This is a genomic window from Burkholderiales bacterium, assembly GCA_035518095.1.
Taxonomy (GTDB): Bacteria; Pseudomonadota; Gammaproteobacteria; order Burkholderiales; family JAHFRG01; genus JAHFRG01.
The window spans coordinates 1-184414 of the sequence record DATIXX010000041.1; the positions used below are offsets into that span (position 1 = coordinate 1).

Annotated in this window: 172 protein-coding genes, 2 tRNA genes and 2 pseudogenes; 79 read left to right on the forward strand and 97 right to left on the reverse strand. The window is 55.9% G+C overall.

Translation table 11 applies throughout. From position 1 onward, the window contains the following. The 27 genes from VLV32_07285 to VLV32_07415 form a co-directional block, all read right to left on the reverse strand. Window positions 1–2019: PAS domain S-box protein (locus VLV32_07285; protein ID HUL41691.1), on the reverse strand; the 2019-nt coding region annotated here is incomplete at its 3' end. 2 nt (window positions 2020–2021) lie between these two features. Next, entirely contained in the window at window positions 2022–2477 is a 456-nt protein-coding gene (locus tag VLV32_07290; GenBank protein HUL41692.1) for a response regulator, read from the reverse strand. 10 nt (window positions 2478–2487) lie between these two features. Continuing rightward, window positions 2488–3957, reverse strand: a complete 1470-nt coding sequence (locus VLV32_07295) for an ATP-binding protein (protein ID HUL41693.1) — start codon at window positions 3955–3957, stop codon at window positions 2488–2490. A gap of 53 nt (window positions 3958–4010) precedes the next feature. After that, the gene (locus VLV32_07300; GenBank protein ID HUL41694.1) at window positions 4011–4874 is read right to left on the reverse strand and encodes a DUF4118 domain-containing protein; all 864 of its coding nucleotides are present in this window, start codon (window positions 4872–4874) and stop codon (window positions 4011–4013) included. Window positions 4875–5015: 141 nt separating this feature from the next. Further along, window positions 5016–5198, reverse strand: a complete 183-nt coding sequence (locus tag VLV32_07305) for a hypothetical protein (GenBank protein HUL41695.1) — start codon at window positions 5196–5198, stop codon at window positions 5016–5018. A gap of 57 nt (window positions 5199–5255) precedes the next feature. After that, window positions 5256–5468, reverse strand: coding sequence for a hypothetical protein (locus VLV32_07310; protein ID HUL41696.1), 213 nt, complete (start codon window positions 5466–5468; stop codon window positions 5256–5258). An 85-nt stretch (window positions 5469–5553) separates the two neighbouring features. Next, entirely contained in the window at window positions 5554–7209 is a 1656-nt protein-coding gene (gene alsS, locus VLV32_07315) for an acetolactate synthase AlsS (protein HUL41697.1), read from the reverse strand. Next, the gene (gene budA, locus VLV32_07320; GenBank protein HUL41698.1) at window positions 7206–7928 is read right to left on the reverse strand and encodes an acetolactate decarboxylase; all 723 of its coding nucleotides are present in this window, start codon (window positions 7926–7928) and stop codon (window positions 7206–7208) included. Before budA ends, alsS begins: the two co-directional genes overlap by 4 nt. Beyond that, the gene (gene citG, locus VLV32_07325) at window positions 7925–8857 is read right to left on the reverse strand and encodes a triphosphoribosyl-dephospho-CoA synthase CitG (protein ID HUL41699.1); all 933 of its coding nucleotides are present in this window, start codon (window positions 8855–8857) and stop codon (window positions 7925–7927) included. The genes budA and citG overlap by 4 nt, the downstream gene beginning before the upstream one ends. Beyond that, entirely contained in the window at window positions 8829–9374 is a 546-nt protein-coding gene (citX, locus tag VLV32_07330) for a citrate lyase holo-[acyl-carrier protein] synthase (GenBank protein HUL41700.1), read from the reverse strand. Before citX ends, citG begins: the two co-directional genes overlap by 29 nt. An 8-nt stretch (window positions 9375–9382) precedes the next feature. Next, window positions 9383–10912, reverse strand: a complete 1530-nt coding sequence (gene citF / locus VLV32_07335) for a citrate lyase subunit alpha (protein ID HUL41701.1) — start codon at window positions 10910–10912, stop codon at window positions 9383–9385. Between the two features lie 8 nt (window positions 10913–10920). Further along, window positions 10921–11787 carry a citrate (pro-3S)-lyase subunit beta gene (citE, locus tag VLV32_07340; GenBank protein HUL41702.1) on the reverse strand — a complete coding sequence of 289 codons (867 nt, stop codon included), beginning with the start codon at window positions 11785–11787 and terminating at the stop codon, window positions 10921–10923. Continuing rightward, a complete protein-coding gene (citD, locus tag VLV32_07345) occupies window positions 11784–12080 on the reverse strand; it encodes a citrate lyase acyl carrier protein (GenBank protein ID HUL41703.1) in 297 nt (98 codons plus the stop codon). The genes citE and citD overlap by 4 nt, the downstream gene beginning before the upstream one ends. A gap of 13 nt (window positions 12081–12093) precedes the next feature. Then, window positions 12094–13131 (reverse strand): [citrate (pro-3S)-lyase] ligase, encoded by a 1038-nt coding sequence (gene citC, locus VLV32_07350; GenBank protein ID HUL41704.1) that lies wholly within the window; start codon window positions 13129–13131, stop codon window positions 12094–12096. A gap of 11 nt (window positions 13132–13142) precedes the next feature. Beyond that, entirely contained in the window at window positions 13143–14822 is a 1680-nt protein-coding gene (locus VLV32_07355; GenBank protein HUL41705.1) for an aspartate-alanine antiporter, read from the reverse strand. A gap of 11 nt (window positions 14823–14833) precedes the next feature. Further along, complete coding sequence (locus VLV32_07360; GenBank protein HUL41706.1) at window positions 14834–15748, reverse strand: aldolase/citrate lyase family protein; 915 nt, start codon at window positions 15746–15748, stop codon at window positions 14834–14836. Between the two features lie 354 nt (window positions 15749–16102). Then, on the reverse strand, window positions 16103–16309 hold the full coding sequence (locus tag VLV32_07365; protein ID HUL41707.1) for an AraC family transcriptional regulator: 207 nt from the start codon (window positions 16307–16309) through the stop codon (window positions 16103–16105). A gap of 480 nt (window positions 16310–16789) precedes the next feature. Next, complete coding sequence (locus VLV32_07370) at window positions 16790–17851, reverse strand: AI-2E family transporter (protein ID HUL41708.1); 1062 nt, start codon at window positions 17849–17851, stop codon at window positions 16790–16792. A gap of 378 nt (window positions 17852–18229) precedes the next feature. Further along, complete coding sequence (locus VLV32_07375) at window positions 18230–19279, reverse strand: DUF1275 family protein (GenBank protein ID HUL41709.1); 1050 nt, start codon at window positions 19277–19279, stop codon at window positions 18230–18232. Between the two features lie 120 nt (window positions 19280–19399). Further along, a complete protein-coding gene (aspT, locus tag VLV32_07380; protein HUL41710.1) occupies window positions 19400–21100 on the reverse strand; it encodes an aspartate-alanine antiporter in 1701 nt (566 codons plus the stop codon). Between the two features lie 94 nt (window positions 21101–21194). Further along, window positions 21195–22886: an NAD-dependent malic enzyme gene (locus VLV32_07385; GenBank protein ID HUL41711.1), complete on the reverse strand. Its 1692-nt coding sequence runs from the start codon at window positions 22884–22886 to the stop codon at window positions 21195–21197. A 648-nt stretch (window positions 22887–23534) separates the two neighbouring features. Further along, the gene (locus tag VLV32_07390) at window positions 23535–25748 is read right to left on the reverse strand and encodes a PQQ-dependent dehydrogenase, methanol/ethanol family (GenBank protein ID HUL41712.1); all 2214 of its coding nucleotides are present in this window, start codon (window positions 25746–25748) and stop codon (window positions 23535–23537) included. Further along, window positions 25745–26596: a c-type cytochrome gene (locus tag VLV32_07395; GenBank protein ID HUL41713.1), complete on the reverse strand. Its 852-nt coding sequence runs from the start codon at window positions 26594–26596 to the stop codon at window positions 25745–25747. Before VLV32_07395 ends, VLV32_07390 begins: the two co-directional genes overlap by 4 nt. Next, complete coding sequence (locus VLV32_07400) at window positions 26593–28236, reverse strand: cbb3-type cytochrome c oxidase subunit I (GenBank protein ID HUL41714.1); 1644 nt, start codon at window positions 28234–28236, stop codon at window positions 26593–26595. The genes VLV32_07395 and VLV32_07400 overlap by 4 nt, the downstream gene beginning before the upstream one ends. Further along, window positions 28223–28723, reverse strand: a complete 501-nt coding sequence (locus VLV32_07405) for a cytochrome C oxidase subunit II (GenBank protein HUL41715.1) — start codon at window positions 28721–28723, stop codon at window positions 28223–28225. The genes VLV32_07400 and VLV32_07405 overlap by 14 nt, the downstream gene beginning before the upstream one ends. 73 nt (window positions 28724–28796) lie before the next feature. Then, window positions 28797–29006 carry a hypothetical protein gene (locus VLV32_07410; GenBank protein HUL41716.1) on the reverse strand — a complete coding sequence of 70 codons (210 nt, stop codon included), beginning with the start codon at window positions 29004–29006 and terminating at the stop codon, window positions 28797–28799. Beyond that, complete coding sequence (locus VLV32_07415; protein ID HUL41717.1) at window positions 29006–29278, reverse strand: hypothetical protein; 273 nt, start codon at window positions 29276–29278, stop codon at window positions 29006–29008. Before VLV32_07415 ends, VLV32_07410 begins: the two co-directional genes overlap by 1 nt. Between VLV32_07415 and VLV32_07420 the strand changes: the two genes are divergently transcribed. The 3 genes from VLV32_07420 to VLV32_07430 all read left to right on the forward strand — a co-directional run bounded on the left by VLV32_07420 (window position 29277) and on the right by VLV32_07430 (window position 30801). Continuing rightward, entirely contained in the window at window positions 29277–29429 is a 153-nt protein-coding gene (locus tag VLV32_07420) for a hypothetical protein (GenBank protein ID HUL41718.1), read from the forward strand. The genes VLV32_07415 and VLV32_07420 overlap by 2 nt on opposite strands. Before the next feature lie 893 nt (window positions 29430–30322). Further along, window positions 30323–30505 (forward strand): hypothetical protein, encoded by a 183-nt coding sequence (locus VLV32_07425; protein HUL41719.1) that lies wholly within the window; start codon window positions 30323–30325, stop codon window positions 30503–30505. A gap of 113 nt (window positions 30506–30618) precedes the next feature. Continuing rightward, a complete protein-coding gene (locus VLV32_07430) occupies window positions 30619–30801 on the forward strand; it encodes a hypothetical protein (GenBank protein ID HUL41720.1) in 183 nt (60 codons plus the stop codon). 168 nt (window positions 30802–30969) lie between these two features. On the opposite strand, the gene VLV32_07435 is transcribed toward VLV32_07430, so the two are convergent. Further along, window positions 30970–32259: a cyclopropane-fatty-acyl-phospholipid synthase family protein gene (locus tag VLV32_07435; protein ID HUL41721.1), complete on the reverse strand. Its 1290-nt coding sequence runs from the start codon at window positions 32257–32259 to the stop codon at window positions 30970–30972. Window positions 32260–33202: 943 nt separating this feature from the next. Here VLV32_07435 and VLV32_07440 point away from each other — a divergent pair. Then, complete coding sequence (locus tag VLV32_07440) at window positions 33203–33610, forward strand: DUF6647 family protein (GenBank protein ID HUL41722.1); 408 nt, start codon at window positions 33203–33205, stop codon at window positions 33608–33610. Window positions 33611–33654: 44 nt separating this feature from the next. Here the strand turns inward: VLV32_07440 and VLV32_07445 are convergent, their stop codons facing one another. The 3 genes from VLV32_07445 to dxs form a co-directional block, all read right to left on the reverse strand. Further along, window positions 33655–34416 (reverse strand): slipin family protein, encoded by a 762-nt coding sequence (locus tag VLV32_07445; GenBank protein ID HUL41723.1) that lies wholly within the window; start codon window positions 34414–34416, stop codon window positions 33655–33657. Next, a complete protein-coding gene (locus VLV32_07450) occupies window positions 34416–35804 on the reverse strand; it encodes a nodulation protein NfeD (protein ID HUL41724.1) in 1389 nt (462 codons plus the stop codon). Before VLV32_07450 ends, VLV32_07445 begins: the two co-directional genes overlap by 1 nt. A gap of 201 nt (window positions 35805–36005) precedes the next feature. Beyond that, window positions 36006–37913, reverse strand: coding sequence for a 1-deoxy-D-xylulose-5-phosphate synthase (gene dxs / locus VLV32_07455; protein HUL41725.1), 1908 nt, complete (start codon window positions 37911–37913; stop codon window positions 36006–36008). 383 nt (window positions 37914–38296) lie between these two features. On the opposite strand from dxs, the gene ispH reads away from it, so the two are divergent. Genes ispH through VLV32_07475 form a run of 4 tightly spaced genes read left to right on the forward strand, consistent with a single transcriptional unit; the run spans window position 38297 to window position 43116 of the window. Next, a complete protein-coding gene (ispH, locus tag VLV32_07460) occupies window positions 38297–39268 on the forward strand; it encodes a 4-hydroxy-3-methylbut-2-enyl diphosphate reductase (GenBank protein ID HUL41726.1) in 972 nt (323 codons plus the stop codon). An 8-nt stretch (window positions 39269–39276) separates the two neighbouring features. After that, a complete protein-coding gene (gene hpnH, locus VLV32_07465) occupies window positions 39277–40371 on the forward strand; it encodes an adenosyl-hopene transferase HpnH (protein HUL41727.1) in 1095 nt (364 codons plus the stop codon). Window positions 40372–40420: 49 nt separating this feature from the next. Continuing rightward, the gene (locus VLV32_07470) at window positions 40421–42184 is read left to right on the forward strand and encodes an ABC transporter substrate-binding protein (GenBank protein HUL41728.1); all 1764 of its coding nucleotides are present in this window, start codon (window positions 40421–40423) and stop codon (window positions 42182–42184) included. Window positions 42185–42240: 56 nt separating this feature from the next. After that, window positions 42241–43116 carry a VacJ family lipoprotein gene (locus tag VLV32_07475; protein HUL41729.1) on the forward strand — a complete coding sequence of 292 codons (876 nt, stop codon included), beginning with the start codon at window positions 42241–42243 and terminating at the stop codon, window positions 43114–43116. 190 nt (window positions 43117–43306) lie between these two features. Here the strand turns inward: VLV32_07475 and VLV32_07480 are convergent, their stop codons facing one another. From VLV32_07480 to hpnI, 5 genes are read right to left on the reverse strand one after another with little or no spacing between them, the layout of a single operon-like run. Next, complete coding sequence (locus tag VLV32_07480) at window positions 43307–44299, reverse strand: lysylphosphatidylglycerol synthase domain-containing protein (protein ID HUL41730.1); 993 nt, start codon at window positions 44297–44299, stop codon at window positions 43307–43309. Continuing rightward, window positions 44296–46926 carry an MMPL family transporter gene (locus VLV32_07485; GenBank protein HUL41731.1) on the reverse strand — a complete coding sequence of 877 codons (2631 nt, stop codon included), beginning with the start codon at window positions 46924–46926 and terminating at the stop codon, window positions 44296–44298. Before VLV32_07485 ends, VLV32_07480 begins: the two co-directional genes overlap by 4 nt. A 49-nt stretch (window positions 46927–46975) precedes the next feature. Continuing rightward, window positions 46976–47854: a hopanoid biosynthesis-associated protein HpnK gene (gene hpnK / locus VLV32_07490; protein HUL41732.1), complete on the reverse strand. Its 879-nt coding sequence runs from the start codon at window positions 47852–47854 to the stop codon at window positions 46976–46978. Further along, on the reverse strand, window positions 47851–49272 hold the full coding sequence (gene hpnJ, locus VLV32_07495) for a hopanoid biosynthesis associated radical SAM protein HpnJ (protein ID HUL41733.1): 1422 nt from the start codon (window positions 49270–49272) through the stop codon (window positions 47851–47853). The genes hpnK and hpnJ overlap by 4 nt, the downstream gene beginning before the upstream one ends. After that, window positions 49272–50417, reverse strand: a complete 1146-nt coding sequence (gene hpnI / locus VLV32_07500) for a bacteriohopanetetrol glucosamine biosynthesis glycosyltransferase HpnI (protein HUL41734.1) — start codon at window positions 50415–50417, stop codon at window positions 49272–49274. Before hpnI ends, hpnJ begins: the two co-directional genes overlap by 1 nt. 195 nt (window positions 50418–50612) lie before the next feature. Here hpnI and VLV32_07505 point away from each other — a divergent pair, with 195 nt between their 5' ends. The 4 genes from VLV32_07505 (at window position 50613) to hpnA (ending at window position 55446) form a co-directional block, all read left to right on the forward strand. Then, window positions 50613–51662, forward strand: coding sequence for a phytoene/squalene synthase family protein (locus tag VLV32_07505; protein ID HUL41735.1), 1050 nt, complete (start codon window positions 50613–50615; stop codon window positions 51660–51662). 64 nt (window positions 51663–51726) lie between these two features. Further along, window positions 51727–53697, forward strand: a complete 1971-nt coding sequence (shc, locus tag VLV32_07510; GenBank protein ID HUL41736.1) for a squalene--hopene cyclase — start codon at window positions 51727–51729, stop codon at window positions 53695–53697. After that, window positions 53694–54401, forward strand: coding sequence for a hypothetical protein (locus tag VLV32_07515; GenBank protein ID HUL41737.1), 708 nt, complete (start codon window positions 53694–53696; stop codon window positions 54399–54401). The genes shc and VLV32_07515 overlap by 4 nt, the downstream gene beginning before the upstream one ends. Window positions 54402–54432: 31 nt before the next feature. Further along, on the forward strand, window positions 54433–55446 hold the full coding sequence (hpnA, locus tag VLV32_07520; protein HUL41738.1) for a hopanoid-associated sugar epimerase: 1014 nt from the start codon (window positions 54433–54435) through the stop codon (window positions 55444–55446). Here hpnA and ispG read toward each other — a convergent pair. Further along, on the reverse strand, window positions 55428–56666 hold the full coding sequence (gene ispG / locus VLV32_07525; protein ID HUL41739.1) for a flavodoxin-dependent (E)-4-hydroxy-3-methylbut-2-enyl-diphosphate synthase: 1239 nt from the start codon (window positions 56664–56666) through the stop codon (window positions 55428–55430). The genes hpnA and ispG overlap by 19 nt on opposite strands. Before the next feature lie 158 nt (window positions 56667–56824). Here ispG and VLV32_07530 point away from each other — a divergent pair, with 158 nt between their 5' ends. The 6 genes from VLV32_07530 (at window position 56825) to VLV32_07555 (ending at window position 62117) form a co-directional block, all read left to right on the forward strand. After that, window positions 56825–57178 (forward strand): hypothetical protein, encoded by a 354-nt coding sequence (locus VLV32_07530; protein ID HUL41740.1) that lies wholly within the window; start codon window positions 56825–56827, stop codon window positions 57176–57178. A gap of 179 nt (window positions 57179–57357) precedes the next feature. Then, the gene (gene hemA, locus VLV32_07535; protein ID HUL41741.1) at window positions 57358–58611 is read left to right on the forward strand and encodes a glutamyl-tRNA reductase; all 1254 of its coding nucleotides are present in this window, start codon (window positions 57358–57360) and stop codon (window positions 58609–58611) included. Further along, window positions 58608–59690 (forward strand): peptide chain release factor 1, encoded by a 1083-nt coding sequence (prfA, locus tag VLV32_07540; GenBank protein HUL41742.1) that lies wholly within the window; start codon window positions 58608–58610, stop codon window positions 59688–59690. Before hemA ends, prfA begins: the two co-directional genes overlap by 4 nt. Next, entirely contained in the window at window positions 59690–60553 is an 864-nt protein-coding gene (prmC, locus tag VLV32_07545; GenBank protein HUL41743.1) for a peptide chain release factor N(5)-glutamine methyltransferase, read from the forward strand. The genes prfA and prmC overlap by 1 nt, the downstream gene beginning before the upstream one ends. A 49-nt stretch (window positions 60554–60602) precedes the next feature. Then, a complete protein-coding gene (grxD, locus tag VLV32_07550; GenBank protein HUL41744.1) occupies window positions 60603–60908 on the forward strand; it encodes a Grx4 family monothiol glutaredoxin in 306 nt (101 codons plus the stop codon). An 84-nt stretch (window positions 60909–60992) separates the two neighbouring features. Continuing rightward, window positions 60993–62117, forward strand: a complete 1125-nt coding sequence (locus VLV32_07555) for a zinc-dependent alcohol dehydrogenase family protein (protein ID HUL41745.1) — start codon at window positions 60993–60995, stop codon at window positions 62115–62117. Window positions 62118–62277: 160 nt separating this feature from the next. Here the strand turns inward: VLV32_07555 and VLV32_07560 are convergent, their stop codons facing one another. The 7 genes from VLV32_07560 to argH all read right to left on the reverse strand — a co-directional run bounded on the left by VLV32_07560 (window position 62278) and on the right by argH (window position 68178). Further along, complete coding sequence (locus VLV32_07560) at window positions 62278–62718, reverse strand: hypothetical protein (GenBank protein ID HUL41746.1); 441 nt, start codon at window positions 62716–62718, stop codon at window positions 62278–62280. 2 nt (window positions 62719–62720) lie between these two features. Next, window positions 62721–63260, reverse strand: a complete 540-nt coding sequence (locus tag VLV32_07565) for a DUF924 family protein (protein HUL41747.1) — start codon at window positions 63258–63260, stop codon at window positions 62721–62723. A 9-nt stretch (window positions 63261–63269) separates the two neighbouring features. Further along, window positions 63270–64376 carry an enolase C-terminal domain-like protein gene (locus VLV32_07570; GenBank protein HUL41748.1) on the reverse strand — a complete coding sequence of 369 codons (1107 nt, stop codon included), beginning with the start codon at window positions 64374–64376 and terminating at the stop codon, window positions 63270–63272. A 230-nt stretch (window positions 64377–64606) separates the two neighbouring features. Beyond that, window positions 64607–65122 (reverse strand): hypothetical protein, encoded by a 516-nt coding sequence (locus VLV32_07575; protein HUL41749.1) that lies wholly within the window; start codon window positions 65120–65122, stop codon window positions 64607–64609. Window positions 65123–65590: 468 nt separating this feature from the next. Beyond that, window positions 65591–66106, reverse strand: a complete 516-nt coding sequence (locus tag VLV32_07580) for a hypothetical protein (protein HUL41750.1) — start codon at window positions 66104–66106, stop codon at window positions 65591–65593. A gap of 83 nt (window positions 66107–66189) precedes the next feature. Further along, window positions 66190–66786: a hypothetical protein gene (locus tag VLV32_07585; protein HUL41751.1), complete on the reverse strand. Its 597-nt coding sequence runs from the start codon at window positions 66784–66786 to the stop codon at window positions 66190–66192. Next, window positions 66787–68178, reverse strand: coding sequence for an argininosuccinate lyase (gene argH, locus VLV32_07590; protein HUL41752.1), 1392 nt, complete (start codon window positions 68176–68178; stop codon window positions 66787–66789). A 73-nt stretch (window positions 68179–68251) separates the two neighbouring features. Between argH and VLV32_07595 the strand changes: the two genes are divergently transcribed. The 6 genes from VLV32_07595 to VLV32_07620 all read left to right on the forward strand — a co-directional run bounded on the left by VLV32_07595 (window position 68252) and on the right by VLV32_07620 (window position 74148). Next, a complete protein-coding gene (locus VLV32_07595) occupies window positions 68252–69265 on the forward strand; it encodes a histidine kinase (protein ID HUL41753.1) in 1014 nt (337 codons plus the stop codon). Further along, on the forward strand, window positions 69262–70017 hold the full coding sequence (locus VLV32_07600) for a LytTR family DNA-binding domain-containing protein (protein HUL41754.1): 756 nt from the start codon (window positions 69262–69264) through the stop codon (window positions 70015–70017). The genes VLV32_07595 and VLV32_07600 overlap by 4 nt, the downstream gene beginning before the upstream one ends. A gap of 107 nt (window positions 70018–70124) precedes the next feature. Beyond that, a complete protein-coding gene (gene hemC / locus VLV32_07605) occupies window positions 70125–71081 on the forward strand; it encodes a hydroxymethylbilane synthase (protein ID HUL41755.1) in 957 nt (318 codons plus the stop codon). Further along, window positions 71078–71890: a uroporphyrinogen-III synthase gene (locus VLV32_07610; protein HUL41756.1), complete on the forward strand. Its 813-nt coding sequence runs from the start codon at window positions 71078–71080 to the stop codon at window positions 71888–71890. Before hemC ends, VLV32_07610 begins: the two co-directional genes overlap by 4 nt. Window positions 71891–71896: 6 nt before the next feature. Further along, window positions 71897–72931, forward strand: coding sequence for a uroporphyrinogen-III C-methyltransferase (locus tag VLV32_07615; GenBank protein HUL41757.1), 1035 nt, complete (start codon window positions 71897–71899; stop codon window positions 72929–72931). Next, window positions 72928–74148, forward strand: coding sequence for a heme biosynthesis HemY N-terminal domain-containing protein (locus VLV32_07620; protein HUL41758.1), 1221 nt, complete (start codon window positions 72928–72930; stop codon window positions 74146–74148). The genes VLV32_07615 and VLV32_07620 overlap by 4 nt, the downstream gene beginning before the upstream one ends. A 34-nt stretch (window positions 74149–74182) precedes the next feature. Here VLV32_07620 and VLV32_07625 read toward each other — a convergent pair whose 3' ends face one another. After that, window positions 74183–75211, reverse strand: a complete 1029-nt coding sequence (locus VLV32_07625; protein ID HUL41759.1) for a CDP-6-deoxy-delta-3,4-glucoseen reductase — start codon at window positions 75209–75211, stop codon at window positions 74183–74185. Between the two features lie 333 nt (window positions 75212–75544). Here VLV32_07625 and VLV32_07630 point away from each other — a divergent pair, with 333 nt between their 5' ends. The 15 genes and pseudogenes from VLV32_07630 to VLV32_07700 all read left to right on the forward strand — a co-directional run bounded on the left by VLV32_07630 (window position 75545) and on the right by VLV32_07700 (window position 87506). Continuing rightward, entirely contained in the window at window positions 75545–76468 is a 924-nt protein-coding gene (locus tag VLV32_07630) for an SDR family oxidoreductase (GenBank protein HUL41760.1), read from the forward strand. Between the two features lie 30 nt (window positions 76469–76498). Then, complete coding sequence (locus VLV32_07635; protein HUL41761.1) at window positions 76499–77056, forward strand: hypothetical protein; 558 nt, start codon at window positions 76499–76501, stop codon at window positions 77054–77056. Between the two features lie 67 nt (window positions 77057–77123). Beyond that, the gene (gene cutA, locus VLV32_07640; GenBank protein ID HUL41762.1) at window positions 77124–77462 is read left to right on the forward strand and encodes a divalent-cation tolerance protein CutA; all 339 of its coding nucleotides are present in this window, start codon (window positions 77124–77126) and stop codon (window positions 77460–77462) included. A gap of 18 nt (window positions 77463–77480) precedes the next feature. After that, on the forward strand, window positions 77481–79286 hold the full coding sequence (dsbD, locus tag VLV32_07645; protein HUL41763.1) for a protein-disulfide reductase DsbD: 1806 nt from the start codon (window positions 77481–77483) through the stop codon (window positions 79284–79286). Window position 79287: 1 nt separating this feature from the next. Then, complete coding sequence (locus VLV32_07650) at window positions 79288–79824, forward strand: TlpA disulfide reductase family protein (GenBank protein ID HUL41764.1); 537 nt, start codon at window positions 79288–79290, stop codon at window positions 79822–79824. Between the two features lie 96 nt (window positions 79825–79920). Further along, window positions 79921–80352 (forward strand): type II 3-dehydroquinate dehydratase, encoded by a 432-nt coding sequence (gene aroQ, locus VLV32_07655; protein ID HUL41765.1) that lies wholly within the window; start codon window positions 79921–79923, stop codon window positions 80350–80352. Between the two features lie 64 nt (window positions 80353–80416). Next, window positions 80417–80887, forward strand: a complete 471-nt coding sequence (accB, locus tag VLV32_07660; GenBank protein ID HUL41766.1) for an acetyl-CoA carboxylase biotin carboxyl carrier protein — start codon at window positions 80417–80419, stop codon at window positions 80885–80887. Window positions 80888–81003: 116 nt separating this feature from the next. After that, window positions 81004–82374: an acetyl-CoA carboxylase biotin carboxylase subunit gene (accC, locus tag VLV32_07665; GenBank protein HUL41767.1), complete on the forward strand. Its 1371-nt coding sequence runs from the start codon at window positions 81004–81006 to the stop codon at window positions 82372–82374. A 162-nt stretch (window positions 82375–82536) separates the two neighbouring features. After that, window positions 82537–83433: a 50S ribosomal protein L11 methyltransferase gene (prmA, locus tag VLV32_07670; protein ID HUL41768.1), complete on the forward strand. Its 897-nt coding sequence runs from the start codon at window positions 82537–82539 to the stop codon at window positions 83431–83433. Next, window positions 83430–84206 (forward strand): DUF3426 domain-containing protein, encoded by a 777-nt coding sequence (locus tag VLV32_07675; GenBank protein ID HUL41769.1) that lies wholly within the window; start codon window positions 83430–83432, stop codon window positions 84204–84206. The genes prmA and VLV32_07675 overlap by 4 nt, the downstream gene beginning before the upstream one ends. A gap of 275 nt (window positions 84207–84481) precedes the next feature. Further along, entirely contained in the window at window positions 84482–84982 is a 501-nt protein-coding gene (tpx, locus tag VLV32_07680) for a thiol peroxidase (protein HUL41770.1), read from the forward strand. Between the two features lie 72 nt (window positions 84983–85054). Continuing rightward, entirely contained in the window at window positions 85055–85432 is a 378-nt protein-coding gene (locus VLV32_07685) for a diacylglycerol kinase (GenBank protein ID HUL41771.1), read from the forward strand. A 38-nt stretch (window positions 85433–85470) separates the two neighbouring features. Beyond that, window positions 85471–86406 carry a carbohydrate kinase family protein gene (locus VLV32_07690; GenBank protein HUL41772.1) on the forward strand — a complete coding sequence of 312 codons (936 nt, stop codon included), beginning with the start codon at window positions 85471–85473 and terminating at the stop codon, window positions 86404–86406. Between the two features lie 84 nt (window positions 86407–86490). After that, window positions 86491–86886, forward strand: a complete 396-nt coding sequence (locus VLV32_07695) for a glycine zipper 2TM domain-containing protein (GenBank protein HUL41773.1) — start codon at window positions 86491–86493, stop codon at window positions 86884–86886. A 206-nt stretch (window positions 86887–87092) separates the two neighbouring features. Then, a pseudogene (locus VLV32_07700) lies at window positions 87093–87506 on the forward strand (lysophospholipid acyltransferase family protein). 193 nt (window positions 87507–87699) lie between these two features. On the opposite strand, the gene VLV32_07705 reads toward VLV32_07700, so the two are convergent. Both VLV32_07705 and VLV32_07710 read right to left on the reverse strand, forming a co-directional pair. After that, a complete protein-coding gene (locus VLV32_07705) occupies window positions 87700–88527 on the reverse strand; it encodes a symmetrical bis(5'-nucleosyl)-tetraphosphatase (protein HUL41774.1) in 828 nt (275 codons plus the stop codon). Window positions 88528–88601: 74 nt separating this feature from the next. Further along, entirely contained in the window at window positions 88602–89363 is a 762-nt protein-coding gene (locus VLV32_07710) for a c-type cytochrome (protein ID HUL41775.1), read from the reverse strand. A 121-nt stretch (window positions 89364–89484) separates the two neighbouring features. On the opposite strand from VLV32_07710, the gene VLV32_07715 reads away from it, so the two are divergent. Beyond that, window positions 89485–89560, forward strand: a tRNA-Arg gene (locus tag VLV32_07715). 129 nt (window positions 89561–89689) lie between these two features. Here VLV32_07715 and VLV32_07720 read toward each other — a convergent pair. Next, window positions 89690–90364: a hypothetical protein gene (locus tag VLV32_07720; protein HUL41776.1), complete on the reverse strand. Its 675-nt coding sequence runs from the start codon at window positions 90362–90364 to the stop codon at window positions 89690–89692. Window positions 90365–90370: 6 nt separating this feature from the next. Further along, window positions 90371–91777, reverse strand: a complete 1407-nt coding sequence (locus VLV32_07725) for a selenium-binding protein SBP56-related protein (protein HUL41777.1) — start codon at window positions 91775–91777, stop codon at window positions 90371–90373. Between the two features lie 387 nt (window positions 91778–92164). On the opposite strand from VLV32_07725, the gene VLV32_07730 reads away from it, so the two are divergent. Further along, entirely contained in the window at window positions 92165–92710 is a 546-nt protein-coding gene (locus tag VLV32_07730; protein ID HUL41778.1) for a hypothetical protein, read from the forward strand. A 275-nt stretch (window positions 92711–92985) separates the two neighbouring features. Here VLV32_07730 and VLV32_07735 read toward each other — a convergent pair whose 3' ends face one another. The 5 genes from VLV32_07735 to phoR all read right to left on the reverse strand — a co-directional run bounded on the left by VLV32_07735 (window position 92986) and on the right by phoR (window position 97886). Beyond that, on the reverse strand, window positions 92986–93756 hold the full coding sequence (locus tag VLV32_07735; GenBank protein HUL41779.1) for an ABC transporter ATP-binding protein: 771 nt from the start codon (window positions 93754–93756) through the stop codon (window positions 92986–92988). Between the two features lie 3 nt (window positions 93757–93759). Then, on the reverse strand, window positions 93760–94782 hold the full coding sequence (locus tag VLV32_07740) for an iron ABC transporter permease (GenBank protein HUL41780.1): 1023 nt from the start codon (window positions 94780–94782) through the stop codon (window positions 93760–93762). Next, complete coding sequence (locus tag VLV32_07745; protein ID HUL41781.1) at window positions 94779–95825, reverse strand: ABC transporter substrate-binding protein; 1047 nt, start codon at window positions 95823–95825, stop codon at window positions 94779–94781. The genes VLV32_07740 and VLV32_07745 overlap by 4 nt, the downstream gene beginning before the upstream one ends. 259 nt (window positions 95826–96084) lie before the next feature. Next, window positions 96085–96396, reverse strand: a complete 312-nt coding sequence (locus VLV32_07750) for a hypothetical protein (protein ID HUL41782.1) — start codon at window positions 96394–96396, stop codon at window positions 96085–96087. 197 nt (window positions 96397–96593) lie between these two features. Then, window positions 96594–97886: a phosphate regulon sensor histidine kinase PhoR gene (gene phoR / locus VLV32_07755; protein ID HUL41783.1), complete on the reverse strand. Its 1293-nt coding sequence runs from the start codon at window positions 97884–97886 to the stop codon at window positions 96594–96596. A gap of 884 nt (window positions 97887–98770) precedes the next feature. On the opposite strand from phoR, the gene ppk1 reads away from it, so the two are divergent. Genes ppk1 through VLV32_07770 form a run of 3 tightly spaced genes read left to right on the forward strand, consistent with a single transcriptional unit; the run spans window position 98771 to window position 102964 of the window. After that, entirely contained in the window at window positions 98771–100915 is a 2145-nt protein-coding gene (ppk1, locus tag VLV32_07760) for a polyphosphate kinase 1 (protein HUL41784.1), read from the forward strand. Between the two features lie 22 nt (window positions 100916–100937). Continuing rightward, on the forward strand, window positions 100938–102479 hold the full coding sequence (locus VLV32_07765) for a CHAD domain-containing protein (protein HUL41785.1): 1542 nt from the start codon (window positions 100938–100940) through the stop codon (window positions 102477–102479). Between the two features lie 35 nt (window positions 102480–102514). Next, complete coding sequence (locus VLV32_07770) at window positions 102515–102964, forward strand: histidine phosphatase family protein (GenBank protein HUL41786.1); 450 nt, start codon at window positions 102515–102517, stop codon at window positions 102962–102964. A 36-nt stretch (window positions 102965–103000) separates the two neighbouring features. Here VLV32_07770 and ppx read toward each other — a convergent pair whose 3' ends face one another. The 11 genes from ppx to VLV32_07825 form a co-directional block, all read right to left on the reverse strand. Beyond that, window positions 103001–104524 carry an exopolyphosphatase gene (gene ppx, locus VLV32_07775; GenBank protein ID HUL41787.1) on the reverse strand — a complete coding sequence of 508 codons (1524 nt, stop codon included), beginning with the start codon at window positions 104522–104524 and terminating at the stop codon, window positions 103001–103003. A 139-nt stretch (window positions 104525–104663) separates the two neighbouring features. Next, window positions 104664–105464, reverse strand: a complete 801-nt coding sequence (locus tag VLV32_07780; GenBank protein HUL41788.1) for a phosphodiesterase — start codon at window positions 105462–105464, stop codon at window positions 104664–104666. A 107-nt stretch (window positions 105465–105571) separates the two neighbouring features. After that, a complete protein-coding gene (locus VLV32_07785; GenBank protein ID HUL41789.1) occupies window positions 105572–106345 on the reverse strand; it encodes a GNAT family N-acyltransferase in 774 nt (257 codons plus the stop codon). 624 nt (window positions 106346–106969) lie between these two features. Further along, window positions 106970–107665, reverse strand: coding sequence for a phosphate regulon transcriptional regulator PhoB (gene phoB, locus VLV32_07790; protein HUL41790.1), 696 nt, complete (start codon window positions 107663–107665; stop codon window positions 106970–106972). 308 nt (window positions 107666–107973) lie between these two features. Further along, window positions 107974–108675 (reverse strand): phosphate signaling complex protein PhoU, encoded by a 702-nt coding sequence (gene phoU / locus VLV32_07795; GenBank protein HUL41791.1) that lies wholly within the window; start codon window positions 108673–108675, stop codon window positions 107974–107976. Between the two features lie 15 nt (window positions 108676–108690). Continuing rightward, complete coding sequence (pstB, locus tag VLV32_07800) at window positions 108691–109464, reverse strand: phosphate ABC transporter ATP-binding protein PstB (GenBank protein ID HUL41792.1); 774 nt, start codon at window positions 109462–109464, stop codon at window positions 108691–108693. 17 nt (window positions 109465–109481) lie between these two features. After that, window positions 109482–110330: a phosphate ABC transporter permease PstA gene (gene pstA, locus VLV32_07805; protein ID HUL41793.1), complete on the reverse strand. Its 849-nt coding sequence runs from the start codon at window positions 110328–110330 to the stop codon at window positions 109482–109484. Window positions 110331–110336: 6 nt separating this feature from the next. Next, window positions 110337–111356 carry a phosphate ABC transporter permease subunit PstC gene (gene pstC, locus VLV32_07810; GenBank protein HUL41794.1) on the reverse strand — a complete coding sequence of 340 codons (1020 nt, stop codon included), beginning with the start codon at window positions 111354–111356 and terminating at the stop codon, window positions 110337–110339. A 28-nt stretch (window positions 111357–111384) separates the two neighbouring features. Continuing rightward, window positions 111385–112428 (reverse strand): phosphate ABC transporter substrate-binding protein PstS, encoded by a 1044-nt coding sequence (gene pstS, locus VLV32_07815; GenBank protein HUL41795.1) that lies wholly within the window; start codon window positions 112426–112428, stop codon window positions 111385–111387. Between the two features lie 134 nt (window positions 112429–112562). Next, window positions 112563–113468, reverse strand: a complete 906-nt coding sequence (locus VLV32_07820) for a hydroxymethylglutaryl-CoA lyase (protein ID HUL41796.1) — start codon at window positions 113466–113468, stop codon at window positions 112563–112565. Between the two features lie 105 nt (window positions 113469–113573). After that, on the reverse strand, window positions 113574–113960 hold the full coding sequence (locus VLV32_07825; GenBank protein HUL41797.1) for a MerR family DNA-binding transcriptional regulator: 387 nt from the start codon (window positions 113958–113960) through the stop codon (window positions 113574–113576). Between the two features lie 138 nt (window positions 113961–114098). Here VLV32_07825 and phaC point away from each other — a divergent pair, with 138 nt between their 5' ends. From phaC to rng, 8 genes are all read left to right on the forward strand, one after another. Beyond that, window positions 114099–115901: a class I poly(R)-hydroxyalkanoic acid synthase gene (gene phaC / locus VLV32_07830; protein HUL41798.1), complete on the forward strand. Its 1803-nt coding sequence runs from the start codon at window positions 114099–114101 to the stop codon at window positions 115899–115901. A 317-nt stretch (window positions 115902–116218) separates the two neighbouring features. Further along, window positions 116219–118879: a pyruvate dehydrogenase (acetyl-transferring), homodimeric type gene (gene aceE, locus VLV32_07835; protein ID HUL41799.1), complete on the forward strand. Its 2661-nt coding sequence runs from the start codon at window positions 116219–116221 to the stop codon at window positions 118877–118879. A 19-nt stretch (window positions 118880–118898) separates the two neighbouring features. Then, on the forward strand, window positions 118899–120209 hold the full coding sequence (aceF, locus tag VLV32_07840) for a dihydrolipoyllysine-residue acetyltransferase (GenBank protein HUL41800.1): 1311 nt from the start codon (window positions 118899–118901) through the stop codon (window positions 120207–120209). Window positions 120210–120218: 9 nt separating this feature from the next. Beyond that, on the forward strand, window positions 120219–120878 hold the full coding sequence (nadD, locus tag VLV32_07845; protein ID HUL41801.1) for a nicotinate-nucleotide adenylyltransferase: 660 nt from the start codon (window positions 120219–120221) through the stop codon (window positions 120876–120878). Further along, window positions 120875–121234 (forward strand): ribosome silencing factor, encoded by a 360-nt coding sequence (gene rsfS, locus VLV32_07850; protein ID HUL41802.1) that lies wholly within the window; start codon window positions 120875–120877, stop codon window positions 121232–121234. The genes nadD and rsfS overlap by 4 nt, the downstream gene beginning before the upstream one ends. 10 nt (window positions 121235–121244) lie before the next feature. Continuing rightward, window positions 121245–121727 carry a 23S rRNA (pseudouridine(1915)-N(3))-methyltransferase RlmH gene (gene rlmH / locus VLV32_07855; protein HUL41803.1) on the forward strand — a complete coding sequence of 161 codons (483 nt, stop codon included), beginning with the start codon at window positions 121245–121247 and terminating at the stop codon, window positions 121725–121727. After that, complete coding sequence (locus VLV32_07860) at window positions 121724–122344, forward strand: Maf family protein (GenBank protein HUL41804.1); 621 nt, start codon at window positions 121724–121726, stop codon at window positions 122342–122344. The genes rlmH and VLV32_07860 overlap by 4 nt, the downstream gene beginning before the upstream one ends. Continuing rightward, window positions 122341–123795: a ribonuclease G gene (gene rng / locus VLV32_07865; GenBank protein ID HUL41805.1), complete on the forward strand. Its 1455-nt coding sequence runs from the start codon at window positions 122341–122343 to the stop codon at window positions 123793–123795. Before VLV32_07860 ends, rng begins: the two co-directional genes overlap by 4 nt. Before the next feature lie 203 nt (window positions 123796–123998). Here the strand turns inward: rng and VLV32_07870 are convergent, their stop codons facing one another. The 4 genes from VLV32_07870 to VLV32_07885 form a co-directional block, all read right to left on the reverse strand. Next, a complete protein-coding gene (locus VLV32_07870; protein ID HUL41806.1) occupies window positions 123999–124571 on the reverse strand; it encodes a YggT family protein in 573 nt (190 codons plus the stop codon). Between the two features lie 2 nt (window positions 124572–124573). After that, complete coding sequence (proC, locus tag VLV32_07875) at window positions 124574–125398, reverse strand: pyrroline-5-carboxylate reductase (GenBank protein ID HUL41807.1); 825 nt, start codon at window positions 125396–125398, stop codon at window positions 124574–124576. 45 nt (window positions 125399–125443) lie between these two features. After that, a complete protein-coding gene (locus tag VLV32_07880) occupies window positions 125444–125992 on the reverse strand; it encodes an SRPBCC family protein (protein HUL41808.1) in 549 nt (182 codons plus the stop codon). A gap of 83 nt (window positions 125993–126075) precedes the next feature. Next, window positions 126076–126780 (reverse strand): YggS family pyridoxal phosphate-dependent enzyme, encoded by a 705-nt coding sequence (locus VLV32_07885; protein ID HUL41809.1) that lies wholly within the window; start codon window positions 126778–126780, stop codon window positions 126076–126078. Window positions 126781–126859: 79 nt separating this feature from the next. Here VLV32_07885 and VLV32_07890 point away from each other — a divergent pair, with 79 nt between their 5' ends. Beyond that, window positions 126860–127903, forward strand: a complete 1044-nt coding sequence (locus VLV32_07890; GenBank protein ID HUL41810.1) for a type IV pilus twitching motility protein PilT — start codon at window positions 126860–126862, stop codon at window positions 127901–127903. A gap of 30 nt (window positions 127904–127933) precedes the next feature. Continuing rightward, on the forward strand, window positions 127934–129070 hold the full coding sequence (locus VLV32_07895) for a PilT/PilU family type 4a pilus ATPase (GenBank protein HUL41811.1): 1137 nt from the start codon (window positions 127934–127936) through the stop codon (window positions 129068–129070). A gap of 137 nt (window positions 129071–129207) precedes the next feature. Here VLV32_07895 and VLV32_07900 read toward each other — a convergent pair whose 3' ends face one another. Then, window positions 129208–130359: a THUMP domain-containing protein gene (locus VLV32_07900; GenBank protein HUL41812.1), complete on the reverse strand. Its 1152-nt coding sequence runs from the start codon at window positions 130357–130359 to the stop codon at window positions 129208–129210. A gap of 49 nt (window positions 130360–130408) precedes the next feature. On the opposite strand from VLV32_07900, the gene VLV32_07905 reads away from it, so the two are divergent. Next, window positions 130409–132058 (forward strand): AMP-dependent synthetase/ligase, encoded by a 1650-nt coding sequence (locus tag VLV32_07905; protein ID HUL41813.1) that lies wholly within the window; start codon window positions 130409–130411, stop codon window positions 132056–132058. Here the strand turns inward: VLV32_07905 and hemJ are convergent. The 4 genes from hemJ to VLV32_07925 form a co-directional block, all read right to left on the reverse strand. Beyond that, window positions 132055–132465: a protoporphyrinogen oxidase HemJ gene (hemJ, locus tag VLV32_07910; GenBank protein ID HUL41814.1), complete on the reverse strand. Its 411-nt coding sequence runs from the start codon at window positions 132463–132465 to the stop codon at window positions 132055–132057. The two genes, VLV32_07905 and hemJ, sit on opposite strands and share 4 nt — an antisense overlap. A gap of 114 nt (window positions 132466–132579) precedes the next feature. After that, on the reverse strand, window positions 132580–133191 hold the full coding sequence (locus VLV32_07915) for an alpha/beta hydrolase (protein ID HUL41815.1): 612 nt from the start codon (window positions 133189–133191) through the stop codon (window positions 132580–132582). Window positions 133192–133206: 15 nt separating this feature from the next. After that, window positions 133207–133515: an NAD(P)H-dependent oxidoreductase subunit E gene (locus VLV32_07920; GenBank protein HUL41816.1), complete on the reverse strand. Its 309-nt coding sequence runs from the start codon at window positions 133513–133515 to the stop codon at window positions 133207–133209. 34 nt (window positions 133516–133549) lie between these two features. Next, window positions 133550–134644: a VanZ family protein gene (locus VLV32_07925; GenBank protein ID HUL41817.1), complete on the reverse strand. Its 1095-nt coding sequence runs from the start codon at window positions 134642–134644 to the stop codon at window positions 133550–133552. Between the two features lie 165 nt (window positions 134645–134809). On the opposite strand from VLV32_07925, the gene VLV32_07930 reads away from it, so the two are divergent. The 10 genes from VLV32_07930 (at window position 134810) to msrA (ending at window position 145696) form a co-directional block, all read left to right on the forward strand. Beyond that, complete coding sequence (locus VLV32_07930; GenBank protein HUL41818.1) at window positions 134810–135475, forward strand: DUF1134 domain-containing protein; 666 nt, start codon at window positions 134810–134812, stop codon at window positions 135473–135475. Window positions 135476–135567: 92 nt separating this feature from the next. Beyond that, window positions 135568–136938, forward strand: a complete 1371-nt coding sequence (gene mpl, locus VLV32_07935) for a UDP-N-acetylmuramate:L-alanyl-gamma-D-glutamyl-meso-diaminopimelate ligase (protein HUL41819.1) — start codon at window positions 135568–135570, stop codon at window positions 136936–136938. Beyond that, entirely contained in the window at window positions 136910–137515 is a 606-nt protein-coding gene (locus tag VLV32_07940) for a YqiA/YcfP family alpha/beta fold hydrolase (protein ID HUL41820.1), read from the forward strand. Before mpl ends, VLV32_07940 begins: the two co-directional genes overlap by 29 nt. Window positions 137516–137563: 48 nt before the next feature. Next, window positions 137564–139414 carry a ribonuclease catalytic domain-containing protein gene (locus tag VLV32_07945; protein ID HUL41821.1) on the forward strand — a complete coding sequence of 617 codons (1851 nt, stop codon included), beginning with the start codon at window positions 137564–137566 and terminating at the stop codon, window positions 139412–139414. Between the two features lie 328 nt (window positions 139415–139742). Further along, window positions 139743–140654: an energy transducer TonB gene (locus VLV32_07950; GenBank protein ID HUL41822.1), complete on the forward strand. Its 912-nt coding sequence runs from the start codon at window positions 139743–139745 to the stop codon at window positions 140652–140654. Window positions 140655–140702: 48 nt separating this feature from the next. Beyond that, window positions 140703–141524 (forward strand): shikimate dehydrogenase, encoded by an 822-nt coding sequence (gene aroE, locus VLV32_07955; GenBank protein HUL41823.1) that lies wholly within the window; start codon window positions 140703–140705, stop codon window positions 141522–141524. A 98-nt stretch (window positions 141525–141622) separates the two neighbouring features. After that, complete coding sequence (gene mtgA / locus VLV32_07960) at window positions 141623–142312, forward strand: monofunctional biosynthetic peptidoglycan transglycosylase (protein HUL41824.1); 690 nt, start codon at window positions 141623–141625, stop codon at window positions 142310–142312. Between the two features lie 153 nt (window positions 142313–142465). Beyond that, window positions 142466–143851, forward strand: coding sequence for a magnesium transporter (mgtE, locus tag VLV32_07965; protein ID HUL41825.1), 1386 nt, complete (start codon window positions 142466–142468; stop codon window positions 143849–143851). 396 nt (window positions 143852–144247) lie between these two features. Further along, window positions 144248–144853 (forward strand): peptide-methionine (R)-S-oxide reductase MsrB, encoded by a 606-nt coding sequence (msrB, locus tag VLV32_07970; protein ID HUL41826.1) that lies wholly within the window; start codon window positions 144248–144250, stop codon window positions 144851–144853. A 183-nt stretch (window positions 144854–145036) separates the two neighbouring features. Continuing rightward, the gene (msrA, locus tag VLV32_07975) at window positions 145037–145696 is read left to right on the forward strand and encodes a peptide-methionine (S)-S-oxide reductase MsrA (GenBank protein HUL41827.1); all 660 of its coding nucleotides are present in this window, start codon (window positions 145037–145039) and stop codon (window positions 145694–145696) included. Between the two features lie 1113 nt (window positions 145697–146809). Here msrA and lysA read toward each other — a convergent pair. The 12 genes from lysA to VLV32_08035 form a co-directional block, all read right to left on the reverse strand. Continuing rightward, the gene (gene lysA, locus VLV32_07980; GenBank protein ID HUL41828.1) at window positions 146810–148054 is read right to left on the reverse strand and encodes a diaminopimelate decarboxylase; all 1245 of its coding nucleotides are present in this window, start codon (window positions 148052–148054) and stop codon (window positions 146810–146812) included. A gap of 253 nt (window positions 148055–148307) precedes the next feature. Beyond that, the gene (locus tag VLV32_07985; protein HUL41829.1) at window positions 148308–149018 is read right to left on the reverse strand and encodes a lysophospholipid acyltransferase family protein; all 711 of its coding nucleotides are present in this window, start codon (window positions 149016–149018) and stop codon (window positions 148308–148310) included. 2 nt (window positions 149019–149020) lie between these two features. Further along, window positions 149021–149554, reverse strand: a complete 534-nt coding sequence (gene gmhB, locus VLV32_07990) for a D-glycero-beta-D-manno-heptose 1,7-bisphosphate 7-phosphatase (GenBank protein HUL41830.1) — start codon at window positions 149552–149554, stop codon at window positions 149021–149023. After that, entirely contained in the window at window positions 149551–151641 is a 2091-nt protein-coding gene (gene glyS / locus VLV32_07995; protein HUL41831.1) for a glycine--tRNA ligase subunit beta, read from the reverse strand. Before glyS ends, gmhB begins: the two co-directional genes overlap by 4 nt. 3 nt (window positions 151642–151644) lie before the next feature. After that, window positions 151645–152547 (reverse strand): glycine--tRNA ligase subunit alpha, encoded by a 903-nt coding sequence (gene glyQ / locus VLV32_08000; GenBank protein HUL41832.1) that lies wholly within the window; start codon window positions 152545–152547, stop codon window positions 151645–151647. A gap of 39 nt (window positions 152548–152586) precedes the next feature. Continuing rightward, entirely contained in the window at window positions 152587–154098 is a 1512-nt protein-coding gene (lnt, locus tag VLV32_08005; GenBank protein ID HUL41833.1) for an apolipoprotein N-acyltransferase, read from the reverse strand. Window positions 154099–154101: 3 nt separating this feature from the next. Further along, the gene (locus VLV32_08010; GenBank protein ID HUL41834.1) at window positions 154102–154953 is read right to left on the reverse strand and encodes a transporter associated domain-containing protein; all 852 of its coding nucleotides are present in this window, start codon (window positions 154951–154953) and stop codon (window positions 154102–154104) included. Window positions 154954–154971: 18 nt separating this feature from the next. Then, window positions 154972–155427, reverse strand: coding sequence for an rRNA maturation RNase YbeY (gene ybeY, locus VLV32_08015; protein ID HUL41835.1), 456 nt, complete (start codon window positions 155425–155427; stop codon window positions 154972–154974). Further along, a complete protein-coding gene (locus VLV32_08020) occupies window positions 155424–156347 on the reverse strand; it encodes a PhoH family protein (GenBank protein HUL41836.1) in 924 nt (307 codons plus the stop codon). Before VLV32_08020 ends, ybeY begins: the two co-directional genes overlap by 4 nt. A 39-nt stretch (window positions 156348–156386) precedes the next feature. Beyond that, a complete protein-coding gene (gene miaB, locus VLV32_08025; GenBank protein HUL41837.1) occupies window positions 156387–157715 on the reverse strand; it encodes a tRNA (N6-isopentenyl adenosine(37)-C2)-methylthiotransferase MiaB in 1329 nt (442 codons plus the stop codon). Window positions 157716–157724: 9 nt separating this feature from the next. Further along, the gene (locus VLV32_08030) at window positions 157725–158018 is read right to left on the reverse strand and encodes a hypothetical protein (protein ID HUL41838.1); all 294 of its coding nucleotides are present in this window, start codon (window positions 158016–158018) and stop codon (window positions 157725–157727) included. A gap of 73 nt (window positions 158019–158091) precedes the next feature. Beyond that, a tRNA-Met gene (locus VLV32_08035) sits at window positions 158092–158167 on the reverse strand. 179 nt (window positions 158168–158346) lie between these two features. Between VLV32_08035 and VLV32_08040 the strand changes: the two genes are divergently transcribed. Further along, on the forward strand, window positions 158347–159501 hold the full coding sequence (locus tag VLV32_08040; protein HUL41839.1) for a UbiH/UbiF family hydroxylase: 1155 nt from the start codon (window positions 158347–158349) through the stop codon (window positions 159499–159501). A gap of 39 nt (window positions 159502–159540) precedes the next feature. Continuing rightward, window positions 159541–160269 (forward strand): DsbC family protein, encoded by a 729-nt coding sequence (locus tag VLV32_08045; protein HUL41840.1) that lies wholly within the window; start codon window positions 159541–159543, stop codon window positions 160267–160269. A gap of 5 nt (window positions 160270–160274) precedes the next feature. Here the strand turns inward: VLV32_08045 and VLV32_08050 are convergent, their stop codons facing one another. Beyond that, complete coding sequence (locus VLV32_08050) at window positions 160275–161411, reverse strand: murein transglycosylase A (protein ID HUL41841.1); 1137 nt, start codon at window positions 161409–161411, stop codon at window positions 160275–160277. A 306-nt stretch (window positions 161412–161717) separates the two neighbouring features. Further along, entirely contained in the window at window positions 161718–162101 is a 384-nt protein-coding gene (gene apaG, locus VLV32_08055) for a Co2+/Mg2+ efflux protein ApaG (GenBank protein HUL41842.1), read from the reverse strand. A gap of 96 nt (window positions 162102–162197) precedes the next feature. On the opposite strand from apaG, the gene rpe reads away from it, so the two are divergent. The 3 genes from rpe (at window position 162198) to trpE (ending at window position 165194) form a co-directional block, all read left to right on the forward strand. Next, window positions 162198–162857, forward strand: a complete 660-nt coding sequence (gene rpe / locus VLV32_08060; GenBank protein ID HUL41843.1) for a ribulose-phosphate 3-epimerase — start codon at window positions 162198–162200, stop codon at window positions 162855–162857. A 58-nt stretch (window positions 162858–162915) separates the two neighbouring features. Then, window positions 162916–163593, forward strand: coding sequence for a phosphoglycolate phosphatase (locus tag VLV32_08065; GenBank protein ID HUL41844.1), 678 nt, complete (start codon window positions 162916–162918; stop codon window positions 163591–163593). A gap of 125 nt (window positions 163594–163718) precedes the next feature. Continuing rightward, window positions 163719–165194 (forward strand): anthranilate synthase component I, encoded by a 1476-nt coding sequence (gene trpE, locus VLV32_08070; protein ID HUL41845.1) that lies wholly within the window; start codon window positions 163719–163721, stop codon window positions 165192–165194. Window positions 165195–165378: 184 nt separating this feature from the next. On the opposite strand, the gene VLV32_08075 is transcribed toward trpE, so the two are convergent. The 8 genes from VLV32_08075 to VLV32_08110 form a co-directional block, all read right to left on the reverse strand. Then, window positions 165379–167826, reverse strand: coding sequence for an MMPL family transporter (locus tag VLV32_08075; GenBank protein ID HUL41846.1), 2448 nt, complete (start codon window positions 167824–167826; stop codon window positions 165379–165381). Further along, complete coding sequence (locus VLV32_08080; protein HUL41847.1) at window positions 167823–169175, reverse strand: FAD-dependent oxidoreductase; 1353 nt, start codon at window positions 169173–169175, stop codon at window positions 167823–167825. The genes VLV32_08075 and VLV32_08080 overlap by 4 nt, the downstream gene beginning before the upstream one ends. 91 nt (window positions 169176–169266) lie before the next feature. After that, a complete protein-coding gene (locus tag VLV32_08085; protein HUL41848.1) occupies window positions 169267–170202 on the reverse strand; it encodes a diacylglycerol kinase family protein in 936 nt (311 codons plus the stop codon). Between the two features lie 6 nt (window positions 170203–170208). After that, window positions 170209–171189, reverse strand: coding sequence for a DUF2156 domain-containing protein (locus tag VLV32_08090; protein HUL41849.1), 981 nt, complete (start codon window positions 171187–171189; stop codon window positions 170209–170211). Window positions 171190–171354: 165 nt separating this feature from the next. Further along, window positions 171355–172419 carry a hypothetical protein gene (locus VLV32_08095; protein ID HUL41850.1) on the reverse strand — a complete coding sequence of 355 codons (1065 nt, stop codon included), beginning with the start codon at window positions 172417–172419 and terminating at the stop codon, window positions 171355–171357. Beyond that, window positions 172412–173629 carry an NAD(P)/FAD-dependent oxidoreductase gene (locus VLV32_08100; GenBank protein HUL41851.1) on the reverse strand — a complete coding sequence of 406 codons (1218 nt, stop codon included), beginning with the start codon at window positions 173627–173629 and terminating at the stop codon, window positions 172412–172414. The genes VLV32_08095 and VLV32_08100 overlap by 8 nt, the downstream gene beginning before the upstream one ends. Then, window positions 173626–174054, reverse strand: coding sequence for a hypothetical protein (locus VLV32_08105; GenBank protein HUL41852.1), 429 nt, complete (start codon window positions 174052–174054; stop codon window positions 173626–173628). The genes VLV32_08100 and VLV32_08105 overlap by 4 nt, the downstream gene beginning before the upstream one ends. A gap of 9 nt (window positions 174055–174063) precedes the next feature. Further along, on the reverse strand, window positions 174064–176538 hold the full coding sequence (locus tag VLV32_08110; GenBank protein ID HUL41853.1) for an aminotransferase class III-fold pyridoxal phosphate-dependent enzyme: 2475 nt from the start codon (window positions 176536–176538) through the stop codon (window positions 174064–174066). Window positions 176539–176698: 160 nt separating this feature from the next. Between VLV32_08110 and VLV32_08115 the strand changes: the two genes are divergently transcribed. From VLV32_08115 to VLV32_08135, 5 genes are all read left to right on the forward strand, one after another. Further along, window positions 176699–177100 (forward strand): hypothetical protein, encoded by a 402-nt coding sequence (locus tag VLV32_08115; protein HUL41854.1) that lies wholly within the window; start codon window positions 176699–176701, stop codon window positions 177098–177100. A gap of 92 nt (window positions 177101–177192) precedes the next feature. Continuing rightward, window positions 177193–178533 (forward strand): APC family permease, encoded by a 1341-nt coding sequence (locus VLV32_08120; protein HUL41855.1) that lies wholly within the window; start codon window positions 177193–177195, stop codon window positions 178531–178533. Between the two features lie 9 nt (window positions 178534–178542). Next, on the forward strand, window positions 178543–178911 hold the full coding sequence (locus VLV32_08125; GenBank protein ID HUL41856.1) for an SCP2 sterol-binding domain-containing protein: 369 nt from the start codon (window positions 178543–178545) through the stop codon (window positions 178909–178911). Window positions 178912–178945: 34 nt separating this feature from the next. After that, entirely contained in the window at window positions 178946–179893 is a 948-nt protein-coding gene (locus VLV32_08130; protein ID HUL41857.1) for a ferritin-like domain-containing protein, read from the forward strand. Window positions 179894–179967: 74 nt separating this feature from the next. After that, window positions 179968–180531 (forward strand): sterol desaturase family protein, encoded by a 564-nt coding sequence (locus tag VLV32_08135; protein HUL41858.1) that lies wholly within the window; start codon window positions 179968–179970, stop codon window positions 180529–180531. A gap of 106 nt (window positions 180532–180637) precedes the next feature. Here VLV32_08135 and VLV32_08140 read toward each other — a convergent pair whose 3' ends face one another. Next, entirely contained in the window at window positions 180638–181108 is a 471-nt protein-coding gene (locus tag VLV32_08140) for a malic enzyme-like NAD(P)-binding protein (GenBank protein ID HUL41859.1), read from the reverse strand. Window positions 181109–181443: 335 nt separating this feature from the next. On the opposite strand from VLV32_08140, the pseudogene VLV32_08145 reads away from it, so the two are divergent. The 4 genes and pseudogenes from VLV32_08145 to VLV32_08160 form a co-directional block, all read left to right on the forward strand. Next, window positions 181444–182160: pseudogene (locus tag VLV32_08145) on the forward strand (integrase core domain-containing protein). A gap of 271 nt (window positions 182161–182431) precedes the next feature. After that, the gene (locus VLV32_08150; GenBank protein ID HUL41860.1) at window positions 182432–183004 is read left to right on the forward strand and encodes an aminodeoxychorismate/anthranilate synthase component II; all 573 of its coding nucleotides are present in this window, start codon (window positions 182432–182434) and stop codon (window positions 183002–183004) included. After that, a complete protein-coding gene (gene trpD / locus VLV32_08155; GenBank protein HUL41861.1) occupies window positions 183001–184032 on the forward strand; it encodes an anthranilate phosphoribosyltransferase in 1032 nt (343 codons plus the stop codon). The genes VLV32_08150 and trpD overlap by 4 nt, the downstream gene beginning before the upstream one ends. Window positions 184033–184039: 7 nt before the next feature. Continuing rightward, the coding region (locus VLV32_08160; GenBank protein ID HUL41862.1) for an indole-3-glycerol phosphate synthase TrpC at window positions 184040–184414 on the forward strand (375 nt) is incomplete at its 3' end.

Genomic DNA, 184414 nt, shown 5'->3' on the forward strand with positions numbered 1-184414 from the left:
CATCTGCTCAAGATCGTTGGTCCCCTGCATGGCGCGGTTGACTCTGTCCATGTTTTCCAGGAACCAGAGATGCGCGGCACGTTCTTCTTCGGCGCGCTTGCGTTCCGTCACATCCGCCACGGTGCCGACGTATTCGATGAGCTCCCCGGCTTTGTCGAAAACCGGATGCCACGTCACGTCGAGGTGTTTGACAGTCCCATCACGCAGCAGCAGCCTGTATTCGACCGTAACTTCAGCTTTTTTCTGGAATGCCTTCAGAACAACTTCGGAAGTCCTCTCGCGATCGTCCGGATGGACAAGCCGAGCGGCCTCATCAGGATCCGGGAGGCCCCGCTGAGGATCCAATCCACAAATTCGGAACACTTCCTCGGACCAGTATAGCGATGCCCTCCTCACGGGGTCGTAGGCGAAACTGCCGGTGTGGCTCAGCCTCTGTGCTTCCGCTAGGTAGGCCTCACTTCGTCGCAGAGCTTCCTCGGCCCGCTTGCGGTCCTCAATATCGGCCAGGATCCCGTACCACTTCAGGATGTTTCCGCGCCCGTCCCGCATTGGAACTGCACGAGCCAGGAACCAGCGGTGTTCCCCATCGGCAGCGCAGCGGAAGCGCGCCTCATCCTCGAACAGCACTCCATTCGCCACGGAGGCGCGCCACTTCTCCACGTGTCGATCGATGTCATCGGGGTGAACGGCGGCCTGCCAGCCCGAGCCCGCCGTATTTTCCGCGGAAAGACCTGTATATTCGGTCCAGCGCTTGCTGACGAATACATTCGACCCATCGGGCGCAGTCGTCCAGGCTATTGCCGGAATCGTTTCGATGACGTCGCGAAGCTCTTTCTCACGTTGGTGAAGCGCTTCTTCGGCTCGCTTGCGCTCGGTGATGTCCTCGCACGCGACCAGTAGAGTGGGCTGCTTCCTTAGGAGAACAGCATTCGCTGTTTCGCGGACCCACAGCATCGTGCCGTCCTTGCGGATCTTGCGCGCTTCCCACCTCATCATGCGACCGAGATTCTGAAAACAACTCTCGATATTTCTCTGAATTCGCTTCCAATCGCCCTCGTAGAAAATTTTCAGCACCGGTTGACCGATCAATTCGTTCGCCCCGAAACCCAGCTGCTCCGCGCCAAAGGCGTTGACGGACAGGATAGTCTCGGCCGCGTCCACCATGAAGTACATGGTCGGGTTGTTTTCAAAGACGGCCTTCCATTGCTCCTCGCTCTCGCGAAGCGCCGCTTGCGCCCGCTTGCGCTCAGTAATGTCGCGTAGAATGACCGTGAAAACGACTTCGTTACCAAGACAAAGTTTGGAAATGGAAGCTTCGGCAGGGAATTCACCTCCATCTTTTCGCCGCCCAAATACTTCGCGACGTTGCGCCATGCTGCGCGAAACTTCCGAAGTTTTCGCAAACTCTTCGATGTCTCCCCTATGTGAATGCGCGAATCGTTGTGGCAGCAGAATCTCTAGCGGTTTGCCGATAACTTCCGCCTGCCCATACCCAAACACTTTCTCGGCACCTTGATTGAACAGGATGATTCGCTGATGGGAATCAACGGATATGATCGCGTCCTGGGCAATGTCCAGAATGCCTTCAAACCGGGCCTTTGCGGCGCCCGCCGCTTCCTCGGCGCGCTTGCGCTCGACTCTCTCCCTGGCTTCACGTAATGCTCGGCGCACCGAGGGCACAATTCCAGATAGTCGTTCCTTTAAAAGATAATCCGTTGCCCCCGTCTTGAGGGCTTCGATCGCCACCTCTTCGCCGAGCGTTCCGGAAACGAAGATAAACGGCACGTCCGGCGCTCGCTGCGCTGCGATCTTCAATGCCGATATGCCGTCGAAGGAAGGGAGCGTATAGTCCGCGAGGATCAAGTCCAAGCCGCCTTTGTCGAGCGACGCGACGAAGTCTTCGCGGGTCTGCACGCGCGTGATGTCGCAGACGATTCCCTCTGCTTCGAGCATGTCGCGAACGATCTCGGCGTCCCCGGCGTCGTCCTCGAGGTGCAGCACGTGAAGCGCGCGATTCAACTTTAGCGTCTCCTTGCGACGCTTCCTGGCGGCGGCTCGTTGATCACGGCCCAGAACACGCCCAGTTCCTTAATGGCGTTGACGAACTCGTGGAAGTCGACCGGCTTCACCACATAGGCGTTAACGCCGAGCCTGTAACTCGCCACCATGTCCCTTTCTTCCTGGGAGGAGGTGAGCACCACGACGGGAATGAGCTTCAGCCTCTCGTCGGACCGGATCTGCTGCAGGACTTCGAGGCCGTCGATTTTCGGCAGCTTCAGATCGAGCAGCAGCACGGCAGGGTTCTCCTTGGCGCGCGACCTGTAGTTGCCCTTCGCGTGGAGGTAATCGAGGGCCTCCGCTCCGTCGCGCACCACCACCACCTCGTTCGCCAGGTTGTATTCCTCGAGCGCAGTGAGCGTGATGTCGATGTCCTTGGGATCATCCTCGACCAGCAGAATCCGTCCTAGTCCGTTCATGTTTATCTCCTCATGGTTTTGGCACTGAGAAATAGAACGTGGCCCCACTGTCCACGACGCCTTCGGCCCATACCCGGCCACCGTGTCGGGCGACGATGCGCTGCACCGTCGCGAGCCCGATGCCGGTCCCTTCGAAGTCTTCAGGCAGGTGCAGGCGCTGGAACACGCCAAACAGCTTGCTCGCGTATTTCATGTCGAAGCCGACGCCGTTGTCGCGGACGAACACCACCACGTCTTCACTTGCGCCATCGCGGCACCCGATCTCGATCGCGGCATGCGGGCGCGTGCGGGTGAACTTTACCGCGTTGGACACCAGATTAAACAGCACGAGCTTCAGCATCGAGCGGTCACCGTGCACGCTCGGCAGCGGCGCCCCGACCTTCCACGTGATGTCGAGCCCCTCCGTCTCCCGCTCTATGTCGTGTAACACCTCGCGCAGCAGGTCCCCGAGGCTCACCAGCGTCATGCGCGTCTCGGCCCGACCGATGCGCGAGAATGCCAGGAGGTCGTCGATCAGCGCGCCCATCTTCTTTGCCGATTCCAGAAGGTTGGTCACGTAGCGCCGGCTCCGCTCGTCGAGGTCCGAGGACGCGGTCTTCTGAAGAAGCTCGGCATATGCCGCGACATGACGCAGCGGCGCGCGCAGGTCGTGCGACACGGAGTACGTGAAAGCCTCGAGCTCTTTGTTGCTCGCTTCGAGCTCAAGGGCTCGCCGTTCGAGTTGCGCGTTGAGCTTGCGGATATCGTCCTCCCGGCGCTTCCTCTCGGTGATGTCATTGTGCGTTTCCAGGATCGCAAGCGGCTGTCCGTCCGCATCGCGCTGCAGCGACCACCGGGTCGAGAGGACGACCTGTGCACCGTCCGCCCTAGTCTTGGTGAGCTCCCCCGCCCATCGCCCGGTGCGCAGGAGCTCTGCGCGGATCTCCTCGATGGGACGGGAAGAGACCGTCCGCAGAAGCTCAGGGGCGCGCTTGCCGACGGCTTGCTCTGCAGTCCATCCGAGGACCTCCTCCGCGCCGCGGTTCCAGTAGGTGATCGTGTCGTTCATGTCGCGCACGAAGATCGTGTCGTGGGTGAGATCGAGGAGGCTTGCTTGGCGCATGCGGACTGCGACTTCTTCTTGAAGCTGGTCGAGCGCGCGGCGCAGTTCGCGCTCGATGCGCCGGCGCCGAGCGGCGAACCAGCCGACGACCAGCGCGAAGACGACGAACACGCCGACGTGGGGTACGAGATCCTTGGGATCGACCTCAAACGAGTATAGCGGCGGAGTGAAGAAATAGTCGAGGCAGAGGGCCCCCGCGACAACGGCGGCTACGCCCTGCCCGGCCCCGCCGTACCAAATAGTGACGGCGATTGCGATGAGGAAGAGCGGTATTTCGAGGTTTCCAAGCCCGAGGTGCCCGCCGGCGAGCGCGAGGCCGAGGGCGACCGCGATCGCGAGAACAGCGAGCCCATACGGGCGAAGCGCACGCATGCTCATTCTTGCAGCACCGGCGCGAGGCTCGGAGCTATTCCTGATCGCATGGATGTGCTTTATCGTTCTATCAGGCAGCACGATCCTGTAATCCTACGCAAAGTCAGCCTTCTCGCGGCATGCCTGCTCGAACAGTTTGCGATGTCCGTCGTCGTCCTCTGGGTGCTCGATTTGAGAAGACTCTTCACCATCTGGGGCATTCCTCGTTGAGGATTTATTCCATAGATTTGGAACATTTCCTCGGACCCGTGCGTCGTTTTCCCGGCGGCAGGATTGTAAGCCCAAATGCCCGTGTGGGTCAGGCTCTGCGCTTCGGACAGATAAGCCTCGCTTCGCCTTAGCGCTTGCTCCGCCCGCTTGTGGTCCCCGATAGTCGCCAGCATCCCATGACCGATGAATTGGTTCGCCCCGTAACCCAATTGCTCGGCGCCGAAGGCGTTCACCGATACGACCTTCTCCGCCGCATCCATGATAAAGTACATCGTGGGATTGCTCTCGAAGGCCGCTCGCCATCGCTCCTCGACAGAATTGACCAGGTCCGCGAACCGCCGCTGTGCAGCTAGGGCTTCGGCACGGCGCCGGTTAGCGTTGAGAGCCTCTCTGCGCGCACGATCTGCGAGATGGCTCGTAATAATACCGATGACGAGGAATGCAGCGAGCACAAAGAAGTCTCGCGAATCACTGAATTTGAAGGTGCTTGGCGGCGGGATCGACCAAGCGAACCCGAGGGCTGCAAGGAGTGAGACGAAGACCGCGTAACGAAAACGCCAGACGGAGGAGACAATTAAAACAACAAACAGAAAGATGAGAGTCGCGGTTAACGGCCGATCGCTAAGGGGCAGTGCATAGAGCACGGCAACGTTCGCGGTAACCACTGCGATGCAGATGGCGACCCGGTACACCGGATTTACGATCGACCTCATGGAATCGTGTTCCTGTGATGGCATTTTAAAGCACCTTTACGGCCGAGTTGAAGCGCGCCCACACTCCACTGAGCACATCGAGAAACCAACGCCAATCAGCGTGCGCGCGGTAGATGCCTTCGCGCCCGTCCAATGGCGTCATCACCACCGTACCACAATCACCAGCAACACCGCGATGCCCACAGGGGTAGAGGGAAAGATCCAGAGATACCGCAAGCAGTGCGCGAAACTAACGCCAGTTACGATCAGTCGCTCGCTTCCCGCCAGTAGGCTCCAGCACAGATTTTCCCTGACCAGGAAAACGGTCGCAATAACAGCCCACATTCCTCCCAAAAAATCGCTGTCTTTGTCGACAAATCGAGCGAGACCATAGGTCACTACTCAATAGATGCTGAGACACCCGATGGCCGTGCCCACGGCGAAAAGGAAATCCCAAGCCGAAAAGCCCGCGCGGCCCGGCTTTGTAGGAATTCTGGTTGTCCGCGACCGGCACGCCTGCCGGGGTGTCATTCTGTGGCTGAAGACGATCGGCTGTCCTTTACCCCAGTCGTTGTAGTAGGTCTGCGCACCGTCTTTGGTGGTGATCGTGCTCATGCAGGCTATCCTTGGTGCGCCGTAGTCGGCAAAGGGTCGAAGGGTGTGGTGATGCGATCCATCGGCAGCCAAGACCGGCCGTGCCTTAATTGAGCACGCCGGGATGGACCATTTCCATGAGTTGGTGGTTGTCCCGATAGTCGACCGGGATACCGACGATTACCGGTCCCTGCATCGCGAGGGCGCGCTGGAGCGTCGGAGCGATCTCGTCCGGGGTATTGATGCGCAGCCCGCGAGCGCCGAATGACTCGGCGAACGGCACTATGTCTACAGGCCCGAAGTCGACGGCGGAAGCGCGGCCGTACTTCGCCACCTCTTGGAAGCGCACCATGTCGTAGGCGCCGTCGGTCCACACCAGGTGCACGAGGTTGCATTTGAGCCGCACCGCCGTCTCGAGCTCGGTTGCCGAGAAGAGGAAGCCGCCGTCGCCAGAGATGGAGATGACCTTGTCGCGCGGGCGAACCAGGCACGCGGCGATGCCCCAGGGCAGCCCCACACCCAGGGTCTGCTGCCCGTTGCTGATCAGCACCTGTCGAGCGCGAAAACTGTACAAATAGCGGGCCAGCCAGATGTGGAACGACCCCATGTCCAGGCACAGCGTCATGTCGTCGCTTAGCACGCGCTGCAGCTCGTACACCAGACGCAGCGGGTGAACGGGAGCGCCGTTCAGGTCGGCCGTGCGCGCACCGAGTTGCGCACGCTCGCGGCAAATCTCGGCAAGGAGCTGTGCGTCCGCCGAGACGGTTTTCCGTTCGACCCGGGCGGCGAGGGCGCGCAGCGTCGGCGCGATGTTGCCTGTCAGCTCGAGCTGCGGCCGATAGTCCTTGTCGACGTCGGCGCCCACCGGATCGATATGCACGATTGGGCGCTTGCGTCCCCTGTTCCACAGGCTCGGGTCGTACTCGACGGGATCAAACCCCACGCTCACCACCACGTCGGCGGCGTCAAGGAGCTTGTCGGCCGGCTGATTGTGGAACAGGCCCACCCGCCCCCCGAAGTAGCCGAAGAGCTCGCGCGGCACGACGCCAGCGCCCTGATACGTGCAAACCACCGGCAATTTCGTCTTCGCGAGGAAAGCGCGCACGGCTTCTGCGGCGAGCGGCTGGCTCGCGAGCAAGCCGAGCAGCAGGACGGGCCGCTGTGCGCCGCTCACCAGGGTGGCGGCGGCAGTGATCGCCTCCGCCGGGGCGGGGCCGAGTTGTTCCGGCGCCACAGGCGTCAGCACCGCGCCGTCCGCCGCACCCATCATGATGTCTTGCGGAGCGCTGATGAAGGCCGCGCCGGGGCGGCCCGACTCCGCGGCGCGAAACGCGTTCGCCACGACTTCCGACACCGCCTGCGGGGCATCGATTTCGGCGCTGAACTTCGTGATCGGCCGGAACATGCTAACGGTATCCATGCTCTGATGGACCTGCTTCAGGCGGTGAGCGAGCGGTACGGCACCGCCGATAGCGACCACCGGATCGCCCTCCGAATTGGCAGTGGCAAGGCCGGTGACCAGGTTGGAACATCCCGGCCCCGAGGTGACCAGCGTCACGCCCGCGTTGCCGGTCATGCGCCCGATGCCGCCGGCGATGAAAGCCGCGTTCTGCTCGTGGCGGCAGACCACCGTCTTGATCCTCGAGTCGAGGAGCGTGTCGAAAACCTTGTCGATCTTCGCGCCGGGAATCCCGAACACATATTCGACGCCTTGCGCCTCGAGGCTCTTCACCAGCAGCTCGGCGCCTGTTTGCATGCTCATTTCTTTTCTCCTTCAGCTTTGGCAAGGTCCGCGCTCGGGTCCCGGCGCAGGTCGGCCTTCAGAAAATCCTCGGTTTCCGGCAACGCTATGTGGTAATCACCCTCGCGCTGGATCTGCAGCCGCAGGTTGGTCGCGCGGCACTGCAGTAGATGGCCCCCGCTCGTACGGTCGTCCGACACGAAGTGCAGGTGGTAGCCGGGCACGTTGAGGGTCTTTACATACTCCGGCGTCCAGAACCCGACGAGCGTCCCCGACACGTTGCGATACTCGAACTCGGGCTGCACCGCCGCCGCCTGGACGAGCGGCACCCCTTCCGCGGTCCGGCACATCGCGCGCGTGTGCACGTAGTCGAAGTGCCCGTCCACGCGGAGCGCGAAGATGAAGTTCTCCGAAGCCCGCAGCGCGTCGAACCGGCGTGTGAGATGGGCAAGATCCGGGCATTGCGGCAACGTCACCGTTTCATCCGGTGCAAAGCGTGTGACCACGGCGAACGGGCTCAGCGCATCATCGCCGCATTGGCGCACCGAGCCGTCGGAGCGCACCTGGTAGAAACGGCCGTCGACGACGATCATCTCGCCGTCGAGATTCTCGAAGGTGCCCAGGCCAAGATCGCCGTGTTGGCGCAGGGTGCCTACGCGTACCGCGGCCTGGTAGATACCCTCGACGAGCGCGATGGAGGTCGAGACCTGATAGAGCGTGTGGTGCGGCGGACGGATCATCGTGCCTCCATGCCTTCATGCGCTCCGGGAAACTGAGCTAGGAACCAGGTAACCCCCAGCAGGTCTGCGCTCCCGCCAGGGCTGAGACGGCGCGCGATCAGGGCATCGTCGAACGCTGCCATCCTTTCTTCGCCATCGGCCGCGAGCACACCGCCTTCGCGCAGCAGCAACCTGGCGTACTCGCGCACATACTCGAGCCCGGCAAGACCGCCGCGGGACACGACGTTGGTATCGGTGTTGACCGCGAGCAGATGCAACAGCACCTGGAGGAGCGCCACCTCGTCACCCCAGCCCCCGCGCCGCAAGCGGTCGTACAGCGGCAGCGCGACCTCGCGTACCAGCGCATACCCCGAGGCTGCTTCGCCCCGGGCGCCGCTCAGCCCGTAGCGCCGGAAGACGCGTTCACCAGCCGTACGCGGCTCTTCAGTGGAATTCAGCTCGCGCTCGACGAGTCCGGCGCACATGCTCGCCACTTGCGCGCAGATGCGCTCGCGGCTCAACGCGATGCCTTGCGCGAGCAGACGGCCGGCGCCGGCGCAGAGCAGGCCGAGCGAAAAGACGGCTCCCTTGTGCGTGTTGACACCATGGGTCGCCTGGAACATGGCTTGCTCGCACAGCACGCCGATGGGCCGCACGAGCGGTAGCAAGGCGCGCGCAGGCGTCCACGCTGTGGCATGGCCCTTTTCCACGAAGCGACGCCACCAGGGCGCAATGGCGCGAGCGCTGGCGAGGAACGTGCGAAAGTCCATGTCGTGGTGGGCGCCGCAATTGCGACGGTCCACGAGTCCGGGCTTCGGCGTGAGCATCAGTTCTGACAACAGCGCCTGGTCGGCATAGTCGGCGATCAGACTCAAGGTCGTCGCCGCGTAAACTGCCGGCGACGGCGAGAGGAACGCCGTATTATGAGTTTGTACGCTGATCATATTCATTCACGATCTTCCGTATAGTGTTCAATAACTCTTGCAGCGGGTGCCGGCGCGAGCGGCCGCAGGCATGGGCCGGCTGCTCGCATACCAGGCAACGCCGCACTGGAAATCCTAGTTCCTGACGCGACAGTCGCCCCTGTCCGGGAGCGATGACGTCGAGATCCCAAAGGCGTCCCAGAGGGTGATGGTCTTCGAGCTCGACGGTCGCCGACTTGACGATCCGCGCGTCCACATCCATGACATAGAGCGCTTCCGGGCCGGTTTCCTGCCACCAGATTTCGCGCGACAGTACGCGCCAGCCCCGCTCGTTGGATACGGCCCCCAGCTCCTGAAGCGCTTCGGCCAGCACCTGGCGTGGCAACCACCCATCCTTCACCGGGCCCGGCATCACGACGGTCATCGAAACCAGCGGTTTGTCGAATCGCGCCAAAGCAGCGGCCTGACGAGCGGCCCGCCGCTCTCTCGCAGTCAGCATTTGGTCGAGGCTGACCTTGGTCTCAGGAACCGTTTCGACCGACACATGCATAATCAGTTTTTCACCTGCCGCACCACGTCGATCACGCTGCCGTCGCGATAGCGGATGACACCGACGACGCGCTCCTCGAACTCAATTGGCTCGGGCTCGCCGGTGAGCGCCACCGCCTTCTCGTGCAGCTCCTGGATCGTCATGACCGGCAGGCGCGCTTCGCGCAAGCGCTTCTCGATTTCCGGACGCTTGGGGTTCACGGCAATGCCTTGGTCGGTCACCAGCACATCCACCGATTCGCCCGGCGTGAGCAGCGTCGTCACACGACGCACCACCGTGGGAATGCGGCTCCGTACAAGCGGGGCCACGACCATCGTCAGGTTGGCCGCCGCAGCGACGTCGCAATGTCCGCCCGATGCCCCGCGCATAACGCCGTCGGAGCCGGTGATCACGTTCACGTTGAAGTCGAGGTCGATTTCCAGCGCGCTAAGGATGACCACATCCACGCGATCGACGTAGGCGGCTTTCGAGGTGGGATTTGCGTACTCGTTTGCCGAGATCTCAAGGTGGGCGGGCGAGGTGCGCAGCGATTCCGCGGCGTCGTGGTCGAACGACTGCACATCGACGACGGCCTTAATCAGCCCTTTCTTGTGCAGATCGGTGATCCCGCCGGTGATGCCGCCCAGCGCGAAGCTCGCCGTGATGCCCTTGCGTTTCATGCGATCTTCCAGGAACCGGGTCGCAGCCGTGGAAGACGCCCCCGAGCCGGTCTGGATGGAGAAGCCGTCCACGAAGTAGCCGGAGTACTCGATCACGTCCGCCGCGCGGCGCGCGATCATCAGCTCGCGGGGATTGTTGGTGACGCGTGCCGCGCCGACGCTGATCTTCTTGGGATCGCCCACCTCGTCTACCTTGACGATCCAGTCGACGCGATCCTGCGAGATGCTGGCCGGGTGGTTTGGAAATTCCACGATTTCAACGGTCAGCAGCACGACCTGGCGGGCGAAATCCGCATCTACCTTGGCGTAGCCGAGCGAGCCGCAATTCACCTTGCCGTTCGAGGCGTTGGCGTTGCCGAATTCGTCGCAGCACGCGACGCCGAGGAAGGCGACATCGATCTTGACCTCGCCGGTCTGCAACAGGTGGACGCGGCCGCCGTGCGAGTGAACCTGCACGGGGCGCTGCATCAATCCGTTCGAAACCGCCTCGGCGAGCTTTCCGCGCAGGCCCGAGGTGTAGATCTGTGTGATGACGCCGCTCTTGATGTGCTCGACGAGCGGGTCGTGGCAACTGGCGAGTGAGCTCGAGGCGAGCGTCAGGTTCTTGAAGCCCATCCTGGCGAGAGTATTGACCACTTGGAGGACCACCTTGTCGCCTTCGCGAAAGCCGTGGTGGAACGAGATGGTCATCCCGTCCTTGAGCCCGGAGCGCTCGATTGCTTCCTCGAGCGATTTGCAGACCTTGCGGTGCAATTTGCTGTCGGCGCCGGCGAGATAGGGCGTGTGCGCGTTCTGTCCCGCAAACTGCTCAAGCGCGGGGTCCTGTTTCGTGAGTTGTTCGAGAGAGTTCTTCATGATCTGTTGTCCTTTCATCGTCTGTTTTACACGGCCTCTGCGAGCTGCAGCGCCATTTCCGCCTCGTGGATCACCGGCGGGTCCACCATCTTGCCGTCGAGCGACACCACCCCCAGCCCTTTACGGTGGGCTTCCTCAGCCGCCGCAAGCACGCGTTTCGCGTGGCTCACTTCCGCTTCGGTCGGCGCGTAGGCCTTGTGCAGGAGGTCGATCTGCTTCGGGTGGATCAGCGATTTGCCGTTGAACCCGAGCTGCTTAGCGATCTGCACCTCGCGCAGGAAACCTTCGTCGTCGGTCACGTTGCCGTAGACCACGTCGAAGGCATCGATGTGCGCGGCGCGGGCGGCGTGCAGCACTGCCGCGCGCGCGTAGAACAGCTCCGGTTCCCAGCCGGTACTCCGCCGAGTGTGCATATCGACCAAGTAGTCGAAACCGGCTATGGCGATGGCAACCATGCGCGGGGAGGCGGTCGCGATTGATACGGCGTTCACCACGCCGATGGCGGACTCGATAGCGGCCATGAGCTTCGTATCGCCGACGGGACGCCCGCATGCCTTCTCGATCCGCGCGATGTGCGTCTCCAGCTCATGAATCTCCTGGGCGGTCTCGGTCTTGGGCAGGCGCACGATATCCACGCCGCCTCTGACCGCAGCCTCCAGATCTTTCAGTCCGTACTCTGTATTGAGCTCATTAATGCGTACGACAGTCTCGATGTCGGCATAGGCCGGGTGTTGCAGCGCCTGATACACCATGAGCCGCGCGGAATCCTTCTCGCGCAGTGAAACCGCGTCTTCGAGATCGAACATGACCGAATCCGGCTTGTACACGAATGAGGTGCTCAACATCGCCGCGTTGTCGCCCGGGACGAAGAGCATGCTGCGACGTAATTTCATGACAGCCTCCCCCAATCAAGTTCCTGGGAGCCGCAACCGCGCAGCACCGCCGCCTGAACCCGCGCCCGAATCACGCAATCGAGCGCCCCCTTGTCTTCGATCACGATCGACCCGTCGCTGACCGATAACTTGTCCAGCGTGTCGGTGACGACTTTCTTGATCTGCTTGCCGAACTGCTTCATTACCTCGCTCCTGATCACAATGTCGCGAGTCCCTTTGCCGCTAGGCGCAACCTTGACCAGCAGGTCGCTGGATTCCACGGTGCCGGCGATCGCTTCCTTGATGACTTTCATCGACGTTTTCCTTTCATTGAATGGTGTTGTTGACTGGTAATAAACTCTCGAGAAACTGCAGTGTCGTCGCGGGGACGAGCGCTGCGATCCTTCCGAAATCGCGCTCCGCCAGAAGCCTTCTCACCTCGGTCGCTGAAATTGGAACGCCGCCGATCGACGCCCGCGGTATTTCGACGACGGTGATTGGCGGCTGGCCGGACGGCGCCTGCTGCAACCAATCCTTCATCTGCGCGTTGTAGCTCTTCGTGACTGGGTCGAACGGCTCGCTGCCGACGTAGCGGCGTGTAATGCCGAGCGCCGGTGCTATGCAATCGCGGAACAGCAGCAGATCGACGGCAGCCCAGCTGCTCTCAATGAGGCCCTTATCCTTGAGAAAATAGCCGGGGAAGGTGGCGCGCGAGATGATGTAGTCCGAGCCGGGGTACAGCGTCAGGTTGTCTATGCCCTTCACGCCCGCGGCGACGAGTGCGAAGCGATCGGCATAGGAAAACGACGATGCGTCCTCCTTCACCACGAACACGTGGAGCCAATCGCAAGCGCGAGCAGCCTGCGCGACGAGATAGCGATGGCCGAGGGTGAATGGGTTGGCGTTGAGGACGATGCCGCCGATGGTCTTCCCCGGCCGGCGCTGCACGCGCAGACTCTCGCAGTATTTTTCAATCGCCACGGGACTGTTCTCCATGAGAACAACCCGCTGCGGAACTTCGACCAGCGGATAGAACCCCCAGCCACGGAAGAACGGCAGATTGTGGGGTGCAGAGTACAGAAAGAGGTGGTACTGTCCTCTTTCGGCTGCGAGGCTGACGACTTCACTGCCGAGCGCGAGGCTGAGTGATTCGCCCCGAGCATCTTCGGCAACAGCCACGCACTTGATCGTATAGTGGTCGAGACCCGCGCAGGCGACGATGTGTCCTTTCTGACGGCACACCACGAACACCTCGATCTGATCATCCAGCTCCAGATCGTTGGCAGCCAGCAGCTTTCTCACTTCCTCCATCTCGGGGGGTGCGTCCTTCGGCTGCACGGTATAGAAGTCGGCTGTGGCATTCATGGGGGTAGCACTCATTTCATGACGACCAGGATGACAATACCGAAGATTGCGAGAATGATGCGGGCCAGCGCATAGGGGAGCGTGTAGCCGATCGCGGGCAGCGTGCTCTGGGCCGCTTGCTGCAGAGCGCCGAGCGCCGGAGTGAACGTTCGCGCGCCGGCGACGGCGCCAAGCAACAACGTTGGATGAAATTTGAACACGTATTTCCCGAGGAAAATACCGACGATCAACGGCACGAAAGAGACAATGATCCCGGAGAGGACGAGGCTGATGCCGTACGCCTGGAGGCCAGTGACCAGGCCGGGCGCCGCGTTGAGGCCTATCCCGGCAATGAAACCACTGAGGCCGACGTTGTTGAACACCCAGAGCGCCGGTGCGGGGATGCCTCCGAACGTGCGATATTTGGCGCGCAGGTAGCCGCAGATGAGCCCGGCGAGCAGCGTCCCGACGCCCGTGCTGAGGCCCAGCGGAATGCCGCCGACATGGATGGTGAGGAGGCCCACGAGGCTGCCGATCACGATGCCGACGCCCATGAACGCGACGTCCGATTTCGATGATGAGCGGTCGGCCTCGCCGAGCGTTTTCGCGAGATCATCGACGTATTTCCTCGCCCCCAGAATCGTCAGCACGTCCCAGCGTTCGATCTTGAGGTCCTGGGTTGCCGGGATCGGGTGGCCGCCACGCGTCACATGCATGAGGAACAGCCGACGGCCGTAATGCCCGAGCTCGTGCTGCTCCAGGTCGTGCAGCGTCCGGCCTACGGCCTTCTTGTTCGTAACAACGATGTCCAGCTCCTCGGCCGGATACGCGAGCAGCTCGTTATCCTCCACTTCCGGCCCGATCGTCTCCTTTGCGACGAAGTGGGCATGAGGCGATCCCGAGAGGACGAGCGTGGCGTCCTGCGGGATGGCTGCCTGCACATCGGCGTCGACGATCTTGGCCCCTTGCCGGAAGCGCGTGACGACCGCGCCCTGCAAAGCGGCGTCCAGCTCGCGCGGTGTACGGCCGACGAAATCGGCGTTGGCGACCCGGTAGGCGCGCGCGACGACCGGCTGATACGCCTGTTCGCCCGCCGTCCCGCCGTGGATCCCCATCTTGGCTTCGAGTTCCTTGGAAACCGTCGGGAGATCGACTCGCAGGATCGTCGGCGCGGCGGAGGCGAGGAACCATGCGGTGAGGATTCCACTGAACGGCAAGGTCACGGCGTAAGCGATCCCTATGAGGCCCGCCTCCGCTGCGGCTCTCTGCGTATCCAGGCCCACCTGGGTGATATTGGTTGCCGCGACGCCGAGCGTCCCCGAGTTGGTTAAGCCGCCCGCCACCAGCCCGGCGGCGAGCCCGGGCCCGTATCCCATTAGCTTCGCGGCTGCCCATGCCGTGATGAACCCGATCGCGCATACTATCAGCGTGAACCCGATCTGCGGCAGCGCTTCCTTTTTCATTGATGCAAAAAACTGCGGGCCGACGCTGTAGCCGACGGCGAACAAGAAACTCAGGAAGAAGGTTTGCTCCAGGACGCCGGGCAGCTTGATGCCGAGCTGCCCAATGAGCAGCCCGGCGATTAGGACGCTCGGGACCACGCCGAGGCTGAACGAGCCGAACTTCAGGGCTCCAAACCAGTAGCCGATCGCGAGCGTCAGGAACAGCGCGATCTCGGGATGATGACGAAGAGCATCGAAAAGCATGTGCATGGGAATCTCCTTTAGTTTTTGCCTAGCCTGTCCGCGATCGCGAGCACGCGCTCGGCCTCGCGGACCATTGCCGGTTCTACGACATGGCCGTTCAGGACGGGCGTGCCCGTGCCGGCTGCGGCTCGGGCAGCCATGACGGATCGTGCGTGCGTCACAGCATCTGACGAAGGCGTGAAGATGGTGTTGATCGCGGCAAGCTGTTCGGCGCGTAAAGCCGCCTTGCCCGTCATACCCAGCTTGCGGCTCGCAGTCGCCTCGAGTCTGAGGCCCGCCTCGTCGGCCTTGAAGTAGGGGACGTCGATGGCGGCGATGCCGGTCGTCGCCGCGGCCGCGACGACGCGCGAGCGCGCGAAGAGCAGGTTCTCCCAGGAGCCTTCGGCGCCGATGTCGGCCGCGAGATCACCGCCGCCGAGGAACAGACCGCACACGCGCTCGTGCGCGTTCGCGATGTGATGGGCAACGAACACCGCCCGCGCGAGCTCGATCATCGGAATGACGCCGATCGTCGACTGTGAACCCTCGAGGACGTCAGCCACTACTCCGATCTCATCGGCGGACTCGCATTTCGGGATGACGATCGCTTCGGGGTGCGCGCCGGATTCGTGGAGCGCCAGCAGGTCCCGAAGTCCTTCCACCGTACGCGGGCTGTTGATGCGCAGGATGCGCACGAAATTCGGTTCGGCCGCCTGGCGCAGGTAGGCGAGAGCGGCCTCGCGCGCTTTGCCCTTCTCCGCCGGAGCGACGTTGGATTCGAGATCGATCATGATCCCGTCGCCCGCGCGGGCGCTAGGAAAACGTTCCGGACGCGAGCCCGGCGTGAGCAGGAAGCTGCGGCACGCACGCAGTCGGGTGCGAAAAGGTGTGCTTATCGCCGTCGCCGCGGTTTGCTTGAGCTCTTGCGTCTTGGTTTCAGTCGCGGTTGTCATCGATGGTCCCTTCGTTAGCGCGTTGTGAGGAATGTATGTCGACTTTGCAACATGGACTCAATTTATCACTCTCTTGGGCGCGGGTTCTTGTGGACACTTGCGCACTGTTGCAGAATCTTGCGTTCGAGGACTTCCTCAACGCCACCCGAATTCCGAGCGAGGCAGCACGCGCCCGGTGAAACTTAGCGGCGTGCCACTATTCACCTGAGCCAGGCTGCCGATGACCTTTGATCGGGGCAACCACGGCATCTGCTGCGTAGGGATCGCGAAGCCTGCCTCATGCCCGCATGTCCGTGTCGGCAGTACCTGGCGCCACGAGCGCGACGATGCCACCGCAGTTGTGCAAATCAGCAGCTAGCCCGCAGCGTATACCTTGACTGCCATTGACTCGACCGACATCGCCATCCGATAACTTCTCGGGGTCATCGATGTTGCCATCCGGAACATCGTGGTGAAGTGGCTTTGGTCTGCAAAACCGACCTGCGCTGCAACGTCTGCAAGCTTTTCATTCGCAGTTAAGAGCGGCGTGGGTTTGAGCAAGCTCCGTGTGCTGCAGCTCACATAGCTTTACAGATGTCCTACATGGTCTCGATGGAGGGTGGGCTACCTAGGGTAGATGCATGGCAAGTGGCCGACCACCGTTGGCGCGATGGACGAGCTACAGAAATATACCAACATTGCGCCCGCCACGGAACCTAGTAGCAAGAGGAGTTAGGTCCATTGGTGCGGGCCGTGTCCGACGTTTCTCGCCAGACATTTATCGAATAGGCGGGCCAGACAATCATCAATTCGTTTTGGGCCGGCGCTTATTCCGGTGAGCAACGAGCCCGGGGCAGTTCTCATCAGGTAGCGCTGCGGGCCCTGGCCTTTAAGTGGATTCGTATCGTTTACCGTTGCTGGCAGACATGCACGCTATACGACGTACTGTTTTATCCGAAGCCATAACTCGCCTATCCTAATTAAGTGTATTTTTCGTTCTGCCGAAGCAACCGTCTAAATTTTCGTGTTCGGCGCCTTATTCTTCCCACGTTTCGCGTAGCATCAAGCTGCTCCGTCTACGGCATCATGCCAAAGCGCTTGGGCCAGCACCAAAATGACAGGACCTATAAAAACTCCAAGCAATCCGAACGCTTCGAGCCCGCCAAGCCCGCCCAGGAGCACCCAGAAAAAACCCAATTGAACGCGTTTCCCTATGACCGCAGGGCGGATAATATGGTCCGCCACAAAAACAACAATGACGCCCCAACCGAAAAGCACCACCGCTGTCACGCTGGCGCCTTTTGCGGAGAGCATTAGGGCAACTCCGGCGACGGCGAAGTACCCAACGTACGGTATCATGGCAATCAATCCGGTGATCGCGCCCCAAACCCCTGCAGACGGCACCTGAGCAATTGCACATGCAAGGCCAAATAGCACGCCGTCAATCAGCGACACCAGGATCATGCTGCCCATAGTCGCGCGTACCGCATCAACGACCTTCTGAAAATAGGAATCACCGCGCTGCCCCAGTTTGTCGTGAATGACTTGCCTTATGCGTATGTCCAACGGCTCGCCACCGCGATAGAGGAAGAACAAACCCAGAACTGTGATAGAAATGAACATCGTGTGGCGCAGAATTAATTGACCGAGCGATCCCGCCCAGCCACGTAGCCAAGCCGAATCGGCACTATGCAGCCAGCGGGTAACCCCACCCGGAGTCCCCAACACCGCATTCCACTGATCAACAAGCCAGTCACCCGCCAGCGGTATTGCCATCAACCAATGCGGGGGTGGGGGGCCATAATTTCCCGCGACAGCAATCTCGCGCGCCCACGCTTGCACTTGCCCCGCGATCGCGAGAAACGCGTATCCAAACGGACCCAATATAAAAAGCGTGACAAGTGCGGTGAAGAGAAACGGTGTTGCATTCAATGCAAATTGGTGCGGCATGCGTGCAGCAAAGCGGCAATACAGAGGCCAAGTGGCGATCGCTATGATAACCGCCCACGTCAGCGGCACAAGAAAACTGCGCAAGACCCACAGAGAAAAGAGCAGAACGAGTATAGTCAATATCCACATGGGACTGATTCTAAAGCTCGACACCATCTTTTGATCTTTTTCCAATATTCCTCCCGGCCACATAGTAAACGTTTAGCTATTCTTCTTCCTTCCGTTTCGTGCCCACGTTTCTGCTTCTTGCGGATTTCGACCGCTTCAGCACAACCTACAACTGGTGAGTTCCTTGATGCCAAGGCAACGGACCGATGGTATTTGAACGTTCGTACGCAAAGTTAGTCAGGCAATTGAAAAAAACGAGCGACAAGTCTTGGCTGTGAGGTAGCTGATTTGAATGGCGTTAACCGTGGTTTTGCGGCGGACTTCGTTCGCCCCAACGCGGCATCGGCGAGGTACACCAATTGAATTCGATCGCCACCATACGGAACAGAAATGTGCCCCCAATAGAAAGCCACGCCGCGTCCTGCACCGGTACCTGGCAATAGTTCAGCGTTCTCCCCGATCGGACTCAGCCGCAAACGCAATCGCAAACGCGAGCAGGGCGAGGCTGGCAGGCAAAGCCACGGACCACGGGCCAAGTGCGGCCGCGTACGCCGCACCGAGGCCGCAGCCGACGGCGAAGCCGATAATCACTCGCAGAGTGCGCGCTGCTCGGTTGCGTGCCTTGGCCACACTGGCGGGATCGCCCCCGAGCAGCACCTCGACAACATCCGTCGCCAAGCGGGCGATGTTGCTCGTGTGCACCGCCGTGGGCGGCGCTCCAGTAAGCGAGGTCTGCACGAGTGCGTTCTGCACAGCCATCGCCGAAACGGCCAGTATGCCCACCACGATTCCATTTGTCGCGTCCGGGTCGATATGCGGGCCGGCCGCGACGCAGAGGACGAGAATGACGGCGAGCAACAGGAACTGCAGCAGCAGCAGGGGGCGCAGTGCGGCGAGGCCGATCGATTCCAAGCCGCGCGCCAGCATTATCGTCAGCCCGACCACCACAACGAAGACCGGAACCGACAGCGTCTTCAATATCTGGGCTTCGTCGCCGCGAACGATATGCGCAGTCAGGACGACCAAGTTGCCGGTGATGTGGGCGGTGAACAGTCCATTGAGACCGAGAAAGCCGAGGATGTCCGTGCATCCGGCAATGACGCTCAGCACGACCAGCAGCGCCTGGACCGCACGCGAATCGATCGAGGGCGCCAACACCCGCGCCCTTCGCCCCTCAGCTTCCGCGGACATCGTGCCTGACCATTTTCCGGGGGCCAATGATCCCGTCCATTGGGCGTCGATGTGGCCGGACATGTGCGCGGCCCCTTTCGGGCTCGGACCCTGGTCGTTCGCCTGGTGGGCGATCGCGGAGGTCTTGTCGCAGCCTCTCGCCGGGCCCAGCGCCGTCACCTGCCTGAGCGAGCGGCCGAGGTTCTGCCCGATGCCTGCGCAGTTGAGCCGCGCCCTCTCGATTGCGTAGCGCCGCAGCTTTTCCCAGGCATCGCCGAGGACGCGGGCGGAATGCCGAAGATTGCTGATGATGATCGGGTGCATAGCGTTCAACTCGAAATTTCCCTGGCGCCCGGTAAACACCACCGCGTTGTCCTCGTCGCGTGCGCGGCTCAGGTTCCCCCAGCTGTGGAGACCTCGGCCCGGGGTTCAGGTCCATGCTGCTCATTTCATCAGCAGGACGATGATCACGCCGCAGATCGCGAGGACGATCCGGCCGACAGCATACGGAATCGTGTATCCGATGGCCGGTATCGTGCTGTTCGCGGCTTCCTGTACTGCGCCCAGGGCCGCCGTTGTCGTGCGCGCACCGGCGCAGGCGCCGAGCAGGATGCCCGGATGGAACTTGAAAATGTATTTTCCTGCATAAAGTCCGACGACCAGCGGCACCATTGAAACCACGATGCCGGCCAAGAACAGCCCGAGCCCATAGGCCTTCAGCCCGGCGACCAGCCCCGTGGCTGCATTCAGACCCACGACTGCGATGAAGCCGTTCAGTCCCACATTGTTGAAGATCCACAGAGCCGGATCAGGAATGCGGCCGAAGGTGCGATAGACGGACCGGAGGTAGCCGCAGACCAAGCCTGCTATGAGCACACCGACGCTCGTGCTCAAGCTCAGAGGGATACCGCCAACATGAATTGTCACTGCGCCGAGAAGGGCACCGATGACCACGGCCACGCTCATGAAGGTTATGTCCGACATGGGCGTGGCGCGATCAGCATAGCCAAGGAATTTCGCAGCTTCCTCGATGTCGTTTCGGGCGCCAAGCAGGGTCAACACGTCCCAGCGGTGCAACTGCAGATCTGGGCTCGGATCCACCTTGCTCCCGGCGCGCGTGAGCTTGGACAGGAAGACCCCGCGGCCGGACCGGGCCAGTTTGGCGTCCTGTAGCTCTTTGATCGTACGGTTGGCCAGATCCTTCTTGGTGATGACTATGTCCAGCTGCTCAGTTGGGAAGCCCAACAGCTCGGCATCGTCCACCTCCGGACCTACCGTCTTTCCCGCAGCCAGTAGGGCTTCCGGGTGTCCGGCAATGACGACCGTGGCCCCATTTTGAAGGATGGTTCCCGTATCCGCCTCGATGATTCCGCCATCCTGGCGAACGCGAATGACGAAGGCGTCAGTCGTACCGAGTGTGGCGGCGACGTCGCGTGCCTTTTGTCCGATTAGGCCAGCGTTCTCCACTCGGTACGCGCGTGCAGAGATGGCGCGATATGCCGACCCGACACCTGGCTCGGTTGAACGAACCTCCATCGTGCGCTCGAGTTCCTTGCAGGACGCGGGGAGGTCCACTCGCAGGAGTTTCGGCCCCAGCGAGCCAAGAAACCAGGCCGCGCCTGCGGTTCCGAACGGGTAGGTAACTGCGTAGGCGATCGCAGAAAGGCTCGCCATGGCCGCCGCATTATCGGCGCTGAGACCCAGTTGGTTGAAATAGCCGGTTGCGACGCCCAGGGTTCCGGAGTTGGTGTATCCGCCGGAGAGCAGCCCTGCCGCAAGGCCAGGGTTGTAGCCGAGCATCTTCCCGAGCGCGTACGCGCACAGCAGACCGCTGGCGCACACGAGAAGCGCGAACGCAACTTGCGGCAGTCCGTCTTTCCTCAAAGCCCGAAAGAATTGCGGACCGACACTATACCCGACAGCGAACAGGAACATCAGAAAGAATGTTGATTCCACCACATGCGCGATTGGGACATGTAGCTGCCCTACCAAAAGGCCTGCGATCAGGGTGCTCGTGACGGCCCCCAGACTGAACGAGCCAAATTTGAGCCTGCCGAACCAGAACCCGATTGCGAGTGTGAGGAATATGGCGGTCTCGGGATATTGCCGGATCGTGTCGAATGGGTAGTGTATTAGATAGTGCATATAGACCTCCTGTCTCTGTAATGAACCCGAAGGGGCCCTGGGAGATCTGTAAGGAACTCCCAGGGCGAGGTGCGGATGGATGTATCCTGCGCGGCTACGCGCTATATTGCGGGACGTAGAGCTGTCCCTCGATCCAGGAGCGTATATCCTTCGGGCGCTCGACCTGGGCCAGCCCCTTGTCAAACATGAACTCAGCGATCCGAGTCGCGGTGGTAATCTCGGTCTCGAGAATGTTTGACTGGGTGGGGAACAGCCGCCCCTTTGCGCGGAGATCCGGGTCGACCTGGTCGGCCGTCGCCTGTGCCGCGATGATGAAGCAGTCGTCGGTCAGCCGCTTCGGTCGCGCGACATAGGTCGCGAGCCCGATCGCTGGATAGATGTAGAAATTGTTGGCTTGGCCGGGGTAGAAGGTCTTTCCGCCGAACGTTACGTCCGGGAACTGCACGCCCGCAGCGTAGAGCGCCTTGCCCTTGGACCAGGTGTAGGCCTGCTCCGCTGAGCACTCGGCTTTGTGCGTCGGGTTAGACAGCGCGAAGATGATCGGCCGGTCATTCAGTCGGCTCATCGCCTCCACCACCTCGCGGCTGAAAGCGCCTCCCTTAGTGCTGACGCCAATTAGCACGGTCGGCTTGAAGGTCTCAATGGCCGCGACGATCTCCGGGTGCTCGGTCGACAAATCGAGACGATCGAACGGCTTGCTGGCCGGCAGTTTCTGTGCGTAGGGCACTTTATGTGCGGCAAGGCCTGGACGCCCGGCAACCACGAGTCCCTGGGTGTCGAACATCGCGATCCGGCTTCGGGCGTCGGTCTCCGAGTGCCCCTTGGCCTTCATCGCCGAAACAATAAGGTTGGCGATTCCGGTGGCCGCAGAACCCGCACCGAGGAATAGGATGCGCTGGCTGGTAACGGGCGCTCCATTAATTTGCAGCGCCGTCGTCAAACCCGCGAGCGCAATCGAAGCGGTGCCCTGAATGTCATCGTTGTAGCAGAGAATCTTGTCCGTATAGCGCTTGAGGATCCGAACGGCGTCGGTCCCCTTCCAGTCCTCGAAATGGATGCAGCAATGCGGGAACACGGTCTGTACGGCCTGTACGAACTCCTCCACGAGCTCGTCCAGCTCATGCTCGGGCGGTGGCACCTCGCGAATGCCGAGATACAGCGGGTCCGCCCGCAGCACTGCGTTCGTCGTCCCGACGTCGAACAGCACCGGAAGCAGGCATTTGGGCGGGACGGCGGCACAGGCGGTGTAAAGCTGTAGCTTGCCGATGGGGATACCCATGCCGTTGGCCCCGATATCACCGAGGCCAAGTATGCGGCCGCCGGTTGAGACGCAGATGAACCGCACGTCGGATTCAGGCCAGTTGCGCAGCACTTGGGCCATCCGGCCCTTCATGTCGCGGGTGATGTACATCCCGCGCGCCCGTCGAAAAATATGTCCGAACGCGAGGCAAGCATCCGCAACCGTCGGGTCATACAGAATTGGCACGAAGCGCGCAGGATCGGACATGATGGTGTAGTAGAAGAGCGTCTCGTTGCGATCGCTGATCGCTATCAAATCGACGTATCGCTCAAGGTCATTCGCCCTAATCTCGAGATTCTGGAGCACGCGTTCGGCCTGCCGTTGCAATGTCTCGACAGCGTGAGGGAGAAGGCCTTCGAGCCCGTAACGGCGACGCTCGTCGGCAGTGAATGCAGTATCGCGGTTTCGGAAGTGATCGTTCAGTAATGACATGGCTTGCACGCCATGGTTCGCGGTCTTGACTGACGGGTTCATAAGCGGGTTCATAAGAATGGTCTCCTCTTTCGAATGTACAAGGTTAATAAAGTAGGCGTCAACGAAGTGACATTTAGCAGCGAGAAGGGGTAAACAGTCTTACCGAAACGTGCGCTTTTTTTGTTTTCTTGCTAAAAAAAGATTTGGACGACAACGGAGATCGCTCTCGCCACATGTCGCGGTAGCCCTCCGCCATCACGGCGTTGTCTGACACGGTCTGGAACTTCGTGACACAGCTCACACATGTGCTAAATTCCGTCCTCGACGCTGCGCTCAACGCGACAACCATGGAAAAGCGACACGGCTTCGCAGCCACTGATTGAAAACCAAGATCGAAAGGGCGCAGGCCCGCGCATGGAAAAACTCGCGGCAAGCCCCGAATTCGCCGATCTGTTCGGACTTCTCGAGAGGCATCAGAGCCGGTGATGCTGTAGTCAGGCGGAACGCCGTTCGGTATTAATCGCACGCGTCCTGAATCAGGTTGACCAGTTATCAGTCGGTACCCGCCAAGCGCCGGACGCTATCCCCACAGTGGGGGCGTGAAACGAATTCTGGGGAACCAAATCCAACGTGGACCGCTCGCAGCGGCGCTTGATTCTTTGGAGGGACGCCAAGCGGCCCGTTGATCAGGATTTGGTGACAGAGCTGGGCCTTGCCCTGCTATTTATTGCTCGCGGCCTTATCTTTATTTGATTTGTAGATAAGGTATTTGCGAATCGCTGTAGCCTGTTCGCGATCAAGCACTGTCGCGAAGGAAGCCATGCCGGCGCCCTTCAACCCACCATGGAGCAGGACATCATAAAAGGTCTCATCGGCGAGGTAACTGGACGCGCGGAGATCCGGGACCACCCCACCGCTCACTGCGCCTTCACCATGGCAGACGGAGCAGTATTGATCGAAGAGTCTCTCGCCGGAGGCAACTGTTTCCGCATCGGCGGTATCGGGCGGCGGATTGAGTACCAGTTTGGTCGTGTCCCGGACCGGGGGCAGCTTGGTCTTCCCACCCAGTTTGAACGCTAGCACCCGGCTGATGTTGCGCGTATTGCCGGACGCGCCCGACTGCGAGCCCTCCAACAAGGGATAGGCTCCGCCCCAGCCGACCATCACCGCTATATACTGCTCGCCATTAACCTCGTAGGTCACCGGCGCGGCCAGCACCGCGCTTTGCGTGGGCATCGACCAAAGTTTCTTGCCCGTGTCCGCTTGATAGACGATGAAATCGCCGGCGGCGCTGCCTTGTGCGACTATATTGCCGGCGGTGGTAAGTACGCCGCCGTTCCACGGCCCGATGTACTCTTCGCGCCACACCTCCTTTTGCTTCACCGGGTCCCACGCAAGCAAATAGCCCTTAACTCCGGTCGCATTTTGGGTCGCGGCACCTAGGTTCCAGCCCATGGCGGACGGCTTGTAATTCTTTACATTGGCGTACTCCATCGGGATCTCCTGCGCTGGAATATAGACCAGCCCCGTTCGCGGGTTGAACGCCATAGACTGCCAACTGTGGCCGCCGAGCGCGCCCGGCAGCATGTGGGCCGGCTTACCGGTCTTGTCATAGCGGATATCGGGATTCTCGATCGGCCGGCCGGTCTTCTGGTTTATACCGCGCGCCCAGGTAACCGGCGTGAAGTTCCTGGCTGAAATGAACTGCCCGGTCTTGCGGTCGAGAACGTAGAAGAATCCATTTTTGTTGGCCTGCATCAACACCTGCCGACGCTTGCCGTCAATGGTGAGGTCGGCCAGGATCAGGTCCTGGACAGAATCGTAATCCCATTCCTCGCCGGGGGTGGTTTGGTAGTGCCAGACGTAGGCGCCAGTATCGGCATTGATCGCAACAATCGAGGACAGGAACAAATTGTCACCCGCGCCTGCGCTGCGGTACCCCTGGTTCCACTCGACGCCGTTGCCTACGCCGAAGTAGATAAGGTTGAGCTCGGGGTCATAGGAGATGCTTTGCCAGACGGAACCACCGCCACCAAGCTTCCACCATTCGCCGTGCCAAGTCTTGGCTGCCATGGCCATGGCTTCGTTCTCGAACGGCTTCGCGGGATCGCCCGGCACGGTGTAGAAGCGCCAGACAAGCTTGCCGGTGTCTGTATCATAGGCTGAGATATAGCCGCGGAGACCGTACTCGGCGCCGCTCGAGCCGATGATCACACGCCCTTTCACTATTCGTGGCGCCTGCGTGAGGGTAAAGGCCTTGCTCTGATCGCCGGTCACAACGCTCCAGGCCAGCTTGCCGGTCGCCGCATCCAGTGCCACTAGCCTCCCGTCAAGCGTGCCCACGTAGATCTTGCCTTTCCAAGCGGCGACGCCTCGATTGACAGCGTCGCAGCATCCCTTGACCAAATAATCACGCGGCACTGCAGGATCGTACGACCACAGCAGTTTGCCGGTCGCAGCGTCGTACGCCTTAACCAGGCTCCATGCGGTCGAGACATACATCACGCCGTCAATCACAAGGGGTGTCGCTTCCTGGCCGTGATCTGTATCGAGGTCGGCGTACCAGGCGAGGCCAAGCTGCGTCGCATTGCCCGCCATGATCTGCGATAGCGGGCTAAAGCGCTGCTCGCTGTAGGTCCGACCATAAGTTGTCCAATTGCCGGGGTCCCGGTCGGCGTTGATAATCCTGGCCTCGTTTACATCGGCCATGGTGCCAGCGGTCCCTGCCTGGCCGATTCCGAGCCCAGCAAGGGAGACCACCACAGCCGCGATGGCTCGAATCGAGACCTGCTTGCGACGGCCGGCGTCAGCCAGGGTTACCAGGAACCGATCGTTTGCTAATTTCTTGACCACCAAAAAATCTCCGTGGTTGATGTTGGGCCATTTTGTTCGAGGTACGAGAGTTATATTCTTGTCACAGAAATCGTAGATCATCGCTCTGCTCGCACTGTGCCCGCGGAACCATATAAGGCTGCAACAACATGCATTTCGACCGGCGTCAATTGTTTTGCGACAGTGCGCATCTGCTCATTGATGTCGTTGCGACGTATGCCTTGGGCGAATGCCGCGAGTTGGTGCTCGATATACGCCGGCTGCTGCGACTCGAGCGCCGGAGCTCCGAGCTTGTGACCGCCGGGCCCATGACAGGCGGCGCAGGCCGGAATGCCGCGCCCTGGGTCGCCAGCGAATACGAGGCGGATCGCAAGATCGCTTTCCCGGAGGCTTCGCCCGCCTTGCGGAATACGCTCGCCGCCGACAGCCGGTAAGCCATTTGAACGGTTCATGAAATAAACCGCAACGTCAGCCATGTCTTGGTCAGTCAGAAATGTGGCCACTGTGTTCATGACGAGCACCTGGCGTTTGCCAGAACGAAAGTCCTCGAGCTGCTTGTAGATTACAACCGCATCCATTCCAGCGAGAGTCGGGATCAGCCCCGACGCGCTCACACCTTCGGCGCCATGGCAGGCAGCACACTGCAACGCGATTGAGGCGCCACGTTCCGCGCTGCCAGCACCGATTTGATCGAGCGTGCTGCGGGTCCACGCAATCCGCGTCGGGATGTGCAGGGGTGGTTGGGGTTCATTCGCAGGTCCATTGTCGGCGGTGAGCCCAAGGCCCCGGCAAAGCGCGCCCCATAAACCGAGTTGTGGACCGTTCTGCTGATACCGGGGCAGCACAAAGATACCCAGTGCCAACGGAACAATGGTCAGCAAGAATAGGAAAATCCAGCCTTTCCACCGCCAGGGATTGTCGAGCTTGAACAGCCCGCGATCGCCTCTCATCGCTGCCCTCCGTCACGAGCAGCCCGGCTTATCTCATAGGGCGGGACCGAATGCGGATTGAGGAGGAAGAACTGTCCGATCGGAAAGCCGTAAGCGACCAGCATCAACACCAGCAGGACCATATTCCAGACCCCAAAGCTGTTGAGCGCCGCGGGCACTCGCCTCGGCGGGTTCACTGCAATTGCATAACGCAGCGGTGTGCGGACCGTTTTCTCACCGAAATGCGAGCGGACGAGAATGACGATTAGGAGGATCGCCGAAAGCAGCAGGACCACGCCGCCGATGACCGAGACCACGACCAGCGGACCCATCGCCGCGATGAACGGATCGCTGTAATCGAACACCGCGACGCGACGCGGTTGTCCCATCAGCCCAGTAATGTGCCATGGTATCGTAGTGATCAGCATGCCCCAGAACCACAGCCATAATTGCCAGCGGGCGAGGTGCTTGGAGCGCAGCGGTTTGCCCGTGATGTGGGGCCACATATCGTAGGCGATCGCAAAGTACATGATCACGACGGCGCCGCCAAAGATGAGATGGAAATGCGCTGTTACCCATGAAGTGTTGTGAATCATAGAATTCATGGCGTAGCTCATGTTGATGATTCCTCCGAATCCACCTAGACCGAGCATCACCATCGATAGTGCGACGGCCAGCACCATCGGCTCGTCCCATGGTAGTGCGCGGATCCATCCCAAAAGTCCGCGACCGCCACGGCAGCGCCCGGCGATCTCAAGACTGGCGGATATCGAGAACACCGTAAGCAGTGTTGGCAGAACAACCAGGAACGTGAGGAAGGACTGAACGAACTTGAAGCTGGGACCATGCTCCGGATCGGCAAACAGATGATGCAGGCCGACCGGCAGGGCGAAGATGAGAAACATGATGAAGGTGAGGCGGCCCATGGTGTCACTGTACAGACGCCCGCCGGCCCTTTCCGGGACCAGGGTATAGAAGGCAATATAGGCCGGCATAAGCCAGAAATAGACGATGCCGTGCAGTGTCACGGAGAAGAGTGTGCGTGCCAGTCCAGCGTCGATTAACGAAGTCCAGCCGAAAGCTGCCGGCAGCAGGATGCCAACCAGTTCAACGCCGGCGCCGCTTGCCGTCCATGCCCACATCATCGCCGTTGCGGTGATTGCAAACATGGGAAGCGGCACGGGTTGCCCCGGGTTGTCGCGTTTCCATGCTGCCATATTGAGGATCATTAGCACCACCCAAATCATCGAGCCGGCTACGACGAGAAATACGCCGCCGTAGTACCAGCCGCTGGCGAGCAAAGGAGGATAGAAGGTGTAGAATACCGACGCGCGGCCCGCGAGGATTGTGGCGGCCGCCATGATGGTCCCGATTACGCAGATCACGAAACCGATCCACGCCGCCGTTATGCCGCGAATGGGGCGCTGCAAACTGGTCGCCGTGACCGCATAGCCAAATCCCATGATGAAGAAGGTAGTGATTACGTAGGCCATCACCGTACCGTGCAACGTCACGGAAGCATAATAGGCGTCCGGATCGTCAAGGGGGGCAGGCAGCGGACTGCGCATGAGCATCTGCCAGGCGCCCAAAAAAACGGCGGGCAGGAACGCCGCAAAAGCGACCCAATAATGATATAGCGATAGGCGGTTACCGTTGTGCACAGTTGGTCCTCTCAACAAACCACCTCAACGCAGGGTACTGCTCCTTGGGCACCACAACGACGCGGGACCACATACCGTGATGACCGACACCGCAGAACTCGTTACATGGCATCTTGTATTCGCCAGGGGTGTCGAAAATCGTGCGGACTTCGGCGACGAAGCCCGGCACCACCATGGTATTCACGTTGGTGTGGGCGAGAAGAAACCCGTGGATTACATCGGCGCTGGTCAGACGGAACTTTACTGGCGTAGCGGCAGGCACCCGCACGCATGCCGGCACAAAACTGTACTGCTCGGCAATCATCCTGACCGTGACTGAGCCGTCCGGCTCAAGCGCCGTGCCGAGATTGCTTTCGGCGAATTCGCCGCCGAGATGTAGGGTCGTCGGGTCGATGGTTTCTACATTGCTGGGCGGGTGAAGCGCGTGGGCAATGCCGGTAACCACGATGATTGCCAGCATTACGACGAGCATCGCGATCATCAACATGAACCAACGCCGCTCCGTGCGATCAACTAGCTCCTCCGGAACGATCCCATCCGGGAGCGAATTGGGTAGATGCTCAGCCAATGGACCCTCGCGGCAGGAACAGTAAGAAATAGAAGGCAAGCCAACCGAGAAGCAGCAGCGCCACCGCGATGCCGGCCAGGAAGAACGCTCCGCGCGGTCCACGTTTGAGCGCTTCCGCGGCAGCGGTCAACCCGTTCGGGTCCGTTTGCTGCTCTGGCAATTTAGAGGCTGAGCGATGCGCGTCGTCGGAACGCTCGGACATCAACTTATCTCCCTATGCCACGTCGCCGCGTTGGTGTACGCTTTGCCTAAATCGCTGAAGTATTGGGTTCGCCGCGATTCCGGCACGAACTTCATCCAAGGCAGCGGGATCGACGGCAGTAACGTAGCAGGATTGCTGGCGTCTTGCAAACTGAGGAGAGAGACAGCCGCGATCAGGACCGATTTGGTGGCAGGATTGGCCCCATAGCGGCTCATGTATCGGGCGACCTCGCCGCCGCTCATCGAGAATCCGACGAGGTTGGCGTCCTTCATGGCAAGCGTCTTTGGCAAACTTTCCTCGGACACGTGTTTTGCGAGCGGCGTGATTGACGCCGCGCTCCATCGAATTGTCGCTTTCGATGCTTTTGTTGCCGGCACCAGTTCCTCAGGTGCCTTGAGTCAAGGTTTTCACCTTAACGTTTAAGCAATCAAATTGCTCACAGGGTACGGATCGAGCAATAGCAGTTCTTTCCATTTCTTGCGCGCTTTTCCATTTCTTGCACAATTCTTCCAGTGCGAGATTTCTAGGGCCTTACGAGTTCGCGAATATAAATGAAGAAGTCGGTATGTTTCGACCTCCAGCTCAAAAGCCCGCACTCAAGGCGACAAATGCGGGAAGAGGGACACGGCTTCGCAGCCACCGAATTGAAACCCAGGATCGAAAGAGCGGATCTTGGGCGTACGGATTCCGGCGCAATGTTGATTCGGGTCCATCATCCGTTGCGAATTAGTGAACCTTTCAACCGCTAGGAATCGTAGCGTCGTAAAGTTATTGCACCAGAGCCTGCCGGGCCGGTTCCCACAGAACGTCCGGGGAATATACGTGACTCGTTCTGCCAAACAACGATACAAAGACTTTGCGAGAAGGGAGAAGAGTGCCTGTTTCTGAATACTCTTTACGGTCATCGGAACGATTTGGTAGCTATCACCGGCAACTTTCAGTTCTCCTGACACAATTCCAAAATCCGTAAATCCACTGAATCATAAGGTTTGCGCGGTGATCAGGGAGCCATTTGGATACCAAGCTTGACGATTGCTGAGCAAGGCATTACCAAAAGCCTTTAACGGGTCTTGAATAGCTAACCATGTGATAGATATTCGTATTGATCTATCATATCGCGGCTTTCCTATCGCGGCACACAAAACATTGTATTAGCATGCTACGATATCTCATTTAATCAATGCAATGAGCGGCTATTGCAATGCAGCACAATTGTGCAAGAATTGGAAACAAGCGCACGAAACGAAAAGAATTGCTCTTGCGCCATCGGTATCCTGACACATGGGTACTTTGATTACTGAATTTAGGAGAAAACCATGGCTGAACCTTTGGGCAGCAAGAAATTGGAACGGGAATTGCAATTCTGGCGTCTATTTGACTTTGATGACGCGGAACCCGAATTTGAGGGCTATGGCGACAGCCCTGGCGACGAAACGGAGCTGATGGTGATGTTAAGCGGCATGGTCGGCGGCCAGCAGCTCCATCACGAAACCGAGTAGTTTTGTTCACGGGGACAACCACGTCCCCTTGTTTACGTATTACGTCACGGCCCTTCCTTAATGCGATGTGGAAACGGACAAAGTATAGGGTAATTCAGGATCAGGAGATCGCTATGTTAAAGCGAGAATTGAAACTGATTGAAGCACGGGACAAGTTTGGCCGTCCCTTTGCGCACGAGCCGGGCAGTATATTTCAATACACCAAGGCCGAAATGCACACCGGTATCGACTGGAAGAAATACCGGCACAAGCCGCAACTCGTGGCTGTGCCGGAATCGCTAAAGATGGTTAAATAAATGTTGCCGACGCTTAAAATCCGTTTCTAAGAATGCGAGGAAGTAGCGCTGCGTTCGGGAGGCTGCTTACAGGTCAAAGTCAAGAACAGCGTCATAAAATGCGCGCTATTCTGACAGCAGACCGGCACTCGTGGCTTCGCACTCGGTGTCAGGGAGAAGAAAGCACCTTTACCGGTCGTAAAGGTATGCCCGAGTCCACGGGATGTCGTTGTTGGTCCCGCGGGTGAACAGCACTTGAAACAATTGCATGTCGCCATTGCTGAACGAAGCGATCGACCCCGCGAGATACAGGCGCCAGGCGCGCACAAAGCGTTCGTCGTACATTTCTTTCACAAGGCTGCTGGCGTTCTCGAAGCGCTGCAGCCAATGCTTAAGCGTTAACGCGTAGTGCAGTCGCAGATTCTCAACGTCGAGCACGGAGAAATCCCAGTCTTCCACTACTTCCAGCATTTCACGCAGCGACGGTGGGTAGGCGCCGGGAAAAATGCGCTTTTCAACCCATGCATTTAAGGGATTAGGCCGGTTGCGTCCAATACTGTGGATGAGCCCGCGTCCGCTTCGATCCAAACAGCGGTCAATGACGTGACGAAGCTCGCGATAATACTCAGGGCCGACATGCTCAAGCATGCCAACTGACATAAATGCGTCAAAGCGGCCGCTGGCATTTCGGTAGTCGTCCTCAATGAATTCCACGCGATGCTCGACGCCTAACGCATGCGCGCGCTCTCTTGCATACGCAATCTGCTCATGTGAAATATTGAACGCCTTGACCCGCGCCCCATATTGAGTGGCCATGTGCAGCGCCAGCGCGCCCCAACCGCAGCCAGCTTCAACCACAGATTCTTCCGGCCGCAATCTGATCTTGCGACAAACGTGATCCATCTTGGCAATCTGCGCCTGCTCCAGCGTGATGTCGGGACTGGAAAAATACGCGCAGGTGTAAACCAGCTGCCGGTCGAGCCACAGCTTGTAAAACTCGTTTCCGATATCGTAATGATGGTGGATGTTCTCGCGCGAGTCGGCGAGTGCATTTGAATGACGACGGTTTAGCCACTTGGTCAGCCGGAGCCGCAGGCCTGAATCGCGCATGCGTGCCAACCCCTGATAAGTGACTTCCATGAGCTTTACCAGGTCTCCGTCTACCTCAATCAGGCCGGTGCTGTAAGCGTCGCCAAAGTACAATTCCGGATTGATCAGTAACTTGAGCAGACAGGAAAAGCTCCTGATACGGATATCGACCACCGGGCTACTCGCGGCGGTGCAGATGGACTCGCCAGTCCAGAGCGTAATCCGAATAGGCGGGTTCCCCAGTGAACCAAGAAGCGACCGCACGATGTACCCCTCCACCCAACGCGTAGAGCGTTGTCCAGGTGTGTCATGCGCCCTGTCAGTCCGTGAAATCCCGACATCCCCTTCATTAGGTGAAACCCCGAATAGTTCCGGATCTTCCCGATTCATAGTAATACCCTCCACAACATTCTAGGTGTCAACACAACAATAGGGAAGAGTTAATTGTGCGGTATTGATAAAAGTCAAATGCATTGCGCAATCCCGCGGTCCCCGTCACCCTGATCTGTTGCCATCAGCCCGCGCTCGTCATCGGATCTGTGTTCATGCCAAATATACACCGCCGTATTGGTTGTCGTCCATGGTCGCCCGCATCCGCCTGCGCATCTGTATCAAGTATCAAGTATACCTGCCGCACTCGATAGGCAGCTCACTGTGTACTGCCGTGAGTCTCCCCGCAAGATAGGATTGGTAGTTGTTAAAAAAACGAGAATCACGCACTGCATACGTTATCACCTGGCTTTTTTGGTCTAGAGCATAAATATGTTTTCTCATTCTGAAATTGAAATCGGTTTGCGACCTGTCAGTGATTCGGCTTTACATCTTGAGCAGCTGTAAGAATGCTGCTCGAGCAATTTTGGCTGTAAGTAGGCATTTCTTTAAACCCAGTGCAGGTTGGTTGGTGCACCTCCAATGTAAAGACTCTCAGCCTGTTATGTTCTGCACCTGTAAATCGATAAACCGATCTACGCTATAAGCAACGTTAAGGCTTGTGCGCAAGATGAACAGGAAAATGCTCAATTCCATATTTTCTTCAATCACGCCGACGATTTCCGGTGCCGACACTGGCCTTGGCACACCAAAATAGGGCACGCAGGGAGGAATTAATGAGACGTGTGTATCTAACCAATTGACTCACACTAGATTTATTGCCTTGGTACGAGAATTGCTTTAGCTAAAGTTGTATCGTGCAATCGAATGGGCGTTGATTAGGATACATGCGGCCGCCCAAGATCGTTTGCCCCTGGGTACGAGCTGCTCGATTTACGCTCGCATTCGGATTTAAAGGACGAACCGCGGCCTTTAGATGCGGACCGAAGGGAAAAGGTGCATCATGAATGACCTGTTTGCAGCCTTGTTATCGTGGGCAGTCTTATTGTCCGGCTATCCTGCACCCGCTGTACCGCCCGAGGTTGCGTTTGTTAGTCATCAACAGCTTACCGAAATGGCATGTAACGGGACCGAGTGCAAGGTCATAGGATTCCACCCGCCCGGGTCTATGCGCGTGTACATTGACAACCGTTTGCATCCTGAAAAGAGCACATTCGCAGCTTCGATCGTCGTTCATGAATTCGTCCATTACCTGCAGCAATCGGGAGGCAAGTATGCGCTTCATTACAGCTGCAGCGACGCCCTAGCAATGGAGCGCGAGGCGTACGATGTTCAATCCCGTTTTCTGGTGGCTCACGGCATATATCGGGTGGTCGGAAGCGCCATGTACGATGCGACATGCAGCCCGTGATCTGGAGCGCTTAAACAAGCAACCTCCGGCTTTTTCCCGCTGCGTCAATCTTTGCTATCCTTCTTCGCTCCAATTAGTGTGTTGATTAAATCCATGGGTAGCGGAAACACGATCGTAGTATTCTTATCCGAGCCGATCACTGTCAGCGTTTCCAGATAGCGCAGCTGGATTGCCAGCGGCTGCTGTGCTAGTATCTTGGCTGCCTCATATAGTTTTTCGGAAGCCTGCAATTCGCCTTCCGCGTGAATAACTTTTGCGCGCCGCTCGCGTTCTGCTTCTGCCTGGCGAGCAATCGCCCGGATCATGGTTTCATTGATATCGATTTGCTTGATTTCGACGTTTGAGACCTTGATTCCCCACTGGTCGGTATGGGCGTCGAGAGTGGTTTGAATATCCAAATTCAATTTTTCGCGCTCAGCCAGCATTTCGTCCAGCATGTGCTTGCCCAGCACTGAACGCAGAGTGGTCTGGGCAAGTTGGCTGGTTGCAAGCAGGAAATTTTCCACCTGGATGACGGCTTTTTGAGGGTCCACTACTCGGTAAAATACTACGGCGTTGACCTTAACCGAAACGTTGTCGCGCGAAATCACATCTTGACTCGGCACATCCAATACCACGGTGCGAAGACTCACCCGCACCATTTGCTGAATTCCGGGAACGACGACGATCAACCCAGGACCTTTCACTTTCCAGTACCGACCCAAGAAGAAAATTACTCCGCGTTCGTATTCCCGCAATACCTTCAGCGCGGAAAATGCCAGCACCAAAACGACAACCAATACACCAAAACTGAAATTAAAAGCCATTAGGTTTCTCCTTTGTCGGGTAACGATTCCGGCACGACATCAAGCGTCAGACCATGTATTTTCACGACCCGGATCTTTTGCCCTCGGTTCAGTTTGACGGCGCTCTGTACGCGCCAATTTTCACCGTGCACTCGCGCCCAGCCTTGCCCTTCGAAATCTTCGGTCACTTCCCCGGTACTGCCTATTAGCTCTTCGCGCCCGCTGACTACCGGGCGATTGCGGGCTTTGACGACCATGCCCATGATCAAAATCAAAAACAGGGCACTGGCTGCGCCGATTCCAAGTATTAGTGGCAAGGAAATCCCGTATCCCGACGCTCCGGTGTCGAAGAGAATCACGGACCCGATAACAAAAGCAACGATGCCGCCCAATCCAAGTGAACCATAGGTAGGAAAATAAACCTCCGCGATCATGAAGGCAATTCCCAAAAGTATCAATACAAGACCGGCATAATTCACCGGCAGCAACTGAAAGGCGTATAGGCCAAGAATCAAGCAGATCAACCCCGCAACCCCGGGCAACACGTAGCCGGGGTTGGAAAATTCAAAAAACAGCCCATAGATGCCGATCAACATCAAGATATACGCGACACTCGGGTCGGTAATTACCGCGAGCGCTCGACTGCGCCAGTCCGGCTCAAAGGAGATCGTCTGGGCATTCTCGGTATTTAACTCGCGTTCCCCCCCCAGCACATTGAGCTTGCGGCCGTTGAGCTTCTTCAGTAACTGCGGCACATCATCGGCGATCAGGTCTATTACGCCGAGTTTCAATGCTTCTTCCGCCGAAAGGCTTACCGCTTCGCGCACTGCTTTTTCTGCCCATTCCGCGTTCCTGCCGCGCAGTTGGGCCAAACCGCGAATATAAGCCGCCGCATCCTGGATCTGCTTGCGGGTCAATGTATCTGATTCGTTGCTTGCCTGTGGCTTGCGCGTATTCTCCGGTTTTTCGGCCCCCTGTTTTTTCTCGGGCTCGGGGGTTCCAGGTCCGCCGGTGCCTGGGATTGCGCCGATTTGCACCGGTGTCGCGGCGCCCAAATTGGTCGCGGGTGCCATCGCGGCGATGTGGCTCGCATACAGAATGTAGGTGCCTGCGCTGGCTGCGCGCGCTCCGCTGGGCGCTACGAAAGTCGCAATGGGTATGGGCGAAGCAAGTATGTCCTTGATAATGGAGCGCATGGAGGTATCCAACCCGCCCGGCGTATCCATTTGAAGTACCACCAGTTCCGCGTGCTCCTTACTTGCCAACTCCAGACCGCGGTGAAAGTAGTCGGCGGTGGCGGGTCCGATAGCTCCGTTGACAGAAAGCACGACGACGCGCTGCGAGTCTGAAGCAGCGGCCCACGCAGGGAAGGTCAACAAGAGGAACAGCAACAATCGCATTTTGGCCATTGAAGCTAGAAGCGGCCCGCCTGTTTAACTATAGCGTGTCCGGCCAAGCTAAATGCCATAAAAAAATTCCACCCAGTGCCTGTATTACGCCCGGCTTGATTTTGGTAATGCCGAATTTAACCCCAGCAAAATGAAGAGCTATTGGCGTGGGTTTAGGAACGTACAACTTACGCTTACGCCGACGGCCGTAAATCTCCGATTTTATTTTCCTATTGCAGCCTTATTAGGCGAGATGCTGCTGGCATAGAAATTTTCCAGCATACGGTTTATCCCGTCTTTATCCAAACCTGCATCTGCGAGCATATCTTCGCGCGAACCGTGTTCTATAAAGCGGTCCGGAAGCCCGATATTGAGAATTGGGATTTGTACGCCGTGCGCTATAAGGCATTCATTAACGCCGCTACCTGCTCCGCCTGGAATTACGTTCTCTTCTAGGGTCACCAGGCACTCATGCGTGGTGGCGAGCTTGAGTATCATTTCATCGTCAAGCGGCTTGACGAATCGCATGTTGACCAGCGTAGCGTCGAACTTTTCAGCAATATCCGCGGCCGGGGTTACCATGGTCCCAAAGGCAAGCAGCGCCATTTTTCTCCCCTGACGGCGCAATTCCGCGCGACCAATGGGCAATGCTACCATCTCTTTTTGTACCGCTACGCCAGGACCATTGCCTCGCGGGTAACGTACTGCCGCAGGCTGATCCAGTCGGAACCCCGTGTACAGCATCTGACGGCATTCGTTTTCATCAGCTGGCGCCATGATCACCATGTTGGGCAGACACCGAAGATAGGTGAAATCATAACTGCCATTATGGGTCGGCCCGTCAGGTCCGACCACGCCGGCACGGTCGATGGCAAACAATACAGGCAAATGCTGAATCACTACGTCATGAATAACTTGGTCGTAAGCGCGCTGCAGGAAAGTGGAATATATTGCGACTACGGGCTTCAAACCGTCGCAGGCCATACCGGCGGCAACCGTGACGCTGTGCTGCTCGGCGATGCCGACGTCGAAATAACGATCAGGATAGAGTTCGGAAAATTTCACTAATCCGGAGCCTTCGCGCATCGCTGGGGTAATGCCGACGAGTCGTTCGTCCAATGCCGCCATATCACACAGCCAGTCGCCGAACACTTGGGTATAGGTGAGGCTGCTCGGTTTAGATTTCGAAGAAACAATGCCAACTTTTGGATCGAACTTGGTGACCCCGTGATACTTTACTGGGTCAGCCTCCGCGGGCGCGTAGCCCTTGCCTTTGGTTGTTACCACGTGCAACAGCCGTGGACCCTTAAGGTCGCGCAAATTCTTAAGGATTTTAACCAGCATAGGAATATCATGGCCGCTGATCGGGCCGATGTAGTTGAAGCCGAGTTCCTCGAAGAACGTTCCAGGTCCGGGAGTGACCATTCCTTTCACGTGTTTTTCAGTGCGCAGGGCAAGGTCCCACATCGCCGGAATTTTGGCCAGAACTTTTCTACCACCTTCGTGAATAGTGGTGTAAAAACGGCCGGACAGCAATCGCGCCAGATAACTAGACAGGGCGCCGACGTTCGGTGATATAGACATATCATTGTCGTTGAGCACCACCAACAGGTCAATATCTTTAAGGCCGCCTGCGTGATCTAGGGCTTCGTATGCAAGACCCGCGGTCATACCGCCGTCGCCGATTATCGCTATAACTTTTCGGTCGCTGTTCTGTTTCGCTGCGGCAATAGCCATTCCGAGCGCCGCACTGATGGAGGTACTGGAATGCCCGGCGCCGAAGGAGTCGTACGAACTCTCCTCACGTTTTAAGAACGGAGATAGCCCGCCTTTTTGCCTGATGGTGCCGATGCGATCGCGCCGCCCCGTCAGAATCTTGTGCGGGTAGCATTGGTGACCCACATCCCACACCAAACGGTCTTCCGGCGTGTTAAAAACAAAATGCAACGCAACGGTAAGCTCGACAGTACCCAGTCCTGCCGCAAAATGGCCGCCGCATCCCGAGACGGAGTGTATGAGGTATTCGCGCAACTCATCCGCAAGCGGCACCAGCTGATCCTCATTAAGCGCGCGCAATTCTTCCGGAGTGTTGACGGTCGCGAGAATCGGGTATTCTGAAATTAGGGACATTATGTAGATTCTATACTGTTAAAGGTTATCGGTATCATACCGTATTTATTCCTTCCCTCCTGCGGAACCGGCAACAACTTCTTTTTTCTAAGTATTTTTGCTTGACAGCTTCTTGGGCGGGTACGTATTATATGCGACCGCCTAAACTGTGCCAACTATAGGATTTTAAAAATATAGTGCATTTCAAACCCCGCCCCCAGTTAGGGACCCTGTGTTATGATACCTGGGTCTGTTGCTGAAAATATTCGCCATGGATATCGGACTTTTGCCGCAAATTATTTTGAAGACTTCCAATTGAGTGTTCGATTGCAGAACTAATTTTGCTACAACGCTGTCTTTTAAGGTTGCTGTAACGATAAATCCTTACGCGTAAGGAACCATAGATGGAAGTAGTGCTTGCTCAGCCAAGAGGTTTTTGCGCAGGAGTTGTTCGCGCAATAGAAATCGTGGAACTCGCATTGGATATATACGGACCGCCGGTCTTTGTATTCCATGAAATTGTGCATAACCGGCACGTTGTCGAAGACCTTCAAACTCGCGGCGCGGTGTTTATAGAAGACTTGGACGCCGTGCCGACGGGCTCAGTCACGATTTTCAGCGCGCACGGAGTCTCGACGGCGGTCGTCGATCAAGCCAAGCGAAGAAATCTCCAAGTGATCGATGCGACTTGCCCACTGGTGACGAAAGTACACTTGCAAGCACAACAATACAGCCGCCGTGGGTATGAAACCATCATCATTGGCCATATTGGACACGAAGAAGTGGAAGGCACAATGGGCTCGGTCGAGGGTCCCGTGTATGTGGTTTCGACCACAGGGGACGTCGCCGCTCTCCAGGTAAAAAACCCCGACAAGCTCGCTTACGTTACACAAACCACGCTCAGCATCGACGACACGCGTGATGTAATCGATGTCCTCAAGCAGCGCTTTCCCACGATACAGGGCCCGGAACTCGATGACATTTGCTATGCGACGCAAAACCGCCAGAATGCGGTGAAAGCACTGGCCGACGAAGTGAACCTGCTGCTCGTAGTCGGCGCGCGTAACAGCTCCAACTCTAACCGCTTGCGAGAAGTCGGCAAGCAGCACGGCGTGCCCGCTTTTTTGATTCAGGACGAAACGGAACTCGACAGGTCGTGGTTTCAGAATATTAAAAAGGTTGGCATTACTTCCGGAGCATCGACTCCTGAGGTACTGGTGCAAAGAGTGCTCGACAAGCTACGCAGCTTTGGGGTAAATGTCACGCGTGAACTCGATGGCATCCGCGAAACCACGACCTTCCGCCTGCCCAAATCATTGACGCTCAAAAAAGCTGAGCAAACCAAGACTGAACCGGTCGCGAAAATTAATATTTAGGATTGGCAATGGGAATTCCATTAATTCAACAATATCGTATTGCAAAATATGTGATCAGCCAGAAGCTGCGCCGGGCAAAGCGTTATCCCGTGGTTCTGATGCTTGAGCCGTTATTTCGCTGCAATCTGGCTTGCGCGGGTTGCGGCAAGATTGATCACCCGGAGGAAATTCTAAATAAACGCCTGACCCTGGAAGAATGCCTCGCCGCGGTTGATGAATGCGGCGCACCGGTGGTTTCCATTCCCGGGGGAGAGCCCCTGATACACAAAGATATAGTCAAAATCGTCGAAGGTATTATTGCGCGCAAGAAATTTGTCTATTTGTGCACAAATGCGCTGCTGCTGAAAAAACGTTTGAATGACTTTTCCCCTTCGCCATACCTTACATTCTCGATACACCTTGACGGCCTGCGTGAGCGGCACGATGCCTCGGTGTGCCAGGAAGGGGTGTTTGACAAGGCGATTGAAGTGACAAAACTGGCCCTGCAACGCGGTTTCCGAGTGACTGCAAACTGCACCGTATTTCAGGGTGAATCGGCCGAGGAAATCGCTGCCTTCATGGATTACTGCATGGAGCTCGGCGTGGAGGCCGTGACTATTTCTCCGGGGTACAGCTATCAACATGCTCCGCAGCAAGAGATATTCTTGCGCAGAAGCGCAAGCAAGCAGCTATTCCGCGAAGTATTCAAGCTGGGAAGAGGCCGCAGGTGGCGCTTTAATCAATCGAGCATGTTTCTTGATTTTCTGGCGGGGAACCAGGCTTATCAGTGCACTCCGTGGGGCAATCCAACCCGCAATGTTTTCGGTTGGCAGAAGCCGTGCTATTTGCTTGTGGACGAGGGTTACGCTTCCAGTTTTAAGGAATTGATGGAAACCACACAATGGGAGGCCTACGGCGCCGGCCGCAATCCAAAATGCGCCGACTGCATGGTGCATTGTGGCTATGAACCTACCGCGATAAATGACACGTTCGCCCGACCCCTGAAAGCACTCAGCGTTTTCCTGCGCGGCCCGAGGACTGACGGGCCTTTCGCGCCGGAGCTGCCTGTGAGCTATCCCGATTCCGCCAAGAACTTTATTCCGGTTAAGGTCAGCAAGCATTAGGCGGCTGCATGCCTTGCATTAGGGCAAGGTTACAGGCTGATGGTTTTCCATGACCGAGTTGCTCGTGATCGCTTTAGTTACGGGATCAGCCCTTATGTGGTTGGGATTGCTGCTGGTACCGTGGCGTCCTTGGTCTTCTGAGCCATTTCTCGACGCACAATCCGGCGGCGACGACTTGAGGGGTATCACGGCACTCATGCCCGCCCGCAATGAAGCGGCCGTCATCGCGAAAACGCTTGCTGCGTTAAACATCCAGGGCCGCAATCTTTCGTTGGTCGTGGTCGATGACCAATCTACGGATAAAACGGCAGAACTCGCCCGCCAAATGTGGGCTGACAAGCTTGCCGTAGTTGCGGGCGCGCCATTGCCTTCGGGATGGAGCGGCAAGCTGTGGGCTCTGGAACAAGGACGGCAGCATGTGAATACCCCGCTGGTGTTGCTCATGGATGCCGATATCGAGCTCAAACCCGGCATCATTAGCCGCCTGCGTGAACATATGCAACGGCATGATGTGGTTTTTATATCGCTGATGGCGGCGCCGATGATGTGCAATTTTTGGGAGAAATTGCTGATGCCGGCTTTCGTATATTTTTTTAAATTGCTTTACCCATTCCGCCTTTCGAACTCAGGCAACAGCACGGTCGCCGCGGCTGCCGGCGGTTGCATTTTGATGGAGTCCCGCGTGCTCGAAGAAATCGGCGGTTTTGCGGCGCTCAAGCACGAATTGATAGATGATTGCAGTCTGGCACGATGCGTTAAGTCACAAGGGCATAAAACATGGATCGGATTGACCCATTCGGCTTGCAGCATTCGTCCATATCGGCAAGTTAAGGACATCTGGAATATGGTGTCACGCACTGCCTTTACCCAGTTGCATTACTCATTCGGGCTGCTGTTGGCCTGCACCGGAATCATGGTTATTGCGTTTGGCGTGCCGGTTGCAGGATTATTCTTTCCCGGTGCCAGTGCCCGGTTTCTGGCGCTAGCCGCCTGTGGCGCCATGGCATTGTCCTATTTTCCCACGCTGAAGTTTTACCGCCGCTCTGGCTTCTGGGTCTTGAGCTTGCCGGTCGTCGGGATGCTTTATCTGTGCATGACCTGGGCGTCTGCTTTGCGCTACTTTCGCGGCGAGCGCGCACGCTGGAAAGGCCGTAGTTATGATGCGCGTGCAAGCAGCATGCATTCAGCGCTGCATCTGCTGTTGCAAGTTCTCGCAGCCGGTATGTTGATGGCGGCCCCGGCGGTGCCGCTTCATGCGGCGTCTGCCGAGAAAGCAGCGTCGGTGGTGGAACGTTTTCAAAGCACGCTGATTTCCGTAATGAAGGACGCAAAAAAGCTTGGCTACGAAGGGCGCTATAAAATTCTGGCCCCGGCGGTGGAGGAGAGCCACGATCTTCCAGGCATTGCGCAATTTGCTGCGGGCCGCTATTGGGATAAGCTCAGCGAGCAGCAGAGAAAAACCTACGTGGCCACTTTCGCCAAATTGAGCATTGCGACGTATGCCTATCGCTTTGACGACTACTCTGGCGAAGCCTTCAAAACAGTTTCGGAGGAAGCCATCAGCAATGGTGACGAGCTGGTCCATACCGTGCTTACCTCTCCGAACAGCGACAACGTACATTTCGACTATATACTGCGCCGCAAAGATGGAGTTTGGCGTATCATTAATATCATCGTCGACGGCGTAAGCGATCTGGCGATCAAGCGTGCCGAGTACTCCAATGTCATTCGCGACCAGGGCGGGGACGTGTTGATAGCCAAGTTGCAGGGACAGATAACTAATTATTCTAAGCCGGCAAGTACTAATAATTAAATCCTGTCGGCTAATTACCGCTGTTTTTGCAGTTTTACCAGTTAACAAGTGGAGCGATGGAACATCGTCAGCTGCAGGCTTGCATGAAAATAAACAAAAAAAATGCAGTCATGGTGCTGCTAACATGCGCTATTGTGCTGTCCACAGGGTGTGCCAGCACTCCCAAGGGAACCGATAACAGCGATCCTTATGAGGGGGTGAACCGCAAAATTTTCGCGTTCAACGATACGCTCGATCGCCATATACTCAAACCCGTTGCCGATGCCTATGTGAAAGTCACGCCTGAACCGGCTAGAACTTCGGTTTCCAATTTTTTTTCGAATCTCGGCTACCTTAATGTCGTTCTCAATGATTTTCTCCAGGGCAAGTTCAAGCAAGGTGCTGCCGACTTGTCCCGTTTCCTCATCAACAGCACCGTGGGTTCATTGGGGCTGGTGGATGTAGCGAGCAAGGTGGGGTTGAAGGCGCACGATGAGGATACAGGGCAAACACTGGCCAGGTATGGCACGCCTCAGGGACCTTATTTGGTGATACCCTTTCTTGGCCCAAACACGACGCGCAATGTGCCCGATTTAGGCACGAGCACCGTAACCAGCGGTTTGTTTTACGTTGGTACCCTTGTTGTCACCCTGCCTTTGGGTGCGCTGAAAGTGGTCAGCGACAGGGCCAACGCTTCAAACACCCTAAACATTGTCAACGAAGCGGCGCTTGACCGATATATATTCATACGTGATGCTTATCTGCAGCACCGCAATTACCTTATATACGATGGCCATCCTCCGCCGCCAAAATACGACGAAGACGACGGAAATGATGAAGCACCTGCGCAGACGCCTAAGTCAAAAGACCATGGAAGCGAAGGTGCGCCAACCTCGATGCCCAAATCCGAAGACGGGAAAAGCGATGTAGCGCCCGCTGAAGCCTCGCGGTAAAAGAGCGCGGTCCAAACAAGCGGTTAACCGTACTCGCGGGTCTCAATTCGGGATAAGCGCCTTTTCCCGTGGTGAAGTCAGGAGAGCGAAGTAAAAAAAGCATTAGAAACGGCAATTCAACAGTGACCAGCTTCGAACGCTCCTATAGAAAATTTCCAGCCGCGGCGTATCGTAAGAAGGAAAAACTTTCTCAAATCCGATCGCTTTTGCTGCGCTTGGCTCTAAGCCACAAGCGTCCACTTTCCTGTGCTTGCCATCCCAGGAGCGCTGGAATTCCGAGAAGCAGTACCCGCACGCGTTTTACCAGGGACAGGGCTAATCCCGTTTCCGGAGTGAGACCCAGCATTTGGCCCAGCAACATGTAAGCGCCTTCCTGCACGCCTAGCTGGCCGGGGACCACAAACGCGGCGCTTTTCACCGCGTAGCTCAGGCTTTCGAGAATCAGGGCTTCGAGGAAGCTCACCGGACTGCCCATAAAATACAGCGCCAGCCACACCTCGCCTGCGCTGATAATCCATGAGAAGAGATGTGTTACACCTGCGGCGGCAAGTGCGCGGCGTTCCCTGTAGAGTTTCTGGATGGTTTCGTGCACATTGCCAATTTTTCCCAAGGAAAGCCACACCCACTTGTCGGCGATTTTCTCGATGAAAGCTTCGACCAGCTTGAACATGCCTTTGCGCTGGGCAAGGACAAAACCGCCCAAGGCGAGCGCTGCTACAACAAGTCCGGCCGCAATCCAGCGCACCGTCTGCTCCGAGCCGCCAATGAGTACCAGGAGCACCAGTCCAAGCAGCGTGAAAAAAAATTGCGCGATGGCCTCGAGCGTAAGGTCCACAACCACGCTGGCGCCGGCGATTCCCGCCGCGGCACCGCGGAAGGTCAGAATTCTCGCACCGACGAGTTCCCCGCCCACCTGCATTACCGGCAGCAGGCTGCCAACCGCCTCGCGCACCAAGCGCGCCCAGATAAATACCGCCAGCGGTCTGCGCCACGTGTTGCGCAACACTCTGCGCCACGCCAGCGATGAGAACGTTACCGGAACAAGGTGATACGCGCTCACTACGACCATGCCCCAACCAACGGCGAGCAGCAGATCGGACACTGCAAGAAAACCGTGGTAGCCAATCAATAGAATCGCGGCGAGCAGACCCGCAACTGCGGCAATGGCAATGGAGAGCTTCATTTCCTGCTCTCGATGGCGCTCATGATGGCGGGCAGAACCACCAGTGTGGACAGCAGTGCGAACGACAGTGCCAGTGTCAGCAATAATCCCATAGCTGACATGCCGCGATTCTCGGAAAATGCCAAAGAACCGAAAGAAGCCACTGTGGTGAGGGCGCTGAACAGTACTGCGCGGGGTGTGCTGCTACGGAACAAATGTTCGACGTCCAGCCCGCTACGCTTGCGCACCACAAGGTAAATGCCGAAAGCGATCCCCAAGCCCAGTAATAGTGGCAGCGCGATAATATTGGCCAGATTGAGCGGCAGATCGAGAATGACCGAACTTGCCGCGGTCACCACCATAGCCAGAATCAACGGCAGTAGTACCAGAATTGCGTTATAGACGCTTTGGAATACCAGCAGCAAAAGCATTAACGCCGCGAACAGGGCGATAGCGGTGGCCTCGAGGCAGGCCTTGACCACCGTATTGCCGCCCTCGACCAGCGCCACGGGGGTCCCAGAGGCGTTGGGTACGGCCTCTTGGACTCCATACGCGAAACGACGCAAATCTTTGTTGTCGACGACGCTGAATTTAGGATAGACCTCGACGCGGGCTTGCCCATCGGCCGCAACATAGCGTTCCCGCAAATCTGGTGGAATATCCTTGAGCTCTATGCGCTTCGGTTGCAAAAGTTTTCGCAGCTGGGCAAGATTTTGAGGCAAATCGCTGACCACGCTGTCGCGCAGTTGCTTAAGTGTCTGGTCGGGCCAGCCCGGAGCCGATTTGAGTTTTTCCATAACGTTGGCCAGATGCGTCATGCTTGCGGCGAACACGGGGTCGGTACTTTTCTGACTCGCCTCGCTCAGCTTCTTCTGAAACTTCTCGAATGCTTGGCGTTCTTGTTCCGGGGTCGGGGGCGGCACCATCGTTGGTCTAATCAGGGGCTCAAGCACCAGCGCCATGTCGGCAATAATCGCCAGTTTCTCGTCCTGGTCATCGGGCACGAAACTATCGAGCGTCACTGCTTTGTCTACTACCGGAAGTGTTTCGACCTTTGCTGCGATTTTGTTAGCTTCATTGAGATTCTTGGCAAGGATGTCAATGGTATAAGGCGTGGCGTTCGGATCCTTCAACATAGCGAGGAAGGTGGACACAGATTCAGTATTCGGATCCTGCAGGTTGAGGGGATTGAAGTCAAAGCGAACCCGTGGCAGCAGGGCCAGCGAAATTGCTCCGACGAGCGCAGCGACGATAAGAATTCGTTTCCTGTAACGCCGCAGCGGGAAGCGCAACCGCGTAAGAACGCTGCTCTTCGGCAATCTGCTTTCTATGTCGACCGGCATAAGTTTCAGAAGCGCTGGCAGCAGGGTGAAATTGGAAATCAATGCGATGAACATGCTCATTCCGGAAATTACGCCAAGCTCGGCGAGCCCGCGGTAACTTGTGGGAATGAAGGAAAAAAAGCTGATGGCAGCAGCCACTGCCGCCAGCGTCAGCATCCCGCCGGCGCCATAGGCGGTCTCAGTTAAGGCGAGATCGTAGCTCTTGGTGCGGTGCAGTTCTTCCTTATAGCGCATCCCGAACTGAATACCGAAGTCCACGGCCAGGCCAATAAATAGCACGGCGAAAGTCACCGAAATTAAATTGAGGTGGCCGATGGCAAACGCGGTATATGCTGCAGTCCAGATCAGTCCGACAAACAGAGTAATCAGAATTGCCACCACAAGGCGGGCGGAACGAAGACCCGCGATCAAAATCAGGCACACCATTGTCGTTGATAAAAAAACCGCGATACCCGCCCCGCGCGAAACGCTCGCGAGCTGGTCATCTCGGATGGGGACGTCACCAGTAAGGCGCACGCGGACCCCGTGTTGGGGGTCGAGTTGAAGTTGCTGCGCAACGCGGCGGATGGTTTCGACCGCCTCCTGGCCCGGCCGCATCGAAGTGTAATCAAATTTGGGTTTGACGAGGAAGAAATGCCGCAGGTCGTTGCCTTGCGCCAGCGAGCCTTCGATAAACAGGCCGCGCCAGGATTGCTTTAGCTGTTGCCCGGCGAGCTGCGCTTCGGCGATACGGCTGATGCTGTCCAGCATTTTTTTCAGACGCCCTCGATAATCGGCGCTCAGATTTTCGTCGAGGGCGCGTCCAATCACAGTAAATAAGCCGCGCAAGCTCGGGTCTTGCGCCAGCGTGCCGAGAAACGGCGCCGCCTCGGTGAGGCGGTCGGAAAGCTGCAGCAGTTCTTTCTTGTCCAGGTAAAGCAGCCCGTTTTGGGAAAAGAAACTAGTTTGTTCCGGGTCATACACCGATTCAATATCCGTTTTTTCGCGTTTCAGCTGCGCGATCAGCGTCTGCGACGCTGCATTCGCTTGTTCCGGAGTATTGCCGTCAATCATCACCACGATGACGTCGGAATTCTGCGGAAAGGCTTTTTCCAATTGATCTTCCAATATGCGGAAATGCAACTTGGGATCGAGCAATTCGCTGGAATCGGTGTCGAGAACGGTATGTGTGATCGCATAATAAGAAACCACCACGGTGAGCAGCGCAATGCTGCCTACCACCCAGGTCGCAAAGCGTGCGCAGAACTCGACTATTCGCACTATGGCGCGGCGGTAGGTGTGCCCCACGAGAGCTAGCAATTCCATACGCCCCTCAATAAGGGTGCAAGGTTCGGCGATTCTATTGATCCAGGGTTCACGCGTTTCCCTGGGCGGTCGCTGCGGCCAGATCGGTGAAACTGATTTTCTGTATGCCATTTTGCCGCAGGGCGTTGGCGACGGCTGGGCTGGTCAATGCCCGAAATTCTTCTTCGCAGTGATAGTCTGCCGTTCCCGGATCCATGTGGGCACATTTGGCCAGGGCCGGATGGAAGTACATTTCCGAGACGCCGTGCGGCAGGTGCGCAAGTTGCCCCAGCACCCTTTCTTCGGTCATGTGTCCGGTATCGCTCATGCCGAAGATATAATCGTTGTGTACTATCTGTGCTTTTCTCAGCCGCCATCGCATCAGGCTCATCCAGGGATTGAGCAGCAGTGAACCGGCAAAACGCTTCGGCAACGCGTCATGCGCGGCGCGCCAGGAGCTCAACAACGGCTCGTGCGGCAGACGTACGGCGCGCACGCCGTATTCGCGTCCCAGCTTGAGGATCAGGCTCAATATAGTCGGATGCACATGCATGTGATTGTGCGCATTTACATGGTCCAGCGGCAGACCGCTGTCGCGAAAGGCCGCGAACTGCGCGCGGATTTCGCCTTCCAACTGCTGCTTGGTTTTGCGGCGGAAAAAGAAATTGATCCCGGCGCGCACGAGATGTGTGGAGAACCGTCCTTGATCGTCCACCAGGTCGGGAACGCAGGCGGCGGGCAGAAGCGGACGGCCGTTGACGAGAACAACATGCAGTCCTACTTTGAGCGAAGGCATGCGCTTGGCGCGTTCCACTGCGTCTAGAGCTGCGGGCGCGCCCACCATGAGACTTGCGGCAGTGAGAATGCCGTTCCGGTGTGCCTGCTCTATTGCCTCGTTGACGGGAAGGGATGCGCCAAAGTCGTCAGCCGTGACGATGAGCCTCTTCAAACCCGATCTTCCCGCCCATAAAGAAAGTGAAAGAACTCCACGCCTTCGCGCAGCCTGCGCTTGGTCATTTCCCAGCTCTGCATCATTTCAAAAGTAATTTCGGCTATCTTGCTGGGACGAAAATAAAAGCGTTTGTAGAATTTTTCCAACGCCGAGAAGATATCCTCGTGCGAAAGATGCGGGTAATTGAGCGAGCTGACCTGGAACCCTTCTTGAGCGACGATATGCGAGGAATCACGCAGCAGCCAGCCATTGTCGATTGCCTGTTTGTGCAAGTAGGTTCCAGGGTAGGCCGCCGCGAGCGAGACTTGAATGGTATGCGGGTTGATTTCCTGGGCGAAGCGGATGGTTTCCTCAATGGTCTCGTGCGTTTCTCCGGGCAGGCCCATGATGAAGGTGCCGTGAACCACCACGCCGAGATTATGGCAGTCCGCCATGAAACGGCGCGCCATGTCCACATGCATGCCCTTCTTGATGTTGAGGAGGATTTGCTGGCTGCCGGTTTCGAAGCCTACGAGCAGCAGGCGCAGTCCGTTTTCTTTCATTACCTTGAGGCTTTCATAGGGCACATTGGCCTTGGCGTTGCATGACCAGGTCACACCCAATTTGCCAAGGCCCCTGGCGATCTCCTCGGCGCGCGGTAGGTCATCGGTGAAAGTGTCGTCATCGAAGAAAAATTCCTTTACCTGTGGAAAATATTCCTTGGCGCGCGCAATTTCCGCAACGACATTTTCTGCACTGCGGGTGCGGTAGCGGTGTCCACCGATGGTCTGAGGCCACAAGCAAAAGGTGCAGCGCGACTTGCAGCCGCGCCCGGTATAGAGCGATACGTACGGATGTTCCAAGTAGCCGATAAAATAATCTTCAATCACTAAATCGCGCCGATACACGTCTACTACCCACGGCAGACGATCCATGTCTTCGATGATTGCGCGCTCGCGGTTGTGCACGATTTTGCCGTTTGCCCGGTAGCTGATCCCATCCACTTCAGCGAAAGGGCGGCCCTCAGCTAATTCCTGGATTGTGTAGTCAAATTCGTTGCGTGCCACGAAATCAATAGCGCTGGACGCGAGCAGTGAAGGTTCGGGCGAAACTGCGACATGAGCCCCGACGAAACCCACAGTCAATTTGGGATTTTTCTCTTTCAGCGCCTGTGCGACTTTGGCATCAGATTCAAAAGAGGGTGTACTGGTGTGCAAGACGGCCAATTCGTAGTCGTTGGCAACAGGAAGAATATCATTAAGCGAAAGGCCGCGTGCGGGCGCATCAATCAGCTTGCCGTCGGGTACCAGTGCCGCGGGCTGGGCGAGCCAAGTGGGATACCAGAACGAACGAATCTCGCGCCGCGCCTGATACCGTGAACCGGCGCCACCGTCGAATCCTTCAAATGACGGCGGATTCAGAAACAGCGTTTTCATCATGAATTACGAACTCCTTTATTCATCAACTTTCCGTCGGAGCGGACTGAAAACTGCTGTTTCCGCCACTCAACGCTGCGGCCGAAAAAACTCGCCGCCCATACCAAAAAGCTTAACAAATCGCGAACAGGTGCGAGCCAGGGGGCAGTACGCCCGACCACATCGAAATTAACATGCACCGCCCGGTGCAGCAAGACGCGTAGTATAACCGAAACAGCCACGGCCGTTAATCCTACCGCTGAGGGTAAAAGCAGGAAAAACAACAAGGAAACGGCGACCGGATAACTGACAAACGAAAACGTGAAACCAACGGGCTGCATCGCGCGTATCGTTCGTGCCCAGCGCAATTCATGTTGGAACAATGCCGCGAGACTTGGTTCCCAGACCCTGTTTTCAACCAGGTAGGCGGAGAGCACGACCTTTAGTCCCTGCTGCGCGACCCGCCTGCCCAGGATATGGTCATCGGCGAGCTGGTCTGCAAGCGCGGCAAATCCGCCGCTGGCTTCCAGCGCCTTGCGGGTTACTGCCATGGTCGCGCCAAAACAAAAACGAAGTTCTTGAAATGACAATGCAACCAGAACCGACGGCGCAAAGCAATCATTGATAAACATTGCGCCCAATCGCGAGGGCAATCCTGGCGCAGGCGTTCCCTTGTAAAGACAGGTGACCGCGCCCACCTGCCTGTCTTGAAAAGGTGCAACTAACGCCCGAAGGTAATTGCGTTCCACTCGCATATCGCTGTCGGCGACAACGATCAGGTCGTGCTTCGCCAAGCGGAGCATGCACGCCAGAATACTTACCTTGAGATTGGTACCGATTACCGTTTCATCCACAACCAAAGACAAATCGCGCTGCGGAAATTCTTCGATGATGCGATTAATCACTGCGATCGCCGGATCCCGGGCATCGCGAGCGCCAAACACGACCTGGTAGTCGGCGTAATTCTGGTCGCAGAATGAACGCAGATTTTCATACAATTCTGGTTCCATTCCACAAACCGGCTTCAGCACAGTGGCTAGGGGCGAATATTCACCTGGCGCGGGCTGGCGTCTGCCAAACGCTATGATGCAACGTATGGCAAATACAACATAGGCAAGTGCCGCCAAAGTGATTGCCGATGCTATTAAGGTGAGTGTGGCAATGATACAGCTCCTTGCCCGAGGACTTGTTTCTCACTGCCGATTTTAGCATGATTGATTCGTCATTCACCGTGCGCAAGGCCCTAGATCGTCAAACAACTGAGTGGCAGCGACAGCCAGCCGATTTAAGCTAAAATGAGCGCCTCCAACGCGGCGCTGTAATACGATGGCGTCGAATAACGCCGAACTAAGGAAAGAAACATGCCGGAATGGCAGACTGACAGCAGTGGCCGACTTAATGGCGCAGCCTATCAGGAGCATATCCTTCAAGGGGTGTCGCGCACTTTCGCGCTCACCATTCCCCAGTTGCCGCCGGGCTTGCGCCAGCCAGTGAGCAATGCTTACCTATTGTGCCGCATCGCCGATACCATTGAAGATGAACCGGCGTTGAGTGCCGAGCAGAAGCGTCATTTCTCGCAACAGTTCATCAAGGTGGTCGCGGGCGAAGTCGCAGCGGAGACGTTTGCAGAAGAATTTTATCCATTCCTTTCCGAGCGCGTGCCGGAAGCGGAAAAAGATCTGATCAGGAACGCCGCGCAAGTTATACGTATCACCCACAGTTTCAGCGCCAATCAGCGCGCGGCGATGCTGCGCTGCGTGCGGATCATGGCCAGTGGCATGGCAATGTTCCAGTCGAATCCAAGCCCGTACGGATTAAAGGACCTGCCGCAGCTTGACAGCTACTGTTATCACGTTGCCGGCGTGGTGGGAGAGATGCTCACCGAGTTGTTTTGCGATTACTCTGCGGAAATCGGAAAAAACCGGGAAAGAATGCTAAAATTGGCGCCTTCCTTTGGTCAGGGTCTGCAGATGACCAACATCTTGAAAGATATTTGGGAAGACCGCAGCCGCGGCGCATGCTGGCTGCCGCAGGACATATTCCGGGCGTGCGGTTTCGAGTTGAAGAATTTGTCAAAGGACGGCCACGATCCAGCTTTCGCCGCGGGGCTGGAAAAACTGATCGCAATCGCACATGCCCATCTGCGCAACGCCTTGGCCTACACCCTGCTGATCCCGACGCATGAAACCGGAATACGCAAGTTCTGCTTTTGGGCATTAGGCATGGCGATGCTTACCTTGCGCAAAATCAGCGCCAATCGTGACTTTACCTCCGGCAATGAAGTGAAAATCTCTCGGCGCGCGGTTAAGGCAACCATACTCGCGACGCAATTAACCATGGGCAGCGATATTATGCCGCGCTGGTTGTTCAATGTAACAGCGCTTGGCCTGCCGCGCGCGACATCGTTGTGAACGGCGCGAAAAAGTCAGCCGTCGCGAAAACGATGCGGTGACACGTAGCCCGGGAAAAAACTGAATGCTTGAAAAGAACTTCGTCGAATCAGATTCCGGTGCGAATTCTTTGGCCACGTTGCACGAACCGTCCAACGTACACTCCATTGGAACACGAAGCGCGTCCCTGTGGCGCGTGATCAGCGCCGCGCGCGATGCGCTGCTCGGGCTGCAGCACGACAACGGCTATTGGTGTTTCGAGCTTGAGGCGGACTGCACCATGCCCGCCGAATACATCATGATGATGCATTTCATGGATGAAATCGACACCGAACTGCAGGACAAGATTGCGGTTTATTTGCGCAGCCACCAGCAGCCTCACGACGGCTGGGGATTGTTCCCCGGCAGCGACTTCGATTTGAGCTGTTCGGTGAAAACGTATTATGCATTAAAGCTTGCGGGCGCAAGTCCCGCCGAGCCGCATTTAGTAAGAGCTCGAGAGGCGATTCTTGCCGCTGGCGGGGCGGCGCGCTGCAACGTATTCACTCGCATTGCCTTGGCGCTGTTCGGGCAAATTCCGTGGCGCGGGGTGCCGATCGTGCCGGTGGAAATCATGCTTTTACCACGGTGGTTCCCCTTTCACCTAAGCAAAGTGTCTTACTGGTCGCGCACGGTGATGGTGCCGTTGGCGATTCTTTGCAGCTTAAAGGCACGAGCCAAGAATCCGCGGCGGGTGGACATCCGCGAATTGTTCATCGTGCCGCCGGAAAAAGAGAAAAACTATTTTCCCGTCAGGTCACGCTTAAATCGGATCCTGCTGGGCTTTGAACGCTTAGGCAAGCTTCTGGAACCGGCCATTCCCGGCTTTATTCGCCGTTACGCCATGAAAAAAGCCGAGGGTTGGGTCATTGAGCGGCTGAACGGAACCAATGGTCTGGGAGCGATATTCCCGGCCATGGTCAATGCGCATGAAGCGCTTGCCTGCCTGGGTTACCCGGCCGATCATCCCTATCGTGTGATTACTAAAGAAGCCCTCACGAAGTTGCTGGTGGTGGAACAAGATTCCGCGCATTGCCAGCCATGCGTGTCGCCGGTGTGGGATACCGCTTTGGCCTGCCTCGCGTTGCATCAGGCAGCGGGCGAACAGCCCACTGCTGAAATCAAACGCGGGCTGGACTGGCTCGAAAATATGCAGCTCTTGGATGCGCCCGGAGATTGGCGCGATTCAAGGCCAAAGCTCGAGGGCGGCGGCTGGCCGTTCCAGTTCGGCAATGATTTTTATCCGGACATTGATGACACCGCCGCAGTGGGCTGGGCGATGCACAGAGTTGATGAGAAACGCTACACCGAAGCGCTGCGTCGCGCTGCGCAATGGGTTTGCGGCATGCAGTCTGAAAATGGCGGTTTTGCCGCGTTCGATGTCGACAACACCTGTTATTACCTGAATGAAATTCCATTTGCCGACCATGGGGCATTACTCGATCCGCCCACCAGTGATGTTACTGGCCGCTGCATTGCATTGCTCGCTCCCCTTGGCAAATACCAGGAAGTGTGGAAACGCAGCCTTGAATTCCTTAAGCGCGAGCAGGAAAAAAACGGTTCGTGGTTCGGCCGATGGGGCACGAATTATATTTACGGTACCTGGTCGGTGCTGTCGGCGCTGGAACTCGCCCAGGAGCCTTGTGACCAGCTTTTTATCCGTCGCGCGGTGGAATGGCTAAAGCGCGTGCAGCGTGCCGATGGAGGCTGGGGCGAGAGCAATGACACCTATTTCAACCCCGGACGAGCCGGGCACGCCAATTCCAGCACCGCATTTCAAACGGCTTGGGCGCTGCTCGCGCTGATGGCGGCCGGCGAAGTGGATTCCACCGAAGTAACGCGGGGCGTCGAATATTTATTGCGCACCCAGCAGGCAAACGGCTTGTGGAACGATTCCGAGTTTACTGCTCCCGGCTTCCCGCGGGTCTTCTATTTAAAGTATCACGGCTACGACAAATTCTTTCCGTTGTGGGCGCTGGCGCGCTATTACAATCTGCACAATCGCCACACCGCGTGATCGGCGTGGTGGCTGCGTTGCCGCTTGAAGCGCGCTTCCTCGTTGGTCGCATGCTTGATCCGGCAGAGCGCGCCGAGCTGAGGGATTGCGCCGGCTGGATTCAACTTTGCGGAATCGGCAGGGAAAAGGCGCTCCATGCCGCACAATCGTTGCTGGACGCAGGAGCGAGCGCATTGGTAAGCTGGGGCACTGCGGCGGGTCTCGATCCCGCGCTCGCCGCGGGAACCTTAGTGCTGCCGCAATGCGTGATCGGCGCCGACGAATACATGTTTCCAGTGGACCAGGCTTGGCGCAGCAGGTTGCATGACCGCGTAGCCGGACATGTTGCGACAAGCGGCGGATTGCTGCTTGAAAGTCTCTCAGTGTTCACTCACCCATCGCAAAAAAAAGCTTTGGCAAAACGTGCTGGAGCCGCAGCGGTAGATATGGAAAGCGCGGCCGTGGCACAAGTAGCGAACCAGGTCGGGGTGCCATTCATGGCGGTCCGCGTCATCGCCGACCAAGCAATGACCGCGGTTCCCTTGAGCGCGCTTGCTGCAGTTGATGACTTTGGACGCGTGCATGTTTTGCGCCTCGTCGCATCCTTGCTGGCTCATCCTGAAGAATTGCCCGCGCTGATTGTTCTGTGGCGGGCATTCCGCGCAGCTCAGAGGACGCTATCGACCGTGGCAGAGCAAGCGGGGCCCGGGTTGGGTATTGAGTAAATGTCTTTCCAATTGAACGCAAATTAGGAAAATGGACGCCACGCTGGTTACCGGTGCGTCAGGTTTTGTCGGCTCAGCGCTGGCACACAAGCTTGTCGAGGCCGGACGCCGGGTGCGTGCGCTCGTGCGCCCTGCCAGCGATCGCCGCAATATCGACAACGTTCCAGTTGAACTCGCTTTTGGCGACCTTGCCGATTTGAGCTCGCTTGAACGTGCGCTTGACGGGTGCAGCGCCTTGTTCCATGTCGCCGCAGATTATCGACTGTGGGCGCGTAATCCTCAGCAGATATACCGCACCAACGTTGCAGGGACCGCGAATATCATGCAGGCCGCGCTCAAAGCCGGCGTTGAGCGCATCGTTTATACCAGCAGCGTCGCGACACTAGGCTTGCGTACTGACGGCACGCCCGCGGATGAAAACACGCCGGTCACGCTTGATGACATGATCGGGCATTACAAGCGCTCGAAGTTTCTTGCCGAAGCCGAGGTAAAACGAATGATAACGCAGATCGGATTGCCTGCCGTCATCGTCAATCCCTCCACTCCGGTCGGCCCGCGCGATATTCGGCCCACGCCTACCGGGCGCATGGTGCTGGACGCAGCATGCGGCCGATCCCCGGCATATGTGGACACCGGCCTCAACCTGGTGCATGTAGACGACGTGGCACAGGGACACATGCTTGCTTTCGAGCGCGGCAAAGTGGGCGAACGTTACATCCTCGGCGGGCGCAACATGACGCTGCTGGAGATTCTAATCGAAGTTGCCAGGATTACAGGACAAAAACCGCCGCGCGTGAAGCTTGCCCACAACCTGGTTCTGCCGATTGCCTATCTGTCTGAAGCGTGGGCGTGGTTGAGCAACGGTCCGGAGCCGCGCGCCACGGTGGATGGTGTGCGGCTGTCGAAAAAATACATGTATTTTTCGATCGAAAAGGCGCGACGCGAACTGGGCTATAATCCGGGACCGGTGGAGAAGGCGCTGCAAGATGCCGTAACCTGGTTTCGCGCCAACGGCTATTGCGGCCGTCAGCCGCGCCTCGCGTAGCGGGCCTGTACGTAGTCGTCGACGATTTTCTGGAATTCCTCGGCGATGTTTGCGCCTTTGAGCGTTACCGTTTTCTGACCATCCACGAACACCGGCGCAACCGGCGTTTCGCCTGAGCCGGGAAGGCTGATGCCGATATTGGCGTGTTTGCTTTCCCCCGGTCCGTTCACCACGCAGCCCATCACCGCTACGTTCATTTTTTCGACCCCGGAGTAGCGTTCGCGCCATACCGGCATCTGGTCGCGCAAATAGGTCTGGATCTTGTCGGCGAGCTCCTGGAAGAAAGTACTGGTGGTGCGGCCGCATCCCGGGCAGGCCACTACCATCGGTACGAATGAACGCAATCCCATGGTCTGCAGGATTTCCTGCGCCACGATCACTTCGCGGGTGCGGTCACCGCCCGGCTCGGGGGTCAGGGAAATGCGTATGGTGTCGCCGATGCCCTCCTGCAGCAGCACGGCGAGCGCAGCGGTAGAGGCGACGATGCCCTTGGAACCCATTCCCGCCTCGGTCAAACCCAGGTGCAGAGGATAATCGCAGCGCGCCGCAAGATTGCGGTACACCCTGACCAAGTCCTGGACGCCGCTTACCTTACAGGACAGAACGATCCTATCGTGTGCGAGCCCGATTTCCTCAGCGCGCCTGGCGTTGTCCAGAGCCGAAACAATCAGCGCTTCGCGCGTGACTTCATTTGCGTCCTGCGGTTCCGCAAGCTTCGCATTTTCATCCATCATCCGCGTAAGCAACGCGGGATCCAGGCTGCCCCAGTTGACTCCGATGCGAATCGGCTTATTGTATTTGCATGCGACCTCGACCATGGTAGCGAACTGCTCATTGCGCTTTGATCCTCTGCCGACGTTGCCGGGGTTGATGCGATATTTGGCCAAGGCAGCGGCGCAATCCGGATATTCAGTAAGCAACTTGTGCCCGTTAAAGTGAAAATCTCCGATCAGCGGCACATCGCAACCCATCTGTTCCAGCCGTTCGCGAATGCGCGCGACTTGGGCTGCAGCCTCGGCGCTGTTAACGGTAATGCGCACCAGCTCCGAGCCCGCCTTGGCGAGTTCCGCAACCTGCATTGCGGTTGCTTGTGCGTCGGCGGTATCGGTATTGGTCATGGATTGAACCACGATGGGCGCCCCGCCGCCGATAGTGACGGGTCCGATTTTCACGCCCACGCTCAAGCGTCTCGAAATCTCCTGCGTTCGGGGTGCGTTCATAAAATTAGAAATTTTTAGCGAATACAAAGAATGAATTTTACCGTATTTTCATGTCACTGGCACCCGACAGTCTATCCGACGAAGCCAAATCAGGGGTCAACTAATACCACCGGATCGCGTTAATGTAAGAAAACTTCGTTCCTGGCGACTAAACAAAATTGGAATTCACCGATGCGCAGTTCGGTCGCATTGTGAAGCGGTCCGGATTCAATCCGGACTACAAAAACCGGGCTCATTTCAACTTTCAGGAGATGTACATCATGACTGCAGTAAAGAAGCTTACGGGAATTGCGCTCGCCGCCGCAGCGGCTGGAATGTTTGTTACAGCGGGCATTAGCAGCGCCTTTGCTGACGAAGCAAAGGTGCACTGTCAGGGCGTGAACGCTTGCAAGGGCAAAAGCGATTGCAAATCCGCCAGTAATGCCTGCAAAGGTCAAAACGCATGCAAAGGCGAAGGCTGGAAAGCAATGACCGATAAGGAATGCAAGGACGCCGGAGGTACGACCAAGTAAAGCCAAAAGCAGTAGTTAACTAAACGACGGGCACCTTTGCCTCGTTAGGCGGGTGTCCGTTTTCATTTCCTGGTTCTGGACACCGCATACCCGATAGCGAAGGGCCCTGGCGCGACCTTTTCCTAAGCGCGCCGATGCTATAATATCTAAAAACTTTTCTTTCCTCCCCGGTTACCGGCATGCAATTGTTTGCTATTGGCGTCAATCATATGACCGCGCCACTATCAATGCGCGAACGGGTGGCGTTTCATGCGCAAACTTTAGGCGAGGCTTTACGCGACCTTGTGAACCGCAGGCCGGTAAGCGAGGCGGCGATTATTTCCACCTGTAACCGTACCGAGGTCTATTGCAATACAGCGGAGCCCGACGCGGCGGTGGACTGGCTGGCGGAGTACCACCGCATCAAGACCCAGAATATCCGGCCGTACCTTTATACCCTGCCGAAGGAGAAAGCCGTAAAACATGCGTTCAGGGTGGCGAGCGGACTGGATTCCATGGTGTTGGGCGAGCCACAGATTCTCGGACAGATCAAGCAGGCTGTGCGCACGGCCGAGGATGCCGGAACCCTGGGACTGCTGCTGCACAAATTGTTTCAGCGCTCTTTTTCCGTGGCCAAGGAAGTGCGCAGCCACACCGATATTGGGGCGAATTCGGTTTCTATGGCGGCGGCGGCGGTGCGCCTTGCCGAGCGCATTTTCCCCACGATTTCCGAGCAGTGCGTGTTGTTGATCGGCGCCAGCGAAATGATTGAGTTGTGCGCCACGCATTTCGCGGCCCGCGCTCCCAGGCGCATGACATTTTCCAACCGTACCCTGGAGCCTGCCGCAGCCTTGGCGCGACGCTTTTCCGGCGGCGCTATCACGCTAAATGAACTGCCGGATCAGCTGGCATCGCATGACGTGGTGATAACCTGCACCGCAAGTCCATTGCCGATTCTGGGCAAAGGCCTCCTGGAACGGGTGACAAAATTGCGCAAACACCGTCCCATGCTGCTAGTTGATCTTGCAGTGCCGCGCGATGTCGAGGCCGAAGCAGGCAATCTGGACGATGTGTTTCTTTACGCGGTTGATGACCTTGCGCATTTAGTGCAAAGCGGAATGAACGCACGCCAGAGCGCGGTTGCGCAGGCTGAGGCCATAGTCGAATCGAACGTGATCAGTTTCGTGCACTGGCTGGAAGCACGCGAACTTGTTCCTACGATCCGCGCTTTGCGCGACCACGCGGAACGCAGCCGGCGTAACGAACTGCAGCGCGCTCTGCGCATGCTTGAACGTGGCACAGATGCGCGGCTGGTCGCCGAATTCCTGAGCCAAGCGCTGACCAACAAATTTCTGCACATACCGACCCACGTGCTGAACCACGCGAGCCAAGAGGACCGCGAGCAACTGGTGGCGTTAATTAACCGCCTGTATCAGGTACACCGACAAGAATGAAGCAAAGCATCGCCGCAAAGCTATTGCAACTCAGCAACCGCCTCCAGCAACTCAACCAAATCCTAAGCAGCGAAAAAGTTACCGCGGACCTGGAAAATTACCGCAAGCTCGCCCGCGAGCATGCGGAGATCACGCCGGTGGTTGAGTTGTACGAGGCGTATAAATCCGGGGAGCGCGACCTTGAGGCGGCGCAGGAAATGCAGGCCGATCCGAAAACGCGTGATTTCGCAGAGGTGGAAATGCGCGTGGGGCGCGAGAAACTGCTGCGCATCGAATCCGAGCTGCAAAAGAAATTGCTGCCGCAGGATCCCAATGACGAGCGCAATATTTTTTTGGAAATCCGCGCCGGGACCGGTGGCGATGAGTCTTCGCTGTTTGCAAAGGACTTGTTCCGCATGTACGCGCGTTTTGCAGAGCGACAACGCTGGCAGGTGGAAATCATTTCGGCAAGTCCCTCGGAAATGGGCGGCTACAAGGAAATCATCGCCAAGATTACGGGACGAGGCGCTTATTCCAAGCTGAAATTTGAATCCGGAGGGCACCGCGTGCAGCGCGTTCCGGAAACCGAAACACAGGGGCGCATCCACACCTCTGCGTGCACCGTAGCAGTGCTCCCGGAAGCAGATGAAATCTCGGATGTGGTGCTCAATCCCGCGGAAATGCGGATTGACACGTTCCGCGCGTCCGGCGCTGGAGGGCAGCATGTCAATAAAACTGACTCCGCAGTGAGGGTGACGCATCTGCCAACCGGAATCGTGGTGGAATGCCAGGACGGCCGCTCGCAGCACAAGAACAAGGCGCAGGCGCTCGCGATTCTTGCGGCGCGCATCAAGGATAAGCAACTGCGGGAGCAGCAGGCGAAGCAGGCGGCGACACGCAAATCGTTGATCGGCAGCGGCGACCGTTCCGAGCGCATCCGCACCTACAATTTCCCGCAGGGACGGGTGACCGACCACCGCATCAATCTTACCCTGTACAAGATCGACCAGATCATGGATGGCGATTTGAACGAACTCACCAGCGCCTTGATTGCGGAGCATCAAACCGAGCAGCTGGCGGCCTTAGCCGAGGAAACTTGATGCAAATGCCGGTAAAAAACCAGGCTACATCGGCCATGCCGGTCAGCATTGCGACAGCACTCGGCGCAAGCCCGCTTGAGGCGTGCGACTCGAATCTGCTTTTGCAAGCAGTACTGGGTGTCAATCATGCCTATCTTGCCGCTCACAGTGATCAATTGCTAAATTTCCGGCAAATGGGCGCTTACCAAGAGCTGGTGCAGCGGCGCGCCGCCGGGGAGCCCACGGCTTACATTCTGGGCGAGCGCGAATTTTACGGATTGAATTTTAAAGTTACGTCGGCAGTGCTGATACCCCGGCCCGAGACTGAATTGCTGCTGGAACAGGCGCTTGAGCGCATGCCGCCGGGGCAATTTTGCAGAGTGCTGGAGCTTGGTACCGGTAGCGGCAATATCGCTCTCGCTCTCGCCCTGCATCGTCCGCTGACTCGCATAACCGCGGTAGACAGTTCCCAAGCGGCGCTCGCAATAGCCGGACAAAACGCGACGCAGGTGCTCGGCACCGAAAGCGGCGATATTATTTTCACAAAAAGCGATTGGTACGAGGCTTTGGACGGAGAAACATTCGATTTCATCATTTCCAATCCACCCTATGTTGCCTCAGATGACGCGCATCTGCAGTTAGGCGACGTACGATTTGAACCCAGGCTAGCGCTCAATGGCGGCGCTGACGGGCTTGATTGCATTCGCCGGATAATTCGGGAGGCGCCGCCACATTTACGCAAAGGCGGCTGGCTGCTGTTTGAGCACGGCTACGATCAGGCGCCTGCCTGTAGGAATTTGCTTATTCAAAGCGGCTTTGGCGGGCTGTTTTGCGCTGACGATCTGGCGGGAATTCCCAGGGTTTCGGGCGGCCGAATTCAGTGAGGCATGTTATAATATTGAAAATTTTTTACAGTTTATTTTCGGGAGCATTATGAGTACGCAGGAACTTATCAAGAAGCAGATCACCGAGCACCCGGTGGTGCTGTATATGAAAGGCACGCCCGATTTTCCTCAATGCGGGTTTAGCGCCAATGTGGTAAATATCCTGAAAGCGTGCGGCGTGGAGCAGATGTTCACAGTGGATGTGCTTGCCGACCCCGAAATTCGCCAAGGCATCAAGGAATACGCCAACTGGCCGACTATTCCTCAGCTTTACGTCAATGGTGAATTCGTCGGCGGCTCGGACATCCTGACCGAGATGTACCAAAGCGGAGAGCTGCAGAAACTGCTCAAATAAATTTACTTAAACGCAAATCAAGCCGGCGCCGCCGGCTTTTTTGTCTGCCTTGACCGGCTGATCCGAAATTCGAATCGATTTCCTATGAAAATAAAAGCAGCGGTATTGAATCAGATGGGCATCAAACCGCCATATGCCGCATCAAGACCGCTGTCAGTCGAGGATGTCGAACTCGACCCCCCCGGACCGGACGAAGTGCTGGTGAAAGTTGCGGCGGCCGGCTTGTGTCACTCCGATCTTTCGGTCATCAACGGCGATCGGCCGCGTCCCACTCCGATGGTGCTGGGCCACGAAGCGGCAGGTATCGTCGAACAGCCGGGCGCCGGGGTCAGGGATCTTAAGAAAGGCGACCATGTCGTGATGGTATTCGTACCGAGCTGTGGCCATTGCCTGTTCTGCGCGGAAGGCCGGCCCGGGCTTTGCGAACCCGGCTGGGCAGCTAATGTCGAGGGCACCCTGCTATCGGGCGCGCGGCGGCTCAGCCGCAATGCCGCGCGGCTTAACCACCATATGGGCGTTTCGGCATTTGCGCAATTCGCTACAGTTTCGCGCCGCTCCGTTGTGAAGATTGAATCCGATTTGCCGCTGGATCATGCGGCGCTGTTTGGCTGTGCAGTGCTCACCGGCGTCGGTGCGGTGCTGAATACGGCGTGCGTTACGCCGGGCTCGAGCGTGGCGGTAATCGGATTAGGTGGGGTGGGGCTCGCTGCGCTTCTTGGTGCAGTACTCGCCGGTGCGACCCGCATAATCGGAATCGACCTTTCACACGACAAACTTGCGCTGGCAAAGAAGCTGGGAGCGACTGACGTGTTTAATGCGGATTCGGCTGATTGCACAGACGCGATTCGCGCAACCACTGAAGGCGGCGTGCAATTTGCTTTTGAATTGGCGGGCTCCGTGAGAACGATGGAAATGGCGTACAAAATCACGCGCCGAGGCGGCACGACAATCGCGGCGGGCCTGCCGCCTCCCACTCACACCTTTCCGCTACAGCAAGTGAATCTGGTTGGCGAAGAACGCACTATAAAAGGCAGCTACATCGGCACCAGCGTTCCACTACGTGACATCCCACGCTATATCGCGCTCTTCAAGCAGGGAAAATTGCCGATCGACCGCCTCATGAGCGGCCGGCTCAAACTCGAGGACATCAATCTTGGGTTTGACCGTCTGGCTGAAGGCAAAACAGTGCGCCAGCTGGTGGTGTTCTAGCATTTTGGCCGCGCCGCTACGGAGTATTGTGCACGATTAAAAATTGCGCTGATATTTCAGCCGAATTACGGTCATGATGCTTTTTGGCTGAAATACGAAGAGAGAAACGCGCGATACGTCTTAAGAGTTTCATGAGGGCCACGCGTATTCTTTGCCGGCGTCAGGTCGCACGTTCAATGAGCGCCAAGGCGATAAGCCAAATTAAAATTGGTATGAAAACTGCGGCGGCAAACATACAGACGGCAAGAATTTTCAGAATTTTCCCCCGAACGACTGCCGCCTCTCCGCGCACAATGACGATGTCGCGGATGACCGGCTGCGCAGGTGGTGGATATTGCTGAGCGCGGCTTACCTTTGCGCCAAGCATCAAAAAGTACGCACCGAAGACGAGTAACGGCGCTGACAAAACACAGCCGGATGCGACCATTACAATGATAATGCGGTCGATGACTTTGTCAGGTTCCGAAAGAATCCATCCTTGCAGCGCGGGGCGATAACTTTCAAAACCGAAAATAATTGCGGCTCCCACAATCGTGCCTATGATCACCAGGAGCAAAGCCCGCCGGCGAGCGTTTGGATCGGCTTTCTGGATATCGCTCATAACTAAAACGAAGAGCCCGCGTCTTTCAGGAAATTTAATTCTTCTTCGGTGGATTGCCGGCCCAGGACTTTATTACGGTGCGGAAAACGGCCAAACCTGTCAATAATGGCTTTGTGTTGGATTTCAAACTTTAGGTTGGATTCCAAACCAGATTCCTTGAACAGTTCCAAGGCGGCTTCATGAATTGCAGGCGATTCGCTATGCATAAAAGGCATGTAAAGGAATGCCTTTTGACTTGGGTTCAGAGTTTGATTTGCTTTTGCAGTAATTGCTTCCTGCGCCAAAGCAAGCGCCAAGGGATCGTATGCAAACGACATCGGAGAGCTGCGAAATATATTGCGGGAAAACTGATCCAGCACGATGATTTCAGCGAGCCTGCCCAAGGGAAGATCCCTCCAAGTATAAAGCTCGCATCTTGCCGCCGCCTTATGCAACTCCAGAAACCTGTCAGCTATCAACAGATCAAAATCCCTGTTTTTCTTCCACCAAAATTTCGGCTCAATTTCCTTAAACCAGAAATCTATGATTGCTTTGTAGTGCATATCATAAAATCAGACATCAAGACCGTAACGCGACACCGCATCCTCGTTCCAATCTAAACCGTTGCCAGGAACATTGCGGATATGAATATGTCCGTCCGCCACTTTGAATGGTTCGGCGAGAATTGGATGCGCCCAGTCCTGCCACTCCAGCCAATGAGCCGTCGCTGTGACGCGCATGAGGTGACTTGAAATTTCCGGGTAAAGGTGAGTCGACATTTCTATTCCAGCAGCGTCTGCAATCGCAGCGGCGCGTAGCCAGCCGGTTACCCCGCCAATGCGCATGAGATCCGGCATCACGTAATCGCACGCGCCCGCGGCGATTGCCTGATACATTGCTCGCGGGCCGTAAAAGTTCTCGCCTATCTGGATTGGGGTCGCGGTCTCACGGGCAATCTTGGCATTGCCGTCTAGGTCATCATAGGCGATGGGTTCTTCAATCCAATAGACATCCTCAGAATCGAGCGCTCGGCAGCGTCGCATCGCTTCTCCCAGGCTGAGTCCTTGATTAAAATCGCAGACCAAGATCACGTCATTGCCAACAGCTTTGCGAACATTGCGCAGGGCGGCAATATCTTGGGCTAGCGTTTCTCGCCCAACCCGGACCTTCAGCGCTTTGAAATCACCTTCTGCCAATAGCTCGAGAGCTTCAGCGGCGACTCTGTCCGGGGACATCAAACCGAGACCATTGCTGTTGTAAGCCTTCACTGGCTCGATGGTTCCGCCGAGTAATGTAACCAACGGGACACCGGCCGCCTTGGCGAGGACATCCCAGCATGCCATATCAAAACCCGCGACGGCCATCATCGAAACTCCTTGATAACCGACCAGCCTCAGAGACGCGCGCGCCTTCTGGTAGGTTTGGAAGGGAGCCACCTCCTGGCCCCTCATAAGCTTTGCAATGTCGTATAAAGTTGGAGTGATGTAGGCGACGGATTGCCTGATGTACGGAGCGAGATAGCCGTGGCCGGTTACCCCCTCGTCGGTATAGAGGTCGATGAGGATCAGCGGCCACTCCGCGAACTCGCCGACCTTGGTTGCGACAGGCCGCCCAAGGGGCACAACCACTGCGCGCGCACGGAGGTCTCGAATTGTTAACTTCTCTTTGCTTGCAACCATGGAGCTGCCTCGCTTGTAATAACAATTAGGAACAGAGGCAAAATATTTTTTTGGACATCGGCAATTGACGGAAACCACGGTCATTTCCCCACCAAAATTTCGGCTCAATTTCCTTAACCCAAAAATAAACGATTGCTCCGTAATGCATATTGATGGCATTTAACATTTGAGCTCTCAGGCCCGCTACTTGTAACCCATCCGTACGCGACGGGTTAAACCTAATGGAGCAATTATGTAACGCCATAAATCTTAACCAATTCTGATTGAATCGATTGCAACACACCAACGATTGTTGCGGGAGACAGAGCAACACCAGAAATGTGTACCCACTTCAGGAATGCCACCAGATCACCATCAATCGCAGTGTTGAATGCGGTGTCCAATTCTGTATTTGAAATTGGCCGTCCAGTTTCTCTGTTCGTAACATGACCGATAAACACGTTGCGCACCTTTTTAATATTGCAACGAGTCAACTTTTTTTGGATTTCTCGGGACGGTTGCTTGAAGCCGTTAGGTATTAACCAGCCATACCTATCGTAAAACTCCAAGAATTTGCTCAGGGCCAGAATGAGGTTGGAGACGAACATTCTTCGGACGGCCTTTTCTGTTTCAGGGTGAACAGGCGCGGTCTTTGAGATATCAGTGAATAAGTCGTAAAGCTTATAAGCGGCAATTAAGTCATGGACCAGATATTCAAGTACAGCGCATGCGTCTTTGACATCTTCAGACCGAATTACATGAGACATGCTGGATTCTAACGCGAAATAGTCCGCCGAAAGATTGCCTTATATGTCTACGCGTTGCAAATATCTTAAACATTTGAACCGAGTGCCGGAATAATCCTTGGCAGTTTGGATACTTGGTATCCCCTGTGAGCCGCCAAGTGACCAAGCCAAAGCGGGGGAAGTGAAGCGCGCACTGTATAAGCGCGGAACGCGCGAGTTGCGCAGCGCCCGGTTTGGCTGAGGAACGCGGGGGTAATCGGCGAACCAGGGTCGCGTTTTCTTTGGTGACTTTCTTTTGGCGATATAAAAGAAAGCTACCAACTGCCGGTCTGCCACCGGCGAATTGGAATTTGCCATTCATCCTTTGGCAGGCTCAGGATAGGCCACACCCTCTCCCTCATTGGAGAGGCATAGGTTGAGTAGCGGTTGCGAACTCGGGTTGCGCCTACCATGTCGCGGCTGCCGGCGCGTCATCGGGCTATATGACAATCAAGCGGGCACTTTGTAAACGATGTCGTTTTCGCGCGCGTGATCGATTACTTTAAGGCCGAAATCATCTCCCGGTCTGCATTCGGACACGGATTCGTGTTCGATCTGCATGGACTCGACCTTCTGCCGGAAATCGGTGGTGTGGCCGGTGACATGGATCATGTCGCCCACACAAAGAGTGCCCGAATCCAGCCGCACTACTGCGACCGACAAGTGGCTGTAGTAATGGGTCACGGTCCCGACGCGCTGCTCACCTGGAATGGGAGCGGGCACTCCTGCCGGGGCCTGGGGCGCAAGCGCCGGCCGGGCCTTTGGGGCCAGGCGCGTAGCGGGCTTCTTCTTCGGTGCCGCACGCCTTGCCGCCGGCTTTTTCCTGGGGGCCGCACGCCTTGCCGCCGGCTTTTTCCTTGCAGCCTTTTTAGCGGCCTTTCTTACAACCTTTTTCCGGGAAACAGGTTTTCTCGCCAGCGCCTTTTTGCGCTTTGCCTTTGTTTTCGCTTTCTTTCTGGTAGCCATGGTACCCTCCGTTCAGACCCCTAGTTAGACGTCAATTAGAGGACGCTAATAATCCTAATCGTCCAAGCCGAACATAGCAATCGTCATCCGAAAAACTTCAGAAGCAGCAAATGCGTGGGAAGATAAATAAGCAAGGGGAAGCCGGCCATCAGCAGGCCCAGATAGACGAGTGGCGAGACGAGTTTTTGCGGCTTGTTTCCGAACCCGAACACCCAGTTCACATTTTCCGCAGGGTTTGTGAGCCAGTAGCTTGCGGGAAGCACCACCCAGGCAAGGGAAGTTTGTGCGATCAAGGCCTTTGGCTCGTAACCGAGCCGGGCGACCATCCACACCAGCAAAACCGGGAGGAACACATGGAACAACGAGAGCGCCCTGAGATAGAGCGGCATTTGCGAGTCGAACATGTAGTCGGAGAGCCCGGTTACGCGCTTGCCAGTTAGGAGCTGTCCGAAGTAACTTAGGTTCCAAAGCGCCTCCGGGAGCAGCACCCCAACCGTCATCATGCTTGCCAATAAAGGGCTTTCGATCCAGAGGGCCGCAACCGTGACCAGCAATGCGATGTCGGAAAACCAAAGCAGATTGCCCGGGCTGTACTTAATCAAGTAAACGGCCATCGTTACTGCGACGTAAAGCGTGTAGACAAGCTTAATCCAGAGCGGAATCACAAGCGGTCCCCGCATCTACTGCTTGCGGGCGCGCGCAATAGCGGCTTTAACCTGCGTGGGAGCGGTGCCGCCAACGTGGCTGCGGCTTTTGAGCGATCCTTCCAGGCTGAGAATCGGATAAACGTCATTGCCGACAAGCTTGGAAAACCTTTTAAGATCAATGAGCTTGAGCTGGCTCAATTCGCAACCGCGTTTGGCGGCGTGGCGCACCGCCTTCGCCACCGCTAAATGCGCGTCGCGAAAGGGGAGCCCTTTCCGCACCAGATAATCGGCAAAATCGGTTGCCGTGGCGTGGCCTTGAGATGCGATCCTCCTCATTGCCTCGCGGTTGACCCTGATTCCGGGCAGCATCACGGCGAAAATCGCCAAACTGTTCCTAACCGTGTCTACCGTATCGAACAGCGGCTCCTTGTCTTCCTGGTTGTCCTTGTTATACGCGAGCGGTTGCGCTTTCATCAACGTGAGCAGCGCCACCAGATGCCCATTGACTCTGCCGGTTTTACCGCGCAGGAGCTCGGCCACGTCGGGATTCTTTTTCTGCGGCATGATGGATGATCCTGTACAGAAGCGATCGGCGATCTCCACGAAGCCGAATCCCGGGCTCATCCACAATATCAGCTCTTCGGCAAAACGCGAAAGATGCATCATGATGAGCGCCGCGCAAGCGGTAAACTCAATCGCAAAATCGCGATCCGAAACTGCATCTAGCGAGTTTTCGCAAACTCCGTCGAATTCCAGTTCCTTTGCTACGCGCATGCGGTCTATTGGGTAACCCGTGCCGGCAAGAGCCGCGCTTCCCAACGGCAGCTGATTCAACCGTTTCCGACAATCGCCCAGCCGTTCACAATCGCGCTTCAACATTTCGTAATAGGCCAGCAAGTGATGTCCAAAAGTTACCGGCTGCGCGACTTGCAAATGCGTAAACCCCGGCATTACGGTTGCAGGGTGCTTTTCTGCAAGGTCGACCAATGCGCGCTGCGCCGCCTGGATGAGATTCGATATGTCATCAATTGCCTCGCGCAAATACAGCCGCACATCGGTTGCGACCTGGTCGTTTCTTGAGCGCGCAGTATGCAGCCGCTTGCCGGCATCGCCGATTAAGGCGATGAGGCGGCTTTCGATGTTCATGTGTACGTCTTCCAGCTCCAGGCGCCAGGGAAATTTGTTTGAGGCTATTTCGTCGGCTATTTGCCGCAAGCCTTTTTCGATTGCCGCGAGGTCCTGTGCGCTCAAGACGCCGATAGCCCTCAGCATGCGCGCGTGTGCAACCGACGCACGGATGTCGTATGGTGCAAGCCGTTTGTCGAAATCGACAGAGGCGGTATAGCGTTTTGTCAATTCCGCTACCGGCTCACTGAATCGTCCTGACCGGGTTGTTGAACTCCCGGGCTTGATCTTTTTTGCCATGGATGCCAGCTTGTCAAAAACAGTGCTGTGTGTAACGCTTAGCGCCAGAAATCGATAATGGATGCTACAAAAAGTGGCAAGTATAAATCAAAATGCATATCCAGGCGCTTTGCCGAACTTCCGCAACCTGGGCATTCTGCTGCGGATTTTACTGTTGGTAAATGCTGTGTGCCTGATTGCCGCCGTTGTAAAAAGCACCTCGCTAGAACAAACATTACAGGAATTCACCGCCATAGCAGCACTGGCGGAGCCGATATTGATACTAAGCCTCCTGGTACTGATGGTGGGCGGTCCTTGGCTTAGCAAGCTGCCGTTTTATCGGGGAGCAGGTATTGTGCTGGTGCTGGAACTATGCATAACCACATTGGTGTACCGATTGGGCGGGAATTTTTTCGGGGGCGGGATCGCTCCACTGGAGCGTCTATGGTTCTTCACGCTGCTGATGACAGCGGCGCTGATCGTCTATTTCAACATGCTAAGCCGTCTCCTTTCGCCGGCGCTTGCCGAATCCCGTTTGCAGGCATTGCAGGCGCGCATCCGGCCCCATTTTCTGTTCAACAGCATCAATGCTGTGTTGAGCCTGATTCGAAGCGATACCAAGCGCGCCGAGGTTGCGCTTGAGGATCTCTGCGATTTATTCAGAGTCCTGATGGCGGACAATCGTCAACTCTCGACCTTGGAGCAGGAAGTGGATCTGTGCCGGCGCTATCTGAGTCTCGAGCAGTTGCGTCTCGGCGAGCGGTTGCAGGTCGAGTGGCATATTGATAACATGCCGCGCGATGCCCAGATTCCGCCGCTGGTGCTCCAGCCGCTCTTGGAAAATGCCGTGTATCACGGCATCGAACCGCGAACAGAGCCCGGCGTTATCAACATTAATATATTTCTCCGGAATGACCAGGTGCAAATCGTGCTGCGCAATCCCTACCAACGCGAGGGTACTCATCACGCCGGCAATAAAATGGCGATGGAAAATATCCGCGAGCGCTTGAGCCTGCATTTTGACGTGGAAGCAAGGCTGACTGCCGGGCTGCGGGGGAATTTGTACCAGGTGCAGATCGTCATGCCTTATTTGCGTTCGGAAAAATGACCGGCCCCTTGCGCATCATAATCGCTGACGACGAAACGCCGGCGCGCAACCGGCTGAGAGAGCTGCTGGCCGATTGCGCACCCGCCGTTCCGCACGAGTTGGTCGGGGAAGCCGCAAACGGGCGCGAAGCGGTAGAACTTATGTCGCGAGTGCCCGCGGATCTGCTGTTGCTCGATATCCGCATGCCGGAAATGGACGGCATCGAAGTAGCCCGCCATTTGCTGAGCCTGCCGCAAATGCCTGCTGTCATATTTACCACGGCATATGATCTTTACGCGATTCAGGCTTTTGAAGTGAATGCGGTCGATTATCTGTTGAAACCGGTGCGCAGCGAGCGCCTGCTGGCTGCTTTGCAAAAAGCCAGCCAAATGCGGCCTCCCGGGCAGGAACAATTGCAAAAACTCGCACGCCGGCCACGCACCTGTCTAAGCGTGCAAGAGCGCGGCAAAATCGTCCTCATTCCAATCGGCGAGATCATATTTCTAAAGGCCGAACAAAAATACGTAACGATACGAACCAATGAACGCGAGTACCTTCTTGAAGAATCGTTAACCAACCTGGAGCAAGAATTTGTTGCTAACTTTATACGCATCCACCGCAATTGCCTGGTCGCCAAGAACAGCATTACCGGTTTTGAAAAGGTTGCGGAGGATGGTGGCGACTCGCACTGGGAGGTGGTGCTCAAGGGTGTGCAGGAAAAACTGCCGGTCAGCCGCCGCCAGCAATTCATAGTAAAAGAATTCGCGAAGTAAACGGGGTTGGTCAAGTCCATGCGCTGCCAAGCTCTGGCGCGCGTCATGCTAAAATATGATCGCGAAAAACAGCAGTCTGTTATACGCGCGATCGGCCGGAATACATTTTGAGCAATTCATCGCTTAGCGCAACGCCTGCCAGAATTGTCATCGCTTCGCGCGAGAGCGCGCTCGCACTGTGGCAGGCGCGCTTCATTCAGCACAGACTCAACGCGTTGCACCCGCAGCTTCCCATCAGTATTTCCGGCATGACGAGCCTGGGCGACCGTTTGTCCGATGTTCCTCTCGCCAAAATCGGCGGCAAGGCGCTTTTCGTCAAAGAATTGGAAGAAGCGTTGCAGCAGGGAGCCGCAGACATCGCAGTGCACTCGATGAAAGACGTGCCCATGCGGTTGCCGCCCGGTTTTACCGTGGCGGCGATTACCGAGCGCGAGGATGCGCGCGATGCGTTTGTATCAAACAGCTTTCCGGACCTGGACGCGTTGCCCGAAGGTAGCGTCGTGGGAACATCCAGCCTGCGCCGGGAGAGCCAGCTGCGCGCGCGCTATCCGCACCTCAAGGTGAACTCATTGCGCGGCAACGTCGAGACTCGGCTAAAAAAGCTCGACCAGGGCCAATATGCGGCAATTATCCTAGCGGTCGCCGGATTAAAAAGATTGGGTCTGGAAGGACGCGTGACGGCGTTGTTGACTCTGGACCAAAGCCTGCCTGCGGCCGGTCAAGGCGCGCTGGGAATTGAATGTTTGAGCAAGCGCGAAGACCTTGTGCGGCTGTTGCAGCCGTTGAACCACCATCAAACCTATGTGTGCGTGGTTGCGGAACGAGCGATGAGCAGAATACTTGGCGGCAGTTGCCAGGTGCCGCTCGGGGCGTATGCCCAGCTGCAAGGCCGCGAAATATATTTGCGCGGCTTTATCGGTACGCCCGACGGCAGTCACGTGGTAAGCGCTGAAGTACGAGGTGAAGCGAGTAAAGCGGAGACAGTGGGCGAGGTATTGGCAAAAGCGCTGCGCACCAAAGGTGCAGACAAAATACTCGCGCAACTGGAAGGGCAAGGCACATGATGACTACCGGACCCAGCGCCCCGTCAGCGGCACACCGGCAGGCGTTAACCGGCCGCAATATCGTAGTAACGCGTCCAGAGAAACAGGCCAAAGAACTTGCTGAATTAATCCGGGCCGAAGGAGGCCGCGCGATTCTGTTTCCGGCGGTGGAAATTATTGGCGCCGCGGATCTGCGACCGCTGCGCGATTCAATAGACCGCCTCGAGCAATTCGACATGGCCATATTCGTTAGCGCCAACGCTGTGACCAATGCGATGAGCGCGATCGTCAAACGCCGCACTTTGCCCGAAACGCTGCGAATTGCCGCGATCGGCGCCGCAAGCCGAAATGCATTGCTGCGCTACGGCGTCAAACAAGTGATTCACCCTACTTCGCGCTATGATAGTGAAGCGCTGCTTGATTTGCCGGAGTTGCGCGACGTTGTAGACAAGAACATCGTAATATTCCGCGGCCAGGGCGGGCGCGAATTGCTGGGCGAAATTCTTAGAAAGCGCGGCGCGAGAATCGAGTATGTGGAATGCTACCAGCGGGTGAAACCCAGTGGCGATCCGACGCTGCTAAAGCGGCTGTGGGCGAATAACGAGTTGCACGCAGTCACGGTAACCAGCAGCGAAGGACTGCGCAATTTATTCGAGATGATGGACGCAACGGGTAAGCAAATGCTCAGAGAAATCCCGCTGTTCGTGCCGCATCAGCGCATTGCAGAGGAGGCCCGGAAGCTGGGGCTCGCCGCTGCAGTGGTAACTGACGCGAGTGACGCCGGTCTTGTTAGGGGATTGATTGAATGGTTTTGGAGTAAAACAGGGTAATTAGCCATGACCGATAATTCGCAAACGGATATTCCGGCTGCTCCTGCAAAGTCAGAGAAAAAGCTCAATTTGGCACTCTTGACCTCGCTCGCCGTGGCGGCTCTCTTGGCGTGGCAATGGTTTGACACCCGCGACCAGATTTCAAAATTGCAGCAGGAGTCCGCAAAGCAGCTGGCCGACACCGTTGGCATCATCAAAGACAACCGCGCCATCGTCAAGGACAACCAGGACGCATTGCGCGAAATGCAGGTAAAGCTGGGTTTGTTGGAGAATAAACTCGTAGCATCGCAAAACCAGCAGGTTGCACTGCAAAGCCTGTATCAGCAGCTGTCTCGAAACAGCGACGAATGGGCATTTGCGGAAGTGGAGCAAATGCTGAATATTGCCAGCCAGCAATTACAACTGGCGGGCAATGTTAAAAGTGCGCTGGCCGCCCTGCAAATGGCGGACGCCCGCCTGCAACGCATCGACCGGCCGGAGCTTATTCCGCTGCGCAAGATCATCAACACCGACATCGAGCTCCTTAAGGCAGTGCCCAACGTGGATGCCGTGGCAATAAGTGCGCGCCTTGACCACCTGATATACAGCGTGGACAGCATGCCGCTGGCAATGGATATACGCCCGCAAGCAAAACCATCCGCGGTGGGACCGGAAACTGCGCAAAACGCGTGGCTCAAATTCGCGCGCGAAATCTGGCAGGACATGAAACAGATGGTGCGCATTCAAAATACCGCAGAGCAGGAAATACCATTGCTGACGCCGGATCAGTCGTTTTTCCTGCGCCAGAATCTCAAGCTGCGCCTGTTAAGCGCGAGAGTCGCTTTGCTACTTCACGATGAGACCAGCTTCAAGTCCGACATTGATGCGGCGCAGAAATGGATTTCGCGTTATTTCGACAAGAATTCAGACGCGACTAAGGCCGCAATGGCCAGCCTCAACCAGTTGCAGGAAACCAGCGTTAGCATTGAGATTCCCAATATCTCGGCAAGCTTGGAAGCGGCGCGCAGCTTCACGCTGCATACCGAGAAGGCAGTGCAGTGAAGTTCTTGATCTGGATAGTACTGATCTTTGCCTTGGCCGTGGCTTTGACCGTGACCATCGGCTACGGCAATGGCTATGTGCTGCTGGTCTACTCTACTTATCGCGTCGAACTGTCGCTCAAGCTGGCGCTGCTATTATTGGTTGGCGCGTTTATTATTGCTTACGCACTGATTCGTCTGCTGGCGCAAACGCTGCGCATGCCGGCGCACGTGCGCGAGTACCGTGTGCGCCGACGCCGCGAAAAAGCTCGCGGCAGATTCAATGAAAGCTTGCGCATGTTTTTTGAGGGGCGTTATGCGAAGGCGGAAAAAGCTGCAGCAGCCGCTAACGAAATGGGGGAATCCCCGGCGCTGACTTCGCTGCTGGCGGCCCGCTCGGCGCACGCGCTGAAAGCGTTCGATAAGCGAGACACCTACCTGGACGAGGCCGAAAAGCAAGCGCCCGAGGAAAAAACAGCGCGGATGATGACGCAGGCTGAACTGCTGGTCGACGAACATCGCTACCAGGATGCGCTCGGCGTGCTGGCTGCTTTGAATGAAAGTGGCGGCACAAAGCATGTCGCTGCGCTGCGCTTGGAACTCGAGGCGCAGCAGCGCGTAAAAAACTGGGATCAAGTGCTGAACCTGGTCGGTCAGCTGGAAAAGCGTGGATTCTTCGACGTTGGTCAGGCGCAACAATTACGGTTGTATGCGACGCAGGAAAATCTCAAGCGGCATGCGAACGACATCGCAGAGCTCCAGGAATGCTGGCGCAGAATACCTGCGTCGGACAAGAAACTCGGCGGAGTTGCGGCTGCCGCCGCACGCTCTTTTATTGCCCTAGGTGCCTGCAGCATCGCGCAGGATATCATCGAGAGAAGCTTGGACTCGCAATGGGACAGCGATCTGGTGTACTTGTACTCAGAATGCCTTGGACAGGATACCTTGAAGCAGATTGAACGTGCCGAGACGCGGTTATTTGACCATCCCAATGACGCCCACCTGCTGTTAACGTTGGGCAGACTGTGCGCGTATCAGGAACTTTGGGGCAAGGCGCAAAGCTATCTGGAGGCCAGCATCGGAGTAGAGCCAACCGTCACGGCCCACCGGGAGCTCGCGATGCTGCACGAAAAAATCGGGCAAAACGAGGAAGCCGAAGCCCAATATCGGAAGAGCCTTGATCTGGCTGTGCGCCAGCTGCGGGATATTTCCGGCGGCAGGCGCAGGACGGTCCTTTAATTTTTTGAGACGGCGCCCGGATTCCACGGTACATCTAGGACGACTTGGGATCATTGGAGAAAGTAAACGAGTCGGAATAGAATTCCTCCAGCGTGAGATTGCGCATGGCAGTAAAGTCGCGGCGCGCGGCTTCCACCATGACCGGTGCGCCGCATGCATAAACCTGATAGGCACTCAAATCGCCAAAATCCTCCATTACCGCCTGATGCACCAGTCCGCTGCGCCCCTGCCAGCGGTCTTCCGATGGCGTTTCCGAGAGTACCGGAGTAAATCTAAAATTTTCGTGTTCCCGCTGCCATTGCTGCGGTAAGTGCAGCATGTATAGATCGGTCAGCTTGCGCGCGCCCCAATACAAGATCATCTCACGATGACTTTTCTTGTACAAGGCGTGCTCGATGATGCTCTTAATGGGAGCGAATCCGGTTCCGCTCGCGACAAAAATTATTGGTTTGTCTGAATCCTCGCGCAGAAAAAAGGTGCCTAGCGGGCCTTCGAAGCGCAAGATATCCCGCTCTTTCATTTTGCTGAACACGTAATCGGTGAACGCACCCCCCACGATATTGCGCACGTGCAGTTGCAGACACTCGTCGTCATGCGGTGGATTTGCCATTGAAAAACTCCGGCGCTTGCCTTCCTTCATGAGAATGTCAATGTACTGCCCGGCGAGGAACTGCAAGCGTTCGTTGGAGGGAAGCTTGAGGTAAAGCACCATTACGTCGTCCGCGGGCCGCTCCATTTTTTGCACCCGGCATGGCAGCCTCCTTATCTGTATGTCCTTGACCGCATTGATTTCGCGCGCTTCAATAACCAAATCGGTTTGCGGTTTGGCTTGGCAGAAGAGTGCCATGCCCGCGCGTTTTTCAGCCGCGCTAAGCGCGCTGTCCTGATAGACGCCGTAATCCACCTCGCCCTCGAGAATTCTGCCTTTGCATGAGCCACAGGCGCCGTTGCGGCAGCCGTACGGCAGGCCAAAACTTTGACGCAGCGCCGCTTCGAGTACGCTTTCATCGGGCTCTACCGCAAATACATGGTTGCTGGGTTTAATAGTGACTTGAAATGACATACAAATAACACTTAAGAGCCTCTAACATAATGAGACGGATTTGCGTTGCCGGCCAAAAAGCGATGAATGCGCGACGCGAGGCGCAACTCGGTCGGGACATCGAGTAAGCCGAGCAACAAAGCAGGCGCGCTTTTTGGTCGCAACCCGCGGGGACGGCGCGGATTTCGGCGCACGCCTTTGTCACTCGCCCGCTTATTGGAGAATAACCCAACGGCGCGGCTCGCTTCGCGGCCTGCATCCGAAACCGACGCCGTCGCACTATTCGTTTCATTATGTTAGAGGCTCTGAGGGCGGGGATACCACTGCATTACCGGATACCTTAAACTATTAGAAATGAGGCGGCTGTTGATTATAGGCTGCGGTGATGTCGCGCTGCGCATGGTGCGGAAGCTTCCCGCAGGCTACCGTGTTTATGCGCTTTCCCACTCCCCGCAGCGCTACCCCATATTGCGCGGATACCGCATCACGCCCATCCCCGGCAATCTTGACAACCCGGAAACGCTTGAGATGCTGGGCGGACTGGCGCAAGACGTGGTGCATTTTGCGCCGCCGCCAAGCCAAGGCACGCAAGACACACGCACCGCACATTTGCTTGCGGGGCTGGCAAAGGGAAAAATTTTACCACATCGACTCATCTACATCAGTACCAGTGGCGTGTATGGCGACTGCGACGGTGAAATCGTTCCCGAAACGCGCCCGTTGCGACCGCACACCCTGCGCGCCCAGCGCCGCTTGGATGCCGAACGCCGAGTCCGCGAATGGGGAAGGCGCAACCGTGTTTGTGTAAGCATCCTGCGCGTACCCGGAATCTATGCCAGCGACCGGCTGCCGCTTGAGCGCTTTAAAAACGGCACCCCGGCGTTGCTGCCCGAGCAGGATCCTTACAGCAATCATATTCACGCCGATGACCTGGCGCGCATCGTGATCGCATCGCTGCGATTCGGCAAACCGGGACGGGCGTATAACACCAGCGACGATTCGGAACTCCGAATGGGCGATTACTTCGACTTGGTGGCGGACCGTTTCGGTCTGCCGCGACCGGCGCGGGTTTCTTATGGTGAAATATGCCAAAATATCTCCGAGACGCTATTGTCGTTCATGTCGGAGTCGCGGCGTCTTGTCAACCGGCGCATGAAGCGCGAGTTGCAGGTGAAACTGCGCTACCCGATGGTGATCGATGGACTCGCCGCGGCAGAGCATAAAAGCGCCAGCAAGCTTGCGCAACCGATTTGGGAAACGCGCGATACCGCGCGATGAGAGAACCGCCTTTTACCAATGAAACCGATTATGACACGCAATGTCCTGATATGGCCGGTGCTACTGGCGCTGCTTGCAGGATGCACCGGAACCCCGGCTAAGCCTGCGCTTGAGCAAGTCTCTCTTGACCAGCATCTGCCCCTGCGCCTTGCGGTAGATATGACCCCTGAGGATCTCGCGTTGCAGACGCATCATTTCTACAACGTCTATGGATATTTTGAGACATACCAATGGACTATGGAAGGCAAGCTGGTACAACAGGCAGCGCTGACGGCTTTTGCGCCGCTCGCCAAGCAGGTTTTGCCGCGCAATGAGATGCCGGTGCCGGACCTCATAATCAAAGTTCACGGCAGGAGCGTATACAACCCCATGGCGCAGGTTTGGTACGTCGATGTTACTGCGAAGGGTTATCTGCCAAACGGTGACGAGATTGCTGCATTCCACGCCGAATCGCAAACTGGGGGCGTTACGGCTTTTTTCGAACAGGCGCTTCAAAGCACTTACGTTGCGGCGTTCCAGGACGTTGCGAGAAAGTTCGTGCAGAGTGGCACGTTGAACCTCGCGCTGCGCCAGCGCGCGGCGAACTAAAGCAGTATGCATTGCGCTGCTTCGAACACGCGGTGAAGTCGAATAAAACAACTGCATACGGGTTATCATGACCGAGGACGCAATATTGGTCTTGACCAATTTTCCAAATCGCGACGCGGCATTGGAGCTTGCGCATAAATTGGTCGAAGCGCGGCTTGCGGCCTGCGTTAACGTGATGGCGGAATGCACATCGGTCTACCGCTGGAAGGGCAAGATCGAGACGGCGCAGGAAGTTCCGGTATTTATCAAGACGCTTAAAGCGCATTTTCCGCGCCTTGAGCAAATGGTAAGACAGAGCCATCCCTACGAACTTCCAGAATTAGTCGCTGTCCCTATAAGCGACGGATTGAAGGCATACCTTGACTGGCTCGCTGTCGAGACACATTCGCTGACGATCACCGGCTGAACGTCCACCCTCCCCAAAATGCGCTTGCTGCTACTTTTGCTGATGCTGGTTTCGGCGTTTGCCCGCGCAAACGAACCGGAATTGCTGCAACCCGAGCAAGCGTTTCGGCTGTCGGCGCAGTGGGTGGACGCCAACGATATTAGAGTGCGCTACCGAATTGCTGAAGGCTATTATTTATACCGCAACAGGTTCAAATTCGAGGTGGAGCAAAATGATTTTTCCCTCGGCAAGCCGCAATTGCCCCCCGGCAAGGTACATCAGGATCCGTTTTTCGGTCGCGTTGAGACCTACCGCGGCGATTTGATTATCAATCTGCCCGTGCAGCAAACTGGATCTAACCGGATTCTAACGCTGAAAGCAGTCGCGCAGGGATGCGCCGATGCCGGTGTGTGCTATACGCCGCTTGTGCAGAACGTCAATCTGCAGCTCGGCGCGCAATACATGTCGGTCCCCGAGGGGGTCAACCCGCTTGCAGCTCTGCGAACGCCGCAAATATCTGCGAGCGTCCCGTCGCAAACTATAACCGCAATCGAATCACCGCTTGGCGACGAGTCGGCGCTAGCCGCAAAGCTTTTGCGCGGCGGCAGTTTCTGGCTCATTATTGCGAGCTTCTTCGGCTTTGGCCTGCTGTTGTCACTGACACCATGTGTATTTCCAATGATTCCGATACTTTCCGGAATAATCGTAGGCCAAAAACAACGAATGACCAAAAGGCGCGGCCTGGCACTTTCAGCCTTTTATGTGCTTGGAGTAGCGCTTACCTATGCGATAGCCGGAGTGGCGGCAGGGCTCACCGGCACGCTCATTTCCACCGCTTTGCAGGAACCCTGGGTGCTCATGTCATTTGCTGCTTTGTTCGTGCTACTTGCGCTTTCCATGTTCGGATTTTACGAGCTGCAGTTGCCCGCGTCGTTGCAAACTAGACTTTCCGGTGCGGCATTCAGAATCAAAGGAGGAAATCTGGTCGGGGCGTTCATCATGGGAGGGCTGTCCGCTGTCATAATCGGCCCTTGTGTTGCAGCGCCTCTCGCAGGTGCTTTGCTCTATATCAGCCAGACCCGGGATGTAGTCCTTGGCGGTTCAAGCCTATTTGTTATGGCATTGGGAATGGGAACGCCGCTTATCGCGGTGGGACTTTCTGCGGGGGCGCTTTTGCCCAAGGCCGGACCATGGATGAACACCGTAAAAAAATTTTTCGGCGTGTTGCTGCTGGGCGTCGCCATTTGGCTGGTCTCGTCGCTTATACCCGAGCGCGCACATCTGCTGCTATGGGCATCGTTGGTCATCCTCGGCGCAATCTATCTCGTAGCCGCGCTGCCAGCGAAATCCGCGCACGGCAGATACTGGAAAGGGGCTGGAATCATGGTCTTGACTGTGGCCGCGGTGTTTTTGATCGGAGCTTTTTCCAGCGGACGGGGAATTTTCGGGCCGCTGGCGCGGTTCACCGGTATCGCAACGCCTGTGCCGGCACTCAAATTCCAGCGCGTGGAAAATAACGCGGCACTAAACCAGGCGCTCTCCGAAGCCAAGGGACGATATGCGATGTTCGATTTTTATGCTGACTGGTGCGTCTCCTGCAAGGAAATGGAGTTGTTTACGTTCTCGGACCCGGCGGTACAAGCGCAGCTGAAAAAGGTCAAATTATTGCAGGCGGATGTCACCGCTAACAGCGCGGAGGACGCCGCTATGTTGAAACGCTTCGGCTTGTATGGGCCGCCCGGCATCCTGTTTTTCGATAAGCAGGGCAACGAACTCAAAACGCGTGTGATCGGGTACCAGAACCCCGAGACATTTCTGGCAACGCTTGATTCGGTGATGCGTTAGCGTGGGCAAGCGTGCCTACCTAATCGTTACGCTAGCGCTGCTGGCAATTGCTGCGGGTCTCTATGCCGGCCCTTGGGTTAATGCCCCGGCATGGTTGGTGCCGGCACAAACCAATAGCGCTTCACAAACGCTGTTTGGGTCAACCCTGCGCGACCTCAAGGGGAACGACCAACCGTTTGAACAATGGCGAGGCAAGGTCCTCGTTGTCAACTTTTGGGCCACGTGGTGCCCGCCATGCAAAAAGGAAATCCCGCAATTCATCAAGGTGCAAGAAAAATACCGAAGTCACGGCTTAGTTATTGTCGGTGTGGCGCTGGACAAAAAGGACGCGGTCAGCGCCTATGCGGCGGACATCGGGATCAACTATCCTCTGCTCATAGGCGGCTTCGGAGTCATGGACCTGACCCGGAAGGCGGGAAACAATGCCGGGGCGCTGCCCTTTACGCTGATCATCGACCGCACCGGCAAAATAGTCGCTACCCGTTACGGCGGGTTGACCCTGGATAAGCTCGAGCCCATAATCCGCCCCCTTCTCTAGAAGCCGCCCCTTTTTAACGTGCAGTTTGCGTTAACTTCGCCGATATTCGGCGAAAAGCTGGACTTTTGCTGCGATTTACCGCAAACTTCGACGGCTATGAAAAATATCCTGGTTTTGCACGGTCCTAACCTCAATCTACTTGGGACCCGTGAGCCAGAACAATATGGGCGGGATACGTTGGAAGAGATCAATTCTTTTCTGGCGGAACGCGCCAAACAGGCTGGCGCTAATCTTACCTGCTTTCAGAGCAACGCCGAAAATATCTTGGTTGACCGAATCCAGCGAGCAGGAACCGATCAGGTCGACTTTATCATTATCAATCCCGCAGCTTTTACGCACACAAGCGTGGCCATTCGCGACGCCCTCGCCGCGGTAAAAATACCGTTTATTGAAGTTCACCTATCCAATATCTTTGCCCGCGAAGCATTCCGCCACCATTCTTATTTTTCTGACCTGGCGGAAGGTGTCATCAGCGGACTGGGCGCCAAGGGCTATGAGCTGGCGCTGGAGTTTGCCTTGCAAACCTGAATACCTGAAGGCCCGGCTTTAACCAGCCGGCATGCATTTCAGGGTAACGTGCCAGAGGTTCAGTATGGACTTGAGAAAATTGAAAAAGCTCATAGACCTGGTGGAGGAATCGGGCATTGCTGAACTGGAAATCACCGAAGGCGAGGAAAAGGTCCGCATTAGCAGGACCGGTCAAAGCACGCAGGCTACGGTGACAACCGGCGCGCAAGCCGCAATATCTCAGAGCGTTACCAAGGAAACCGCTTCGGGAACCTTGGCACCCGCGGCGACCGGCCAAACGCCGCCGCCCGCAGAACCTGAAGGACACGTGGTAAAAGCTCCAATGGTTGGCACCTTTTATCGCTCAGCCGCACCCGGCGCTAAACCGTTTGTAGAAGTTGGGCAGACGGTAAACCAGGGCGATACGTTGTGCATCATCGAGGCGATGAAGCTGCTCAACGAGATCGAAGCCGACTGCGGCGGAATGGTTAAGGAAATTCTGGTCGAGAACGGCCAGCCTGTGGAGTACGGAGAGCCGCTGTTTGTCATTGGCTAAAAGCGGCGCCGCAGAGGCGCAAAGCAACTCACTCTGTCCAGGCCGACACCCGATATCGTTCTTAAAATGAATCGTAATGCTATTGGCATTTCTGCGACGAAAAGCAAAATCTCATAATGTTTGAAAAAATACTCATAGCCAACCGCGGGGAAATCGCTTTGCGCATTCAGCGTGCGTGTCGCGAGATGGGTATTAAGACCGTGGCCGTACATTCCGAGGCCGATGCCGAAGCGAAATATGTAAAGCTCGCGGATGAATCTGTATGCATCGGGCCCGCGCCGTCCGATCAAAGCTATCTTAATATTCCGGCGATCATCAGTGCAGCAGAAGTAACTGACGCCGAGGCGATACATCCGGGCTACGGCTTTCTTTCGGAAAACTCCGATTTTGCTGAGCGGGTGGAGAAAAGCGGCTTCGTGTTCATCGGTCCGCGCCCAGAAACTATACGTCTCATGGGAGATAAGGTAAGCGCTAAGGCGGCGATGAAGAAAGCCGGAGTGCCTTGTGTGCCGGGATCAGAAGGAAGTTTGCCGGAAGCACCGGAACAAGTCAGGAAAATCGCCAAGGACGTCGGTTATCCCGTGATTATCAAAGCCGCGGGAGGCGGTGGTGGCCGCGGCATGCGCGTAGTGCATACTGATGCCGCGCTGCTTAATGCGGTAGCCACGACCCGAGCCGAAGCACAACGGGCGTTCGGCAATCCCACCGTGTACATGGAAAAGTACCTGGAAAACCCCCGTCATATCGAAATCCAGGTGTTAGCCGACGAGCACCGCAACGCGATTTTTATGGGCGACCGCGACTGCTCAATGCAGCGCAGGTACCAGAAAATAATAGAGGAAGCACCCGCACCCAACCTGGCCCCGCGACTTCGCGACAAGATCGGCGAGCGCTGCGCCGAGGCATGCCGCAAGATCGGCTACCGCGGCGCCGGGACGTTTGAATTTCTGTTCGATGGGGGGCAGTTTTATTTTATCGAGATGAATACACGGTTGCAGGTCGAACACACCGTTACGGAAATGATTACGGGAGTAGATATCGTACAGGAACAAATCCGCGTCGCAGCCGGAGTGCGGCTTCGCCTCAGGCAGAAAGATGTTGTGATTCGCGGGCACGCTATCGAGTGCCGCATCAACGCGGAGGACCCGTACACCTTCGCACCTTCTCCGGGCCGCATCACGTCGTACCACACTCCAGGTGGCCCTGGTATTCGGGTTGATTCGCACGCCTATCACAACTATTTTGTGCCGCCAAATTACGATTCGCTGATCGGCAAATTGATTGCGTATGGCGATACCCGCCAGCAGGCAATCGCGCGCATGCGCATCGCTCTATCGGAAATGGTGGTGGAAGGCATCAAGACCAATATTCCGCTGCACCAGGAACTCATGGTCGATGCCGCTTTTCTGCGCGGGCTGACCAGTATTCATTATCTCGAACAGAAACTTGCCAGCTACAACAAAGAACCGATGAAACTGCGTCTCTGACGGCCCCGAATTCCAGGTATTGCAAGATTACGAATAAGCGGATTTATGCACTTAATTTGTCGCAATCCCGCGCCTAACAATTCCGAAAAAACCTGATAGTGGCCTAAAATGGGGCTATAGTTCAGTCGCTAGCCAATATGCAGTTCTTGAAATCCTCGATTTATGAGTTGGCGTTCGCTTAATGTAGAAACCGACATTCTGCACGCCGAGGCGTTGAGCGAAGCGTTGCTGCAATTGGGCGCGCTCTCAGTAGACATTGCCGATGCCAGCGCGGGCGCAGAACGCGAACCGCCGCAGTTTGGTGCGCCCGGCGGCCCACCGACTGCCGCGAGGCAGCCAAGCCGGGTGAGCGGCTTGTTTCCCGCGCACGCGGATATCTCCAGCATCGTAAAAGATGCTTCGATTGCGCTTCACCTGCCGGCTGGACGGTACACAATCACGGAGGTCGGCGAACAGGATTGGGTCCGCTTGTCGCAGGCGCAATTTACGCCGCTGAAAATATCACCCCGGCTTTGGATCGTACCGAGCTGGCACATGCCCCCCGATCCCGACGCTGTAAATATCCGTCTTGACCCCGGACTTGCCTTTGGCACCGGCAGTCATCCGTCGACGCGTTTGTGCCTGCGCTGGTTGGACGAAAATATCATCGGTGGGGAAACAGTGCTTGATTATGGTTGCGGATCGGGAATACTCGCCATCGCAGCCGTGAAACTCGGGGCCGGCCGAGCTTTCGGTGTGGACAGTGATCCACAAGCGGTGCTCGCGAGTCAGGCGAATTCCGAGAAAAATGGAGTGCAGGCCGAATATTACTGCGCGCAGGCCGCGCCTCCAATCCATGCTAATGTGGTGCTCGCGAATATTCTCGCGGATCCGCTGAAACTACTCGCTCCGCTCCTTGCAGAGGCTACATGCGCGGGCGGGACATTGGTGTTATCCGGTATTCTCGCAGCCCAGGCGCATGATGTAGAGCATGCCTATCGCGACTGGTTTGATTTTTACGAGCGGCCGGAGGAGCAAGGCTGGGTGCGTTTAAGCGCAAAAAAGAGGTTCTTGCCATGAGCATGGTGACTTCCTGTCCCAGATGTCATACAACCTTCCGCATAAAAGATGAGGAACTCGGGGCCACCCGGGGACAAGTGCGGTGCGGCCAGTGCTCTGCGATTTTCAGCGCTTTTGATACCCTCGCCACGTTGGACGACCCGTTGGAAGAAACCGGACGTTCTAATCCTCCGATTGAGGGCGGCGCAACGGCGGAGGCGCCGAGATCGCAGACAAAGGTAAGTTCAACGTCGGAGCCCTCCGCAAAGCCGCTCAGTTTTATCGACATGGCCGGTGAAAAGGCAGCGCGAAAAAATGGCCGCACATGGCTCTGGTTCATTGCGGCGCTGATGATGTTGATATTGCTCGCCGCGCAAGTAACATATAACTTCCGCGCACAGATTGCTGCTTACTACCCGGAGTTAAAACCCTACTTGCAGCGCTCCTGCGAGTTTTTGCAATGTACGGTGGGCTTGCCGAAATTTTCCGACCTTTTAACTATTGAATCTTCAGACTTGCAGGCCGATCCCGATCGCCCGAACCTGATCGTGCTCACGGCCTTATTGCGCAACCGCGCACTATTTGGTCAGGCCTATCCTGCGCTGGAAATTACGTTCACCGATACTCAAGACCAGATGGTAGCGCGACGCGCGTTCACCGCTGCGGAATATCTCGGAGGCAAAGCGGTTCCGAAGGACGGAATGCCGGCCAACAGCGAATTTGGAATCAAGCTATATATAGACAGCGACGATCTCAAACCCGCAGGATACCGCTTGTTGCTGTTTTACCCCTGATTTGAACGCTAGGGACGGGTTTGGTCCCACGCGCTGAAGTGATAGCAGTTTACTGCGAGTCCCGCTGGGCATAAAAAACGGCCAGAAACTGTGTGCAGCGCGAATGTTCAGAACATACCGCGTAATTCCGCGGCAGGTTACGGACCGCTAATGCGGTGGAGCGCCAAAAAAAACTGACGGAAGCAGGAATATCTAATTCATTGCGGGCATTGGTTGCGCGCCCGTAATGTGCAAGGCATACTTAAAATTAATTGATTACCTTAGGAGTACTCGCCATGGCAAAAGTCACCCTCGCAGGAAATCCAATCAACGTAGCAGGCACCTTCCCAAAAGTCGGGCAAAAAGCCCCGGAATTCAGATTGGTAAATAAAGACCTGAAAGACGTGAGTCTGAAAGATTTCGTTGGCAAGCGCAAAGTGCTCAATATTGTGCCGAGCCTCGATACGCCCACTTGCGCCACGTCCACGCGCCGCTTCAACGAAGAGGCAAGCAAGCTCAAAAACACCGTAGTTCTGGTGATATCCGCCGACTTGCCCTTTGCGCAGTCGCGGTTTTGCGGCGCCGAAGGTTTGAATAATGTCATTACGCTTTCCACCATGCGTGGCGCGGAGTTTATGAAAAATTACGGCGTGGCTATTACCGATCCGCCACTGGCGGGAGTCACAGCACGCGCCGTGGTGGTGCTGGATGCCGATGACAAAGTGCTGTACACCGAAATGGTGCCTGAGATCAAAAACGAGCCAAATTACAGAGCGGCTTTAGCTGCACTTGCATAAAAAGCTCAATGCGGCAAAGTATCAATAGAGGTCCGTTAGGCTGGCAGCCGGTGCAACGCTGACCGAAGAAAAATGAAAGGCCACGAGAACTCTCACGAAAGCAAGACCGGCTTAATGCGCATTTGGAGCGCATTTCTTTACGCTTTAGACGGCGTATCTGCCGCAATAAGACAAGAAACTGCATTTCGGCAGGAAATTGTGCTGGCTGCAATTTTGATACCAACAGCGCTGCTGCTTCCAGCAAACGGTAACGGCAAGGCGCTTATGCTGGCGAGCGTATTACTGGTATTGATTGTCGAACTCATCAATTCCGCAATTGAAACGGTCGTGGACCGGATTTCTCCCGAGTATCACCCTTTGAGTAAGCGCGCCAAGGACTTTGCCAGTGCTGCGGTTCTCCTCAGCCTGGTAAACGTCCCAGTGGTTTGGGTGCTGGTTTTGTTTGTCTAGATTCTGCCCTGTGATTTTTATAAAGTTGTGAGGCGAGCGTGGGTACGCTGATTTGCGGGTCAATTGCTTACGATACCATCATGGTGTTCAAGGATTACTTCAAAAATCACATATTGCCCGAGCAGATTCATATTCTCAATGTGGCGTTTCTTGTGCCCGATATGCGCCGCGAGTTCGGCGGCTGTGCCGGGAACATCGCTTATACCTTACGGCTGCTGGGCGGAGACCCGTTCATCATGGCGACCGTAGGCGTGGATTATCAGCCGTATTCATACCGGCTGGATAAGTTAAGTCTTTCGCGAAAATACATCCGCGAAGTGCCCGACACTTTTACGGCACAAGCATTTATTACTACCGATCTGGACGATAACCAAATTACCGCGTTTCATCCGGGAGCGATGAATTACTCTCATTACAACCATATTAATGACGCTGACGGCGTGAATCTTGGCATCATATCGCCCGATGGGCGCGAAGGCATGCTGCAACACGCCAGAGAATTTCATGAGCGGGGAATCCCGTTCGTATTTGATCCCGGGCAGGGACTTCCGATGTTCAGCGGCGAGGAATTACTGAATTTTCTGCAGCAGGCGCACTTTGTCGCGCTCAATGATTACGAAGCGCAACTTTTGCAGAATAAAACCGGCAAAAAAGTTGAAGAACTCGCAAAACTTGTGAAGGCCTTGGTTGTCACATTTGGTGCGCGTGGATCCGTAATCTATGCCGGTGGTAAACGAACGGACATCCCATGCGTTACGGCTGAAGCTGTAGTGGATCCGACCGGGTGCGGTGATGCTTACCGTGCCGGATTGTTGTACGGCATCTCGCAAGGCATGGACTGGTGGACAACCGGGCGGCTCGCCTCGCTCATGGGTGCAATAAAGGTCGCGCGCCGCGGCGGCCAGAACCATGACTTCAGCCGCGCTGAAATCCGCGATCGCTACCACCGGCACTTTGGAACACATATCTGGTAGAGGCAGGAGGACATCGTGAAAAGCTCCTCATCGTTGATAGGCTTGCTCGCCGCGAGTTTGATTCTCGGCGGTTGTGCGTCAAGCATGTCAGGTAGCGCGTATACGCGCAGTCAGGCACGCAAAGAGGAAACGGTCAGACATGGCACCGTGCAAAGCGTGCGTGCGGTGACGATTGAAGGCACCAAGACCCCGATCGGCGCGTTGGCGGGAGCAGGAGTAGGCGGTATCGCCGGCAGCACGATTGGACATAATTCCGGCAGCGCAATTGCAGCGATAATCGGTGGTGTGGCGGGCGGACTTGCAGGGGCCGCAGCCGAAGAAGCGATAACGCGTGAGCCGGGGCTGGAAATCATTGTCCGGCTTGACAACGGCAATACTGTTGCGATTACTCAGAAGGCGGATCAAAATTTTCGACCTGGCGAGCGGGTGTACGTGATTTCCGGCGGCGGTGCCGCGCGTGTTGCACCTGTAGTTGATTAGTTTTGCTGGCGAAGGCCCGGCGTTTACGTACGCCTGTAGAGGCCTAACTTGGTAAGCGCAAACAATTCAATAAGTGGAAATAAATGACTCGAAATCAGGCCTCTTATCCGACGCGCGTCTACCGCATATTTCGGTTGTTTTTCCATCTGGTCTACGCGGTGCTGGCCGTTGCTTGCTTCCAGCCTAATTGCAGCAAAGCGCGCTGGATGTTCTTTGTCAGGCGCTGGTCCTTGACACTGCTGAATATTCTTAACGTGCGGCTCAACGTGAAAGGGGCCCACCCGGAAACCACGCCCGCCAATTCCATTCTGGCGCCCAATCATGTTTCATGGTTGGACATCTTTATGCTATACGCACTGTATTACACGCATTTTGTCGCTAAGATTGAGGTACGCGCTTGGCCGGTAATCGGCTGGCTATGCAGCAATGTCGGTACCCTGTTTATCGAGCGGATGAGACGCCGCGATACCGCACGCATCAACCAGATTATCAACCAAGCGCTGCGTAGCGGTGATTGCGTTACGATTTTCCCTGAAGGCACGACCAGCGACGGCACCTGTATTAAGGCGTTCCATTCTTCGCTATTGGAACCGGCGGTAATGTTGCACAGCACGCTATACCCAGTGGCGCTTCGATATTGCGACCGCGACGGCGGTCCCAATACCGAGGTGGCATATGCCGGCGAAACGACTCTTTTGGAGTCGCTATTGAACATTCTCGCGCAGCAGGAGATCGATGCAGAATTGATATTTCTCGCACCGATTTCCGCGCAGGGAAAAAACCGCAGGGAGCTTGCGCGTGCCGCCGAGACTGCTATTGCGGGTTGTCTGAGCCTTTCTGTTCGCCGCAGGAAACCTGGAATACCCGGCGGTTTTCCAGAGACACTGCCGACAGATTTCCTCCCCACAGACAGCCCGTATCCAGCGCCACAAGATTATCCCGAAGTAAAAGACCCAGCGCTGACCAGTGTCCGCAAATAATCGTCGCGTCGCGGTTTAACCGTCCGGGCAGTTCGAACCATGGCAGGTAGCCGCGCGGCGCATTTTCAGGCTTTCCCTTGTGAGCAAATTCCATTACGCCGTCTTCCGAGCAAACGCGCAGACGCGTCATGGCATTGATAATTACCCGCAAGCGGTCTATGCCATGTAAATCGTCGCTCCATCGAAGCGGATGGTTGCCGTACATGCGCGCCAACAAGTCGCGGTAATTCTCTGCCTGCAGCGCCTGTTCCACTTCGCGCGCCAGCGCCAGCGCTTTTTCCACGGACCACGATGGCAATAAGCCTGCGTGCACCATGGCGAAACTGTCGCGCGCGTACATCAAGCGCTGCCTGCGCAACCAATCCAGCAGTTCCTTGCGATCCGGTGCCGCCAGCACTTCTTGCAAAGTGTCATTCTTGCGCGGCTTGGCCGAACCTTCGGCCACCATCAGCAAATGCAAATCGTGATTGCCGAGCACCGTAATGGCTTGCTCGCCAAGTTTTTTCACAAAGCGCAACGTGGATAGCGAATCCGGCCCGCGATTGACCAAATCGCCGACAAACCACAGTTGATCGCGCGCGGCATCGAAAGAAATCTTATCGAGCAGCCGCTGCAATTCAACGAAACAGCCTTGAACGTCCCCGATCGCGTAAGTTGTCATTTCTTGGGATTACAGCATAAAAAATAAAAAAAGCGCAGCTTTAATTCTGCGCCTTTCTCATGCCTTGGATGGATCTATTTCGATTGGCTGACCATATAATCGACAGCGGCTTTCACATCAGCATCGGAAAGTGCGGGATTGCCGCCTTTTGGCGGCATCGCATTTTTGCCATGAATCGCGCTGTTATACAGATTTTCGATACCCGTTTTAATCCGCGGCTTCCACGCCGCTTTATCGCCGAACTTTGGCGCATTAGCCGCGCCGGGAACATGGCACACTGCGCAAGTCGTTTCAAATACCGTCTTGCCCGTGCTGCCCATTGCGGCCGCCGCTGCAAGCGGAGGCGCCTGTTCTTTGATTTTTACACCCGACTGCCGCGCCATATATTCCAGGGCTGCCTGCACTTCGCGATCGGAAAGTGCGGGATTGCCGCCGCGCGGGGGCATTTGGCGGATGCCGTCGATGTCATGTTTTAGAAGCGCGGCCTCGCCTATCTTGAAGCGTTCGGTCCAGGCTTTCTTATCGCCGATTTTCGGGGCATTCAATACGCCAGCCGTGTGGCACGCGCCACAAACTTCCTTGACCACCTCTTCACCAGTTTTTTCCTGTTTCTCGGCACTGGGGCCGGTTGCAATCGTTACTTCACCTACCGGTTTCAAACGCTGCGCCACTTCCTCAGGAGACATCCCAGGGGAATTTTTACCGCTCTCGCCCATGCTGTCCACCGCCAATTGGGATAACAGCACAACGGTAATGACCGGAACCAGGAACCCGCCCATTATTATTAGTATCATTCGCTTCGCAAGCTTTTTTGCGGCTTCGCGCTCAGGGTCCATGACGGATTCCGATCTATGAATGGAATGAAAAAAGAAAAAATTATAGCGGGAATTCTTGGGCTGTCATAGGCGCATCCTTGAGAAAAACGCTAAACTGGAAAGCGCAAATATCGGAAAAACCGCGCCCTTAGCTCAGTGGATAGAGTGTTGGCCTCCGAAGCCAAAGGTCACTGGTTCGAATCCAGTAGGGCGCGCCAGATTTCTCAAGACGTTAAGCATTGCGCCGTGCTTTTTGATTTTCTCCTGTGACGGTGTGCATCGCCACCGCGTTGCGTGCCGCGACATCTGCTAAGTACTCCGGCGCTACGCGCCGGCTAGCGCTGGTACTACCAGGCTATCACTACCGCAACGCCACCCACGGTCATTAGAAGCGCAGCCCATAGGAGATCCAGATTGAGCCAGGCCCGCTGCAAAAGCCTAAGGCCGAAGTAACGGTAAACCAGCCACGCGATCAGGCCGGCGGTGAGCAGCATCGCCAGCGTGTGGATCACCGCCACCAGCGACGTAGAAATGACGCCGCTACGAATGAGCTGCGCCATCGCGGCATGGCCGAAAGAGGCAGGGTGCGATGCCCGGCATAATTCTAAATACATCGGCGCAAGCATCAACCCGGCGCCGTGAGCGGTCGCCATGAGAAATGACCAGAACACAAGGTGCGACGGTCCAATCCGTGCGAGGAAACGCGGATGTCTGCGACTTAGGAACTTGTATACGCCAAATCCAATGAGTAGAAACCCGGCAGCCAGACCGATTCCCCGCGTCCGTTCGAAATAAGCATTCAGCAGCGCGAATGGCAAAAGCGCCACTGCCATTGCAAGAAAATGGCCGATTGCGATTGGCGGTAGCGCCGAGAACACTGCGCCGGCTCGCTTTTCCTGCATGCCGTTGGAGACGGCGAACAACCAGCCCATCGCAGGATTGATGCCGTGGTAGCAACCGAGAGCGACGATCACCAACCAAGCGCCCGGGTGCTGAGCCAGGCTCTGCGCCAGGCTGCCCACTTCAGGTTAAGCGGACGGAAAGCAAAACGAGTCGGTCGAGCAGTCACCGCCTTCCAGGCGGGTTTGGTGGGAGCGATAACCGCGTTCGAACTCGACGAAGAAATCTCGATCCAACTGCATCCCGCCACCCGGCTGGACTTTCGCCATTACTTGCACGCCGGGTACTCCATCAGGATAGAACTGATCATCCCAAGTGCTGTACAGGGAATTCGTAAAGTACACGCGCCGGCCGTCACGACTGATCTCAACCATCTGGGGCCCGCCGCCGAAAGGCTTGCCGCTGGAATGCACAGTGCGATTAACGATCCCTCCGACTTTCACAGAACCTGCAAGTTTAGGGCTCATCGGATCAGTGACATCATACTGTCGCAGTTCCCCGGTTCCCCAGCAGGCCACATAGAGAAACCGGTCATCGAGCGAGAGATCGATGTCGGTTATTAGCGGCGGAACCGCCTTGAATGCTTTGAGTAAATCGGGAAGTTTCGCCGGATCGGCGGGCTGTGGCGGAATGACTGCGGTCTTCTTCGCCTTGAACTGACCGTTCTCTCGATACCAGGTCCAGATTGATCCTTCCAGATTGGTCGTATCCACCACCACGCCAAGAAAACCGTAATCCTTGGTAGGCTCATGGGCCGGCCTTACTTCCAGAGCCATCTGGTGGTTGGCCCCCAAGTCTACGGTCTGCGTGTGTCGTCGGCCACGCAAATCCCAAAAATGAAGGCGGTGCCCATAGCGATTATTAATAAGATCCCCTGCAACAATGCCGTTCTCGAACTGGGGCGGCAATCCCCATTCACTCGAGACCAGATAGCCGTGGGGTATGTTCCACCAGAAATCATAGCTCAAGCGCTGAGGTCCGCGTTCCAGCTCCCAGCGACCCAAAATCTCAAAGTTTTCGCAGTCCATGAGAAACACGCCTGGAACGCCTTGCGTGCCGTCAGCCCCGCCAGCTCCTAGAGTGCTGATATAGATTCCCTCCGGGCCGCAGTGCACCGTGTGCGGACGAGAGTAACCTGTCTTTTTGATGACCTCGTCGGGCTCGATGACCTTGACGATCTTCGCCTTGGCCGGATTCGGCTTGGTGTCAATAACGTAGATCCGCGAAGACCGTATTCCCGGGACGATGAGGTAGCGCCGCTCAGTAAAGGGGTGGGCGCTTAGAGGGCAGAGCATGGAGCTGCAGGCGTTCCAGCCGAAGTGATGCAGCTCATCGCCGATGTGGGTAAGCTCTACCTTATGGATGATGCGGCCGTAGCTCTTCGAGCCGGGTGCGACATCGACAACTGCCAAGGCATCCGGTTTGGACTTGTCCGGACACAGCAGCGCCACATACGCATAGCGTTCTGCAGGCGCTTCTATGGCGAGCTTCGGTGAAGGATAAAAGCTGGGGTCACAGCGCAATTGTTCCGGCATGGTTACCCTCCTTCAATGTACAAGAAAAAAGATGACAGCCCCTGACACTATACCGCAGGCTACCCTCCCTTTGTCCACCCTGAGAGAACGTGCACGAGCATCCATACAGGTCAGGGGTATGCGGCTTAGTTTCAACAGAGCGCTAATGCACGCGGAGATCAACTGTTACGCGGCATCCCATTTTTCGGGACGAAAACATATAAACATTTCAACTCGCTTTGATAGAATTGCTCATAGACAACGCTACGACCAATTACGCTGTGCCTGGCCTTGTTATGCACCTATCCTCTGATCAAACGACTGATTTCGCAGCGTCGGTGAGTTGTGTGGAACTGAAACCGGGCGAACTGAATCTTTCGCGGAGCTTGGGCTGAATCCTTATTTGCCATGAAGACTGCTCTCGCACCGGTTCATCGAATCGAACTTCACGTACGCGATGTTGCACAGCTGTTCAATTCAATGGACCCGACGCCTTTTCTTCATAAGGATCTCGATCCCGAGGCCGAGGAATTCATTGAGAGCTGGGCACTGGAGTTCCCTTCCAAGAGCCGAATCCATATCGTTATTCACCTGGAGCAACTTCCGGCTGAAGGTGATACCGGCGTTCTGGTTAGCGAGGCAATCCACAATTATTATGATTACAAAGTGGGACTTGCCCTCAGGGGGCTTCGCAGGCTGTTGCGCGAGGGACGAAAAAGTCTCGTGATCGGGCTTAGCTTTCTCGCGCTATGCCTTGTGGCGGCCAATGCCATTGAGAGATTAGCGACGGGGACTTTTCTCACTATTATGCGCGAAAGCCTGACAATCGGAGGCTGGGTGGCGATGTGGCGTCCAATGCAAATTTTTCTTTATGATTGGTGGCCGGTCACGCGGCGAATTCGCTTTTACCGGAGTCTAAGCCGCGCCCAAGTTCACATCGTGCACGGTAAATAGCGGCAGAATGAAGTTGCTCAAGCGGCGATCAAGACCTTCGGTGAAGCTATGGCCGCGGAGTCTCAATACCAAACGTCGCTGTTGCGAACCGCTTGTTGTGTAACTAATAGAGCTTCATTCCGGTTAAAGCAAGTTCTTTAGAATGGGCGTCAAGACCCGGAAAACATCTAGGTTACGCTTGTTCAAGAAAAGCGGCACCCGCACGGCGCTTGGCAATTAACCGACAAATCAATGGCCCTCGTTTAAATTCAATAATGGGCCAGATTGACACGCACTTAGTTCCGTATTATTGGCAAGCACGCGCGACCACCCGGTACCTCGACCACTTCCACCGGCACGCCGTACAAGCTTTCCAGATGCGATGCCGTGATCACCTCGTGCGGTTTCCCGCTTCCAATAACGTGCCCTTCGCGCAGCATCATTACGCGTTGGGCGCAAACAAAAGCCTCGTCCGGGTGGTGGGTTGAGAACACGATCCCAATGCCGCTACTTGCAATGCGCGACAGCATCGCCAGCACTCGAGCGCGGTTGCCGAAGTCCAAGCTCGCAGTCGGTTCATCGAGGACGATAAGATTCGCTCCCTGCGCCAGGGCACGCGCAATCAACGTGAGCTGGCGCTCGCCTCCGCTGATGCGCGTATAGATGCTGTGTGTCAAATGCGTAAGCCCGAGTATTGCGATGGCATCATGCGCTTTTTCCCGATCTTGCGCCGAAGGACTTGCGAATAGTCCGACATGTGCGGTGCGCCCCATAAGCACGATTTCCTCAACGGTAAAAGCAAACGTGTCCTCGTGGGCCTGCGGTACGTAAGCCAGCGCCTGCGCAAGCTGGGCACGGGGCCAGTCGGCGAGCTCTTTCCCGTCCAGCAGGACCCGGCCCCCCTTTGCGCGCAAAAGGCCCAACAGAGTGCGGAACAGAGTGGTCTTGCCGCTGCCGTTGGGTCCGAGCACGCATAGCGAGTCGCCGGAGCTGAGCGAAAGGCTGAGCCCGCTGCCTATCGCGCGCTTCGGGTATCCGTAAGTCAAATTTTCCGCGATCAGCCGCATTTATTAGCGCCACCCCCTGCGCGCAGTAGACAGTATCCAGATAAAGAACGGGGTGCCGATCAACGCCGTAAGCACGCCTGGAGGGATCTCGATATCCGCGGCAGTGCGCGCGAGCGTATCCACGCCGAGCATGAAAGCCGCGCCCAAGAGCAGCGACATTGGCAAAGCCTTGGCGAAATCTGGACCCACCAGCATGCGCGCAATATGCGGCATGAGCAGTCCGATCCAGCCGATAATTCCGGCAATGGCCACGCTGGCCGCTGTCATCAATGTTGCGCTAAAAATCACGATGAGACGCGTGGCGGTAAGGTTAACGCCCAGGGCCTGCGCTTCGTCATCGGACAGGGAAAGCAAGTTTATGCGCCAACGCAGCAGATACAGTGGAATCAATCCCAGTGCAATCAGCGGCGCGGCCACGACGAGATCGGAGGACGCAATTGACGCGAGACTTCCCATCAGCCAGAAGGTAATGGCGGGCAGCTGATTGTAGGGATCTGCGAGATATTTAAGCAGCGCGATGAAGCTGCCAAGCAGCGTGCCGATTACCACGCCGGTCAAGATCAGCGTAACGAGTGGGTCGTGACCGCGCACCGCGGAACCAACTGCATATACAAGTCCCACCGCAATCAAGCCGCCCATAAACGCGAATAACTGGATCATGACTATATTCTTCGAAAGAAAGATCCCCAGCACGGCACCGAGGGCCGCGCCGGACGACACACCGAGAATATCGGGAGAGACCAGCGGGTTTTTGAACATGCCTTGGTATGAGGAACCGGCGGCCGCGAGCCCCGCTCCCACGAGCAATGCGGCGCCAATGCGCGGCGCGCGGATTTCCCACATGACTGCTTCGGCATTGACCGGCAAATGGACGGGAACGCCAAATAGCTTTGCCGCCACCGCGGCAAGCACATCGGCAGAGGACAGCGGAAACTTCCCGAGCCAGAACGCGAGTAATACCAAAGCAAGTGTCAGGCCCAATGCGCCGCAATAAAGCCGAGCGAAGTTGCGCGACCCAGAGATCATTCCGCGTTTCCCGGGTTCAGCAATGCTTCGACTTCTTTGCTGCTGGGCGCGCGATGATAGAACAGGCGGTAGAAAGTCCTTACTTTTGGCTCGAGGTCGTCTTTAAAAATGTCCGGGTACAGAATTTTGGCCAGCCACTGAGCGCCGATCAATCGATTGGGACCGGGTGGAAAATCAAACCAGCCGAAAGGAAGATCCGGAGAAAGATATACTCGTTTCGCGCCCACCGCCGCTAGCGCCCGCCAGCGTGGATCTTGGTGCACGGTAAACCGGTAAAACACCTCGTCCGTGGTGACGATAATGTCGGGATTCCACGCCAATACCTGCTCGAACGATACCTTGGTTAGGCCGCTCGAAATTTTGCTTTTACCGGCGACATTTTCCGCATTGAGGAGATCCAGCACTTCGACGTTAATCGAGCCATCAAGCGCGGTAGTTAGACCATTGGCGCCACGTGCGTAGTAAACTCGCGGCCGCTTCGCGGTCGCTACCTTCGCGATTTTCGCGTGCAGTTCCGCAAGGGTCCGGTCCACGTAATTGGCCAGAGCATCGCCTCGTGCTTTTTCGCCCAAGGCCACACCCAGCGCGCGAAACGATTTCGCTGTTTGCGCGAGCCTGCCGTCGAACAAGAGATAGGGTATTCCTGTCTGCGTTTCCACTTTCTGAGCCAGCGAAATATAGGTCTCGGACGTGGAGCCGGCATCGACAATCACATCGGGTTTCGCGGCAAGAACCTGTTCCAGATTGGCAGTGTTACCGCGGCCGGTTAGCCGGCCGACCTCAGGCAATTTCGCGTATTTCTGCGGCAGATACACCGCTTCATCCGTATGCATTGCGCGCGTCCATCCGATGAGTTTTTCCGGCGCGATTGCAAACACAAATACGGAGGCAGGCGGGCCTGCTGCATAAACCCTTTTTACAATTGCTGGCAACGCCAACTCGCGTCCGGTCGAGTCGGTAACTATCCGATCGGCGGCAACGCAAGTCGAGCCAAACGCGGCAAGAAAAATAAAAACGGCGAGCCGTGTTGTCGTCAGCTGCATGTAAAGTAAAACACGTCCGGATTGAGCTGATCAGCCGTTCAACGAGATCACCGAAGACTGTAGCACGCTGCTCCCGGCATTAAAAGTAGCTGGAAATATCTATACCGCGAGTCTGCCGGAAATGAACGGAACGAGCGACCACGAAAACTACAAATATGCGAGCCAGTACATGTTTTGAGTACGGCAGGTCAAAAAAAGCCCTTTGCCTACCCTAATGCTGCAGACAGAACTTCACTCCTGGAATTAAGCCATTTCAGAACTACAGGCCGAGGCTATTATCCGGGACAGATGCAACGCCTGATTTGCGCGCCGCGTTCACCGCGTAACGCCTCGCCCGAAGCTCGAGGTAATGTGCGAAACCGAAATATCCCTGCTGCTCGAGTTCCCGGGCAAGCTTAACTGCTTCGTTCTGTTTGCAGCGAAGTCCAAATGCCTTGCGCGCGTTTGCCAGAAATTGCTCTAGCCATACGTCCTGTTGCGGTCGACCGACTAAATGCTCGTTCGCCATTTGTACCTGTCTCAAGCCCTCGACCGCAACTGACCTGTCAAAATCATCTACGCTGCGCTCCATGCCCAGTGTCCCCCATCGAGATTTGGTAATCTGCGGGCCCTAGTTTGAGGGCGGAATAAGAAAATTTGATGACTGTTTTTTTGAGTTTTTGTTAACTGCTGCGAATGAAAGATCGCAACAGCACGCGGGCTGATTAAAGCTATTTGCCGCTAATATCTATACCGGAACAGGCGTGGCGTCCAGCGTGACGTTCCGAACTATGGCAAGCACCGCGCTGGCGGAAAGCGAATGACAAAGCTGCTCCCTTTTCCAGGCGTACTGTTAATGGAAAGCTCCGCCTGGTGTCGCAGGACCACATGCTTCACGATCGCGAGGCCGAGCCCGGTGCCGCCGGTGTTGCGCGAACGGCCGCGGTCTACACGGTAAAAACGCTCGGTAATGCGCGGAATGTCTTCAGGCGCAATCCCGATTCCGGTATCGCGCACTTCGAACTCTTCTCGATCACCCGTGTTATGCCAGCTCAGAGTTATAGTGCCGCCGTGCGGCGTGTAGCGCACCGCGTTGCTCGCCAGGTTGCCGAATGCACTGGCGAGCTCGCTTTCGCTACCCAGGATTTTGCTGGTGGAATTAATTTGCAGCTTGATCTGTTGAGTTCCTGCGCTTAATCCGAGCGCATCGTTATATACGTTTCGCACAAGCGCAGCGATATCCACCGGCTCTTGCCTTAGCGGATTCTGTGGACTTTCAAGTTGCGAAAGCGTGAGCAGGTCATTTACCAGACGTTGCATGCTGTCGGCTTGGGTTTTCATGAGCTTGAGAAAATGCGGCAATTCGGGATCGTGCGGCGGCAGGGTTTCCAGGGTTTCTAGGAAGCCGCACAGCACAGTAAGCGGAGTGCGCAATTCGTGCGAGACGTTTGCAACAAAATCCCGACGCATCGTTTCCACTTCTTCCAGGTTGGAGATGTCGCGCGCAACAAGAAGTTTCTGTTCAGTACCGTAGGGAATGATTTGCAGCGCGAGCGTGAGCCGAGGGTCGCGCGCCGACTTTACGGTCAGCGGTTCGCCAAAATTGCCGTGCGCGACGAACTCGATAATCTCGGGTTGGCGCACCAGATTGGCGAGAGGCTGGCCGATATCATGTTCTGGATTCAGCCCTAGGTAGCTGGTCGCATGCCAGTTAAACCATTCGATATGGTCATCGCCGGTAAGAATCACCATTCCGTCGGGCATGGCCTCGGCCGCTTCGCGCATTCGCGCCAAGGTCGCGGCAAGGTTTGTTTCGGCTTCCTTGCGCATGCGAAGACGCCGGTAAAGATTGGCGAAAACCTGCTCCCACACCCAACTACCTTGTGGCACAGGTGTGTCCATACCACTGAGCGTCCAACGCTCGAATTGGGCTAAATGGTAGATGTGGTAGAAAGCCAGAATTACTGCGCCTGCGGCGAAAACACTCAATGCCGCGATTAGACCAAACAGCAGTCCGCCGACTAGAGAAATCGCCAGGATGATCCCCAGCGCGGCTGCGCTGCGATTCCAGAGGGAAACCATCAAACCGATACGCCGAAGTGAAGATGAGCGCTGCCGCGCACCGTTTTAATTAAATTGGTAGGGATGCTCGGCCGCAAGGCGGTGATACGGACATCCACTGTACGTTTTCCAAAAAATCCGCGATCGGCGCGCAATCGATTCTGCAGTGATGCTAGCGAGTATACACTATCCATTTGAGATCTTAAAAAGTGGAGAAAAACCCAATTGTGGCGTGCCGGTCCGAGAAAGAACGTCCACAAAGTGAGGCGAGAAATCCGGTCAGGCCGGCGATCTCGTCGGCCCTTGCCGCAACGCACCGTTTCGGGCCCGTCTATGGCGCTAACTTTTTGACATTCCTAGATTATTTGTGGTGCAGATGGTGTTTCGAGCGAACTCTAGGAGTTCGAATCAGCATTCGGCCCATTCAAGTATTTTAGCAATGCCTGCACAGCAACATGTTGCCGCTTGGCTACAACGCGCAAATGGAACTTCATTGGCGAGTGTGATAACATTGCACAACTCAAAGCCGGGTTTTTTCGATTTCTTTGGTTGGCGAGAGTATTAGGCAGTTTATTTCTGTATGTCTCGATTAGGACGCCGAAACAGCCGGTGCGCACAACCCGCCAGCGAAAAATGGTTCTAACTCCGCTGACACTCCGCTGCACAATTACAGTGCAACCTAGAGAAACATGTTTTTGATATGGCATAGATGCCGCAGGGTTAAGACGTAGTTATCGATCCAGTACTCAATTCCAATTCCGCGACTCGGTTTTTTTGATCCGAGGCTTTTCTCGAATACAAGGTACGACGCCCGACAATATTTTTAAAATGCTCTGAAATTTGCGGCGGCTATAAGGGGCACCGACGGCATTGGAGCGAAGCGGGACGTTAAAACAGGTTGGCTCATGAACCGCCTTTCTACAGAAAGTAACGTCGCGGGTAGACGCGCGGAGCAGGATATTGCAACAAGTACACTCGTGGACCGCGTCTCCACCGAGAGTCATTTAAACCGCGAACTTGGCCAGCTTGAGTTTAACCGTCGCGTACTGGCGCAGGCGGAAGATCCGGCAGTTCCTCTGCTCGAGCGGCTTAAATTCATTTGCATCGTCAGCAGTAACCTGGACGAATTTTTCGAAATCCGGGTGGCGGGCCTGAAGGAAAGGATTGAAAGCGAAAGCGGGGGCGCCGGGACGAACGGCATGTCGGCGCAGCAGGTGTTAAAACGCGTGGCGGAAGAGGTGCGCAAGCTGCTCGCAAGGCAATACGATCTTTTCTACGAGGAAATTGTGCCGCAGCTTTCGGCGCAAGGCATCCGGTTTCTTAGACGTACCCAGTGGAACGACGCGCAACGCGAATGGGTCAAGGCCTATTTCTTCCGCGAAATGTTGCCGGTATTGACCCCTATCGGCCTGGACCCTTCTCATCCTTTCCCTCGCATGCTCAACAAGAGCCTCAATTTTGCGGTGGAACTGCAGGGCCGCGACGCCTTCGGACGCAATTCCGGAGTCGCCATGGTACAAGCTCCACGCATTCTGCCACGCTTCATCCAGATGCCGAGAGACGTGGCGGGTTGCGATTACGGCTTTGTATTTCTATCGTCAATTTTGCATGCGCATGTGGGCGAACTGTTTGCCGGGATGAATGTACTGGGTTGCTACCAATTCCGTGTTACCCGCAACAGCGAGCTATTTGTAGAGGAGGAAGAAGTCAAAAACCTGCGCACGGCGCTTCAGGGCGAACTGCCGCATCGCCACTACGGCGATGCGGTGCGGCTCGAAGTGGCGGACAGCTGCTCGCCGGAGATGACCGAATTTCTATTGCAGCAGTTTAATTTGGACGAAGGCGATCTTTACAGAGTGAACGGGCCCGTGAACTTGGTGCGGCTCATTCAAGTGCCGGAACGCGTGGACCGCCCTGATCTCAAATTTCCTGCTTTTTTGCCCGGATTGCCCGCGGTGCTGATCAAGCAGCCCGATATTTTTGAGGCCGTACAAAAAGGGGATTTGTTGCTGCACCATCCATTTCAGTCATTCCAGCCGGTGATTAAATTTTTTCAGCAGGCAGCGGTGGATCCAGACGTGGTGGCGATAAAGCTCACGGTGTACCGCACCGGCGCCGATTCGGCACTGATGGAAGCGCTGATTACTGCTGCGGAACGTGGCAAGGAAGTGACAGTGGTGGTGGAGCTATTGGCGCGTTTTGACGAGGAGGCCAACATAAACTGGGCGGCGCGTCTGGAAGAGGTGGGCGCGCATGTTGTGTACGGCGTGGTCGGGCATAAGACTCATGCAAAGATGGCGCTGGTGGTGAGGCGCGAAGAAGGCCGGCTGCGGCGCTACGTTCATCTTGGAACCGGAAATTATCATCCCAGTACGGCCAAACTTTACACCGACTTCGGATTGTTTACCTGCAATGAGCAGATTTGCTCCGACGTCAACGAACTGTTCATACAGCTGACCGGATTGGGCAAGGCCGGTAGGCTTGCTTATATTTGGCAATCTCCTTTTACTTTGCATGATGAGACTCTCAAGGCGATCCGCAATGAAGCTAAGTTTGCCGAGGCGGGCAAGCCTGCGGCGATCATCGCCAAGATGAATGCCCTTCTTGAACCCGAGATTATCCAGGCGCTTTACCAGGCATCGCAGGCGGGTGTAAAAATAGATCTCATCGTGCGCGGCGTTTGCGCTTTGCGCCCTGGAATTCCCGGTCTCTCGGAAAACATCCGTGTGCGCTCCATAATCGGGCGTTTTCTTGAACATTCACGTATTTTTTATTTTCATAACGGTGGGGTCGATGATGTCTACCTGGCCAGTGCCGACTGGATGGAGCGAAATTTCTTTAGACGCATCGAGACCTGTTTTCCCGTCCTCGATCCCAAGCTAAAAAAACGGGTGATTGCCGAAGGGCTCAAGCCGTATCTCAAGGATAACTGCCAAGCATGGGAAATGGATTCTTCCGGCCACTACCGCCGCAGGACACCGCGCCGCGCGAAACCTTATAGCGCGCAGCAAGCTCTCCTATCGCAGGTGGCGGCGAAATCCGCAAAATAAGTCGCGTTGAAATGGGGGCGTAGTGAATCCGGCTACGAGAGAGGTCGAGCTAAAGCTGTCTTTTTTGCCCGAGCATTACTCACGGCTGCAGCAGCACCCATTGCTCAAAACATTCGGCTGCGCGCCTGCGGTGGAACAAAAACTTTTGAGCCATTATTACGATACGCCGGAGTTAAGCCTGTGGAATAAGGGTCTCACGTTGCGACTGCGCAGCAGCGGGTCGAAATGGATCCAAACTGTCAAAAGCAACGGCGCGGCATCGGGCGGGCTGCATGAGCGCACAGAATGGGAGTCCCCAGTCAACCGCCCCGAAATCGACTGGGACCGCCTGCGTGAGCAGGGATTGGACGAAATCGGTCGCACCCAGAAATTGCGGCAAAAGCTGAAACCGGTATTCACGACCGAGATCACCCGGATTGTTCACCCGCTTCAGCTAACGGCAGGCGAGAAACTGGAATTTTGTCTGGACCGCGGAAAAATCAAAGCGGGTGACGCGGTTGAAATGTTATCGGAAATCGAGTTGGAGCTGAAATCGGGTTCCGCGGCGGCCCTGTATGACTTCGCCGCGGAGCTGCAGAAGACTGTGCCGCTCAGGCTGGAAAACGCAAGCAAGGCCGAGCGGGGCTATCTTCTTTATGCCCACAAAGCGCCTCCGGTGGTGAAGGCCACAGCGCTGGATATCAGTCCTGATATCAGTGTAAACGAAGCGTTCAAGCGCACGCTTTGGAACTGCATTCATCATCTGCAGGGCAATGAGAGCGGGATGCTGCTGGGGGTCGATCCAGAATATTTGCATCAAATGCGCGTCGCTCTGCGGCGCATGCACGCCGCGCTGGGCGTGTTTAAAAAAGCGCTCGCCAAAGATACGATGGCGCCAATCGAAAAAGAATTAAAGACACTCAGGAGCGCACTCGGCCCGGCCAGGGACTGGGATGTATTTGTGACCGAATTTTTTCCGTCACTCGAGAACGCGTTGCCTGAAAGCAGGCAATGGGTTCAAATGCGGCGCACTGCCGCCCTCAGGCGCGCAGCCAGGAACCGTGTTGCGCGCAATGCGGTCGCCTCTGAGCACTATGGCAGCTTCATGCTGATGCTTTGCGGCTGGCTGAGCGGTGAACGCTGGCACGAACATCCAGACCAGATGCGCCTGCAGCAGTTGGTGCAACCTTTATCCTATTTCGCGCCGGTGGTGTTTGATCGATACCACCGCAAACTGAAAAAGCGTGGCAAAAATCTGGAACAGCTTTCAAGCGTGGAGCGCCACGCGCTTCGCATCGCGGTTAAAAAGCAGCGCTATGCCTGCGAGTTTTTCTCCGGGCTGTACCCACGCAAGCGAACCAAGCGCTATTTACGGGCACTCTCGGCGTTGCAGGACTGCCTGGGAACACTCAATGATCTGAACATCCAGGAACGCTTATTGAGCGAGATGGTGGAACGAAACACCGGGCTGCGCGACCCGGTAAATCGGGCCCAGGGCTGGATAGCTGCAACGCGCGCACAGCAGCTCGCTCAGCTGAATACGCGCTGGGAGGAGTTTAAAGAACAGCAAGTATTTTGGAAATAGACCCGGCTGCAGGCCCGGCGCTGGAAGGAGAAATAATGGATCTAATTTTGTGGCGTCACGCGGACGCTGAGGATGGAGTCCCTGATGCCGCGCGGATTCTCACAGGCAAAGGCACAAAGCAAGCAAAGAAAATGGCTAAATGGCTCAAGGCACATCTCCCGGAAGGTTACCGCATGATCGTAAGCCCGGCCAAACGCGCACAGCAAACGGCGCAAGCTCTTGACGCAAATTACGTGACATTGAAGGAAATCGGAGCGGGTACTACCGCAAAAGCCCTGCTTGCCGCGGCCGGCTGGCCGGATGCCCGGGGTACGGTGGTCGTGGTGGGTCATCAGCCGACCTTGGGACAGACAGTTGCGCTCTTGCTGTGTGGCGCCGAAGCGGATTGGAGCCTAAAGAAAGGCGCGATATGGTGGCTCGCGAACCGTCAGAACAATGAAAACCAGGTTGCAGTGCGCGCGGTAATCTCGACCGACATGCTGTAAGATGCTCGGACGCACACATGCAGCAGATGAATGCTGCTATTGCGCGATGACATAGTCCGGCTGGTCCTGCAAGTCTTTCAAGTAGCTGACCTCAAGTTCCAGCCCTACCGACTTCCATTCCTTGGTTTCATCCAGCAGCGCCATGACAGTCAATGGATTCCGCTTCAGCCATTCCCTGTCTAGGGAAAGATAGTATCCAGAGGAACTGGACTTGACTTGAATGCGCTGCAGCGACGGCGTTCTGCGGCTGCGATAAAAAAGTGCCGCAAGACGCAGCGCCAAAATCTGCGACCACTGCCTTTCGTCCGTCAATAAACCACGCACCTTGGACAGCTTGCCCCGATGCGCCAACACGAGCAAGCTCATCCGGCCCTGGTCCATCTTAGAAAAGCCGGGCATGTCGGCGTTTTGGATGATGTAAGCTGAATGCTTGTGGTAACCACTGTGCGCCACAGATACGCCGATCTCATGCAGCCGGCTCGACCAGGCAATAAGCCGGGCGGCGTCTTCGAGAGCCTCACTATCCTTGATAAGCTGGCGCAGCAACTCCTGGGCAAGCGCTTCAACTGATTTCGCCTGTGCGGAATCCACATTGTAGCGCTCCATGAATTGCTGGACAGTGACTTCGCGCATGTCCTTATGATGAATGCGCCCCAAAAGGTCGCACAGTATGCCCTGGCGCAACGCCCCCGACGCGACCTTCATGTGCTTTACGCCAAGTTCAGAAAAAACTGCAGATAAAATTGCAAAACCGCCCGCTATTACCGGTGCGCGATCTGTTCTCAAACCCTCGATAGCGAGACGATCGACACTTCCCGCCTTGAGCAGGTAGGAGCGGAATTTTTCCAGCCCGCCGGCAGTGATGCCGGAATCGCTGTAACCATTAAGTTCCAGAATGTCGCCAAGCGCCTTGATTGTCCCTGATGAGCCGACGGCTTCTTGCCAATAATTCGCGGAAAACTCGGAGGCGATGCTCTGAAGTTCGTTGCGCGCCGCCAGCTCCGCTTCCTTCATGTTGCTCTTGCTGATTTTGCCTTCGGGAAAAAAGCGCAAACTGTGACTTACGCAGCCCATATACAGGCTCTCCAGTTTTTGCGGCCGGACGCCGCTTCCGATAATGAATTCAGTGGAGCCGCCGCCTATATCCACGACCAGCCTTTTCTCGCCAACCGGTGGTAGGCTTTGGGTGACACCAAGATAAATAAGCCGTGCTTCTTCGCGTCCTGCTACCACCTCGATCGGGAATCCAAGTGCCACCTCGGCCTGTTTGAGGAATGTTGGCGCGTTTTTCGCAACTCGCAGGGTATTGGTGCCCACCGCGCGCACTCCATGTGCAGGAAATCCGCGAAGGCATTCGCCGAAACGCTTCAAGCACGCCAGGGCTCGCGCCTGCGTGGGTTCATCGAGCTTTTTGTCTTCCGTGAGCCCGGAACCGAGGCGCACCGGCTCGCGGAGGGAATCAAGCAAGTAGATCTGGTTGTCAACCATCCTCGCCACTTGCAGCTTGAAGCTGTTTGACCCCAAATCAACGGCAGCAAAGATCGAGTGTTGTGTTTCCACGGTTTTCGTTCAAGCCCCTCTGATTGGGCACGCAATGGAAACTGCATGCAGTGGCATCGCGGTCACGTAAAAACGTGATAATTTTGTCATTTGATCATTACCGTCTTGGCTTGCCGGAAATGAACGAGCCTCCGGATTGTTAGTCTTCGAACGCAAATGGCCCATCGAAGTCGCCGACCGGTACATTGTGAGTGATTATGCGCTCCCCATCCCAGACGTGCAGCATGAAACCCGGCGGTTCGAAATCGAATTCCGCGGGTCCATTCAGGTGCAGGTTTAGTACGATCTGGTGCGCGGTGCTGGGACAAACGACCGCGGGCGTTCCGTGGAAGTCAGTGACAATCGTTCGGTGCACATGCCCGCAGGCAATCAGTTTGATGTGATCCTGACCGGCGACTATGGCCCCGAAAGCATCGGCGCCGTCCAGTAGTCGGATTGCATCCATGTGCGCTATGCCGGTTGCAAATGGCGGATGATGCATGAAGATCAAAGTGGGTTGAGTGCGCGCTTCGCCTAGCCGGGCTTTGATCCAATCCAGCCTATCGGCACACAGCGCGCCGTAACCCTGGTTTGCCACGACCGTATCGAGAGCGATGAGACGCAACGGAAAATCATCAACTACGTAGTGCAGGAAAGGGCCCTGCTTCGGCAGATAATTGCAGTCGTCGAACGCGGTATGAAGTATGCTTCGATCATCGTGGTTGCCCGGGATGACGAACGTGGGCAAGTTGAGTGGCGCGAGCAGGCGCCGCAGGCGTATATATTCTTCAGGGTGTCCCAAATTGGCGAGATCGCCAGTAATCATCAAAACGTCTGGCGCAGGATCAAGACGGATTATTTGTGCTATACAACGCGCTAAACTGGCGGCGGTGTCTATTCGGCCTTCGGCCAAGCTGCCTTCCGCGGTGAGGTGCAGATCAGTAATTTGCGCAACGATCATTCACACGTTCCAGTTGACCACCTATGCTAGCACACGCAGTATTGCGAAGATAAGGAAAATATGGAGCCGCGGCGCCGCTGGCATCCGGTGCGAGATCGATTGCTGTTCTAACGCTTCAGAAATTTTGCGGCGTGACGGTCTGCAAGGCGTTCGAACGGCAGTAGCATGAAAAAGTCAGCCGTGTTGAAGCCCGGGTCCCAAGCCGGATCGCCGCACACCAGCGCACCTGCGTGCAGATATCCCTTAATGAGTGGCGGGATACTGCGACAAGTCAACTCGGCAACCGTCGTGTTGGCCGCCTCGATTTCGGGTGGCAAGGGCAATCGCGGAAATACGCGCCACTCGCTCGGGCCCGCCTGCAATCTACGTGTTAGTTTCCAGACCCGTGCGGCCGTCGAGCCGCCGTCGGCAAGCGAAATGCTTGCGCAGCCCATCAGGTAGCGATAGCCGTGGCTTTGCATGTAGCGCGCAATTCCCCTCCACAACATTGCTAGGATGGCCCCGCTGCGATAATCCGGGTGCACGCAAGAGCGGCCGAGTTCCACCAGCTCGTGGCGCAGGTTGTTGAGCCGCGTCAACTCAAACTCCTCATCGGCGTAAAAACCGCCGATCTGCTGCGCCTTGCAAGGAGCGAGTATGCGATAGGTGCCGACAACCTTGCCGTTTTTATCGTCGCGCACCAGCAGGTGCTCGCAATACGAATCGTAAGTATCGCGATCGATTCCATTTGCCATGGTTGCTACGCGCGCACCGAGTTCCTCTACGAATACGCGGTAGCGAAGCGCTTGCGCCTCGGCGACTTCGGCGCGCGTGCGTGCAAAGAAAAGCCGAAAGCGAGAAAGCCGGTTCCGTTCTAGCGACGGCGAAGGTTGAGCCAGCACCGGGTTTCTCCACTGAACAATTGGCCAGCGGAGAGGCTAATCAAGTATTGTGAAAAAAACATGAACGTGGCGTGAAAAATTTGTGACAGACGCTGCAGCGAGCCCGCGATTTACCACACTTGCCAAAACAGCCGTCGCGGCCCTGCCCGTCAATCAATGGTGTGGAACGATCGCAGACCTTTCGCCCGGCCGCAGGCGATAAGCACCTTGGCGCGTCCTCGTGCAAGGCACCTCAGCCGCAGACTGCGCAATTGAGCGGCGTCCGCGGGTCTATTCTCTGGAGCGCAGCAATGGTCTCTAATGGGCCAACCTCGGGTATGGAATTTCACGATCGCCAGGTCCGACGAAATCGCTGATCTCGGGCCGGGGCACCTTGGCCGTCGCGCTTTGTGCCCTGGGGCAATCTTGCGAACGTCCGAAGCAAGGACGCGCGCTCCAGACACAAGGCGTTCGCATTGCCACGCATCCGGCTATTCATTGGCACACAATGCCGGCAGTCTTAACCAGCTGCCAACGCGTGTCCGATTGGCAGCGTACAAAGCCGGCTCGCGACAGCAACCAATAATCAAGTGCGCCGGAAAAAATAGGGTTGAATTGATACGACGCGACCGGAAATCCGCTGATTCACCCAGGTAATCTGCCTGCAAGGAGATATCCGCTGCCGCGCACCGTCCTAATCAATTTATCATGACCGTCCGACTGCAAGGCCAGGCGCAAACGGCGGATATGGACATCCACTGTACGCTCTTCCAGAAATACGTGGTCACCCCAGACTTGATCCAGAAGTTGGGCACGAGAGTATACGCGGTCCGGGTGAGTCATCAAAAAGTGGAGCAAGCGAAACTCGGTCGGACCAATATGTAGTGAGCTATCGCCGACGTAGACCCGGTGAGAAACCGGGTCAAGAACCAGGGAACCGATCTTTACAGCATCATCCGTGGAGTGCGGCGCCCGCCTGCGCAGCACGGCTTTAACTCTCGCCAACAATTCCCGCGGCGAGAAGGGTTTGGTGATGTAATCGTCCACACCCTGTTCGAGACCTGCGACTTTGTTTTCTTCCTCTGCGCGCGCAGTGACCATGATGATGGGCACCGTCTTGGTGCGCGGATTGTTCCTGAGCTCGCGCGCGAACGCCAGACCTGAGCGACCCGGCAGCATCCAGTCCAGTAAAATCATATCCGGAAGCGAATTGTGCAAACTTTCCATTGCGATATTCGCATCGGGCGCGCGCTGCACGTCGTAACCTGCTCGGATCAACGTGGCGGCAAGTAACTCTTGAATCGCGGGCTCGTCCTCGACGACCAGCACTGTTGTGTTCATATAATCAATCTTTGAGCGATTCGCGTGTCGGCGGCACGAGGGTTTTTCGGAGTTGCGTAGTGTGGAAGGAAAGCGGACGGGCTGCCACAAGAAACATTTTCGAACCCGGTGTGTATGCTGCTCCCGTCGCCCAAGCGTTTGCTTGCGGTGACGCGGGGCAGTTCCTACAGTTTGCGGCAATATCCCGCGCCCCGACCGTAGTTTTCAGCGTCTTCAATCTACGCCGAAATACTTTCATCGCGAGTCTGCCGGTGATCAACATTTGGGCGAAATCATGGCGCACTTCGCCTTGGGCCGAGCCTTGGTAACTATTGGCCAATCTCCTGCTGGATTTCGGCCAAGCTCGCGTGCCGCACGTCCTTGCCTTTCACGGCATGCACTACGTATTCGCAAATGTTTTTGGCATGATCGCCGATACGCTCGATGGCCTTGGCGATCAGCACGATTTCAATGCAAACGGAAATGGTGCGCGGATCTTCCATCATATAACTTGCCATTTGCCGTACGATACTTACGAATTCAGCGTCGACCCTCTCGTCTTCCGCCAGAACTTCTGCGGCCGCTTTGACGTCAAGCCGCGCAAGCGCGTCCAGCGCTTTTTGCACCATTTGCCGCGTCGTTTGCGAAACCCAGGTGAGTTCGTGCAGGTGCGCCACAGTAACCCGTTTGCTGTTGTGAACTTCCTGGCCTTTGGTGGTCACTTTTTTTGCCTCGTCTCCGATGCGTTCAAGATCGTTGGCTGTTTTAAGGAAGGTCATAATCATGCGCAAATCAATCGCAGCCGGCTGGCGCCGGCTTATGATCTGACTGCACAGCTGATCAATTTCCATCTCCATGCTGTTAATGCGCTGCTCATCGGCAAGCAAATCGTGTTCAGCGTCATCGATGCCGGACTTTAGTGAATTGATAGCACGCAGCAACTGCTGTTCGACTAAACCGCCCATGTTTAACACCATGGTGCGGATGGCCTCCATGTCGGCGTCGAACTGTCTTAAAGTGTGCTCATTCACGGTTCTTTCCTCTGTTTAGCCGAAGCGGCCGGTGATGTAGTCTTCTGTTTCCTTGCGCTTGGGCTTGACGAAAATCTGATCGGTTGGGCCGAATTCTATCAGCTCGCCCAGGTACATGTAGGCAGTATATTCCGAAACTCGCGCCGCCTGTTGCATGTTATGGGTGACGATGGCGATGGTGTAATCTTCCTTAAGTTCATGAATCAGCTCTTCGATGTGCGCTGTCGAAATAGGGTCCAGAGCCGAGGCAGGCTCGTCCAGCAACAGCACCTCCGGTTTTACCGCGATGGCGCGCGCAATGCACAGCCGCTGTTGTTGCCCTCCGGACAGGCTGGTGCCGCTTTGGTTTAGTTTATCCTTAACTTCTTCCCACAACGCTGCTTTGCGCAGCGCCCATTCAACCCGTTCTTCAAGTTCGCGCCGCGAGAGGCTTTCGTAAAGTTTGATTCCGAATGCGATATTGTCAAAAACAGACATGGGAAACGGGGTAGGTTTTTGAAACACCATTCCTACTTTGGCGCGCAGCATATTGACGTCCTGCCGCGGATCAAGAATGTTCTGCCCGTCCAGAAGTATTTCACCCCTTGCTTGCTGATTAGGGTACAACTCGTACATACGGTTAAAGGTGCGCAATAAGGTAGACTTACCGCAGCCCGACGGTCCTATAAATGCGGTTACCTGGTTTTCCAGTATTTCGAACGCCATGGGCTTTAACGCCTGATAGTTCCCGTAATAAAAGCTCAGGTTATTAATTTTGATCTTGGGTGCGTGTATGGTTGTATCGTCCATGGGGGTTTCAGATCAGCTTATTGCAAAGGTATTTTTTCGCGAAACAGCGTTCGGCCGATGATGTTAAAAGCGAGGACGGCCACCGTAATCAGCAGCGCACCGCCCCACGCCAGCCGCTGCCAGTCATTGTACGGGCTCATTGCGAACTGGAAAATTACAACGGGCAGGTTCGCGATGGGTTGATTGAGGTTTGCCGACCCAAACTGATTGTTTAGAGCAGTAAAGAGCAGTGGTGCGGTCTCGCCGGCAATGCGCGCGACTGCAAGCAATATCCCAGTTAGGATACCGGCGCGCGAGGCGCGCAATGTAACCATCGTGATGATCTTCCAGCGCGGCGCGCCGAGGGCGGCCGCCGCTTCACGCAAACTGTTGGGTATGAGCCGCAGCATGTTCTCGGTGGTTTTTAAAACCACCGGAATCACTATTAGCGCAAGCGCGCACGCGCCGGCCCATCCGGAGAAGTGCTTCACGTTTGCGACGTAGACTGCATAAACAAAAAGCCCGATGACGATCGACGGCGCACTGAGAAGAATGTCATTGATAAATCGCGTCGCGGGCGCAAGCCAGCCGCCACGCCCGTATTCTGCAAGGTAGGTGCCGGCAAGTATCCCCACAGGTGTGCCAATTATCACCGCGATTGTCGTCATGAGAAGGCTACCGCCGATTGCATTCGCCAAGCCGCCATTACTTCCCGGAGGCGGAGTACTCTGCGTGAATATTGTCCAATCGATTGCTTGCAGCCCGTTGCTGAACAGGGTCCACAGTATCCAACCAAGCCAAAACAGACCGAAAGCCACAGCAAGCATGGAAACAAAAAGATTAAATGCGTTGATCAGCCGGCGGCGGCGGTAGATTGGAATCATCATATTGCCTCAGGTCTGGGCGCCTTCTCCTTTGGCGAGCTGAAGCAAGAGCAGCTTGGCAAGCGCAAGCACGATTACGGTAATCAGAAATAATAGCAGCCCAAGTTCAACGAGCGCGGACGTGTATAGGTTGCCAACAGCTTCAGTGAATTCGTTGGCGAGCGTAGATGCAATGCTGTTGCCCGGTGCAAGGAGCGACGTGTAGACCTGATGTGCATTGCCGATAACGAAGGTAACCGCCATAGTTTCGCCCAAAGCACGGCCCAGGCCAAGCAGAATCCCTCCCACCACGCCAACTTTTGTGTACGGCAGCACTACATGCCAGACCACTTCCCAAGTGGTCGCGCCAAGTCCATACGCGGATTCCTTAAGGAGGGGCGGCACCAGTTCAAATACGTCGCGCATTACAGAAGCGATAAAAGGAATGACCATGATGGCAAGGATGATGCCCGCAGTCAGCATCCCGATTCCTTGGGGAATACCGCTGAACAGCGGGCCGATTATGGGGAGCGCACCGACATACTTGATCAGCCACGGCTGCACGTAGTCTGCAAAGATTGGAGCAAACACGAACAGTCCCCACATGCCGTAAATAATACTTGGAATCCCGGCCAGTAATTCTATGGCGATGCCCAGCGGTCGCTTGAGCCAGTTTGGCGAGAGCTCCGTCAGAAACAATGCGATGCCGAAACTTACCGGGATACCAATCAATAGCGCAATAAAGGAGGTTACCAGGGTGCCGTAAATTGGCACCAGGGCACCAAACTTCTCCGTTACCGGATCCCATGCCGTGCTGGTCAAAAAGCCGAAGCCAAACGCGCGCATTGACGGCAGGCTGCTGATCGCGAGCGAAATCAATATTCCCACCAGCAGCGCCAGGACCAAAAACGCGAAAACGCGCGTTGTATTGAGAAAAACGAGGTCAACAAAATACTGCCGCCCGAGACGGGCGGCGGTTAAAGGGCGCGAAATTATTTTAGGAGTCGGCGGGCTTTTTACCCGCTCGATAGCAGTCACAACGGATGCCATTTTACCTGCCTTCTTGAGGTCCTGTCACTTACGGCCAAACGGGATTGCCAGAAGCGTCCTTGATTTGGTTTTTCCAGTGCGACTGAATCAACGCGACCACGTTGTTCGGCAACGGCACGTAGTCAAGTTGTGCAGCGAGGCCGTCGCCGTTAGCATAAGCCCAGCTGAAAAATTTCAGCACTTCTTTAGCGCGCGCGGGTTTATCTTGAGTCTTATAAACCAGGATGAAGGTGGCGCCGCTGATGGGCCATGCGTTGGCTCCGGGCTGATCCGTGAGAATTAGATACATGCCCGGCGCTTGGCTCCAGTCTGCGCCCGCCGCAGCTGCCTTGAATGTGTCAATGCTCGGCGCAACGAAGTTGCCGTCGCGATTCTTGACCAAACAGTAAGACATTTTATTTTGCAGCGCGTAGGCGTATTCCACATAGCCAATTGATCCATTAAGACGCAGCACATAGGACGCAACCCCTTCGTTGCCCTTGCCACCTACACCGGTTGGCCAAGCGATCGAGGTGCCTTCACCCACTTTATCTTTCCATTCCGGGCTTACCTTGGACAAATAGTTCGACCAGATGAACGTCGTGCCCGAGCCGTCCGAGCGATGGACTACAGTAATGTCTTGATCTGGCAAATTAACGTTACTGTTAAGCGCGGCGATGGCCGGGTCATTCCACTTTTTGATTTTGCCAAGATAAATGTCTGCCAAAACGGGCCCGCTCAAGCGAATTTCGCCGGGCTTGATGCCCTTAATATTGACTACCGGTACAGCACCGCCAACCACGGTCGGAAACTGCATAAGACCGTTTTTCTCGAGAATTTCCGGTTTCAGCGGCATATCGCTGGCGCCAAAATCTACGGTTTTATTCTGAATTTGCTTGATACCGCCGCCGGATCCGATTGACTGGTAATTCAGTTCATTCCCGGTCCTGCTATGATATGCCTCCGCCCATTTCGCGTAGATGGGATACGGGAATGTCGCGCCGGCCCCGGTGATTTCTACAGCGAAGACCGAGGCGCTGATGATCGCAGAACTTGCCAGAAGGATAAATGTACTGATTTGTTTCGCACGCATGGTGTTCTCTCCATTTTTAATTAGACCAAAACCAACGAATAATTCTAATTGCCGACTGTGACAGATATGTGACGTGCGCGATTTAAGCGCTCGCATCCGGCGGTACTGCCGTAAATTGAAATAGTTAGCTGATTTCAGACGCGCTTGGCTGTGATAGCGCGCGAGACTTTTGATATTGGCGCGCGGCCGAGATATTTGGATATAAACTGTCCGGCGTCTATTAGCAGGTCGAGATCTACTCCGGATTTGATCCCTAAGCCATTTAACATGTAGAGCACGTCTTCGCTCGCAACGTTGCCCGACGCGCCCGGTGCATAAGGACAGCCTCCAAGACCGGCAACTGAACTGTCGATCGCAGTTACCCCGCACTCCAACGCTGCGTAAACGTTCGCCAATGCTTGGCCGTAGGTATCGTGAAAATGTACTGCCAGTATTTCTAACGGTACTTGCTGTTCGACCGCCTTAATTAACAGCTTAGTTTTACCAGGGGTACCGACGCCGATAGTATCGCCGAGCGAAATTTCATAGCAGCCCATGGCGTAAAGCGACGTTGCGACTTCGGCAACCTTGCCGGGGTCGATCTCGCCTTCATAAGGACAGCCGAGCACGCAAGAGACGTAACCACGTACGCAGATGTTTTTTGAATGTGCGGCTTCGCACACCGCATTGAATCGTTCCAGTCCCTCAGCGATTGAGCAATTGGTATTTTTATGAGAGAAGGTCTCGCTGGCGGCAGAAAACACTGCAATTTCCTGCGCGCCGGCCGCAAGCGCTGCCTCGAAGCCTTTCATGTTTGGCACCAATACCGGGTAGCTCACTCCGGGACGACGCGTGACACCGGCCATGACCTCCGCACCATCCGCCATCTGGGGAACCCATTTGGGCGACACAAAGCTGGTCGCTTCGATAACGGTCAGTCCAGTATCAGCAAGCCGTTCAATGAGCTCGATTTTAATAGGCGTAGGAACATATGACGCCTCATTCTGCAGTCCATCGCGCGGACCGACCTCAATCATTTTTACGCGTTCTGGAATACTCATGGTAATTCCAAAGCCGGCTAAAGCGGACTTAATCTATTTAAATTCAGGGATAACTACCACTGGAGTGACCATTCTGATACGTTTACGTAAACGTAATGATCGCGCCTATTCGTATCGCTTTCCCTTAACCTCAGCAAATTGACCAAACTGCACCTCCAGCATAGCAATATCCGAGACCATGGCGTCGATGTCCTTTCTTAATTGGTTGAGTTGAGCATGCTTTGAGGCGAGAACCTTGCAAAATTGTGCATGTGATATTTTTCCAACCTTGACGGAATCATAAAGGTCAAAAAACGCCTTAATTTCCCCAAGGGAAAATCCCAGGCGTCTGCTGCGCAAGATGATCTTAAGGCGAACGCGGTCACCCTTGCTGTAAATCCGGCGTTGCCCGTCGCGCACGGGGGCGAGCAAGTGCTGGTCTTCGTAGAAGCGTATGGCGCGAGTGGTGAGCTCGAATTCTTTTGCCAGCTCCGTTATAGTGAAATTAGTCACTTATTTCACTTTGATAATCAACAAATGCGTATGATACACTCTATCTTACGTAAACGTAAATGGGATTCTCCTCAAGGAAAGCCGGAATAGCTTATTTTTTGAGGTATGATGCGGTTTCAACGACAAAAATACTGAGTCATGAGCAGTGAACAGCCCCCAGCGACGGGTGATCCGTTGCAGCTTTCCACGGTGTACGCCGAAGTCGCGAAACAGAGCCAGCAGCTGATGGCCGAATTCCTTCAGCGCCACGCGGGCGGGCTCGGGATGGCGCGAGAGCTGAATATCGGTAGGGCATTCTTTGAATTGACTACAAGGATGCTTGCAGATCCGTTCAAGCTGGCGGAAACCCAGTGGAAACTGTGGCAGGACTATGTCGCGCTATGGCACGGTTCGGTGATGAAAATGATGGGAGAACAAAACCGGCCGCCAATAGCGGAGCCACACATCAGCGATAAGCGCTTCAAAGACGAGGCGTGGGAGAATAATTTTCTGTTTGACTATATCAAGCAGTCCTATCTTATCGCGGCACGCCATCTGCACGGCGCAGTGTTAAGCGTTGACGGGCTGGATGAAAAGACCGCGAGAAAGGTGGATTTCTACACGCGCCAGTTCATTGATGCCCTGTCTCCCAGTAATTTTGTTCTGACTAATCCTGAAGTTTTACGCGAGACCGTGCAATCCGGGGGCCAAAATCTGATACAGGGGCTCAAAAACTTGCTGAAGGACCTCGACCGAGGAGATCACAGACAATTACGCATCCGCATGACCGATCTGGAGGCGTTCAAGCTGGGCATGAACGTCGCCACCACGAAGGGCAAGGTCGTTTACCAGAATGAGCTGATGCAACTGGTCCAGTACCAGCCGTCCACTAAAGAAGTATACCGACGGCCGTTGCTCATCATTCCGCCTTGGATTAACAAGTTCTACATTCTCGATCTGCGTGAGAACAATTCGTTCATCAAATGGGCAGTGGATCAAGGACACACGGTATTCGTGATTTCCTGGGTCAATCCGGACGAGAAGCTCGCACACAAGGATTTCAAGGATTATTTGGTTGAAGGATCACTTGCCGCGCTAGATGCAATCGAACAGGCTACTGACGAACAAAAAGTGAACGCCATAGGCTACTGCCTAGGCGGTACCCTGCTTGCAGCCGCCCTAGCTTATCTGGCCGCAAAGAATGAGGAGCGCATCGCCAGCGCGACATTCCTAGCGACTCTCATCGATTTCAGCGAGCCCGGAGAGCTCGGCGTGTTCGTCGACGAGCACCAGGTGAGCGCTCTGGAAAAGCGCATGGAGGAGCGCGGCTATCTCGAAGGCTTTGAAATGGCGACCACCTTTAACATGCTGCGCTCGAATGATCTCATTTGGTCGTTTGTGGTGAACAATTATTTGCTGGGCAAGGATCCGTTTCCGTTCGACTTGCTGTATTGGAACTCCGACGCCACGCGCATGCCGGCGAAAATGCACAGTTTCTATCTGCGCAACATGTATATCAAAAATCTCTTGAAGCAGCCGGGCGGGTTAAAACTCGCAGGAGTGGCAATCGATATAAGCAAGGTTAAAACACCGGCGTACTTTCTTTCGACCGTCGAAGACCATATCGCGCCCTGGAAATCCACTTATGCCGGCACAAAATTACTTGGCGGACCGGCGAAATTCGTGCTCGCAGGCTCGGGCCACATTGCCGGGGTAATCAATCCACCCTGCGCTAACAAGTATGGCTATCGAACCAACGCCAAACTGCCGCGTGAGCCGAACGCCTGGCTCAACAACGCCGCACATAATGAAGGCTCATGGTGGCCTGATTGGGGTAAATGGATTGAGGCTTACGGCGGCGCGCGCGTGCCTGCCCGTGTTCCCGGCAAGGGCCGCTTAAAAGCGCTCGAAGACGCACCAGGCTCTTACGTGAAGTTCCATCTGGATTCCAAAGGTCGGTAACCCGAAATATCTGGCTTTTGCCCCTTGGTGTGGGCAACGTTACTCCTGTACGCCGCTGGTTCAGGATCATGGTGCATGCCTGTCTTGACGAGAGCTGTTCGACGAAGCAAGCAACCGATTCCGGTCAGCGGCAATCGGTATAGGTGTCAAAAAAATTCCGCTTCAAATGCACAACCGCTATTCCGGGCTTGTGAGGGGAGTTCCGGTAACGAGTTTTCGGTGTTTTGCCCCGTAGTGATGGTGCTATAATCATTTTGTTTCTAGCCTCTCCCCCGCAAACGCAGACTACGCCGACGAACCTTTATCGAGGTGCGACCATGGATAGGTTTCCCGACCAAGACCCTCAGGAAACGCAGGAATGGCTGGATGCGCTGCAAGCTGTCCTGGAACGAGAAGGCGCCGATCGCGCACATTATCTGCTGGAAAGGCTGATTGAGAAAGCGCGCCGCTCGGGCGCTTACCTGCCGTTCAGCGCCAATACTGCTTACGTCAATACTATTCCGCCGGTAAAAGAAGACCGCTCGCCCGGCGACCACGAAATCGAGCACCGCATCCGTTCCTATGCCCGCTGGAATGCGTTGGCAATGGTGCTGCGCGCCAACAGGAACACCAATGTTGGCGGTCACATTGCGAGTTTTGCGTCAGCGGCCACGCTCTACGATGTCGGTTTCAATCATTTTTGGCACGCGCCCTCCGAGAAACACGGAGGTGATTTGGTTTTTGTGCAAGGCCACTCGGCCCCCGGAATTTACGCTCGCGCGTACATGCTCGGCAGGCTCACTGAGGAACAGCTCGATAGTTTCCGACAGGAAGTTAGCGGCAAGGGTCTCTCCTCGTATCCGCATCCATGGTTGATGCCCGATTTCTGGCAGTTTCCGACCGTGTCTATGGGACTTGGTCCGTTGATGGCAATCTATCAGGCGCGCTTTATGAAATACCTGCACGACCGCGGATTAGTCAATACCGAAGGACGCAAGGTTTGGTGCTTTGTCGGTGACGGCGAAGTGGACGAGCCGGAAACGATGGGCGCGATCGGCATTGCCGCGCGTGAAAAGCTCGATAACCTGATTTTTGTGGTCAACTGCAATCTGCAGCGCCTCGATGGTCCGGTACGCGGCAACGGCAAAATCATCCAGGAATTGGAAGCGGATTTCCGCGGCGCCGGCTGGAACGTGATCAAACTTATCTGGGGCAGTTATTGGGACTCGCTGTTTGCCAAGGACACCAAGGGGCTTTTGCAAAAGCTCATGGATGAATGCGTGGATGGAGAATATCAGACTTACAAGTCCAAAGACGGGGCGTACGTGCGCAAGTATTTCTTCGGCAAATATCCCGAGCTACTGGAAATGGTCGCCAACATGACCGATGACGACATTTGGCGGCTGAATCGCGGGGGGCACGATCCGCACAAAATCTATGCTGCGTATAGTGCGGCCGCAAAGCACAAGGGCCAACCCACTGTAATACTTGCCAAGACGGTGAAAGGTTACGGCATGGGAGAGGCCGGTGAATCGCAAAATATTACGCACCAGCAGAAAAAGATGGGAACGATATCGCTTAAGGCTTTCCGGGACCGGTTTAATCTGCCGATTCCCGACGACAAAATAGAGGACATACCCTATCTCAGATTCGAGGAAGGCTCACCCGAGCTCAACTATATGCGCGGGCATCGCATGGCACTCGGCGGCTATCTCCCCGCGCGCCGGCGAAAAGCGGCGCCGCTGGAAATTCCCCCGCTCTCTGCATTCGATTCCCTGCTGAAAGCATCGGGCGAAGGCCGCGAAGCGTCAACGACCATGGTTTTTGTGCGCCTTCTGAACATCCTGGTAAAGGATAAAAATATCGGCAGGCATGTTGTACCGATTGTCCCGGACGAATCTCGCACTTTCGGCATGGAGGGCATGTTCCGGGCGCTGGGCATATGGTCGTCGGTGGGGCAGCTCTATACGCCTCAGGACGCCGATCAGTTGATGTTCTACAAGGAAGACAAACACGGACAGATTTTGCAGGAGGGCATTTGCGAAGCCGGTGCAATGTCGTCCTGGATCGCCGCCGCGACGAGCTACAGTACGCATGGCGTTTCGATGATCCCGTTCTACATTTGCTATTCAATGTTTGGGTTCCAACGCACCGGCGATTTGGCGTGGGCTGCGGGCGACTCGCGCGCGCGCGGCTTCTTTCTGGGAGGCACTGCCGGTCGCACGACACTCAACGGCGAAGGCTTGCAACATGAAGACGGGCAAAGTCATGTACTTGCATCCACCATTCCCAATTGCGTCTCCTACGATCCAACTTTTGCCTACGAGCTGGCCGTGATTCTGCACGACGGGCTGCGCCGCATGTACCAAGAACAGGAAGATGTCTTCTTTTATATCACACTGATGAATGAAAACTACGTGCATCCGGCCATGCCGAAAGGTGTAGAAGAAGGTATCCTCAAGGGTCTGTATTTACTCAGCGAAGGACAGGCAGACGGGAAAACGCCAAAAGTGCAGCTGGTGGGTAGCGGTACCATTCTGCGCGAAATCATTGCGGCTGCCGAACTTCTCAAGCAGGATTTCGGGGTGGCTTCCGATATTTGGAGCGCCACCAGCTTCAATCAACTGCGGCGCGAAGGACTGGAAGTGCAGCGTTGGAATATGCTGCATCCCGAACAGAAGCCGCGTTCGAGCCATGTCGAAATTTGTCTGAAGGGTCGCACAGGACCGGTGGTCGCCGCAACCGATTACATGAAAATCTATGCCGATCAGATTCGCGAATTTCTGCCAAAACGTTACCTTACTCTTGGTACCGATGGCTTCGGCCGCTCGGACACGCGCCAACAGTTGCGCCGATTCTTTGAGGTGGACCGTTATTACGTTGCAATCGCCGCGCTTAAAGCGCTTGCTGACGAAGGGGAAGTGTCTGCGTCCGTAGTCGTCCAGGCTGTCAAGAAATACGGCATCGACCCGGATAAACCCAATCCGGTGACGGTATAGCTGACGGGCTGAACAGAAAATGGGGAATCTGAAAGAGGTCCTGGTGCCGGATATCGGCGATTTCAAGAATGTTCCCATAATCGAGGTGTTGGTTAAGCCAGGCGACGTGGTGAAGCAGGAAGACCCGCTGCTTACACTTGAATCGGACAAGGCCACCATGGATATTCCATCGCCCTATAGCGGTGTGGTGAAGACGCTCAAGATAAAAGTGGGCGACAAAGTCTCGGAGGGCGCAGCGCTGCTTAGCATCGAGTTGGGCGCTAATGCTGCAGCCGCTGCCCCGGTTAAGATTGCGGAAACGAAAGCTACGCCCGCGTCCTCTACGTCTGTCAGCACTGAGCAGGATAAAATTGTTGCTGCCCCTGCCAAAGCGGAACATCGCGATCTTGGGCCGCAGCCGCCGCCAAGGCTTCCGGCAACGCCGGAAGGCCCGCAGCTAGCGCACGCCAGTCCTTCGGTACGCCGCTTCGCACGCGAGCTGGGTGTCGATCTTTCCGGTATCACCGGATCGGCCCCGAAAAACCGCATTTTAAAGGAAGACGTCCAGGCGTACGTGAAAGGCGAACTCGCGCGCCCGCGCCCGGGCGCTGGTTTTACGCTCCCCGAAATGCCGCAAGTTGATTTCGCGAAGTTCGGTGCCGTGGAATCGGTTCCGCTTTCGCGCATCAAGAAACTCGCGGGCGCCAACCTGCTGCGTAACTGGGTTAGCATTCCCCACGTTACACAACACGACCAAGCCGACATTACCGACTTGGAAGCTTTTCGCAAGTCCAGCAGCGCTGAAACGGAAAAACAGGGATTCAAACTCACCATGCTTTCTTTTCTCATTAAGGCGTGCGTGACAGCGTTAAAAGCGCATGCCGAATTTAATGCCTCGCTCGATAAAAGCGGCGAAAACCTGATTTTGAAAAAGTATTACCACATCGGTGTGGCGGTGGACACTCCGGAGGGCTTGGTGGTGCCGGTGATTCGCGACTGCGACCGCAAGGGTGTGTTTGATCTCGCGCGTGAACTTGCTGATGTAAGCAGACGCGCCCGCGATAAGAAGCTATCGTCCGCCGAAATGCAGGGCGGCTGCTTTTCGATTTCGAGCCTGGGCGGTATCGGCGGCACCGCGTTCACGCCGATTATCAACGCTCCGGAAGTGGCGATACTCGGTGTATCCAAAGCGCAGATCAAACCGGTATATAAAGACGCCCAGTTTGTGCCCAGGCTGATGCTGCCGCTCGCGCTCTCTTACGATCACCGCGTCATCGATGGCGCTGCCGCGGCACGCTTCACTACCTATCTTTGCTCGGTACTATCCGACATCCGCCGCCTGCTGCTTTGATTGTTTCTAGTGGCCAATGCGTTAAAACCCATCGGCGTCTTGGGCGGCGTATTTGATCCGGTACATTACGGTCACCTTGCGCTTGCCCGGGAGGCCGCAAAGCGCCTTGATCTCGCTGAGGTTCGTTTCGTGCCGGCAAATGTGCCTCCGCACCGCAGCCAGCCGCATGCTTCGGCAGAGCAGCGCGTGCAAATGCTAAAGCTCGCCATTTCCGGCAGTCCATGTTTTGTTCTGGACTCGCGTGAGATGGCGCGCCAAGGCGCCAGTTACACCGTGGACACCCTGAATACGATGCGTACTGAGCTGGGTGGCAAAAGGCCGCTGTGCTTGCTCATGGGTGCGGACGCCTTTGCGGGCCTTGCCTCGTGGCATCGCTGGACCCGTTTATTTAAATTGGCGCACATCGCCGTTGTTCAACGCCCCGGCTATGATCTAAAAAATCTGCGGCCACGGCTCAGCGAAGAATTGGCGAAACGGAGGGCAAAATCTCCGCACGCGGCGTTCGACATGCCCAGCGGCGCCATCATTATGTTGCGAGTCAAGCCGGTTGCTATTTCTGCCTCGATGATACGGGAAAGGCTGCGTAGCGGAAAAAGCGCACGCAATTTGCTTCCCCCAGCAGTTCTCGATTATATTCAGGAACAGGGTTTATATCATGGAGTGGGATGAGACTCGATAAAATAGTCAAAGCCACAATAGCGGCGCTGGAAGATATCAAGGCGCGGGATATCGTGGTGCTCGACGTGCGTCCCATGACCAGCTTATTTAATTGGATGGTTGTCGCCAGCGCAGACTCAACGCGGCAGGCTAAAGCGCTTTCCAACAACGTGCGCGAAAAGCTGAAATCTTTCGGTGCAAAAATACACGGAGTGGAAGGACAGGAAAACGGCGAATGGGTGCTGGTGGATCTGGGCGAAGTGGTGGTACATATCATGCAGCCCGCTGTGCGCGAGTATTATAACCTGGAACAATTGTGGGGTTATTCCCTGCCAGTGCGCCGCAGACGTAAGGCTTCCCGCAATTAGCGGATGGCGGATGAAGCTGTGGGTTATAGCAGTAGGCAGGAAAATGCCGGCGTGGGTTGACACGGGTTTTTCCGATTACGCGAAGCGAATGCCGCCCGGGAGCAAGATACACTTAATCGAAATCAAAGCGGAAAAACGCACCGCAGGGAAATCGTCGAGCCAGATCCTGGACGCCGAGCGCAGGCGCATAGTTGCTTCTCTGCCGCGCAACTGCCGACAAGTAGTCCTGGACGAACGCGGGCGGGTCCTGAGCACCGAGCAGCTTGCGCAAAACCTTGCAGCCTGGATGCAAACCGGAGGTGATGTGGCATTTGTCATTGGCGGTGCCGATGGTCTGCACCAAGAAATCAAGAACAATGCAGACATCCGGTTGTCGCTTTCGGCGCTGACACTGCCGCACGCTCTGTCGCGCGTGGTGCTGGCCGAACAACTCTACCGTGCAATGTCCTTGATGAACAACCATCCGTATCATCGACCTAGCGGGAACTCATGACATTCGATGTAAAGCGTATTTACCTCGCTTCGCGCAGCCCGCGGCGGCGCGAACTGCTGAAACAGATTGGCGTGAATTTCGAAGTCGTGCAGTTCCGGGAGTATCTGCCGCGTGGCGCCGATGTGGATGAGGCATCGCTCGCGGGTGAGCTCGCGGAGGACTATGTAAAGCGTATTGCGTGCGCCAAAGCGGAAGCCGGTTGGTTGTGTTTGGTTCACCGCAGACTGCGTCGTTTTCCGGTGCTGGCTGCCGACACTACCGCGGCGCTGGAAGGAAAGATTATCGGCAAGCCGGGCAAGCGCGAAAATGTCATAACCATGCTTGGCGAGCTTTCAGGTAGGGAGCATCGTGTGCTCACTTCGGTGGCAATAAAATTCGAGGATAAAGTGCAGTTCAGCGTGTCCACCACGCTGGTGCGGTTTAAGGAGCTTACAGACGAAGAGATCGCTCATTATGCGGCGGCCGGCGAAGCGCTGGATAAGGCCGGCGGATACGCGATCCAAGGCTTGGCCGCCGCGTTCGTCGCTGGAATTGACGGCAGCTTTTCAGGCGTGATGGGCTTGCCATTGTTCGAAACCGCGCAATTGCTGCGTGATTTCGGATACCGTGTACTGTGAGCGAAGATATTCTCATCAACGTCACCCCACAAGAAACACGTGTCGCCGTAGTGCAGCAAGGCGCGGTGCAGGAACTCCATATCGAGCGCGCGAGCGGCCGGGGACTGGTCGGCAACATTTATATCGGCGAAGTGTGCCGAGTGCTGCCCGGAATGCAGTCGGCATTCGTGGAAATCGGCTTGGAGCGCGCGGCATTCCTGCATATTGCGGATATCTGGGTAAAGAGACAAAATGGGGATCACAACACGCCTATCGAAAAACTGTTGCGCGAAGGCCAGAATCTCCTGGTACAGGTCGTCAAGGATCCGATCGGGACCAAGGGAGCGCGCCTCTCTACGCAAATCAGCATAGCAGGACGCATGCTGGTTTATCTTCCGCAGGAATCGTACATCGGCATTTCGCAAAAAATAGAGAACGAAGAGGAGCGGGAGCTTTTGCGGCAGAAAATGCAGCAATTGCTCCCGCAAGAAAGCAGCGGCGGATTTATCATCCGCACGATGGCGGAAACCGCTAGCGAGCGCGAGCTGCATGCCGACATCGATTATCTGCGCAAGCTATGGAGCGATATCCAGAAAAAATCAGAAACTGCTCCAGCGCGTACTTTGCTTTACCAGGACCTAACCTTAAGCCTCCGCGTGCTGCGCGATTTTGTCAGCGATGAAACAGGACACATCGTGGTGGACTCGCGTGAAACATTCCAAAAAATGTCCGCGTTTGCCGAGAAGTATGCGAGCAATGCGCAACAGCGACTGCAGCATTATACCGGCGAGCGGCCGCTTTTTGATCTGCATGGCGTGGAAGATGAAATCGAAAAAGCGTTGGCGCGGCGAGTGGATTTGAAGTCCGGAGGTTACCTCATAATAGACCAGACCGAAGCGCTGACCACCGTCGACGTCAACACCGGTGGATTCGTCGGGGGGCGCAATTTTGACGACACCATTTTCAAGACCAACCTGGAAGCGGCGCATATCATCGCCCGGCAATTGAGGCTGCGCAATCTCGGAGGCATTATTATTGTCGACTTCATCGACATGGAAAGCGAGGAGCACCGTAACGCCGTCCTTGCTGAGTTCAAAAAGGCGCTTTCGCGCGACCGCATGCGCATGACCGTGAACGGCTTTACCACGTTGGGGCTGGTTGAAATGACGCGCAAACGCACGCGCGAAAGCCTTGCCCACGTATTATGCGAACCCTGCCCCACTTGTGAAGGGCGCGGTGAAGTGAAGACGGCACGTACGGTTTGCTACGAGATACTGCGCGAGCTGCTGCGCGAGGCACGCCAGTTCAATACTCGCGAGTACCGCATTCTTGCCTCGCAGGACGTAATTGATTTATTTCTTGACGAGGAATCGCAGAGCCTTGCGATGTTGGGTGATTTCATAGGCCGGCCGATCAGCCTGCAGGCAGAAACCCTGTACTCGCAGGAGCAGTACGACATCGTGCTAATGTAATTTGCCGGTGGCAGACCGGCGGCTGGTTACTTTATTTTGCTTGTCCAAAATAAAGTAACCCAACAAAAGGACGCCCTGCCTCGCCGCCGCTACCCGGTACTCCTCAGTTAAATCGGGCGCTGCGCAACACGCGCTACGCGCTTAAACAGTGCTCGCTCAAAAGCCCCGATTTGGCCTCGTTACTTGGCGGCTCGGAAGGAAATTTAAAACATGCCTGCGACGATATGATAGCCGTGGTCTATGATAATCAGCGCAAGTTGGGCCAAGACCAAAACAAAGAGGGGTGACAAATCCACATTTCCGATCGGGGGAATCAGGCGCTGGAAGGGGCGCAGAAACGGCTTAGTGAGGCCGTTAAAAAGAGGTGCAAGCGGGGCATAAGGATTGATCCAGCTTATCAGTACCTGAACGATGACGCAGGCAATCAGCAAGTAGACGCTGTATTTCAGGACTTCCAGTGCGGCGAGGATCAAAAATGCGGCGGCAGCCACCATGGGGGCTCCCTCGAATACAAAGCCTCTGAGCCAGTAAATCAGCAGCAGCAACAGGGCTTGCACGGCCCACGCAGAAAGGAAAGTTGCCAAATCCAAACCAAACAAACCGGGCAACACACGGCGCGCGGGGCGGACCAGCCAGTCGGTGAGGGCCACCACGAATTCGCCAAAAGGGTTGCGAAACGAGGATTTCAGCAGCTGCATGTAAAAGCGCAGAAGCAGCGCCAACGTAAACAGGCCAATCGCGGTTTCGAGGAGAAATTGCAAACCCTGGGTCAACATGCTTAATCCGCCTCGCCAAGTTCGTCTCCGAGTTCGCGCGAGCGCTCGGCTGCCGCGAGAATTGCGCGCACGATCGCCTCTTTCACCTTGTCGGCTTCCATGCTCGCCAGCGCGCGCTCGGTAGTGCCGCCTTTAGACGTTACGCGCTCGCGCAGCACCGCGAGCGCGTCAGAGCTTGTCGCGGCGAGTTTCGCAGCCCCAAGGAATGTTTGGAGCGCGAGTTTGTGCGCAGTCTCGAGCGGCAGCCCAAGCTGCTTCGCAGCTTCTTCGATGGCCTCGATGAAGTAGAATACGTATGCCGGGCCGCTGCCCGAAATGGCTGTCACTGCATCCATCTGAACCTGGTCCCTGATCCAAACCGTAGGACCGACTGCACTGAGGATCGCCTCCGCTTTCTTCCTTTCGTTTTCGGTTACCTCAGGCAGAGCGTACAGACCCGTGATACCTTCACCGATCAGCGCAGGAGTGTTCGGCATTGCCCGAATCAGATGTCGATGGCCACCCAACCACCGCGAAAGGCTGGTGAGCGTGATACCCGCAGCAACGCTGACAACCAAGTTGGCGTTGGCGGCCAAGCCCGATTTGCGCGCCGCCTCCCGCATTTGCTGAGGTTTTACGGCGAACACGATTATGTCCCCATCGCGCTCTGCCCATGCTTTGCGGGCCTGTGCGAAACACTTGATGCCGTACTTTTGTTTGAGTTTTGTGCACGCCTCGCCGCTGATTTCTACGGCGCGCAACTCCTCGTTCCGACAAAATCCCTTGTCCAGCAGGCCACCAATGAGCGCAGTTGCCATGTTGCCGCCGCCGATAAAGGTGACGTTCATGGCCGTGCTTCAAAGCTATGCGGTTGGGGATGGGATAATTCCGGGTTAGTCGCCTTCAACGAGTTTTTTCAGATTTTCCAGTCCTGCTTTGTACACTGAAGTGATCGTGTTGGTCGCCGTGGCATCATCCTCCCCTGCGGGCGGATTAGCCAGTGGCGATTTACGCTTGAACTTGCCGTACCACTCCACCACGGAACCTCCGCTCTTCGCAGGTTTTACCCTGATGGTGGAAACGTAGTGGGTTACCGGAAGCACGCCTTCTAGGATGGTGTACTTTATACTCATGCCTTTATTGTTATAGCGCACAAGTTTTTCCTTAATAGTTCCCCCGTCTTGCAGGGTAAGCAAGCGCACTGCGTTTTTTTGATTGTCAGTTCCGCTCAAAATCTCGCTTTTCGCGACTGCGGGATGCCAGGTATTAAGCCCGTTGAAATCTTTAATTCTGCCCCATACCGTTTCGGGCGCGGCGCTAATTTCAATGGTTTGTGTGACGGTCAGCCAAGGTAATTTCACCGGTTTTGGAGTTTTTGCCTGCAAGCTGGCAAGGGGCAACGTCAGAAAAAGAACCAATAGCGGCGTGATGATTTTTTTCATTTGTGAGGCTCCATTTTAAGTAGGTTTACGAGCAGAACCAGCGTGGCCCGAGTATAGGGTTTGCGACAGGTACTGCGCAAGCCTTATTGCCAGCTATCTTTTGTCGATTTGCGATCGCCAAAAATAGCTGTTCCCACGCGCAACATGGTTGCTCCTTCCCAAATCGCCGCTTCCAGATCGTGCGACATACCCATGGACAGCGTATCCAGAGAAATGCCTTCGACCGCCAGCGCAGCTTTTAGCTCGCGCAACTGCCTAAATTGGCGGCGTTGCAGGTCAAAGTCAGCGGTGAGTTGAGGAATGGCCATTAAGCCCCGCAATCGCAGGCGCGGTAATGTTTGCACAAATTTGGCAAGCGGCAAGAGGTCACCGGGCGAAACTCCACTTTTGCTGCCTTCGCCGCTGATGTTTACCTGAATGCATACTTGCAGCGGCGCTTGCCCATTGGAACGGGCAAGCGACAGGCGCTCGGCAATTTTGCTTCGCTCTATGGTGTGAACCCATGAGAAATGTTCTGCGACCAGCCGTGTTTTGTTGCTTTGAATCGGCCCAATAAAATGCCAATCGAGAGACAGATGTTTGAGCGCATGAATCTTTTCGAGTCCTTCCTGAGCGCGATTTTCTCCGAACGAGGTCTGCCCGGCGCGGTATGCTTCCTCGATTTTGCACGGCGCAAAGCCCTTGCTAACGGCCACCAGCTGGATCTCGTGTGGCGTTCGCCCGGCGGCTTTGGCGCATGCCTGGATGCGCTCCTTCACGGCTTGCAAAGCCAAAGCGATTGTGGTCATAATGATTCATAAATAAAGGGGAATGAACGGCACCAGCTGCCCGTGGTTGTCCCCTGCCTTCTACTCTCAAAGGATTATAATGGATATAGCCGAATTGCTGGCATTCGTCGTCAAGAATAAGGCATCCGACTTGCACCTGTCGGCGGGGTTGCCGCCGATGATCCGCGTGCTTGGTGATATCCGCCGCATCAATCTGCCGCCGATGGAGCACAAGGAAGTGCACGACATGATGTACGACATCATGAACGACAGCCAGCGCAAGTTCTACGAAGAAAATCTCGAGTGCGATTTTTCCTTTGCGATTCCCAACCTGGCGCGCTTCAGGGTAAATGCTTTTGTGCAAAACCGCGGCGCCGGCGCGGCCATGCGGACGATTCCGACCCGGGTGATGACGCTCGAAGAGCTGAACATGCCTAAAATTTTTAAGGAAATTGTCGACCAGCCGCGCGGCCTGATCTTGGTAACCGGGCCCACGGGGTGCGGCAAGTCCACCACGCTCGCTGCGATGGTTAATTATCTAAACGAATCCCACTATGGCCACATTCTGACAGTGGAAGACCCGATCGAGTTTGTGCACGAGAGCAAAAAATGTCTGATCAACCAGCGCGAAGTCGGGCCACATACGTTGAGTTTTGCCAATGCGCTGCGTTCGGCCCTGCGCGAGGACCCAGATATCATTTTGGTTGGCGAGATGCGCGATTTGGAAACGATTCGGCTGACGCTGACCGCAGCTGAAACCGGGCACCTGGCGTTAGGCACGCTGCACACCAGTTCGGCTGCAAAGACGATCGACCGCATAATTGACGTGTTCCCCGCGGAAGAAAAAGAAATGGTTCGCTCCATGTTGTCGGAATCGCTGCGTGCGGTGATTTCGCAGACTCTGCTCAAGACCTCCGACGGCAGCGGGCGCGTAGCAGCGCACGAAATCATGATCGCTACCCCTGCAATTCGCAATCTGATACGCGAAAACAAGGTGGCGCAAATGTATTCCGCGATTCAAACCGGGCAAAACGTAGGCATGCAGACGCTTGATCAGAACCTGGTGGACATGGTCCGGCGCGGCGTCGTGAATGTAGGCGAAGCACGCAGCAAGGCGATGAACAAGGAACAGTTCTATGGGTAGCAGTCGGTGCAATTTGCAAAGGAGCGGATGATGGAGCGAGAGCAAGCGATAAAATTTATGCACGATTTGCTGCGCCTCATGCTTACTAAAAAGGCGTCGGACCTGTTCCTTACGGTCGGTTTTCCACCGGCGATTAAGGTGGACGGGAAAGTTAAGCCGGTCTCTAACCAGACCCTGACGCCGCAGCATACCCAGGAGTTCGCGCGTGCGTTGATGAATGACAGGCAGGCGCAGGAATTCGAAGCGACCAAGGAATGCAATTTCGCGATCAACCCGCCTGGAATTGCGCGCTTTCGCGTAAATGCTTTTATCCAGCAGGCCCGAGTTGGCCTGGTGCTGCGCACCATCACTACTAAAATTCCAAACTTTGAGGAACTCAACCTGCCGTCGGTGCTGAAAGATATTTCCATGAGCAAGCGCGGGATCGTGATTTTTGTCGGCGGCACCGGCTGCGGCAAATCCACATCGCTTGCGGCGATGGTCGGCTACCGCAATGAAAACACGTATGGCCACATCATTACCATCGAGGACCCGGTCGAATACGTGCACGATCACAAAAACTGTATCATCACTCAGCGCGAAGTCGGAGTAGACACGGACAATTGGTTCTCAGCGCTGAAAAACACTCTGCGCCAGGCGCCGGACGTGATTCTGATCGGCGAAATCCGCGACCGCGAGACGATGGAATACGCGATCGCCTTCGCGGAAACCGGCCACTTGACCCTGTCTACCCTGCACGCCAATAGCGCCAACCAAGCGCTGGACCGAATCATCAACTTTTTCCCCGAAGAACGCAGGCAGCAATTGCTCATGGATTTGTCGTTGAATCTGCGCGCCTTTGTTTCCCAGCGCCTGATCCCGAAAGCGGAAGGCAAGGGACGCATTGCCGCTGTCGAAATCATGTTGAACTCGCCATTGATCTCCGACCTCATTTTCAAAGGTGAAGTGCAGGAGATCAAGGAAATCATGTCGCGATCCCGCGAGCTGGGCATGCAGACTTTCGACCAGTCCCTGTACGATCTGTACGAAGCGGGGCAAATCAGCTACGAGGACGCGCTAAGGAACGCTGATTCGGTGAATGACTTGCGGTTGCGAATCAAGCTGCACAGTTCAGAGGCCAAAGACAAGGACGTTATGTCGGGCATCGACCACCTCAACATCGTTTAGCGAAACATCGTTTATGGCTTCTAAACTTTGTTGCTCGCTTGTCCCGAATGCTCATGTATTGGCATAACACTCCGCTTCGGGCCGAGCTCGCGCCTCGTCTATAAGCCGAACACTGGTTTCGCGCTGCGTTCCTTGATTCAGTCCCGTGTTTTCCTGCGCATGCTGCCAGCTACGATTTTGTACTCGAATAAGCGGCATTCTAACGCGCCGTTATAAAGCGGTGTCCGCCTGGAGGCGTTAAGCCCGATCAATTTCGGTAATCGCATATCGCTGCTGAGAATGTAGCAATTCCAGCCCGCAAATTTTTTTTTGAGAGCATTTCCGAGCTGAGGATAAAACTCCACAAGCATTTTGCTTTCACCCATGCGTTCGCCGTACGGTGGGTTGGTGACCATGACGCCGTGAGGTGCCGGCGCGGAAATTTCAAGTATGTTGGCCTGCTTCAACTGTACCGTGCTTTCAAGTTCGGACGCGGCGAGATTGGCTCGGGTCGTTTCCAGTGCCTTGCCGTAAAGGTCGCTTCCGTAAATTGGCAGTGAAACTTTCGGTTTCTGACGCTGGATGCTTTGATCGAAAATCATCTTCCAGCTGCGCGCGTCGAAATTCATGAATTTCTCAAAGGCGAAATGCCGTTGCATACCGGGCGCGATATCAAGCGCTATCAACGCAGCTTCCACCAGGAAAGTGCCGCTGCCGCACATCGGGTCAAGCAGCCGTGTTGCGGGCGACCAGCCGCTCAAACGCAATACGCCCGCCGCCAGATTTTCGCGCACCGGCGCCTTACTTGTTTGCTTGCGCAGTCCGCGCTTGAAAAGCGGCTCACCGCTTGTATCGAGATACAGAATGAGGGTATGCGCATCAAGAAAAGCATGGACACGTATGTCGGGCGCAGTTGTATTCACGCTGGGCCGCTTGCCGGTATGGGCGCGAAATCTGTCACATATCGCGTCCTTGATTCTGAGGGTAACGAAGTCCAGACTTTTGAGCGTGCAACGCATTGCATCGACCTTGACACGGAAGGTGAGTGCCGGATCGAACCAAGCCTCCCACGGCACAGAGGACGCAATTTGATAAATATCGTGTTCGGTCTGATAGCGGTCTTGTGCTACGTGGCAAAGTACACGGCTGGCAATGCGGCTTTGCAGATTGACCCTGTAACAGAGCGCCAAATCACCGCTGAACTGGACGCCGCCGCTCGCTGCCTGTGTTTCCGCGGCATTAAGCTCGCGTAGTTCTTCCGCCAGCACCGTTTCTAGGCCGCGCGGACACGGAGCGAAAAATTTTTTCATGGGTGTAAACTAGAGTTGGAAATAAGATACTACAGGTAAAGCCTGGTCCTTGAATAATCTCGCTTATTTGCTCAAGCAGAAGCTCGATGCGCCGCAAAAACCGCTCTACCGAGAGTTTGTTGATGGCGCGTGGCGCTTTTTCACCGCGCAAGACATCGCGGCCATGGCGATGCGCTGGCAACAGGCGTTCCGCAGCCAAGGCTTGGAAAAAGGCGACCGCGTCGCACTGTGCCTAAAAAACGGCACAACCTGGGTCGCAATAGACATGGCTAGCCTTGGAATGGGGCTCGTAGTGGTGCCGCTTTATGTCAACGACAATGCCGCAAATATCTCGTGGTGCGTGGCCGATTGTGAGGCGAGATTATTGGTCTTGCAGAACACGCGCATTCTGGAGACCTTGCGCCGCGCGAACAATCAATTACCACCTGTCGTTTGCATCGAAGCTGATTCCAGAATAGATAAGGCGGACAACGCCCTACCCAAGGCGGGTGATGAATTCATAGTTGAGGAAGTCGAGCCCGACAGCCTGGCAACCGTAGTTTATACGTCTGGTACAACGGGTCCTACAAAGGGCGTGAAATTATCGCACGACAACATACTTTCCAATGTCCGCGCTGTGAAGCGGGCGGTTGAACTTTATGCAACCGACCGCGTGCTCTCGGTCTTACCGCTGTCTCACATGTTTGAGCGCACGTGCGGCTATTACCTGACTTTGTCGGAGGGGGTGCAAGTTATTTATACGCGCGGCATCCAGCAATTGAATGAAGATATGTCGACGCAGCAGCCATCGATCCTGATTGCAGTACCGCGCGTGCTGGAACGGTTCAAGGCGCGCATCGAGGACAAGTTGGCCGGTTTCTTTTCAAAGCGACTGCTGTTTGCGCTGACCGTCAAACTCGGCTGGCGCGTCTATCAGCGGCAAGCCACGTTGCCGGAGCGCATGCTATACGGGCTGTTGAAAAAACGGGTCGCGGCTCCTATCTTGGCCAGGCTCGGAGGGAAATTACGCATGGTAGTGGTGGGCGGCGCGGCGCTGGATGAGCGCGTGGGGCGCACGTTCATCGGCTTGGGATTGCGCATTACGCAAGGCTATGGGCTCACCGAAACCTCGCCCGTGATTGCCGGCAATCGCGAAGGAGACAGGGACCTCGCCTCGGTCGGCGCACCGCTGGAGAATCTTCAAATTCGCGTTAATGAAGCAGGCGAACTCTTGGTGCGTGGCCCCTCGGTGATGCTGGGCTACTGGCGCAAGCCGGAAGCCACGCAGCAGATATTGGACGAGGAGGGTTGGTTAAACACGGGCGACCAGGTGGAGATCCGCAACGGGAAAGTTTACATCAAAGGGCGTACCAAGGACGTTCTTGTGCTTTCCAATGGGGAAAAAGTGCCGCCGCAGGAAGTGGAAACCGCCATCCTGAGCGACGGTGTTTTCGAGCAGGTGATGTTGGTGGGCGAAGGTCGCGCTTATTTAACCCTGCTCGCGGTGACGCAAGAAACGGACCGGGACATACTTATCAGACGCGCCAACGAGAAACTCAAAAACTTCCCGCGCTATATCCGAGTGCGCCGCGTGATTCCGTTTAAAGAACCGTGGACCATTGAAAGCGGCCTCATTACACCCACCCTGAAAGTAAAACGCAAGAAGGTATTCGAGAAATTCAGTGCGGAAATCGAGAACGTCTACAGTGGAGCCGGTTAAAACGGTTTTACGACCACCAGAATCACAACGGCAATGAGGATAACGGTAGGAAATTCGTTTATCCACCGGTAAAAGCTCGAACTGTGCGTCTTGGGGTCATTCTTGATGTCGATCAGCAGCTTCCCGCAGTACATGTGAAAAAGAATGAGCAGAATCACCAAGCCTAACTTGACATCCAGCCACATGCCGGATTTAACAGAGCCCAGCAGCAAGACGCCAAAGAGCAATGTCAGCACAGCCCCGGGCGTCATGATGTATAAGTAGAGCTTGCGTTCCATGACCTGGAACCGCTCTTGACCGACTTTGTCATCCGCTTCCGAGTGGTAAACAAACAGCCGCGGCAAGTAAAATAATCCTGAGAACCAGGTAACCATTGAGATCACGTGAAACGCCTTAATCCAAAGCATGACAAATGTTCCTGCATCGCAAAGGATTTGCTAATTCAACGGCCGAGCGCGCTCGAAGAGTCGTGCGATCATTCGGTTCGGTTGTAACATGGAGTTGGCGCGCGTTGGGCATGCCTAAGATCGGAACGCGTTAAGCACGATTTGTTTGAGTTCAGGAAGATGCCCGTGAAAAAAATGGCTGGCGCCGGGCAGCACGATTACCTGCAATTTTTGCGGTTGCGCCCACGCGAGCACGGCCGCCAGCGGAACCACTTCGTCCTGGTCGCCGTGAATGACCAGGGCGCTGGCCGGGACATGGCCGACGTCGAAGCGCGTCACTGCGGGCGCGACCATTAGCAGCTTTTCAGCGGGCAACTGTTTTATTACACGAGACTGCACGTAAGCGCCGAAGGAAAATCCCGCGAGCACAAGCGGTAAGTTGCCTATGTGTTCTAGTGCATGTTGCGCTACAGCCAGCATATCCTGCGTTTCACCTTCCCCCTCGTCGAAACTGCCATGGCTTTCTCCCGCGCCTCGCAGATTGGGCCGCAGCGCCACGTAGCCGAGTTCAACAAAAGCCTTGGCGAGCGTATGCACGACTTTATTATCGAGCGTGCCGCCAAACAGCGGGTGGGGATGAGCAATCAGCGCAATACCGCGGTGCTGCTCTCCGGGATCGTTGACCACGGTTTCCAGCTTGCCCGCCGGACCATGAATGAATACCTTTTGTGGAGTGGAGGGATGCAAGCAGCCGAAAGCGCTTCAAATCTTAAGGCGCGGGACAACGCGTCCGTGCAGCAGATGCTCTTCGATAATTTCGTCTACATCGTGTTTGTCCACATAGGTGTACCACACGTTATCCGGGTACACCACCAACACTGGCCCCTCATCGCAACGGTCCATGCAACCCGCCGAGTTGATGCGGATCTTGCCTTTGCCGGTGAGATTAAGCGCCTTTATTTTTTCCTTAGCATAGCCGCGCATCTCGCGTGAATTGTGATTGTTACAGCACGTTTCGCCCGGTTCACGCTGATTGCAGCAGAAAAACACATGCTTACGATAATAACTCACGGCCCCCGGCCTTACGCAGAAGCAGTTGAATTCATTATACTCGATGCCGCATCCGGGCACGCAGCTTGTGGACAAACAGGCAGATATAGGCGAGAGCGGCGAACGGCCATAGCTCGGCCACGACACGCGCCAAGCCGGTGAAATTAAGCAAATGCCCATAATGCCAGCTGAACAGGCCCAGCGCCGCCCGCGCATCATTGCCCGGCAGGTGTGATATGAAAATGCCAAACGCGAGCACGAAAGCGCACAGCAGGATTACTTGGCGCAGCGACAGGAGTAGCGAGGCTGCGACGACAAACAGACCATAGCCAATTCCAACAACCGACTCGGGGGCCAGCCATTGCAGCATTGCCTGCGGTTTGAGGAGCGCCGCAGCAGCCAAGAACTTAGTGACGGAAGCTGTTAGCAGCAGCACTACCATTGCAATGAATGCGGCTTTTGCGGTACGCATCAGCAGCATTAAGAGCAAACCGACGGCGAGAGTATTGCACATTGCAGATAACATGCCCAGCAGACTAAAAGTGCGCGTATATAGGCCGTCGTTTGCCGTGAAAAAAACTGTACCCAGAAGCGGCAACGAGGGATTTAATTGGCTCACATACCACAGGCCCAGCAACACCAGTCCCATATCGCCAAGGCTCCCGGCAACGAACCATTGGTCGCGAAAACTTGCCAGATGGTCGGTAATTAGATCGCGCACGTCCCGGCGTGACGCAATGATTGCGCCCATCATGCCGCCCATTCCGTTGGTCAGCACATCCAGCCCGGAGCTGGTGCGGGAAGGCAAATATGTCTGCACTGCCTCCATTGCCACGCTTAACGCAATTCCGGAAAGTGCGGATACCGTCAGTGCCTGTTTAACGCTGAATCGGGAGTGCAGCGCCACCACCAGCAGAAAACCCAGCGGCAGATAGGCCAGGAAATTGATAACAATATCGGAGCCGCGGATATGCCGAGGCCAGGACGCAAACAGAAAAGACCGGATTTCAGTACCCGGATCGCGCCATCCTGCAAATGGCGTTAAGCTGGCATAGACGATAAGGAGCACATAAGCCAGAACGAGATAACCGGCAAGCCTTGAACCCCGCGGATACGTAACCGATTTGTCAGTTGCAGGCAGAGAAACCATGAATTTCGCGTCGAGATCGCACTCTAACACCTTTGAGGCATCATTTTATGTCGTCATTTGACAACAGCGGCAATAACATCTGCAAACGATTTTGCTACATCCGTGCAGCCGCAGGACAAAAATGTGCAGTATAATTCAAGCGAGGAGTTTTATTCGGAGCTTACCATGCCTATCGACCGAATTTTCCCTTACATAATTATGGCTGCGCTAAGCCTTTTGTTCGCGGCGCATGCCGGCGCGTCCGAGGTGCAGCAATCGGGCAGTTGTTTCATCACGGGAGATTGCGCGAAAGCGCCGCAGGAGAAGCCAGCCAGCATAGCAACCAGCACCAAAAATCAAAAAGACAAAGACACATACTCCCAAGACACCGTAGTCAAGGATGCCACTGCTTTCTTCGGCGAAGGCGCTGAAAGCATTGCCAAGGTCATCGAGAAAGCTTTCAAGGACCATGGCCGGCCCACCGGTTACATTAAGGGCGAGGAAGCAAGCGGCGCATTCATCGTGGGCTTGCGTTATGGTGACGGCACGCTGACGTTAAAGAATAAGGGTGACTACAAAGTCAACTGGCAAGGACCGTCGGTCGGTTTTGACGTGGGTGCGGACGCATCGAAGGTGTTCGTGCTGGTTTACAACCTGCAAAATGTGGATGAACTTTACCAGCGGTTTCCCGCGGTCGACGGAAGTCTTTACTTCATCGGAGGCACAAGCCTCAATTACCATCAAAGCGGAAATGTTATCCTGGCACCGATCAGGCTCGGAGTGGGACTTCGCTTCGGAATAAACGTCGGCTATATCGATTACACGAAAACCAAGAGCTGGAACCCGCTTTAGACGCGGGGCGGCTCGGAAGACGTTCTTTCCTATTCGAATGCACCGTTAAGTACCGGGTCTCTTTTTGACCTCGCACGTCTCTTGTTTTAATAATGCATATCCATATCCTCGGCGTCTGCGGCAGTTTCATGGGCGGAATCGCATTGCTCGCCAAGCAGTCGGGGTATAAAGTCACGGGCTGCGATGCCAACGTCTACCCACCGATGAGCAACCAGCTGGAAAAGCAAGACATCGCCATCACTAACGCTTTCTCCGCTGATCAAGTGAAGCTCAATCCAGACGTCTTCGTTATCGGAAACGTAATAACCCGCGGCAATCCGCTGATGGAGGAAATCCTCAACCGCGGGCTGCCTTATGTTTCCGGGCCGCAATGGCTGGCCGAGAATATCCTCAGAGACAAATGGGTTATGGCAGTCGCCGGGACGCACGGCAAGACCACAACCGCTTCAATGCTTGCATGGATTCTGGAGCAAGCAGGCTTTACTCCGGGTTTTCTCATCGGCGGCGTGCCTGAAAACTTTGGAATTTCTGCGCGATTGTCCGAGACAAAATTCTTCGTCATCGAAGCGGACGAGTACGATACGGCATTTTTTGACAAACGCTCCAAATTTGTTCACTACCGTTCGCGCACCACCGTTCTCAACAACCTGGAATTTGATCATGCGGACATTTTTCCGGACCTCGCTGCAATAGAAACCCAGTTTCACCACTTGGTCCGCACGCTGCCATCTAACGGGCAGATCATCGCCAATGGCCGCGACGCAAACATCCGGCGCGTACTGCAACGCGGCTGTTGGACGCCGGTGGAATTTTTCGGCACTGACCAGCAATGGCAGGCAGAGAGCGTCGGCTCAAGCGTTGTTATCACCGACAAAGGCAAGACAATAGGCGCGCTGAAATGGAGCCTGCTCGGCGAACACAACCGGTTGAATGCGCTCGCCGCGCTGCTTGCCGCGCGGCATGCCGGTGTGCACGTTAATGAAGGAATTGCGGCGCTGCAAAAATTTCTAAGCGTCAAGCGGCGCATGGAAGTCAAAGGTGTAATAAACGGCATCACGGTGTACGATGATTTTGCCCATCATCCGACTGCGATCCGCACCACGCTGGAGGGGCTGCGCGACAAAGTAGACGGGGCCCGAATAATCGCGGTGCTCGAGCCGCGATCCAACACTATGAAAATGGGCGTGATGAAAGACGTCCTCGCGGAAAGCCTCGCGCTCGCCGACCAAGTATTTTGTTACACGGCAAATCTCAGTTGGGATGCAAAAGCCGCGTTGCAACCCCTGGGCGGCCGCGCGCATACCTATAGCGACCTGGAGCAGCTGCTTCGTGTCGTCGTCAGCAGCACGATTCCGGGGGATCATGTGCTGATCATGAGCAACGGGGATTTTGGGAATATCCATAGCAAATTGCTCGAGGCGCTGAGTCGGTTGCGTGAAGTTCCTGTACGTCCACGGGTTTAACAGCTCATCGGCGTCAATCAAGGCGCGCTTGATTCGGGAGGAATTGCTGCGCTTGGACCGTGGGCATGAATTTCGTGCACCGGACCTGCCCCACCTGCCGAGCCGCGCAATGCAAACACTGGAGCAGGAAATCACGAGGCAACGCACCCGAAATATTGCCTTAGTCGGCAGCTCGCTCGGTGGTCATTATGCGACTTGGTTGGCAGAGAAATATGATCTTGTCGCGGTACTGGTAAATCCTGCGGTAAACCCGCATGTTGCGCTCACGCCGTGCCTGGGCAGGCAGACGAATATTTATACTGGTGAACGGTACCGGTTTACGCTGCGACACCTCAGCGAGCTCGAGCAATATAACGTGACCGCGATTTCTCATCCCGAACGCTACCTGCTATTGGTGCAGACCGGGGACAAAGTACTGGATTACCGCCATGCACTCGAAAAGTACCGCGGTGCGCAGCAGGTTGTGATCGAAGGCGGGGAGCACGGCTTCCGGAATTTTTTTGATTACGTTCCGTTGATTCTGGGCTTTGCCGCAGGCAAATTAGTTCAGCCGGCAACCGCAAGTCCTAGAGTATAATTCCTGAAACCCTAAATTGCCGTTCACAGCGCCGGCCCGCGTGATCCCATGAACGTTTTTTACGAAGAAGACGGCACGTTCAAGGTCGGAACCATCCTTGCCGACAACGACAACACCCTGCAGGTTGAAGCCGCATTCGGCAAGCGGGGCAAAATCAAGTCCAGTTGGTTATTGTTCAGATTTGAAGATCCTGAAAAGATACAGTTCATGGAACGGGCACAGCAAGTGGCGACAAGTATTGACCCGGATTTCCTGTGGTCTTGCTGTGGCGAAGGCGAATTTTGCTACGAGGCGTTGGCGCGCGAATATTTCGGACACCAGCCAAGTCCGGTCGAAGCCGCGGGCCTGCTCATCCGACTCCATGGTTCACCAATGTATTTTTATAAGAAAGGCCGGGGCCGCTATAAGGCAGCGCCCCCCGAAGCCCTCAAGGCGGCGTTGGCAAGCATTGAAAAAAAACGTGTTCAGGCAGCACAGCAGGCGAATTACGTCGAACAGTTGATCCAGTTCAATTTGCCCCGCGAATTTGCTGCGCAGCTTACGAGGCTGCTTTACAAACCTGATCGTTCCGGAATTGAATTCAAAGCGCTCGAAGTCGCGGCGGCGGCGACCCATTTGACGGTTGCCCACCTTCTGGAGAAATGCGGCGCGATCCCATCAACGCATGATTACCATGTGGAGCGTTTTTTGTTTGAGCACTTCCCCGAAGGTATTGAGTTTGGCGATTTCGGTGAAATGACCGAGCCACAGGGACTGCCACTAGCCGAAGCCGAGGCGTTCAGCATTGACGATGTAACCACGTCCGAGATTGATGACGCATTTTCGGTTTCGCAAGTTGCCGATAAGCATTGGCGAATAGGTGTACATATCGCGGCGCCCGCATTGGGCTTCGCAACTGACTCAAGACTCGATTCGATCGCTGCGCGGCGCCTGTCGACCGTGTATATGCCGGGCCGCAAAATTACTATGCTGCCGGAATCGGTGATAGGAAAATTCACGCTGACCGAACGTACCAATCGTCCAGCGGTATCAATGTATTTGGAGGTTTGTGGCAGCGACCTGACAATCGTCGCCTCGTCAACCAGGATTGAGCGAGTGCCCATTGGCGCGAATCTGCAACGCGGCGCGCTGGAGAAGATTTTCAACGAAAGCACGCTGTCAACGGGTAAGCTGGATTTTCCTTTGGGCAGCGAGCTGAAACTGCTGTGGCAATTTGCGGAAACTCTGGAAAAGTCGCGGGCGAGGGCTGAGGCCGTAGGCATGCCTCAGCTTGACTACAATTTTTATATTGAGAACGGACACGTCACCATTACTGAACGACGACGCGGCACGCCGGTAGATAAAATAGTTTCGGAGCTGATGATTTATGTGAACACCGCCTGGGGAAAGCTGCTCGCGGACAATCAAATTGCGGCTATTTTCCGCGCCCAGGGAAATGGCAAAGTGAAAATGAGCACGGCTCCCGGGGAGCATCAAGGACTGGGTGTCGGCCAATACATTTGGGCGAGCTCGCCCCTGCGACGCTATGTGGACCTCGTCAATCAACGCCAACTGCTCGCATGGATTAATGGCGATATTCCTCCCTATGCAAGAAACAGCGGGCGGCTGCTTATTGCGATGCGCGATTTTGAGTTGGCATACGAAGCTTACGCCCTGTTTCAGCGCACCATGGAGCGTTACTGGTGCCTGCGCTGGCTGCAACAAGAGTCAGCGAGCCTCCTGCCAGCCACAGTGGTTAGGGATAATCTGGTGAAAATAGAAAAATTGCCGCTGTACGCCCGCATCACTTCTATGCCTGAACTGCCCGCCGCCAGCCGAGTAGAGGTCGAGATCTCGCAACTGGATTTTCTTGAACTCAGCTTTGCATGCCGCCATAAACGCAGTCTGGATACGCAGTGACAGCACGCATTTTGTTGATTAAAATGCCACATTTGCTTTTAGCAAGGTTACGCATTGTCCCATACAATAAAAAATGAGGTGTGTTTCCAGCAACAGGCCGGTGAACGCAGTTCGCGCGATGCTTATGGTTCGAGCTATGGCAGCGAAAAACGTAGCGCCGCGCTTTTGCGCAGTCCGGATGGAAGACGCTTTGCGGGCGTCGTATTTCGTCGCTGGACATCGGCTTGGCATTGAACAAACTGCGCGGCTTGTTTGGCGTGCGCCGCCCTCGACCGGGCTGCCACGCCTGCGCAGGAATCAGTCAGAGGTTCGCTAGGTGCAGTTCGAGATGACAGCGCTAAAACGCGCATCCGTGTCGCTGGGGCAAAAGATCGCGATGATGGATGTATCCACGCGCTTGCAACTGGCTCTGCTCGTTTCTTTCACCTTGCATTCGATATTTCTGCTAGGCGTCAACTTCAAATTTCCCGACTCGACCAAGCGCGTTCGTGATGGATTGCCCTTGGAAGTTGTACTGGTCAACAGCAGGACCGTTTCCAAGCCGCTGCATCCTGACGTGTTGGCGCAATACAATTTAGATGGCGGTGGCAATACCGAATCTGAACGCCGCGCCAAGAGTCCGTTGCCGGTGCGCAAGAAAAATGAGCATCCGTCAGATCAGCTGGTACGCGCGCAACGCCGGGTGGCGAAGCTGGAAGAAAAGGCGCGCAAACTGGCCGCTCAGGTGTCGGAGAAAAAAATCGAGCAACAGGAAAGCCCGCCGCAAACCGAAAAACCAAAAGTCAAAACACCTGACGCCATGGACCTGGTGCAAAGCGGATTGGAAGAGGCGCGGCTCGAAGCACAAATCGCCAGGGAGCAAGAAGAATACCAGCACCGGCCGCGGCGCATGTTTATCGGCGCGCGCGCCAAGGAATATGCATTTACCCGCTATGTGGATGACTGGCGGATCAAAGTAGAACGCATTGGCAACCTGAATTACCCGGACGCGGCGCGGCGCCAGAAGATCTATGGCAGCCTCGTGCTTACCGTGTCAATCAGAGCTGACGGCTCTGTGGAATACGTGGAAATCAACCGCTCATCAGGGGAAAAAATCCTGGACGCTGCGGCGATCCGCATCGTGCAATTGTCCAGCCCGTTTGCGCCGTTTTCCGAGGAAATGCGCAAGAAGGTCGATATCCTGAGTATTACTCGAACCTGGACTTTCACGCGCAGCGACCAGCTCAGCGGCGAGGAGTAAACACGGTGTCCAAACCTGCGCACCGCGAAGTCCTAATCAGCGACGTACATGACTGACCGCTACGCAGTGATCGGTAATCCAGTAGCGCACAGCAAGTCTCCGCTGATTCACACCAAATTCGCGCAACAAACCGGCGAGGATGTTTCGTATACCGCCATCCTTGCCACTCGCCAAAGCTTTGCCGTTGCGGTATCGGATTTCATCGCGCAGGGCGGCAAAGGAATGAATGTCACCGTGCCGTTCAAGGAGCAGGCATGGAAGTCCTTGACGACCGATCTTCGTCCGCGCGCGGCGGCGGCGAGGGCAGTGAACACGCTGACGTTCGAAAACGGCAAAATCATCGGCGATAACACAGACGGTGCGGGCCTGTTGCGCGACATCGAGATCAATCTCAAATTTCCTGTAGCCGGGAGGCGGGTGCTATTGATGGGTGCAGGCGGCGCAGCCCGCGGTATTCTGCCGGAACTGCTTCGCAGGCGTCCGGCATCACTCCATATTGCTAATCGCGATATCAACAGGGCGCGCGACTTGAAAGACGGGTTTCATGCGTCGGAAAATCTGGAAGTAGCCGAGTACCCGGACTTAAGCGGCGTTCAGTTCGAATTAATAATCAACGCAACCTCGAGCAGCCTGAACGATGAGTTACCGCCCTTGCCAAAAGGGATATTCGCCGCCGGGGCGCTGGCCTACGACCTCATGTACGGCAAGGGACTCACGCCATTTTTGCGGTTTGGCCAGACGCAGGGCGCCGTTAAACTGGCTGACGGCCTGGGAATGCTGGTTGAGCAGGCCGCCGAATCGTTTTTAATTTGGCGCGGTGTGCGTCCCGATACCCATCCAGTCATCGCCATGCTTAAAGGTGAGGAGTAAAGATTGAGGTGTGAGGAAGTTACAGGTTTAACGCCGCCGTCGCGCTCCAGTTTGTTTTACCCTTTACATTTTACCGGGCGCATCTTGCGACGTTGAAGATATTGTGGCGCTGGCTGTGGCGTGCCGCCGCCTTTCTGGTCGCAGCGGTATTCGTCTATCAATTGTGGTTTTTCTTGCATATCTGTTACTGGGTGCACCATAACCCCGATGACACCGCATTCATGGAAACACGGCTGGAAGTGCTTCAATCGAAGAATCCACGCGCCGCATTGAAGCACGAATGGGTGCCGTACAATAAAATTTCGGTGTACCTGAAGCGCGCACTGATCGCTGCCGAAGACGCGAGGTTCCTGGAGCACGAGGGATTCGACTGGGAAGGAATAGAACAAGCTTACGAAAAAAATCTTCGAAGAGGAAAAATTGTCGCCGGCGGTTCAACCATCAGCCAGCAGCTGGCTAAAAATTTGTTTTTGTCCAGTAGCCGCACGCCGTGGCGGAAGGTTGAGGAAGCGCTGATCACCTTGATGCTTGAATCCGTGATGGACAAGCGGCGCATTTTGGAGATTTATCTCAATACCATCGAGTGGGGAAACGGCGTCTTCGGCGCTGAAGCCGCCGCCCGGCACTATTACGGTGTTTCCGCTTCTGCGCTTTCAAGGGAACAGGCGGCGCGGCTTGCCGCGATGGTGCCCAACCCCCGTTTTTACGACCGCAACCGCAATACCCATTGGCTAAACCGTAAGACCGAAATCATCCTTGACAGAATGAATGCGGTCGAAGCGCCCTGAATTCTAGATCTTCATAAAGAAATTTACCGGCACGGTTAGGATCGGCCGGCAAATACCCTATAATCCGACCAACGGCGCGTTCAAAATCCCGGTTCGCAATGGATGCGCGATGTCTAAATTCGGCGCGGATTGCGCCGGTAATGGAAACTGACCATGGCGGAAATGGAAGAAACCCAGCAAGAGAGAGCGCCGGAAACTCTGCAAAATATAATCCGCCTGCTGCGCAAACAAGAAGCGCGTCCCAATGAGCAGAATCTAGCTCAATTGCAAAAAAGCCTGGACGCGCTGCACCCGGCCGACGTCGCTTACGTTCTCGAAGCACTGCCACTCAAACAGCGGATGATCGTTTGGAACCTGGTGAAAGCTGAGCGGGACGGGGAGATCCTGCTGGAGGTTTCCGATGCGGTCCGCGAAACACTGATCGCGAACATGGAGGCCGAGGAGCTGGTTGCCGCCGCCGAGACCCTGGACACCGACGAAATTGCCGATCTCGCTCCCGATTTACCGCGCGACGTGGTGCAAGATATCTTGGATTCCATGGATGTGCAGAATCGCGCGCGCCTGCAGACGGCGATGGCCTACCCGGAAAATACCGTGGGTGCACTCATGGAGTTTGAAGTGGTAACCATTCGCGACGATATCAAGCTTGAAGTGGTGCTGCGTTATTTGCGCCGTTTTGATGAGCTGCCCGGGCATATGGATGCGCTCTTCGTGGTGGACCCGGACGATACCCTCAAAGGCGTATTGCCGCTGAAGCGTCTGCTGGTGAGCGACCCGGACATTAACGTCGCAGGGCTGATGCTGAAGGAATTCGTGAGTTTCAATCCGCAGGATGCCGCCAACGAAGCCGCGCTGGCGTTTGAGCGCTACGGGCTGGTTTCCGCCCCGGTGGTCAACGACCAAAATAAGCTGGTTGGACGTCTAACCGTCGAGTCAGTCGTGGAATACATCCGCGAGAAAGCGGATACGCAGATACTTAGCAATGCAGGTTTGCGCGAGGAAGAAGACCTGTTCGCGCCGGTGCGCGAAAGTACCAAGAACCGCACCTTGTGGCTGGGGATCAATCTTATTACCGCCTTCGCCGCCTCCTGGGTAACTCATTTGTTTGAAGCGTCGATTGAAAAGATCGTGGCCCTGGCGGTATTGATGACCGTGATTCCAAGCATGGGAGGCAACGCCGGAACCCAAACCATGGCGTTGGTTACCCGCGGCTTGGCGCTGGATCAGGTCAGCCGGGACAATATCCCGCATTTGTTCAACAAGGAAGTGGCGGTTGCCTATATTCAAGGATTGATTTGGGCCATGGTGGTGGGTGTGCTGGCGGCGTTGTGGTATCGCGACCTGAAGCTCAGCCTGGTTTTCGGCGCCGCGATGATAATCGAATTATTCGCCGCGGCCTTGAGCGGCGTCGCGATTCCGCTTATATTGCGGCGTTTCAGGATTGATCCGGCGGTCGGCACCACAGTGATCCTCACTACCGTAACCGATGTGGTCGGTCTGTTCAGCTTTCTGGGTCTGGCGACACTGTTCCTGGTCTGAACCGATCCGTTTCGCGTCCTCTGCCGCAAGTGCTCCGGGACGTTCAGCAATTCAGCGGGCCGCGGTCTCCACTGTACCGCCGCAGCGGCATGCCCTGCTAGGTTGATGTGGAGAACTCTCCCGAACTCGGGCCAGTGCTCACGGTCAAAATGTTGAGATTGCAATAGGCGGGAATGTAAGGAATCAGGCTGCTGCGCGACGTATGCTTGTAACCCGAATTCGCGAGCTCGCGATGCTAATCGAGACATCGGTCGATGTTTTGCTTTCGGAAGTAATAACCAGGCGGTATATCCCAAGCGTCGCGATTTCATGAAGCCCGGGGTAGCGGCCGCGGCGCGTGGGCGATTTCCGGACTGTTCCTGCACTTATTTTTGGTTGACCGTTTAGAGGGTCACAATGATCGAGTTGGTTCGCAGGGTTAACGGCACGCCGTCCCTTAAGGGCCGGCGGGCTTTCTTAGTTAAAGTTGCATGGTTACTGGGTGGATTTGCCTGGTGGTCGATGCCTAAGACTGAGGCAGCCACCGCGGCGACGGCGGAATCTGCACCGCAAAGTGTCTTGATCGTTCAGTTCTCGGATCTCGGCACACGCGAGTCCGCGGTCAGAGTTTCGAAGATCGTTAAGAGCGCCGCCGCTTGGCGCATGCGGCTGTCAAGTTTGGCATTTACCGTAACCCGCAATGCTGGGACAGAAATACCCTACACGGGTGCGTACTGGAATTTGCATGAAAAAGGGCTGTATCGATGCATCTGCTGCGGCACCGCATTATTTAGTTCTGAAACGAAATTTGATTCCAGAACGGGCTGGCCAAGTTTTTGGCAGCCGATTGCACAGGAAAATATCGAAGAGTTCCAGGATCGGAGCCTCGGCATGATCCGAACCGCGGTTTCCTGTAAACGCTGCGATGCTCACTTGGGCCATGTCTTCGATGATGGCCCCAAGCCTACGGGCCTTCGGTATTGCATAAATTCAGTCGCGCTGCGGTTCGTTAAGTCAGCATGAGATCGTCGTCCGATTCTTTATTGGAATTTGGGGATGGTGGCGTCAAATTGGACGCGAATCGCAGCGATGGTTTTTAACCGTCATCGCCAGTTACCGGCCGCTGTTTGGGACAGCGGGATATAACTCTGAAAGGGCAGGATGATGAATAGCTTATTCGTTCGCCGAGTTTCAACTCTTACGATTTTGATTGCTGTCCTGGGGTTCTCCGCCTGCGGGATTGCGGGCAAGGACGCTCTGGCGGTCCAGCTGCCGAATCCTGTGGTCGACGCCCCATTGGCGAATGCCAGTGGCCAGCAGACCGCCGTACTCGCCGGCGGATGCTTTTGGGGCATTCAGTTGGTGTACCAGCACGTAAAAGGCGTCACCGCCGTGACTTCGGGGTACTCGGGAGGTACGGCCAAGAACCCGGATTACGAATTGGTCAGCACGGGGACAACCGGACACGCTGAGTCCGTGAAGATTAATTATGATCCATCGCAAATAACCTACGGCGAGCTGTTAAAAATTTACTTTTCGGTCGCCCATGACCCGACGCAACTTGACCGTCAGGGACCGGACGTGGGAACCCAGTACCGGTCGGCGATTTTTTACACTGACAGTGACCAGCAACGCATCGCACTAGCCTACATAGACCAATTACAAAAGGCGAAAATCTATTCGCAGCCCATTGTGACGAAAGTTGATCCTTTTACAGCGTTCTACCCTGCGGAAGACTATCATCAAAATTACGCGACACTCCACCCGCATAGCCCGTATATCATGATTAATGATCTTCCCAAGCTTTCAAACTTGAAAACGACGTTCCCCGCCCTTTATCGACCCGAAAAGGCGCCAGCCGACTGACTATCGCCAGGCGGCGTTGTTGATTAAACGGCGCATCGGTCGATAACGACCGCAATTCGTCCCGAGATGCTTCGCGTAATCCGATTTGATAGGGCCTGTTCTGCAAGCATTGCGCCAGATTGAAAGGCGGCTGAATTCGCCGCTGCCGGCGACCTGGTGTACTTCCGGTGCTGGTGAACAACGGGATCCCGGGCCGCTCCATCGCGCCGTGATACGCGGGTTTCTATCGCGCTTGAGATTGTTTATTGTAGCGGCGCATGGGCGGCCCGCTTAACGCCGTTTTGAGGCAGCGTTACGGAACGTGTGTTTATGCCGTCCACATTATGGCGCAACCCGGCGGCAAGGATATTTCCGGACGGTTCGCTTTGCCGATCGGATTGCCAAGGGGAGTGACCATTGGCTGCGCCTTGCGTCGCGCATCACCTGGCGGAAAGCCGCCGTCACAACCGAGTTGCAGTTAATCAGAGTTTCCTTTAATTTCTCCGGCCAGTGCTTTTCTCAGCCGCTCCTTCTGTATCGCTCGTTTTGCCCGCTTAGTTTTTAGCCCATGCGCCCCGCCTTTCCTCATCAGCGGGTTAAGCACAACTGGATTGCGGGGTTTAAGCCGCACTTTGTGGCGCGATCTCATGCCGGGCAGACTCTGTATGGAAATCAGTATTTGGGGAGACAACGTGTGGAACCGGAAAGAATTCAGGCGGCCATAATGACCGCCTGCTTTGAAAAAAGGCTGATTTACGAGAAACCAGCCTTGTATTTCATTTTATATTCTTGTTAGATCTTTTTCTTTTTGGACTTCTTTGCCTTCTTTTTGGCTGCCATTTGCGACTCCTTTCAAGTTTTTTTCTAGTTTCTAACGCGCGGAGTATTTCTTCCGCACTCCCAAAGCATCGATATCATGTGAATTGCTAATTCTCTCGAAAAACCTGGCAAGAGAACGATAACGAATGCTCGGTGCACCAATTCTATTCCACTTTTTTAAAGAAACACAACATTTTTTTTAACTATTTTCATTTTTATTACCGTCGCGAGATTTCAAAATATCGTTCGAATTGATTTTCTCAGTCACATTAGCGCGCTTTCAAGAATTAATCTCACGCCTGCAACAATGCGCGCCTAGGAAAGCAGCATCTCAGCTGAAAAAAGCTGATCCGCTGTTTCTCGCCTGCGGATAAGGAAAGTTTTGTCATCATCGACCATTACTTCCGCAGCGCGCGGGCGGGAATTATAGTTCGAGCTCATGCTCATGCCATATGCGCCGGCCGACATTACCGCCAGCAGGTCGCCTTCAGCCAGTCCGAGCTTGCGGCCGCGTCCGATAAAGTCGGCGCTTTCGCACACCGGCCCGGCAATTTCGTACGTGCGCCGGATTCGGGACGACTGAGCGACCGGAAGAATGTCATGATAAGCGTTGTACAATGCAGGACGCTGCAAGTCGTTCATTGCGGCATCCACGATCGCGAAATATTTGCCGCGGTTGTGTTTGAGATACTCAACTCGGGTAAGCAGCACTCCCGCATGCCCGACCAGAGCGCGACCGGGCTCGATCAAGATTTTTTGTTGACGCTTTCCCAGCTTGGCCAACAGCGCGGCGGCGTATTCCGCGAAATTCGGCGGAGTTTCGTCATGGTAGCGGATTCCGAGCCCGCCACCGATATCAATGTGCTTGATTGAGATCCCCGCTTTTTCGAGTTTGTCGAGCAGGGCAAGGATTCTGTCGAGCGCATCTATAAAAGGGGCAACCTCGGTAATTTGCGAGCCAATATGGCAATCAATGCCGGATGCTTGAAGGTGGGTCAAGGATTCGGCCTTGCGGTACAAGGCAAGGGCGTCGGCGTAATCGACCCCGAATTTATTTTCCTTGAGTCCGGTGGCAATATACGGATGCGTCCTGGGGTCCACGTCCGGATTGATACGCAGGCTAAACGGTGCCTTTTTCCCGATTTTCCCTGCGACCTCGTTCAGTCTTATCAACTCACTTTCTGATTCGACATTAAAGCACAGAATATTTGCTTCGAGTGCCGCACGAATTTCCTCTGCACTCTTACCGACGCCCGAAAATACGACTTTGCGCGGATCGCCCTGTGCAGCCATGACGCGCCTGAGCTCGCCGCCGGATACGATATCGAAACCACTCCCCATGCGCGCAAACAAGTTGAGTACAGCGAGGTTGGAATTAGCTTTGACCGCGTAGCATATCATGTGCTCGCGTTTCTTGAACGCTTCGCTTAAGCCATTGAATGCGGAAATCAGCGCTGCCTTGGAGTATACGTAACACGGTGTGCCGAATTCAGTCGCGATGTCCGCCAGGCCCACGGCTTCGGCGTGCAGTTCTTTATTCTTATAAGAAAAGTATGTCACTGAGAGTGCGGCGCTTGCTGCTCGTCTGAATCCTGTTTCTGCGGTTTCTGGGGCTGCGGTGCCGGTTGAGGCTGCGCAGCGGGCGGTGTCTCCGGAAGGTAAAGCGCGCCTTTGTAGCCGCAACCCGAAAGCAATGCGACAAATAATATCAATGAGCGGAAACGCATAATGTGCTGTTGCGCTTGGAAAGACGAAATCTTAACACACGAGTGCCACGAATTAACGAGGTGAGACGCACCATAGCGGGAGTTGGTCACGAGGACGAAATGCGCGCCATTTCATTTTCAATCCACGATTCTACTTCGGCATTGATTTGGGCTGCTTTCATTCCGGCGGGCTTGATCGGCTTGCCGATGCTGACCGTGATGGTGCCGGGACGTTTGAGAAAAGCGTTTCTGCCCCACAATTCACCGGAGTTGAGCGCTACCGGCAGGACTGTTGCGCCACTACGGGCGGCAAGCCACGCGCCGCCGGGCTGGTATATGCCTTTGGTGCCTGCGCCCATTCGCGTCCCTTCCGGAAAAACGACGATCCAGAAACCTTGTTTGAGGCGCTCAATGCCCTGCTCCTCAATTTGCTTCAATGCCCGCGATCCAGCGCCGCGGTCGACGGCAATGGGCGAAAGCATGGCCAGCCCCCAGCCGAAAAAAGGGACCCGCAAAAGCTCCTTTTTAATAACATTCACCTGTGGCGGAAAAATCACCTGAAATGCGAGCGTTTCCCACGCTGATTGATGTTTGGACATAATAATGCAAGGTTTATTAGGAATATTCTCGATACCCTTGACGCGGTAGCGGATGCCGCAAATTACCCGCGACAATACAATAACGATCCGGGACCAGGATGTGATGACTCGATAACGGGTAACAGGATTAAAAGGGAACGTGCAAAGCGCAATGCAGTAGAAAATCGGGGTGATGAGTACTTGTATCAGCCCAAACAACAGCGAACGCAGAACGATCATGATCAGGCGGTAAGTGCCTGCGCCGCTTCCGCGAGATCGGAATATATCTGTGTATTCGCCGGCATACCGCCAGAGTCCCTGGTCTTTTTTCCCTTGCCGGTTAGGACTAGGATCGGCTGTGCACCGACTGCAGCCGCGGCCTGCAAATCACGCAGCCCGTCACCAATACACGGTATACCGGCAAGATTCGTATTAAACCGCTGCCCGATCTCCTGCATCATCCCGGTTTTAGGTTTGCGACAGGGGCAGCCGGTTTCTTGCGCATGCGGACAGAAAAAGACTGCGTCTATGCGGCCGCCGTACGGCATAAGTGCCTTATGCATCTTGTCGTGGATTGCGTTCAGCGTAATCATGTCAAAAAGTCCGCGTCCGATCCCGGACTGGTTGGTGCAAACCACCACATGATAATCAGACTGATTAAGGCGCGCGATTGCCTCGAGGCTCCCGGGAATCGGCTTCCACTCATCGGGACTCTTAATAAAGCCGGCGCTGTCGTGATTGATAACGCCGTCGCGGTCAAGTATGACAAGTTTCATTTTTCAATGGCGAGTTTAGAGATGTCGGCGATGCGATTCATTTTCTCCCGAAGATCCGCAAGTAGCGCAAGGCGATTGTGCCGCAATTCGGGTGAATCAACCATTACCATGACGCGATCGAAAAAAGCGTCCACGGGAGATTTGAGAATCGCGAATGTCTTCAAATAACCAGTGAAATCGCCTTGCTTGAAAAGCGAATCAGCTTGCTCCGATGTAGTTTTAAGCGCATCAAATAGCGCTTTCTCTGCAGGTTCCTGTAGCAAACTCTCTTTGGCATTTGCGAAGGATTCGCCGCGAGCCCCGGCCTGTTTGAGAATGTTCACCACGCGTTTGTTTGCGGCAGCAAGGCTTTGTGCTTCGGGCAGCGCATTAAAAGCGTGCACTGCCTCGATTACTCGAAGAGTCTGATTGATTGCAACTTGATGCCGATCCACGACTGACGCGACTTCCAGCGGCGAATACCCCCGTTCCTTCAGGTATCCCGCAAGGCGTTCAAAGATGAATAATTGGAGGTCAGTGTGCGCATCTCCAACGCGCCCATTGTAGCTCGCAAAAGCTGCATTGATTAATTCCTGCAAAGAAAGCGGGAGATCTCGTTCAATCAATATCCGCACTACTCCAAGTGCCGCCCGACGCAACCCAAACGGATCTTTCTCTCCTGTCGGAACCTGATCAATGCCGAACAGACCCGCCATTGAATCGAGTTTATCCGCAAGCGCGACCGCGCAGGCCACCAGGCCATCGGGCAATCTGTCACCGGCAAATCGTGGCCGGTAGTGCGCTTCAATGGCATCCGCTACCGTTTTCGGCTCGCCGTCGTGCAATGCATAGTAACGCCCCATCACGCCCTGCAGTTCGGGAAACTCGCCAACCATTTCGGTGAGCAGATCGGCCTTCGCCAGCCAGGCTGCGCGTTCAGAGAGCGCCACGTCCGTCTTGAGGTCGCGTGCGATCCGCCCGGCAATCAACTGAACCCGCTCGGTCCGCTCGAGTTGACTGCCGAGCTTGCTGTGGTATACGACCTGAGCAAGAAGCGGCACGCGTTCCTCGAGCAGGGATTTTCGGTCCTGGTCATAAAAGAATTTCGCATCCGATAGTCGCGCGTTCAGGACGCGCTCGTTGCCATGAATGATATTTTCGGGACTGGCGGTCTGGAGATTACTCACCATCAAGAAGCGCGGCAAGAGCTTGCCCGCTTTGTCTGCAAGCGGGAAATACCTTTGGTGCTGCTTCATGGAAAGCTCCAGGCACTCCTGCGGCAATTCCAGAAACGACTTGTCAAAGGCACCTGAGTAAACCACCGGCCACTCAACAAGCGCAGTGACCTCGTCCAGCAGTGCATCATCTGAGACGGTTTTTCCGTCGGCAGCTTTCTTCTCCAACTCGGCGCAAATGCGCTCTTTACGCTTGGCGAAGGATGCGATTACCGAACCTTTTTCTTCAAGCACGGCTTCGTATTGATCGGCGCAGGGAATTTTAATTTTGCCACTACTCAGAAAACGGTGTCCCAGTGTGTAATTACGGCTTTCAAGGCCCCAAATTTTGCCTCCGATAATGCGCCTGCCGTGCATCATCACCAGTCCATGAATAGGACGCGCGAACAGCGTTTCGCAATTGCCCCAGCGCATTAGCTTCTGAACGGGTAGCACCTTCAGCGCTTCCTCAACCTTTTGTGCGAGGACATCGTCCAGCACTGCACCGGCTCTCATGTAACTTGCGAGCCACTTTTCTCCATCCGACGTTGGAATCTTCTCCAACAAATCGACGGGAACGCCCAATTTTCTCGCAAATCCTTTGGCTGCTTCCACGCCGGCGCTTACCAATGGACCGGATGTTTTGCCGGATAGATCACTTGCCTGGTTGAGCACACCTTTAATCAATACTGCAAGACGTCTTGGCGTCGCGAAGCATTGCGGGTTAGCTACAAATGGGCGAGGCAACAGGTTAACCCCTTCTAGGCCCGCGGCAAGTGCATCACGAAACTTCTCGGCTAATCGCTGCTGCGACTTCGGCGGCAACTCTTCGGTGAAGAGCTCGACCAGAAGACTCTGCGCCCCGGTATTTTTTACTGCCCTCTTTTTTGGCATCGTCTAAGCCCGGGCTCTCTTTTTCGTCGCTTGTGGCTGCTTCTGCATCGGGAAGCCGAGCTTCTCGCGCGATTCGTAATACGCTTGCGCCACCAAACGGGCGAGTGCGCGAACGCGGGCGATGTAAGCTGCTCGCTCCGTGACCGAAATCGCGCCCCGCGCATCCAGCAAGTTGAAGGCATGCGAGCACTTGAGCATCATTTCATACGCAGGGAGCACGCAATGGGCCTCGATCAGCCGTTTCGCTTCAGCCTCGAACTGGCCGAAATGCTGGAACAGCATCTCGGTATTGGCGAGTTCAAAGTTGTATTTTGACTGCTCGACTTCATTCTGGTGGTAGATGCTGCCGTAAGTAATGCCATCTACCCAGATGAGATCGAACACGCTTTCCTTGTCCTGGAGATGCATCGCGAGCCGCTCGAGTCCATAGGTGAGCTCGCCCAGCACCGGCTTGCAATCGAGTCCACCGACCTGCTGAAAGTAAGTGAACTGCGTAATCTCCATTCCGTTGAGCCATACTTCCCAGCCGAGTCCCGCTGCACCGAGCGTAGGCGACTCCCAATCGTCCTCGACGAAACGGACATCGTTCTTTTTGGGATTAATGCCGAGTGCCACAAGCGATTTTAGATAGACATCTTGGATATCATCGGGCGAGGGTTTCAGAACGACTTGGTACTGGTAGTAATGCTGCAAACGGTTTGGATTATCGCCGTAACGGCCGTCCTTGGGCCTGCGCGATGGCTGCACATATGCAGCTTTCCACGGCTCCGGCCCTATCGCTCGCAAAAAAGTAGCGGTGTGGAACGTGCCGGCGCCGACTTCCATATCATAAGGCTGCAATAGGACACAACCCTGTTTGTCCCAGTATTGCTGCAACTTCAAGATGATTTGCTGGAAAGTGATCATGCAAGGCAAAACCCGCGCGGTTAGCGGATTTTACTGGTTTTAACGGGCTCGAGAAAGCAAACGGCGCGAACGCAAGAGATACGAGGCAATTGCCAGCACGCAGATTAGCAGCACTGCATCATTACCCCAAATCACATATGGCGTAGCACCGGAATATCCCTGCACCTCTCCTTGCAGCGTTGCGGTAGTGAACAGCGGCAATCGGCTCAAAACTTTTCCTCGAGCATTAATTATCGCTGTCACCCCCGTATTGGTGGAACGAACCATGTAGCGGCCGGTCTCCAGAGCCCGTGTTTGCGAAATTTGCAAGTGCTGCCGGGGCGCGATTGATCTCCCGAACCACGCATCGTTGCTGAAGTTGGCCAACAGAGTCGCTCGCGGCAACTGGCGAATGACCTCCTCACCGAAGGCATCTTCGTAGCAAATATTCACCGCCACTTTCTGGCCCGCCACGTTGAGCGGCCGCTGGTCCGGGCTGCCCCGCGAAAAATCGAGCAGCGGGATTCGCAGCACATCCAGCAGCCAGCCGAAAACCGGACGCAACGGGATGAATTCGCCGAACGGCACCAAATGTGACTTTCGGTACGTTTGCGTGGGCGAACTGCCAAAACTCAGTACGCTGTTGTAGTAATGGTCCTCATCGGTGCGCTCGGGCAAGCCGATCAACACATCGCCATCAAGTTTCTTCGCATGTGCTGCGAGCTTTTCCAGATAAATTTTGGGCACATCACGGTAAAACAGCGGGAACGCTGTTTCCGGTAGGACGATGAGGCGCCCGGTGCTTTCGTCGACCAGTCTGCGATAGGTTTCCAGCGTATCGACCAGCTGGTCCTCGCGCCATTTTATTTCTTGCGGAATATTGCCTTGTAACAGGCTTACTTCAAGTGTGCCGCCGCTAGGTTGCGTCCACTCGACTTGCTTGAGACCAAAACCCGCGAGCCATATTGCAGCGAGCAATAATGCGGATCTTTTCCTGAGCGCGCGTTCCGCGACCATAAGGTAAAGTAACCCAGCGCTCAGCGCGCAAAAATACGATATCCCGAATACACCGAGTACAGGCGCATAGCCCGCAAGCGGGCTCGATGGAACCTGGGAGTAACCCATGGTGAGCCATGGAAAGCCGGTAAAAGCCCAGCTCCGGACCCATTCCAGCAATACCCAGATTGCGGGAAACAGCAAAAGATTCTTTGACACCGGCGACGCCTTTATCGGAGCAAGACATGCGCCGGCCAGAGCGGTATATAGAGCGAGAATGGCGCAAAATAAAAAGGTCGCGATTGCTGCGAGCCAAACTGGCAGGGCGCCGTAATCATGCAGACTGATATAGACCCAGCTGGTACCGAACCCGAAAACACCCAAGCCGAAGGAGAACCCAACGACGAACGCGGCCAAGCGCTGGTTCTGTTCTTTCCATAAATAAAGAAGCAGTGCCAGCGAGACTACCGGGAGCGGAAACAGATAAAAAGGCGCAAACCCCAAAACCCCAACTGCGCCCAATGCGAATCCGACAATTGCTTTCCCGGGCACAGACTGGGGAAGCTGGAAATTCAACGCTTAGTCCTTGGTCGCGGCAGGGTTGGATGTGGCAGCGCTCAGCTTTTGCACCAACAGGTAATGAATCCTGCGGCTGTCGGCGCGCAGCACCCGAAAGTCTAGGTTGTCTATGTTGATATGGTCGCCGCGTTTTGGCAGGCGGCCAAAACGGCTAATCACCAGGCCACCAATGGTATCGTGTTCTTCGTCACTAAGCTTGGATCCGAGGGCGGCGTTGAAATCGGCGATCTCGGTCACCGCCTTGACGCGGAAGCGGCCGCTTCGCTCCTGGATAATGTTGTCCTCGGTCTCGTCAAAGTCGTACTCATCCTCGATTTCGCCGACGATCTGCTCCAACACATCTTCAATCGTTACCAGCCCCGCAACACCACCGTATTCATCCGCGACGATGGCGATGTGGTTACGGTTGCTTCGGAAATCCTTAAGCAGAACGTTTAGGCGTTTGGATTCGGGGACAAACACTGCCGGCCGCAACATCTCGCGTACGTTGAATTCCTTTTCCGCATAATAGCGCAGCAAATCCTTGGCGAGCAGAATACCGACGACATCGTCCTTGTTTTCACCGATGACCGGGAACCGGGAGTGGGCGGTTTCAATTACGAACGGGATAAATTTCTCGGGGGGATCGCTGATATCTATGATGTCCATCTGCGAGCGCGGAATCATGATGTCGCGCACTTGCATTTCCGAGACCTGCATGACGCCCTCTATCATGGAGAGTGCGTCGGCATCCAGCAGGTTACGTTCGTATGCAGAACGCAGCAGCTCAACCAGCTGCTGCCGGTCTTCCGGCTCGCGCATCAGGAGCGCGCCGAGGCGCTCAAGCAATTTCGGTTTTGTGACTTCGTTCATGCCAGCACCGCTAACGTCTCAATCCTGCCGCCCATAGGGATCGGGAAATCCCAGTCCGGAGATGATTTGTGCCTCCATTTTTTCCATTCTCTGCGCCTCGGTTTTACGATGATGGTCATAGCCTTGCAGGTGCAGTACACCGTGCACTACAAGATGTGCGTAGCGCGCTTTCACGCTGACGCCATGCTCGCGCGCCGCGCGCTTAACCACCGGCGCGCACAGTGCGATATCGCCTGAAAGCGGCCGCCGGGCGGCGTAGGTAAAGGTCAATACGTCGGTCGCGTAATCCCTGCCGAGGAAATCCCGGTTGAGCGCCCGGCCTTCTTTTTCGCCGACAATGCGCAGGGTGATTTGCGCCGGTTGCTTGAGTGCCGCTAGGGTCCATTTGCGCAATTGCCGCCGGCTGGGAAGGTTATCACCGCGCACCGCATATTGCACCGCCAGATCGAGATCGTTTTTGGATTTTGCCTTCATTCGTTCTTTTTTTCGTGTTCCTCGTAGGCGTTGACGATCTTTTGGACAAGCGGATGCCGCACCACGTCCTCGGACAGGAAAAAAGTAAACGCGATCCCGCGCACCTTTTCGAGAACCTGTCGCGCTTCCACCAACCCGCTTTTCTGCCCGCGCCCCAGATCAATTTGCGTGACGTCCCCGGTAATCACGGCCTTGGTGCCGAAGCCAATCCGGGTCAGAAACATTTTCATCTGCTCGGGGGTGGTATTCTGCGCTTCGTCGAGAATGATAAATGAGTGATTAAGCGTGCGCCCGCGCATGTAGGCCAAAGGTGCGATTTCGATGGCTCCGCGCTCAAACAGCTTGCCGACTTTTTCGAATCCCATAAGGTCATAGAGCGCGTCGTACAGCGGTCGCAGATACGGGTCCACTTTTTGAGCCATGTCGCCAGGCAGAAACCCAAGGCGTTCGCCGGCTTCGACTGCAGGGCGCACCAGAACAATGCGCTTTACCGTATCGCGCTCTAATGCGTCTGCCGCGGAAGCGACCGCCAGGAAGGTTTTGCCGGTTCCTGCCGGGCCGATACTAAAAGTGATATCGTATTCCTGCATCTGGCGCAAATACTGGACTTGCCGCGGAGTTCTGCCATGCAAATCCTGACGCCGGGTAAGCAGCACGGGCACCTCTTCGTTCCGAGCTAGGGCGATGTTTGGGTTGGTTACTTCGATCAGCCCAAGCTGGACTTCCTCAAGGGAGAGGTTTTGCGTCGCTTTGCCGTAAAAACTCTGCAGTGCTTCGGCCGCAAGACGCGTTTGTTTCGGGTTGCCGTGTAGCGAGAAATTTTCGCCGTGCCTTGCAATGCTCACGTCCAGCGCCGCTTCAATCTGCTTCAAGTTTTCGTCCAGCGTCCCGCACAGGTTGGACAGGCGCTGATTGTCCACCGGGGTAAAAGAGATTGTGACGGACTGCGATTTCAACGTTTAATTTACAACAACATCGCCGCGCAGCGAATGACGCAGTGCCGCGGTGATGGTGACATCCGCAAAACTTCCGATCAAGCTGTGCTGACCCGCAAAATTGACCACACGGTTATTCTCAGTGCGGCCGGACAACTCATGCTGATTTTTCTTCGAGTGCCCATCGACCAGCACACGCTGCGTCGTGCCGACCATGCTGCGGCTATTCGCCTGTGCCAAGGCCTCAATTTTTTCCTGCAAACGCGCCAAGCGCGCAAGCTTTGTTTCCTCCGCCACCTGCTCCGGCAATTCTGCTGCCGGCGTACCGGGACGCGGGCTGTAGGCAAAGCTGAAACTGGAATCAAAACCCACTTCATCCACCAGCTTCAAAGTGGCGGTGAAGTCGTCTTCGGTCTCGCCGGGAAAACCCACAATGAAATCCGATGATAGAGAAATCTGCGGGCGCACTTTGCGCAGTCTGCGGACGATGGATTTGTATTCGAGCACCGTGTAGCCGCGCTTCATTGCCGCGAGGATGCGATCTGATCCGGTTTGCACCGGCAGATGCACGTGACTCGCCAGCTTGGCAATCCTGCCGTAGGCGTGGATCAGCCGTTGGGTGAATTCCAGCGGGTGCGAGGTGGTATAGCGCAGGCGTTCGATTCCCGGGATTTCAGCGAGATATTCCAGCAGAAGCGCTAAATCGGCGATTTCACCGTCGCTCATCATACCGCGGTACGCATTTACATTCTGCCCTAAGAGCGTGATTTCTTTAACACCGTGCACAGCCAGCTCCGCCACTTCCGCAAGCACGTCGTCAAACGGACGCGATACTTCTTCGCCGCGAGTGTAGGGCACGACACAGAAACTGCAATATTTACTGCAACCTTCCATAATGGAAACAAAAGCGCGTGGCCCCTCAGTCCTGGCGGCCGGCAAATGATCAAATTTCTCGATTTCAGGAAACGAAATGTCGATCTGCGGCTTGCCGGTCAAGCGCCGTTCGTCCAGCAACCGCGGAAGGCGGTGCAACGTCTGAGGGCCGAACACCACATCCACATAGGGCGCGCGTCTGACGATTGCAGCGCCCTCCTGGCTAGCAACACAGCCGCCGACCCCGATCAGCAGTTCCGGATTGCGCTGTTTAAGATGCTTCCAGCGCCCCAGGTAGTGAAACACCTTTTCCTGCGCCTTTTCGCGCACTGAGCACGTATTAAGAAGAATCACATCCGCATTTTCCGGTTGCGGGGTTGTTTCCAGGCCTTGCGTTGCAAGCAGTATCTCCGCCATTTTCGCGGAGTCATACTCGTTCATCTGGCAGCCGAAGGTTTTGATATAAAGTTTTTTTGCCACGCCGTTGCCTTATTTATTCAAATTCGCGACTTCTTCGGGCGTCAATATCCACATCTCGTGAAGATCTCCGTTACTGTCGACGCTATAAAGCACGGTGGCTTTACGCGGCAGGTAATTGGGTAAAATGATGCGGTTATTTTGATCGAAAATCAGCGAGCCCGGAGCAAGATGAAGCTTTTTGTCTCCAATAATCACATAGGGATAGCTGCTCGCGGTAAGTTCGCCCAAAACACCGTTCTGAGGCAGGAGGCGTCCGGCTAAAGCGCAAAGCTGGAATGCAAGCAATAAAGCTGCGCCAAGCAAGATTCTATAGAACGCTCGTTTTGCTATCAATCGGACCGAACTTTCAGTGCCAAAGGCATTGATTCATGGTAATTGGTGGCGAATCAGGGATTTGAACCCCGGACCAAAGGATTATGATTCCTCTGCTCTAACCACTGAGCTAATTCGCCAGACTGAAACCAAGTATTTTCTTAGTCCGGGTTGCAATTTGTCAAGATTAATAAAGGCTTGTGAAACGTCGGTGAATCCAAGAGCGTTGCGTTAGTGAACCCAAGAGCGCTGCGGAGACTCATGATAACATGCAGTTTGACCTTATATATATAGCGTCTGACTTCGGAGGCGAAACTCTTTGTTCGATGTAGTTATTGCGGGCGCTGGCTTGGTAGGCGCGAGCTTCGCGTTATCTTTAAAGAATAGCGGCCTGCGACTCGCGCTGCTTGAAACGCACGAACCCGCTTGCGGCGACCAGCCCGACTGGGATAACCGGATTTATGCGTTGAGTCCCGGAACGGCCGCATTTCTTGGTGATTGCGGGGTGTGGCCGCTCCTCGACCACGCCCGGATTACGCCGATAACCGAAATGCGGGTGTATGGAGATGACGGATCGTCGCGACTTGACTTCAGTGCTTATGATTGTGGCTTGCCCGAACTTGCCTTCACCGCGGAAAACCGACTGTTGCAACAGGTGATGTGGCGGCAGCTCGGGTCCCAGCAAAATTTAACTCTGATGTGTCCCAGAGATTATGAAGCGGTCGAATGGGGAGCCGGACAGGTTTCGCTGCGCCTTAAAGATGGATCGCGCATAGATTCAAAACTTCTGGTGGGCGCCGATGGCGGCGATTCCTTGGTGCGCGAGCAAGCCGGCATAAACGCAACGCTGCACCCATATCGACAGCTCGCCGTGGTAGCAAATTTTGAGGCTGAAAAACCACATCGTAATGTGGCCTCACAATGGTTCCGGCAGGACGGAGTGCTGGCCTATCTACCCCTCGCCGATAAACGCATTTCAATCGTATGGTCTACCGGCGAAGAACATGCACAAAGGCTGCTGGCAATGAAACAAGAACAATTCTGCGATGAGGTCGCGCAAGCCGGAGGCCGCATACTGGGTGATCTGCACGTCATCACGCCACGCGCCGGATTCCCGCTGAAGTTGCTGCGAGTCGAGCGCCTGGTCAGCCCTCGCGTGGCACTGATTGGAGATGCAGCCCATGTTGTGCATCCGCTTGCCGGTCAGGGCGTCAATCTCGGTTTTCAGGACGCGCGCGTGCTGGGCGAAACGCTATTGCACCGCGGCGCGCAACCGGATTGCGGCGACTACCATTTGCTGCGGCGTTATCAACGGGCGCGACGAGAGGATATCCTGGCAATGCAGCTCACCACGCACGGGCTACAGCGCCTTTTTAGCAATCCTTGGCTCTCCGGCTTGCGCAATTTCGGCTTGAGGCTGACCAACGGCGCGCCAAAAATAAAAGGCGTTTTAGTGCAACGTGCCTTGAATTAGATGGTCGAATTGCTTAAGCTCCGTTCTACAGAACCTATCATGCTGAATATGCGAATGTTGCGGAAAACCTGCGTGCTGCTCGCGCTGCTATGTTTTGCCGGTACAGCAGCGGCTGATGAGACGTCAGTAAGGAAGGCAGTGCAGGATAAATTTCCGCAATCCAAAATCGAGAGCGTGACGAAGACGCCTTACTTTGGCCTTTACGAAGTGTACATCGACAAGGAGCTGTTCTACACCGACGATAAACTCGATTATTTCATCCTCGGCAGCATATACGATGGGAAAACCCTCGAAAACCTGTCAGCAGAACGCATGAGAAAGCTCAACGCAATCAAGTTTGATTCGCTGCCACTGGACATGGCCATCAAGATTGTAAAAGGGAACGGCAAGCGCAAGCTCGCGATTTTTTCGGACCCTTTATGCCCTTTTTGCCAAAGGCTGGAACACAGCATGACAAATGTCACCGACGTGACTATTTACACTTTCCTCTATCCGATTGAATCCCTGCATCCGGGTGCGACGCAAAAAGCCAAGGCGATCTGGTGCTCGCAAGATCGCGTCAAGGCCTGGAACGATTTCATGCTGAAACGCGTCGGGCCCGATGCTCAGCCGAACTGCGACACGCCAGTGGAGAAAATCGTGGAATATGGGCAAAGCAAGGGTTTTAAAGGCACACCGACTCTGATATTTGCTGATGGCGAAGTAATTCCGGGCGCAGTTCCCGCCGCGCAGTTGGAGCAGATGCTGAATCATTTCAGTGCAGATTAAGCTGGCTAATTGGGTTTGAGGTCGTAGTCCTTCGGCAGCAAAACCCACATCCTGCCAGGTTGTTTCATTTTACCCGCCTGATTAGCGGCGTCTTCCCCAAAACCCCAGAAAAAATCAGCGCGCACGCCGCCGTTAATGGCACCGCCTCTGTCCTGTGCCATCATCAAGCGGTTTAACGGCTTATCACTGTTAGGCCAGGTGGTGGCAAGGTAAACCGGCGAACCTTGCGGGATTGCACGCGGGTCGATTGCCAAGCTGCGCCCTGCCGTGAGCGGTACGCCCAAGGAGCCGATCGGCCCGGGCAGATCGTTCGGCAATATCCTGAAAAACACATAACTGGGATTCTCGTTTAAAAGCATGGTCAGTCGCTCCGGGTTTTGGATAGCCCAGTTTTTGATTCCCTGCATCGAGGCCTTTTCCAGCGGCAGTTCGCCGCGCTCCACCAACATTCTGCCGATGGATTTATAGGGATAGCCGTTTTGCTCCGCGTAACCTATATGAAGGGTTTCTCCCGTATCCAGCTTAATCCGGCCCGATCCTTGGATTTGCAGAAAGAACAGTTCTACCGGGTCATCCACCCATAGCAGTTCGCGTCCTTTAAGCGCCGGCTCGCCTTCCTCGATTTCAGCGCGGCTGTAATATGGAACTACTTTTTTCCCGACGATCCGGCCACGCAGGCGCAGGTTTTTGAGTTCCGGGTAGACATCGCTCATGTCCACTACCAGCAAGTCGTCTGGCACACCGTAAATTGGATATCGGAATCGTTTCGACGGCGTCCGGCTCCCATGCAGCAGCGGCTCGTAATAGCCGGTAACCAAACCTTGGTCGCTGCCATCGGCGTTTACCACTTGGTAAGGGGTGAAATTCGTTTCGAAAAAGAGGCGCAGGCTTTGGTTATCCTTGTGTTCGTAAAATTCTGCGGTCAAGCACACCGGCTGCCAAGGCGTCTGGTTTACCAGCACGCTGCAGCTTTGCAGAAACGCATCCCAACTTTGCGCCAGATTGTCGTCCGTCCAGCCGGGCATTGCATCCCAACTGCTCGCCTCAAGCTTGGGAGCAGGCGGTATAGGAGGTATAACGGCGGCTGGAGGAACGACAACCGGTGGCGGGGGTTTTTGCAAAGTGGTACACGCGGTCAGCATTACTCCTGCTGCGAGCAGACAAATTCCTATTTGGCGTTGCATCAGTTTGTTGGTTGAAGTAATAAGCTAACTTTAATGAAGTATAACAAATGATAAATAGACCGGTTGCTATTAGAGGCGGGTACACCGCTTCTAGTTCTTATTCTTATCCTATAGTGGACTTGGCCGGGCGGAGGCAGCAAGGACGACGAGCGTTAATCCGGCGATCGGCTTTGCTGGCGGCGTTCGTTATTTTTTCGCAACGCGCCCGGTTACCGCGTCGTGGAACGGCGCGAGCAGCGTGAAGCCGTACCGTAGCAATACGAATTAATGCAAGACGCGTGGAATACTCAATGCGAATTCGGGAATGGGTGCATTAAAGCTTACGCCGTCCTCGGCGACCATTTGGTAACTCCCGCTCATCGTCCCGACCTGAGTGGCGATAGCTGCACCGCTGGTGTATTCGAAACTCTCGTTGGGCTTCAAAAACGGCTGCTCGCCGACGACGCCAAGTCCACGCACTTCCTGTATCCGGTTTTCCGAGTCAGTGATGATCCAGTGTCTGCTGATAAGTTGCGCTCCAACGTTGCCGGTATTGGTGATCGTGATGGTGTAAGCGAAAACAAATCGCCCGTTCTCAACGTCGGATTGTTCCGGAATGAAATTAGTACGCGCGGAAACTGTGATTTCGTATTTTTTGCTGTTTCCCATGCGACCATTTTATGCCAAGTGACAGGAAGAAACTACCTGTATGAGCCTATGGATAAGAGGTAAAATGCATTTTTGGCTTGGCGCACGACAGGTTACATGTATCGAATCGCTCCCAGCATACTTTCCGCGAACTTCGCGAACCTTGGCGAAGAAGTAATTAGCGTGATTGCTGCCGGAGCCGACCTGATTCATTTCGATGTGATGGACAATCATTATGTACCGAATCTTACCATTGGGCCGCTGGTGTGCGAGGCGCTGCGCCCGCTTACCACGGTGCCTATTGACGCGCACCTGATGATTAAGCCCGTAGACCGCATCATTCCCGATTTCGCCAAGGCGGGGGCCGACATAATTTCCTTCCATCCGGAAGCCACCGAACACATTGACCGCACCATCGGGTTTATCAAGGAACATGGGTGCAAAGCGGGACTGGTATTCAACCCAGCAACGCCCCTGGATTACCTTGACTACGTGCTGGACAAGCTTGATCTGGTGCTCATCATGTCGGTGAACCCAGGCTTTGGCGGGCAGAAGTTTATCCCTGAGGCGCTCAAAAAGCTGCAACGCGTGAGGAGGATGATCGATGAAAGCAAGCGCGATATCTGGCTGGAAGTGGATGGTGGGGTAAAAGTGAACAACATCGCGCAAATCGCGCGCGCCGGCGCAGATACCTTTGTTTCGGGTTCGGGCATATTCGGGGCCAAGGATTACCAGGCTACCATCGGCGCGATGCGCGCGGAGCTTGCCAAGATTTGAGTAGTGCAGAAATGAAGTATTCCCGCGAGGCTCAAGCGTCAAGGATTTCCCGTTGCTGGTGAAAGCGGTGGCGTTCGATCTCGACGGCACGCTTCTTGAAACCGCTGCCGACCTGGCTGCTGCGGCGAACGCCATGTTGCGCGAGCTCGAACTTCCGGTACTGGGCGAAAATAAAATAAAAGGCTTTATCGGCGGTGGAATCACCAATTTGGTGAAACGCACGCTCGCGGCAAGTCTTGCGGATGAACCCGACTTGCAAGTTCTCGAACGTGCGGTCCCGATTTACGAAAAACATTACGCAACGGGAATGCTTAATCACACACGCCCGTTTCCGGGGGTAATGGAAGGCCTCAAAACGATGCGCGCACTAGGCCTGCATCTGACTTGCGTGACCAACAAAGCCGAGCGTTTCGCATGGCCGCTTCTGCGCGCGACCGGGCTTTTGGATTTTTTCGATCTGCTGATTTGCGGCGACAGCTTGCCGAAGAAAAAACCCGATCCGCTGCCGTTGCAGCACGCGTGCAAGTATTTTGGGATCGAGCCCGCGGAGCTGCTATTAATCGGTGACTCGTCACTTGACATGCAAGCCGCGCGTGCTGCGGGGTGCCGCATCTTTTGTGTGCCCTACGGCTATAACCAGGGTCTGGGCGTGCATGAACTGGATTGTGATGCTATAGTAGCGACCCTGCACGAAGCCGCAAAACTGTTACAAACAGAACCCTGGATCAAGACGTGAACTTCACGGAAATTAGAAGATGGGCGATGGAGACCGCGCGCGCCTGGCGTTCGTGGCGCATTGCTTTGTGGCGCTGAAACGCGCTTTTCCATCTTTTCGTTTTTTACTTTTTTCCGGAGTGGTTCATGACTGAAACCGAATTCAAGGCCTACACTGCACAGGGTTTCAACCGCGTGCCGCTGGTGCTGGAAACTTTCGCCGATCTCGATACCCCCCTGTCGGTCTATCTCAAGCTCGCCAATCTGCCGTATTCCTATTTGCTGGAATCCGTGGTCGGCGGCGAACGTTTCGGTCGCTATTCGTTTATCGGACTTGCGGCGGATCGCCGTATCGAAGTGCGCGGGAAATTGCTCAGTGAATATCGCGGCGACAAGCTGCTGCAAAAAATCGAATCACCTGACCCGTTGGCGGCGATTCAGGACGTGCAAAAACGCATTAAAGCGGCTTGGTTGCCGGGGCTTCCGCGTTTTTGTGGGGGATTGGTCGGCTATTTTGCCTACGATGCCGTGCGCCTTGTCGAGTCAAAACTCGCGGCAACAGTTAAGCCCGATGCATTGGATACCCCGGACATTCTCTTGTTGTTCTCGGAGCAGCTCGCGGTGGTGGATAATCTCAGCGGTAAATTGTTTCTGGTCGTGTTTGCCGATCCCGGCGAGAGCGGCGCCTACGCGCGTGGACAGCAGCGCCTGAAGGAACTCCTGCAAGCCTTGCGCCGCCCCGTGCTAATTCCGGACCAGGTGAACGGCAGACCGGCGCAGGTGCGCACTGAATTCACGGAAGGCGCATTCATGCGGGCGGTGGAGCGCGCCAAACGCTATATATACGACGGTGACATCATGCAAGTGGTACTGAGCCAACGCATGAGCCACCCATTCTATGCCTCGCCGCTTTCCCTTTACCGCGCGTTGCGCGCGCTCAATCCGTCTCCCTACATGTTTTACTTTGACTTGGGCGAGTTTCATGTGGTGGGCGCTTCTCCTGAAATCCTGGTGCGTCTAGAACAGGGCACAGTCACCCTACGGCCTATTGCGGGCACCCGACCGCGCGGCGAATCGCGCGCCGAAGATGAAAAACTTGCGCAGGAATTGCTCGCCGATCCTAAAGAACGCGCCGAGCACCTCATGCTTATGGATCTGGGTCGCAATGACGTCGGGCGGGTGGCGCAGACGGGTACGGTACGCGTTACTGAAAACATGACGATTGAAAACTACTCGCACGTCATGCATATCGTCTCCAATGTCGAAGGCAAACTTAAGGCTGGACTCAGTGCGATGGATGTTTTCAAGGCGACTTTTCCTGCAGGTACGGTAACCGGTGCTCCCAAGGTGCGATCCATGGAAATCATAGACGAGCTGGAGCCCGTCAAGCGTGGCATCTACGCCGGCGCCGTGGGTTACCTTGGTTTTAACGGTGACATGGACCTGGCCATTGCCATACGCACCGCTGTTATTAAAAATCAGACTTTATATGTGCAGGCGGGCGCCGGCATCGTTGCCGATTCGGTGCCGGCCAGCGAATGGCAGGAAACGTGCAATAAGGCCAAGGCGGTATTGCGCGCAGCAGAAATGGCGCAAGCGGGACTGGACAGTAAAATTGATTGAAAATGCTGCACCGCGGAGGACCTAGTCGAAGCCGGGAGCACCTTTGCCGTGTGCCGCATGTGCGCCAGCCAGAATTTTCGAAACCCGCAACAAGACGTATTCCAGCCGATAGATAATGTTAGTGCAAGCGCGCGCTGTCGGATTGGACGCAGTCTGGCTTCCAAATCGGCCGTGGACGTGCATTCTATGATTTCGCTGGACGTGAGCGATGGACAAGCGCCGCAGGCAGAAGCAACACGGCGGTAAGCAGGCACATGATCTCTCCGAGTACCGCAACCATCCCAAAGGAGAAGAGGGCTTGATTTCTCGCGGCAAGCAGCGATCCGTAGCCGAGAATGGTCGTGAAAGAGCAGAGCGCTACTGCGCCACCGGTCTTGCTCACAAATGCAGTCACGTCCGAAGGATTCTCGCGGTATCGCTGCAGCACATTGATGGCGTACTCAGCACCAATGCCGAAAGTAATCGGAAACGCCATGAAGTTTAGAAAGTTGATCCGTATATCAAGCGCGATAACGGCACCAGCGAGCAACGTGATACCGGCGAGCAGCGACACCAGGACAGGCAGTGCTTGGCGGCGCGCTCGAAACAGCGCTAACACGACAACGACAACGCCGGCGAACGAGGCCAGAGTTGTAGGTAACGCCTCACGATTAAGGGCCTCCAAAATTTCGGCAGACACGAAGAAGCCGCCGGCTATCTCCGCCGGTGGAGTTACCGTATCGGCGATATTCCGCAATGCGGTCGCTGCGCGTATCGTCAGAGCCCCGTTCCACGTCGAGCCGTTTAAACTCTGTAAAAGGATGGAGGTTCGACCGAACTGCCCGTCCTTTTCCCGCAACCCCAGCGCTAATAGCTCCGGCAGGTCTGCGGCTGAGAAGACCGGTGCGTCGGCGTTCTTCACCAGCGCGGCCAGTGATTCCTTGGCGCCGCTGGGAAGCGCGGCACGCACTGCCGGGGTCAGCTGTTTGGCAATGGCTTGAAGTTCCTGGCGACGTTGTTCCCGATCTGGCGGCAGCACGTCGTCCGGAGTGATCACGCGCGATGTGATGGCTAATAATGGCTCGTGACGTGCGTCTTGCCGCAAACGCGCGGCGATGAGTTGGGCGTTAGCTTTAGTGTTGGACATAACAGCAACCGCTGTGAAGTTGCGACCCAGCACCGCGTCCATTTGACGCGACCAGTAGGCTTCACCATGTATCGCAGATTCACGGCTACGCAACTTGCTCATGTCGTATTCGATGCGGGAAGCGTTGAATTGAAACGCAGCGACCAACGCTGCCAGCAGTAGCACCCCGCCCGCCAAAAGAATTGCACGCGAATGGCATGCGACCAGGTGTCTAAGCCAGCTGCCGGAGGAGGCTGCTAATCCGCGAGGTCGCTCGGGGACTTGGGGACGGCGATCAACGATGGTAAGCATAATGGGCAGCAACAGGTAGGTTGCGGACCAACAGGCCAACATTCCCACGGAGCCGATAACAGCAAACTCGTTAAATCCGCGAAATGTCGTGGTCAGTAGCGAGGCATAACCCACTGCGGCCGCCACCGCGGCTGCAAGTGTCGCTGGCCATGTGCAACGTACTGCCGTCATGACGGCATTCGCCGGAGTGGCACCGCGCCGACGTTCGTCTGTATAGCGAGCGGTCAGAATGATGCCAGAATTAATGCCGTTTCCAGCAACGATAGATCCGAGAAATGCAGTGCTGCTGCACAGAGACTTGACGAAGACGGAGGCGATGCCAAACCCCCATGACGTGCCGATTGCGAGGGGAAACGCAATGCAGACAAGCGCGCCCCACCATCTAAAGAAGAGAACAACCGCGCTTGCTATGCCGAGAATTACCAATACTGCAGAAACACCAATGTCCGATTTCAATGCAGAAAGTTCTTCCACGGCAATGGCAACGTCTCCTGCGTAGCCGACTTGTAGCCCTTGGGCTTCCGGGGCCAGAGAGGCGACTTCCTGTTTGATGTGCTCGAACATCGGTTCGATCTTGTCCAAACCCGTGTCTGCTGTCGCGAGAAACACCAGGACAACGGCTGCGCGGCCATCATTGGAAACAAGACGATCGTCCGGAAAACGACCGGCAAACGGATCCTGTTTCTTGGTGCGGTCGCGCAGAACCGAGAAGGCCGCTTCAGGATTCGCATCGGTTTCAAGCGAAGGGAACAGCGATAACGCACCACTTTGCCGGAATGCAATTAGCGCGGCTATTTGCTCATTCAACCGGCGAATATCTTTGAGTGGAATATAAAGTGAGCCATATTCACGTACGAATCGCCGCTCGGCGCCCACGTCGGTACGGACACTGAGTATGAGATCGGGTCGCGTTGCCGAGTACGCCCGAATGCGGTCGCCCAACTCGGTCGCAAACGCCAGCGGCGGGCCACTACTCCTGCCCCGTATTACGATTCCCAGATGCTGAGAGCCTTCCATACGCTTACGCAACGTCTGGGCACCGCGAACCGCCGGGGAATCGGCCGGCAGGAGTGCTTCGAGATCAGACCGCAGGTTGGCGTACAGGTCCACAGTCGCGCGTCCCGCTGGAACTGCAGTTGCGAAGGCCAATACCAGTACCGTGACGCGCCAGCGGGGGCTGGTCACGAGTCTTTGCATCCACACCAACGCGCTCATGCGATGTAATCCATGACTCGCAGAGCGGCGACTGCCGCTCGGACCGCGAGGCTATGCAGCGGCCGGCACGGTAACTGGGGCGGATCGTCGCGAAACCAGGCAAGCCCGAGGTCACACGCGGTGGCGACGTCATTGCGAGCCAATAGGTCGGTAATCCAGTCGCCCGCGGCTATGCCGAGAGCAAGACCGTGTCCGCACCACCCGACGGCGTGCACAATGCTTGGAGCTTCGGAACACCTGCCGATGGCCGGCAATCCATCCAAAACATAGCCGATGGTGCCGGTCCAGCCATGCGAGATTCGGATTCCTTCGCATGCCAGATCTGGAAAAGTTGAAAAGAGACGGTGCCGCAGATCTGTCAGTGCGCTGGCCGGAATACTTTCGATGCCGGCGCTTGGGTCGAGGCAGGACCGTGGCGCGCCGCCACCGAAAATGAGGCAATTGTTGCTCGATAAGCGAAAGTAATTGAATATTCGGCGCGCCTCCACGATGCCTTCGCGACCAGACCAACCAATGTTTGCCAGCAAGGTGGAAGGGATCGGCTCGGTAGCGAGCGCCTGCAATTGCAGCGGTATAATGCGGCGGCGAAGCCACCCTAGATTAGACGTGTAGCCGGCCGTGGCGAGGACCGCTTGGTCGGCAAGCACTTCTCCGCCACTCGCCAGCGACACGCGCACCTTGCCGTCGTCTGCATAGCCGGTCAAAGCGGACACCGGGCTGTGTTCATAAATGCAAGCGCCGCGATCTATCGCTGCCTTGGCCATTCCGGCGATCAGCTTTCCGGGGTGCACGATCCCCGCGACGCGCAGCCGAAGCGCCGCTGGCCCGCCATTTCGATTGCCCGTTGTGACAGGCAGGCGTATATGTTCCGCCAGGCTGTTGTCATCCAGCAACTCAACGTAGAATCCGCGGGCGTTAAGCCAGTCCGCCTCGGCAGAAAGGCGCCGGCGACCGGCGGTGGAACGCGCCCAATGAATCTGTCCAGTCAAAAACAGGTCGCAATCGATATGCTCTGTCGCGACAAGGTCGCGCACCATTGCCACGGCGCGCAGCGTCTCTCTATAGAGGGCCTCTGCGCCGAGATTGCCATGGCGCCTGATCAATCCAAGCAGGTTCTGACCCACCCCGGGTCCCAACATCCCTGTGCTGCGACACGAGGCACCGGAACCCACGTTCGCGGCCTCTAATACGACTACGCGCAGAGTCGGATAACGTAACAGCAGGTGATAAGCGGTCGACAGCCCCGTGACACCGCCGCCCACAATGGCGACGTCGACGCGAATGCTTCCCTGCGGGCAACTCTGGTATTGCACGCGCGAAATCTCGCCCCAAATAGGGGATTCGATCATCTTGATTTCCGGGCGGCGTGTGCATTATGGAAATGTGCCGCCATAAGCTTGACTTCCTTGCGACTGCAACGCTGCGTGGGACTGCGGAGACTCATTTCATCTTTACCCGTAGCGACTGCGGGAGAAGTCTTAGTCGGGCGGGCAAGCGGCCAACACTTTCGCCGTCGAGTTCCAGCAGCACATGAGAAGGGCTGGTGGCGCGCGCCTGGCTGGCTCGGAAGACTTGGGTGCCCGCTTCCTGGATATGGGCGCCGCTGTATAGGGACCGTTGCTTGCGGATAAAATCCAGCAGACCGAAACCTGTCCATAGTGTCACATCAAATTTCCCGTCATCGATGAGGGCCTGCGGGGCTACGTTCATGCCGCCACCGAAATACCGTCCGTTGCAAAAAGCGCAGTTGGTAATTGAAAATTCGTGTGCCAATTCGTCGTCAAATTGTATTGAGACCGTTTGATCGCGATAGACGAGCAAGCTCCGGAGTGTTGCCAGGACAAAAGCCAATGAACCGCTCGTGCGCTTGAGCGCTGGGCTCATCACGCGGGCGACTCGTCCGCTACAGCCAAACGAGGCAACGTTGAGAAAGACTCTCTCCACAGTCTTTCCATCGTGATCGATGAAACTGGCGTGACCGACATCAATGGGCCGGCTCTCGCCGCCACGCAGTTGCGCGCAGGCCTCATCAAGGCCGGGTGCGCCGAGAGTCCTGGCAAAGTCGCAGCCTGTGCCTTGTGCGACAATACCCAGAACCGCCGCGGGCGCTACTGCACGACCATCCTCAAAGAAGCCGCACGCGACCTCGTTTAAGGTGCCATCCCCGCCTACAGCCACAATCATCTCAAAGCCGTCCCGAAGCGCGCGGTTGGCGAGTCTAGTCGCGTGCAACGGTCCGTTCGTGAAGGCGTGCTCGAAGGGACCAATTGCGTTTCGAATCGATCGGGCTATACGCTCCCAACGTCGGCGGGTGGCGCCGCCGGCAGACGCCGGATTGACGATGACCATCGCGCGCGGTTTGTACTCGGTGGTCATCGCAGCTTATAGAGATCGAGTCAGAAGGAGAAGATCAAAGACCGCGCGCACCGATAACGGACTGGCGGCCAGGTATTCGCGCTCAATAATGTCCGGCGTCCACTTGAGCTTATAGTGCGCCTGGCTCGCCGCCGGATAGATGGCACTCCCATATCGGTACATTAGTGGCATTGCCCAGGCGGCCAAGCGGTTCGCACCCGGAAACTCAGGGCCTCCCACTACGAAGGGCGTGAAGCCAAAATGCAGATACGGCACGCGCTCACCGATCATGACCTCGATCGCCCGTGCATTACAGAGCTCTAGGGCACCGGGCGTCGCGGAAGGTAGCCGGCGACTTAAATCGTGCAGGTACCCCGGCGTGCGTCCCCACGAGGGAACGTAGGTAATGAATGCCACGCACCGTTCAGACGGATCTACCGCCGCGAAAATCCGCCGCCGCCGGTCCTCTGGCTGACCGATTTCGCCAATCATGAAATCAAGCTCCTTCTTGCGCTTGGCCCGCAGCCACGCGCCACTGACTGCATGCAACTCGGCGTACGACGCTGGGTTACGGGGCCAATCCACGCCAAACTCAACGACCTTCAGGCCAGAGGTTCGGGCATGACTGATTTTGTTACGAAGCTGCATTTTTCTGGTGCCGCGGAGCGTGAAGTTTGCAAGCGAAAGGCCGAAGCTGGTACCCAGCTGGTTGATCGAGAATCCGCGATCGCGAAACAGCGGGACCTGCTCAGCGCGCAATTGAACAACAAGCACGTGACGCCGACGGCTAGACGCAAACTCGAGTAAATGATCGAGCAAAACCCCCTGCTGTGACTCGAGCGCCTGGACTCCACCCAGTGCAATCAGATGGCGCCCCTGTTCCCTAAAGGAAATGAATCCGCTGATTCCCGGTACCGTGAAGTGCTGATTGCTGGAGGAAAGCGTAAGAAAGCCGGATGGATGATCAATCAGCGCCGCGGCAGATACGTCGCTTCGGGGCAATTTCATATTAATCATCGCGAGCGACACGACCTGCTCCATCGTGGCGAAGAATGGCAGCGTACTTTTGCCAAGCCCCTTCAGATACTCGGCTGGACAGGGCTATTCGGGTCATGAGCGCCTACGAGCAACGGCATAACCGCTGGTGATAATGCATCGGTCGGTGAATTGGCATTAGCGCTGAACCACACTGGCATCAAGCGCCTGCGCCACAGCAGGAGTTCGACGCACGCGCCAGATCCTGGCGTCAACCAGGTAATGGTGAAACGCGATCCCCCAGCACAGCCCGAGCACCACGTTGCGGGCCGTTGCGTTGGTCAGGGCGACCACGGCGGGAACTCGTAGCCCATACCAGACCAGGCCGAGCATCAATCCGCTCGCAAGGTAGGGGACGAGACCGCCCAACGGACGCCGTCCACGGCCCGCCTCGTATTGCCAAACAATCCGGTGGTATTGGAGGTTGTGGAAAATGGTGAGTGTCGCGAGAATTGTGAGCAAATGAGAGAGGAGGGTGAAGACCAGCACGTGAAATAGGATCACAAGCGTCAGCAGCAGGTGCTTTGGTCCCGGGCGAAACTGCTCATACCGGCCGGAGACGGCGAGGATTACGGCCGCTCCCATTGCTACGCAGAACGCCAAATCCAAAATTAATTTTAATTGCGGCAGCAGAACAACGGGAACGAGTTGCGGCAGGCCGCTTTCAAGGTATGGTTCGCTAAGGGAAAAGCGCAGAAACGGGTAAAGGCAGCCGACCCAAAGCATGAAAGAGTCGAGCGATTGACCGCTCCGGCTGTTTTCACCGGACCGCCTGCGGTACAGCACGAGAAAGCCGTAGTGCTGCCGCACCAGGTGCCAATAGGCCCATAAGTAGGCGCCAAGGAGAAAATAGCTGAATAGCGCGCCCTGCAACGCAAGCACAGCATCGGCGAGTGCGACAGCGGGACCTACTGCAAGAATCAGCCACCACCAAGACTTGGGAATTCCCGCTCGTGAACTCGCGTCCGGAGCAAGGTAGCTGCGGACGTAAGTGGCCCAAACGTGCGTTCCGTCGAACATTACTCCCCATAAAAAGAGAACAACAATAACGGGGTCGCTAGGCGAAAGGTGCGCGCTATCGGGGTATGGAGTAGCAACAAAAAAGGCGAGCAGACAAAGCCCGGCTATGACCGAGCCCTGAAACCAGAGCAAGTCATCCCGCCGCGAAATTATCCATGGGAGCGAAGCTTGATTGCTAGCCATACTGAGGCTCCGGGCTCGTTGCGAAGGAGGACCAGATCCGATCTTGAATGAAGGATCCTGCCGGCGACGTGGCGATTGCAAATGCACAGCGATGCAAGATGTCGCCGACCGGGCCGCCGAGAGCAAATAACAGACTCAACCAGTGCGAATTGCGAATAATCCCGGCATTGTAGGGGCGCCGCTCCCGTTCGTAGGAAGCGAAGCACGTGTCGATTTCCGCGGCCGTGGCCCTGGCCTCGAGGGCCGTGCCCAGGTACCGGGCAAGTGCTGCGGCGTCCTCTATCGCCATCGTCATCCCCTGGGCCATTACTGGATTGATGACATGGATCGCGTCGCCGAGCAACACTGCTCCGTATGCCGAGTAACGCGGCGCGTGCGCGCGCCACAGTTTATATAGGTGTGCCCCCGCGGCCACCGGGCGACGCCCAGTTAACAGTGGGGAGCGGTGCTCGATGTGCGAGAACTTTTCTTCTATTGCACCGGAACGAAATAGGTGCTCGTGCTCACTTCGAATCACAGCAGCAAGGCCGAGACGATTGACACCTGGAACCACCAGCACGCCGCCATCGGGGTGCATTTCGGTACGCAGGACATCAGGCATGCCGATGGGCCGGTCTATGTCCACAATGAATAGACTATGGTTATAGGGGGCGCGGTACACGTCGATTCCCAGTCCTGTTCTGACGACGGACTTCGCGCCGTCAGCGCCGATCACTACGCGGCAGTTCAGCCGCTGTTCTTTTCCGTCGCTGCCTTGGACCAGGACTCCTTGAACGCGACCGTCTTCCTTGATCAGGGACAACACACGCGTCGCATAGCGCATCTCAACGCGCCCCGTTGCTACCGCCGACTCAACAAATGCGCACTCGATCTGGGGATGTGGCAGAACGAGATAAGGATCAGTCACCTTGGGCAAAGCGAGCGGAAAATCCAGCAGTAGGCCTTTGCGAAAATGAAAAAATTGCATCGTTTTTACCGGGCGCGCCCCCGCTGCGTAGCAACGTTCCAATGCGCCCCATCGCCGAAGCAGTGCGGTCACCGGAGGCAGCAGGCTTTCACCGCGATTGATGTTGCCGGGCCCTGCATGCCGTTCGATAAGCAGCACGCGTAATTGGCGGTCGTGGACAAGAGCCAGAGCGCAAGCCGTGCCGCCGACGCCGGCACCGACTATGATGATGTCGTAGTCGTATGGTTGAGGAGCGATGCTCATTGCTTATCTCGCGTAGCCCCGGCTGGGCTGCACGGCTCAAAAGGCAGCCACAAAGGTTTCGAAAAATTGCCCAGCAGGCCGCGATCGCCGGATAGATGAATCGGCACGGCCACCATCGCCCATTCCGGGCCCCCGGCGGCGAGCACCCAAAGTACGACTGCGGCACCTGCAACGACATAGTTATGGGTTAGGTTGTAGAGCAGATAGTAAATGGGCGCAATCGGTTTGCCGCGGGATCTGCGAGATGCCACTGCCCCTGGCAGATAGCCGATCAGATCGATGAGCAAAAACGCGCAGATAAACCGGCCCCAAGAGATGTCCTTCAGGTGCGCAAGGGCCAGAGCCACGAAAATTATGACTATGGCAATGTGTTCGGCCCGCATCCACCAGGAAGTTGCTTGATTTGGGACAGCGGCAGCGCTCATTGCGGTTCCTCAGGCTGCGCCCAAGACAAGGGGCAGGCCGTGGGCGGGTGGGCATTCACACGTGGCTCGCGGTAAAGCGAGATGGAAACCGTGATGACTGGCGAGGGCGAGCATATGATCCACCTCTGCCAACGACACGTTGTAGCCGACACCAAAATCACGGGTCTCGCCCGACAAGGCCAACAGGATAGTTTCCGCCAAGCAGGCGAGTGTGACGCCGGTGGGTAAGTTATTAAGATTTCCGACTCCAAACTTGAGTCTGGAATCCGGTAACGCCACGTGACCGCCATCAAAAACGAAAAGGTCATGGCGAGCCCGAATTGCCGCTGAAGTGTCGGGCGGTTTGGCCACGTCGCAGATGATAGTGCCTGGCGCAAGCGATGCGGCTTCCAGCGCTGGTCGGGCGGCGGCTGTCGCCGATAAAATGACTTGGCAGTCTTTGAGTACCGAGGTGTCGTTGGCAATTTCAATCGCGGGCAGTGTGGTTCTAAGTTCATCGGCCAAGGTTTGCAGCCCCGCGACTGTCCGGCTCGGGTTACCCACCAAAATAAGGCGCCGGAGCTGCTCGCGCGCGAGCAGACGCGCACAAAGGCTGCCGACCGACCCGCGCGCGCCGACTACGGCTGCGCTAACGTGGCTCAGGCGAATATGCCGCGCTTCCGCTGCGGCCAGGGTCGCTTTTACCGCCATTCCTGCGGTAAGCACATTGCCGGTCGTAATTGAAGGTCCCCGTCCGCAAGCTGAAAGTCCGCGTCGGCTGTAGGGAGCGGTATGCCCGCCGAGACCGACAACGCGTACTCCCAAACTTGCCGCCAGATCGACTGCCCTGTTGATATCCCGGCTGATCTCGCGCAGGCCGCGCAGCGCCATTTCCTCAGGCAGGATCGGCAGTGCCAAGATGAGCCCGTCGACACTCTCGCCAGTAGCTGAATGAACAGTCGGGGCACGCATGACAACCCCTGGAGCGAACGCGCTGGTGTAGTCGCACACCTTCCGCAAAACCTCATTACTGAAGCCGCGAAGCGACGGGTTGGTGACTGCAACATCCTCAGGGCGGGTGTAGTGAGCCAGCCATGCGTACTGCGGTTTCGGTGCGTCTTTGGGCACACGGGCGCGCAGTAGCGGCGCGGGGCCCGGACATGCAGTGTCGACTGCAAGGGGGTAGCCGTCAAACGCACCGATTGCCCCCAGGATGGTGCTGGTCGTGTCGTGCTGCAGCGCCTGGAAAACTCCATCCATCGCATCGAGCGCAATCTTCAATTCTTGGTCCGAGATGATGAGCGGAGGCGTTATTCGAATGACGTCGGAATTCCCAAGGGTTGGAAGCACCAGGACCGAACCCAATTCGGCGAGCGTTGCCGCCACGGCATAGCTGTATAGCCCCTGATTCGCAAAAAAGGACAAGAACGTGCCCTGTCGTTCTGTGGGGGAACGCAACTCGATAGCGCTCATGAGCCCGCGTCCGCGCACGGCGGCAATAATCTGCGGGTAGCGGGTGGCCATCTGATTCAGACGCTCCAACAGCGTCGCGCCCTTACGGCGCACTTCTGCGCAAAACCCATTACTCGTCAGTATTTCCAGTACGGTCAAACCGACTCGGCACGCGACATTATTGTTTGCAAACGTGGACGAGTGCAGTAGCGAGAACTGCTCATCCCAAAACGCGGGCGAGCTGAAGCAGCCACTGAGCGGGAATAAACCGCCACCAAGTGCTTTTCCCAGCAACAACACGTCAGGCTCGATCCCATCGTATTCACAGGCGAAAAGTCGCCCAGTCCGGCCCAGACCCGTTTGAATTTCGTCCAGGACCAGTGCTACGCTGTGCTGCAAACACAGACGTCGCACGCGCTTTAGATATCCGGCTGGTGGAAGATGAACCCCGCGCTCCCCCTGTATGGGTTCAAGAAAAAAGGCCGCAATTTTGTCTGCGTCGCGGCTTAATCGATCCTCGAGCGCGTCCGCGTCACCGAACTCTATAAACTCAACACCGGGCAACGGTGGACCAAATGGCTCGGAGTATTGCCGCTGTCCGGTGAGCGCCAGAGCGCCCATGGTCTTCCCGTGAAAGGAGCCGGTTGCAGCCAGAATGATGGATCGGCCGGTACGTCCGCGGACCAGTTTGATCGCTGCCTCAACGGCTTCCGCGCCCGAAGTTGTGAATACGCCGCGGGATAAATTTCCCGGTGCAATTTCCGTAAGCGCCCGGGCGAGAGCTTCGGCATGACAGGCTCGAAAAGGCTGAACCATGGCCGGTTCGCTACTGTCCAGCGCCGTGCGTGCCGTTTCGATTACTTTGGGCGCGTTGTGTCCAAGGGCCAGCACTCCGTATTGAGCGTAGCAGTCGAGGAAATGCCTGCCGTCCGCGTCCACGAGCCAGACTCCGTCGGCATAGTCCCACGCATGGTCCATTCGTAGCAGCGTGAGCAGCCGGCGTAGCGTCGGATTGAGTCGACTCGTGGCGTTACCTTGCGCGCGTTTAAGCATGATAACTCGCCGAGGCAATTTCTCCCCGAAAGATCGCGGTGGTTTCCGACAAGCGAGACCGGGTCAAGCAGTGTCTAGATATGTGGATGCGGTCGCGGACGGATACTGCTATTTCTGACCGCCAGAGTGAATCGGCACCGGTGCAAATTTGAGAGTTGCGTTGAGCCGATATTTTCTTTCTGGGGGCCCGCAAGGCCATTTCACCCGAGCCCTGTGCGCCTGCAAGCTGCATGGGAAAAGACCTCAGCCCGAACGGCCTGAGATCCGCGAACTGACGGGAATCTACCAATTGAGTAGCGCCAAATCGGCTCTCGATGAAAGCATAGAGAACCGCGCCGTGATCAGGACGGCAGACATCAGGACCGGACTTAGCCGTTTCCAACCTACGCCGGGGATTAAGATGGGGTTGTGGGATGTGAAAAAACATGCGCCTCCAGATGTTGTGCCGTTGCGGCCACCGGCGGTTTTGCCGGGTCTGGTCAATAATCTGCCGCAAAGCGCATTACGGATGGCATACGGTTCGGTTACAGATTGCTTACATCTGTCCAGATCCGACTTGTAAGCGATCTGTAACCAATCTGTTAGCGTTTGGTATGTGGCGGCACGGTATGGTGCCTGTTAGGACCAGAACAACCGCATGGGCTAAATCTCATCATGGTTTTTTCTGCAACCCAAAATCAAACAGCGGTCGACTTACTGGAATACGTGGCCGTAAGCGCCGGCATGATGTTCGGGGCTTCTTGTTATTTGGTTCTTGGAGTTATCGCCGGAGCCAATTCTGTTCGCTACACAGGCTTGGCGATTGCCATCGCGGCAACTTTATGCATAGCTGTAGCACTCGCTGTCGGAGAAATGGCCAGTCGCTTTCCATCAGCGCCCGGAATTCGCACTTACCTGAAACGCGCATTCGGGGACGAGTTCAGTCTCTTTTTTACTTACCTGTCGCTGTTGGTCGTTATCCTTTTTGCGGGTATTGAGATCAAGGTGTTCTGCGATGCCTGGTGGCCGGGCACCGCACCGCATGCGCGCGCCCTGGCGACGTTCGCTATGATTTGCTTTCTGGGCTACCTGAACATCACAGGACGCGAACTGCCGCACCTTTTGCAGGTGCTTATTTGCTTTGCGCTTGTGGCCGGGACCATTGCACTATCCTGGGTTGCCATGACGAGATTCGACACGGCGCTTGCGTACGCGCCAAGTGCCCCGCAAGCATCATTTATGTCTTCCATTGGTATCAGCTTTTTTATATTTATTGGTTTCGAATGGGTGACGCCGACAGCCAAGTCGCCCGAAGCGTCGCGATGGTTTATTCCGATAAGCATGGTCATCGCCATTGTGACACTTGCGATAACGTACCTATTATTTGCGTTGGCTCTGAAAGTGGCCTTGCCAAGCTCCGATTTGCTGCGATCCACGGTACCGCAGGTATTGCTTGGCGGGCGGCTGTTTCCCCACTATGGATTCCTGTTGACGCGGTGCCTGTCATTTTTGGCGTTGCTAACCATACTAAATGCAGGAGTCATTGGCGCTTCCCGGCTGCTTTACATCCTGGCCCGAGACCGATCATTCTTTGGGTGGCTCAATAAGCGCCTTTCGGTGCTCAATTCTAAAGGCGTACCTTCCGCGAGCGTTCTGTTGCTGTGCGGCCTGTGCCTGCTGTCCTCGATATTGGAGATCTACTTCGACGCTGCGCAAAACGTCGCTCAGGTGTGCGCCGGCCTTTATTGCTTGGTCTACTGTGCTTTCGTTGCGTCACATATTCGGCTGCGCAAACGACCTATCGATAAAGACTTGTTTCGCAGCCTTTTACCCACCAGTCTTTATTATGTATTGGCCGCCATCCTTTTAATGCTTGGCATTGCAACGTTTCTTGGTTCAGCGGACCATATTTCAACAAGACTCCCGTTGCTCACCCTGATTACCTTTTTGTCGGGTGCCGCCGCTGTTAGCGTAGCCAAGTCGCGGCGAATCGCACAATTTCGGAAGACGTCATAAGGCATAGTCATGTCCGCACGGTCATCAACGTTGCCTCTTCCAGAAACACTAGAGCAATTTCGCACGAAGGTTAACGGCGATTCTCGGCTGAGGAGCATTTTGCGAGATTGGGAGCCTGTAATTTTGATCGAGGTACTTAATACGGGGTGGAAGCAATATCTCCCCGTTCGCGACGGTCGCATTACAGAGATTACGTCGGACTTCATGGATATTTCACATGTTGTCCGATTGCGATCGTCCGAGGAAACATTGGTTGCGATTTTTGACGGTAGATTCAATCCGCTGGAAGCATTTTTGAACGGCGAATTAGAAATATTTGCAACCGACGTTGATCAGGTGAAGCTAGACGCCATCAGCCTAGTGCTGTGGGGCGTATAAAACCTGGCACTTGGCATCGAACGGAGAGCCCATTATGAACTTCAGCGATTCAAACCTGCCCGTGGATGCCGCGGCCCAACCCAGCCGAGACATACCTACATATAGCGTTCAAGATTGGGGCGATGGCGGGTGGGATATTCAGCAGTGGCTGGAACGGACCGCGTGGCGAACATTGAAGGACACAAAATATGGCCACGCCGGGATAGAGCAGGGCGTCTTACCCGAGCTCTTCAGCGAGGGACTGCTGAGACAGGTTTGTCTCATAGATATCGGCACGTTTATTGAAGCTGAGCGCACATCATTTGAGGCGGTGGCCGGTCTGCTGCGCTGCGCTCCGGATGAGAACAGCAAGATTTATCTCGGTACCCAAGTAATGGACGAATGCCGACATTTTGAGGTCTTTTGCCGGCGCATGGCTGATTTTGGCGTTACCCCGGAACGGCGCGACATGCTTGTAAAACGTTTTACGACTCCCGCGATCAGGAAATTCTACGACCTGGTGCTCGAACAAGTGGACAAACGGGACTTCATTGCCGGTTGCCTGGCGCAGAACATAATAATGGAAGGCATGTCCTATCCGGTTTACAGATATGAGATCAAATACTGGTCCAAGATCGACCCGTCTTTGAGTCAAATCATTCGCGGCGCGTTCGCCGATGAAGTGCACCATGTTTCATATGGCGAAGCGATCATCAAGCATCATATAAGGGGACTCGATCCATCCAGGAAATCGAAGCTACAGAATCTGTTAAGCGAGTTTTCGAGATTGATGACGGAGGCTTTTGAGCAGGTCATCAGTCACTATATTGGCTTGTACCAAGAATGTGCGAACCAGCATATGTCACTGATGGCCAATGTCGAAATTTTTCCAGGAAGGCTTATGTCTTCGGTGTCGGAGGAAGATCAGGCACGCCTCCTCCTCGCGGAGATAAGCCGCGAGCATGCTCAGCGTGCAGCTCGAATTGGACTTACCGCAATTTGATCCCGATAGAGGTGAAGACGTGATCGAACAACTCCTTTGCGAGGGCTAGCGGAGTAACTATTTTAGAGTGTGCCATGGGAAAGTTCCTCTTGTTAATGCTTTTGTGGCTGCCAGCCTGTCTGCTGTTCCTGGCCTTCTACGAGTACGTGGGTCACCGATGGCCTCTGCACGAGCTGGATCGGCATACGCGGCGCCTCGAATTCGTATCGGACCACAAGGTGCATCACCGCCTCTACGCCCGTCGGTTCCAGGGCGACGAGGTGCCGGCCTGGTATGACGCCCTGCACGTACGCGGCCTAATTGCGTTGCTTTGGTCGGGCCTACTCATGATGCCGGTCTATGCCTGGTGGTCGAGGCCGCTGGCCGTTACGTTCGTGCTGTCAGCGGTCGCGCACGGAATTTTCTGGCAGTGGATCCACGTGCAGATGCACCAGCCGAGCTGCGCCTGGTTTACGGCGACCCGCTATTACCGCTTCGTCCGGGACTTCCATGCGGCTCATCACCGGCAGGCGCGAAGCAACTACGGCTTCGTGTTCCCGCCGTTCTTCGACCGACTATTCGGCACAGAGGCAAGGAATCGCGCCGTGGACTCCGTCAGTTCGCTGCCGGTCCGATGGGGTGATCGCGACCGGGTTTAGATCCTCCACTCGTCTGCGCGGCCAGATAATCCAAATTCCCAGTGTGGAGTAATTGAGCGCGATAACGCACCACTCTTGTCATATGCTTTGCCTATTGATTCACTGTTTACGCTCGTACCGGGAGGTACACGGGTTGCCAGAAATACGATAGGAGCTCACGCTGCGGGCTGTCTTGGTCGGCAACCTCCGTCAGCCCATTTTGAATCGCCTGCCTGCCCACGGCCAGATCAATCAAGCGACTAAGATGTCTCGCTTCCGCGAGAGGCGGCAGGGGGCTCGCGTTTTTATCGTTCCGGGTAGGCAAGTGGCGTGCCAATTCCTGGGCTGCAGCCTTGATCATCGAATCAGTTATGCGTCTCGCCTTGGAGGCAACGATGCCAAGAGCCAATCCAGGAAAAATGTAAGAGTTATTAGACTGGGCGATCCGAACCTTTGTATGAGCGACATTCACCGCTTGGAAGGCAGTACCCGTAGCGATTAGAGCGCGTCCCTGCGTCCAATCCATCAAGGTCCTGGGGTACAGCTTCGCCGGGCGACGTGGGATTGGAAATAGGAAAGATAACTGGGCGAGCCGCATGTTTGGCCATTTCTCGCGACTTGCTCGGTAAAAGCTCCCTTTGGCCGGACACTCCGATAAGGACCGAAGGCTTCACATGCCGGACCACATCCAGCAATGTGATCTCTCCGTTCGGTTGCCTCCGACCCTGCACTTCCTATTCTGCACGCGCAAAAGGTCGCTACTCAGGCCGCAAATCTTCAGCGTTCTCCGTAATTAGACCGGAGCGGTTGATACCATAAAAGCGCTGGCGCGCGGACGCTTCGGAAATGCCTTCATCTTGCATGTACTGACTTGCCCTCCGTAGACGCTACCGGCCGACGTTAGTAAAGTCCGTTCCGGAAGGAGAAGCGGACCTGAAGAAGCGGTTTACGGAGCAGCAGACGATCGGGTTTTGGCCGGACGCCGAGGCCGGTGTGCCGGTCAAGGAGCTGTGCCGCAAGCATGCATTTAGCGACGCCGCGTTCTACAAGTGGCGTGCGAAATTCGGCGGATCGCAGATCAATGAAGCGAAGCGGTTGCGTGAGCTCGAAGCGGAGAACGCGAAGCTGAAGAAGTTGTTGGCCGAGGCGCACCTGGATGTAGGAGTACTCAAGCTGGCTTTCGGCGTAAAACGCTAAGCCCACAAGCGAAGCGGCAAGCGGTGATGCGGATGGCCCAAGGCCATTCGCCCCGACCAAGGGCCCGAGTTCACCAGCCGGGCGTTGGATCGCTGGGCCTATCAGCAGGGTGTGGACCTGAAGCTCATCGCCGCAGGCAAACCCACGCAGAACGCCTATATCGAGAGTTGCAACGGAAAATTTCGCGACGAGTGTCTGAACGACAAATACTTCAGCAATCCCGCTCACGCTCAGGCGGTAATCGCTGCGTGGCGACGTGATTACAACGAGACCCTGCCGCACAGTTCGATAGGGCGAATGCCGCCTGCTGAATTTGCATTACGCCATCGATTGCGTACACGCAATGATGCAACACGGGAAATCATCCAATCTTGCAACCTTGGACTTTACGATCTGCCAAGCGGTAGCGCTAATAGGGGCAGGTCATCGTTTGCAGATTTAAAGCGTTGGTAAGGGGCGTCGATGCAAGGCGGCACTGGCACAGATGTCGCCACGCGTATTTTGAATGTTGGTAAAATAACGATTATGCTTTACCTGCAATCCAACTGGTGGTCTTTCCCCTCCCGCGGGTGGCGGTAGCGCGCCACGTCAGGACATTGTCCCGCAACGCCCGTTGCGCTCTCGGGCGGCAAATCGGAACGGTCGTAAATCGGTAGTAATAAGCGATGAATATGGCCTACAACTCCATCTTACATAGCTAGCAAGCAATTAATCGGAATATTTTATGTTGCTCATGATCGACAACTATGATTCATTCACCTACAACTTGGTGCAGTACTTGGGGGAGCTGGGGGAGGACGTTGTGGTGTACCGCAACGACGAAATCACGCTGGATGAAATCGCAGCGCTTAAGCCCAAGCAAATCGTGATATCACCAGGACCCTGCACGCCTAATGAAGCCGGGGTTTCGGTGCCGCTGATCAAGCGTTTTGCCGGGGAGATTCCCATCCTCGGGGTTTGCTTGGGACATCAAGCGATTGGCCAAGCCTTTGGCGGCAAAATCGTGCATGCTAAGCAATTGATGCACGGCAAGACGTCCAGCATCCAGCACACTAAAAAAGGGGTGTTTTACGATTTGCCCAGCCCGTTTCTAGCCACGCGCTATCATTCGCTGGTGATTGAGCGCGCGAGCCTGCCGGAGTGCCTGGAAATCACCGCGTGGACCGCTGACGACGAGATCATGGGGGTGCGGCACAAGAGTTTGCGCGTCGAAGGAGTGCAATTCCACCCGGAATCGATTCTGACTGAACACGGTCACGAGCTGCTTCGAAACTTTTTGCGTGAGCGTCGGCCATGACGCCGCAGCACGCCTTAAGCCGGCTAATTGATCGGCGCGAAATCTTCCAAGATGAAATGCTCTCAATCATGCGCCAGATCATGAGCGGGCAACTGACCCCGGTGCAGGTAGCAGGGATTATCATCGGGTTACGCGTAAAAGGGGAAACGGTAGAAGAAATCGCCGCCGCCGCGGAAGTTTTGCGCGAGCTTTCTGTGAGAGTGGATGTTTCCGGTGAAAGCCACCTGGTGGACACGTGCGGCACCGGCGGCGACGAAGCGCATACCTTTAATATTTCGACGACGTCAGCGTTTGTCGCCGCCGCCGCCGGGGTAAAAATTGCGAAACACGGTGGACGGTCGGTCTCAAGTAGCTGTGGAAGCGCAGACGTGCTCGAAGCGCTGGGCGTCAACGTCAATTTGACTCCTGAACAGGTCGCGCAATCCATCCACCATGTCGGCATTGGTTTCATGTTCGCGCCCAACTATCACAGCGCGATGAAGCATGCCGCCAAAGTTCGCAAGGAACTTGGAGTACGCACGCTTTTCAATATTCTTGGTCCGCTCACGAATCCGGCGGGCGCAAGGAATCAGGTGCTGGGTGTATTTCATCACGACTTGGTAGGAATCCAGGCACGGGTGTTGCAGGCTTTGGGTAGCCGCCACGTGCTGGTCGTGCACGGCCTGGACGGCTTGGACGAAATATCCGTCAGCGGTAAAACCGAAGTAGCCGAACTCAAAAGCGGCACAGTGGATGAATACACAATCGACCCCACGCGCTACGGGATCAAGCTCTCACCGCTCAATTCAATTCAGGCAAAAACCATTAGCGAATCCAAAGACATGCTGCTCTCGGTACTGGACAACAAGCTCGGTCCGGCGCGAGATATCGTCATACTCAATTCTGGCGCGGCAATTTATGTTTCCGGCTTGGCGCACAGCCTTGACCAAGGCGTCAATAAAGCGGCGGAAGCGGTCGCCAGCGGTGCCGCCCGCGCCAAACTTCACCAGCTGGCCGAATTCTGCAAGGCCCAAATTGTAAAGACCTAAGCTGCGAGTGTCTGACATCCTGCAAAAAATCGCTGCTGTCAAAGTTCGAGAAATAGCCGCGGCCAAAGCCAAAAAACCACTGGGCAGAACACGCGCTGAAGCCGAATCAGCGAGTCCTCCCAGAGATTTTGTAGGCAGCTTACGGGCCAAAATTGAAACAAATTTGTCCGCAGTCATTGCCGAGATCAAAAAAGCGAGCCCCAGCAAAGGCGTGCTTCGGGAAGACTTCAATCCGGCCGGTATTGCGCGAAGTTATGCCGAACACGGCGCGGCATGCCTATCGGTGCTCACCGACCAGGAGTTTTTCAGTGGGGATGATGAATACCTGAGACAGGCGCGAGCCGCGTGCACGCTTCCGGTTTTACGCAAGGACTTTACGCTC

Excerpts from the sequence above, each read along its gene's own strand:
- VLV32_07290 (HUL41692.1), bottom strand. The coding sequence starts at position 2,477 with ATGAACGGACTAGGACGGATTCTGCTGGTCGAGGATGATCCCAAGGAC.
- VLV32_07295 (HUL41693.1), bottom strand. The coding sequence starts at position 3,957 with ATGAGCATGCGTGCGCTTCGCCCGTATGGGCTCGCTGTTCTCGCGATC.
- VLV32_07300 (HUL41694.1), bottom strand. The coding sequence starts at position 4,874 with ATGAGGTCGATCGTAAATCCGGTGTACCGGGTCGCCATCTGCATCGCA.
- VLV32_07305 (HUL41695.1), bottom strand. The coding sequence starts at position 5,198 with ATGTGGGCTGTTATTGCGACCGTTTTCCTGGTCAGGGAAAATCTGTGC.
- VLV32_07310 (HUL41696.1), bottom strand. The coding sequence starts at position 5,468 with ATGAGCACGATCACCACCAAAGACGGTGCGCAGACCTACTACAACGAC.
- alsS (HUL41697.1), bottom strand. The coding sequence starts at position 7,209 with ATGAGCATGCAAACAGGCGCCGAGCTGCTGGTGAAGAGCCTCGAGGCG.
- budA (HUL41698.1), bottom strand. The coding sequence starts at position 7,928 with ATGATCCGTCCGCCGCACCACACGCTCTATCAGGTCTCGACCTCCATC.
- citG (HUL41699.1), bottom strand. The coding sequence starts at position 8,857 with ATGAATATGATCAGCGTACAAACTCATAATACGGCGTTCCTCTCGCCG.
- citF (HUL41701.1), bottom strand. The coding sequence starts at position 10,912 with ATGAAAGGACAACAGATCATGAAGAACTCTCTCGAACAACTCACGAAA.
- citE (HUL41702.1), bottom strand. The coding sequence starts at position 11,787 with ATGAAATTACGTCGCAGCATGCTCTTCGTCCCGGGCGACAACGCGGCG.
- citD (HUL41703.1), bottom strand. The coding sequence starts at position 12,080 with ATGAAAGTCATCAAGGAAGCGATCGCCGGCACCGTGGAATCCAGCGAC.
- citC (HUL41704.1), bottom strand. The coding sequence starts at position 13,131 with ATGAATGCCACAGCCGACTTCTATACCGTGCAGCCGAAGGACGCACCC.
- VLV32_07355 (HUL41705.1), bottom strand. The coding sequence starts at position 14,822 with ATGCACATGCTTTTCGATGCTCTTCGTCATCATCCCGAGATCGCGCTG.
- VLV32_07360 (HUL41706.1), bottom strand. The coding sequence starts at position 15,748 with ATGACAACCGCGACTGAAACCAAGACGCAAGAGCTCAAGCAAACCGCG.
- VLV32_07375 (HUL41709.1), bottom strand. The coding sequence starts at position 19,279 with ATGCACCCGATCATCATCAGCAATCTTCGGCATTCCGCCCGCGTCCTC.
- aspT (HUL41710.1), bottom strand. The coding sequence starts at position 21,100 with ATGCACTATCTAATACACTACCCATTCGACACGATCCGGCAATATCCC.
- VLV32_07385 (HUL41711.1), bottom strand. The coding sequence starts at position 22,886 with ATGAACCCGCTTATGAACCCGTCAGTCAAGACCGCGAACCATGGCGTG.
- VLV32_07390 (HUL41712.1), bottom strand. The coding sequence starts at position 25,748 with ATGATCTACGATTTCTGTGACAAGAATATAACTCTCGTACCTCGAACA.
- VLV32_07395 (HUL41713.1), bottom strand. The coding sequence starts at position 26,596 with ATGAGAGGCGATCGCGGGCTGTTCAAGCTCGACAATCCCTGGCGGTGG.
- VLV32_07405 (HUL41715.1), bottom strand. The coding sequence starts at position 28,723 with ATGTTGATGATCGCGATGCTCGTCGTAATGCTGGCAATCATCGTGGTT.
- VLV32_07410 (HUL41716.1), bottom strand. The coding sequence starts at position 29,006 with ATGTCCGAGCGTTCCGACGACGCGCATCGCTCAGCCTCTAAATTGCCA.
- VLV32_07420 (HUL41718.1), top strand. The coding sequence starts at position 29,277 with ATGGCAAGCGTCTTTGGCAAACTTTCCTCGGACACGTGTTTTGCGAGC.
- VLV32_07415 (HUL41717.1), bottom strand. The coding sequence starts at position 29,278 with ATGAAGGACGCCAACCTCGTCGGATTCTCGATGAGCGGCGGCGAGGTC.
- VLV32_07425 (HUL41719.1), top strand. The coding sequence starts at position 30,323 with ATGGCTGAACCTTTGGGCAGCAAGAAATTGGAACGGGAATTGCAATTC.
- VLV32_07430 (HUL41720.1), top strand. The coding sequence starts at position 30,619 with ATGTTAAAGCGAGAATTGAAACTGATTGAAGCACGGGACAAGTTTGGC.
- VLV32_07435 (HUL41721.1), bottom strand. The coding sequence starts at position 32,259 with ATGAATCGGGAAGATCCGGAACTATTCGGGGTTTCACCTAATGAAGGG.
- VLV32_07440 (HUL41722.1), top strand. The coding sequence starts at position 33,203 with ATGAATGACCTGTTTGCAGCCTTGTTATCGTGGGCAGTCTTATTGTCC.
- VLV32_07445 (HUL41723.1), bottom strand. The coding sequence starts at position 34,416 with ATGGCTTTTAATTTCAGTTTTGGTGTATTGGTTGTCGTTTTGGTGCTG.
- VLV32_07450 (HUL41724.1), bottom strand. The coding sequence starts at position 35,804 with ATGGCCAAAATGCGATTGTTGCTGTTCCTCTTGTTGACCTTCCCTGCG.
- dxs (HUL41725.1), bottom strand. The coding sequence starts at position 37,913 with ATGTCCCTAATTTCAGAATACCCGATTCTCGCGACCGTCAACACTCCG.
- ispH (HUL41726.1), top strand. The coding sequence starts at position 38,297 with ATGGAAGTAGTGCTTGCTCAGCCAAGAGGTTTTTGCGCAGGAGTTGTT.
- hpnH (HUL41727.1), top strand. The coding sequence starts at position 39,277 with ATGGGAATTCCATTAATTCAACAATATCGTATTGCAAAATATGTGATC.
- VLV32_07470 (HUL41728.1), top strand. The coding sequence starts at position 40,421 with ATGACCGAGTTGCTCGTGATCGCTTTAGTTACGGGATCAGCCCTTATG.
- VLV32_07475 (HUL41729.1), top strand. The coding sequence starts at position 42,241 with ATGGAACATCGTCAGCTGCAGGCTTGCATGAAAATAAACAAAAAAAAT.
- VLV32_07480 (HUL41730.1), bottom strand. The coding sequence starts at position 44,299 with ATGAAGCTCTCCATTGCCATTGCCGCAGTTGCGGGTCTGCTCGCCGCG.
- VLV32_07485 (HUL41731.1), bottom strand. The coding sequence starts at position 46,926 with ATGGAATTGCTAGCTCTCGTGGGGCACACCTACCGCCGCGCCATAGTG.
- hpnJ (HUL41733.1), bottom strand. The coding sequence starts at position 49,272 with ATGAAAACGCTGTTTCTGAATCCGCCGTCATTTGAAGGATTCGACGGT.
- VLV32_07505 (HUL41735.1), top strand. The coding sequence starts at position 50,613 with ATGCCGGAATGGCAGACTGACAGCAGTGGCCGACTTAATGGCGCAGCC.
- shc (HUL41736.1), top strand. The coding sequence starts at position 51,727 with ATGCTTGAAAAGAACTTCGTCGAATCAGATTCCGGTGCGAATTCTTTG.
- hpnA (HUL41738.1), top strand. The coding sequence starts at position 54,433 with ATGGACGCCACGCTGGTTACCGGTGCGTCAGGTTTTGTCGGCTCAGCG.
- ispG (HUL41739.1), bottom strand. The coding sequence starts at position 56,666 with ATGAACGCACCCCGAACGCAGGAGATTTCGAGACGCTTGAGCGTGGGC.
- hemA (HUL41741.1), top strand. The coding sequence starts at position 57,358 with ATGCAATTGTTTGCTATTGGCGTCAATCATATGACCGCGCCACTATCA.
- prfA (HUL41742.1), top strand. The coding sequence starts at position 58,608 with ATGAAGCAAAGCATCGCCGCAAAGCTATTGCAACTCAGCAACCGCCTC.
- prmC (HUL41743.1), top strand. The coding sequence starts at position 59,690 with ATGCAAATGCCGGTAAAAAACCAGGCTACATCGGCCATGCCGGTCAGC.
- grxD (HUL41744.1), top strand. The coding sequence starts at position 60,603 with ATGAGTACGCAGGAACTTATCAAGAAGCAGATCACCGAGCACCCGGTG.
- VLV32_07555 (HUL41745.1), top strand. The coding sequence starts at position 60,993 with ATGAAAATAAAAGCAGCGGTATTGAATCAGATGGGCATCAAACCGCCA.
- VLV32_07560 (HUL41746.1), bottom strand. The coding sequence starts at position 62,718 with ATGAGCGATATCCAGAAAGCCGATCCAAACGCTCGCCGGCGGGCTTTG.
- VLV32_07565 (HUL41747.1), bottom strand. The coding sequence starts at position 63,260 with ATGCACTACAAAGCAATCATAGATTTCTGGTTTAAGGAAATTGAGCCG.
- VLV32_07570 (HUL41748.1), bottom strand. The coding sequence starts at position 64,376 with ATGGTTGCAAGCAAAGAGAAGTTAACAATTCGAGACCTCCGTGCGCGC.
- VLV32_07575 (HUL41749.1), bottom strand. The coding sequence starts at position 65,122 with ATGTCTCATGTAATTCGGTCTGAAGATGTCAAAGACGCATGCGCTGTA.
- VLV32_07580 (HUL41750.1), bottom strand. The coding sequence starts at position 66,106 with ATGGCTACCAGAAAGAAAGCGAAAACAAAGGCAAAGCGCAAAAAGGCG.
- VLV32_07585 (HUL41751.1), bottom strand. The coding sequence starts at position 66,786 with ATGCGGGGACCGCTTGTGATTCCGCTCTGGATTAAGCTTGTCTACACG.
- argH (HUL41752.1), bottom strand. The coding sequence starts at position 68,178 with ATGGCAAAAAAGATCAAGCCCGGGAGTTCAACAACCCGGTCAGGACGA.
- VLV32_07600 (HUL41754.1), top strand. The coding sequence starts at position 69,262 with ATGACCGGCCCCTTGCGCATCATAATCGCTGACGACGAAACGCCGGCG.
- VLV32_07610 (HUL41756.1), top strand. The coding sequence starts at position 71,078 with ATGATGACTACCGGACCCAGCGCCCCGTCAGCGGCACACCGGCAGGCG.
- VLV32_07615 (HUL41757.1), top strand. The coding sequence starts at position 71,897 with ATGACCGATAATTCGCAAACGGATATTCCGGCTGCTCCTGCAAAGTCA.
- VLV32_07625 (HUL41759.1), bottom strand. The coding sequence starts at position 75,211 with ATGTCATTTCAAGTCACTATTAAACCCAGCAACCATGTATTTGCGGTA.
- VLV32_07630 (HUL41760.1), top strand. The coding sequence starts at position 75,545 with ATGAGGCGGCTGTTGATTATAGGCTGCGGTGATGTCGCGCTGCGCATG.
- VLV32_07635 (HUL41761.1), top strand. The coding sequence starts at position 76,499 with ATGACACGCAATGTCCTGATATGGCCGGTGCTACTGGCGCTGCTTGCA.
- cutA (HUL41762.1), top strand. The coding sequence starts at position 77,124 with ATGACCGAGGACGCAATATTGGTCTTGACCAATTTTCCAAATCGCGAC.
- dsbD (HUL41763.1), top strand. The coding sequence starts at position 77,481 with ATGCGCTTGCTGCTACTTTTGCTGATGCTGGTTTCGGCGTTTGCCCGC.
- aroQ (HUL41765.1), top strand. The coding sequence starts at position 79,921 with ATGAAAAATATCCTGGTTTTGCACGGTCCTAACCTCAATCTACTTGGG.
- accB (HUL41766.1), top strand. The coding sequence starts at position 80,417 with ATGGACTTGAGAAAATTGAAAAAGCTCATAGACCTGGTGGAGGAATCG.
- accC (HUL41767.1), top strand. The coding sequence starts at position 81,004 with ATGTTTGAAAAAATACTCATAGCCAACCGCGGGGAAATCGCTTTGCGC.
- prmA (HUL41768.1), top strand. The coding sequence starts at position 82,537 with ATGAGTTGGCGTTCGCTTAATGTAGAAACCGACATTCTGCACGCCGAG.
- VLV32_07675 (HUL41769.1), top strand. The coding sequence starts at position 83,430 with ATGAGCATGGTGACTTCCTGTCCCAGATGTCATACAACCTTCCGCATA.
- tpx (HUL41770.1), top strand. The coding sequence starts at position 84,482 with ATGGCAAAAGTCACCCTCGCAGGAAATCCAATCAACGTAGCAGGCACC.
- VLV32_07685 (HUL41771.1), top strand. The coding sequence starts at position 85,055 with ATGAAAGGCCACGAGAACTCTCACGAAAGCAAGACCGGCTTAATGCGC.
- VLV32_07695 (HUL41773.1), top strand. The coding sequence starts at position 86,491 with ATGTCAGGTAGCGCGTATACGCGCAGTCAGGCACGCAAAGAGGAAACG.
- VLV32_07705 (HUL41774.1), bottom strand. The coding sequence starts at position 88,527 with ATGACAACTTACGCGATCGGGGACGTTCAAGGCTGTTTCGTTGAATTG.
- VLV32_07710 (HUL41775.1), bottom strand. The coding sequence starts at position 89,363 with ATGGACCCTGAGCGCGAAGCCGCAAAAAAGCTTGCGAAGCGAATGATA.
- VLV32_07725 (HUL41777.1), bottom strand. The coding sequence starts at position 91,777 with ATGCCGGAACAATTGCGCTGTGACCCCAGCTTTTATCCTTCACCGAAG.
- VLV32_07730 (HUL41778.1), top strand. The coding sequence starts at position 92,165 with ATGAAGACTGCTCTCGCACCGGTTCATCGAATCGAACTTCACGTACGC.
- VLV32_07735 (HUL41779.1), bottom strand. The coding sequence starts at position 93,756 with ATGCGGCTGATCGCGGAAAATTTGACTTACGGATACCCGAAGCGCGCG.
- VLV32_07740 (HUL41780.1), bottom strand. The coding sequence starts at position 94,782 with ATGATCTCTGGGTCGCGCAACTTCGCTCGGCTTTATTGCGGCGCATTG.
- VLV32_07745 (HUL41781.1), bottom strand. The coding sequence starts at position 95,825 with ATGCAGCTGACGACAACACGGCTCGCCGTTTTTATTTTTCTTGCCGCG.
- VLV32_07750 (HUL41782.1), bottom strand. The coding sequence starts at position 96,396 with ATGGAGCGCAGCGTAGATGATTTTGACAGGTCAGTTGCGGTCGAGGGC.
- phoR (HUL41783.1), bottom strand. The coding sequence starts at position 97,886 with ATGGTTTCCCTCTGGAATCGCAGCGCAGCCGCGCTGGGGATCATCCTG.
- ppk1 (HUL41784.1), top strand. The coding sequence starts at position 98,771 with ATGAACCGCCTTTCTACAGAAAGTAACGTCGCGGGTAGACGCGCGGAG.
- VLV32_07770 (HUL41786.1), top strand. The coding sequence starts at position 102,515 with ATGGATCTAATTTTGTGGCGTCACGCGGACGCTGAGGATGGAGTCCCT.
- VLV32_07780 (HUL41788.1), bottom strand. The coding sequence starts at position 105,464 with ATGATCGTTGCGCAAATTACTGATCTGCACCTCACCGCGGAAGGCAGC.
- phoB (HUL41790.1), bottom strand. The coding sequence starts at position 107,665 with ATGAACACAACAGTGCTGGTCGTCGAGGACGAGCCCGCGATTCAAGAG.
- pstB (HUL41792.1), bottom strand. The coding sequence starts at position 109,464 with ATGGACGATACAACCATACACGCACCCAAGATCAAAATTAATAACCTG.
- pstA (HUL41793.1), bottom strand. The coding sequence starts at position 110,330 with ATGATGATTCCAATCTACCGCCGCCGCCGGCTGATCAACGCATTTAAT.
- pstC (HUL41794.1), bottom strand. The coding sequence starts at position 111,356 with ATGGCATCCGTTGTGACTGCTATCGAGCGGGTAAAAAGCCCGCCGACT.
- pstS (HUL41795.1), bottom strand. The coding sequence starts at position 112,428 with ATGCGTGCGAAACAAATCAGTACATTTATCCTTCTGGCAAGTTCTGCG.
- VLV32_07820 (HUL41796.1), bottom strand. The coding sequence starts at position 113,468 with ATGAGTATTCCAGAACGCGTAAAAATGATTGAGGTCGGTCCGCGCGAT.
- phaC (HUL41798.1), top strand. The coding sequence starts at position 114,099 with ATGAGCAGTGAACAGCCCCCAGCGACGGGTGATCCGTTGCAGCTTTCC.
- aceE (HUL41799.1), top strand. The coding sequence starts at position 116,219 with ATGGATAGGTTTCCCGACCAAGACCCTCAGGAAACGCAGGAATGGCTG.
- aceF (HUL41800.1), top strand. The coding sequence starts at position 118,899 with ATGGGGAATCTGAAAGAGGTCCTGGTGCCGGATATCGGCGATTTCAAG.
- rsfS (HUL41802.1), top strand. The coding sequence starts at position 120,875 with ATGAGACTCGATAAAATAGTCAAAGCCACAATAGCGGCGCTGGAAGAT.
- rlmH (HUL41803.1), top strand. The coding sequence starts at position 121,245 with ATGAAGCTGTGGGTTATAGCAGTAGGCAGGAAAATGCCGGCGTGGGTT.
- VLV32_07860 (HUL41804.1), top strand. The coding sequence starts at position 121,724 with ATGACATTCGATGTAAAGCGTATTTACCTCGCTTCGCGCAGCCCGCGG.
- VLV32_07870 (HUL41806.1), bottom strand. The coding sequence starts at position 124,571 with ATGTTGACCCAGGGTTTGCAATTTCTCCTCGAAACCGCGATTGGCCTG.
- proC (HUL41807.1), bottom strand. The coding sequence starts at position 125,398 with ATGAACGTCACCTTTATCGGCGGCGGCAACATGGCAACTGCGCTCATT.
- VLV32_07880 (HUL41808.1), bottom strand. The coding sequence starts at position 125,992 with ATGAAAAAAATCATCACGCCGCTATTGGTTCTTTTTCTGACGTTGCCC.
- VLV32_07885 (HUL41809.1), bottom strand. The coding sequence starts at position 126,780 with ATGACCACAATCGCTTTGGCTTTGCAAGCCGTGAAGGAGCGCATCCAG.
- VLV32_07890 (HUL41810.1), top strand. The coding sequence starts at position 126,860 with ATGGATATAGCCGAATTGCTGGCATTCGTCGTCAAGAATAAGGCATCC.
- VLV32_07895 (HUL41811.1), top strand. The coding sequence starts at position 127,934 with ATGGAGCGAGAGCAAGCGATAAAATTTATGCACGATTTGCTGCGCCTC.
- VLV32_07900 (HUL41812.1), bottom strand. The coding sequence starts at position 130,359 with ATGAAAAAATTTTTCGCTCCGTGTCCGCGCGGCCTAGAAACGGTGCTG.
- hemJ (HUL41814.1), bottom strand. The coding sequence starts at position 132,465 with ATGCTTTGGATTAAGGCGTTTCACGTGATCTCAATGGTTACCTGGTTC.
- VLV32_07925 (HUL41817.1), bottom strand. The coding sequence starts at position 134,644 with ATGGTTTCTCTGCCTGCAACTGACAAATCGGTTACGTATCCGCGGGGT.
- VLV32_07930 (HUL41818.1), top strand. The coding sequence starts at position 134,810 with ATGCCTATCGACCGAATTTTCCCTTACATAATTATGGCTGCGCTAAGC.
- mpl (HUL41819.1), top strand. The coding sequence starts at position 135,568 with ATGCATATCCATATCCTCGGCGTCTGCGGCAGTTTCATGGGCGGAATC.
- VLV32_07945 (HUL41821.1), top strand. The coding sequence starts at position 137,564 with ATGAACGTTTTTTACGAAGAAGACGGCACGTTCAAGGTCGGAACCATC.
- VLV32_07950 (HUL41822.1), top strand. The coding sequence starts at position 139,743 with ATGACAGCGCTAAAACGCGCATCCGTGTCGCTGGGGCAAAAGATCGCG.
- aroE (HUL41823.1), top strand. The coding sequence starts at position 140,703 with ATGACTGACCGCTACGCAGTGATCGGTAATCCAGTAGCGCACAGCAAG.
- mgtE (HUL41825.1), top strand. The coding sequence starts at position 142,466 with ATGGCGGAAATGGAAGAAACCCAGCAAGAGAGAGCGCCGGAAACTCTG.
- msrB (HUL41826.1), top strand. The coding sequence starts at position 144,248 with ATGATCGAGTTGGTTCGCAGGGTTAACGGCACGCCGTCCCTTAAGGGC.
- VLV32_07985 (HUL41829.1), bottom strand. The coding sequence starts at position 149,018 with ATGATCGTTCTGCGTTCGCTGTTGTTTGGGCTGATACAAGTACTCATC.
- gmhB (HUL41830.1), bottom strand. The coding sequence starts at position 149,554 with ATGAAACTTGTCATACTTGACCGCGACGGCGTTATCAATCACGACAGC.
- glyS (HUL41831.1), bottom strand. The coding sequence starts at position 151,641 with ATGCCAAAAAAGAGGGCAGTAAAAAATACCGGGGCGCAGAGTCTTCTG.
- glyQ (HUL41832.1), bottom strand. The coding sequence starts at position 152,547 with ATGATCACTTTCCAGCAAATCATCTTGAAGTTGCAGCAATACTGGGAC.
- VLV32_08010 (HUL41834.1), bottom strand. The coding sequence starts at position 154,953 with ATGAACGAAGTCACAAAACCGAAATTGCTTGAGCGCCTCGGCGCGCTC.
- ybeY (HUL41835.1), bottom strand. The coding sequence starts at position 155,427 with ATGAAGGCAAAATCCAAAAACGATCTCGATCTGGCGGTGCAATATGCG.
- VLV32_08045 (HUL41840.1), top strand. The coding sequence starts at position 159,541 with ATGCTGAATATGCGAATGTTGCGGAAAACCTGCGTGCTGCTCGCGCTG.
- VLV32_08050 (HUL41841.1), bottom strand. The coding sequence starts at position 161,411 with ATGCTGACCGCGTGTACCACTTTGCAAAAACCCCCGCCACCGGTTGTC.
- apaG (HUL41842.1), bottom strand. The coding sequence starts at position 162,101 with ATGGGAAACAGCAAAAAATACGAAATCACAGTTTCCGCGCGTACTAAT.
- rpe (HUL41843.1), top strand. The coding sequence starts at position 162,198 with ATGTATCGAATCGCTCCCAGCATACTTTCCGCGAACTTCGCGAACCTT.
- trpE (HUL41845.1), top strand. The coding sequence starts at position 163,719 with ATGACTGAAACCGAATTCAAGGCCTACACTGCACAGGGTTTCAACCGC.
- VLV32_08075 (HUL41846.1), bottom strand. The coding sequence starts at position 167,826 with ATGAGCGCGTTGGTGTGGATGCAAAGACTCGTGACCAGCCCCCGCTGG.
- VLV32_08080 (HUL41847.1), bottom strand. The coding sequence starts at position 169,175 with ATGATCGAATCCCCTATTTGGGGCGAGATTTCGCGCGTGCAATACCAG.
- VLV32_08085 (HUL41848.1), bottom strand. The coding sequence starts at position 170,202 with ATGACCACCGAGTACAAACCGCGCGCGATGGTCATCGTCAATCCGGCG.
- VLV32_08090 (HUL41849.1), bottom strand. The coding sequence starts at position 171,189 with ATGAAATTGCCCCGAAGCGACGTATCTGCCGCGGCGCTGATTGATCAT.
- VLV32_08095 (HUL41850.1), bottom strand. The coding sequence starts at position 172,419 with ATGGCTAGCAATCAAGCTTCGCTCCCATGGATAATTTCGCGGCGGGAT.
- VLV32_08100 (HUL41851.1), bottom strand. The coding sequence starts at position 173,629 with ATGAGCATCGCTCCTCAACCATACGACTACGACATCATCATAGTCGGT.
- VLV32_08105 (HUL41852.1), bottom strand. The coding sequence starts at position 174,054 with ATGAGCGCTGCCGCTGTCCCAAATCAAGCAACTTCCTGGTGGATGCGG.
- VLV32_08110 (HUL41853.1), bottom strand. The coding sequence starts at position 176,538 with ATGCTTAAACGCGCGCAAGGTAACGCCACGAGTCGACTCAATCCGACG.
- VLV32_08120 (HUL41855.1), top strand. The coding sequence starts at position 177,193 with ATGGTTTTTTCTGCAACCCAAAATCAAACAGCGGTCGACTTACTGGAA.
- VLV32_08125 (HUL41856.1), top strand. The coding sequence starts at position 178,543 with ATGTCCGCACGGTCATCAACGTTGCCTCTTCCAGAAACACTAGAGCAA.
- VLV32_08130 (HUL41857.1), top strand. The coding sequence starts at position 178,946 with ATGAACTTCAGCGATTCAAACCTGCCCGTGGATGCCGCGGCCCAACCC.
- VLV32_08135 (HUL41858.1), top strand. The coding sequence starts at position 179,968 with ATGGGAAAGTTCCTCTTGTTAATGCTTTTGTGGCTGCCAGCCTGTCTG.
- VLV32_08140 (HUL41859.1), bottom strand. The coding sequence starts at position 181,108 with ATGCGGCTCGCCCAGTTATCTTTCCTATTTCCAATCCCACGTCGCCCG.
- VLV32_08150 (HUL41860.1), top strand. The coding sequence starts at position 182,432 with ATGTTGCTCATGATCGACAACTATGATTCATTCACCTACAACTTGGTG.
- trpD (HUL41861.1), top strand. The coding sequence starts at position 183,001 with ATGACGCCGCAGCACGCCTTAAGCCGGCTAATTGATCGGCGCGAAATC.